The organism is Bacillus sp. MC1252 (assembly GCF_056838025.1).
On record NZ_CM166369.1, the window covers coordinates 1 to 230,686 of the forward strand.

At 42.7% G+C, this 230,686-nt stretch carries 224 protein-coding genes, 23 tRNA genes, 15 rRNA genes, 1 other RNA gene, 3 pseudogenes, 1 riboswitch and 4 other annotated features (1 of these 271 cut by a window edge); of the genes and pseudogenes, 233 read left to right on the top strand and 33 right to left on the bottom strand.

The features are described from left to right. From dnaA to rrf (ACYH0L_RS00060), 12 genes are all read left to right on the top strand, one after another. On the top strand, positions 1-1,341 hold the full coding sequence (dnaA, locus tag ACYH0L_RS00005; protein ID WP_099726331.1) for a chromosomal replication initiator protein DnaA: 1,341 nt from the start codon (positions 1-3) through the stop codon (positions 1,339-1,341). A 196-nt stretch (positions 1,342-1,537) separates the two neighbouring features. Then, a complete protein-coding gene (gene dnaN / locus ACYH0L_RS00010) occupies positions 1,538-2,674 on the top strand; it encodes a DNA polymerase III subunit beta (RefSeq protein WP_099726330.1) in 1,137 nt (378 codons plus the stop codon). 150 nt (positions 2,675-2,824) lie between these two features. Beyond that, complete coding sequence (gene yaaA / locus ACYH0L_RS00015) at positions 2,825-3,040, top strand: S4 domain-containing protein YaaA (protein ID WP_482354246.1); 216 nt, start codon at positions 2,825-2,827, stop codon at positions 3,038-3,040. A gap of 16 nt (positions 3,041-3,056) precedes the next feature. Beyond that, positions 3,057-4,169 carry a DNA replication/repair protein RecF gene (gene recF, locus ACYH0L_RS00020; protein ID WP_099726328.1) on the top strand — a complete coding sequence of 371 codons (1,113 nt, stop codon included), beginning with the start codon at positions 3,057-3,059 and terminating at the stop codon, positions 4,167-4,169. Positions 4,170-4,186: 17 nt separating this feature from the next. Next, entirely contained in the window at positions 4,187-4,432 is a 246-nt protein-coding gene (gene remB / locus ACYH0L_RS00025) for an extracellular matrix regulator RemB (protein WP_099726327.1), read from the top strand. A gap of 57 nt (positions 4,433-4,489) precedes the next feature. After that, positions 4,490-6,406, top strand: coding sequence for a DNA topoisomerase (ATP-hydrolyzing) subunit B (gene gyrB / locus ACYH0L_RS00030; protein ID WP_099726326.1), 1,917 nt, complete (start codon positions 4,490-4,492; stop codon positions 6,404-6,406). A gap of 230 nt (positions 6,407-6,636) precedes the next feature. After that, entirely contained in the window at positions 6,637-9,141 is a 2,505-nt protein-coding gene (gene gyrA, locus ACYH0L_RS00035; RefSeq protein WP_099726325.1) for a DNA gyrase subunit A, read from the top strand. Between the two features lie 362 nt (positions 9,142-9,503). Further along, positions 9,504-11,052 (top strand): 16S ribosomal RNA (locus ACYH0L_RS00040). A 95-nt stretch (positions 11,053-11,147) separates the two neighbouring features. After that, a tRNA-Ile gene (locus ACYH0L_RS00045) sits at positions 11,148-11,224 on the top strand. Positions 11,225-11,237: 13 nt separating this feature from the next. Then, positions 11,238-11,313: transfer RNA gene (locus tag ACYH0L_RS00050), tRNA-Ala, on the top strand. Between the two features lie 98 nt (positions 11,314-11,411). Beyond that, positions 11,412-14,342: ribosomal RNA gene (locus ACYH0L_RS00055) — 23S ribosomal RNA — on the top strand. 61 nt (positions 14,343-14,403) lie between these two features. Beyond that, positions 14,404-14,519 (top strand): 5S ribosomal RNA (gene rrf, locus ACYH0L_RS00060). Together the 16S, 23S and 5S rRNA genes with 2 tRNA genes alongside form the textbook arrangement of a ribosomal RNA operon. Before the next feature lie 11 nt (positions 14,520-14,530). Here the strand turns inward: rrf (ACYH0L_RS00060) and ACYH0L_RS00065 are convergent. Continuing rightward, positions 14,531-15,499, bottom strand: coding sequence for a YaaC family protein (locus ACYH0L_RS00065; protein ID WP_230031766.1), 969 nt, complete (start codon positions 15,497-15,499; stop codon positions 14,531-14,533). 121 nt (positions 15,500-15,620) lie between these two features. Between ACYH0L_RS00065 and guaB the strand changes: the two genes are divergently transcribed. Together guaB and ACYH0L_RS00075 are read left to right on the top strand one after the other, a co-directional pair. Next, positions 15,621-17,087, top strand: coding sequence for an IMP dehydrogenase (gene guaB / locus ACYH0L_RS00070; protein ID WP_099728795.1), 1,467 nt, complete (start codon positions 15,621-15,623; stop codon positions 17,085-17,087). Positions 17,088-17,247: 160 nt separating this feature from the next. Continuing rightward, a complete protein-coding gene (locus ACYH0L_RS00075) occupies positions 17,248-18,573 on the top strand; it encodes a D-alanyl-D-alanine carboxypeptidase family protein (RefSeq protein ID WP_482354247.1) in 1,326 nt (441 codons plus the stop codon). 41 nt (positions 18,574-18,614) lie between these two features. Here the strand turns inward: ACYH0L_RS00075 and pdxR are convergent, their stop codons facing one another. Beyond that, the gene (pdxR, locus tag ACYH0L_RS00080) at positions 18,615-20,093 is read right to left on the bottom strand and encodes a MocR-like pyridoxine biosynthesis transcription factor PdxR (RefSeq protein WP_099728793.1); all 1,479 of its coding nucleotides are present in this window, start codon (positions 20,091-20,093) and stop codon (positions 18,615-18,617) included. A gap of 246 nt (positions 20,094-20,339) precedes the next feature. Here pdxR and pdxS point away from each other — a divergent pair, with 246 nt between their 5' ends. The 5 genes and pseudogenes from pdxS to ACYH0L_RS00105 all read left to right on the top strand — a co-directional run bounded on the left by pdxS (position 20,340) and on the right by ACYH0L_RS00105 (position 24,585). After that, the gene (pdxS, locus tag ACYH0L_RS00085) at positions 20,340-21,224 is read left to right on the top strand and encodes a pyridoxal 5'-phosphate synthase lyase subunit PdxS (protein ID WP_482354248.1); all 885 of its coding nucleotides are present in this window, start codon (positions 20,340-20,342) and stop codon (positions 21,222-21,224) included. A 20-nt stretch (positions 21,225-21,244) separates the two neighbouring features. Next, entirely contained in the window at positions 21,245-21,835 is a 591-nt protein-coding gene (gene pdxT / locus ACYH0L_RS00090) for a pyridoxal 5'-phosphate synthase glutaminase subunit PdxT (protein ID WP_230031764.1), read from the top strand. Between the two features lie 53 nt (positions 21,836-21,888). Then, positions 21,889-22,105: a binding site (T-box leader), on the top strand. Positions 22,106-22,154: 49 nt separating this feature from the next. Beyond that, a complete protein-coding gene (gene serS, locus ACYH0L_RS00095) occupies positions 22,155-23,429 on the top strand; it encodes a serine--tRNA ligase (protein ID WP_230031763.1) in 1,275 nt (424 codons plus the stop codon). 596 nt (positions 23,430-24,025) lie between these two features. After that, a pseudogene (locus ACYH0L_RS00100) lies at positions 24,026-24,361 on the top strand (methyl-accepting chemotaxis protein); the annotation flags it as partial. Positions 24,362-24,492: 131 nt separating this feature from the next. Next, positions 24,493-24,585 (top strand) — tRNA-Ser (locus ACYH0L_RS00105). Between the two features lie 86 nt (positions 24,586-24,671). Here the strand turns inward: ACYH0L_RS00105 and ACYH0L_RS00110 are convergent. The 4 genes from ACYH0L_RS00110 to ACYH0L_RS00125 form a co-directional block, all read right to left on the bottom strand. Continuing rightward, the gene (locus ACYH0L_RS00110) at positions 24,672-25,331 is read right to left on the bottom strand and encodes a deoxynucleoside kinase (RefSeq protein ID WP_482354249.1); all 660 of its coding nucleotides are present in this window, start codon (positions 25,329-25,331) and stop codon (positions 24,672-24,674) included. Continuing rightward, positions 25,328-25,951: a deoxynucleoside kinase gene (locus ACYH0L_RS00115; RefSeq protein ID WP_230031761.1), complete on the bottom strand. Its 624-nt coding sequence runs from the start codon at positions 25,949-25,951 to the stop codon at positions 25,328-25,330. The genes ACYH0L_RS00110 and ACYH0L_RS00115 overlap by 4 nt, the downstream gene beginning before the upstream one ends. Positions 25,952-26,030: 79 nt before the next feature. Next, positions 26,031-27,278, bottom strand: a complete 1,248-nt coding sequence (locus tag ACYH0L_RS00120; protein WP_230031767.1) for a glycoside hydrolase family 18 protein — start codon at positions 27,276-27,278, stop codon at positions 26,031-26,033. A 99-nt stretch (positions 27,279-27,377) separates the two neighbouring features. Further along, a complete protein-coding gene (locus ACYH0L_RS00125; RefSeq protein ID WP_099728785.1) occupies positions 27,378-27,932 on the bottom strand; it encodes a cysteine hydrolase family protein in 555 nt (184 codons plus the stop codon). A gap of 79 nt (positions 27,933-28,011) precedes the next feature. Here ACYH0L_RS00125 and tadA point away from each other — a divergent pair, with 79 nt between their 5' ends. From tadA to rsmI, 25 genes are all read left to right on the top strand, one after another. After that, positions 28,012-28,488 carry a tRNA adenosine(34) deaminase TadA gene (tadA, locus tag ACYH0L_RS00130; protein WP_482354250.1) on the top strand — a complete coding sequence of 159 codons (477 nt, stop codon included), beginning with the start codon at positions 28,012-28,014 and terminating at the stop codon, positions 28,486-28,488. Positions 28,489-28,564: 76 nt separating this feature from the next. Further along, positions 28,565-28,829, top strand: an RNA gene (gene ffs / locus ACYH0L_RS00135) — signal recognition particle sRNA large type. A 330-nt stretch (positions 28,830-29,159) separates the two neighbouring features. Beyond that, on the top strand, positions 29,160-30,872 hold the full coding sequence (dnaX, locus tag ACYH0L_RS00140) for a DNA polymerase III subunit gamma/tau (RefSeq protein ID WP_249705348.1): 1,713 nt from the start codon (positions 29,160-29,162) through the stop codon (positions 30,870-30,872). Positions 30,873-30,897: 25 nt separating this feature from the next. Next, entirely contained in the window at positions 30,898-31,221 is a 324-nt protein-coding gene (locus tag ACYH0L_RS00145; protein ID WP_008342011.1) for a YbaB/EbfC family nucleoid-associated protein, read from the top strand. Positions 31,222-31,236: 15 nt separating this feature from the next. Continuing rightward, positions 31,237-31,833, top strand: coding sequence for a recombination protein RecR (gene recR, locus ACYH0L_RS00150; RefSeq protein ID WP_003218094.1), 597 nt, complete (start codon positions 31,237-31,239; stop codon positions 31,831-31,833). Positions 31,834-31,851: 18 nt separating this feature from the next. Then, positions 31,852-32,076 (top strand): YaaL family protein, encoded by a 225-nt coding sequence (locus ACYH0L_RS00155; protein WP_008360288.1) that lies wholly within the window; start codon positions 31,852-31,854, stop codon positions 32,074-32,076. A gap of 66 nt (positions 32,077-32,142) precedes the next feature. Continuing rightward, on the top strand, positions 32,143-32,406 hold the full coding sequence (locus ACYH0L_RS00160; RefSeq protein ID WP_008342006.1) for a pro-sigmaK processing inhibitor BofA family protein: 264 nt from the start codon (positions 32,143-32,145) through the stop codon (positions 32,404-32,406). 274 nt (positions 32,407-32,680) lie between these two features. Continuing rightward, positions 32,681-34,229: ribosomal RNA gene (locus tag ACYH0L_RS00165) — 16S ribosomal RNA — on the top strand. 95 nt (positions 34,230-34,324) lie between these two features. Next, positions 34,325-34,401: transfer RNA gene (locus tag ACYH0L_RS00170), tRNA-Ile, on the top strand. A gap of 13 nt (positions 34,402-34,414) precedes the next feature. Further along, positions 34,415-34,490 (top strand) — tRNA-Ala (locus ACYH0L_RS00175). Positions 34,491-34,588: 98 nt separating this feature from the next. Next, a 23S ribosomal RNA gene (locus ACYH0L_RS00180) occupies positions 34,589-37,519 on the top strand. A 61-nt stretch (positions 37,520-37,580) separates the two neighbouring features. After that, positions 37,581-37,696: ribosomal RNA gene (gene rrf / locus ACYH0L_RS00185) — 5S ribosomal RNA — on the top strand. Between the two features lie 172 nt (positions 37,697-37,868). Then, on the top strand, positions 37,869-38,060 hold the full coding sequence (locus ACYH0L_RS00190) for a sigma factor G inhibitor Gin (RefSeq protein ID WP_017359334.1): 192 nt from the start codon (positions 37,869-37,871) through the stop codon (positions 38,058-38,060). 128 nt (positions 38,061-38,188) lie between these two features. Next, on the top strand, positions 38,189-38,803 hold the full coding sequence (locus ACYH0L_RS00195) for a 5-bromo-4-chloroindolyl phosphate hydrolysis family protein (protein WP_099728344.1): 615 nt from the start codon (positions 38,189-38,191) through the stop codon (positions 38,801-38,803). Positions 38,804-38,822: 19 nt separating this feature from the next. Continuing rightward, positions 38,823-39,887, top strand: a complete 1,065-nt coding sequence (locus ACYH0L_RS00200) for a toxic anion resistance protein (RefSeq protein ID WP_327925444.1) — start codon at positions 38,823-38,825, stop codon at positions 39,885-39,887. Between the two features lie 77 nt (positions 39,888-39,964). After that, positions 39,965-41,374 (top strand): aminotransferase class I/II-fold pyridoxal phosphate-dependent enzyme, encoded by a 1,410-nt coding sequence (locus tag ACYH0L_RS00205; RefSeq protein ID WP_249705131.1) that lies wholly within the window; start codon positions 39,965-39,967, stop codon positions 41,372-41,374. Beyond that, positions 41,371-42,009 (top strand): dTMP kinase, encoded by a 639-nt coding sequence (gene tmk / locus ACYH0L_RS00210; RefSeq protein WP_034324521.1) that lies wholly within the window; start codon positions 41,371-41,373, stop codon positions 42,007-42,009. Before ACYH0L_RS00205 ends, tmk begins: the two co-directional genes overlap by 4 nt. A 79-nt stretch (positions 42,010-42,088) precedes the next feature. Then, complete coding sequence (locus ACYH0L_RS00215) at positions 42,089-42,418, top strand: cyclic-di-AMP receptor (protein ID WP_024425625.1); 330 nt, start codon at positions 42,089-42,091, stop codon at positions 42,416-42,418. A gap of 12 nt (positions 42,419-42,430) precedes the next feature. Next, positions 42,431-42,871 carry a YaaR family protein gene (locus ACYH0L_RS00220; protein WP_230031690.1) on the top strand — a complete coding sequence of 147 codons (441 nt, stop codon included), beginning with the start codon at positions 42,431-42,433 and terminating at the stop codon, positions 42,869-42,871. 11 nt (positions 42,872-42,882) lie between these two features. Next, the gene (gene holB / locus ACYH0L_RS00225; RefSeq protein ID WP_230031691.1) at positions 42,883-43,872 is read left to right on the top strand and encodes a DNA polymerase III subunit delta'; all 990 of its coding nucleotides are present in this window, start codon (positions 42,883-42,885) and stop codon (positions 43,870-43,872) included. A gap of 2 nt (positions 43,873-43,874) precedes the next feature. Then, on the top strand, positions 43,875-44,702 hold the full coding sequence (gene ricT / locus ACYH0L_RS00230; protein WP_099728338.1) for a competence/sporulation regulator complex protein RicT: 828 nt from the start codon (positions 43,875-43,877) through the stop codon (positions 44,700-44,702). 14 nt (positions 44,703-44,716) lie between these two features. Further along, the gene (gene yabA / locus ACYH0L_RS00235) at positions 44,717-45,070 is read left to right on the top strand and encodes a DNA replication initiation control protein YabA (protein WP_087978476.1); all 354 of its coding nucleotides are present in this window, start codon (positions 44,717-44,719) and stop codon (positions 45,068-45,070) included. A gap of 55 nt (positions 45,071-45,125) precedes the next feature. Continuing rightward, the gene (locus ACYH0L_RS00240; RefSeq protein WP_249705132.1) at positions 45,126-45,869 is read left to right on the top strand and encodes a tRNA1(Val) (adenine(37)-N6)-methyltransferase; all 744 of its coding nucleotides are present in this window, start codon (positions 45,126-45,128) and stop codon (positions 45,867-45,869) included. After that, positions 45,856-46,155: a GIY-YIG nuclease family protein gene (locus ACYH0L_RS00245; RefSeq protein WP_099728336.1), complete on the top strand. Its 300-nt coding sequence runs from the start codon at positions 45,856-45,858 to the stop codon at positions 46,153-46,155. The genes ACYH0L_RS00240 and ACYH0L_RS00245 overlap by 14 nt, the downstream gene beginning before the upstream one ends. Next, entirely contained in the window at positions 46,130-47,011 is an 882-nt protein-coding gene (gene rsmI, locus ACYH0L_RS00250) for a 16S rRNA (cytidine(1402)-2'-O)-methyltransferase (RefSeq protein ID WP_099728335.1), read from the top strand. The genes ACYH0L_RS00245 and rsmI overlap by 26 nt, the downstream gene beginning before the upstream one ends. A 44-nt stretch (positions 47,012-47,055) precedes the next feature. Here the strand turns inward: rsmI and ACYH0L_RS00255 are convergent, their stop codons facing one another. Next, positions 47,056-47,346, bottom strand: a complete 291-nt coding sequence (locus ACYH0L_RS00255) for an AbrB/MazE/SpoVT family DNA-binding domain-containing protein (RefSeq protein ID WP_087975202.1) — start codon at positions 47,344-47,346, stop codon at positions 47,056-47,058. Between the two features lie 519 nt (positions 47,347-47,865). Between ACYH0L_RS00255 and metG the strand changes: the two genes are divergently transcribed. From metG to ACYH0L_RS00925, 134 genes and pseudogenes are all read left to right on the top strand, one after another. Further along, on the top strand, positions 47,866-49,866 hold the full coding sequence (gene metG, locus ACYH0L_RS00260) for a methionine--tRNA ligase (RefSeq protein ID WP_249705133.1): 2,001 nt from the start codon (positions 47,866-47,868) through the stop codon (positions 49,864-49,866). 81 nt (positions 49,867-49,947) lie between these two features. Next, positions 49,948-50,715, top strand: a complete 768-nt coding sequence (locus tag ACYH0L_RS00265; RefSeq protein ID WP_230031695.1) for a TatD family hydrolase — start codon at positions 49,948-49,950, stop codon at positions 50,713-50,715. Positions 50,716-50,959: 244 nt separating this feature from the next. Then, entirely contained in the window at positions 50,960-52,162 is a 1,203-nt protein-coding gene (locus ACYH0L_RS00270) for a G5 and 3D domain-containing protein (RefSeq protein ID WP_256499208.1), read from the top strand. A gap of 160 nt (positions 52,163-52,322) precedes the next feature. Then, on the top strand, positions 52,323-52,883 hold the full coding sequence (gene rnmV / locus ACYH0L_RS00275) for a ribonuclease M5 (protein WP_034324499.1): 561 nt from the start codon (positions 52,323-52,325) through the stop codon (positions 52,881-52,883). Continuing rightward, the gene (rsmA, locus tag ACYH0L_RS00280) at positions 52,876-53,754 is read left to right on the top strand and encodes a 16S rRNA (adenine(1518)-N(6)/adenine(1519)-N(6))-dimethyltransferase RsmA (protein ID WP_099728331.1); all 879 of its coding nucleotides are present in this window, start codon (positions 52,876-52,878) and stop codon (positions 53,752-53,754) included. Before rnmV ends, rsmA begins: the two co-directional genes overlap by 8 nt. 323 nt (positions 53,755-54,077) lie before the next feature. Then, entirely contained in the window at positions 54,078-54,962 is an 885-nt protein-coding gene (gene yabG / locus ACYH0L_RS00285; RefSeq protein ID WP_099728346.1) for a sporulation peptidase YabG, read from the top strand. 213 nt (positions 54,963-55,175) lie between these two features. Further along, positions 55,176-55,433 (top strand): biofilm formation stimulator Veg, encoded by a 258-nt coding sequence (gene veg, locus ACYH0L_RS00290; protein WP_003217979.1) that lies wholly within the window; start codon positions 55,176-55,178, stop codon positions 55,431-55,433. Between the two features lie 162 nt (positions 55,434-55,595). Continuing rightward, complete coding sequence (locus ACYH0L_RS00295; protein WP_012008653.1) at positions 55,596-55,781, top strand: small, acid-soluble spore protein, alpha/beta type; 186 nt, start codon at positions 55,596-55,598, stop codon at positions 55,779-55,781. Positions 55,782-55,927: 146 nt separating this feature from the next. Continuing rightward, entirely contained in the window at positions 55,928-56,797 is an 870-nt protein-coding gene (gene ispE / locus ACYH0L_RS00300; RefSeq protein ID WP_099728330.1) for a 4-(cytidine 5'-diphospho)-2-C-methyl-D-erythritol kinase, read from the top strand. 55 nt (positions 56,798-56,852) lie between these two features. Next, positions 56,853-57,686: a pur operon repressor gene (gene purR, locus ACYH0L_RS00305; RefSeq protein ID WP_099728329.1), complete on the top strand. Its 834-nt coding sequence runs from the start codon at positions 56,853-56,855 to the stop codon at positions 57,684-57,686. A 38-nt stretch (positions 57,687-57,724) separates the two neighbouring features. Next, positions 57,725-58,102 (top strand): 2-iminobutanoate/2-iminopropanoate deaminase, encoded by a 378-nt coding sequence (gene ridA, locus ACYH0L_RS00310; RefSeq protein WP_099728328.1) that lies wholly within the window; start codon positions 57,725-57,727, stop codon positions 58,100-58,102. Between the two features lie 225 nt (positions 58,103-58,327). Next, on the top strand, positions 58,328-58,624 hold the full coding sequence (gene spoVG, locus ACYH0L_RS00315) for a septation regulator SpoVG (protein ID WP_008357439.1): 297 nt from the start codon (positions 58,328-58,330) through the stop codon (positions 58,622-58,624). Between the two features lie 198 nt (positions 58,625-58,822). Continuing rightward, the gene (glmU, locus tag ACYH0L_RS00320) at positions 58,823-60,193 is read left to right on the top strand and encodes a bifunctional UDP-N-acetylglucosamine diphosphorylase/glucosamine-1-phosphate N-acetyltransferase GlmU (protein ID WP_482354251.1); all 1,371 of its coding nucleotides are present in this window, start codon (positions 58,823-58,825) and stop codon (positions 60,191-60,193) included. 22 nt (positions 60,194-60,215) lie between these two features. Further along, complete coding sequence (locus tag ACYH0L_RS00325; RefSeq protein WP_099728326.1) at positions 60,216-61,169, top strand: ribose-phosphate diphosphokinase; 954 nt, start codon at positions 60,216-60,218, stop codon at positions 61,167-61,169. A 137-nt stretch (positions 61,170-61,306) separates the two neighbouring features. Then, positions 61,307-61,933 carry a 50S ribosomal protein L25/general stress protein Ctc gene (locus ACYH0L_RS00330; RefSeq protein WP_099728325.1) on the top strand — a complete coding sequence of 209 codons (627 nt, stop codon included), beginning with the start codon at positions 61,307-61,309 and terminating at the stop codon, positions 61,931-61,933. Between the two features lie 140 nt (positions 61,934-62,073). Next, positions 62,074-62,640: an aminoacyl-tRNA hydrolase gene (pth, locus tag ACYH0L_RS00335; RefSeq protein ID WP_099728324.1), complete on the top strand. Its 567-nt coding sequence runs from the start codon at positions 62,074-62,076 to the stop codon at positions 62,638-62,640. 55 nt (positions 62,641-62,695) lie between these two features. Then, the gene (fin, locus tag ACYH0L_RS00340) at positions 62,696-62,926 is read left to right on the top strand and encodes an anti-sigma-F factor Fin (protein WP_003217967.1); all 231 of its coding nucleotides are present in this window, start codon (positions 62,696-62,698) and stop codon (positions 62,924-62,926) included. A 67-nt stretch (positions 62,927-62,993) separates the two neighbouring features. Beyond that, a complete protein-coding gene (mfd, locus tag ACYH0L_RS00345; RefSeq protein WP_482354252.1) occupies positions 62,994-66,527 on the top strand; it encodes a transcription-repair coupling factor in 3,534 nt (1,177 codons plus the stop codon). Between the two features lie 139 nt (positions 66,528-66,666). Next, positions 66,667-67,203, top strand: coding sequence for a stage V sporulation protein T (gene spoVT, locus ACYH0L_RS00350; RefSeq protein WP_003217990.1), 537 nt, complete (start codon positions 66,667-66,669; stop codon positions 67,201-67,203). Between the two features lie 204 nt (positions 67,204-67,407). Next, complete coding sequence (locus ACYH0L_RS00355; RefSeq protein WP_249705136.1) at positions 67,408-69,012, top strand: putative polysaccharide biosynthesis protein; 1,605 nt, start codon at positions 67,408-67,410, stop codon at positions 69,010-69,012. Continuing rightward, complete coding sequence (gene yabN, locus ACYH0L_RS00360; protein WP_249705137.1) at positions 69,002-70,486, top strand: bifunctional methyltransferase/pyrophosphohydrolase YabN; 1,485 nt, start codon at positions 69,002-69,004, stop codon at positions 70,484-70,486. Before ACYH0L_RS00355 ends, yabN begins: the two co-directional genes overlap by 11 nt. Further along, positions 70,483-70,743 (top strand): RNA-binding S4 domain-containing protein, encoded by a 261-nt coding sequence (locus ACYH0L_RS00365; protein WP_008341839.1) that lies wholly within the window; start codon positions 70,483-70,485, stop codon positions 70,741-70,743. The genes yabN and ACYH0L_RS00365 overlap by 4 nt, the downstream gene beginning before the upstream one ends. A 75-nt stretch (positions 70,744-70,818) precedes the next feature. Further along, entirely contained in the window at positions 70,819-71,127 is a 309-nt protein-coding gene (gene yabP, locus ACYH0L_RS00370; RefSeq protein WP_034665732.1) for a sporulation protein YabP, read from the top strand. Then, a complete protein-coding gene (gene yabQ / locus ACYH0L_RS00375) occupies positions 71,124-71,762 on the top strand; it encodes a spore cortex biosynthesis protein YabQ (RefSeq protein ID WP_249705138.1) in 639 nt (212 codons plus the stop codon). The genes yabP and yabQ overlap by 4 nt, the downstream gene beginning before the upstream one ends. An 18-nt stretch (positions 71,763-71,780) precedes the next feature. Next, complete coding sequence (locus ACYH0L_RS00380; RefSeq protein ID WP_034324461.1) at positions 71,781-72,155, top strand: FtsB family cell division protein; 375 nt, start codon at positions 71,781-71,783, stop codon at positions 72,153-72,155. 82 nt (positions 72,156-72,237) lie between these two features. Then, positions 72,238-72,633, top strand: a complete 396-nt coding sequence (locus tag ACYH0L_RS00385) for a S1 domain-containing RNA-binding protein (protein WP_008357409.1) — start codon at positions 72,238-72,240, stop codon at positions 72,631-72,633. A gap of 176 nt (positions 72,634-72,809) precedes the next feature. Then, positions 72,810-72,883 (top strand) — tRNA-Met (locus tag ACYH0L_RS00390). 25 nt (positions 72,884-72,908) lie between these two features. Further along, positions 72,909-72,980, top strand: a tRNA-Glu gene (locus ACYH0L_RS00395). Between the two features lie 202 nt (positions 72,981-73,182). Further along, a complete protein-coding gene (gene spoIIE / locus ACYH0L_RS00400; protein ID WP_230031699.1) occupies positions 73,183-75,666 on the top strand; it encodes a stage II sporulation protein E in 2,484 nt (827 codons plus the stop codon). A 77-nt stretch (positions 75,667-75,743) separates the two neighbouring features. Further along, complete coding sequence (locus ACYH0L_RS00405; protein WP_034325063.1) at positions 75,744-76,481, top strand: vWA domain-containing protein; 738 nt, start codon at positions 75,744-75,746, stop codon at positions 76,479-76,481. After that, positions 76,465-77,475 (top strand): protein kinase domain-containing protein, encoded by a 1,011-nt coding sequence (locus tag ACYH0L_RS00410; protein ID WP_482354474.1) that lies wholly within the window; start codon positions 76,465-76,467, stop codon positions 77,473-77,475. Before ACYH0L_RS00405 ends, ACYH0L_RS00410 begins: the two co-directional genes overlap by 17 nt. Positions 77,476-77,571: 96 nt before the next feature. Next, positions 77,572-78,994, top strand: a pseudogene (gene tilS, locus ACYH0L_RS00415) (tRNA lysidine(34) synthetase TilS). Then, positions 78,991-79,530: a hypoxanthine phosphoribosyltransferase gene (gene hpt / locus ACYH0L_RS00420; protein WP_249705140.1), complete on the top strand. Its 540-nt coding sequence runs from the start codon at positions 78,991-78,993 to the stop codon at positions 79,528-79,530. Before tilS ends, hpt begins: the two are co-directional and overlap by 4 nt. Before the next feature lie 95 nt (positions 79,531-79,625). Beyond that, on the top strand, positions 79,626-81,527 hold the full coding sequence (gene ftsH / locus ACYH0L_RS00425) for an ATP-dependent zinc metalloprotease FtsH (protein WP_034325059.1): 1,902 nt from the start codon (positions 79,626-79,628) through the stop codon (positions 81,525-81,527). Positions 81,528-81,885: 358 nt separating this feature from the next. Beyond that, a complete protein-coding gene (locus ACYH0L_RS00430; protein WP_256499210.1) occupies positions 81,886-82,662 on the top strand; it encodes a type III pantothenate kinase in 777 nt (258 codons plus the stop codon). Positions 82,663-82,676: 14 nt separating this feature from the next. Further along, positions 82,677-83,552 carry an Hsp33 family molecular chaperone HslO gene (gene hslO / locus ACYH0L_RS00435; protein ID WP_099728316.1) on the top strand — a complete coding sequence of 292 codons (876 nt, stop codon included), beginning with the start codon at positions 82,677-82,679 and terminating at the stop codon, positions 83,550-83,552. 46 nt (positions 83,553-83,598) lie between these two features. Then, positions 83,599-84,507 (top strand): peptidyl-prolyl cis-trans isomerase, encoded by a 909-nt coding sequence (locus tag ACYH0L_RS00440; protein ID WP_099728315.1) that lies wholly within the window; start codon positions 83,599-83,601, stop codon positions 84,505-84,507. A 77-nt stretch (positions 84,508-84,584) separates the two neighbouring features. Further along, on the top strand, positions 84,585-85,508 hold the full coding sequence (gene cysK / locus ACYH0L_RS00445; RefSeq protein WP_230031701.1) for a cysteine synthase A: 924 nt from the start codon (positions 84,585-84,587) through the stop codon (positions 85,506-85,508). 124 nt (positions 85,509-85,632) lie between these two features. After that, complete coding sequence (locus ACYH0L_RS00450; RefSeq protein WP_230031702.1) at positions 85,633-87,051, top strand: anthranilate synthase component I family protein; 1,419 nt, start codon at positions 85,633-85,635, stop codon at positions 87,049-87,051. Positions 87,052-87,064: 13 nt separating this feature from the next. Next, on the top strand, positions 87,065-87,658 hold the full coding sequence (pabA, locus tag ACYH0L_RS00455; RefSeq protein WP_249705141.1) for an aminodeoxychorismate/anthranilate synthase component II: 594 nt from the start codon (positions 87,065-87,067) through the stop codon (positions 87,656-87,658). Beyond that, positions 87,655-88,503 carry an aminodeoxychorismate lyase gene (gene pabC / locus ACYH0L_RS00460; protein WP_410612271.1) on the top strand — a complete coding sequence of 283 codons (849 nt, stop codon included), beginning with the start codon at positions 87,655-87,657 and terminating at the stop codon, positions 88,501-88,503. The genes pabA and pabC overlap by 4 nt, the downstream gene beginning before the upstream one ends. A 9-nt stretch (positions 88,504-88,512) precedes the next feature. Next, positions 88,513-89,370 carry a dihydropteroate synthase gene (gene folP / locus ACYH0L_RS00465; protein ID WP_482354253.1) on the top strand — a complete coding sequence of 286 codons (858 nt, stop codon included), beginning with the start codon at positions 88,513-88,515 and terminating at the stop codon, positions 89,368-89,370. Next, entirely contained in the window at positions 89,363-89,725 is a 363-nt protein-coding gene (folB, locus tag ACYH0L_RS00470; RefSeq protein ID WP_099728309.1) for a dihydroneopterin aldolase, read from the top strand. The genes folP and folB overlap by 8 nt, the downstream gene beginning before the upstream one ends. Next, positions 89,722-90,225, top strand: coding sequence for a 2-amino-4-hydroxy-6-hydroxymethyldihydropteridine diphosphokinase (gene folK / locus ACYH0L_RS00475; RefSeq protein ID WP_249705143.1), 504 nt, complete (start codon positions 89,722-89,724; stop codon positions 90,223-90,225). Before folB ends, folK begins: the two co-directional genes overlap by 4 nt. Continuing rightward, entirely contained in the window at positions 90,177-90,410 is a 234-nt protein-coding gene (locus ACYH0L_RS00480; RefSeq protein WP_034325046.1) for a helix-turn-helix domain-containing protein, read from the top strand. Before folK ends, ACYH0L_RS00480 begins: the two co-directional genes overlap by 49 nt. Further along, positions 90,403-91,404 carry a tRNA dihydrouridine synthase DusB gene (gene dusB, locus ACYH0L_RS00485; RefSeq protein WP_482354254.1) on the top strand — a complete coding sequence of 334 codons (1,002 nt, stop codon included), beginning with the start codon at positions 90,403-90,405 and terminating at the stop codon, positions 91,402-91,404. Before ACYH0L_RS00480 ends, dusB begins: the two co-directional genes overlap by 8 nt. Before the next feature lie 90 nt (positions 91,405-91,494). After that, positions 91,495-92,994 (top strand): lysine--tRNA ligase, encoded by a 1,500-nt coding sequence (gene lysS / locus ACYH0L_RS00490; protein WP_099728305.1) that lies wholly within the window; start codon positions 91,495-91,497, stop codon positions 92,992-92,994. Positions 92,995-93,336: 342 nt separating this feature from the next. Further along, positions 93,337-94,885, top strand: a 16S ribosomal RNA gene (locus ACYH0L_RS00495). A gap of 182 nt (positions 94,886-95,067) precedes the next feature. Next, positions 95,068-97,998, top strand: a 23S ribosomal RNA gene (locus ACYH0L_RS00500). Between the two features lie 61 nt (positions 97,999-98,059). Then, positions 98,060-98,175 (top strand): 5S ribosomal RNA (gene rrf / locus ACYH0L_RS00505). A 689-nt stretch (positions 98,176-98,864) separates the two neighbouring features. Next, positions 98,865-98,940: transfer RNA gene (locus ACYH0L_RS00510), tRNA-Val, on the top strand. A gap of 33 nt (positions 98,941-98,973) precedes the next feature. Further along, positions 98,974-99,049 (top strand) — tRNA-Thr (locus ACYH0L_RS00515). A 37-nt stretch (positions 99,050-99,086) separates the two neighbouring features. Then, positions 99,087-99,162, top strand: a tRNA-Lys gene (locus ACYH0L_RS00520). A 7-nt stretch (positions 99,163-99,169) separates the two neighbouring features. Next, a tRNA-Leu gene (locus ACYH0L_RS00525) sits at positions 99,170-99,252 on the top strand. A 30-nt stretch (positions 99,253-99,282) separates the two neighbouring features. Next, a tRNA-Gly gene (locus ACYH0L_RS00530) sits at positions 99,283-99,354 on the top strand. A 12-nt stretch (positions 99,355-99,366) separates the two neighbouring features. Further along, a tRNA-Leu gene (locus ACYH0L_RS00535) sits at positions 99,367-99,452 on the top strand. 11 nt (positions 99,453-99,463) lie between these two features. After that, a tRNA-Arg gene (locus ACYH0L_RS00540) sits at positions 99,464-99,540 on the top strand. A gap of 7 nt (positions 99,541-99,547) precedes the next feature. Next, positions 99,548-99,624: transfer RNA gene (locus ACYH0L_RS00545), tRNA-Pro, on the top strand. Positions 99,625-99,632: 8 nt separating this feature from the next. Continuing rightward, positions 99,633-99,708, top strand: a tRNA-Ala gene (locus ACYH0L_RS00550). A gap of 125 nt (positions 99,709-99,833) precedes the next feature. Next, positions 99,834-101,382, top strand: a 16S ribosomal RNA gene (locus ACYH0L_RS00555). A gap of 182 nt (positions 101,383-101,564) precedes the next feature. Continuing rightward, positions 101,565-104,495: ribosomal RNA gene (locus ACYH0L_RS00560) — 23S ribosomal RNA — on the top strand. A gap of 61 nt (positions 104,496-104,556) precedes the next feature. After that, positions 104,557-104,672 (top strand): 5S ribosomal RNA (gene rrf / locus ACYH0L_RS00565). A 177-nt stretch (positions 104,673-104,849) separates the two neighbouring features. Continuing rightward, positions 104,850-105,314 (top strand): CtsR family transcriptional regulator, encoded by a 465-nt coding sequence (locus ACYH0L_RS00570; RefSeq protein ID WP_034323278.1) that lies wholly within the window; start codon positions 104,850-104,852, stop codon positions 105,312-105,314. Between the two features lie 14 nt (positions 105,315-105,328). Further along, a complete protein-coding gene (mcsA, locus tag ACYH0L_RS00575) occupies positions 105,329-105,886 on the top strand; it encodes a protein-arginine kinase activator protein McsA (protein ID WP_180275544.1) in 558 nt (185 codons plus the stop codon). Positions 105,887-105,890: 4 nt separating this feature from the next. After that, positions 105,891-106,982 carry a protein-arginine kinase McsB gene (mcsB, locus tag ACYH0L_RS00580; protein ID WP_099728204.1) on the top strand — a complete coding sequence of 364 codons (1,092 nt, stop codon included), beginning with the start codon at positions 105,891-105,893 and terminating at the stop codon, positions 106,980-106,982. Beyond that, positions 106,979-109,414 (top strand): ATP-dependent protease ATP-binding subunit ClpC, encoded by a 2,436-nt coding sequence (gene clpC / locus ACYH0L_RS00585; protein ID WP_034323269.1) that lies wholly within the window; start codon positions 106,979-106,981, stop codon positions 109,412-109,414. The genes mcsB and clpC overlap by 4 nt, the downstream gene beginning before the upstream one ends. Positions 109,415-109,507: 93 nt before the next feature. After that, the gene (radA, locus tag ACYH0L_RS00590) at positions 109,508-110,887 is read left to right on the top strand and encodes a DNA repair protein RadA (protein WP_105928548.1); all 1,380 of its coding nucleotides are present in this window, start codon (positions 109,508-109,510) and stop codon (positions 110,885-110,887) included. Positions 110,888-110,889: 2 nt separating this feature from the next. Beyond that, positions 110,890-111,969: a DNA integrity scanning diadenylate cyclase DisA gene (gene disA, locus ACYH0L_RS00595; protein ID WP_099728202.1), complete on the top strand. Its 1,080-nt coding sequence runs from the start codon at positions 110,890-110,892 to the stop codon at positions 111,967-111,969. A 153-nt stretch (positions 111,970-112,122) separates the two neighbouring features. Next, positions 112,123-113,223, top strand: a complete 1,101-nt coding sequence (locus ACYH0L_RS00600; protein WP_099728206.1) for a PIN/TRAM domain-containing protein — start codon at positions 112,123-112,125, stop codon at positions 113,221-113,223. Between the two features lie 13 nt (positions 113,224-113,236). Beyond that, the gene (ispD, locus tag ACYH0L_RS00605) at positions 113,237-113,926 is read left to right on the top strand and encodes a 2-C-methyl-D-erythritol 4-phosphate cytidylyltransferase (RefSeq protein ID WP_099728201.1); all 690 of its coding nucleotides are present in this window, start codon (positions 113,237-113,239) and stop codon (positions 113,924-113,926) included. Between the two features lie 3 nt (positions 113,927-113,929). Next, positions 113,930-114,406, top strand: a complete 477-nt coding sequence (gene ispF, locus ACYH0L_RS00610; RefSeq protein WP_249705075.1) for a 2-C-methyl-D-erythritol 2,4-cyclodiphosphate synthase — start codon at positions 113,930-113,932, stop codon at positions 114,404-114,406. A 94-nt stretch (positions 114,407-114,500) separates the two neighbouring features. Further along, positions 114,501-115,952, top strand: a complete 1,452-nt coding sequence (gene gltX / locus ACYH0L_RS00615) for a glutamate--tRNA ligase (protein ID WP_327925532.1) — start codon at positions 114,501-114,503, stop codon at positions 115,950-115,952. After that, positions 115,953-116,184 (top strand) — a binding site (T-box leader). It begins immediately after the preceding gene. Between the two features lie 82 nt (positions 116,185-116,266). Next, a complete protein-coding gene (gene cysE, locus ACYH0L_RS00620; protein ID WP_034323283.1) occupies positions 116,267-116,920 on the top strand; it encodes a serine O-acetyltransferase in 654 nt (217 codons plus the stop codon). Beyond that, a complete protein-coding gene (gene cysS / locus ACYH0L_RS00625) occupies positions 116,917-118,317 on the top strand; it encodes a cysteine--tRNA ligase (RefSeq protein ID WP_099728198.1) in 1,401 nt (466 codons plus the stop codon). Before cysE ends, cysS begins: the two co-directional genes overlap by 4 nt. 2 nt (positions 118,318-118,319) lie before the next feature. Continuing rightward, a complete protein-coding gene (locus ACYH0L_RS00630; protein WP_034323254.1) occupies positions 118,320-118,751 on the top strand; it encodes a Mini-ribonuclease 3 in 432 nt (143 codons plus the stop codon). Then, positions 118,735-119,484, top strand: a complete 750-nt coding sequence (rlmB, locus tag ACYH0L_RS00635; RefSeq protein WP_099728197.1) for a 23S rRNA (guanosine(2251)-2'-O)-methyltransferase RlmB — start codon at positions 118,735-118,737, stop codon at positions 119,482-119,484. The genes ACYH0L_RS00630 and rlmB overlap by 17 nt, the downstream gene beginning before the upstream one ends. 2 nt (positions 119,485-119,486) lie before the next feature. After that, on the top strand, positions 119,487-119,999 hold the full coding sequence (rae1, locus tag ACYH0L_RS00640; protein ID WP_099728196.1) for a ribosome-dependent mRNA decay endonuclease Rae1/YacP: 513 nt from the start codon (positions 119,487-119,489) through the stop codon (positions 119,997-119,999). Between the two features lie 63 nt (positions 120,000-120,062). Continuing rightward, positions 120,063-120,719: an RNA polymerase sporulation sigma factor SigH gene (sigH, locus tag ACYH0L_RS00645; protein WP_008345424.1), complete on the top strand. Its 657-nt coding sequence runs from the start codon at positions 120,063-120,065 to the stop codon at positions 120,717-120,719. Between the two features lie 76 nt (positions 120,720-120,795). Beyond that, a complete protein-coding gene (gene rpmG / locus ACYH0L_RS00650) occupies positions 120,796-120,945 on the top strand; it encodes a 50S ribosomal protein L33 (protein ID WP_078061730.1) in 150 nt (49 codons plus the stop codon). Between the two features lie 34 nt (positions 120,946-120,979). Then, positions 120,980-121,156 (top strand): preprotein translocase subunit SecE, encoded by a 177-nt coding sequence (gene secE / locus ACYH0L_RS00655; RefSeq protein WP_008345422.1) that lies wholly within the window; start codon positions 120,980-120,982, stop codon positions 121,154-121,156. A gap of 171 nt (positions 121,157-121,327) precedes the next feature. Beyond that, positions 121,328-121,861, top strand: a complete 534-nt coding sequence (gene nusG / locus ACYH0L_RS00660; RefSeq protein ID WP_034323246.1) for a transcription termination/antitermination protein NusG — start codon at positions 121,328-121,330, stop codon at positions 121,859-121,861. A gap of 171 nt (positions 121,862-122,032) precedes the next feature. Further along, positions 122,033-122,458 (top strand): 50S ribosomal protein L11, encoded by a 426-nt coding sequence (rplK, locus tag ACYH0L_RS00665; protein WP_003216956.1) that lies wholly within the window; start codon positions 122,033-122,035, stop codon positions 122,456-122,458. A 99-nt stretch (positions 122,459-122,557) separates the two neighbouring features. After that, a complete protein-coding gene (gene rplA / locus ACYH0L_RS00670) occupies positions 122,558-123,256 on the top strand; it encodes a 50S ribosomal protein L1 (RefSeq protein WP_003217271.1) in 699 nt (232 codons plus the stop codon). Between the two features lie 49 nt (positions 123,257-123,305). Further along, positions 123,306-123,446: a sequence feature (ribosomal protein L10 leader region), on the top strand. 69 nt (positions 123,447-123,515) lie between these two features. Continuing rightward, positions 123,516-124,016 (top strand): 50S ribosomal protein L10, encoded by a 501-nt coding sequence (rplJ, locus tag ACYH0L_RS00675; RefSeq protein ID WP_003217048.1) that lies wholly within the window; start codon positions 123,516-123,518, stop codon positions 124,014-124,016. Between the two features lie 42 nt (positions 124,017-124,058). Continuing rightward, the gene (gene rplL, locus ACYH0L_RS00680) at positions 124,059-124,424 is read left to right on the top strand and encodes a 50S ribosomal protein L7/L12 (protein ID WP_034323240.1); all 366 of its coding nucleotides are present in this window, start codon (positions 124,059-124,061) and stop codon (positions 124,422-124,424) included. 96 nt (positions 124,425-124,520) lie between these two features. Continuing rightward, positions 124,521-125,126 (top strand): class I SAM-dependent methyltransferase, encoded by a 606-nt coding sequence (locus tag ACYH0L_RS00685; protein ID WP_099728194.1) that lies wholly within the window; start codon positions 124,521-124,523, stop codon positions 125,124-125,126. A 255-nt stretch (positions 125,127-125,381) separates the two neighbouring features. Next, a complete protein-coding gene (gene rpoB, locus ACYH0L_RS00690) occupies positions 125,382-128,963 on the top strand; it encodes a DNA-directed RNA polymerase subunit beta (protein ID WP_007496297.1) in 3,582 nt (1,193 codons plus the stop codon). A gap of 61 nt (positions 128,964-129,024) precedes the next feature. After that, positions 129,025-132,624 carry a DNA-directed RNA polymerase subunit beta' gene (gene rpoC / locus ACYH0L_RS00695; RefSeq protein ID WP_482354255.1) on the top strand — a complete coding sequence of 1,200 codons (3,600 nt, stop codon included), beginning with the start codon at positions 129,025-129,027 and terminating at the stop codon, positions 132,622-132,624. Positions 132,625-132,770: 146 nt separating this feature from the next. Then, positions 132,771-133,019 carry a 50S ribosomal protein L7ae-like protein gene (locus ACYH0L_RS00700; RefSeq protein WP_008345416.1) on the top strand — a complete coding sequence of 83 codons (249 nt, stop codon included), beginning with the start codon at positions 132,771-132,773 and terminating at the stop codon, positions 133,017-133,019. A 112-nt stretch (positions 133,020-133,131) separates the two neighbouring features. Then, positions 133,132-133,551 carry a 30S ribosomal protein S12 gene (rpsL, locus tag ACYH0L_RS00705; protein WP_003216962.1) on the top strand — a complete coding sequence of 140 codons (420 nt, stop codon included), beginning with the start codon at positions 133,132-133,134 and terminating at the stop codon, positions 133,549-133,551. A 121-nt stretch (positions 133,552-133,672) separates the two neighbouring features. Continuing rightward, positions 133,673-134,143, top strand: a complete 471-nt coding sequence (rpsG, locus tag ACYH0L_RS00710) for a 30S ribosomal protein S7 (protein WP_003216884.1) — start codon at positions 133,673-133,675, stop codon at positions 134,141-134,143. A 54-nt stretch (positions 134,144-134,197) separates the two neighbouring features. After that, a complete protein-coding gene (gene fusA / locus ACYH0L_RS00715) occupies positions 134,198-136,276 on the top strand; it encodes an elongation factor G (protein ID WP_099728192.1) in 2,079 nt (692 codons plus the stop codon). Between the two features lie 117 nt (positions 136,277-136,393). Next, positions 136,394-137,584 (top strand): elongation factor Tu, encoded by a 1,191-nt coding sequence (gene tuf / locus ACYH0L_RS00720; protein ID WP_007496302.1) that lies wholly within the window; start codon positions 136,394-136,396, stop codon positions 137,582-137,584. Between the two features lie 109 nt (positions 137,585-137,693). Next, a complete protein-coding gene (locus tag ACYH0L_RS00725) occupies positions 137,694-138,653 on the top strand; it encodes an alpha/beta fold hydrolase (protein ID WP_230031674.1) in 960 nt (319 codons plus the stop codon). A 218-nt stretch (positions 138,654-138,871) separates the two neighbouring features. Further along, complete coding sequence (gene rpsJ, locus ACYH0L_RS00730; RefSeq protein ID WP_099728190.1) at positions 138,872-139,180, top strand: 30S ribosomal protein S10; 309 nt, start codon at positions 138,872-138,874, stop codon at positions 139,178-139,180. A gap of 37 nt (positions 139,181-139,217) precedes the next feature. Beyond that, positions 139,218-139,847: a 50S ribosomal protein L3 gene (gene rplC, locus ACYH0L_RS00735; protein ID WP_041084736.1), complete on the top strand. Its 630-nt coding sequence runs from the start codon at positions 139,218-139,220 to the stop codon at positions 139,845-139,847. A 27-nt stretch (positions 139,848-139,874) separates the two neighbouring features. Beyond that, a complete protein-coding gene (rplD, locus tag ACYH0L_RS00740) occupies positions 139,875-140,498 on the top strand; it encodes a 50S ribosomal protein L4 (RefSeq protein ID WP_099679362.1) in 624 nt (207 codons plus the stop codon). Further along, on the top strand, positions 140,498-140,785 hold the full coding sequence (gene rplW, locus ACYH0L_RS00745) for a 50S ribosomal protein L23 (RefSeq protein WP_003217016.1): 288 nt from the start codon (positions 140,498-140,500) through the stop codon (positions 140,783-140,785). The genes rplD and rplW overlap by 1 nt, the downstream gene beginning before the upstream one ends. A gap of 28 nt (positions 140,786-140,813) precedes the next feature. Further along, positions 140,814-141,647 (top strand): 50S ribosomal protein L2, encoded by an 834-nt coding sequence (gene rplB, locus ACYH0L_RS00750; protein WP_024425599.1) that lies wholly within the window; start codon positions 140,814-140,816, stop codon positions 141,645-141,647. Between the two features lie 57 nt (positions 141,648-141,704). After that, entirely contained in the window at positions 141,705-141,983 is a 279-nt protein-coding gene (gene rpsS / locus ACYH0L_RS00755; RefSeq protein ID WP_003216920.1) for a 30S ribosomal protein S19, read from the top strand. A gap of 17 nt (positions 141,984-142,000) precedes the next feature. Next, the gene (gene rplV, locus ACYH0L_RS00760; RefSeq protein WP_007496316.1) at positions 142,001-142,342 is read left to right on the top strand and encodes a 50S ribosomal protein L22; all 342 of its coding nucleotides are present in this window, start codon (positions 142,001-142,003) and stop codon (positions 142,340-142,342) included. A gap of 3 nt (positions 142,343-142,345) precedes the next feature. After that, on the top strand, positions 142,346-143,002 hold the full coding sequence (rpsC, locus tag ACYH0L_RS00765; RefSeq protein ID WP_003217241.1) for a 30S ribosomal protein S3: 657 nt from the start codon (positions 142,346-142,348) through the stop codon (positions 143,000-143,002). Position 143,003: 1 nt separating this feature from the next. Continuing rightward, positions 143,004-143,438, top strand: a complete 435-nt coding sequence (gene rplP / locus ACYH0L_RS00770) for a 50S ribosomal protein L16 (RefSeq protein WP_003225801.1) — start codon at positions 143,004-143,006, stop codon at positions 143,436-143,438. Next, on the top strand, positions 143,428-143,628 hold the full coding sequence (rpmC, locus tag ACYH0L_RS00775) for a 50S ribosomal protein L29 (RefSeq protein ID WP_003217155.1): 201 nt from the start codon (positions 143,428-143,430) through the stop codon (positions 143,626-143,628). Before rplP ends, rpmC begins: the two co-directional genes overlap by 11 nt. A 25-nt stretch (positions 143,629-143,653) precedes the next feature. Beyond that, positions 143,654-143,917 (top strand): 30S ribosomal protein S17, encoded by a 264-nt coding sequence (gene rpsQ / locus ACYH0L_RS00780; RefSeq protein WP_003216906.1) that lies wholly within the window; start codon positions 143,654-143,656, stop codon positions 143,915-143,917. 39 nt (positions 143,918-143,956) lie between these two features. After that, the gene (gene rplN, locus ACYH0L_RS00785) at positions 143,957-144,325 is read left to right on the top strand and encodes a 50S ribosomal protein L14 (RefSeq protein ID WP_003216882.1); all 369 of its coding nucleotides are present in this window, start codon (positions 143,957-143,959) and stop codon (positions 144,323-144,325) included. A 35-nt stretch (positions 144,326-144,360) separates the two neighbouring features. Beyond that, positions 144,361-144,672: a 50S ribosomal protein L24 gene (rplX, locus tag ACYH0L_RS00790; protein ID WP_034323211.1), complete on the top strand. Its 312-nt coding sequence runs from the start codon at positions 144,361-144,363 to the stop codon at positions 144,670-144,672. Positions 144,673-144,697: 25 nt separating this feature from the next. Next, positions 144,698-145,237: a 50S ribosomal protein L5 gene (gene rplE, locus ACYH0L_RS00795; protein ID WP_099728188.1), complete on the top strand. Its 540-nt coding sequence runs from the start codon at positions 144,698-144,700 to the stop codon at positions 145,235-145,237. 22 nt (positions 145,238-145,259) lie between these two features. Next, on the top strand, positions 145,260-145,445 hold the full coding sequence (gene rpsN, locus ACYH0L_RS00800) for a 30S ribosomal protein S14 (RefSeq protein ID WP_008356542.1): 186 nt from the start codon (positions 145,260-145,262) through the stop codon (positions 145,443-145,445). 31 nt (positions 145,446-145,476) lie between these two features. Beyond that, positions 145,477-145,875: a 30S ribosomal protein S8 gene (gene rpsH, locus ACYH0L_RS00805; RefSeq protein ID WP_003217040.1), complete on the top strand. Its 399-nt coding sequence runs from the start codon at positions 145,477-145,479 to the stop codon at positions 145,873-145,875. Positions 145,876-145,906: 31 nt separating this feature from the next. Then, a complete protein-coding gene (gene rplF, locus ACYH0L_RS00810; protein ID WP_099728187.1) occupies positions 145,907-146,443 on the top strand; it encodes a 50S ribosomal protein L6 in 537 nt (178 codons plus the stop codon). A 32-nt stretch (positions 146,444-146,475) separates the two neighbouring features. Further along, entirely contained in the window at positions 146,476-146,838 is a 363-nt protein-coding gene (gene rplR, locus ACYH0L_RS00815; protein ID WP_099728186.1) for a 50S ribosomal protein L18, read from the top strand. 24 nt (positions 146,839-146,862) lie between these two features. Then, entirely contained in the window at positions 146,863-147,363 is a 501-nt protein-coding gene (gene rpsE / locus ACYH0L_RS00820; RefSeq protein WP_007496332.1) for a 30S ribosomal protein S5, read from the top strand. Positions 147,364-147,376: 13 nt separating this feature from the next. Then, positions 147,377-147,559, top strand: a complete 183-nt coding sequence (rpmD, locus tag ACYH0L_RS00825) for a 50S ribosomal protein L30 (RefSeq protein WP_003217067.1) — start codon at positions 147,377-147,379, stop codon at positions 147,557-147,559. Between the two features lie 30 nt (positions 147,560-147,589). Then, the gene (gene rplO, locus ACYH0L_RS00830; protein WP_034323201.1) at positions 147,590-148,030 is read left to right on the top strand and encodes a 50S ribosomal protein L15; all 441 of its coding nucleotides are present in this window, start codon (positions 147,590-147,592) and stop codon (positions 148,028-148,030) included. A 1-nt stretch (position 148,031) separates the two neighbouring features. After that, a complete protein-coding gene (secY, locus tag ACYH0L_RS00835) occupies positions 148,032-149,324 on the top strand; it encodes a preprotein translocase subunit SecY (RefSeq protein WP_034323198.1) in 1,293 nt (430 codons plus the stop codon). 55 nt (positions 149,325-149,379) lie between these two features. Further along, positions 149,380-150,033, top strand: coding sequence for an adenylate kinase (locus ACYH0L_RS00840; protein ID WP_099728185.1), 654 nt, complete (start codon positions 149,380-149,382; stop codon positions 150,031-150,033). Continuing rightward, positions 150,030-150,776 (top strand): type I methionyl aminopeptidase, encoded by a 747-nt coding sequence (gene map / locus ACYH0L_RS00845; RefSeq protein WP_007496338.1) that lies wholly within the window; start codon positions 150,030-150,032, stop codon positions 150,774-150,776. Before ACYH0L_RS00840 ends, map begins: the two co-directional genes overlap by 4 nt. A 312-nt stretch (positions 150,777-151,088) precedes the next feature. Continuing rightward, positions 151,089-151,307, top strand: a complete 219-nt coding sequence (infA, locus tag ACYH0L_RS00850; protein ID WP_003178377.1) for a translation initiation factor IF-1 — start codon at positions 151,089-151,091, stop codon at positions 151,305-151,307. 31 nt (positions 151,308-151,338) lie between these two features. Continuing rightward, the gene (rpmJ, locus tag ACYH0L_RS00855) at positions 151,339-151,452 is read left to right on the top strand and encodes a 50S ribosomal protein L36 (protein ID WP_003156543.1); all 114 of its coding nucleotides are present in this window, start codon (positions 151,339-151,341) and stop codon (positions 151,450-151,452) included. Positions 151,453-151,473: 21 nt separating this feature from the next. Next, complete coding sequence (rpsM, locus tag ACYH0L_RS00860) at positions 151,474-151,839, top strand: 30S ribosomal protein S13 (protein ID WP_003217023.1); 366 nt, start codon at positions 151,474-151,476, stop codon at positions 151,837-151,839. Between the two features lie 20 nt (positions 151,840-151,859). Continuing rightward, a complete protein-coding gene (gene rpsK / locus ACYH0L_RS00865; protein WP_008356548.1) occupies positions 151,860-152,255 on the top strand; it encodes a 30S ribosomal protein S11 in 396 nt (131 codons plus the stop codon). Positions 152,256-152,430: 175 nt separating this feature from the next. Beyond that, positions 152,431-153,375, top strand: a complete 945-nt coding sequence (locus ACYH0L_RS00870) for a DNA-directed RNA polymerase subunit alpha (RefSeq protein WP_034323191.1) — start codon at positions 152,431-152,433, stop codon at positions 153,373-153,375. Positions 153,376-153,450: 75 nt separating this feature from the next. Continuing rightward, complete coding sequence (gene rplQ / locus ACYH0L_RS00875; RefSeq protein ID WP_003216944.1) at positions 153,451-153,813, top strand: 50S ribosomal protein L17; 363 nt, start codon at positions 153,451-153,453, stop codon at positions 153,811-153,813. Between the two features lie 124 nt (positions 153,814-153,937). Next, positions 153,938-154,780: an energy-coupling factor ABC transporter ATP-binding protein gene (locus ACYH0L_RS00880; protein WP_256499217.1), complete on the top strand. Its 843-nt coding sequence runs from the start codon at positions 153,938-153,940 to the stop codon at positions 154,778-154,780. Continuing rightward, complete coding sequence (locus tag ACYH0L_RS00885) at positions 154,756-155,625, top strand: energy-coupling factor ABC transporter ATP-binding protein (RefSeq protein ID WP_256499218.1); 870 nt, start codon at positions 154,756-154,758, stop codon at positions 155,623-155,625. The genes ACYH0L_RS00880 and ACYH0L_RS00885 overlap by 25 nt, the downstream gene beginning before the upstream one ends. After that, a complete protein-coding gene (locus ACYH0L_RS00890) occupies positions 155,622-156,419 on the top strand; it encodes an energy-coupling factor transporter transmembrane component T family protein (protein WP_099728183.1) in 798 nt (265 codons plus the stop codon). The genes ACYH0L_RS00885 and ACYH0L_RS00890 overlap by 4 nt, the downstream gene beginning before the upstream one ends. Before the next feature lie 11 nt (positions 156,420-156,430). After that, complete coding sequence (gene truA, locus ACYH0L_RS00895; RefSeq protein ID WP_482354256.1) at positions 156,431-157,174, top strand: tRNA pseudouridine(38-40) synthase TruA; 744 nt, start codon at positions 156,431-156,433, stop codon at positions 157,172-157,174. 163 nt (positions 157,175-157,337) lie between these two features. Continuing rightward, the gene (gene rplM, locus ACYH0L_RS00900; protein ID WP_099728181.1) at positions 157,338-157,775 is read left to right on the top strand and encodes a 50S ribosomal protein L13; all 438 of its coding nucleotides are present in this window, start codon (positions 157,338-157,340) and stop codon (positions 157,773-157,775) included. Positions 157,776-157,795: 20 nt separating this feature from the next. After that, on the top strand, positions 157,796-158,188 hold the full coding sequence (rpsI, locus tag ACYH0L_RS00905) for a 30S ribosomal protein S9 (RefSeq protein ID WP_034283876.1): 393 nt from the start codon (positions 157,796-157,798) through the stop codon (positions 158,186-158,188). 297 nt (positions 158,189-158,485) lie between these two features. Then, positions 158,486-159,010 (top strand): GNAT family N-acetyltransferase, encoded by a 525-nt coding sequence (locus tag ACYH0L_RS00910; protein WP_482354257.1) that lies wholly within the window; start codon positions 158,486-158,488, stop codon positions 159,008-159,010. A gap of 97 nt (positions 159,011-159,107) precedes the next feature. Next, on the top strand, positions 159,108-159,854 hold the full coding sequence (locus tag ACYH0L_RS00915; protein ID WP_482354258.1) for an amidohydrolase family protein: 747 nt from the start codon (positions 159,108-159,110) through the stop codon (positions 159,852-159,854). Between the two features lie 31 nt (positions 159,855-159,885). Continuing rightward, positions 159,886-160,359 (top strand): GNAT family N-acetyltransferase, encoded by a 474-nt coding sequence (locus tag ACYH0L_RS00920; protein WP_482354259.1) that lies wholly within the window; start codon positions 159,886-159,888, stop codon positions 160,357-160,359. 109 nt (positions 160,360-160,468) lie between these two features. Then, the gene (locus ACYH0L_RS00925; protein WP_230031682.1) at positions 160,469-161,548 is read left to right on the top strand and encodes a serine hydrolase; all 1,080 of its coding nucleotides are present in this window, start codon (positions 160,469-160,471) and stop codon (positions 161,546-161,548) included. A 37-nt stretch (positions 161,549-161,585) separates the two neighbouring features. Here ACYH0L_RS00925 and ACYH0L_RS00930 read toward each other — a convergent pair whose 3' ends face one another. Further along, complete coding sequence (locus ACYH0L_RS00930; protein ID WP_099728176.1) at positions 161,586-162,155, bottom strand: DUF4825 domain-containing protein; 570 nt, start codon at positions 162,153-162,155, stop codon at positions 161,586-161,588. A gap of 148 nt (positions 162,156-162,303) precedes the next feature. Here ACYH0L_RS00930 and ACYH0L_RS00935 point away from each other — a divergent pair, with 148 nt between their 5' ends. The 3 genes from ACYH0L_RS00935 to ACYH0L_RS00945 all read left to right on the top strand — a co-directional run bounded on the left by ACYH0L_RS00935 (position 162,304) and on the right by ACYH0L_RS00945 (position 164,681). Further along, positions 162,304-162,747: a DUF2521 family protein gene (locus tag ACYH0L_RS00935; RefSeq protein ID WP_256499223.1), complete on the top strand. Its 444-nt coding sequence runs from the start codon at positions 162,304-162,306 to the stop codon at positions 162,745-162,747. Between the two features lie 58 nt (positions 162,748-162,805). Then, the gene (gene cwlD / locus ACYH0L_RS00940; protein WP_099679383.1) at positions 162,806-163,519 is read left to right on the top strand and encodes an N-acetylmuramoyl-L-alanine amidase CwlD; all 714 of its coding nucleotides are present in this window, start codon (positions 162,806-162,808) and stop codon (positions 163,517-163,519) included. Between the two features lie 103 nt (positions 163,520-163,622). Next, on the top strand, positions 163,623-164,681 hold the full coding sequence (locus ACYH0L_RS00945; RefSeq protein WP_099728174.1) for an Mrp/NBP35 family ATP-binding protein: 1,059 nt from the start codon (positions 163,623-163,625) through the stop codon (positions 164,679-164,681). A gap of 41 nt (positions 164,682-164,722) precedes the next feature. Here the strand turns inward: ACYH0L_RS00945 and gerD are convergent, their stop codons facing one another. Continuing rightward, on the bottom strand, positions 164,723-165,307 hold the full coding sequence (gerD, locus tag ACYH0L_RS00950; RefSeq protein WP_099728173.1) for a spore germination lipoprotein GerD: 585 nt from the start codon (positions 165,305-165,307) through the stop codon (positions 164,723-164,725). Positions 165,308-165,397: 90 nt separating this feature from the next. Between gerD and ACYH0L_RS00955 the strand changes: the two genes are divergently transcribed. Further along, a complete protein-coding gene (locus ACYH0L_RS00955) occupies positions 165,398-166,000 on the top strand; it encodes a KinB-signaling pathway activation protein (RefSeq protein ID WP_249705086.1) in 603 nt (200 codons plus the stop codon). Here ACYH0L_RS00955 and pdaB read toward each other — a convergent pair. After that, positions 165,993-166,757, bottom strand: a complete 765-nt coding sequence (pdaB, locus tag ACYH0L_RS00960; protein WP_249705087.1) for a polysaccharide deacetylase family sporulation protein PdaB — start codon at positions 166,755-166,757, stop codon at positions 165,993-165,995. The two genes, ACYH0L_RS00955 and pdaB, sit on opposite strands and share 8 nt — an antisense overlap. Positions 166,758-167,132: 375 nt before the next feature. Here pdaB and ACYH0L_RS00965 point away from each other — a divergent pair. From ACYH0L_RS00965 to ACYH0L_RS00995, 7 genes are all read left to right on the top strand, one after another. After that, a 16S ribosomal RNA gene (locus tag ACYH0L_RS00965) occupies positions 167,133-168,681 on the top strand. A 182-nt stretch (positions 168,682-168,863) separates the two neighbouring features. Continuing rightward, positions 168,864-171,794: ribosomal RNA gene (locus ACYH0L_RS00970) — 23S ribosomal RNA — on the top strand. A gap of 61 nt (positions 171,795-171,855) precedes the next feature. After that, positions 171,856-171,971, top strand: a 5S ribosomal RNA gene (gene rrf, locus ACYH0L_RS00975). A 42-nt stretch (positions 171,972-172,013) separates the two neighbouring features. Next, positions 172,014-172,088 (top strand) — tRNA-Asn (locus ACYH0L_RS00980). A gap of 1 nt (position 172,089) precedes the next feature. Then, positions 172,090-172,162 (top strand) — tRNA-Thr (locus ACYH0L_RS00985). A 364-nt stretch (positions 172,163-172,526) separates the two neighbouring features. After that, positions 172,527-173,966 (top strand): SulP family inorganic anion transporter, encoded by a 1,440-nt coding sequence (locus ACYH0L_RS00990; RefSeq protein ID WP_249704814.1) that lies wholly within the window; start codon positions 172,527-172,529, stop codon positions 173,964-173,966. 61 nt (positions 173,967-174,027) lie between these two features. Next, positions 174,028-174,993 carry a bile acid:sodium symporter family protein gene (locus ACYH0L_RS00995; RefSeq protein WP_249704813.1) on the top strand — a complete coding sequence of 322 codons (966 nt, stop codon included), beginning with the start codon at positions 174,028-174,030 and terminating at the stop codon, positions 174,991-174,993. Positions 174,994-175,031: 38 nt separating this feature from the next. Here the strand turns inward: ACYH0L_RS00995 and ACYH0L_RS01000 are convergent, their stop codons facing one another. Genes ACYH0L_RS01000 through murQ form a run of 6 tightly spaced genes read right to left on the bottom strand, consistent with a single transcriptional unit; the run spans position 175,032 to position 182,764 of the window. After that, positions 175,032-176,279: an exo-beta-N-acetylmuramidase NamZ family protein gene (locus ACYH0L_RS01000; protein ID WP_482354260.1), complete on the bottom strand. Its 1,248-nt coding sequence runs from the start codon at positions 176,277-176,279 to the stop codon at positions 175,032-175,034. Between the two features lie 11 nt (positions 176,280-176,290). Further along, positions 176,291-178,210, bottom strand: coding sequence for a glycoside hydrolase family 3 protein (locus tag ACYH0L_RS01005; protein ID WP_482354261.1), 1,920 nt, complete (start codon positions 178,208-178,210; stop codon positions 176,291-176,293). Between the two features lie 13 nt (positions 178,211-178,223). Then, positions 178,224-179,579 (bottom strand): penicillin binding protein PBP4B, encoded by a 1,356-nt coding sequence (gene pbp4b / locus ACYH0L_RS01010; protein WP_256499226.1) that lies wholly within the window; start codon positions 179,577-179,579, stop codon positions 178,224-178,226. Between the two features lie 13 nt (positions 179,580-179,592). Then, positions 179,593-180,972: a PTS transporter subunit EIIC gene (locus ACYH0L_RS01015; protein WP_482354262.1), complete on the bottom strand. Its 1,380-nt coding sequence runs from the start codon at positions 180,970-180,972 to the stop codon at positions 179,593-179,595. After that, complete coding sequence (locus ACYH0L_RS01020) at positions 180,969-181,838, bottom strand: MurR/RpiR family transcriptional regulator (RefSeq protein WP_099726241.1); 870 nt, start codon at positions 181,836-181,838, stop codon at positions 180,969-180,971. The genes ACYH0L_RS01015 and ACYH0L_RS01020 overlap by 4 nt, the downstream gene beginning before the upstream one ends. A gap of 14 nt (positions 181,839-181,852) precedes the next feature. Continuing rightward, positions 181,853-182,764, bottom strand: a complete 912-nt coding sequence (gene murQ, locus ACYH0L_RS01025; RefSeq protein WP_249704807.1) for an N-acetylmuramic acid 6-phosphate etherase — start codon at positions 182,762-182,764, stop codon at positions 181,853-181,855. A gap of 220 nt (positions 182,765-182,984) precedes the next feature. Here murQ and ACYH0L_RS01030 point away from each other — a divergent pair. The 25 genes from ACYH0L_RS01030 (at position 182,985) to ACYH0L_RS01150 (ending at position 202,266) form a co-directional block, all read left to right on the top strand. Further along, positions 182,985-183,059, top strand: a tRNA-Glu gene (locus ACYH0L_RS01030). Between the two features lie 6 nt (positions 183,060-183,065). Continuing rightward, positions 183,066-183,141, top strand: a tRNA-Val gene (locus ACYH0L_RS01035). 3 nt (positions 183,142-183,144) lie between these two features. Beyond that, a tRNA-Thr gene (locus ACYH0L_RS01040) sits at positions 183,145-183,217 on the top strand. 28 nt (positions 183,218-183,245) lie between these two features. After that, positions 183,246-183,330 (top strand) — tRNA-Tyr (locus ACYH0L_RS01045). 4 nt (positions 183,331-183,334) lie between these two features. After that, a tRNA-Gln gene (locus ACYH0L_RS01050) sits at positions 183,335-183,406 on the top strand. A gap of 137 nt (positions 183,407-183,543) precedes the next feature. After that, positions 183,544-184,455, top strand: a complete 912-nt coding sequence (rocF, locus tag ACYH0L_RS01055; RefSeq protein ID WP_327924662.1) for an arginase — start codon at positions 183,544-183,546, stop codon at positions 184,453-184,455. Positions 184,456-184,637: 182 nt separating this feature from the next. Beyond that, positions 184,638-185,201, top strand: coding sequence for an RNA polymerase sigma factor SigW (gene sigW, locus ACYH0L_RS01060; RefSeq protein WP_034324045.1), 564 nt, complete (start codon positions 184,638-184,640; stop codon positions 185,199-185,201). 14 nt (positions 185,202-185,215) lie between these two features. Next, positions 185,216-185,836, top strand: coding sequence for an anti-sigma-W factor RsiW (gene rsiW / locus ACYH0L_RS01065; RefSeq protein WP_099726238.1), 621 nt, complete (start codon positions 185,216-185,218; stop codon positions 185,834-185,836). Between the two features lie 218 nt (positions 185,837-186,054). Then, positions 186,055-186,876: a diadenylate cyclase CdaA gene (gene cdaA / locus ACYH0L_RS01070; RefSeq protein ID WP_099726237.1), complete on the top strand. Its 822-nt coding sequence runs from the start codon at positions 186,055-186,057 to the stop codon at positions 186,874-186,876. After that, entirely contained in the window at positions 186,869-188,278 is a 1,410-nt protein-coding gene (locus ACYH0L_RS01075) for a CdaR family protein (RefSeq protein WP_327924656.1), read from the top strand. Before cdaA ends, ACYH0L_RS01075 begins: the two co-directional genes overlap by 8 nt. Before the next feature lie 25 nt (positions 188,279-188,303). Then, complete coding sequence (gene glmM, locus ACYH0L_RS01080; RefSeq protein WP_099726235.1) at positions 188,304-189,650, top strand: phosphoglucosamine mutase; 1,347 nt, start codon at positions 188,304-188,306, stop codon at positions 189,648-189,650. A 571-nt stretch (positions 189,651-190,221) separates the two neighbouring features. Continuing rightward, the gene (glmS, locus tag ACYH0L_RS01085) at positions 190,222-192,024 is read left to right on the top strand and encodes a glutamine--fructose-6-phosphate transaminase (isomerizing) (protein WP_482354263.1); all 1,803 of its coding nucleotides are present in this window, start codon (positions 190,222-190,224) and stop codon (positions 192,022-192,024) included. A 571-nt stretch (positions 192,025-192,595) separates the two neighbouring features. Next, the gene (locus ACYH0L_RS01090) at positions 192,596-192,946 is read left to right on the top strand and encodes a DUF2200 domain-containing protein (RefSeq protein ID WP_256499229.1); all 351 of its coding nucleotides are present in this window, start codon (positions 192,596-192,598) and stop codon (positions 192,944-192,946) included. Between the two features lie 266 nt (positions 192,947-193,212). Further along, entirely contained in the window at positions 193,213-193,404 is a 192-nt protein-coding gene (locus ACYH0L_RS01095; protein ID WP_099726231.1) for a PLD nuclease N-terminal domain-containing protein, read from the top strand. Positions 193,405-193,418: 14 nt separating this feature from the next. Then, positions 193,419-194,336 carry an ABC transporter ATP-binding protein gene (locus tag ACYH0L_RS01100; protein ID WP_482354264.1) on the top strand — a complete coding sequence of 306 codons (918 nt, stop codon included), beginning with the start codon at positions 193,419-193,421 and terminating at the stop codon, positions 194,334-194,336. Then, entirely contained in the window at positions 194,333-195,097 is a 765-nt protein-coding gene (locus ACYH0L_RS01105) for an ABC transporter permease (RefSeq protein ID WP_482354265.1), read from the top strand. The genes ACYH0L_RS01100 and ACYH0L_RS01105 overlap by 4 nt, the downstream gene beginning before the upstream one ends. Before the next feature lie 201 nt (positions 195,098-195,298). Beyond that, positions 195,299-195,709: a RidA family protein gene (locus ACYH0L_RS01110; RefSeq protein ID WP_249704803.1), complete on the top strand. Its 411-nt coding sequence runs from the start codon at positions 195,299-195,301 to the stop codon at positions 195,707-195,709. A gap of 280 nt (positions 195,710-195,989) precedes the next feature. Next, positions 195,990-196,157: a sporulation killing factor gene (gene skfA / locus ACYH0L_RS01115; RefSeq protein ID WP_017366484.1), complete on the top strand. Its 168-nt coding sequence runs from the start codon at positions 195,990-195,992 to the stop codon at positions 196,155-196,157. A gap of 64 nt (positions 196,158-196,221) precedes the next feature. Beyond that, the gene (skfB, locus tag ACYH0L_RS01120; RefSeq protein WP_256499230.1) at positions 196,222-197,457 is read left to right on the top strand and encodes a sporulation killing factor system radical SAM maturase; all 1,236 of its coding nucleotides are present in this window, start codon (positions 196,222-196,224) and stop codon (positions 197,455-197,457) included. Next, on the top strand, positions 197,450-198,940 hold the full coding sequence (locus ACYH0L_RS01125) for a CPBP family intramembrane glutamic endopeptidase (protein WP_099726225.1): 1,491 nt from the start codon (positions 197,450-197,452) through the stop codon (positions 198,938-198,940). Before skfB ends, ACYH0L_RS01125 begins: the two co-directional genes overlap by 8 nt. A gap of 17 nt (positions 198,941-198,957) precedes the next feature. Continuing rightward, positions 198,958-199,680, top strand: a complete 723-nt coding sequence (locus tag ACYH0L_RS01130) for an ABC transporter ATP-binding protein (protein WP_482354266.1) — start codon at positions 198,958-198,960, stop codon at positions 199,678-199,680. Next, positions 199,673-201,094: a sporulation killing factor system integral membrane protein gene (gene skfF / locus ACYH0L_RS01135; protein ID WP_256499231.1), complete on the top strand. Its 1,422-nt coding sequence runs from the start codon at positions 199,673-199,675 to the stop codon at positions 201,092-201,094. Before ACYH0L_RS01130 ends, skfF begins: the two co-directional genes overlap by 8 nt. A gap of 18 nt (positions 201,095-201,112) precedes the next feature. Beyond that, the gene (locus tag ACYH0L_RS01140) at positions 201,113-201,628 is read left to right on the top strand and encodes a HEAT repeat domain-containing protein (protein ID WP_099726222.1); all 516 of its coding nucleotides are present in this window, start codon (positions 201,113-201,115) and stop codon (positions 201,626-201,628) included. Continuing rightward, the gene (locus ACYH0L_RS01145) at positions 201,628-202,047 is read left to right on the top strand and encodes a TlpA family protein disulfide reductase (RefSeq protein ID WP_482354267.1); all 420 of its coding nucleotides are present in this window, start codon (positions 201,628-201,630) and stop codon (positions 202,045-202,047) included. The genes ACYH0L_RS01140 and ACYH0L_RS01145 overlap by 1 nt, the downstream gene beginning before the upstream one ends. Before the next feature lie 24 nt (positions 202,048-202,071). Next, on the top strand, positions 202,072-202,266 hold the full coding sequence (locus ACYH0L_RS01150; protein ID WP_482354268.1) for a hypothetical protein: 195 nt from the start codon (positions 202,072-202,074) through the stop codon (positions 202,264-202,266). A gap of 65 nt (positions 202,267-202,331) precedes the next feature. Here the strand turns inward: ACYH0L_RS01150 and ACYH0L_RS01155 are convergent, their stop codons facing one another. The 5 genes from ACYH0L_RS01155 to ACYH0L_RS01175 form a co-directional block, all read right to left on the bottom strand. Then, positions 202,332-203,852 carry a PH domain-containing protein gene (locus ACYH0L_RS01155; protein WP_482354269.1) on the bottom strand — a complete coding sequence of 507 codons (1,521 nt, stop codon included), beginning with the start codon at positions 203,850-203,852 and terminating at the stop codon, positions 202,332-202,334. After that, complete coding sequence (locus tag ACYH0L_RS01160; protein WP_367308398.1) at positions 203,853-204,374, bottom strand: PH domain-containing protein; 522 nt, start codon at positions 204,372-204,374, stop codon at positions 203,853-203,855. A gap of 68 nt (positions 204,375-204,442) precedes the next feature. Then, positions 204,443-205,363, bottom strand: coding sequence for an ABC transporter ATP-binding protein (locus tag ACYH0L_RS01165; RefSeq protein WP_482354270.1), 921 nt, complete (start codon positions 205,361-205,363; stop codon positions 204,443-204,445). Next, complete coding sequence (locus tag ACYH0L_RS01170; RefSeq protein WP_482354271.1) at positions 205,363-206,055, bottom strand: ABC transporter permease; 693 nt, start codon at positions 206,053-206,055, stop codon at positions 205,363-205,365. Before ACYH0L_RS01170 ends, ACYH0L_RS01165 begins: the two co-directional genes overlap by 1 nt. A 13-nt stretch (positions 206,056-206,068) precedes the next feature. After that, on the bottom strand, positions 206,069-206,497 hold the full coding sequence (locus ACYH0L_RS01175) for a DUF4064 domain-containing protein (protein ID WP_367308395.1): 429 nt from the start codon (positions 206,495-206,497) through the stop codon (positions 206,069-206,071). Positions 206,498-206,688: 191 nt separating this feature from the next. On the opposite strand from ACYH0L_RS01175, the gene ACYH0L_RS01180 reads away from it, so the two are divergent. Together ACYH0L_RS01180 and ACYH0L_RS01185 are read left to right on the top strand one after the other, a co-directional pair. After that, a complete protein-coding gene (locus ACYH0L_RS01180; RefSeq protein ID WP_017358893.1) occupies positions 206,689-206,985 on the top strand; it encodes a DUF2089 family protein in 297 nt (98 codons plus the stop codon). After that, a complete protein-coding gene (locus ACYH0L_RS01185) occupies positions 206,986-207,279 on the top strand; it encodes a hypothetical protein (protein WP_482354272.1) in 294 nt (97 codons plus the stop codon). A 102-nt stretch (positions 207,280-207,381) separates the two neighbouring features. On the opposite strand, the gene ACYH0L_RS01190 is transcribed toward ACYH0L_RS01185, so the two are convergent. From ACYH0L_RS01190 to ACYH0L_RS01200, 3 genes are read right to left on the bottom strand one after another with little or no spacing between them, the layout of a single operon-like run. Further along, positions 207,382-207,531 carry an aureocin A53 family class IId bacteriocin gene (locus ACYH0L_RS01190; protein WP_017358895.1) on the bottom strand — a complete coding sequence of 50 codons (150 nt, stop codon included), beginning with the start codon at positions 207,529-207,531 and terminating at the stop codon, positions 207,382-207,384. Between the two features lie 42 nt (positions 207,532-207,573). Beyond that, on the bottom strand, positions 207,574-207,723 hold the full coding sequence (locus ACYH0L_RS01195; protein WP_035390638.1) for an aureocin A53 family class IId bacteriocin: 150 nt from the start codon (positions 207,721-207,723) through the stop codon (positions 207,574-207,576). Positions 207,724-207,765: 42 nt separating this feature from the next. Then, a complete protein-coding gene (locus ACYH0L_RS01200) occupies positions 207,766-207,915 on the bottom strand; it encodes an aureocin A53 family class IId bacteriocin (RefSeq protein ID WP_035390638.1) in 150 nt (49 codons plus the stop codon). Between the two features lie 405 nt (positions 207,916-208,320). Here ACYH0L_RS01200 and ACYH0L_RS01205 point away from each other — a divergent pair, with 405 nt between their 5' ends. The 9 genes from ACYH0L_RS01205 to ACYH0L_RS01245 all read left to right on the top strand — a co-directional run bounded on the left by ACYH0L_RS01205 (position 208,321) and on the right by ACYH0L_RS01245 (position 216,339). Then, on the top strand, positions 208,321-209,448 hold the full coding sequence (locus ACYH0L_RS01205) for a DUF418 domain-containing protein (RefSeq protein WP_482354273.1): 1,128 nt from the start codon (positions 208,321-208,323) through the stop codon (positions 209,446-209,448). A gap of 171 nt (positions 209,449-209,619) precedes the next feature. Continuing rightward, positions 209,620-209,991, top strand: coding sequence for a GntR family transcriptional regulator (locus ACYH0L_RS01210; RefSeq protein ID WP_099726218.1), 372 nt, complete (start codon positions 209,620-209,622; stop codon positions 209,989-209,991). A 5-nt stretch (positions 209,992-209,996) separates the two neighbouring features. Then, complete coding sequence (locus tag ACYH0L_RS01215) at positions 209,997-210,872, top strand: ABC transporter ATP-binding protein (RefSeq protein ID WP_327924641.1); 876 nt, start codon at positions 209,997-209,999, stop codon at positions 210,870-210,872. Next, complete coding sequence (locus tag ACYH0L_RS01220) at positions 210,856-211,461, top strand: ABC-2 transporter permease (RefSeq protein ID WP_482354274.1); 606 nt, start codon at positions 210,856-210,858, stop codon at positions 211,459-211,461. The genes ACYH0L_RS01215 and ACYH0L_RS01220 overlap by 17 nt, the downstream gene beginning before the upstream one ends. Before the next feature lie 99 nt (positions 211,462-211,560). Beyond that, complete coding sequence (locus tag ACYH0L_RS01225) at positions 211,561-212,451, top strand: helix-turn-helix domain-containing protein (protein WP_482354275.1); 891 nt, start codon at positions 211,561-211,563, stop codon at positions 212,449-212,451. A 127-nt stretch (positions 212,452-212,578) separates the two neighbouring features. Next, positions 212,579-213,211 (top strand): TetR/AcrR family transcriptional regulator, encoded by a 633-nt coding sequence (locus ACYH0L_RS01230; RefSeq protein WP_482354475.1) that lies wholly within the window; start codon positions 212,579-212,581, stop codon positions 213,209-213,211. 51 nt (positions 213,212-213,262) lie between these two features. Next, on the top strand, positions 213,263-213,946 hold the full coding sequence (locus ACYH0L_RS01235; protein ID WP_482354276.1) for a bacitracin ABC transporter permease: 684 nt from the start codon (positions 213,263-213,265) through the stop codon (positions 213,944-213,946). 27 nt (positions 213,947-213,973) lie between these two features. Continuing rightward, positions 213,974-214,732: a DUF4097 family beta strand repeat-containing protein gene (locus ACYH0L_RS01240; protein ID WP_482354277.1), complete on the top strand. Its 759-nt coding sequence runs from the start codon at positions 213,974-213,976 to the stop codon at positions 214,730-214,732. Between the two features lie 218 nt (positions 214,733-214,950). Beyond that, complete coding sequence (locus ACYH0L_RS01245; RefSeq protein ID WP_482354278.1) at positions 214,951-216,339, top strand: amino acid permease; 1,389 nt, start codon at positions 214,951-214,953, stop codon at positions 216,337-216,339. Positions 216,340-216,382: 43 nt separating this feature from the next. Here the strand turns inward: ACYH0L_RS01245 and ACYH0L_RS01250 are convergent, their stop codons facing one another. From ACYH0L_RS01250 to ACYH0L_RS01275, 6 genes and pseudogenes are all read right to left on the bottom strand, one after another. Further along, entirely contained in the window at positions 216,383-217,264 is an 882-nt protein-coding gene (locus tag ACYH0L_RS01250) for a glycerophosphodiester phosphodiesterase (protein WP_230031207.1), read from the bottom strand. 92 nt (positions 217,265-217,356) lie between these two features. After that, positions 217,357-218,691, bottom strand: coding sequence for a glycerol-3-phosphate transporter (gene glpT, locus ACYH0L_RS01255; RefSeq protein WP_099726211.1), 1,335 nt, complete (start codon positions 218,689-218,691; stop codon positions 217,357-217,359). Positions 218,692-218,914: 223 nt separating this feature from the next. Beyond that, positions 218,915-219,685 (bottom strand): SurA N-terminal domain-containing protein, encoded by a 771-nt coding sequence (locus tag ACYH0L_RS01260; RefSeq protein ID WP_099726210.1) that lies wholly within the window; start codon positions 219,683-219,685, stop codon positions 218,915-218,917. A gap of 152 nt (positions 219,686-219,837) precedes the next feature. After that, complete coding sequence (locus ACYH0L_RS01265) at positions 219,838-221,325, bottom strand: thioredoxin domain-containing protein (protein WP_371930232.1); 1,488 nt, start codon at positions 221,323-221,325, stop codon at positions 219,838-219,840. A gap of 84 nt (positions 221,326-221,409) precedes the next feature. Beyond that, positions 221,410-221,901: pseudogene (locus tag ACYH0L_RS01270) on the bottom strand (thioredoxin domain-containing protein); the annotation flags it as partial. Positions 221,902-221,965: 64 nt separating this feature from the next. Next, on the bottom strand, positions 221,966-222,472 hold the full coding sequence (locus ACYH0L_RS01275; protein WP_367308238.1) for a hypothetical protein: 507 nt from the start codon (positions 222,470-222,472) through the stop codon (positions 221,966-221,968). Between the two features lie 191 nt (positions 222,473-222,663). Between ACYH0L_RS01275 and ACYH0L_RS01280 the strand changes: the two genes are divergently transcribed. The 7 genes from ACYH0L_RS01280 to ACYH0L_RS01310 all read left to right on the top strand — a co-directional run bounded on the left by ACYH0L_RS01280 (position 222,664) and on the right by ACYH0L_RS01310 (position 226,758). After that, entirely contained in the window at positions 222,664-222,924 is a 261-nt protein-coding gene (locus ACYH0L_RS01280; protein WP_099726207.1) for a metal-sensitive transcriptional regulator, read from the top strand. Between the two features lie 126 nt (positions 222,925-223,050). After that, positions 223,051-223,533, top strand: a complete 483-nt coding sequence (locus ACYH0L_RS01285; protein ID WP_099726206.1) for a DsrE/DsrF/DrsH-like family protein — start codon at positions 223,051-223,053, stop codon at positions 223,531-223,533. Positions 223,534-223,548: 15 nt separating this feature from the next. Beyond that, positions 223,549-223,911: a rhodanese-like domain-containing protein gene (locus ACYH0L_RS01290; RefSeq protein WP_099726205.1), complete on the top strand. Its 363-nt coding sequence runs from the start codon at positions 223,549-223,551 to the stop codon at positions 223,909-223,911. A gap of 46 nt (positions 223,912-223,957) precedes the next feature. Further along, on the top strand, positions 223,958-224,518 hold the full coding sequence (locus tag ACYH0L_RS01295) for a rhodanese-like domain-containing protein (protein WP_482354476.1): 561 nt from the start codon (positions 223,958-223,960) through the stop codon (positions 224,516-224,518). Between the two features lie 14 nt (positions 224,519-224,532). Next, positions 224,533-225,660: an MBL fold metallo-hydrolase gene (locus ACYH0L_RS01300; RefSeq protein ID WP_256499238.1), complete on the top strand. Its 1,128-nt coding sequence runs from the start codon at positions 224,533-224,535 to the stop codon at positions 225,658-225,660. Between the two features lie 33 nt (positions 225,661-225,693). Further along, positions 225,694-225,924, top strand: coding sequence for a sulfurtransferase TusA family protein (locus ACYH0L_RS01305; protein ID WP_099726202.1), 231 nt, complete (start codon positions 225,694-225,696; stop codon positions 225,922-225,924). Between the two features lie 57 nt (positions 225,925-225,981). Next, positions 225,982-226,758, top strand: coding sequence for a sulfite exporter TauE/SafE family protein (locus tag ACYH0L_RS01310; protein ID WP_230031209.1), 777 nt, complete (start codon positions 225,982-225,984; stop codon positions 226,756-226,758). Between the two features lie 51 nt (positions 226,759-226,809). Here ACYH0L_RS01310 and ACYH0L_RS01315 read toward each other — a convergent pair whose 3' ends face one another. Both ACYH0L_RS01315 and proS read right to left on the bottom strand, forming a co-directional pair. Next, complete coding sequence (locus ACYH0L_RS01315; RefSeq protein ID WP_180275466.1) at positions 226,810-226,986, bottom strand: hypothetical protein; 177 nt, start codon at positions 226,984-226,986, stop codon at positions 226,810-226,812. 144 nt (positions 226,987-227,130) lie between these two features. Then, positions 227,131-228,564 (bottom strand): proline--tRNA ligase, encoded by a 1,434-nt coding sequence (gene proS, locus ACYH0L_RS01320; RefSeq protein ID WP_327924616.1) that lies wholly within the window; start codon positions 228,562-228,564, stop codon positions 227,131-227,133. Between the two features lie 44 nt (positions 228,565-228,608). Then, positions 228,609-228,804, bottom strand: a binding site (T-box leader). Positions 228,805-228,963: 159 nt separating this feature from the next. After that, a riboswitch (purine riboswitch) is annotated at positions 228,964-229,063 on the top strand. 76 nt (positions 229,064-229,139) lie between these two features. On the opposite strand from proS, the gene ACYH0L_RS01325 reads away from it, so the two are divergent. After that, positions 229,140-230,312 carry an MFS transporter gene (locus tag ACYH0L_RS01325; protein WP_099726199.1) on the top strand — a complete coding sequence of 391 codons (1,173 nt, stop codon included), beginning with the start codon at positions 229,140-229,142 and terminating at the stop codon, positions 230,310-230,312. Positions 230,313-230,545: 233 nt separating this feature from the next. Here ACYH0L_RS01325 and ACYH0L_RS01330 read toward each other — a convergent pair whose 3' ends face one another. Then, positions 230,546-230,686 carry the final stretch of a MaoC/PaaZ C-terminal domain-containing protein gene (locus ACYH0L_RS01330; protein ID WP_482354279.1) on the bottom strand. It continues 234 nt past the right edge of the window, so only the last 141 of its 375 coding nucleotides appear in the window; its start codon lies beyond the right edge, outside the window — the gene reads right to left on this strand; it ends in the stop codon at positions 230,546-230,548.

Genomic DNA, 230,686 nt, shown 5'->3' on the forward strand with positions numbered 1-230,686 from the left:
ATGGAAAATATTTTGGATCTGTGGAATAAAGCACTTCAAAAAATAGAGACAAAATTGAGTAAACCCAGTTTTGAAACATGGATGAAGTCGACTAAAGCCCATTCTCTTCAAGGAGATACACTCACAATTACTGCACCTAATGAATTTGCTAGAGACTGGCTGGAGTCAAGATATCTCCACCTAATTGCAGATACCATCTATGAACTGACAGGTGAAGAGCTCAGCATCAAATTTATTATTCCTCAAAATCAGGACGAAGTGGAAGCCATGCCAAAATCTCCAATTAAAAAAATGTCTAAAGAAGAGCCTGTTGAAATTCCACAAAATATGCTGAATCCAAAATATACTTTTGATACTTTTGTTATTGGTTCAGGCAACCGTTTTGCTCATGCCGCTTCACTTGCAGTCGCAGAAGCACCAGCAAAAGCTTATAACCCGCTCTTTATTTATGGAGGCGTTGGTTTAGGAAAGACCCACTTGATGCATGCGATTGGTCATTACGTTATAGACCATAATCCATCAGCCAAAGTGGTCTATCTATCATCTGAAAAATTTACAAATGAATTTATCAACTCAATCCGAGACAACAAGGCTGTCGACTTCCGTAATCGCTATCGGAATGTAGATGTGCTTTTGATAGATGATATTCAATTTTTAGCAGGAAAAGAACAAACACAAGAAGAGTTTTTCCATACATTCAACACACTTCACGAAGAAAGTAAGCAAATCGTCATTTCTAGTGACCGGCCGCCGAAAGAAATTCCGACACTTGAAGACAGATTACGCTCCCGATTCGAATGGGGTCTAATTACAGACATTACCCCGCCAGATCTAGAAACGCGTATTGCGATCTTGCGAAAAAAAGCAAAGGCAGAAGGCTTAGATATACCAAATGAAGTCATGCTTTATATTGCCAACCAAATCGACAGTAACATTCGTGAGCTGGAGGGTGCTTTGATTCGTGTCGTTGCTTACTCTTCTCTAATTAATAAAGACATCAATGCGGATCTAGCAGCTGAGGCCCTAAAGGACATCATTCCTTCATCGAAGCCAAGGATCATTACGATTAAAGATATTCAAAGAATTGTAGGGCAGCAATTTAATATTCGATTAGAAGATTTCAAAGCGAAGAAACGGACGAAATCAGTTGCTTATCCAAGACAAATTGCCATGTACCTCTCTAGAGAAATGACCGATTCCTCTCTGCCTAAAATAGGAGAAGAATTTGGCGGACGTGATCATACGACAGTCATTCATGCTCACGAGAAAATCTCGAAATTAATCGTTGAAGATGAACAGCTTCAGCAGCATGTCAAAGAGATCAAAGAACAATTAAAATAAACAAGCTGATATGATTAGTACGGGAAAATGTGAATAACTTCAGCATGGTCATACACAGTCTGTCCACATGTGGATAGGCTGTCTTTCCTTTCTTTTTGCCGGCTTATCCACATATTCACAAGCCCTACTAGTACTTCTACGATTTTTATTAAATAAATATATATACATGTCATTAAGAAAATTTAGGAGGACCACTATGAAATTCACGATTCAAAAAGATCGTCTTGTTGAAGGTGTCCAAGATGTATTAAAGGCCGTATCCTCTAGAACAACGATTCCTATTTTGACAGGGATTAAAATTGTTGCATCTGATGAAGGGGTTTCCCTAACAGGAAGCGACTCTGATATCTCAATTGAATCTTTTATTCCTAAAAGAGATGGGGATTTAGAAGTCATTACAATTGATCGTCCGGGAAGTATTGTGCTGCAGGCCCGCTTTTTTAGCGAAATCGTTAAGAAACTGCCAATGTCTACTGTCGAAATAGAAGTAGAACAAAACCATTTGACCATCATCCGCTCTGGTTCAGCAGAATTTAATCTAAACGGCTTAGATGCTGAAGAATATCCGCATCTGCCACAAATTGAAGAGCACCATGCTTTTCAAATTCCAACAGATCTGCTTAAAAACTTAATTCGTCAAACCGTTTTCGCAGTGTCCACCTCAGAAACACGACCTATCTTGACAGGTGTAAACTGGAAGGTGGAAAAAGGTGAATTAATATGCACGGCAACGGATAGCCATCGTCTTGCTTTAAGAAAAGCGAAGTTAGATATTAACGAGGAAAGCTCGTACAATGTGGTCATTCCAGGGAAGAGTTTAACAGAGCTAAGCAAAATTCTTGATGATGGACAAGATCTTGTGAGCATCGTGATTACAGAAACGCAAGTTCTCTTTAAAGCACAAAACGTGCTGTTCTTCTCTAGATTGCTGGACGGTAATTATCCAGATACAGCTCGCCTCATCCCGCAAGAAAGTAAAACGGATGTCGTGGTGAACACGAAAGAATTCCTTCAAGCGATTGATCGCGCGTCACTTTTGGCAAGAGAGGGACGGAATAATGTCGTGAAACTGTCTGCTGATCCTGCGCAGAGTCTTGAAATCTCTTCTAACTCGCCTGAAATTGGTAAAGTGGTTGAAACGGTTCAAGCGGATGACATTAAAGGGGAGGACCTAAAGATCTCCTTCAGTCCGAAATATATGCTGGATGCGTTAAAAGTATTAGAGGGAACTGATATTCATGTAAGCTTCACTGGTGCGATGAGACCATTCCTTTTACGCACCCCGAATGATGATTCAATCTTGCAATTGATTCTTCCAGTAAGGACGTATTAAGTTCATCTAAAATGGCTGCTGTGTGAGTGCACAGCAGCTTTTCTTCTCGTTTACCATGCTTTCTTTCATCCCAGTTCGCTTTCCCCCTTTCCTTCTTGTCTTGTTTTTTAGTACAATTAGATATTAGTGATATTGAAAGAGGTCGATACAATGCCTAATCCTATAACCATTGAAACAGAAATGATTACATTAGGGCAGTTTTTGAAATTAGCCGAAGCCATCCAATCTGGCGGAATGGCGAAATGGTTTTTAAGTGAACATGAGGTGTTCATTAATCAAGAGCCAGATAATAGACGGGGACGTAAATTATACCCAGGAGATGTTGTCGAGATTGAAGGTTATGGCACATTTCAAGTTGTGAAGTAGAAACGGGTGACAATACATGTACATTCAAAGTCTGGCGTTAACCTCATACCGAAACTATGAACACACCGAACTTCATTTCGACAATAAGGTCAATGTCATGATCGGTGAGAACGCCCAAGGTAAAACGAACTTGATGGAAGCGATCTATGTATTGTCTATGGCAAAGTCTCATCGTACGTCAAATGATAAAGAACTTATCCGATGGGACGAAGACTATGCTAAAATAGAAGGTAGAGTCATCAAAAAAAACGGTCCACTCCCAATGCAGCTCGTGATCTCAAAAAAAGGAAAAAAGGGAAAGGTCAATCACATTGAACAACAGAAACTTAGTCATTATGTTGGTGCTTTAAACACCATCATGTTTGCACCAGAGGATCTGAGCCTTGTGAAAGGCAGCCCGCAAATTCGCAGAAGATTCCTCGACATGGAGATTGGACAAGTTTCTGCTGTCTATTTGCATGATTTATCGCTCTATCAAAAAATCCTCTCTCAGCGAAATCATTACTTGAAACAATTGCAAACAAGAAAGCAAACGGATCAAGCGATGCTGGAGGTTTTAACAGAGCAGTTGATTGATGCGGCAGCGAAAGTTGTCAAAAGACGACTTACTTTTACGAAACAGCTTGAAAAATGGGCGCAGCCGTTGCATTTTGGAATTTCTAGAGAGCTAGAAACACTCACGCTCCAATACCAGACAGCGATAGAGGTATCAGAAGCGTCAGACTTGTCGAAAATAAAGAATAGCTATGAAGAATCGTTTCAGAAACTAAGAGACAGAGAAATAGACCGAGGGGTGACACTGTGGGGACCTCACAGAGATGACCTTCTTTTCTTTGTGAATGGTCGGGATGTTCAGACATATGGCTCTCAAGGGCAGCAAAGAACAACAGCTCTTTCACTAAAACTTGCAGAAATTGATCTGATCCATGAAGAAATCGGTGAATACCCAATTCTTCTACTCGATGATGTTTTATCTGAACTTGATGATTATAGACAGTCTCATTTGCTCCATACCATTCAGGGACGTGTACAGACCTTCGTCACGACAACAAGTGTTGAAGGCATCGATCACGCTACCCTGAAAGAAGCGGAAATTTTCAGAGTAGCCAGTGGAAAAGTAATTGACTGATAAATGAGGTGTGAGTCTTGTATATTCATTTAGGTGATGATTGTGTTGTTTCTACACGAGAGATTGTCGCAATTGTTGATTACAAAATGAGGTCATCTTCTGTTGTAGAGGAATTTCTTAAAAAACAAGAGGAACAAATCATTTCGTTGTCACAAGGGACACCCAAATCCATCGTCGTCACAACTAAATCTGTGTATTACTCTCCTCTTTCCTCAAGCACGCTCAAAAAACGTGCTTCATTTGTGATTGAAATTGAAGTCTAAAAGCTCAATTCATATAAATATATCGTTTAAGAAAAGTGTAGGTGAATGTACGTGGCAATGGAACAGCAACATAATAGTTATGATGAAAATCAGATACAGGTGCTCGAGGGGCTAGAAGCTGTTAGAAAACGTCCAGGAATGTACATTGGGGCAACCAATGCAAAAGGACTTCACCATCTTGTATGGGAAATTGTCGACAACAGTATTGATGAGGCATTAGCTGGTTATTGTACAGACATTACAGTGCAAATTGAAAAAGATAATAGCATTACAGTAAAAGATAATGGCCGCGGTATTCCTGTTGGGATTCATGAAAAGATGGGACGACCTGCAGTAGAAGTCATTATGACTGTTCTTCACGCTGGCGGTAAGTTTGACGGCAGCGGTTATAAAGTATCTGGCGGTCTGCATGGTGTAGGGGCTTCTGTTGTAAATGCGTTATCTACAACCTTAGACGTGACAGTATACCGTGATGGAAAGATTCATCATCAGCAATTCAAACGCGGAGTTCCAGTTGGCGATCTAAAAATTATTGGTGAAACAGACGTAACAGGTACAACCACTCATTTTGTGCCAGATCCAGAAATTTTCACTGAAACCATTGAATTTGATTACGACACACTTGCCAACCGTGTACGTGAGTTAGCCTTCTTAACAAAAGGTGTTAACATTATCATTGAGGACTTACGCGAAGGAAAAGAGCGGAGAAATGAATACTGCTACGAAGGCGGTATCAAGAGCTATGTGGAACATTTAAATCGCTCAAAAGAAGTGGTTCATGAAGAACCAGTTTACATCGAGGGTGAAAAAGACGGAATCACTGTTGAAGTTGCTTTACAATACAACGATTCCTATACAAGTAATATCTATTCTTTCGCCAACAATATCAATACGTATGAAGGCGGAACACACGAAGCAGGCTTCAAAACGGGTCTGACGCGCGTCATTAATGATTATGCTCGTAAAAATGGCGTATTCAAAGATGGAGACTCGAATTTGAGTGGTGAAGATGTGCGCGAAGGCTTAACGGCTATTATCTCCATTAAACATCCAAACCCACAATTCGAAGGTCAAACGAAGACGAAGCTTGGGAATTCAGAAGCGAGAACCATTACAGATTCTCTTTTCTCTGAAGCACTGGAGAAATTCTTGCTAGAGAACCCTGATTCTGCGAAGAAAATCGTGGAAAAGGGACTGATGGCAGCTCGTGCAAGAATGGCAGCCAAAAAGGCACGTGAGCTTACGAGACGTAAAAGTGCACTTGAAGTCTCTAGCCTGCCTGGGAAATTGGCAGACTGTTCTTCTAAAGATCCTTCTATCTCTGAGCTCTATATCGTAGAGGGAGATTCTGCGGGCGGATCTGCTAAGCAGGGTCGTGATCGCCACTTCCAAGCCATTTTACCGCTAAGAGGAAAGATCCTAAACGTTGAAAAAGCACGACTAGATAAAATTTTATCTAACAACGAAGTTCGTTCTATGATTACAGCGTTAGGAACTGGAATCGGTGAAGACTTCACTTTAGAGAAAGCCCGCTATCACAAAGTTGTGATCATGACGGATGCGGATGTCGATGGTGCCCATATCCGCACGCTGCTCTTAACGTTCTTCTATCGCTACATGCGTGAAATCATTGAAAACGGTTATGTGTATATTGCGCAGCCGCCTTTATATAAAGTGCAGCAAGGTAAACGTGTTGAGTATGTGTATAACGATAAACAGCTAGATGAGCTGCTAAAGACATTGCCTCAAACACCAAAACCTGGACTTCAGCGCTATAAAGGTCTTGGAGAGATGAACGCAACTCAGCTTTGGGAAACAACAATGGATCCTGATGCGAGAACACTTCTTCAAGTGACACTTGAGGATGCGATTGATGCTGATGAGACATTTGAAATGCTGATGGGAGATAAAGTAGAACCGAGACGAAACTTTATCGAAGAAAATGCACAATACGTGAAAAATCTTGATATTTAGATAGGTCCCCTTGAGAACAACCTTATTTCTTGTTTGGAATAAGGTTGTTTTTCAAGATTCAGGCCTGTGAAACGAATGTCCTGGTTTTCTATGTTTCGTTGATTTTCTAGTAAATTAATGTGTATAAAGCAGAGATTATTGATATAATGAAGAATAGTCTTGTGAAGATAAATACATATTTTACTCCCACATAATTTATTTCATGTGATACGTAAAGGGAGGTTCTTATAGTGAGTGAACAACATACACCAAATGTACGCGAAGTGAATATCAGTCAAGAAATGCGTACGTCCTTTTTAGATTATGCAATGAGTGTTATTGTTTCGCGTGCATTACCAGATGTACGAGATGGATTGAAGCCTGTGCATCGAAGAATTTTGTATGCGATGAATGACCTAGGAATGACAAGCGATAAACCATTTAAGAAATCTGCACGTATCGTTGGGGAAGTTATCGGTAAGTACCACCCTCACGGTGATAGCGCTGTATACGAAGCAATGGTTCGGATGGCGCAAGATTTCAACTATCGTTATATGTTAGTTGATGGTCATGGAAACTTTGGTTCGGTCGATGGAGACGGAGCAGCGGCGATGCGTTATACCGAGGCGCGTCTATCTAAGATTTCTATGGAAATCCTCCGTGATATCACAAAGGATACCATTGATTATCAAGATAACTATGATGGCAGTGAAAGAGAGCCAATGGTGATGCCTGCAAGATTTCCGAACTTATTGGTCAACGGAGCGACAGGAATTGCTGTAGGAATGGCGACCAATATTCCGCCGCACCAATTAGGTGAAGTAATTGATGGGGTATTGGCCATCAGTCAAAACCCAGAAATGACAACACAGGAGCTTATGGATATCATCCCAGGGCCAGATTTCCCAACAGCAGGACAAATCATTGGCCGAAGCGGTATTCGAAAGGCGTATGAAACAGGGCGCGGCTCTATTACATTAAGAGCAAAATCGAATATTGAGGAAACATCTAGCGGTAAACAGCGCATTGTTATCAATGAGATCCCGTACCAGGTCAACAAAGCCCGTTTGATTGAAAAAATCGCTGATCTTGTCCGTGATAAAAAGATTGATGGCATTACAGATTTGCGTGATGAATCAGATCGAAATGGTATGCGTATTGTCATTGAGCTGAGAAGAGATGCGAATGTCCATGTTCTATTAAACAATCTTTATAAACAAACGACACTTCAAACCTCATTCGGTATCAACTTGCTGGCGCTTGTTGATGGACAGCCAAAGGTTTTATCACTGAAACAATGTCTTGAATATTATCTTGAGCATCAAAAAGTGATCATTCGCAGAAGAACGGCGTATGAGCTGCGTAAAGCAGAAGCAAGAGCTCATATTTTAGAAGGCTTGAGAATTGCACTTGATCACTTAGATGAGGTCATTGCCTTAATTAGAGGATCTCAAACCGCTGAAATTGCTAGAAATGGTTTGATGGAAAACTATAGCTTGTCTGAAAAACAGGCACAGGCCATTCTTGATATGCGACTCCAGCGCTTGACTGGTTTAGAACGAGAAAAGATAGAAGATGAATATAAAGGACTTGTTGATTTGATTGCTGAATTAAAAGCCATCCTAGCAGACAATGAGAAAGTTCTTGAAATCATTAGAGAAGAATTAATAGAAATCAAAGAACGTTTCAATGATACGCGTCGAACTGAAATTGTGACAGCGGGTATTGAAACAATCGAAGATGAGGACTTGATTCCTGTTGAGAACATTGTGATTACACTGACTCATAATGGTTATATTAAGCGTCTGCCCGCATCAACATACCGCAGTCAAAAAAGAGGCGGAAAAGGTGTCCAAGGAATGGGGACCAACGAGGATGATTTCGTTGAACAACTGATCTCAACATCGACCCACGATACGATCCTCTTCTTCTCTAATAAAGGGAAGGTCTATCGTGCCAAGGGGTATGAGATTCCTGAATTTGGACGGACAGCGAAAGGGATTCCGATTATTAACCTTCTTGAAGTAGAAAAGGGAGAGTGGATTAACGCCATTATCCCAGTAAGCGAATTTGATGAAGATTCGTACCTCTTCTTTACAACAAGACACGGTGTATCGAAACGGACATCATTGTCTCAATTTGCAAACATTCGAAACAATGGTCTTATTGCACTGAGCCTGCGTGACGAAGATGAACTGATGGCCGTTCGTTTAACCAATGGAGAAAAACAAATCATCATTGGGACGAAAAAGGGGATGCTGATTCGTTTCGACGAGACGGATGTTCGTGAAATGGGACGTACGGCAGCTGGGGTCAAAGGGATCACACTTTCTGAGGATGACATCGTCGTTGGAATGGAAATCCTTGAGCCAGATGCAAACGTATTGATCGTAACCGAAAGAGGTTATGGTAAATTAACGCCTGAAAAAGAATATCGTGTTCAAACTCGAGGCGGTAAAGGTCTTAAAACGTGCAAGATCACTGACAACAATGGTCCGCTTGTCACAGTGAAGGCGACCAATGCTGAAGCTGAAGAAGACTTGATGATTATTACAGGGAGCGGTGTCATCATTCGTATGGCCGTTTCAGACATTTCGACAACAGGTCGTGTCACCCAAGGTGTCCGCCTAATTCGTCTACGTGATGATGAACATGTCGCTACAGTGGCATTAGTTGAACAATCACCAGAAGACGATGAAGAGAACAGTGAAGAAAATGTAGAAAACATAGAGTCAGATCAAGAACAATCTGAGTAAAAGTAAAGTCGGTTTTTCACCGGCTTTATTTTTTTTGAAAAAACATGATTTTTTTTGAAATTTATAATGCTTTTTTCATAGATATGTGTTAACCTTTCAAAGGAGCAAAAAGAGGCTCTATTTTTTATCTCTTTCACTGCAAAACTTCTTTAAAAAATAAAATGTTTTTCAAGAAAAATGTTGACTATTGATAGAGATATATGATATATTTAAGTGGTCGCTTTGAGAGAGTGACGAACAAGTTCTTTGAAAACTAAACAAGACAAAACGTACCTGTTAATTCGAGTTTTTATAAAAAAATCCTATGATACATCATAGGTAGTCAGTCAAACTGACGAAAAACGAAACTTCGGTTTTGTTCTTTTTCGGAGAGTTTGATCCTGGCTCAGGACGAACGCTGGCGGCGTGCCTAATACATGCAAGTCGAGCGGACAGAAGGGAGCTTGCTCCCGGATGTTAGCGGCGGACGGGTGAGTAACACGTGGGTAACCTGCCTGTAAGACTGGGATAACTCCGGGAAACCGGAGCTAATACCGGATAGTTCCTTGAACCGCATGGTTCAAGGATGAAAGACGGTTTCGGCTGTCACTTACAGATGGACCCGCGGCGCATTAGCTAGTTGGTGGGGTAATGGCTCACCAAGGCAACGATGCGTAGCCGACCTGAGAGGGTGATCGGCCACACTGGGACTGAGACACGGCCCAGACTCCTACGGGAGGCAGCAGTAGGGAATCTTCCGCAATGGACGAAAGTCTGACGGAGCAACGCCGCGTGAGTGATGAAGGTTTTCGGATCGTAAAGCTCTGTTGTTAGGGAAGAACAAGTGCGAGAGTAACTGCTCGCACCTTGACGGTACCTAACCAGAAAGCCACGGCTAACTACGTGCCAGCAGCCGCGGTAATACGTAGGTGGCAAGCGTTGTCCGGAATTATTGGGCGTAAAGGGCTCGCAGGCGGTTTCTTAAGTCTGATGTGAAAGCCCCCGGCTCAACCGGGGAGGGTCATTGGAAACTGGGAAACTTGAGTGCAGAAGAGGAGAGTGGAATTCCACGTGTAGCGGTGAAATGCGTAGAGATGTGGAGGAACACCAGTGGCGAAGGCGACTCTCTGGTCTGTAACTGACGCTGAGGAGCGAAAGCGTGGGGAGCGAACAGGATTAGATACCCTGGTAGTCCACGCCGTAAACGATGAGTGCTAAGTGTTAGGGGGTTTCCGCCCCTTAGTGCTGCAGCTAACGCATTAAGCACTCCGCCTGGGGAGTACGGTCGCAAGACTGAAACTCAAAGGAATTGACGGGGGCCCGCACAAGCGGTGGAGCATGTGGTTTAATTCGAAGCAACGCGAAGAACCTTACCAGGTCTTGACATCCTCTGACAACCCTAGAGATAGGGCTTTCCCTTCGGGGACAGAGTGACAGGTGGTGCATGGTTGTCGTCAGCTCGTGTCGTGAGATGTTGGGTTAAGTCCCGCAACGAGCGCAACCCTTGATCTTAGTTGCCAGCATTTAGTTGGGCACTCTAAGGTGACTGCCGGTGACAAACCGGAGGAAGGTGGGGATGACGTCAAATCATCATGCCCCTTATGACCTGGGCTACACACGTGCTACAATGGACAGAACAAAGGGCTGCGAGACCGCAAGGTTTAGCGAATCCCATAAATCTGTTCTCAGTTCGGATCGCAGTCTGCAACTCGACTGCGTGAAGCTGGAATCGCTAGTAATCGCGGATCAGCATGCCGCGGTGAATACGTTCCCGGGCCTTGTACACACCGCCCGTCACACCACGAGAGTTTGCAACACCCGAAGTCGGTGAGGTAACCTTTATGGAGCCAGCCGCCGAAGGTGGGGCAGATGATTGGGGTGAAGTCGTAACAAGGTAGCCGTATCGGAAGGTGCGGCTGGATCACCTCCTTTCTAAGGATATATGGAGCAGCGTGCGTTTTCGTCTTGTTTAGTTTTGAAGGAACTTGGAAAAGATCCTACAACATCATATCTTCGATATGAAAGATGGGCCTGTAGCTCAGCTGGTTAGAGCGCACGCCTGATAAGCGTGAGGTCGGTGGTTCGAGTCCACTCAGGCCCACCATCTTCTATAAATCGGGGCCTTAGCTCAGCTGGGAGAGCGCCTGCCTTGCACGCAGGAGGTCAGCGGTTCGATCCCGCTAGGCTCCACCAACGTGTTCTTTGAAAACTAGATAACAATAAGTAATACATTCACATTGAATGCAATGCAAAGTTCATCACACATAGTGATTCTTTCTAAAGTAAGAAATGGTTAAGTTAGAAAGGGCGCACGGTGGATGCCTTGGCACTAGGAGCCGATGAAGGACGGGACGAACACCGATATGCTTCGGGGAGCTGTAAGCAAGCTTTGATCCGGAGATTTCCGAATGGGGAAACCCACTGCTCGTAATGGAGTAGTATCCATACTTGAATACATAGAGTATGAGAAGGCATACCCGGGGAACTGAAACATCTAAGTACCCGGAGGAAGAGAAAGCAAATGCGATTCCCTAAGTAGCGGCGAGCGAAACGGGAACAGCCCAAACCAAGAGGCTTGCCTCTTGGGGTTGTAGGACACTCTATACGGAGTTACAAAGGAATGATATAAGCGAAGAGGTCTGGAAAGGCCCGCCAGAGAAGGTAACAGCCCTGTAACTGAAATGTCATTCCCTCCAGAGTGGATCCTGAGTACGGCGGAACACGTGAAATTCCGTCGGAATCCGGGAGGACCATCTCCCAAGGCTAAATACTCCCTAGTGACCGATAGTGAACCAGTACCGTGAGGGAAAGGTGAAAAGCACCCCGGAAGGGGAGTGAAATAGATCCTGAAACCGTGTGCCTACAAGTAGTCAGAGCCCGTTAACGGGTGATGGCGTGCCTTTTGTAGAATGAACCGGCGAGTTACGATCCCGTGCAAGGTTAAGCAGAAGATGCGGAGCCGCAGCGAAAGCGAGTCTGAATAGGGCGCATGAGTACGTGGTCGTAGACCCGAAACCAGGTGATCTACCCATGTCCAGGGTGAAGTTCAGGTAACACTGAATGGAGGCCCGAACCCACGCACGTTGAAAAGTGCGGGGATGAGGTGTGGGTAGGGGTGAAATGCCAATCGAACCTGGAGATAGCTGGTTCTCTCCGAAATAGCTTTAGGGCTAGCCTCAAGGTAAGAGTCTCGGAGGTAGAGCACTGATTGGACTAGGGGCCCCTACCGGGTTACCGAATTCAGTCAAACTCCGAATGCCGATGACTTATCCTTGGGAGTCAGACTGCGAGTGATAAGATCCGTAGTCGAAAGGGAAACAGCCCAGACCGCCAGCTAAGGTCCCAAAGTATACGTTAAGTGGAAAAGGATGTGGAGTTGCTTAGACAACCAGGATGTTGGCTTAGAAGCAGCCACCATTTAAAGAGTGCGTAATAGCTCACTGGTCGAGTGACTCTGCGCCGAAAATGTACCGGGGCTAAACGTATCACCGAAGCTGCGGACTGTTCTTACGAACAGTGGTAGGAGAGCGTTCTAAGGGCTGTGAAGCCAGACCGGAAGGACTGGTGGAGCGCTTAGAAGTGAGAATGCCGGTATGAGTAGCGAAAGACGGGTGAGAATCCCGTCCACCGAATGCCTAAGGTTTCCTGAGGAAGGCTCGTCCGCTCAGGGTTAGTCGGGACCTAAGCCGAGGCCGAAAGGCGTAGGCGATGGACAACAGGTTGATATTCCTGTACCACCTCCTCACCATTTGAGCAATGGGGGGACGCAGGAGGATAGGGTAAGCGCGGTATTGGATATCCGCGTCCAAGCAGTTAGGCTGGGAAATAGGCAAATCCGTTTCCCGTAAAGGCTGAGCTGTGATGGCGAGCGAAATTTAGTAGCGAAGTTCCTGATTCCACACTGCCAAGAAAAGCCTCTAGCGAGGTGAGAGGTGCCCGTACCGCAAACCGACACAGGTAGGCGAGGAGAGAATCCTAAGGTGATCGAGAGAACTCTCGTTAAGGAACTCGGCAAAATGACCCCGTAACTTCGGGAGAAGGGGTGCTTCTTAGGGTGTTAAAGCCCCGAGAAGCCGCAGTGAATAGGCCCAGGCGACTGTTTAGCAAAAACACAGGTCTCTGCGAAGCCGTAAGGCGAAGTATAGGGGCTGACGCCTGCCCGGTGCTGGAAGGTTAAGAGGAGCGCTTAGCGTAAGCGAAGGTGCGAATTGAAGCCCCAGTAAACGGCGGCCGTAACTATAACGGTCCTAAGGTAGCGAAATTCCTTGTCGGGTAAGTTCCGACCCGCACGAAAGGCGCAACGATCTGGGCACTGTCTCAACGAGAGACTCGGTGAAATTATAGTACCTGTGAAGATGCAGGTTACCCGCGACAGGACGGAAAGACCCCGTGGAGCTTTACTGCAGCCTGATATTGAATGTTGGTACAGCTTGTACAGGATAGGTAGGAGCCTTGGAAACCGGAGCGCTAGCTTCGGTGGAGGCATCGGTGGGATACTACCCTGGCTGTATTGACCTTCTAACCCGCTGCCCTTATCGGGCAGGGAGACAGTGTCAGGTGGGCAGTTTGACTGGGGCGGTCGCCTCCTAAAATGTAACGGAGGCGCCCAAAGGTTCCCTCAGAATGGTTGGAAATCATTCGCAGAGTGTAAAGGCACAAGGGAGCTTGACTGCGAGACCTACAAGTCGAGCAGGGACGAAAGTCGGGCTTAGTGATCCGGTGGTTCCGCATGGAAGGGCCATCGCTCAACGGATAAAAGCTACCCCGGGGATAACAGGCTTATCTCCCCCAAGAGTCCACATCGACGGGGAGGTTTGGCACCTCGATGTCGGCTCATCGCATCCTGGGGCTGTAGTCGGTCCCAAGGGTTGGGCTGTTCGCCCATTAAAGCGGTACGCGAGCTGGGTTCAGAACGTCGTGAGACAGTTCGGTCCCTATCCGTCGCGGGCGCAGGAAATTTGAGAGGAGCTGTCCTTAGTACGAGAGGACCGGGATGGACGCACCGCTGGTGTACCAGTTGTTCTGCCAAGGGCATCGCTGGGTAGCTATGTGCGGACGGGATAAGTGCTGAAAGCATCTAAGCATGAAGCCCCCCTCAAGATGAGATTTCCCATTCCGCAAGGAAGTAAGATCCCTGAAAGATGATCAGGTTGATAGGTCTGAGGTGGAAGCGTGGTGACACGTGGAGCTGACAGATACTAATAGATCGAGGACTTAACCTATATTCTAATGTGAAGCATGAACGTTGTTATCTAGTTTTGAGAGAACATTCTCTCCATCAGGTTTGGTGGCGATAGCGAAGAGGTCACACCCGTTCCCATACCGAACACGGAAGTTAAGCTCTTCAGCGCCGATGGTAGTTGGGGGTTTCCCCCTGTGAGAGTAGGACGCCGCCAAGCTTTTCTAAGGATCAGTTCCAGACGGAACTGGTCTTTTTTGTTTTTTCTTCTAACAGCATCATGATATAAGCTGGAAACTTTTCTTCTGCAATCTCCATGTAGCGTTCAATCATGACGTAATCATCACTAATGTATTGAGACAGCAGCTCGTACCACCATTCTGTCTCATAGCGGGCAATCATACTAAGGTTATACATTAACAAGTAATGGCTGATGATCTCAGGGATCCCTAGAAATGCATCTCGTGTTGACGGAATAAACCATTGATCCAATTCTAAATCATAATGAAGATGAGTAGCGAAAGCAGGATTTTCTTCAAGAAATACATTAAACGTCAGCTTTTTGGCTTCTCTCTGTTTGAGCTTCCAACTTGTATGGAACTCAAAGTACTCAATAAATCGTTCAGCTGACATGTTATAAAGCAATGGAATATGATCTTGAATCAACATTCCATTAGCATGTTCGACTTTGACTAATGTCGAGGGCAGCTTTTGAAACTCAAGAACATGGCTCATTTCAGGTATTTTCGAAAGAAGATTGATCATCGTAAATCGTTCATCTTCAAGACCGTTCAAATGAAATAGGTGCTTTAACACATGCATGCATAGTCCATTTCGTTGGATTTTCACTTCATCTTCACTAAAACGGTAATGCTGTTTCTTTCTTTTTCTTGACGTTACGCCATGAGCTAAGACAGAGGTTTGAGAAGGATAATGAGGATCAACAGTAAGCAAACATGCCTTTAGCAACTGCGCCATTCCATAAAATAATAAAATTGGCTTAAGTTCTAGTGGAGCTATGGCGGCCTGTTCATAAAATGTATGACCGTGTTTTAAAAAATAAATAAATCGCTCACAGTTTTTATAGGCTTGCCCGTTCGCATCCTGAATGTTCCGTTTCTCATATTGTTGAAATAGAAACTTCTGGGAAGTTTCGAGTGAGTAAAAACGTTTTAAATCCTTCCATCCTGAACTTTTCATCTTCTTCCTCAACTCTCTCTATATTTTCTAAAAATTGCAACTGTTTGTTGCTTCCTTGACATGCTGTTTCCTAGTTGATAATCTACATATAATATTTTGCCGAAAAGAGGGGGATTTACTAATGTGGGAAAGTAAATTTTCAAAAGAAGGTTTGACGTTTGACGATGTTTTGCTTGTTCCAGCAAAGTCTGAGGTACTTCCGCGTGATGTCGATTTATCAGTTGAGTTAACAAGCACATTAAAGCTAAACATTCCAATTATTAGTGCAGGAATGGACACTGTGACAGAATCACAAATGGCGATTGCAATGGCACGTCAAGGCGGTCTTGGTATCATTCATAAGAACATGTCCATTGAACAGCAAGCAGAACAAGTCGATAAAGTAAAACGCTCAGAGCGTGGCGTTATTACAAATCCATTCTTTTTAACACCAGAGCATCAAGTATTCGATGCAGAGCATTTAATGGGTAAATATCGTATTTCTGGTGTGCCGATTGTAAACAACGAACAAGATCAAAAGCTTGTTGGTATTATTACGAACCGTGACCTTCGCTTTATTTCGGATTATTCAATGAAGATTAGCGATGTGATGACAAAAGAGGAACTTGTTACAGCTTCTGTTGGAACAACATTAGAAGAAGCTGAAAAAATCCTACAGCAATACAAAATTGAAAAATTACCTCTTTTAGATGACGAAGGAACGTTAAAAGGTCTCATCACAATTAAAGATATCGAAAAAGTGATTGAATTCCCTAACTCCTCTAAAGATGCACATGGCCGTTTAATTGTTGGTGCCGCTGTTGGTGTCACTGGCGATACAATGACTCGTGTGAAAAAATTAGTAGAAGCCAATGTTGATGTCGTTGTCATTGATACAGCACACGGGCATTCTCAAGGTGTTCTAAATACTGTATCAAAAATCCGTGAAACGTATCCTTCTCTTAACATCATTGCTGGTAATGTTGCAACAGCTGAAGCAACGAAAGCATTGTTTGAAGCAGGAGCAGATATTGTGAAAGTCGGTATCGGACCAGGATCAATTTGTACAACACGTGTTGTTGCAGGTGTTGGTGTACCACAAATCACAGCGATTTATGACTGTGCAACAGAAGCAAGAAAACATGGTAAATCTATTATTGCAGATGGTGGAATTAAATATTCAGGTGATATCGTGAAAGCACTAGCATCTGGTGGACATGCCGTTATGCTCGGAAGCCTTCTAGCTGGTACATCTGAAAGCCCAGGAGAAACAGAAATTTTCCAAGGTAGACGCTTCAAAGTTTATCGCGGTATGGGTTCTGTTGCTGCAATGGAAAAAGGAAGTAAAGACCGTTACTTCCAAGAAGATAATAAAAAATTCGTTCCAGAAGGTATCGAAGGCCGTACACCATACAAAGGACCTGTCGTTGATACAGTGTACCAACTAGTTGGCGGCATTCGTTCTGGTATGGGCTATTGTGGAACACAAGACTTACGCACACTTAGAGAAGAAGCTCAGTTCATTCGCATGACTGGTGCAGGTCTTCGTGAGAGTCACCCACATGATGTACAAATTACAAAAGAATCACCAAACTACACAATTTCTTGATAAATTGTGACAATCAAATTACATTTGACAGGGTCTATGACTCTGTCTATTTTTTTTGTCTTTATTGTGATAAAATTTATACTGTTGTGTTGAAATAAGCCCTTGTGGATTAAATATATATGAAAAACGTCGAAAAAAGATGAATACGGAGGTATGACGATTGAACAGCAAGATGTTGAAACAGCTTATGGTCTCTATCCTTGCACTGGCATTAATTGTTACAGCTTTTACACCAATGTCCAAAGCAAAAGCGGCTGAAGATCCATTTAATGTAAATGCGAAAGCAGCCATCCTTATTGAAGCTTCTACAGGTAAAATTCTTTATAGTAAAAACGCAGAACAAAGACTGCCTATTGCAAGTATGGCAAAGATGATGACAGAGTATCTATTGCTAGAGGCTATTTCTGAAGGCAAAGTGAAATGGGATCAAACGTATACGCCAGATGATTATGTATACGAAATTTCTCAGGACCGCAGTTTATCCAACGTTCCTTTGAGAAAAGATGGCTCGTATACAGTCAAAGAACTTTATCAAGCAACGGCTATTTATTCAGCAAATGCAGCAGCGATTGGCCTAGCAGAGGTGATCGCTGGATCAGAATCGAAGTTCGTTGAAAAAATGAACGCAAAAGCGAAAGAACTAGGTTTAACAAACTACAAATTCGTCAATGCAACTGGACTAGAAAATAAAGACTTACATGGCAAACAGCCAAAGGGTACGGGTCCTGATGAAGAAAGTGAAGTATCTGCGAAGGATATGGCATTGCTTGCACAGCATCTCATCAAAGACCATCCAGAAATTCTTGAAACAGCAAGTATCGCGAAAACAAAGTTCAGAGAAGGCACAGACGATGAAATGGACATGCCAAACTGGAACTTCATGCTCAAAGGGCTTGTGAAAGAATATGAAGGAGTAGACGGTCTAAAAACGGGCTCTACTGACTCAGCTGGTTCTAGCTTCACTGGTACAGCAAAACGTGGTGACATGCGTGTGATCGCAGTCATCCTAAATGCAAAAGGAAATATTCATACAGCACGTTTCGACGTGGCGAAAAAACTGTTTGACTATGCTTTTAAAAACTTTACGATGAAAGAAATGTACAAAAAAGGTCAACAGATCAAGGGACATGAAAACATCGAAGTCGATAAAGGGAAAGATAAAGAAGTACCTGTCGTAACAAAAGAAGCTTTCTCTGTGCCAGTAAAAAATGGCGATGAGAAGAGTTATAAAGCAAAAGTAAATATCAAGAAAAAGAACCTAGAAGCTCCTATTAAAAAAGGAACGAAGGTTGGCATGCTGACGACTTCTTATTCTGGTGATGAGAAGGACTACGGCTATTTGAATAAAGACCAATCAGGTGTTGAGCTTGTGACGAAAACAGGCGATGAAAAAGCAAACTGGTTCATCCTTGCAATGCGCGGTGTAGGTGGATTCTTCGCTGGCATTTGGGGCGGACTCGTTGATACAGTAAAAGGTTGGTTCTAATAAAAAACTGCTCTCATGCATAGAGAGCAGTTTTTTTATCGTTAAAAGAAAAGTGATTGTTTATGATTTTGAGGTGTGGACAAAGCCTGCTGAAAAATACCACATAACTTTTCCATGCCTTCGGTCAGTGCCTTTTCATTCACATAAGAAAAACTGAGGCGGATATAATTCTGCTTTGGCTCCCCAGGATAGCAGACAGAGCCTGGCAGAAAGGTGATTTGCTGCTTACGCGCCTCATGTAAGAGTGCACGTGTATCGACCCAGGAAGGAAAGCTGAGCCATAAATTGAGCCCGCCCTGTGGTATTTGCCACGTGACGTCCTTCGGTGCATGCTTTGTCAAAACATCCATCATTAAATCGCGTCTTACTTTCAAGGCAGTTCTTAACTTTTTCGTATGATCAATCATTTTCTTCGATGTCAGAAACGGTAATATGGCCTTTTGTGTGAGAAGAGGGCTGCCTAAATCATTATTGGCCTTAGCCGCTAATAAACGGTTAAATATAGAGCCTGACGCTGTAATAATCCCAATTCTGCAACCTGGAGCCAGTGTTTTACTTAATCCTCGTAAATAAATGACGTGTCCATCGTGATCCAAACTTTTGATTGGTGCTGGCGGCTTCTTTTCAAAATAAAGCTCACGATAAGGATCATCTTCTACAATGAGACAATCAATGCTTTGTGCCAGTGAGAGAAGCTGTTTTCTGCGCTTCATCGACATACTGGCGCCTGTCGGACTGTGAAAAGTAGGGATCGTATAGATGAGCTTTGGTTTATATTTATCGCAAATGCTTTGAAGCTGCTTCATGTTCATCCCTTCATGATCGACTGGAACCGTAATGATTCTTGCCCCTCTGCCCATAAAGACATCAATCGCGCCTGGATAGGTGGGTGCCTCCATGACGACCACATCATCCGGCCCGATAAACGTACGTGACACCAGATCAAGCCCTTGCTGAGAACCACTTGTCACTAGGATATTTTCAGGAGTAGAAGGCACATCTAATTTTTCTAAAAAAGACTGAATGACCTGACGAAGCTGAAGATCACCTTGTATTTCTCCGTACTTCGACATAATTTGAGGATGCCTGGCTAGTACATGCTGCATTTCTTTTTCTAAATACCGGTTAGGTAAAAGTCCTGGATCGATCATAGAAGAAGAAAGGTTAATGGCTTCTTCTACATAATGATACTGAGCGAATTGAGACCTCGGTAAGTAATCTGGAATGGACAACTGCCAATCGAAAGAGGTAGATGATTGAACCGGGATGTCAGTTTGCTCATGCTGCTCATCCACAAAAGTTCCTTTACCTTGCACAGTTGTTAAATATCCGTCGTCCTTAAGCCGTGTGTATGCCTTTGCTGCTGTGACAAGACTCACATTGAGCTGCTTCGCTAAATCACGTACAGTCGGCAGCTTCTCCCCCTGCTGAAGCAGACCCGATTGAATGTGATCAACGATTGAAAAGTAAATCTGATTTGAAAGAGATGTATCTGAATGTCGATGGATATCAATATGCATGAGAATCCTCCAATGTATGCAAAATTGTTATACACTGTTTTAAATTGTTATAGTTGCATTATAGCATATAAATCACGCTTAAAAGAGAAAAGGGCAACTTTTTAGCCGACATTCCTTTATATATAAGGGTTTATCCTTTTTTATCAGCTGATTGAATTGTTATACTATTCTCTTTATTGTTATACTGTCTCGCTTGTATGATAGAGATGTTGAATCAATCGAATAGACAAATGGGAGGAAACAATTGTGAGCAATAAGGGAACTGAACGAGTAAAACGTGGAATGGCAGAAATGCAAAAGGGTGGCGTCATTATGGATGTCATCAATGCTGAGCAGGCAAAAATCGCAGAAGAAGCAGGTGCGGTGGCAGTCATGGCACTAGAACGAGTACCAGCTGATATCCGTGCGGCAGGCGGTGTTGCCCGAATGGCAGACCCAAGAATCGTGGAAGAAGTTCAAAATGCGGTAACGATTCCAGTCATGGCAAAAGCACGTATCGGCCACATCGTGGAGGCTCGTGTTCTTGAAGCGCTTGGTGTTGATTATATCGATGAGAGTGAAGTGCTAACGCCCGCTGATGAGGAATTCCATTTAAATAAAAATGAATACACCGTACCTTTTGTATGTGGATGTCGTGACCTAGGTGAGGCAACCCGCCGTATTGCAGAAGGTGCATCCATGCTGCGGACGAAAGGAGAACCTGGGACAGGCAACATTGTAGAAGCAGTCCGCCATATGAGAAAGGTCAATGCTCAGATTCGAAAAGTAGCGGCGATGAGTGAAGATGAACTGATGACAGAAGCAAAGAATCTAGGAGCACCTTATGAATTATTGCTTCAGATCAAAAAAGAAGGCAAGCTGCCTGTTGTTAACTTTGCAGCTGGAGGCGTTGCGACACCAGCAGATGCTGCGTTAATGATGCAGCTTGGAGCAGACGGCGTATTTGTCGGATCTGGTATTTTCAAATCAGAACATCCTGCTAAATTTGCAAAAGCCATTGTAGAAGCAACGACTCATTTCACCGATTACCGTCTCATTGCAGAACTTTCTAAAGAATTGGGAACAGCCATGAAAGGAATTGAAATTTCAAATCTACTGCCAGAAGAGCGTATGCAAGAGCGTGGCTGGTAATTAAGGGAGCGCAAACGAACATGCTAACAATTGGTGTACTAGGGCTTCAAGGTGCGGTGAGAGAGCATATTCAATCAATTGAAACTTGCGGCGCAGAAGGAAAGATCATCAAACGAGTAGAAGAGCTAGAAGCCGTTGACGGTCTGATTATCCCTGGTGGAGAAAGTACGACGATGAGAAGACTTATGGATACGTACCGATTTATTGACCCGATCAAAGCGTTCGCTGCTCAAGGGAAACCAATTTTCGGGACATGTGCCGGTTTGATTATGCTGGCAAAGCATATAGAAGATCGAGAAGATGCTCATCTTGGACTGTTAAATGTATCTGTTGCACGTAATTCATTTGGCAGACAGGTAGACAGCTTTGAAGCAGGTGTAGAAGTGAAAGGACTGGATGCGCCGTTTACAGGGGTGTTCATCCGTGCGCCTCATATCGTCAGCTCAGATGATAGCGTAGAGGTCTTAGCTGAATATGATGGCAGGATTGTGATGGCGAAAGAAAACAATATCTTAGGTTGTTCTTTTCATCCAGAGTTGACAGACGACCACCGGTTAACGCAGCTGTTTGTTGAGATGGTGAAGTCCTACAAAACGAAGCTCGCTGTATAAAACGGTTGAAAAGAGATAAAACTTATAGTACATTAAAATCACAATCAAAGATCGAAAAAGCGTTGACGGGAAATAGTAAGAAGCCCCTCTTTCTCAGAGAGCCGATGGTTGGTGAGAATCGGTGAAAGATGCATTCTGAATCCATCCTTGAGCGAAATGCTGAAACACGAGAAGTAAGCATTTACGGTGATACCGTTACAGAGGAAAGAGGAAAGCATGATTTTGCATGTTTTCAATCAGGGTGGCAACGCGAGAGCTCTCGTCCCTTTCATGGGATGAGGGCTCTTTTTATTTTTCGATAAAAAAAGGAGTGTAACACATGCTGGATATTAAACAACTGCGCACGGACTTTGATCAAATCAAAGAAAAGTTAGCACACCGAGGCGAAGATTTAGCTGATTTTGATAAGTTTGGTGAACTAGATCAAAAAAGAAGAGAATTAATCGGTAAAACAGAAGAATTAAAGAGCCGAAGAAATGAAGTATCGCAGCAAGTGGCCGTTCTAAAAAGAGAAAAGAAAGACGCCGATCACATTATTCAAGAAATGCGTGAGGTCGGAGATGAGATTAAGAAGCTGGATGATGAGTTAAGAACAGTAGAAGAAAGCCTGCAACACATTCTGTTCTCAATTCCGAATATCCCTCATGACTCTGTACCAGTTGGTGAAACAGAAGATGACAACATTGAAGTGAGAAAATGGGGTGAACAGCCAGCATTCTCATTTGAGCCAAAACCGCATTGGGACGTAGCGGATGTGTTAGATATTCTAGATTTTGAACGTGCAGGAAAAGTGACAGGAAGCCGTTTTGTTTTTTATAAAGGGCTTGGCGCACGCTTAGAGCGCGCACTTTATAACTTCATGCTCGATTTACATGTGGATGAGTTTGGTTTTACTGAAGTGCTTCCGCCTTACATGGTCAACAGAGCAAGCATGACAGGAACTGGCCAGCTTCCAAAGTTTGAAGAGGATGCTTTTAAAATTCGAGAAGAAGATTATTTCCTCATTCCAACGGCTGAAGTGCCAATCACCAACATGCACCGTGACGAAATTCTTGAGGGAGAGCAGCTGCCAATCAATTATGCAGCATTCAGTGCTTGCTTTAGATCAGAAGCTGGATCTGCCGGCAGAGATACACGCGGGCTCATCCGTCAGCATCAATTCAACAAGGTAGAGCTCGTGAAATTTGTTAGACCAGAAGATTCTTATGAAGAATTAGAGAAACTAACGAATCAAGCAGAAAAAGTTCTTCAGCTATTAAACCTGCCATATCGTGTCATGAGCATGTGTACGGGAGATTTAGGTTTCACAGCTGCGAAGAAATACGATATCGAAGTATGGATTCCGAGCCAAAATACGTATCGTGAAATTTCTTCTTGCAGTAACTTCGAAGCGTTTCAGGCAAGACGAGCAAACATTCGTTTCCGCCCGGAGCCTAAAGCAAAGCCGGAGCATGTTCATACATTAAATGGATCTGGTTTAGCGGTAGGAAGAACTGTGGCAGCCATTTTAGAAAACTACCAACAAGAGGACGGTACAGTGATCATTCCTGAAGTGCTGCGTCCTTATATGGGAAATAAAGAAGTGATGAAATAAGATGCCGTTATGGCATCTTATTCTTTTTACCTAAAGTTCTACAGCTTTTCTAAAATAAGCCGATAAAAAAACTAAAAGCTTCTAGGAAAGAAGGAATAACCTTGAATAGGCTTGACTATTATGTTGAAATGGCTCAATTACTTAGAAAAGTTCTAGATGAAAGTATCCTTTTCGGCATCACTGATACAGAGAAGGTGCTTTGTTATTACCCGTCTAACACAATAGATTTTGGCATTAAAGTAGGGGACGCATTGAACCCAGAAGACCAAAACGTGGCGATGACATTAAGAGGACAAGAATATGACGGTCATTTACCAGAGTCTTTATACGGCTATGAAGTTGCTGTAAAAGGTTACCCAATTTTTGATGAAGATAGAAAAGTGATTGGCTCCTTTTTAGTGGCCTTTTCACATCATCGCGAAAAGAAATTAAGCGGTTATATGGAGCATATTAATAAAGTAGCGAAAGAACTACAAGGTGGAATTGAGCAAATTGCTGCGCATTCACAAGAGCTGGCGGCTACAAGCCTAGAAATAAGCGACCAGGCAGGAAGAGCGGAAGAGAAGTCAGCGAACATTGAAGAAGTCGTCAAAACCATAGGCGGGATCGCTAGACAAACAAACCTGCTTGGTCTAAATGCTGCAATTGAAGCGGCAAGAGCAGGTGAAAATGGAAAAGGGTTTGCTGTCGTTGCTGATGAGGTACGTAAATTGTCAGATGGTTCGAAGGAAGCGGCTGAAACCATTAATACATTCTTAAAAGAAATCCAAGACAGCATTGGCACTTTGTCTGGAAATATCTCACAAATTAGCAGCTCAACAAACGAACAAGCCAAACAAGTGACAGACTTTACAAAGATTATCGAATCATTAAATGAGTTTAAAGAAGAGATGAATCAGTTTATTGAGGAAATTAGACAGGATACGAAATAGAATCAAGAGCAGCCGTCATTTTGGCTGCTTTTTATAGGTAGATCATCATAACAAAACACATGTTTAAATTTTTTTGTGAAAAGATGTTGACTTCAAATGAAATGATATGATATATTAATTCTTGTCGATACGGAGGAATACCCAAGTCCGGCTGAAGGGATCGGTCTTGAAAACCGACAGGGGTGTCAAAGCCCGCGGGGGTTCGAATCCCTCTTCCTCCGCCATATTGATTTTACCTTAGTTGAATTGAAACGCAAGCATAAAAATTGGAAATTGTCAAACCGCTGCATTCGAAATGCAGCGGTTATTTTTATTTTGTTTTAGAACGATTTTTGTGAATAACAGAAGCAATTTCGTGAAGAATGGGATCAAGTGAGCTTTCATCATGAAGTAAGTCATAATCTTCAATATTAATTTTAATTACTGGGCATAAATCAAATTGTTCGATCCATTCAGTATATCGAGCGTACATTTCTTCCCAATATGCTCGATCTGTTTGAGTTTCCATCTCTCTTCCGCGCTCTTCAATACGATGTAAAATATGATCTAAATCCCCATGTAAATAAATAAGGACGTCAGGGTGAGGGAAGTAAGGTGTCATCACCATCGCCTCAAATAGACTCGAATACGTTTCATAATCTACCTCGGACATCGTGCCTTTGTCCGCATGCATTTTAGCGAAAATGCCAGTGTCCTCATAGATCGAACGATCTTGCACATATCCTCCACCAGATTCAAAAATTCGCTTTTGCTCCTTAAAACGCTCAGCCAGGAAATAGACCTGTAAATGAAAGCTCCATCTTTGAAAATCTGAATAGAAAGGCTCTAAGTATGGGTTGTCATCTACTTTTTCAAGAGAGGTTTGAAATCCTAGCTTGTCCGCTATTATTTTCGTCATGGTTGATTTTCCCACGCCGACAGTCCCGGCGATTGTTATGACTGCGTCCTTTGGTATTTCGATATTGTTCATAGCACTTGCTCCTTTATGTTCTGTACAATTTGCTGGTAATCTTGCTGTGAGGAAACGAAGTCTGTATGATCTCCTTCAATTGTAATGATAGGAAGCCCTGGGTCAGTCTGTTTTAAATGTTCAATGGCCAGCTCATAATCTTCAATTAAGGTTTTTAAATAAGCTGGGTCGATGTCTTCTTCAAAAGAGCGTCCTCTCATCTGTATTCTATTAAGTAAGGTGGGAAGGCTGGCTTTTATATAGATCATGGCATTGGGTTTAGGAAGATCATCTGTTAGCAAGTGATAGATCTTTCTGTATTTATCCATGTGCTTTTTTGATAATGTTCTTTCTGCAAATATCATATTTTTATAGACATGATAATCTGTAACAATCGGTTGTTGTTTTTTCACATAGTTTTCTTCAATTGATTCTAACTGTTTGAACCGATTGCATAAAAAGAACATCTCAAGCTGAAAGCTCCATTGTTCCATATCTTCATAAAATTTATCTAAGAATGGATTTTCTTCTACAATCTCTTTTACTAAAGGAAATTGAAATTCCTTCGCAAGCATTGTAGCCAAAGTTGTTTTTCCGGCTCCAATTGGGCCTTCCACTGCAATAAAAGGGGCAGGATACATAGGCGTTCTCCTCTATCTATAAAGTTGTCAAACCAATGTATATTGTACCATACCCCTTCTAAGAGATAGAGCGAATGGATTACGATGTCGTTCTTTTTTCAATATTAAATTGATCTGATAATAAGAGCCAATTTTGTGGGAAGGATAGACCTAGTTTCCAGTAAGCAATTCCGTTCAAGTTTAACTCTTTGATGAGATTAAATTTGGCTTGAATCGACCTTGCGTCTTCGAACCATACCTCATGCTCTTTATTATTAGCATCTGTATAACGAAAATAGGGAGCTTGTGCTGTTTCATCGTAGAGAATGGGTACATCATTCTCTCTAGCAATTGCGATCGCTTGTTGAGGACTGACGGCTTTGGCAATGGGGCCGCCCTGTACGTAAGGAAGCGTCCAATCATAGCCGTATAAATTCTGCCCCATTACAATTTTGTTGGCCGGCATGACAGTCAGTGCATATTCAATGACTTGGCGGACAGGACCAATTGGAGAGACGGCTTGTGCAGGACCTCCGCTGTATCCCCATTCGTAGGTCATCAACACAACATGATCAACGATCTTACCGATGGCTTCATAGTCATGAGCTTCATACCATTTTCCTTTTTGTTCACTACTTGTTTTAGGAGCAAGCGCAACGGAAATTGTCCATCCTTCTTGGTGGAAACGGGTTGTTGCCTCTCTTAAGAATTGAATATAAGCATCTTTATCAGCAGGGCGTAAATATTCAAAATCAAAATGGATTTCTTTTAATTGATACTTTTGAGCAACGCGAACGATTTCATTTAAAAATGTGGTTTTGACAGATTGGTTTGTTAAAAGGATTCGTCCAAGTTCATCACTGAATTTTTCATTCTCTAGGTTTGTGACCACCATGGATAATATGGTTCTGCTTTGAGCGGCAATCTGAGGTAGTTGGTCTAACGGTGGTTCTCGCAGTGTCCCGTCTCTTTGTGCTTGAAAACTAAAGGCGCCTAAATGGGTTAAGTATGGAGAGGCTTCTCTAGCTGCTTGCTTTAAGTTTTCACTGACTTGATTTCCACGTGGTTCAATATAAGCATTGGAATTTATGTTTCTTTTCGGTCTTTGTGGAATATAGAGCAAGAATCGAATAGGAAGTATTGCTTCAGGCCGAATCCTATTCACACGTGCCAATTCTTCCACTGAAATTTGAAATTGCCTCCCAATTTGATAAAGTGTGTCATTTTGTTTGACTTCATAAAATTGACCTCTAATTGGAATGACAATTGTTTGTCCGATGACGAGTTGATTTGGTGTTTCGATGTCGTTGGTGCGGATGATTTCATTGACTGTTGTTTTAAAACGCATGGCAATCTCACTTAAAGTATCTCCTCTTTTGACAACATAAATTTGAATAGTCAACGCCCCCTTTGTTATTGCTAACAATTTATGAGGGTTATGGATAAATCATGTTTGATTTTCATTCGTGATCTCTTTAGCAGTTGTGATTTTAGCAAGAAGAACGTTCTCCATCATCGTTAAAGCGTACTCGTTATCTCTATCATTGTTTGAAGCAATACAATCTTTAGGTACAATCAGATTGTATTCTCGCATGTATGCGTCATTTGCAGTGAAAAGAACACAGATGTTTCCTGCAATTCCAGTTAAAATAAGATCATGAACACCTAGTTCATTTAGAAGTGTCTCTAGTGCTGTTCCATAGAAGGCAGAATGCTTAGGTTTAATTAAGAAATAATCATCGTTAGATGGTGCCATTTGCTCTAAAATAGGGGCGCTTCTTTCGTTTTTACATGTTTGTATGACAGCTTGAATGTCAGCCTTCCAGAGTCCGTAGTGGTCGTTGATGTAGATGATTGGCCAATTTTCCTTGAAAGCGTGTTGTTTAAGGGCTAAAATTTTATTGGTCATTTGCTCTGTTTTTTCAGCGAGCACATGTCCCATTTCAAAATCAAAATTATTGATCATGTCGATAATAAGCAGTGCCTTTTGGTGATTTGGCAAAATAAGGCCCCCTTCAAAAGATTGTGGTAATATGTTAACCTCAATATCCATTTAAAAAACATGAAAAGAGAGCTGTGCTATGACGAAAGATGAACAGTTTATGCAAGAAGCCATTTTTGAAGCCTTAAAAGCAGAACAAATAGGAGAAGTGCCGATCGGTGCTGTCATCGTTGTAGAAGACCAAATTGTGAGCCGCGCTTATAATTTAAGGGAAAGTGAGCAGCGTTCAATTGCACATGCAGAATTACTTGCCATTGATGAAGCGTGTAAAGTGACTGGAAGCTGGCGTTTAGAAGAAGCTGTACTTTATGTTACGCTTGAACCATGCCCAATGTGTGCGGGTGCTATTGTGCTTTCCAGAGTGAAAAAGGTCGTATTTGGTGCATATGACCCTAAAGGTGGATGTGCAGGTACTTTAATGAATTTACTGGATGATGAACGGTTCAATCATCAGTCTGAAGTCATTGGTGGTGTACTTGAAAATGAGTGCGGTGAGCTGTTAAGTCAGTTCTTCCGAGATCTCCGTCAGCGGAAGAAACAAGCGAAAAGTAAATGAATGGATGTCGTTTGCAATTTCAACTGTAAGAAGGTATACTTATTTCTGCGTCACTAACAATTTAATATTCATTTTGCCGTGCTAAGCGGGGAGGTAGCGGTGCCCTGTACTCGCAATCCGCTCTAGCGAGGCCGAATCCCTTCTCAAGGTTCGTTTACTTCAAGGTCTGCCTTAAATAAGTGGTGTTGACGTCTGGGTCCTGCGCAATGGGAATTCATGAACCATGTCAGGTCCGGAAGGAAGCAGCATTAAGTGAAACCTCTCATGTGCCGCAGGGTTGCCTGGGCCGAGCTAACTGTTTAAGTAACGCTTGGGGTAGCGAATCGACAGAAGGTGCACGGTAAATCAATATTAAATGTAACTCATCTAGTTTATCTAGGTGAGTTTTTTGTTGTTGTTCAAAGAATAGCTCAGTTGCTAGGTTGATACAAATGATTAAAAAGCTTTTTTGAGGTGATTTGCTTTTAAAATGACTTATAACAGGAACTGTTGTTCTGTTTGGGCTGGCAGGTCATTTTGCAAAGCTAGAAAATTTGTTTTTGATTCATGAAAAGTAAAAAATCTTCATATGAAAACGCCATTTTCGCTTATTAGAAAATAAAGGTGTACTTTTGAATTGATCGTTGCATCATGTATAATGAAGATGATGATAAATGGAGGAGGGCGTATTTGTGAGTTATCAAGCTTTATACCGAGTGTTCAGGCCTCAAGTTTTTGAGGATGTTGTTGGACAAGAACACATCACAAAAACGTTGCAAAATGCCCTTTTGCAGAAAAAGTTTTCTCATGCTTACTTATTTTCAGGTCCTAGAGGAACAGGTAAAACAAGTGCTGCTAAGATCTTTGCAAAGGCAGTGAACTGTGAAAAGTCACCTGTTAGTGAACCGTGTAATGAATGTGATGTCTGTAAAGGGATTACAAACGGTTCTATTTCAGACGTGATTGAAATAGATGCTGCCTCGAATAACGGGGTAGATGAAATCCGAGATATACGTGATAAAGTTAAATTTGCTCCTTCGGCGGTTACATATAAGGTTTATATTATAGATGAAGTACATATGCTCTCTATCGGGGCATTTAATGCACTCCTTAAAACGCTAGAGGAACCGCCTGCTCATTGTATCTTTATTTTGGCTACCACAGAGCCTCATAAGATTCCTCTTACCATCATATCCCGGTGTCAGCGATTTGATTTTAAACGGATCACGACAAAAGATATTGTTGGAAGAATGGAGAAAATTGTAGATGCAGAAAGTCTAAATGTACAAGAGGGCTCGCTCGAGATTATTGCTAGTGCAGCAGATGGCGGTATGCGTGATGCACTAAGCCTGTTGGATCAAGCGATCTCATTTAGTGGTGAACAACTGACAATTGATGATGCGCTGCTCATTACAGGTGCTGTATCTCAGCATTTCATTAGTCAGCTTGCCGAAGCTATTTTTGATCAAAATATTGCTGTAGCGTTAGATACATTAAATGAATTGCTCCAGCAGGGGAAAGATGCGGCTAAATTAATAGAGGACATGATCTTTTACTTTAGAGATATGTTGCTTTATAAAACGGCACCAGATCTTGAAGGAGTACTTGAAAAGGTAAAAGTCGATGAAAAGTTCGTGGCGCTCTCTGATCGTGTGACGCCTCAGTTTCTGTATGAGACGATTGAAGTGCTTAATAAAAGCCACCAAGAAATGAAATGGACGAATCATCCAAGGATTTTCTTTGAAGTAGCTGTTGTTAAGCTTTGTCAGTCAACGGCCGGAATGACACAATCTCATGCTCACTCTGATTTAACAGCTTTAACGCATAAAATAGACAGGCTTGAACAGGAGCTATCTAGGCTGAGAGCTGAGGGTGTACCGATGTCTCAGTCTCATAGTCCTCAAGAAAAAAAGGAAGCACCTCGACCACAAACAAGCAACAAAAATGGCTATCGTGCACCTGTTGGCCGAATTCACGAGATTCTAAAAGAAGCGAAGCGGCCGGAGTTAGAAAAATTAAAAGGCAAATGGGGAGAGCTCCTTGCCCAGTTGAAACAGCAAAATAAGGTGTCTCACGCTGCGCTATTAACGGATAGTGAACCAGTTGCAGCTGCATCTCACGCCTTTGTTTTAAAATTCAAGTTCGAAATACATTGTAAGATGGTGGCTGAAGATAAAAGTGGTGTTCGAACCAACCTCGAGCACCTGCTAGAGTCTATGCTAGGAAAAAGAGTGGAATTAGTTGGCGTTCCTGACGCTCAATGGGGTAAAATAAGAGAAGAATTTTTAAAGGATCATCAGCCGGATGAACAGGCAGATGGTCAGGCAACTTCTGCTGAAGAGGATCCATTGATTGCGGAAGCAAAGAAGTTAGTAGGAACTGATTTGATTGAAATTAAAGATTAACTAAAAGAAAGAGAGTGGTGTTCATATGCGCGGTGGAATGGGAAATATGCAAAAAATGATGAAACAAATGCAAAAAATGCAAAAGGATATGGCTAAGGCTCAAGAAGAGCTTGCGGAAAAGGTTCTTGAAGGTACAGCAGGTGGCGGTATGGTCACTGTCAAAGTAAATGGACAAAAAGAAGTCGTTGATGTAGCAATTAATGAAGAAGTTGTCGATCCTGAAGACATCGATATGCTTCAAGACCTTGTACTTGCAGCGACAAATGATGCATTGAAAAAAGTCGATGAGCTAACAAATGAAACAATGGGTCAATTCACAAAAGGAATGAACATGCCAGGTTTATTCTAGGGGGAATAACTAAAGATGCAATATCCTGAACCAATATCAAAGCTGATTGATAGCTTTATGAAATTGCCAGGAATCGGACCGAAAACTGCGGTCCGTCTGGCTTTTTTTGTTCTTAGTATGCAGGAAGATGTCGTACTAGACTTTGCGAAGGCGCTTGTAAATGCAAAGCGTAATTTAACTTATTGTTCGGTTTGCGGCCATATCACTGATCAGGATCCCTGCTATATTTGTGAAGATACAAGAAGAGATCAATCTGTTATCTGTGTAGTACAAGATCCAAAAGATGTGATTGCAATGGAAAAGATGAAAGAATATAACGGCTTATATCATGTGCTTCATGGTGCCATTTCGCCAATGGACGGAATTGGACCGGAGGATATTAAAATTCCTGATTTATTAAAAAGATTGCAAGACGATCAAGTGACAGAGGTGATTCTTGCAACCAACCCAAACATTGAAGGAGAAGCTACAGCCATGTATATCTCCAGATTGTTGAAACCATCAGGAATTAAACTCTCTCGTATTGCTCACGGACTCCCAGTAGGTGGAGATTTAGAGTATGCAGATGAAGTCACACTTTCTAAGGCTCTAGAAGGCAGACGTGAGATGTAGGAAGGAGAAGTACGGTACATGGGTTTTCTTCGCAGAAAATCAATTCGAAAAGAATTCGATGAGAAACTAATTCAACAGCTTTTTAAGCAAAAGGAAGAATGGAACAGACAAAAAAAGCTTGTCGCAAATAGCGTTGAGCCTTCACCGGACATTCTATTCGAATTAAAGCTTGCTCAAGCGAAGTACTTTTTCTATCTGAGAGAAGCGAAAAAGAGGAATATACGTTTAAACAACTGGAGGTAGCAGGTCTATTTTACATAGTCCTCTCATATGCTTGTACTATTCATATGAAGAGGAGATGAGAGGATTATGGAACCTGTTATTGTGATTGGTTCAATTTTGCTTGCTGTATTATTGTTGTTTATGTCAGGTGTTCAAGCGAATCCATTCAAATGGTTAGGACTTATCGGAGTTAAGTTTGTGGCAGGCGCTCTTTTTTTATTTTGCCTGAATTTGTTCGGTGAGAGTTTAGGGCTTCATGTCTCCATTAACCCTGTAACGAGTGGAATTAGTGGTTTATTGGGCATTCCAGGCGTAGCGGCTTTAGTCGTAATAGAAAAGTTTATTATTTAATGAAAAATAATATTGACTTTGATTCTGTATGGTGGTAAATTAATATACGTCGCTGATGACGAAGAAACGAAAAAACATAACAACAAAAAAGTTGTTGACACTAACAACTTGGATGTGATAAGATGTTCTAGTCGCTTCTGAAGCGGTAAACAAGTTCTTTGAAAACTAAACAAGACAAAACGTACCTGTTAATTCGAGTTTTTATAAAAAAATCCTATGATACATCATAGGTAGTCAGTCAAACTGATGAAAAACGAAACTTCGGTTTTGTTCTTTTTCGGAGAGTTTGATCCTGGCTCAGGACGAACGCTGGCGGCGTGCCTAATACATGCAAGTCGAGCGGACAGAAGGGAGCTTGCTCCCGGATGTTAGCGGCGGACGGGTGAGTAACACGTGGGTAACCTGCCTGTAAGACTGGGATAACTCCGGGAAACCGGAGCTAATACCGGATAGTTCCTTGAACCGCATGGTTCAAGGATGAAAGACGGTTTCGGCTGTCACTTACAGATGGACCCGCGGCGCATTAGCTAGTTGGTGGGGTAATGGCTCACCAAGGCAACGATGCGTAGCCGACCTGAGAGGGTGATCGGCCACACTGGGACTGAGACACGGCCCAGACTCCTACGGGAGGCAGCAGTAGGGAATCTTCCGCAATGGACGAAAGTCTGACGGAGCAACGCCGCGTGAGTGATGAAGGTTTTCGGATCGTAAAGCTCTGTTGTTAGGGAAGAACAAGTGCGAGAGTAACTGCTCGCACCTTGACGGTACCTAACCAGAAAGCCACGGCTAACTACGTGCCAGCAGCCGCGGTAATACGTAGGTGGCAAGCGTTGTCCGGAATTATTGGGCGTAAAGGGCTCGCAGGCGGTTTCTTAAGTCTGATGTGAAAGCCCCCGGCTCAACCGGGGAGGGTCATTGGAAACTGGGAAACTTGAGTGCAGAAGAGGAGAGTGGAATTCCACGTGTAGCGGTGAAATGCGTAGAGATGTGGAGGAACACCAGTGGCGAAGGCGACTCTCTGGTCTGTAACTGACGCTGAGGAGCGAAAGCGTGGGGAGCGAACAGGATTAGATACCCTGGTAGTCCACGCCGTAAACGATGAGTGCTAAGTGTTAGGGGGTTTCCGCCCCTTAGTGCTGCAGCTAACGCATTAAGCACTCCGCCTGGGGAGTACGGTCGCAAGACTGAAACTCAAAGGAATTGACGGGGGCCCGCACAAGCGGTGGAGCATGTGGTTTAATTCGAAGCAACGCGAAGAACCTTACCAGGTCTTGACATCCTCTGACAACCCTAGAGATAGGGCTTTCCCTTCGGGGACAGAGTGACAGGTGGTGCATGGTTGTCGTCAGCTCGTGTCGTGAGATGTTGGGTTAAGTCCCGCAACGAGCGCAACCCTTGATCTTAGTTGCCAGCATTTAGTTGGGCACTCTAAGGTGACTGCCGGTGACAAACCGGAGGAAGGTGGGGATGACGTCAAATCATCATGCCCCTTATGACCTGGGCTACACACGTGCTACAATGGACAGAACAAAGGGCTGCGAGACCGCAAGGTTTAGCGAATCCCATAAATCTGTTCTCAGTTCGGATCGCAGTCTGCAACTCGACTGCGTGAAGCTGGAATCGCTAGTAATCGCGGATCAGCATGCCGCGGTGAATACGTTCCCGGGCCTTGTACACACCGCCCGTCACACCACGAGAGTTTGCAACACCCGAAGTCGGTGAGGTAACCTTTATGGAGCCAGCCGCCGAAGGTGGGGCAGATGATTGGGGTGAAGTCGTAACAAGGTAGCCGTATCGGAAGGTGCGGCTGGATCACCTCCTTTCTAAGGATATATGGAGCAGCGTGCGTTTTCGTCTTGTTTAGTTTTGAAGGAACTTGGAAAAGATCCTACAACATCATATCTTCGATATGAAAGATGGGCCTGTAGCTCAGCTGGTTAGAGCGCACGCCTGATAAGCGTGAGGTCGGTGGTTCGAGTCCACTCAGGCCCACCATCTTCTATAAATCGGGGCCTTAGCTCAGCTGGGAGAGCGCCTGCCTTGCACGCAGGAGGTCAGCGGTTCGATCCCGCTAGGCTCCACCAACGTGTTCTTTGAAAACTAGATAACAATAAGTAATACATTCACATTGAATGCAATGCAAAGTTCATCACACATAGTGATTCTTTCTAAAGTAAGAAATGGTTAAGTTAGAAAGGGCGCACGGTGGATGCCTTGGCACTAGGAGCCGATGAAGGACGGGACGAACACCGATATGCTTCGGGGAGCTGTAAGCAAGCTTTGATCCGGAGATTTCCGAATGGGGAAACCCACTGCTCGTAATGGAGTAGTATCCATACTTGAATACATAGAGTATGAGAAGGCATACCCGGGGAACTGAAACATCTAAGTACCCGGAGGAAGAGAAAGCAAATGCGATTCCCTAAGTAGCGGCGAGCGAAACGGGAACAGCCCAAACCAAGAGGCTTGCCTCTTGGGGTTGTAGGACACTCTATACGGAGTTACAAAGGAATGATATAAGCGAAGAGGTCTGGAAAGGCCCGCCAGAGAAGGTAACAGCCCTGTAACTGAAATGTCATTCCCTCCAGAGTGGATCCTGAGTACGGCGGAACACGTGAAATTCCGTCGGAATCCGGGAGGACCATCTCCCAAGGCTAAATACTCCCTAGTGACCGATAGTGAACCAGTACCGTGAGGGAAAGGTGAAAAGCACCCCGGAAGGGGAGTGAAATAGATCCTGAAACCGTGTGCCTACAAGTAGTCAGAGCCCGTTAACGGGTGATGGCGTGCCTTTTGTAGAATGAACCGGCGAGTTACGATCCCGTGCAAGGTTAAGCAGAAGATGCGGAGCCGCAGCGAAAGCGAGTCTGAATAGGGCGCATGAGTACGTGGTCGTAGACCCGAAACCAGGTGATCTACCCATGTCCAGGGTGAAGTTCAGGTAACACTGAATGGAGGCCCGAACCCACGCACGTTGAAAAGTGCGGGGATGAGGTGTGGGTAGGGGTGAAATGCCAATCGAACCTGGAGATAGCTGGTTCTCTCCGAAATAGCTTTAGGGCTAGCCTCAAGGTAAGAGTCTCGGAGGTAGAGCACTGATTGGACTAGGGGCCCCTACCGGGTTACCGAATTCAGTCAAACTCCGAATGCCGATGACTTATCCTTGGGAGTCAGACTGCGAGTGATAAGATCCGTAGTCGAAAGGGAAACAGCCCAGACCGCCAGCTAAGGTCCCAAAGTATACGTTAAGTGGAAAAGGATGTGGAGTTGCTTAGACAACCAGGATGTTGGCTTAGAAGCAGCCACCATTTAAAGAGTGCGTAATAGCTCACTGGTCGAGTGACTCTGCGCCGAAAATGTACCGGGGCTAAACGTATCACCGAAGCTGCGGACTGTTCTTACGAACAGTGGTAGGAGAGCGTTCTAAGGGCTGTGAAGCCAGACCGGAAGGACTGGTGGAGCGCTTAGAAGTGAGAATGCCGGTATGAGTAGCGAAAGACGGGTGAGAATCCCGTCCACCGAATGCCTAAGGTTTCCTGAGGAAGGCTCGTCCGCTCAGGGTTAGTCGGGACCTAAGCCGAGGCCGAAAGGCGTAGGCGATGGACAACAGGTTGATATTCCTGTACCACCTCCTCACCATTTGAGCAATGGGGGGACGCAGGAGGATAGGGTAAGCGCGGTATTGGATATCCGCGTCCAAGCAGTTAGGCTGGGAAATAGGCAAATCCGTTTCCCGTAAAGGCTGAGCTGTGATGGCGAGCGAAATTTAGTAGCGAAGTTCCTGATTCCACACTGCCAAGAAAAGCCTCTAGCGAGGTGAGAGGTGCCCGTACCGCAAACCGACACAGGTAGGCGAGGAGAGAATCCTAAGGTGATCGAGAGAACTCTCGTTAAGGAACTCGGCAAAATGACCCCGTAACTTCGGGAGAAGGGGTGCTTCTTAGGGTGTTAAAGCCCCGAGAAGCCGCAGTGAATAGGCCCAGGCGACTGTTTAGCAAAAACACAGGTCTCTGCGAAGCCGTAAGGCGAAGTATAGGGGCTGACGCCTGCCCGGTGCTGGAAGGTTAAGAGGAGCGCTTAGCGTAAGCGAAGGTGCGAATTGAAGCCCCAGTAAACGGCGGCCGTAACTATAACGGTCCTAAGGTAGCGAAATTCCTTGTCGGGTAAGTTCCGACCCGCACGAAAGGCGCAACGATCTGGGCACTGTCTCAACGAGAGACTCGGTGAAATTATAGTACCTGTGAAGATGCAGGTTACCCGCGACAGGACGGAAAGACCCCGTGGAGCTTTACTGCAGCCTGATATTGAATGTTGGTACAGCTTGTACAGGATAGGTAGGAGCCTTGGAAACCGGAGCGCTAGCTTCGGTGGAGGCATCGGTGGGATACTACCCTGGCTGTATTGACCTTCTAACCCGCTGCCCTTATCGGGCAGGGAGACAGTGTCAGGTGGGCAGTTTGACTGGGGCGGTCGCCTCCTAAAATGTAACGGAGGCGCCCAAAGGTTCCCTCAGAATGGTTGGAAATCATTCGCAGAGTGTAAAGGCACAAGGGAGCTTGACTGCGAGACCTACAAGTCGAGCAGGGACGAAAGTCGGGCTTAGTGATCCGGTGGTTCCGCATGGAAGGGCCATCGCTCAACGGATAAAAGCTACCCCGGGGATAACAGGCTTATCTCCCCCAAGAGTCCACATCGACGGGGAGGTTTGGCACCTCGATGTCGGCTCATCGCATCCTGGGGCTGTAGTCGGTCCCAAGGGTTGGGCTGTTCGCCCATTAAAGCGGTACGCGAGCTGGGTTCAGAACGTCGTGAGACAGTTCGGTCCCTATCCGTCGCGGGCGCAGGAAATTTGAGAGGAGCTGTCCTTAGTACGAGAGGACCGGGATGGACGCACCGCTGGTGTACCAGTTGTTCTGCCAAGGGCATCGCTGGGTAGCTATGTGCGGACGGGATAAGTGCTGAAAGCATCTAAGCATGAAGCCCCCCTCAAGATGAGATTTCCCATTCCGCAAGGAAGTAAGATCCCTGAAAGATGATCAGGTTGATAGGTCTGAGGTGGAAGCGTGGTGACACGTGGAGCTGACAGATACTAATAGATCGAGGACTTAACCTATATTCTAATGTGAAGCATGAACGTTGTTATCTAGTTTTGAGAGAACATTCTCTCCATCAGGTTTGGTGGCGATAGCGAAGAGGTCACACCCGTTCCCATACCGAACACGGAAGTTAAGCTCTTCAGCGCCGATGGTAGTTGGGGGTTTCCCCCTGTGAGAGTAGGACGCCGCCAAGCTTTTCTAAGGATCAGTTCCAGACGGAACTGGTCTTTTTTGTTTTTTTAAGAAAAGGAACAAACACTCGATCTGGGATGTATACATATACTAAACTACCATCTAAAACATTCTTAATTTTGTATACAATTGAAAGCGCTAGGGCATACTGAAGCTATGAGTGGAGGTGTCACAATGAGCAAAAAAGAGCGAGAAGCGATTTGTTTGATTTGTGAAGAGAAAAAGACAAAGGGAATATATTTATATCATCAGTTTTTGTGCCGAGACTGTGAGCGAAAGTTAATTTCTACATCGACCTCGGATCCTAGCTATGCCGATTATGTAAGAAAGCTTAAAAATCTTCATACGCCGCCTTTGTATTCATAGACCACTAGATGGTCTTTTTTTATGAGCTATCGAGGATTGGACCTGTTTTTTGGAACTTAGTTTGGACAACACCCGTAATAAATAATAAGATAAACAGAGAGCCTGATTATTCATAGGAGTCGATGAACATGAAATCAATCTTTTTCACATTTATATGGGCCATCTTCTCTACTCTTTTCTCGATTGTGATTTTAACCGTCAGTATTGGGGTTTTCCACCATCATGTTGGATTATCGATACTGTATGCGATGATTGGGTGGGGTGCGATGTTTGCAGGAAGCAGATGGGTTGCTTTCCAGTTGTTTTTAAAGAAACACGGATTGTCTCGTAGTGATTATGTATATATTAAACAGCACTTCAAAGAAGCAGGGCAAAAGCTGGTTCGTTTGAAGAAAGCTTTATTTGCTGTGAAAAACATGCAGACGATCAAACATAATTATGAAATCCTTCGGCTTGCACGACGAATCTATACGATTACAAAAAAGGAACCGAACCGATTTTATGATGCACAGCGATTTTATTTCGAAAGTTTGGATTCTGTCGTTGAACTAATCGAAAAATATGCATTACTGTATAATCAGCCTAATCGCAGTCATGAGCTTGAAATGACACTGAGCCAAACTCGAGTTACACTGACAGAGCTGCAAAAGCAATTGACGAATGATTTGCAGCAAGTTTTAGGAAGAGACATAGAAGCCCTTCACATTGAACTTGAAGTGGCCGATAAAATGATCAAAAAATAGATGAAAGGAGTCAGACTCGATGAAACCAGAAGATCAAGTCACACCACCATCAGCATCTACTATAGATCTTCAGTTTCGGGTGTTTGATACCTTATCTGATAAGGAAAAACAAGAGGCTATAGAGCGGGCTGAAAAGATCCCTGACAATCCGCAAAAGCTGCTTTTCTATGGTACACGTGTGCAGGAACGATTATTGGAACAATCACAACACATGATGAAATATGTTGAGAAAAAAGATATCGATCAAATAGGAGATGTGCTTGAAGCCTTTTTGCAACAACTACATTTAGTGGAGCCAGAGGATTTACTGCCAAAGAAGCAGGGCCCTTTTTTGAGGTTGTTTCATCGGGGGAAGCGTTCTACTCAGGAGATCATTTCTCGTTTTAAACAAGCAGAAGCTCAAATAGAGAGATTATCAGCAAGGCTCCGTTACGCAAGAGGCGTATTAATCTCCGACCATAAGTTATTAGAGCGTTTATTTGAAGAAAATCAATCATATTTCCAAGAGATGACACTACAGGTTGCAGCAGTTGAAGCGAAATTGACACAGTTAGAGCAGCAGGTCCTATCAGAAGCGAAACATTCTAATGATCGGACATTAGAGGAGCAATTGATGAGTCAGGAAGTAAATGAGGAAGAATATATGGAGAGATTGAAAGAACGGAAGTATGACTTGCTGTTAAGCCGGCAAATTGCACTGCAATGTAATGCCCAAATTCGGATGATTCAGTATACAAATCATACCTTAGCCAATCATATCCAATCAACCGTCTCCGCATCTATTCCTCTATGGATCAACCAAATGTCAATTGCATTAACTCATATTCAGCAGCGAGCCAATTCAGCCCTTGAGCAGCGAATCCAACAAACGTATGAAAAGGTATCAAAGCAGCAAGGACAGCTTCTTGAAGACGCATCATTAACGCCTATAGATACGTTCAAAAAGGCTCAACGCCAATTAGCCGAAACATTACAGGAAACGTTACAGGTGAAAGAACATGGGAGCCAAGAGAGAGCTCAATTAAAAAGCAACATGTACGAGGCGGAGCAGAAGCTGGCGAATCATCAACCAATAAAGGAATGAGAAACCATCTTTCGGTTCACTTGTTTGAACGTTATAATAGAAATAAGATATCGTTTAAGTGAAAAGGGTCGATTTGTTTGAAAACACCTTTATATACAGCATTATCACAACATGCGGAAAAGAAGCCTTATTCTTTTCACGTTCCAGGACATCACAATGGAGATGTCTTTTTTGATGAGGCACGGTCTTACTATGCATCAATTCTTCAGCTGGATGTGACGGAGCTTGAAGGTCTAGATGATCTCCACCACCCGACTGGTGTGATTCAAGAGGCAGAGGATTTATTGGCAAAGCTATATGGGGCAAAGCAAAGCTTTTTCCTTGTGAATGGCACAACAGTTGGAAATCTAGCGATGGTGATGGCTGCATGTCGGACTGAAGATGAGATTTTTGTTCAGCGAAATTGTCATAAGTCTGTTTTCCATGCGATTGAGCTTGCAGGAGCAACGCCTATTATGTTAGACACTGAGATCGATTCATGCTTGCACGTCCCAACCCATGTTACTGATGAAACAGTCAAAAAAGCTATCGCGAAACACCCGAACTGCCGGGCAATCGTTTTGACGTATCCGAACTACTATGGACATGCAGCTGATTTATCAAAGCTGATTCACTTGTGTCATGAAGCGGGCATGATTGTTTTGGTTGATGAGGCACATGGTGCGCATTTTGTATTAGGCGGCGCCTTTCCTCCATCTGCCCTTTCCTACGGAGCAGACGTGGTGGTACAATCAGCACATAAAACCCTTCCAGCGATGACGATGGGTTCTTATCTCCATCTCCAAGGGGACCGAATAGATGCGAAGCGTATGAAGACATTGTTAACGATGCTTCAAAGCAGTTCACCTTCTTATCCAATTATGGCTACGTTAGATGTGGCGAGAGCTTATGTTGAAGAGATCAAGGGAAAAGGGAAATTGGACGGAATCATGACAGGGCTGGCAAAGCTGAAAGAACAGTTCAACAGGATGTCCAATCTCGAAGTGGTCGAGTCTGACTCGTTATCTACGGATCCATTAAAATGCGTCATTCGTTCAACAAAAGGGCTGACAGGCTATGAACTAAAAAAGGTGCTTGAATCGGTTGATGTTCACCCAGAACTTGCGGATGAACATCAAGTCTTACTCGTTTTTGGTCTGGGACAGACGAAGGACGTCCCTTTTTCAGCCATAGAGCAGGCGCTTCAGCAAAGTGATGTATTGCATGAAAAAAAAGAGCATCTTCAAAAGGCGACGCGATTCATAGAGGTCGATCAGCAAAGACAAGACATAGAAGCCGTCCCATTCGAAAAAGCAGCAGGCCTGATCAGTGCAGAATCGGTTATTCCCTATCCGCCTGGCATTCCTTTGATGATTAAGGGAGAGCGTATTGAAGCGGATCAAATTTCGAAGTTAAGCCGTTTGCTTGGACATCACGTTCATGTTCAAGCAAGTCAGGTGATTCACCAGAGAAAATTATATGTTTATATAGAAGAGGAGACACTATGAGTGGTATGTTTATTACGTTTGAAGGGCCAGAGGGTGCTGGAAAAACGACAGTGATACGAAAAGTGTACGAAGAAATGAAGCGCCAAGGATATGCAGTGATGGCGACACGAGAGCCAGGAGGCATCGAAATTGCAGAGCAGATTCGTGAAGTCATTTTAAACGAAAAAAATACAAAAATGGACGCAAAAACAGAGGCATTGCTGTATGCAGCAGCAAGAAGACAGCATTTGGCTGAGAAAGTAGAACCTGCATTGCAACGCGGGGACACGGTCTTATGTGATCGTTTTGTCGATAGCTCCCTTGCTTATCAAGGCTATGCGAGAGGGCTTGGGATTGAAGAAGTCAAATCAATTAACGATTTTGCCATTAATGGTACAATGCCGCAAATGACTATTTACTTTTCCATTACACCAGAGGAAGGTCTAAAGCGAATCGACGCCAATCAAGGAAGAGAAAAAAATCGATTAGATATGGAGACCCTGAATTTCCACCAGCTGGTCAGAGAAGGCTATGAATTACTAATTGCGCAATCACCAGAACGATTCCGTGTAGTGGATGCGTCTCAGCCGATGCAGGATGTCTATGAAGAAGTGCTTCAGTTGATTCAGGACACATTAAAGAAAAATCAAATATGACCTGATTCCCAATCGTTGTTATAATATAGAGGAAGACATCGGCATGTCACCTGTGCCTAAAACGAAGGAGGCCAATCAAATGAAATTAATTGTTGCCGTTGTACAGGACCAAGATAGCAGCAAATTGTTGAAAATATTGACTGAACATCATTTCGGCGTGACAAAATTAGCTTCAACTGGTGGGTTTTTAAAGTCTGGAAATACGACTTTTATCATTGGTTGTGATGATGTCCGAGTGGATAAGGCATTACAGCTTATAAAGGAAAATTGCCGTAAACGTGATCAAATGATCGCGCCTGTATCACCAATGGGTGGAAATGCAGATTCATACGTACCATACCCTGTTGAGGTTGAAGTTGGTGGAGCTACTGTCTTTATTCTGCCAGTTGAACAATTTCATCAATTTTAAGGATGGGTTGCTGTGAAAATTAATCAAGATATGCGGCTGCTTTTAGAAAAGCGTGAACTTCAAGCGATTAAAGGAAGCCAGACATCTGCTTCTTTTAAAGCTTCTATGGAGACGCAAAGCGGCAAAATGCGCTTAGAACAACTGACGGTCATGCTGAGTGATATCGAGGTGTTCGGTAAAAAGCTGACAAAGTCACGAAACCTAAAGGATTTAGCCAGGTTTAAAGGACTTGTGAAGCGCTTTGTGAAAGAGACCGTCGATAATGGATTAAATATAGAGACGTCAAGGAGCTTTGACCTTTATGGCAACACGCGAACACTCGCTTTAGTCAAAGCATTAGATGAAAAGCTTATTGAATTAACAGAGGATATGATGGATCAAGAGAAACCCTCTATTGATTTGCTTGAACGTATTGGAGAAATAAAAGGTTTATTGATTAACCTTTACACATAGAGAGTGATAACATGGCAATTAGCTGGGATGACATGAATGATTTGCAGCCGCGCGTCATGCGGCTGATTTTTAATAGTATTGATAAAGACCGACTTGCCCATGCTTACTTATTTGAAGGGAAAAAAGGGACAGGAAAGCTAGATGCTGCCATGCTTTTGGCTAAGAGCTTTTTTTGCTTGGAAGCAGGAGTGAAACCATGTGAATCTTGTCAAAACTGCAAAAGGATTGAGTCTGGAAACCATCCAGATTTACATGTAGTGCAGCCTGACGGCCAATCGATTAAGAAAGCGCAAGTGCAGGCATTGCAGGAGGAATTTACAAAAGCAGGTGTAGAATCGCACCGGAAAATGTATATCATTCTTCATGCGGACAAAATGACGGTCAATGCCGCGAACAGTTTATTAAAGTTCCTAGAGGAGCCTAATCGGGAAACGATGGCGGTTTTAATCACTGAGCAATCGCATAAAATGCTGGATACGATTATTTCAAGATGTCAGATGCTTAGCTTTCAGCCGTTGCAGCCACAATCTTTGGAGCAGCAGCTTTTACAAGAAGGCGTATCTCAGCATCTTGCAAGGCTTTTGTCGAATTTAACTAATAATTTAGCAGAAGCACTCGAATTAAGTCGAAATGATCAGTTTGCAGAGTCTAGAGCGAAAGTGATAAAATTGTATGAAGTCTTACACCAGCGAAAAGAACATGCATTTTTTTATATACAAGATCAATGGATGCCTTTTTTCAAAGAGAAAGACCTTCAAGAAACAGGTCTGGATATGCTTTTATTTATATATCGTGATGTATTGTCGATTCAAATAGGAAATGAAGATAAAGTCATTTATCAAGACTTATTCCAGACAATGGAGCAGCACGCGCTGCATTCCACACAGCAGATGGTGACGAACCAGATCCTTGCTGTATTAGAAGCGAAAAAGAGACTTCAATCCAACGTGAATGCCCAAGGGCTAATGGAGCAATTGGTGTTGATGTTGCAGGAGGGATAAGCTTGTACAACGTAATTGGTGTTCGCTTTAAAAAAGCGGGCAAAATCTATTATTTCGATCCTAATGGATTTCATATAGAAAATGATAGTTGTGTCATTGTAGAAACGGTCAGAGGGGTTGAGTACGGACAAGTGGTCATCGCGAATAAAAAAGTAGATGAACACGACGTGGTCCTTCCTCTACGTAAGGTGATTCGTGTAGCAGACGAACGAGACCGGCTCATCGTTGAGGAAAACAAAGAAGCAGCGATGGCAGCCTTTGATACATGTCTTCAGAAGGTAAGTGAACACGGCCTGGAAATGAAGCTAGTCGATGTTGAATTTACATTTGACCGAAACAAGGTTATCTTCTATTTTACAGCGGACGGCAGAGTAGATTTTCGTGAGCTGGTGAAGGATCTCGCATCGATTTTCAAGACGAGAATTGAACTTCGCCAAATCGGTGTAAGAGATGAGGCAAAAATGCTGGGCGGCATAGGTCCTTGTGGAAGAATGCTTTGCTGTTCAACATTTCTAGGAGATTTTGAACCGGTGTCCATAAAAATGGCAAAAGATCAAAACCTGTCGTTAAACCCTACGAAAATTTCTGGGCTTTGCGGCCGTTTGATGTGCTGCTTGAAATATGAGAATGATGAGTATGAAACAGCGAAAGAACAATTACCGGATATCGGTGAAACGATTCAGACGTCTAATGGCTCTGCAAAGGTAGTAGGGCTCAACATTTTAGAACGAATTTTGCAAGTTGAATTAACCGGGCAAGAAAAAGTGGTAGAATATACTTGGGAAGAATTATTACAAGAAGGCGTTGTATCTGCACAAACAACTGAGTAACGAGGTGTGCCACCTTGGATAAAAAGGAACTATTTGATACAGTGATCAATTTAGAAGAACAAATCGGTTCTCTTTATCGACAGCTAGGAGATTTGAAAAATCATATCGGTGAAGTGATTGAAGAAAATCATCAGCTTCAGATGGAGAATCAGCACTTGCGTGAACGTCTGGATCAATCCGATCGAGACAAATCGTCTGAGGCGGAGAATGATTTTGCCCAGAAGCCAAGTCATTCTGATATAGGAGAAGGTCATGATAACCTTGCTCGGTTATATCAGGAAGGCTTCCATATTTGTAATGTACATTATGGGAGTATTCGTAAAGAGGGAGACTGTTTGTTCTGTCTGTCATTTTTAAATAAAAAGTGAGAAAAGGCTTCCGCTGAATCGGGAGCCTTTTTCACAGGAATAGAAAGGATACATCATGGTTTCGTTAAGAGAAGATGAACGTTTAGATTACTTGCTCGCTGAAGATATGAAAATTATTCAAAGTAAAACCGTGTTCGCCTTTTCATTGGATGCGGTATTATTAGCAAAATTTGCGTATGTGCCGATCCAAAAGGGAGAAATCATCGATCTTTGTACGGGAAATGGCATCGTGCCATTGCTGCTTTCAACTCGATCTAAGGCCTCTATTACAGGTGTTGAAATCCAAGAACGTCTGTTTGATATGGCGAAAAGAAGTGTGGAGCATAATCAATTAGAGCATCAGATTGAATTGATACATGGTGATTTGAATGATATGCCAGAACGCTATGGGAACCACAAAGTAGATGTGATCACATGTAATCCGCCGTATTTTAAGACACCCTCTAAGGATGAAATCAATGAAAATGAATATTTGGCAATTGCACGGCATGAAATTCATTGTACATTAGAAGACGTCATTCGTGTTTCTTCCACTTTGCTGAAGCAAGGGGGCAAACTGGCAATGGTTCACCGCCCAGGACGGTTGCTTGAGATTGTTGAAATGATGAAGAAATACCGTATTGAGCCAAAGCGAATTCGATTTGTTTATCCTAAACAGGGGAAAGAAGCCAATACAATCTTAATAGAAGGCATGAAAGATGGAAAGCCAGATTTGAAAATATTGCCGCCCCTCTTTGTTTATGGGGAAGACCAAGAGTATACAGAAGAAATCAGGACGATACTATATGGAGAAGCATAATCATTACTTTTATGTATTGAAATGTGCAGATGGCAGTTTGTATGCTGGGTATACAAATGACTTACAAAAAAGGCTGACTACCCACAATAGTGGAAAGGGAGCAAAATATACAAGAGCGAGACGGCCGGTTGAGCTTTATTACCATGAATGTTTTTCAACCAAAAGAGAAGCCATGCAGCAAGAATATCGTTTCAAAACTTGGACACGTCAAAAGAAAGACATTTATATAGAAGAAATGCGAATGGAAAAGGAGGCGGCACATGAAAAAGACACAGAAGAGCTTTGATGGTCAATCCGAAATGGGTATTCTTTATCTCGTACCAACCCCAATTGGAAACTTAGAAGATATGACGTTCCGAGCGATACAAACGTTAAAAGATGTAGACTATATTGCCGCAGAAGATACGAGACAAACGAAAAAGCTTTGTCATGTATATGAAATTGATACACCGTTAACGAGTTATCATGAGCATAACAAAGATAGCAGTGGTTACAAGTTAATCGAATGGCTAAAAGAAGGGAAAAATATCGCACTAGTGAGCGATGCTGGTTTACCGACTATTTCTGATCCTGGAGCTGAAGTGGTTCGAGACTTTACAAGCATCGGAGGCTATGTCATTCCGCTACCTGGTGCAAACGCGGCATTAACGGCGCTCATTGCGTCAGGGATCGCGCCACAGCCATTTTTCTTTTACGGTTTTCTTGATCGTCAAAAAAAAGAAAAGAAAAAACAGCTGGAAGCATTGAAGAAACGCCAGGAAACGATTATTTTCTATGAAGCGCCCCATCGGTTAAAAGAAACGCTGACCGTGATGAAGGCAGTGTGGGGGAACCGGAACATAGCGATTACGCGAGAACTGACAAAAAAATTCGAAGAGTTTATTCGTGGAGATTTAGAGTACGTGCTGACATGGGCTACGGAACAACAAATTCGCGGCGAATTTTGTCTTGTGGTACAAGGAAATGACCAGGATGAAGAAGAGCTGAATGAAGAAGCCTGGTGGAAGGCCTTATCTGAAAAAGAACACGTGATCCATTACATAGAGGAAGGATTGACGTCGAAGGAAGCCATTAAACGTACAGCAGTCGAACGTGGTGTGCCAAAGCGCACGATATACGATGCCTATCATATTGAACAATAAAGAAAGGTTCTTGCAAACGGTGCAAGAACCTTTTTATATGAAACTTATTTTTGTGATTGAAGTTGGTTTTGGATTTCGTTAATGATTTGCTCTGCACCTTCACGGCTAAGAACTAATTTACCATTAGCAAGTTTAAGGTTATCGTCTGATACTTCACCTGTTACTTGGCAAGTCATGTTTGGTTTATATTTTTTTAGGATAATTTTTTCATCATCAACATAAATTTCCAAAGCGTCTTTTTCAGCGATTCCTAGTGTACGACGAAGTTCGATTGGAATCACCACGCGTCCTAATTCGTCAACTTTACGTACAATACCTGTAGATTTCATCTTCATTCTCCTCCCAAAAAGTTCTTATTCTTAATATAATATTATCTTCGTCATTATTCGACAAATTCCTTACATTCCTAGCATAACAAGGTTTCCATAAATCGTCAATCATTTTGTTTACTATTGTTTGTAAAATATGACTCTTAAAGTCAAAGGACCTTGAAACTATTGGTGTATAAGGATTTTGTGGACTTCGTCTATGAAAACATGATAAATGACGAGAACAGATTGACAAGACTTTTGCCCTAAATTAGCCAATTATAAATCTGGAAGTATATTTCATACGACAATATTCGACAAAATGTCGAGCGGTTTGTCGTTTTTTCGAAAAACTCATCTTTTTCGATCATTTCAGCTTGTTCTATGTATATATGCTTGATCTTAAAGGCTAAGATGGTATCATAGAGAAAGCACAAGTGCAAAACATAATGAAATGATCTGACACATTTTAATGAAGTGATTATAGCCGCTCTCGTCCATTGGGCGGGAGCTTTTGACATTTACACACACGCAGGAGGTTCCGACATGCCGGAAAAGAAAAAAACGTTTTATCTGACAACACCTATTTACTATCCGAGCGGAAAATTACATATTGGACATGCTTATACGACAGTGGCAGGGGATGCCATGGCTCGTTATAAACGTCTTCAAGGCTATGATGTGATGTATTTAACAGGTACAGATGAGCACGGACAAAAAATTCAGCAAAAAGCTGAAGAACAAAATATTACACCGATTGAGTATTTAGATCCCGTCGTTACAGACATTCAATCATTATGGAAGAAACTCGACATTTCAAATGATGATTTCATTCGTACAACGGAAAAAAGGCATACGAAAATCATTGAGCAAGTCTTCCAAAAGCTGCTTGATCAAGGAGATATCTATTTAGATCAATATGAGGGCTGGTACAGTATTCCTGATGAAACATTCTATACGGAAACACAGCTTGTTGATGTTGAGCGAAATGAGAAAGGTGAAGTCATTGGCGGGAAAAGCCCCGACAGTGGTCACCCTGTTGAATTGATTAAAGAGGAATCATATTTCTTCCGTATGAGTAAGTATGCAGATCGTTTACTGGACTACTACGAAAAGAACCCATCGTTCATTCAGCCTGAATCAAGAAAGAATGAAATGATCAATAACTTCATTAAACCAGGTTTAGAGGATTTAGCTGTATCAAGAACAACCTTTGATTGGGGAATTAAAGTACCTAATAATCCGAAACACGTGATTTATGTATGGATTGATGCGTTATTCAACTATTTAACAGCGATTGGCTATGGAACCGATCAGGATGAAAAATATAAAAAATATTGGCCTGCCAACGTGCACCTTGTAGGGAAAGAAATTGTGCGCTTCCATACAATTTATTGGCCAATTATGCTGATGGCACTTGATCTGCCTCTGCCGAAACAAATTTTCGCACACGGCTGGCTGCTCATGAAAGATGGCAAAATGTCTAAATCAAAAGGGAATGTGGTAGATCCGGTCACATTAATTGATCGCTATGGTCTTGATGCCCTTCGTTATTATCTACTTCGCGAAGTGCCATTTGGTGCGGATGGCGTGTTTACACCAGAAGGATTTGTGGAACGTGTAAACTATGATCTTGCCAATGATTTAGGGAACTTACTTAACCGTACGGTCGCGATGGTACAAAAATATTTTGATGGTACATTAAGCAGTTATAAGGGTCCTGTCAATGAATTTGATGAGGAGCTTAAAGCTGTGGCTGAACAAACGGTAAAAGCCTATGAAGAAGCGATGGAAAACCTTGAATTCTCGGTGGCTCTTACAAATGTTTGGACATTGATCAGCAGAACTAATAAATATATTGATCAAACAGCTCCATGGGTGTTAGCGAAGGATGAAACGAAACGAAAAGAACTGCACTCTGTCATGTATCATTTGGCAGAATCACTTCGAATCACAGCAGTGCAATTAACACCATTCTTAACAAAAACACCTGAGAAAATCTTCTTCCAGCTTGGAATTGAAGAAGAGAAGCTTAAAAGCTGGGACAGCATTCTTTCTTTTGGTGCGATTCAAAAAGCAACAGTACAAAAAGGAGAGCCGTTGTTCCCGCGTTTAGAGGTTGAAGAAGAAGTGGCGTACATTAAAGAGAAAATGCAGGGAAGTGCTCCTAAGGTAGAAGAAGAGAAAGCTGAAATAGAAGAAACGGAATTACCTGAACTGGGAGCAGAAATTGCATTTGATGATTTCTCGAAAGTTGATCTTCGAGTAGCACAAGTTTTGGAAGCAGCTCCAGTTAAAAAAGCGGATCGTCTCTTAAAGCTTCAGCTTGATTTTGGATTTGAAAAAAGACAAATTGTCTCAGGGATTGCCAAGCATTATCAACCAGATGAATTGGTAGGGAAGAAGCTTGTTTGCGTAGCAAATCTCACGCCAGTTAAACTCAGAGGGGAAATTTCCCAGGGAATGATTTTAACTGGGGAAACTGGTGGGAAATTGCAGGTCCTTGAAGTGGATCAATCTCTAGCGAATGGAACAAAAATTTTATAAATCAACAAAGGTGTTCCACGTGTAACATTTCGTCGAACACCTTTTGTTTTTTAGGAGAATTGTCGAAAGGAGCAATCAACGATGTTATTTGATACACATGCCCATTTAAATGCGGAACAATACAATGAAGACTTAGAGCAGGTGATCGAAAGAGCGAAAAGTGAAAAGGTAGAGAAAATCGTCGTAGTCGGGTTTGACCGCTCAACCATAACGAGAGCGATGGAGTTAATTGAAGAGTATGATTTCATTTATGCAGCGATCGGCTGGCATCCTGTCGATGCCATTGATATGACAGATGAGGATTTGGCTTGGATCAAAGAATTATCTCAACATGAAAAGGTCGTTGCCATTGGAGAAATGGGTCTGGATTACTATTGGGACAAGTCGCCAAAAGATGTACAAAAAGAAGTCTTTAGACGTCAAATTGCTCTTGCGAAGGAAGTGAATCTGCCAATCATCATTCATAACCGTGACGCAACGGAAGATGTCGTGACGATCTTAAAGGAAGAGGGAGCGGCGGAAGTTGGTGGTATTATGCACTGCTTTACAGGAAGCCTAGAAATTGCAAAAGCGTGTATGGATATGAACTTTTATATTTCATTCGGTGGACCCGTGACATTTAAAAATGCCAAAAAACCGAAAGAAGTTGTAAAGGACATACCAAGTGATCGACTATTGATTGAAACAGACTGCCCATATTTAACACCAGCGCCATTTAGAGGGAAACGAAATGAGCCAAGCTATGTGAAATATATCGCAGAGCAAATTGCCGAATTACGAGAAATCAGCTTTGAAGAGCTTGCTGAATTGACAACAGAAAATGCGAAAAAAGTTTTCCGTATAAACTGACAGTATATGATGTCAAACCTTGTTTAAGCCTGTCCAATTGTGAAACATAACGAAAAAGTTCTACACGTTTGCTGTTCCTCATAGGATAAGTTGTCGATAAGTCTTTCTTCCCTTCCTTCCATAAATCTCCCATAATAGGTTTACAATCGAGCATTTTTGTACAGTGGGTGGAAGGGTTGACAGGTTTTGAGATACTCTATATAATCTCTCCGAGGAGAAGGAGGCGTTTTTCATCGTACAAAAAATGAAAAATCTGTTTTCTATCAAGCTAGGAAAAGGCAAGGTTTTATTACTAGTCGCTTGCTTACTTTTAGCTGGAACTGGGACGGCTTACGGTGCGCACGAGTTCACTAAGCAGTCTATTACCATTTCAATCAATGGTAAGGAGAAGACAATTCGTACACATGAAGAGACAGTAGCACAGCTGCTTTCAGACCTTGGGATAAGGACCAGGGCGGAGGATCATATCTCTCCAAGTCTAAATACAAAGATTCAAGACAATATGAACATTGTGTATGATGCGGCTATACCGGTTCATCTGACCCTAGATGGGAAAGAGAAAACGATATGGACAACAGATCAGACGGTTGGAGCATTATTGAAGAATGAGAAGATAGATATTGGGAAGCACGATCAAGTGACTCCAGGAAAGAATGACAAGATTAAAAAGAATATGAATCTTGTGGTTCAGCAGGCCTTCCAGGTCAGCTTAAAGGATGGAGGAAAGGATAAAAAAGTGTGGACCACTTCGACTACGGTCGCTGACTTTTTAAAGCAACAAGAGCTGAGGCTCAAGAAGCACGATAAGATCAAACCTGCGCTACATAGTAACATTTCTAAAGAAAGCGCAGATATCCAGATCACTCGGGTGGAAAAAGTCACCGATGTAGTGGAAGAGAAAATTGCTTTTGATACCAAACATAAAAAGGATCGTTCTCTTGAAAAAGGAAAAGAGAAGGTGCTTAAAAAAGGTGAAGAAGGTAAATTGAAGAAGCACTATGCCATTGTGAAAGAAAACGGCAAAGTGGTGTCTAAAGAATTAATCAAAGAAGTAACTGAAAAAGATAGCAAGGATCGTATAGTGGCCATTGGCACTCAAGTGTCCAAAAAGGAACCTAAAGCATCCCCTGCAGTTTCAAGAAGCAATGAATCATCAGGAAAAGAATTCTACGTGGCGTCAACAGCCTATACAGCGAGCTGTGCTGGATGTACGGGCAGAACGTCTACAGGTTTTAATTTAAAAGCAAATCCGGGTGCAAAGGTCATAGCAGTTGATCCGAGTGTCATTCCGCTAGGCTCTAAAGTGTATGTGGAAGGCTATGGATATGCCGTTGCATCAGACACTGGATCTGCTATAAAAGGGAATAAAATTGATGTGTTCGTCCCAAGTAAGTCGGCAGCTTATCAATGGGGAAATAAACGAGTAAAAATTAGAGTGCTCAAATAAACACATCAAATCATTTATATGAACAGAGGGCTTTGCGCACCCTCTGTTTTTTTGGTTATAATAGAAGCACTGTTTTCTAATTAATTAGACGCAAAAACAGCATGAAAGGTTTCATTTTCTGACCAAAAAATGTTTATTGTTTTTGCAAGCGGAGGAATAAATGAAAATCAAAGAAATCATTGTGGTGGAGGGTCGTGATGACACTGCCAGAGTGAAGATGGCCGTTGATGCAGATACGATCGAAACAAACGGATCTGCCATTGGCGATACAGTCATTCAACAAGTGCGTCTTGCTCAGGAGACGAGGGGTGTCATTATTTTAACAGACCCTGATTTTCCTGGTGAAAAGATCCGTAAAACCATCGCAGAAGCGGTTCCGGGTTGTAAGCACGCTTTTTTGCCAAAACATCTTGCGAAAGCGAAGCGGGACAAAGGGATTGGCGTCGAGCACGCTTCCTTGGACAGTATTCGGGAATGCCTTGCTCATGTCCATGAGGAAATGGAAGAATCGGAAAGTGACATTACATTAGACGACTTATTTGACGCAGGCCTTATCGGAGGCGATGCATCGAAACGCCGCCGCGAACGACTAGGTGTGCTTTTAAATATAGGATATACCAATGCGAAGCAGCTGCAAAAGCGCCTTCATATGTTTCAAATAACCAAACATGATTTTATTGCGGCCTTAAAGACCGTCATGCAGGAGGAAGCCGATGAATAAAGATATTGCGACACCCGTCAGAACGAAGGAAATACTAAAGAAGTACGGTTTCTCTTTTAAAAAGAGCTTAGGGCAGAACTTTTTAATTGATACAAATATTTTAGATCGTATAGTCGATCATGCAGAGATTACGGATGAGACCGGCGTTATTGAAATTGGACCTGGTATCGGCGCATTGACAGAACAGCTCGCTAAACGAGCAAAGAAAGTGACCGCTTTCGAAATCGACCAGCGTTTATTGCCCATTTTAAACGATACACTTTCTCCATATGATAATGTCACCATCATTCACCAAGACGTATTGAAGGCGGATGTAGGAAAGGTCATCGAAGAAAACTTTGCTGACTGTAAAGAAGTGATGGTTGTAGCCAACCTTCCTTATTACGTGACGACACCGATTATTATGAAATTGCTGGAAGAAAACCTTCCATTGAAAGGGATTGTGGTCATGCTGCAAAAAGAAGTCGCAGATCGTATGGCAGCTGTCCCTTCATCGAAGGAATACAACTCGCTTTCTATTGCGGTTCAATTTTATACGGAAGCGAAAACGGTCATGGTTGTGCCTAAAACCGTTTTCGTTCCCCAGCCAAATGTTGATTCGGCTGTTATTAAACTAACAGTTCGTGAAACGCCTGCTGTCTCAGTAGAAAATGATGCATTTTTCTTTCAGCTCATCCGTGCGAGCTTTGGCCAGCGCCGGAAGACATTGATGAATAACCTGTTGAACAATCTGCCTGATGGTAAAAAACATAAAGCCATCATTGAAGAAGCCCTTGAAACAGCTGACATTGATGGAAAGCGACGCGGTGAGTCATTATCCATTGAGGAATTTGCCCGTTTAGCTAACGTTTTACAAAAAGCCCTACTTTAAGGGCTTCAGGCTGTCGAGAAAATCTCGACAATTTTTTTTAAGGTCTAGATACACCGTATATTGAATGTAACGAAAGCGAAAAACACCATATATCGTTTCGTGAACAGTTGAAAAGACAAAAATGAGGGCTTTGTTGACACCTTGTCTTGAAAACCCCCACTTTCTCTTTAAATCTGAAGCCCTACTTTAAGGGCTTTTTCTTTTGTTTTTCACCACTTTATCCGTTCGGGCATAGGCTAGAAAGAACAGCACACATGAAAGATGAACATGTTCAACGCAAGACGATACCAACAGGATATGAGCCTGATTGTGGAGTGAAAAGCATGCAATTTCAAATAGGAGATATGGTGACGAGGGCATCCTATCAAATGGATATTATGTTTCGTATCATTCGAATTGATGAGACAGATCAGCACGAAGCCACCGCCATTTTGCATGGGAATGAAGTGAGGCTGATTGCTGATGCAAAGATGTCTGACTTGGTCTTGATTCAAAAAGAGGAGCAGCTGACAAGAGAGAAGGACGACGAACGAAAAATTAACGAATCGCTCGATTTACTCAGACAGGATTATCAGCTGCTGCGTGAAAAACAAGAATATTATACTTCTGGACAATATCAGCATCAGGAGCAGTATTTTCACATGCCTGGAAAGGTTCTTCATTTAGATGGAGATGCTTCGTACTTAAAGAAATGCTTAGACGTATATGAACGAATTGGTGTGCCTGTGTATGGCGTGCATTGCCATGAGAAGAAAATGCCAAGCATGATTGACTCGTTAATCGATCAATATCGGCCTGATATCTTGGTCATCACAGGACATGATGCGTATTCCAAGCAAAAAGGCGGTGTACATGATATCGGTGCCTATCGCCATTCTCGTCATTTCGTTGAAACGGTTCAAAAAGCAAGAAGGAAAATTCCGCATTTAGATCAGCTTGTGATCTTTGCAGGTGCCTGTCAATCTCATTTTGAATCATTGATCCAAGCAGGTGCCAATTTTGCAAGCTCACCTTCTCGTGTCAACATCCATGCGCTAGACCCCGTCTATATTGTTGCGAAGATCAGCTTCACTCCATTTGTAGATCGAATCAACGTGTGGGATGTGCTCCGAAATACATTAACAAGAGAAAAAGGTCTCGGAGGAATCGAAACGAAGGGTGTTTTAAGGGTAGGTATGCCATATAAAAGAGACCAAGAATCGACATAACCCGACTGATTTCAGTCTGGTTTTTTTTATATTCAAAAAGAAATTTCAAACGGATACATAATTCACCGGAATTTGAGAAAAATAGGGAGAAGAAAAGGTAGAAGTTTGTCAAAATTATTTTGTTGACAATGGCTCGTGTTCGTTGATATAATTTAATTTTTATTTGACAAAAACGGGCCGTTGTTGTATAATTATCTCAGTGAGGTGGATGCAATGGCGAAGACTTTGTCCGACATCAAAAGATCGCTTGATGGTAACTTAGGTAAACGTTTGACGTTAAAGGCTAACGGAGGCCGCCGTAAAACAATTGAGCGTTCGGGCATTTTAGCTGAAACGTACCCTTCTGTTTTTGTGATTCAATTAGATCAAGATGAGAATTCGTTTGAAAGAGTTTCTTACAGTTATGCAGATATACTGACTGAGACGGTCGAATTAACGTTCGATGATACCGCTAGCTCAGTCGCCTATTAATGGGCAGTGAACTTCTTGTTTACTGCTTTTTGTTTTGCCTTTTTTTCTGTATGGGCGCCTGTCCATTATTTGAAAGGGGTAAAAGGAAAGATTCGATACAAAATAAGAAAGCCACGAAGCGGTGGCGCTGATTCGAATTCTCGACTAAAGGGGCTGTTTCGTTTGGGTAGACGCCGAGGCATTATGTCAGATGAGTTCAAATACGAACTGGCGAAGGATCTTGGATTTTATGATACCGTCAAAAATGGAGGCTGGGGAGAGATTCGTGCGCGTGACGCAGGTAACATGGTCAAACGTGCCATTGAATTAGCTCAACAGCACATGGCTCAGGATGAGAATCAACGATAGATAAACGGTCAGGGATACCTCGGGTGTCTCTGGCTTTTTTTGATGGAAAAGTCAGTGTGCTAGGCGTTAAAGCCAATATTCATCAGATCCATCAAATGTGATACAATATTGATACTTATGTTTAGATGGAGAAGTAGGTGAAATGTTTGCGTATTTTAGAAAAAGCACCGGCAAAAATTAATCTTTCACTTGATGTTCATGGAAAAAGACCGGATGGATATCACGAAGTGGAGATGGTGATGACAACAATAGACCTTGCAGATCGACTAGAGCTGACGGAGCTGGACAAAGATGAAATCCGTGTATCATCTCATAATCGATTTGTGCCAGATGATCAGCGTAATCTGGCCTATCAGGCGGCTAAATTACTAAAAACAAGATTCGGTATTCAAAAAGGAGTATCGATTGTCATCACAAAATCAATTCCTGTCGCAGCAGGTCTAGCTGGGGGCAGCAGCGATGCAGCAGCGGCTCTGCGCGGCTTAAATCGCTTGTGGAAGTTAAATCTCACGTTAGATGAACTAGCTGAGCTTGGAGCGGAGATCGGCTCAGATGTCTCTTTTTGTGTACACGGAGGGACAGCACTAGCGACAGGACGTGGAGAGAAACTGAAGCATATTGCGACACCTCCGCATTGCTGGGTTATTTTAGCGAAGCCGGTGATTGGGGTATCTACAGCTGAAGTCTACAGACAATACGACGCAAGCAAAGTAGAACACCCAAATGTACAGCGTATGATAGAAGCAATTGAAGCGAAAGACTATAAAGGGATGTGCGGCTCACTCGGTAACGTTTTGGAATCTGTGACATTAAAGATGTATCCAGAAGTAGATATGATTAAGAGACAGATGAAGCGATTCGGTGCAGATGCTGTTTTAATGAGTGGAAGCGGCCCAACTGTATTTGGCTTGATTCAATATGAATCTAAGGTACAAAGAATATATAACGGACTGAGAGGATTTTGTGATCAAGTTTACGCTGTCCGCATGATCGGCGAACAAAATGCCCTTGATTAAATCCGTATATTAAGTTATATTATTCATAAATTATTCGGGTTCTGGGGGTAAGTTCATGAAGTTTCGTCGAAGCGGCAGATTGGTGGACTTAACAAATTATTTGTTAACCCACCCGCACGTACTAGTACCGTTAACATTTTTTGCAGAACGATATCAATCTGCGAAGTCCTCCATTAGTGAAGACTTAACGATTATTAAACAGACCTTCGAACAGCAGGGCATAGGCACATTGCTTACTGTACCTGGTGCTGCTGGCGGAGTGAAATATATTCCAAAGATTCACCTAAAAGAAGCAGACGACGTAGTAAACGATATCGGAGAGGCTTTATCGACTCCTGAACGTGTACTTCCTGGCGGTTATTTATATTTAACCGATGTTTTAGGCAATCCATCGATTCTTGCGAAAATCGGTAAGCTTTTTGCGACCATCTTTGCGGACCGTGCGATTGATGTTGTCATGACCGTTGCGACGAAAGGTATTCCAATTGCCTATTCTGTTGCAGGTTATTTAAATGTGCCTGTTGTGATCGTTAGAAAAGATAATAAGGTAACCGAGGGATCAACTGTGAGTATTAATTATGCGTCAGGTTCTTCTAACCGAATTCAAACCATGTCACTTGCAAAACGGAGCTTAGATAAAGGATCCAATGTCCTGATCATTGATGACTTTATGAAAGCGGGCGGAACCATTAACGGCATGATGAATCTGCTTGAGGAATTCAATGCAAATGTTGCAGGGATCGGTGTTCTTTTAGAAGATGAGGGCGTTGATGAACGTCTTGTCGATGAATATATATCGTTGTTAAAGCTGTCAACCATTGATATGAAGCAGAAGATCATTGAGATCAATGAAGGCAATTTCCACGAGTTTTTTCATTCCAAAGCTTAAGCTTTGATCAAACATGTATTTGAATGGGAGAGATTGTTATGACAAAAGTTGTTCAAACCAAAAACGCACCAGCAGCCATTGGACCTTACTCTCAAGGAATGATTGTCAATAACATGTTTTACAGCTCAGGCCAGATTCCATTAACGCCAGCTGGAGATTTCGTAAACGGAGATATTAAAGACCAAACACATCAAGTTTTCCGTAATCTCGAGGCCGTACTTGAAGCAGCAGGTGCTTCATTTGAAACAGTCGTGAAGGCAACTGTTTTCATTAAAGATATGGAACAATTTGCTGAAGTGAATGAAGTGTACGGTGAGTATTTCCATACGCATAAGCCAGCTCGTTCATGTGTAGAAGTAGCAAGACTTCCAAAGGATGCACTTGTAGAAATTGAAGTTGTTGCTCTAGTGAAATAAACAGGCAGCCTCATTGAAAGCCGTTTGGTTTCATCATATGCAGGAAAAGGCATCATCATGATGTCTTTTTTTCACGTAACAGATGTAAGCGCCGTCATTGAAATGACAAAAAATGTATAAATATCCCGATATTTCAAAAAAAGTTTAAAAAAAGAGCAGGAGAATCACCACAATCGTTGAATACCTAAGTAATGCTTTTATATTGGGAAAAGGTGGTGAACTACTGTGGAAGTTACTGACGTAAGATTACGCCGCGTGAATACCGATGGTCGCATGAGGGCGATTGCATCCATCACGCTGGACCACGAATTTGTTGTTCATGATATTCGTGTGATTGATGGAAATAATGGGTTGTTTGTTGCAATGCCTAGCAAACGCACGCCTGATGGAGAGTTTCGTGATATTGCACATCCAATTAACTCAAGCACTCGGGGTAAAATCCAAGATGCTGTTTTAAATGAATATCATCGCTTAGGCGAAGAAGAAGAAACAATTGAATATGAAGAAGCTGGAGCTTCTTAATCATATGTGAAACTAAAAAGACAGCTTTAAGAGAAAATGGAATGTTTTCTTTTAAATGCTGTCTTTTTTGCGTTTTTTCTTCGTTTCTTCTGTGTATCATCCATTAGAAAATTATTGTACTTCCTCATGTATCCTTGAAATCAGTTCATATTTAGGATATATTTTTCTATGGATAATAGGGATATTGGAGGCCAATCAATGGATAAGCGGTTCGCAGTGATATTAGCAGCGGGAAAAGGAACGAGAATGAAGTCAAAGCTATACAAAGTACTTCATCCAGTTTGCGGAAAGCCAATGGTCGAGCATGTGGCAGATGAAGCGTTAAAGCTTTCTTTAGCCAAGCTAGTGACGATTGTCGGTCATGGAGCAGAGGACGTCAAGGAACAGCTTGGGGATAGAAGTGAATATGCACTTCAAGAAGAACAGCTGGGAACAGCACATGCCGTCAAACAAGCAAAGTCGTTCCTCGCGCAGGAAAAGGGAACAACCATTGTCATCTGTGGAGATACGCCATTATTGACAGCGGAAACAATGGAAGCCATGTTAAGCGAGCATCAAAAACATCAAGCGAAGGTCACTATTTTAACAGCACATGCGGATGACCCAACAGGCTATGGCCGTATTATTCGTGACGAAACAGATGCTGTTGTGAAGATTGTGGAGCATAAAGATGCCAATGATGCAGAACGTCAAGTGAATGAAATTAATACAGGGACCTATTGCTTCGCAAATGAAGATCTCTTCCGTGTGATTGAGCAAGTGTCGAATGAAAATGCACAGGGCGAATACTATTTGCCAGATGTCATTGAAATTTTAAAGAATGAAGGACAAACAGTTGCAGCCTATCAAACACCGCATTTTGAAGAAACACTTGGAGTAAATGATCGTATTGCTCTATCACAAGCAGAGCAATTCATGAAGCGACGTATTAATCATCAGCATATGAAGAATGGTGTGACCTTGATTGATCCTGAGAACACGTATATCTCGCCAGATGCTGTCATCGGTGAAGATACAATCATTTATCCTGGGACGGTCATCAAAGGGAATGTAAAAATCGGTGCAGACGCCACCATTGGGCCGAACACTGAAATTGTTGATAGCATCATCGGAGATCGAACAGTGATTAAGCAATCTGTCGTCTGCGATAGTGATGTAGGAGTAGATGTGACAATTGGGCCGTTTGCGCATATTCGCCCGTTGTCGAAAATTGGCGATGAAGTGAAGATCGGGAATTTTGTCGAAATCAAGAAAACGGTTTTCGGTGACCGCAGCAAAGCATCCCACCTAAGCTATATTGGAGATGCAGAGGTCGGCACTGATGTAAACCTTGGCTGTGGATCAATTACAGTCAACTATGATGGGAAGAACAAATTCATAACAAAGATTGAAGACGGCGCCTTTATTGGCTGTAATTCAAATCTCGTCGCACCAGTCACTGTCGGAAAAGGGGCATATGTTGCAGCCGGTTCAACGGTTACAGAAGATGTGCCGCAGGATGCATTGTCTATTGCTAGAGCAAGACAAGTCAATAAAGAAGATTATGTGAAAAATATTCATAAAAAATAATCCAAATACCCGGAGGTTTACCATGTCTAATCGTTATGCTGATGCGAATTTGAAGATATTCTCTTTGAATTCAAACCCTGAACTTGCTAAAGAAATTGCCGATCGTATCGGAGTTGATGTAGGAAAGAGCTCTGTTAAACGTTTTAGTGACGGTGAAGTCCAAATCAATATTGAAGAAAGTATTCGCGGCTGTGATTGTTATGTCATTCAATCAACAAGTGCGCCAGTTAATGAGCACATTATGGAACTTCTCATTATGGTTGATGCATTAAAACGTGCTTCTGCGAAAACTGTCAACATTGTGATCCCTTATTACGGATATGCACGTCAAGATCGTAAGGCAAAACCTCGTGAGCCAATCACTGCGAAGCTTTTTGCCAACTTACTTGAAACAGCTGGTGCTACACGTGTTATCGCACTAGATCTACATGCGCCGCAAATCCAAGGTTTCTTTGATATTCCAATCGATAACTTAATGGCTGTGCCAATCTTAACAAACTATTTCGAACAGAAAAACTTGAATGATATTGTCGTTGTGTCTCCTGACCACGGTGGTGTGACACGTGCGCGCAAAATGGCAGACCGCTTAAAAGCGCCAATCGCAATTATCGACAAACGTCGTCCGAAGCCAAACGTTGCTGAAGTGATGAACATCATCGGTAACATTGAAGGTAAAACGGCGATTCTGATTGATGATATCATTGATACAGCTGGTACCATTACACTGGCAGCAAATGCGCTTGTCGAAAATGGAGCGACTGAAGTGTATGCTTGCTGTACTCACCCAGTATTGTCTGGGCCAGCAGTAGAACGCATCACAAACTCTAAAATTAAAGAATTGGTTGTAACCAACAGTATTCACTTAACAGATGACAAGAAAGTAGAAAAAATCATTCCACTTTCAGTTGGGCCTTTGCTTGCAGAAGCCATCATCCGTGTGCATGAAGAAGAATCTGTGAGCTACCTTTTTAGCTAATTCTCTTATCAAAAAGGCCCTAGGTATCAGCTTAGGGTCTTTTTGCTGTCATAATTGACAGCCAAACATGTTTAAAATGATTCAGTTATGGGTATTTATGAAAGTAGTGACAAAAAAGAAATAGGATGGTGCTGAATATGGCAACTTTAAAAGCAAATAAAAGAACTGATTTCAAACGTTCCACACTGCAAAAAATCCGTCATTCAGGACACGTTCCTGGTGTCATATACGGAAAAAACACAGACAACCTGGCTGTTTCATTAGACAGCATCGATTTATTAAAGACCTTACGTGATGAAGGGAAGAATACAATCATCACATTAGATGTGGGCGGCGATACAAAATCTGTGATGGTCACAGAATTACAAACAGATCCGCTGAAAAACGAGCTTGTTCACGCTGATTTCCAAGTGGTCGACTTACAGCGAGAAATTGATGCAGATGTACCTGTACAGCTGATTGGTGAGTCTAAAGGGGTAAAAGATGGCGGTGTACTTCAGCAGCCACTATTTGAATTATCCGTTACAGCAAAACCGAAGGATATCCCGCAACATATTGAAGCTGATATTACAAACTTAGATGTAAATGATGTACTAACAGTGGGTGATCTGCCTGTTCAGTCAACCTATCAAATAAATAACGATCCAGAAGAAGTCGTTGCATCCATTCTACCGCCTCAGCAATCCGAGGTTCCTGAGCCAGATAGCGAAGAGGAAACACAAGAACCTGAGGCTATTAAAGAAAAGGATAACAATGGAGAATAACTGGTCATTTAGAGACGTAACCCTCCCGCGGTTGCGTCTTTTGTGCTAGAATGAAAAGAATTCATACGTTTTTACATGAGGCAATCATATTGGCTCATTTTTTAGGCGTGTGCATTGTGATAAAGGAGGTTATTGGTCTCATGATTGCATTCGTTGGATTGGGTAATCCAGGAAGAGAATACGAAACAACAAGACATAATGTCGGGTTTATGACAATAGATGAATTATCAAAAAAATGGGACATCCCATTAAATCAATCAAAATTCCATGGACAATTTGGAACAGGGTTTGTTTCAGGGCAAAAGGTTCTACTTGTGAAGCCTCTTACATATATGAACTTATCAGGAGAATGCGTGCGTCCACTTTTGGATTACTATGATATTCCCCTTGAACATTTAAAAGTCATCTATGACGATCTTGATTTACCAACTGGGCGGATTCGTTTGCGTACAAAGGGAAGTGCAGGAGGGCATAATGGGATTAAGTCGTTGATTCAGCATTTAGGCTCACCTGAGTTTGACCGATTCCGCATCGGTATTGGCCGCCCGCAAAATGGCATGAAGGTCGTTGATTACGTACTAGGACGCTTCTCAGAAGAGGAACAGCCTGACATCGCATCAGCCATTCAAGCGTCTGTTGAAGCTTGTGAGGCGGCTTTAACAAAGCCATTTTTAGAAGTTATGAATGATTTCAACAAGAAGGTATAAGAATGATAAGCAAAGCACATACTGATCATAAAATCTCAGCATGGGAGGATCACATATGGCTTTGCATTATTACTGCCGGCACTGTGGTGTAAAGGTTGGCAGTCTAGATGAATCCGCTGTTCAAAGTGAAGCACTTGGATTTCATCACTTAACAAATGAGGAAAGAAACGATATGATTTCTTATAGGGAAAATGGTGATTTACATGTACAAACCATTTGTGAGGATTGCCAAGAGGCGCTCGAAAGAAATCCTGATTACCATCAGTATCATACTTTTATTCAATAAAAAGCTTTGGTGTAGGTACTAGACCAAAGCGTTTTTCTGTTTTAAACAAGCAGGGAGGAGGAGCCAAATGAAAAACATACAATCATTTATCAAACAAAGTGATGATTTTCAGTCCATTTTTAATGGACTAAAAGAAGGGTTAAAAGAACAGCTGCTCGCCGGACTATCAGGCTCCGTCAGATCTTTATTTACAGCCGCCATATCAGACGAGCTAAAGCGGCCGATGTTTATTGTGACCCACAATTTGTATCAAGCGCAGAAGGTAACAGATGATCTAGCAAGTGTGATCTCGGATCGCTCGGTCCTTCTTTATCCTGTAAATGAACTCATTGCATCAGAGATCGCAGTTGCCAGCCCTGAGCTTAGAGCACAGCGTCTAGATGTCCTGAATCGACTTGCTAATGGAGAAAACCCCATTATCGTAACCCCGGCAGCTGCGGTGCGCAGAATGCTTCCGCCAGTCGAGCTCTGGAAGGAGAGTCAGATCCATTTAAAGCTCGGTGAAGAAATTAATTTGGAGGCGTTTTCAAAACAACTCGTGCAAATCGGTTATGACCGGACGTCTATGGTTGCTGCGCCCGGAGATTTTAGTGTGCGCGGAGGGATCATCGACATTTATGCGTTAACGGAAGATCATCCTATTCGTATTGAATTGTTTGATACAGAAGTTGACTCAATTCGGACCTTCCATTCTGATACTCAGCGTTCACTAGAAACGCTTCAAGAGATCAAGATTGGCCCGGCAATAGAGCTGATTGTGAGAGGTTCTGAACGAGTGAGAGCGATAGAACAGCTTGACCAAGGACTTGCGAAGAGCTTAAAGAAATTCAACTCTGATCAACAAAAAGAGCTGCTGCATCAGAATATTTCTGCTGATCGAGAGAAGCTGCTAGAAGGCATCGTCACACAGGAAATGACGAAGTACCTGTCCTATTTCTATGAAAAGCCTGCTAGTTTGCTAGATTACACATCGCAGGATACGATTATCATTCTAGATGAAATTAGCAGAATTCAGGAGATGGAAGAGCAGCTTGAAAAGGAAGAAGCTGATTGGACGATTAGTCTGCTTGAAGAAGGCAATATTCTTCATGATTTATCTCTTTCCTTCCCATTCCAAGAGCTAATCAATCAGCAATCGAGATCCATTCTGTACTATTCCTTGTTCTTGAGACATGTCCAGCAGACAAATCCGCAAAATATCGTCAATGTATCTAGTAAGCAAATGCAGAATTTCCATGGGCAGATGAATGTACTTGCGAGTGAAATTGAACGCTACAAAAAACAACATTACACGGTTGTCTTTTTAGGTGCGGATGAAGAGCGAACAGAGAAGCTGTCGTCTGTCTTACATGATTATGACATTGAAGCTGCTCTCGCTAAACCGGACGCTGAGCTTGTAAGCGGGCAAGTGTACATTTTACAAGGTGAGCTGCAAACAGGCTTTGAACTGCCATTATCAAAAATTGCAGTGATCACTGAAGGTGAGCTCTTCAAGAAACGTGTGAAGAAGCAGGCGCGTAAGCAAAAGCTGACCAACGCTGAGCGAATTAAGAGCTATTCAGAGCTTCAAGTCGGCGACTATGTGGTGCACATTAACCACGGGATCGGTAAGTATTTAGGAATCGAAACGCTTGAGATCGGCGGCATTCATAAAGATTATTTAAATATTCATTATCAAGGAAGCGACAAGCTTTATGTACCGGTTGAACAAATTGATCAGGTGCAGAAATACGTAGGATCAGAAGGAAAAGAACCAAAGCTGTACAAACTAGGCGGCAGTGACTGGAAACGCGTGAAGAAAAAAGTAGAATCTTCTGTTCAGGATATTGCAGATGATCTCATTAAGCTGTATGCAGAACGTGAGGCAAGCAAAGGGTATGCCTTCTCGCCTGATCATGAGATGCAGAGCCAGTTTGAATCTGCGTTCCCTTACCAGGAAACAGACGACCAAATTCGTTCTATTCACGAAATCAAACAAGACATGGAGCGAGAACGTCCGATGGATCGCCTGCTTTGTGGAGATGTGGGATATGGAAAAACAGAGGTGGCCATTCGTGCGGCCTTTAAAGCTATTGCTGACGGGAAGCAGGTTGCACTGCTTGTACCGACAACGATCTTAGCACAGCAGCATTTTGACACGATTATGGACCGATTCCAGGACTACCCTATCAAAATCGCTCAGCTTAGCCGTTTCCGTACGCGGAAAGAAACAACAGAAACGTTAAAAGGGCTGAAGAACGGAACCATTGATATGGTCATCGGGACACACCGACTTCTTTCAAAAGACATTGTCTACAAGGATTTAGGACTGTTGATCATTGACGAGGAACAGCGTTTTGGCGTCACGCATAAAGAGAAAATAAAGCAGATGAAAGCCAATATCGATGTACTGACATTAACGGCAACGCCAATCCCACGAACGCTTCATATGTCGATGCTTGGTGTACGAGACTTATCCGTTATTGAAACACCGCCTGAAAACCGTTTCCCTGTTCAAACCTATGTTGTAGAGTACAATGGTGCTTTAGTCAGAGAAGCGATCGAGCGAGAACTAGCTCGAGGCGGCCAAGTGTACTTCCTTTACAACCGTGTTGAGGATATTGAACGGAAAGCAGATGAAATCTCGATGCTTGTCCCAGACGCGAAAGTCAGCTATGCGCATGGGAAAATGAGTGAGAACGAGCTGGAATCGGTTATGATCAATTTTCTTGAAGGCGAATCAGATGTATTGGTCAGTACAACCATTATTGAAACGGGCGTCGACATTCCAAATGTGAACACGCTCATTGTACACGATGCTGATAAAATGGGGCTTTCTCAGCTGTACCAGTTAAGAGGACGAGTCGGCCGCTCGAATCGAGTTGCTTATGCTTATTTCACTTATCGAAAAGACAAAGTTCTTTCTGAAGTAGCGGAGAAAAGACTTCAGGCCATTAAAGAATTCACAGAGCTCGGATCAGGTTTTAAAATTGCGATGCGTGATTTAACGATTCGAGGAGCAGGGAACTTACTTGGTGCACAGCAGCATGGATTCATTGATTCTGTTGGATTCGACCTGTATTCTCAAATGCTGAAAGAAGCGATTGAAGAAAGAAGAGGCGACACGACAGCTCAAGAAAAATTTGAGCCGGAAATCGATCTGCAAATTGATGCCTACATCCCTGACACATATATTTCTGATGGCAAGCAAAAGATCGAGATGTATAAACAGTTTAGAGCCATTGGATCGATTGAAGAGCGAAAAGAGCTTCAGGATGAAATGATTGACCGATTCGGTGAATATCCGCAAGAAGTGGCTGATTTGTTCACGATTGCGACGATGAAGGTGTACGCTGTGCAGGAACGTGTCGAGCTGATCAAGATGGAGAAAGGCATTGTCAGACTCACCCTAGATGAGAAAGAAAGCAGTGAAATCGACGGTCAAAAATTATTTGAGCTTGGCAGTAAATATGGACGTGACATTGGCTTAGGAATGGAAGGCAGCAAGCTGATTATTTCTGTCCAGACGAAAGGGAAGAAGACCGGGGAATGGCTTGAGATCGTTCTTAGCATGCTTCGAGGCCTTCAAAGTGTGAAAAAAGAAACCATTCCATCTTCATAAAATTTTGTTTGTCTCTCGTGTATATTACGTTTGATGTGACGGATACTAAACTCAGGGTCAAGTGGTGAATGTTGCATAAAGTGGACGCTTTTGTTCCATTCACCCAATACATCATCAAACGAAAGAGAGGCAGCAGTGAATGAAAGCAACTGGAATTGTACGCCGTATCGATGATTTAGGTAGAGTGGTTATTCCGAAGGAGATTCGCAGAACATTGCGTATCCGGGAAGGAGATCCGCTTGAGATTTTTGTCGACCGCGATGGAGAAGTGATTTTGAAGAAGTATTCACCGATTAGTGAGCTAGGGGACTTTGCGAAGGAATATGCTGATGCATTATTCGATAGTTTGGGTCATTCCATCCTGATCTGTGATCGTGATACGTATATTGCTGTATCCGGCAGTTCGAAAAAAGAGTATTTAAACAAATCCATCAGTGATTTACTTGAACGAACAATGGATCAGCGTAATTCTGTGTTAGAAGAAAGCAAGAAAGAAATCCAACTAGTCGATGGTATTGATGATGACGTATCTGCTTATACCATTGCACCTATTGTTGCAAACGGAGACCCAATTGGCGCCGTGGTCTTATTTTCTAAAGAGCGTTCAATGGGAGAAGTGGAGCATAAAGCGGCAGAAACGGCAGCTGGCTTCTTAGCCCGTCAAATGGAACATTAGGTCTAATAATTCTATATCATTTTGATCAAACGAAAGAATGCCGATGAAATCATTTGATTTTATCGGCGTTTTTTATATGGAATGAAACAAAACGGGTAATGTGTCGTCTACTCCTTAGAAAGAAACGGTGTTTCAGTAACGTATGATATAATGAGTGCGTTTAAATGTAGATCTATTTTTTGATTGAACATAAAGGAGTCATCCATGAAAAATGCTGTGAATCAGCCGCATTGGCTTTTCCAAGGTGCGGTGATTTTGACCATCGCAGGCTTGCTATCAAAGGTACTAAGTGCCGTTTATCGTGTCCCTTTTCAAAACATCGTAGGAGACACAGGTTTTTATATTTATCAGCAGGTTTATCCTTTTCTGGGCATTGCCATCATGCTTGGGACAACAGGGTTTCCTGTCATGGTGTCCAAGCTCCTGAGTGAGCATGGGGAAGAGAATCGACGAATCATTACAAGGGTATCGTTGATGTATATCACTTTACTGAGCTTGGTCTTATTTCTTTGTCTATACATAGGAGCAGGCAGGATAGCGAACCTCATGGCGGACAGCCATTTAATCTTGCTCATCCAGATGAGTGCATTTGTTTTTCTATTTCTGCCGCTCACCGTAATGCTGAGGGGTGTTTTTCAGAGTGACGGCATGATGCTCCCAACCGCTATTTCTCAGTTGGTTGAGCAGCTCGTCAGGGTAGGCGTCCTGCTTGTTTTATCCTTTTATTTCGTGAGGCACGGCTATTCGCTTTATGAAACAGGAGCGGGTGCAGTGTTCTCCTCTATAGCGGGAAGTGCGGCCTCACTCGTCCTGCTTCTTTTTCTTTGGCTGACCTATCGGAGGCAGTCGCCATTAAGCAGTGCGTTACACCAGGCGACTCTGCGGAAAAAAGATGTTTTGAAGAGTTTAGTCCTGTATACATTGACGATTTGTGTAAGCGGGTTGCTTATTTTATGGATGCAAATGATTGATGCCTTTCACCTGTATGCTTTGCTTCGCAGCGAGGGCTTGAGTGAAGCGGCAGCAAAGGCGGCAAAAGGCGTGTATGACCGAGGGCAGCCTTTCTTGCAGCTAGGGACGGTGTTTGCGATTAGTATCGGAACCTCTCTTGTTCCATTTTTATCGTCAGCCATGAGGAAAGGGCATCACGAAGCGATTCGGCAAAAAGTCCGTACATCGTTTAAGACAACGTCTGTGCTAGGGATTGGTTCAGCGGTCGGGCTGATTTGTATTCTATCGTCAGTGAATACAATGCTTTTTCGTAATGACCTAGGCACAGATGCGCTGCAAATATTCTGTATATCGATCGCATTTACGTCGATTGCCATTACGCAAACCGCTTTACTTCAGGGGCTTGGGCATCCCGTGTATCCGGCTATTGTGGTGATCCTCAGTGTGCTCGTGAAATGGATGCTGACGCTTGCGCTTGTGCCGTTATTTGGCATCCACGGTGCCGCATGGTCAACCGTATCTGGTTTTCTCGCCGCAGCCGTGCTCAATGCGGTTTACTTAAAGCGTAAAGGATGGATTTCAATGAGAGAGCTTTTCCCAGTAAAAATTCTTTTATCAGCGGCTCTCATGGCCATCGTCTTAATAGGGTATCAGGCTTTGTTTTCTTGGGTCATTCCCTTTGAAAAACGCCCGTTTTCCGTTTTAGAGAGCCTGACGTCAGTTTTTATTGGTGGTTTCGCCTTTTTATATAGTATTCTTAAGCTAGAAGTATTTACGGACGAGGAATGGAGACTCATTCCATTAGGAGAAAAGATTTTATATTTTAAACAGATGAGAGGGAATAGAAATGACAGGTAAGATTACAGTCGTCGGTCTTGGGGCAGGCGACATGGATCAGCTGACGCTTGGTGTATATAAGCAACTGAAGCAGGCGACAGAAGTATTTATGAGAACGCAGGATCATCCGCTTACCGCAGAATTGATGCAGGAGATCCCGTCTCTGACCTTTTTTGATGAGATTTATGAAAAGCACGATCAGTTTGATTCGGTGTATCAGGAAATTACAGAAATTCTATTCGCAGAGGCTGCAGAGAAAGATATTGTGTATGCAGTGCCAGGACATCCATTTGTAGCAGAAAAGACCGTGCAGCTGCTTGTCGCCCAGCAGAAAGAGCGCGGGATTGAGGTGTACGTTGCTGGTGGACAAAGCTTTCTTGATGCGACCTTTAATTCCTTGCAGATTGACCCGATTGAAGGGCTGCAATTCGTTGATGCAGGGGATATGAGAGCGGATGATTTGAAATTAACCCAGCATGTTTTGATTTGTCAGGTGTATGATCAGATGACAGCTTCGAATGTGAAGCTTACGCTGATGGAGAAGCTGCCTGACGACTATGAAGTCTATATTGTGACCGCGGCTGGGAGCAGTCAGGAACAGATGACAGCTGTTCCTTTATTTGAACTTGATCGAGATGTGTCGATAAATAACTTAACGAGTGTTTATGTACCTCCAATTCAAGATGAAAAGCTGCTCTATCAACAATTTGACACTTTCCGTGATATCATTCGTACGTTAAGAGGTCCAGGCGGCTGCCCGTGGGATCAAAAACAAACCAATGAGTCACTCAAACCGTACTTAATTGAAGAGTGCTATGAACTGCTTGAAGCTATAGATGAAGACGACCCAGATCATATGGTGGAAGAGCTCGGAGATGTGCTGCTGCAAGTTTTACTTCACGCTCAAATTGGTGAAGATGATGGCTATTTCTCAATCGATGACGTCATCCAGCATGTTACAGAAAAAATGATTCGTCGACATCCACATGTGTTTGGTGATACGAGTGTCTCTGAGGCATCAGACGTGGTGGCCAACTGGGAAAAAATCAAGCAGCAGGAGAAGCCGGAGCGGCCAGCATCTATATTGCAGTCCATCCCAACGACACTTCCAGCTTTAACAAAGGCATATAAGCTCCAAAAGAAAGCCGCTAAGGTGGGCTTCGATTGGACAGAAGTAGAAGATATTTGGAACAAATACGAAGAAGAAAAGCAGGAATTCCTCGTTGAAGTGGCAGAGAAAACGGGCGAAGGTGCAACGAAGCATATGAAAGATGAATTTGGGGATCTTTTGTTTGTTCTTGTTAATATTGGCAGGTTCTATCATCTGGAGCCTGAAACGGCCCTCTCTTCCGCAAACACAAAATTCATGCGTCGCTTTCAGCACATCGAACAAAAAGCAAAGGACATGGGACGTTCACTAGAGGATCTGACGCTAGAGGAAATGGACGATCTGTGGAACGATGCCAAACGCATAGAAAGAGGTGAACACATATGAGACTAGATAAATTTTTAAAAGTTTCTCGATTAATTAAAAGAAGAACATTGGCAAAAGAAGTAGCCGATCAAGGCAGAATTTCCATTAATGGAACGCAGGCGAAAGCAAGCTCTGACGTAAAAGAAGGAGACGAGCTTCAAATCCGCTTTGGTCAAAAACTTGTGACCGTTCAAGTCAACGAGTTAAAGGACACGACGAAAAAAGAAGAAGCGGCTGGCATGTATACCGTGCTAAAAGAAGAAAAAACAGCAGAATAGGGCTTGTTCTAAATGACCCTCCTGTCACATACAATGCAGTAACAATGCAAGTATGAGATATGGGGGATGTATAAAATGAATCAATATTATAATCAACCTCAAGGCACGAAGCTGTCATCAGAAGCGGAGCACAATGTCACAATGCGAAACAGAAAGCATTTAGATATTACCGGCGTCAAACAGGTGGAAAGCTTTGATAATGAAGAATTTCTGCTTGAGACGGTCATGGGAATTCTGGCCATCCGCGGAGAAAATCTGCAAATGAAAAACTTAGACGTAGAAAAAGGCGTTGTGTCCATCAAAGGGCGTGTTTTTGACTTAATCTATGTAGATGAGCAGCACGGGGAGAAAGCTAAAGGATTTTTTAGCAAGCTGTTTAAATGACGCTGACAGTCCAGTTTTATACGATGCTTTCGATGGCGGCGATGGGCATCTGGCTGGGCGCATCGCTTGATACGTACAAGCTGTTTGTGAACCGGGAGAAAACAGCAAAATGGCTTCTGATCATACACGATCTTCTTTTTTGGATGGTGCAAGGTCTTTTATTCTTTTATGTGCTGCTGTTAACAAATGAGGGGGAATTCAGGCTCTATATTTTTCTGGCCGTTGCACTAGGTTTCTCGATGTATCAGGCATTGATGAAGCAGCTGTATATCAACATTCTCAAGTTTATCATGATGTGTATTTATCAGTCCGTTCTAGTTCTTAAAAGGCTGGTCTTGTCGATCGTCTTCCAGCCGATTCGTTGGATTGTCACATTGATCATAAGTGCTATACTGTTCTTATTCCACTCGCTCTTACGTCTTGTTCGTTTTACGTTTCGGCTCGTGTGGAAGGTGCTATCAATTGTTTGTTATCCGCTCATCTGGTTACTCAATGTGACCATTATTCATCGGATTCCCGAAAAATGGCGAACATCCGTTAGATTGTTTTTCTCAAAAGGAGCAGGAATTTTACAAGGGACCAAGAAATTATCTCGTACCATCAAAACGAAATGGAAACAATTCTGGACAAAGTAAGAGAGGAGGCCTTCATTCTTGAACAAGAGAAAAAGAAATATCGCACAAATTCAAAATGATTACCAAAAACAAATGGAACAGCAAGCTCAGCGCTTAAAACGCAAACGCCGTGGACTCCTTAGAAGGCTTACCGTGTTTGGTGTGATCGCGCTCATGTTTGCTGTTTTGGTGACAAGTGCCCTCTGGTCGCAATCGTCCGCATTAAAAGAAAAAGAAGAGAAAAAGGTTGCGCTCGAAAAAGAATTGAAGCAATTACAAACAAAGCAGGAAGATATTTCTGATGAGATCAAGAAGCTCAAAAGCAAGGAATACGTACTCGAACTGGCACGACGGGACTATTATATGTCCAAAAAAGGCGAAAAAATCTTTGATGTGGGCAATAAGAGCGATTAGCCTTGTTGACACTTAAAATTCAGTTTATGTATAATTGAACAAATGAGATTTTTTGATAAGTCTAAGGAGGAGCACTTTTTTTATGTCGATTGAAGTTGGCAGCAAGTTACAAGGGAAAGTTACGGGCATTACAAATTTTGGAGCTTTTGTGGAGTTGCCAGGAGGTTCAACTGGTCTCGTTCATATCAGTGAGGTAGCCGATAACTATGTAAAAGATATTAATGAGCATTTAAAAGTCGGTGAACAAGTTGAAGTGAAAGTGATTAACGTTGAAAAAGACGGTAAAATCGGCTTGTCCATTAAAAAAGCAAAAGATCGTCCTCAACAACAATCAAGACCGAGCAGAAATGATTTCCGTCCGAAGGAATCGTTTGAGCAAAAAATGAACAAATTCTTAAAAGATAGCGAAGACCGCTTAACATCTTTAAAACGTAACACGGAATCAAAACGTGGGGGGCGCGGAGCAAGAAGAGGTTAACTTGTTGCTGCTTTCTATATATTTTATAACAAAGCACCTGCTGTTCAGCGGGTGCTTTTTTTCTTTATAAACTCGACATTTTTTGTGATTTCGTTATTTAATTTAAAACTTTCTATTGACGGACAAGCGAATCCTTTGTATTATAGTTCTTGTGCTTCTTAGCGTATTTTCATTATGGCGGTGTAGCTCAGCTGGCTAGAGCGTACGGTTCATACCCGTGAGGTCGGGGGTTCGATCCCCTCCGCCGCTATCCTTTTAAGTAGAACATTAAGCAAGGCCCGTTGGTCAAGCGGTTAAGACACCGCCCTTTCACGGCGGTAACACGGGTTCGAATCCCGTACGGGTCATCTTTCGAGCAGCTTTCTATAGGAAAGCTGTTTTTTGTGCTTTCGTAAAATTCTGATGAAAGACATCGACTTTCATGAAAGTATGCCTCTTTGACGAATAAAGAGTCGAACGTTTTATGGAAACGACAACTTCTTTTGACAAAATTTCTTTTTCACCTTCGCTATAATGACAAACAAAGAATATCAGGTGGGGGATGAGAAGATGGAAAAACTAGAAAGAAGAACTGATTTAACAGGAGCGGGCTTTGAAAGAATCAGTGCAGGTTTGAAAAAGATGAAAAATCTGTTTCTTCATCATACGCATTCTCTTTTTTTCTATAAAGGGTTTATTTATGTTGTTCTCGGCTTTTTATTAGGACGAGCCTTTATTTTATCTGAGATTATGCCGTTTGCTTTGCCTTTCTTTGGTTCCATGCTGCTCATTAAAAGAGATAAGGCGATGCTCGCTTGTCTTGCTTTACTCGCTGGGGCGATGACCATATCACCTCAAAATGCATTATTTGTATTTGCGTCATTGATCGTGTTTCTCCTCATGTCAAAAGTTGTTTCTTTCATCATCAAAGATCCAGTGAAAACATTGCCGGTTGTGATTGTTCTTTCGATGCTGATCACCCGAGGGGCTTTTGTTTACCTAGAGCAAGGCGCTGTGCAAAGCTACGATTACGTCATGGCAGGCGTTGAAGCAGGACTTGCCTTCATATTGACATTGATTTTTCTTCAAAGTCTACCCATTTTTACAGTCAGGAAAATCAAACACTCCTTAAAGGTCGAAGAAATCATATGTTTTATGATTTTAATTGCTTCGGTTTTAACAGGCTTAGCGGGCATTTCCTTTCAAGGAATGCAGGCGGAGCATATTTTGTCGCGTTATGTAGTGCTTACCTTTGCCTTTATTGGCGGAGCTAGTATTGGGTGTACGGTTGGTGTCGTGACAGGTTTAATTCTCGGTCTCGCCAACATTGGAAACCTGTATCAGATGAGTCTTCTTGCCTTTTCAGGCTTATTAGGCGGGTTGCTCAAAGAGGGAAAGAAAGCAGGAGCAGCCATCGGTTTAATTGTGGGTTCCTTGCTCATTTCACTGTACGGGGAAGGATCAGCAGGTCTCGTGACCACGCTATATGAATCACTCATTGCTGTTGCACTGTTTCTGCTCACGCCACAATCAGTGACCTCTAAGGTGGCGAAATATATCCCTGGTACGGTAGAGCATGTACAGGAACAGCAGCAATATGCCCGGAAAGTACGAGATGTGACAGCAAAAAAAGTAGATCAATTCTCGAATGTATTTCATGCGCTGTCTGAGAGTTTTGCAACATTTTATGATTCCATTCCTGAAGAGAAGAAGCAGGAAGAGGATGTAGATCTTTTTTTAAGTACGATCACAGAACGATCCTGTCAAACGTGCTATAAGAAAAATAAATGCTGGGTGCAGAACTTTGATACAACCTATGAACTGATGAAACAAGTTATGCATGAATCTGATGAAAAAACGTATGAGCATAACCGGAAATTGAAAAAGAAATTTAGCCAGCACTGCTCAAAATCAAAACATGTCGAGGAATTGATCGAAGAGGAGATCGCTTACTACAAAGCAAATCAGACACTTAAGAAAAAGGTCCAAGACAGCAGGCGCCTTGTGGCAGAACAGCTGATGGGTGTCTCACAAGTGATGGAGGATTTTTCCCGGGAAATAAAAAGGGAAAGAGAACAGCATTTTATTCAGGAAGAGCAGATGATAGAAGCGCTTCAGCACTTTGGAATTGAAATTCAGCAAGTAGAAATCTATAGCTTGGAGCAGGGGAATGTCGATATAGAAATGCGAATTCCATATTGCCAAGGTCATGGGGAATGTGAAAAAATCATCGCTCCAATGCTCTCAGATATTTTAGAAGAACAGATTTTAGTAAAAGCAGAGCAGTGCGCAGAGCATCCAACAGGCTATTGTCATGTTGTGTTTGGTTCTGCAAAATCGTATCGAGTCACTACAGGTGTAGCGCATGCAGCGAAGGGCGGAGGCTTAGTATCTGGAGACAGCTACAGCATGATGGAGCTGGGAGCGGGTAAATATGCCGCAGCAATTAGTGATGGGATGGGAAATGGAGCAAGGGCTCATTTTGAAAGCAATGAAACGATTAAGCTGTTAGAAAAAATATTGGCGTCTGGTATCAATGAAAAAGTGGCGATCAAGACCATTAATAGTATTTTATCTTTACGGACGACTGATGAAATCTACTCAACATTAGATTTATCAATCATTGATTTACAGGATGCGAGCTGTAAGTTCCTAAAGATTGGTTCAACCCCTAGCTTTATTAAACGGGGTGATCAGGTGATGAAGGTACAAGCTAGTAACTTGCCGATTGGGATTATTGATGAGTTCGAAGTGGAAGTTGTGAGCGAACAGATGAAGGCAGGAGATCTGCTCATTATGATGAGCGATGGCATTTTTGAAGGACCAAAGCATATTGAAAATCATGATCTATGGGTGAAGCGGAAAATGAAAAGCTTTGAAACAGAAGATCCGCAAGAGATTGCTGATTTATTAATGGAAGAGGTCATTCGAACAAGAGCGGGTCAAATTGACGACGATATGACGGTTGTTGTCATTAGGCTCGATCACAACACGCCAAAATGGGCATCCATTCCGACTGGTACATTCTATCTTGAGAAACAAGAGATTTCTTAAAATATCGTATAATATGAATTTCTTCTGGCGATGATGGGGGATATAAGCATTCAGTTACAATCCCAGGAGGAATGAAGATGCGAAAAGGTCACGTAAACCAAATCTTATTGATTACAGATGGCTGCTCAAATCACGGGGAAGATCCACTTGCGATTGCCTCATTGGCAAAGGAACAGGGGATTACAGTCAATGTCATTGGCATTATGGAAGAAAACAGACACGATCATGAAGCGATGAAAGAAGTAGAGGGGATTGCTCTCGCAGGCGGAGGCATCCATCAGGTTGTCTACGTACAGCAATTGTCTCAAACGGTACAAATGGTCACAAAAAAGGCAATGACACAAACATTGCAAGGTGTCGTCAATAAAGAATTGCAGCAAATACTCGGCAAAGATACAGAAATTGAAGAGCTTCCGCCTGATAAGCGTGGAGAAGTGATGGAGGTTGTCGATGAGCTAGGGGAGACTGTTCATCTTCAAGTGCTAGTGCTTGTTGATACAAGTGCAAGCATGAAACCGAAGCTGCCGACTGTCAAAGAAGCACTCATCGATCTCTCCATTAGTTTAAATTCAAGAATTGGCGAAAATCAGTTTGGGATGTGTGTATTTCCCGGGAAAAACTCAGATGCAGAAATTGTGTTGAATTGGACGCCTCGATTCGATTCGTTATCATCTATTTTCCCAAAGCTGACGACTGGAGGAATTACTCCGACTGGACCAGCACTCCGAGAAGCACTCCAGCATTTCAAATCAGTTCGTTCACGTAAAGGGCTGCTTGAAGCAAAGGAAGAGCATGATGATGAATTCGGCTTCTAACATTCCGCTAGGCACGGTGATTAAAGGGAAATGGCACCACCATCATTACCGCATTGTAAAAGAGCTGGGAAAAGGGGCGAACGGTGTTGTCTATCTGGCCGAATCGCCAAACGGGCAAGTGGCCCTTAAAGTGAGTGATGACAGTATGCTTATTGCATCTGAAGTCAATGTATTAAAATCCTTTTCAAAGGCTCCTGTGAAAACCATGGGGCCTTCTTTTTATGATATGGATGATGTTATTTATCCTGGCATGTCTCAAAAGCGTTCGTTTTATGTGATGGAGTATGTCAGAGGCCCGCTGCTGCTCGAGTTCGTTAAACAAAAAGGTGATGAGTGGATCGTCGTCTTAATGATTCAGCTTTTGTCTAACTTGGCTCATTTACATAAGGAAGGCTGGATATTTGGGGACTTGAAGCCGGATAATCTCATCGTTTCGGGTCCTCCAGCCACTATTCGATGTATCGACGTTGGAGGAACGACGAAGGCAGGTAGGGCAATCAAGGAGTATACCGAGTTTTTTGATCGAGGCTACTGGGGATTCGGTACAAGAAAGGCAGAACCATCTTATGATTTATTTGCCTTAAGTATGGTCATGGTGAATTGTGCGTATAAAAAGGAATTCAAAAAAGGGGCAGAACCAGAAAAGCAGCTTTATCGAGCGATTGAAGGGCAACCTTTATTAAAGCGATATGAGAGGGTGTTGAAGGCAGCCCTTCAAGGTAAGTACCAATCAGCGGGAGATATGAAAAGTGCTATGCTGAAAGAAGGACAGCTGCTTACTTCAAGAAAAACACCTCAAAAGAAGCAAACACAAAAAAACAGGTCAAAGCCTGCTGTTAGTCAAAATCAACAGGTGACTTCACAATCGCGAGTTGCTGCGGCAAAAAAAAGAACGTCAGTACGTAAAAAGTCAGGCGGTCTTTTTGAAACCATTCTCATCGTGTGCAGTGTACTCGCCCTTTACTGTGCATATGTGGTTTTATTCCTGTTGTAGAGCTGTAAAAAAGCAGGCTTCTTCTTTGCTTGGAGCTACTGAAAGTGATAGGATATGTATATCTTTAAATTACCTGCTCTTTGTGAGGAGGCAGTTGTGAATAGAATTGAATCTTTTTTGAAAAAACATGATGTTTTCCTTGAAAATACGACAGTCATTGTCGGGGTTTCCGGCGGACCGGATTCCATGCTCTTGCTGCATGAACTAAACAAGCGTCGAAAGGGTTCCTTTCAGCTGATTGCAGCCCATGTAGATCACATGTTCAGAGGAGAAGAATCCTTTGCTGATTTGGCATTTGTTGAGGCTTACTGCAAGGAGCAAGAGATCGCTTTTGAATCGGCCCGCATACAGGTGACCCAATATGCAAAAGAAAATCACTTAAACAAACAGGCAGCTGCAAGAGAGTGCAGATATGCTTTCTTTCGTCAATTGATGGAGCAGTACAACGCTCAATTTATAGCGCTTGCACATCATGGAGACGACCAAGTAGAAACAATGATGATGAAGCTGACGAGAGGGACTGTTGGAATAGGACTCGCAGGTATTCAAGCAAAACGCCCTTTTCAAGAAGGGTGGCTGATTCGTCCGCTGATTGGATATTCTAAGGACGACGTGCTAAAAGCTTGTGAAAAAGAACATGTTCCCTATGTCATTGATCAAAGCAATCACACAGATGACTACTTGAGAAACCGGATAAGAAGACACATTCTTCCCGTGTTAAAAGAAGAGGCGCCTCATGTACATGAAAGCTTTCAGTTTGTAAGTGACATGCTGACTGAGGATGAGCAATACTTGCAGGCATTAACAAAGGAACAAATGAACCAAGTGATGATCAGTCACACGCCTAAGAAAATCGATATCAAAACGAAGCCTTTGCTTGACCTGCCTTTGCCTTTACAAAGAAGAGGCATTCAACTAATATTAAACTATCTTTATGAAAACACTCAATCAGCGTTTTCAAATCAGCATATTCTAGGGACTTTGGACTGGTTATCTCATACGGAACAACCGTCTGGATCATTAGATTTGCCAAAGGGTTTACAAGCTGTCAAGTCTTATGATCACTGTATGTTTACCTTTGAACGATCGCTTGGATTAGATCAGTCCTATGCTCATCACTTAAAGGTTGAGATGGGAGAGGAGCTTTTTCTCCCGAATGGACATTCTATTGTGGTATCAAATCATATTCCGAAGGATGCACGGAACGGGAACTATTTTTTCTTGCTTCAAAAAGATCGTGTTCGTCTCCCTTTAATCATTCGCTCACGAAAAAATGGTGATCGAATCAAACTTAAAGGGATGAATGGATCAAAAAAGGTGAAGGATATATTTATTGATAAAAAAGTGCCTCTTGCAGAAAGAGACAGCTGGCCGATCGTCACTGACTCGGATCATCAAATCCTCTGGATCCCAGGTCTGAAAAAATCCGTTTTTGAAGAAATTGATATGACAAACAGCGATCTCATTGTATTACAATATAGACAGCACGAAAATTTGTAGGGGGCAAGCAAAAGCATGAAACAAGATATTGAAAAGATTTTGATCTCAGAAGAAGAGATCCAGAAAAAAGTGAAGGAACTGGGTGCAACATTAACCAGCGATTATGATGGTAAATTTCCCCTGGCTATTGGTGTTTTGAAAGGGGCTCTTCCATTCATGGCAGACCTGATCAAACACATTGATACATATTTAGAGCTTGATTTTATGGATGTATCTAGCTATGGCAAGTCTACCGTATCTTCTGGAGAAGTGAAGATCATTAAGGATCTAGATACTTCTGTTGAAGGAAGAGATATTCTAATTATGGAAGATATCATCGACAGTGGGTTAACTTTGAGTTATCTGGTAGAGCTTTTCCGATACCGTAAAGCAAACTCCATTAAAATTGTGACATTGCTTGATAAACCGAGCGGTCGCAAAGCAGACATCAAAGCAGATTATGTTGGATTTGAAGTGCCAGATGCATTTGTTGTCGGCTATGGATTGGATTTCGCTGAACGTTACCGAAACCTCCCGTATATTGGAGTGTTAAAACCATCTGTTTACGAAGGCTAATCAGCATACGTATACATGAGGTTATTGGTTGTATTGGAATGATTTTCTATGATACTATTGAACATAGTTGTGCTTACTGTGGGAGGAGGTAAGGAATGAATCGGGTTTTTCGTAATACGATTTTTTATATACTTATTTTATTACTTGTAATAGGGGTTGTTAGTTGGCTAGGATCCCCTAATCAAAAGCCTGAGAACATGTCTTACAGCAAATTTTCGCAAAATTTAAGTGCGGGAAAAGTGGAGAGCATCTCCATCCAGCCTGTAAGAGGGGTTTATGAAATTCGTGGTCAATTAGATGGCGCGAAGAAAGATGAATACTTCATTACCCATGTTCCAGATGGTCAAGGTGTTGACCAAATTTACAGTGCACTGAAGAATACAGATGTAAAAGTAGAACCAGCACCTGAAACAAATGGATGGCTGCAAGTTCTGACAACCATCATTCCGTTTATCATCATCTTTATTCTGTTCTTCTTCTTATTGAACCAAGCTCAGGGCGGTGGAAGCCGAGTCATGAACTTTGGTAAAAGTAAGGCAAAGCTTTACACAGAAGAGAAGAAGCGTGTGAAATTTAAAGATGTGGCCGGTGCAGATGAAGAAAAGCAAGAGCTTGTAGAAGTGGTAGAATTCCTGAAGGATCCGCGTAAATTTGCGGAGCTTGGCGCAAGAATCCCTAAAGGGGTTTTACTAGTAGGACCTCCAGGTACAGGTAAAACATTGCTTGCGAGAGCATCTGCAGGAGAAGCAGGCGTTCCTTTCTTCAGCATTAGTGGTTCTGACTTCGTCGAGATGTTCGTCGGTGTCGGTGCATCACGTGTACGTGATTTGTTCGAAAATGCGAAAAAGAATGCACCTTGCTTAATCTTTATTGATGAGATTGATGCAGTTGGTCGTCAGCGTGGAGCAGGCCTTGGCGGTGGTCATGATGAGCGTGAACAAACGCTGAACCAGCTTCTTGTTGAAATGGATGGTTTTAGTGCCAACGAAGGAATTATTATCATCGCTGCGACGAACCGTGCAGATATTTTAGACCCTGCATTGCTGCGTCCGGGACGTTTTGACCGTCAAATTACGGTTGACCGCCCAGATGTCATTGGCCGTGAAGAAGTACTGAAGGTTCATGCGAAAAACAAACCGCTTGATGATACAGTCAACTTGAAAGCCATTGCAAGCAGAACACCAGGTTTCTCTGGAGCAGATCTTGAGAACTTACTAAACGAAGCAGCGCTAGTTGCTGCCCGTCATAACAAAAAGAAAATCGATATGCGTGATATCGACGAAGCGACTGACCGTGTTATCGCTGGACCGGCGAAGAAAAGCCGCGTCATTTCGAAGAAAGAACGTAATATCGTGGCTTACCATGAAGCGGGTCATACTGTCATTGGACTTATCCTAGACGAAGCGGATATGGTGCATAAAGTAACGATCGTTCCTCGTGGTCAGGCAGGTGGATATGCGGTCATGCTTCCAAGAGAAGATCGTTATTTCCAAACGAAGCCAGAACTTCTTGATAAAATTGTCGGCTTACTCGGCGGTCGTGTTGCAGAGGAAATTACGTTTGGTGAAGTAAGCACAGGCGCTCACAATGACTTCCAGCGTGCAACAGGCATTGCAAGAAAAATGGTTACTGAGTTCGGTATGTCTGATAAGCTTGGTCCGCTTCAGTTCGGTCAAGCACAAGGTGGTCAAGTGTTCCTTGGCCGTGATTTTAACAACGAGCCGAATTATAGTGAAGCCATTGCTTACGAGATTGACCAAGAAATTCAGCGTTTCATCAAGGACAGCTACGAACGTGCGAAACAAATTCTCACTGAGAATAAAGATAAGCTAGAAATCATCGCACAAGCTCTTCTAGAAGTTGAAACATTAGATGCTGAGCAAATTAAATCTCTTTACGAAACTGGAAAGCTTCCAGAGCGTATATACGCGGATGACGAAGAGAAAAACGATGATGTGAAAGTGAACATCAAGAAAAAAGAAGATGAGGAGATCTAATCTCCTTCTCAGATTGTTGACAAAGGGCTAAAATGAACTTTATTTTAGCCCTTTGTCTTCTTTTCAGCGTGATAGAAAACCTTTGCAGTCTAGGAAGGACGAGTACCGGAGCGGAGCGAATTGACATTCGTGAGCACCGGCGCGCAGGACTGACAACGAATGCGAGAGTTTGTCTACACGCTGGAGGAGATCTAATCTCCTTCTGTGAAAGCTGCCGGGATCACTGGCAGCTTTTTTTTATTTCGATTCATGAATGGATCGGTTTCGAATTGTTTACAAATGGAACTCGATTCGTGTATGGTATGATAGAAAGTCGAAAAATGATCTTTTTGAGAAACTATTCAAAGTGGTGATGAAGTTGTTACTCGTGATAGATGTAGGAAACACAAATACCGTTTTAGGTGTTTATCATAATGGCGATCTAAATTACCATTGGCGAATTGAAACAAGCCGTCATAAAACAGAAGATGAATTTGGTATGTCCATCCGGTCTTTATTTGAGTATGTAGGGCTGATGTTTGACCAAATAGAAGGTATTATCATCTCCTCTGTGGTCCCGCCAATGATGTTTGCACTAGAAAGAATGTGCGAAAAGTACTTTCACATTACACCCCAAATTGTAGGGCCTGGGATGAAGACTGGACTAAACATTATGTGCGACAACCCAAAGGAAGTCGGCGCTGATCGAATTGTCAATGCGGTGGCGGCCATTCACCTATATGGGGCGCCTCTCATTGTGGTAGACTTTGGAACAGCGACAACCTACTGCTATATCAATGAACAAAAACAATACATGGGTGGAGCAATTGCACCGGGTATTACCATCTCAACGGAGGCTTTATATACAAGAGCGGCTAAGCTGCCGAGAATTGAAATCGTCCGCCCAGATCACATCGTTGGAAAAAACACCATCAGTGCGATGCAATCAGGTATCCTTTATGGATATGTTGGACAAGTAGAGGGAATAGTGAAACGGATGAAGCAGCAAGCCAAACAAACACCGAAAGTCATTGCAACTGGTGGCTTGTCTACATTGATTGGAAATGAATCAGACTGTATTGATATGGTCGATCCGTTCTTAACATTAAAAGGACTCCAATTAATTTATGAACGTAATCGTGTCGGTGTACTATAGGAGGTTTAAATCGAATGGATTACTTAGTTAAAGCGTTAGCATATGACGGTAAAGTCCGTGCATATGCTGCAAACACAACAGATACAATCAACGAAGCACAAAGGAGACACCATACGTGGCCAACTGCGTCAGCAGCGATTGGGAGAACCATGACGGCTACAGTTATGATGGGAGCCATGCTCAAAGGTGAGAACAAGTTAACTGTCAAAATTGAAGGCGGTGGACCAATCGGAGCCATCATCGCTGATGGAAATGCAAAAGGTCAGGTTCGCGGATATGTCTCAAACCCACAAGTTCACTTTGATTTAAACGAACATGGCAAGCTGGATGTCAGACGTGCAGTTGGAACAACAGGAACATTAAGTGTTGTGAAAGATATTGGGCTGAAAGACCACTTTACAGGACAAACAGAAATCGTCTCAGGTGAAATTGGAGATGACTTCACTTATTACCTCGTCTCTTCTGAGCAAGTGCCTTCCTCTGTAGGCGTAGGCGTCCTTGTCAATCCAGACAACTCTATCCTCGCGGCAGGCGGTTTCATCATTCAATTGCTGCCTGGAACAGAAGATGCAGTCATTGAAAGACTAGAAAAACGTTTATCCACAATTGAACCGATTTCGAAACTCATTGAAAAAGGGATGACACCAGAAGAAATTTTAGAAGAAGTTCTTGGTGAAAAACCTCAAATTTTAGAAACTGTACCTGTCGAATTCTCTTGTAACTGCTCAAAAGAACGGTTTGCTAATGGCATTATCAGCTTAGGAAAAGCCGAAATTGAAGATATGATTGAACAAGACGGACAAGCAGAAGCTCAATGCCATTTTTGTAACGAAACGTATGTATTTACAAAAGAAGAGCTAGAAGAGCTACGTGAAGAAATAACCCGCTAAGCTCTCAGCAGCGGGTTTTCTTTTTAGGATGGAAAGGAGACGAAAGATGAGACTAAAAGCAAGAGTGGTATGGACATTTATCCTCGTTTTGCTCATGATCAATGCCGTTGTCATTGCATATGTACTAACAAAATCGCAAATGTCGCAGGCTTCCTCAAACGGGAAGAACGGTGAAGAAATTGCGTCCATTGGAAAAGAGAAGGTTACGCGTCAAGAATGGTTAAAGAAGATGGAAGACCGCTACGGAAAGGCAACACTTGAACAAATGATCAATCAGAAGGTAGTCAATCAGCTTGCGAAGGAAAACAAGCTAGAGGTGTCTTCAAAAGAGATCAATCGTGAATTACTGATGCTTAAAGCGGTTTCTAATAATTTCTACGAAGATGGACATACAAGTGAAAAGGAATGGAAAGAACAGATTCGTTATCAAATTTTATTAGAACAGCTCTTAACGAGAGATGCCGTTGTTTCTGAAAAAGAAGCCAAAGCCTTTTATGAAAAAAACAAGGACTTATATCAATATGATGATTCATACCGTATTCGTCATATTGTCGTTAAGACAAAGGACGAGGCTGAAAACGTGTTGAAAGATTTAAAAGGCGGATCTAGTTTCGAAGCCGTGGCAGCTGAACGCTCGATCGACCGCTACACTTCACCCTACGGCGGAGATCTTGGTTTTGTGACAGAAGAGCAAGAGAGTATCCCAGCTCTATACATACAAGAAGCTCAAAAGCTTCAGCCAGATGAATGGACGAAAGAGCCGATTGAGACCAAAAACGGGTATGCCATCATCCAATTAAAAGAAAAATTAAATGGCCGCTCCTTCTCTTATGAAGAAGTCAAAGATCAGATCAAAAGACAGATCGCCATGGAAGATCTAGGTGAAAAGGCGAATGTCAAAACCCTGTGGAAAGAAGCAAAAGTCACATGGTTTTACGATGGAGAGCAGGACTAAAAGCATTGACAAAATTTTTTGAAATTGATAATTTAATATTAATACAATAAAATTACTCGGAGATAGAGGTGTTAGTGATGGCTCGTATTGCAAATTCAGTTTTTGAACTAATAGGAAATACACCAGTCGTTAAATTAAACCGTTTAGTAGAAGAAGACAGTGCAGATGTCTACTTGAAACTTGAATATATGAACCCGGGCAGCAGTGTGAAAGATCGTATTGCGTTAGCCATGATCGAAGATGCTGAAGCGAAAGGTACATTAAAAGCTGGCGACACGCTCATTGAGCCAACAAGTGGAAACACGGGAATCGGTCTTGCGATGGTAGCGGCTGCTAAAGGAATCAATGCGATTTTGGTTATGCCGGAAACAATGAGTCAGGAGCGACGCAACCTTTTACGCGCTTACGGTGCAGAGCTTGTATTAACACCAGGTGCAGAAGGAATGAAAGGTGCCATCAAAAAAGCGGAAGAACTGGCAGAAGAGCATGGTTATTTCATGCCTCAGCAGTTTAACAACGAAGCCAATGCTGAGATTCACCGCCGTACAACTGGGAAGGAAATTCTTGATCAGTTTGATGGCGAGCTTGATGCGTTTATTGCAGGTGTTGGTACGGGCGGTACGATTACAGGGGCTGGTGAAGTCCTAAAAGAAGCCATCCCATCTATTCAACTTTATGCGGTAGAGCCTACAGATTCCCCAGTATTATCAGGAGGAAAGCCAGGTCCGCATAAAATTCAAGGGATTGGAGCAGGGTTTGTTCCATCCATCTTGAATACGGAAGTATATGACGGCATTATCCAAGTAAGAAACGAAGATGCATTTGAGCTTGCAAGAAAGGCAGCAAAAGAGGAAGGAATTCTTGGCGGTATTTCTTCAGGAGCCGCCATTTATGCAGCTCTTCAAACAGCGAAGAAGCTTGGTAAAGGGAAAAAAGTGTTAGCGATCATCCCAAGTAATGGTGAGCGTTACCTCAGTACACCTCTATATCAATTCGATTAAACGTTAGGCCCCAGCATTTGCTGGGGTTTTTTCATGAATTCTGAAGATGGAAAGCAAATACTATTTTCTAAATAAAATGGATTGCATTACAATAAGATTAATGAAAATGAAAAAGGATGATAACATGACACAACGCAGGCCGATGGGCATCAAAATTCCTTTTACGAAAGATGCATTCTTGAAAAGATACGAACAACTAGCTGCAAGTGAAACACACCATGTCCTTCTTGAAAGTGCACGCGGCGGAACATATAGCATTGCTGGAATTCACCCGATTGCTAAAGCAAAAGGGAAAGACGGGATGACAACCATCCATTATCAAGATGAGGTGCTGTTTAAAGAAGGTGACCCATTCAGAGCCTTTGCTGATTGGTTTCAAACCCTCCAAACCGAAACGAACGAGGATTACCCTGACTTTCAAGGCGGAGCGATTGGATTTTTAAGCTATGACTATGCAAGGTATATCGAGCATTTTAAAATGCTGTCAATCGATGATCTCAAGACACCTGACCTGTATTTCCTCGTGTTTAATGATGTCGCGGTCTTTGATCACGAAAAAGATATGCTATGGCTCATTACTCACACAGAGGGAGAGGAACCTGTGAGTGAAGCTCATCGAAGGTTGGAGGAATTGAAGCTAAGCTGGACAAGCTCTTCAGAAGAATCAGTACACTCACCTGTCAGCGTAACTTCTTCAGAATTTGTGCCAGCTGCACCTTTTACTGAAGAAACCTTCGGAGAAGCAGTAGAGAAAATTAAGCAATATATCGCAAACGGTGATGTGTTCCAAGTGAACCTATCCATCAGACAAGATGAACAGCTCCATACTCATCCGTATGATTTATACAAAACATTACGTCAGGTGAACCCATCTCCTTATATGTCTTATCTGCACACGCCAGATTTTCAGATTGTTTGTGGATCTCCAGAGCTGCTGATTAAGAAAAAAGGCATTCAACTAGAAACAAGACCGATTGCTGGCACAAGGTCACGAGGCAAGGACGACGCTGAGGATCAAGCGCTGGCAAAAGAACTCATTGAAAATGAAAAAGAACGCGCGGAGCATGTCATGCTCGTTGATCTTGAGCGAAATGACCTTGGTCGCGTGTCCACTTACGGCTCCGTGCAGGTGAACGAGTTTATGGCGATTGAGAAATATTCACACGTGATGCACATTGTATCCAATGTACAAGGGGAGCTGCGTGCTGAATGTGATGCAGTAGATGTCATGCATGCTGTATTCCCAGGCGGAACGATCACAGGTGCTCCAAAAGTGAGAACGATGGAAATCATAGAAGAACTTGAGCCAACAAGACGTGGGCTTTATACTGGATCTATAGGCTGGTTTGGATTCAATCAAGATATGCACTTTAATATCGTCATTCGTACTGCGTACTGTACAGAGGGCAAAGCCTTTATGCAGTCAGGTGCCGGTATTGTGATTGATTCTGTACCAAAGCACGAATATAAAGAATCCATTAAAAAAGCCTATGCAGTAAAAAAAGCATTACAGCTGAGCAAAGAAGAGACTATTTTGAGTTAGAGGTGAGCAGAGTATGATATTAATGATTGATAATTATGATTCATTTACGTACAACCTGGTCCAGTATTTAGGTGAGCTTGGAGAAGAATTGATTGTGAAACGGAATGATCAAGTAACAATTCAAGAAATCGAACAGCTCAAGCCAGACTTTCTGATGATTTCTCCAGGACCATGCAGTCCTGATGAAGCGGGAATTAGTATGGAGGCGATCAAGCATTTTGCCGGAAAGATACCGATCTTCGGTGTGTGTTTAGGTCATCAATCTATCGCACAAGTCTTTGGCGGAGATGTGATTCGCGCAGAGCGGTTAATGCATGGTAAAACGTCAGAGATCGAACATGACGGCAAAGGTGTCTTCACTGGACTCCAAAATCCGCTCGTCGCAACGAGGTATCATTCATTAATTGTCAAAAACGAGACGCTGCCGGAGTGCTTTGTCGCAACAGCTAGCACGAAGGAAGGCGAGCTCATGGCCATTCGCCATAAAGAACTGCCAATTGAAAGTGTTCAGTTCCATCCTGAATCGATTATGACTTCCTTCGGAAAAGAAATGCTCAAGAATTTCATTGAAACCTATCGTAAAGAGGGGCATGAAGTAAACGCATGATCATTTATCTGAACGGTCAGTATATAGAGGAGAAAGACGCGACTCTTTCTCCTTTTGATCATGGATTTCTATATGGCATCGGTGTATTCGAAACATTTACCAGCCTGGCAGGACAAGTCTTCCTGTTAGATTGGCATCTTGAAAGGCTCAATCAATCGTTACGTGACCTTTGCATCGAATCCACAATAGAGAAACCATTTGTACTCGACATCATTCATACCTTACTGAATCAAAACCATATAGCCGATGGTCGTGCGAGGATTCGCTTCAATGTCTCTGCGGGCAGAGGCAATGGATTTTCTGCAGACCCTTATGAAGAGCCTGTCGTTTTTGTGATGATCTCTCCATTCCGGCCGGAGTCTCTACTAGATGAAAAGCAGGGAATCTTTCTTCAAACGAGGAGAAACACACCAGAAGGTCCAAGGCGCCTCAAGTCTCATCATTATATGAACAACCTGCTGGCTAAAAGAGAAGTAGGGAACGACCCATCGATAGAAGGCATCTTTTTAACAAAAGAAGATGATGTGGCAGAAGGAATTACCTCGAATGTATTTTGGCGAAAAGAAGATGTGATCTATACACCGTCACTTGATACAGGTATCTTAAGTGGGGTAACCCGTCGATATTGTATAGAAACGCTTCACGCGCTGGGGATCTTGCTTATAGAAGGACGGTACCCAGTCTCACATCTGCTCTCAGCTGATGAAGCATGGATGACCAATTCTGTTCAGGGGATTGTGCCTTTCAGGCGTATAGGAGAAATCGTCTTGCCGAAAAATAACCGAACGATCTCAACAAAGTTGAGAACGCAATATACAAAAGAACGTCTAGAACATAAAGAGTAGGTGGACACAATGACACAACAAGTGATAAAACAGCCTAAAATCATACAAGCCAAGCGCCACACCCTTAGTTATGAAGAAAAGACATTGGTCATGGGCATTTTAAATGTCACACCTGACTCTTTTTCAGATGGAGGAAAGTTTAATCAAATGGATAAAGCGCTGGCTCATGCAGCGCAGATGATGGAAGATGGAGCGCATATCATCGATATTGGCGGAGAATCGACTCGGCCAGGAGCGGCACTTGTCTCAGAGCAAGAGGAGCTTTCAAGAGTGATACCTGTGATTGAGAAGATCACAAAAGAATTGGATGTGCCTATTTCCATTGATACGTATAAAGCTCATGTCGCAGATGAGGCGGTGAAAGCTGGAGCCTCCATCATTAATGATGTATGGGGAGCAAAAGCCGATCCTCAAATGTCACATGTAGCAGCGAAGCACAATGTTCCGATCATCTTAATGCACAATCGACCAGAGCGAAACTACACACATCTGATTCCAGATATGATGGCAGATTTGAAAGAAAGTGTTCAAATTGTCAAACAAGCGGGTGTCCGTGATGACATGATTATATTAGATCCAGGTGTAGGATTTGCAAAAAATAAAACAGACAACCTGATGGTGATGAATGAACTTGAACATTTTTGCCATCTCGGCTATCCACTGCTTCTTGCTACATCTCGAAAACGATTCATCGGCGATGTCTTAGATCTGCCGCCTGAAGAACGTACAGAAGGAACGGGTGCCACGGTCTGCCTAGGGATTCAAAAGGGCAGTGCGATGGTCCGTGTGCATGATGTGAAAGAAGTTGCAAGAATGGCAAAAATGATGGATGCCATGCTGAATAAGGGAGGCGCTTATCATCGATAAAGTATATGTAAATGGAATGGAATTTTATGGATATCACGGAGTGTTTGCAGAAGAGAATAAATTAGGACAGCGATTCCGTGTGGACTTAACAGCTTCACTTGATTTAAGCAAAGCAGGACAAACGGATGACCTAAACGAGACTATCAACTATGCAGAGCTCTACCAAATCTGCAAAAGCATTGTAGAAGGAGAGCCGGTTAACCTTGTTGAAACGCTGACAGAAAGAATTGCAAACCAAGTGTTAAAGCACTTTCCGACAGTTCAGGAATGTACAGTGAAGGTGATCAAGCCAGACCCGCCAATTCCAGGACACTATCAGTCCGTTGCAATTGAAATGACGAGATCACGCACATGACCAATACAGCATATATCGCTTTAGGTTCAAACATAGGTAAAAAGGAAACCTATTTAAAAGAAGCAGTCAAAAAACTGCACGAACACCCAGATGTTCAAGTGGAGTCAATCTCATCTATATATGAAACAACACCCATAGGCTACGAGGACCAAGATGACTTTTTGAATATGGCCGTGAAGATTTCCACCTCGCTCCGTCCAGAGGAACTGCTGGCCCTTACTCAGAAAATCGAACAAGAGTTAGGCAGAACAAGGGAAGTGAGATGGGGCCCGCGAACGGCTGACCTTGACATTTTACTTTATAATCGTGAAAATATTGAAACAGAACAACTTATAGTGCCGCATCCTAGAATGTATGAACGTTTATTCGTTCTTGTTCCGATGAGTGAGATTTGCCCAGAAATCGGCGAAGTACAAATAAATGCCGTAACAGACCAAGAAGGTGTTAGCATATGGAAAAAGACATGTGGGGTAGAAGAATTCGTGCATACCGAAAGCTAAAAGGGTATACTCAGGAAGGGTTCGCCAAAAGACTTGGCATCTCTGTCTCTGTCTTAGGAGAAATTGAGCGGGGCAATCGATTACCAACAAACCAAATGGTTGGTCAAATAGCAGATGCTTTAAATATAACGGTGGAAGAACTTTCACCAATACTCGAGGAAGAAAGGAGGGGGAAAGATGTTTAAAATCGGAGATATCGAGATTAAAAACAAAGTGGTGCTCGCACCAATGGCTGGTGTATGTAACTCTGCCTTCAGACTCACAGTTAAGGAGTTTGGAGCGGGCTTAGTCTGCGCTGAAATGGTCAGTGACAAAGCGATCCTGATCAACAATGCAAGAACAATGGGTATGCTATACATTGATGAACGGGAAAAGCCTTTGAGCCTTCAGATATTTGGAGGAGAAAAGGACACACTCGTAGAAGCGGCAAAGTTTGTAGATCAGCATACAACGGCGGACATTATTGATATCAACATGGGCTGTCCTGTACCGAAGATTACGAAATGTGATGCAGGAGCGAAATGGCTGCTTGATCCAAACAAGATTTATGAAATGGTCTCCGCTGTCGTAGAAGCTGTAGATAAACCTGTTACGGTAAAAATGAGAATGGGCTGGGACGAAGACCATATCTTCGCTATCGACAATGCCCGTGCTGTTGAACGAGCAGGCGGAAAAGCGGTTGCGCTTCACGGACGGACCCGCGTGCAGATGTACGAAGGAACAGCGAATTGGGATATCATGAAAGAGGTAAAACAATCTGTTTCCATCCCTGTCATCGGGAATGGTGATGTCAAAACCCCTCAAGATGCAAAACGAATGCTTGATGAAACCGGTGTGGATGCTGTGATGATCGGAAGAGCCGCACTAGGAAACCCGTGGATGATTTATCGTACGGTTCATTATTTAGAAACGGGAGAATTGAAAGAAGAACCAAACGTGCGTGAAAAAATGTCTGTGTGCAAACTTCACTTAGACAGACTCATTGACCTGAAAGGCGAACACGTGGCTGTCAGAGAAATGAGAAAGCATGCAGCGTGGTACTTAAAAGGTGTCCGAGGCAACGCAGACGTTAGAAATCAAATCAATCAAAGTGAAACGAGAGCGGAGCTTGTACAAGTTCTTGATGACTTTACGATCGAAGCCGAGGCAAAAGAGCTTCAAAAAATAAAAGTAGGATAAGACTATCTTTCTTTTTGTAGCTCACTGCTAGTGCATGTACTGGCAGTTTTTCTGCTTTTCTCTGCAAAATACATTATTGGAGTGATATAAATGAGTAATGAAGGGCTTAATAACGAAGAATTAAACGACCAATTCCAAGTCAGACGTGACAAAATGAATAAAATGAGAGAAGAGGGTATCGATCCATTTGGTGAACGATATGACCGTTCTCATCAATCTGCGAAAATTATTGCTGAATATGACGAGTTTTCAAAAGAAGACTTAGAAGAAAAAGCGGCTCAAGTGACAATCGCTGGCCGTATGATGACAAAGCGTGGAAAAGGGAAAGCTGGCTTTGCGCACATTCAAGATTTAGAAGGACAAATTCAAATCTATGTTCGTAAAGATAGTGTAGGAGAAGAAGCTTACGAATTATTCAAAAGCTCAGATCTAGGTGACATCATTGGTGTGACAGGAACAGTATTTAAAACGAATGTGGGAGAACTTTCAATTAAAGCGACTGGCTTTGAGGTTCTCACAAAAGCACTTCGCCCGCTTCCTGATAAATATCACGGACTAAAAGATGTGGAGCAACGCTATCGTCAGCGCTACCTTGACCTGATTGTAAACCCAGAAAGTAAGCAGACGTTCATCATGCGAAGCAAAATCATTCAATCAATGAGAAGATACTTAGATTCTAAGGGATACTTAGAAGTTGAAACACCAACAATGCATAGCATCCCTGGTGGTGCATCAGCTCGTCCTTTCATTACTCATCACAATGCACTTGATATGCCGCTTTATATGCGTATTGCGATTGAGCTGCACTTAAAACGTCTCATTGTCGGTGGTCTAGAGAAAGTATACGAGATTGGCCGCGTATTCCGTAACGAAGGTGTATCTACTCGTCATAACCCAGAGTTCACAATGATCGAGCTATATGAAGCATACGCAGACTACAAAGACATCATGAACCTGACTGAAAATCTGATTGCTCATATTGCCCAAGAGGTACTAGGAACAACAACAATTCAATATGGAGAAGATGAAATTGATCTAAAACCTGAATGGAAGAGACTGCATATGGTTGAAGCGGTTAAAGAAGCCACAGGTGTAGACTTCTGGCAGGAGATGTCTGTAGAGGAAGCGAAACAGCATGCTGCTGATCACGGTATTGAAATTACGAAAAACATGACAGTGGGTCATATTATCAATGAGTTCTTCGAGCAAAAAGTAGAAGAAACATTGGTTCAGCCTACCTTTATTTACGGACACCCAGTGGAGATTTCTCCATTAGCTAAGAAAAACCCAGAAGACCCTCGCTTCACAGATCGCTTTGAGCTATTTATCGTACGCCGTGAGCACGCAAATGCATTCACAGAGCTAAACGATCCAATCGATCAAAGAGAACGCTTTGAAGCTCAGTTAAAAGAACGTGAAGAAGGAAATGACGAAGCGCATCTAATGGATGACGATTTTGTTGAAGCGTTAGAATATGGAATGCCGCCAACAGGCGGACTAGGAATCGGTATCGACCGATTAATCATGCTATTAACAAATTCTCCATCAATCAGAGATGTACTGCTTTTCCCACAAATGAGAAACCGTTAATACATCAATAAAAGCGCCATTTTATCTGTGGCGCTTTTTATTTTTCATAAAATGAAACTTTTTTTAAAAAAACTATTGCAAGGAAAGAATCAAGGTGGTATATTATTATTCGTTGCCGCAAAACAGCAGCGAGGTTAAAAAAAGAAATCGAAAAAAGTTCTTGACTTTAACCGATACGAAATGTTAAGATATTAAAGTCGCTTAAGAGCGATAATGAAAATGATCTTTGAAAACTAAACAAGACAAAACGTACCTGTTAATTCGAGTTTTTATAAAAAAATCCTATGATACATCATAGGTAGTCAGTCAAACTGACGAAAAACGAAACTTCGGTTTTGTTCTTTTTCGGAGAGTTTGATCCTGGCTCAGGACGAACGCTGGCGGCGTGCCTAATACATGCAAGTCGAGCGGACAGAAGGGAGCTTGCTCCCGGATGTTAGCGGCGGACGGGTGAGTAACACGTGGGTAACCTGCCTGTAAGACTGGGATAACTCCGGGAAACCGGAGCTAATACCGGATAGTTCCTTGAACCGCATGGTTCAAGGATGAAAGACGGTTTCGGCTGTCACTTACAGATGGACCCGCGGCGCATTAGCTAGTTGGTGGGGTAATGGCTCACCAAGGCAACGATGCGTAGCCGACCTGAGAGGGTGATCGGCCACACTGGGACTGAGACACGGCCCAGACTCCTACGGGAGGCAGCAGTAGGGAATCTTCCGCAATGGACGAAAGTCTGACGGAGCAACGCCGCGTGAGTGATGAAGGTTTTCGGATCGTAAAGCTCTGTTGTTAGGGAAGAACAAGTGCGAGAGTAACTGCTCGCACCTTGACGGTACCTAACCAGAAAGCCACGGCTAACTACGTGCCAGCAGCCGCGGTAATACGTAGGTGGCAAGCGTTGTCCGGAATTATTGGGCGTAAAGGGCTCGCAGGCGGTTTCTTAAGTCTGATGTGAAAGCCCCCGGCTCAACCGGGGAGGGTCATTGGAAACTGGGAAACTTGAGTGCAGAAGAGGAGAGTGGAATTCCACGTGTAGCGGTGAAATGCGTAGAGATGTGGAGGAACACCAGTGGCGAAGGCGACTCTCTGGTCTGTAACTGACGCTGAGGAGCGAAAGCGTGGGGAGCGAACAGGATTAGATACCCTGGTAGTCCACGCCGTAAACGATGAGTGCTAAGTGTTAGGGGGTTTCCGCCCCTTAGTGCTGCAGCTAACGCATTAAGCACTCCGCCTGGGGAGTACGGTCGCAAGACTGAAACTCAAAGGAATTGACGGGGGCCCGCACAAGCGGTGGAGCATGTGGTTTAATTCGAAGCAACGCGAAGAACCTTACCAGGTCTTGACATCCTCTGACAACCCTAGAGATAGGGCTTTCCCTTCGGGGACAGAGTGACAGGTGGTGCATGGTTGTCGTCAGCTCGTGTCGTGAGATGTTGGGTTAAGTCCCGCAACGAGCGCAACCCTTGATCTTAGTTGCCAGCATTTAGTTGGGCACTCTAAGGTGACTGCCGGTGACAAACCGGAGGAAGGTGGGGATGACGTCAAATCATCATGCCCCTTATGACCTGGGCTACACACGTGCTACAATGGACAGAACAAAGGGCTGCGAGACCGCAAGGTTTAGCGAATCCCATAAATCTGTTCTCAGTTCGGATCGCAGTCTGCAACTCGACTGCGTGAAGCTGGAATCGCTAGTAATCGCGGATCAGCATGCCGCGGTGAATACGTTCCCGGGCCTTGTACACACCGCCCGTCACACCACGAGAGTTTGCAACACCCGAAGTCGGTGAGGTAACCTTTATGGAGCCAGCCGCCGAAGGTGGGGCAGATGATTGGGGTGAAGTCGTAACAAGGTAGCCGTATCGGAAGGTGCGGCTGGATCACCTCCTTTCTAAGGATATATGGAGCAGCGTGCGTTTTCGTCTTGTTTAGTTTTGAAGGATCATACCTTCAAAACATGTCTCTAGCGAGACAGGATTGTTCTTTGAAAACTAGATAACAATAAGTAATACATTCACATTGAATGCAATGCAAAGTTCATCACACATAGTGATTCTTTCTAAAGTAAGAAATGGTTAAGTTAGAAAGGGCGCACGGTGGATGCCTTGGCACTAGGAGCCGATGAAGGACGGGACGAACACCGATATGCTTCGGGGAGCTGTAAGCAAGCTTTGATCCGGAGATTTCCGAATGGGGAAACCCACTGCTCGTAATGGAGTAGTATCCATACTTGAATACATAGAGTATGAGAAGGCATACCCGGGGAACTGAAACATCTAAGTACCCGGAGGAAGAGAAAGCAAATGCGATTCCCTAAGTAGCGGCGAGCGAAACGGGAACAGCCCAAACCAAGAGGCTTGCCTCTTGGGGTTGTAGGACACTCTATACGGAGTTACAAAGGAATGATATAAGCGAAGAGGTCTGGAAAGGCCCGCCAGAGAAGGTAACAGCCCTGTAACTGAAATGTCATTCCCTCCAGAGTGGATCCTGAGTACGGCGGAACACGTGAAATTCCGTCGGAATCCGGGAGGACCATCTCCCAAGGCTAAATACTCCCTAGTGACCGATAGTGAACCAGTACCGTGAGGGAAAGGTGAAAAGCACCCCGGAAGGGGAGTGAAATAGATCCTGAAACCGTGTGCCTACAAGTAGTCAGAGCCCGTTAACGGGTGATGGCGTGCCTTTTGTAGAATGAACCGGCGAGTTACGATCCCGTGCAAGGTTAAGCAGAAGATGCGGAGCCGCAGCGAAAGCGAGTCTGAATAGGGCGCATGAGTACGTGGTCGTAGACCCGAAACCAGGTGATCTACCCATGTCCAGGGTGAAGTTCAGGTAACACTGAATGGAGGCCCGAACCCACGCACGTTGAAAAGTGCGGGGATGAGGTGTGGGTAGGGGTGAAATGCCAATCGAACCTGGAGATAGCTGGTTCTCTCCGAAATAGCTTTAGGGCTAGCCTCAAGGTAAGAGTCTCGGAGGTAGAGCACTGATTGGACTAGGGGCCCCTACCGGGTTACCGAATTCAGTCAAACTCCGAATGCCGATGACTTATCCTTGGGAGTCAGACTGCGAGTGATAAGATCCGTAGTCGAAAGGGAAACAGCCCAGACCGCCAGCTAAGGTCCCAAAGTATACGTTAAGTGGAAAAGGATGTGGAGTTGCTTAGACAACCAGGATGTTGGCTTAGAAGCAGCCACCATTTAAAGAGTGCGTAATAGCTCACTGGTCGAGTGACTCTGCGCCGAAAATGTACCGGGGCTAAACGTATCACCGAAGCTGCGGACTGTTCTTACGAACAGTGGTAGGAGAGCGTTCTAAGGGCTGTGAAGCCAGACCGGAAGGACTGGTGGAGCGCTTAGAAGTGAGAATGCCGGTATGAGTAGCGAAAGACGGGTGAGAATCCCGTCCACCGAATGCCTAAGGTTTCCTGAGGAAGGCTCGTCCGCTCAGGGTTAGTCGGGACCTAAGCCGAGGCCGAAAGGCGTAGGCGATGGACAACAGGTTGATATTCCTGTACCACCTCCTCACCATTTGAGCAATGGGGGGACGCAGGAGGATAGGGTAAGCGCGGTATTGGATATCCGCGTCCAAGCAGTTAGGCTGGGAAATAGGCAAATCCGTTTCCCGTAAAGGCTGAGCTGTGATGGCGAGCGAAATTTAGTAGCGAAGTTCCTGATTCCACACTGCCAAGAAAAGCCTCTAGCGAGGTGAGAGGTGCCCGTACCGCAAACCGACACAGGTAGGCGAGGAGAGAATCCTAAGGTGATCGAGAGAACTCTCGTTAAGGAACTCGGCAAAATGACCCCGTAACTTCGGGAGAAGGGGTGCTTCTTAGGGTGTTAAAGCCCCGAGAAGCCGCAGTGAATAGGCCCAGGCGACTGTTTAGCAAAAACACAGGTCTCTGCGAAGCCGTAAGGCGAAGTATAGGGGCTGACGCCTGCCCGGTGCTGGAAGGTTAAGAGGAGCGCTTAGCGTAAGCGAAGGTGCGAATTGAAGCCCCAGTAAACGGCGGCCGTAACTATAACGGTCCTAAGGTAGCGAAATTCCTTGTCGGGTAAGTTCCGACCCGCACGAAAGGCGCAACGATCTGGGCACTGTCTCAACGAGAGACTCGGTGAAATTATAGTACCTGTGAAGATGCAGGTTACCCGCGACAGGACGGAAAGACCCCGTGGAGCTTTACTGCAGCCTGATATTGAATGTTGGTACAGCTTGTACAGGATAGGTAGGAGCCTTGGAAACCGGAGCGCTAGCTTCGGTGGAGGCATCGGTGGGATACTACCCTGGCTGTATTGACCTTCTAACCCGCTGCCCTTATCGGGCAGGGAGACAGTGTCAGGTGGGCAGTTTGACTGGGGCGGTCGCCTCCTAAAATGTAACGGAGGCGCCCAAAGGTTCCCTCAGAATGGTTGGAAATCATTCGCAGAGTGTAAAGGCACAAGGGAGCTTGACTGCGAGACCTACAAGTCGAGCAGGGACGAAAGTCGGGCTTAGTGATCCGGTGGTTCCGCATGGAAGGGCCATCGCTCAACGGATAAAAGCTACCCCGGGGATAACAGGCTTATCTCCCCCAAGAGTCCACATCGACGGGGAGGTTTGGCACCTCGATGTCGGCTCATCGCATCCTGGGGCTGTAGTCGGTCCCAAGGGTTGGGCTGTTCGCCCATTAAAGCGGTACGCGAGCTGGGTTCAGAACGTCGTGAGACAGTTCGGTCCCTATCCGTCGCGGGCGCAGGAAATTTGAGAGGAGCTGTCCTTAGTACGAGAGGACCGGGATGGACGCACCGCTGGTGTACCAGTTGTTCTGCCAAGGGCATCGCTGGGTAGCTATGTGCGGACGGGATAAGTGCTGAAAGCATCTAAGCATGAAGCCCCCCTCAAGATGAGATTTCCCATTCCGCAAGGAAGTAAGATCCCTGAAAGATGATCAGGTTGATAGGTCTGAGGTGGAAGCGTGGTGACACGTGGAGCTGACAGATACTAATAGATCGAGGACTTAACCTATATTCTAATGTGAAGCATGAACGTTGTTATCTAGTTTTGAGAGAACATTCTCTCCATCAGGTTTGGTGGCGATAGCGAAGAGGTCACACCCGTTCCCATACCGAACACGGAAGTTAAGCTCTTCAGCGCCGATGGTAGTTGGGGGTTTCCCCCTGTGAGAGTAGGACGCCGCCAAGCTTTTCTAAGGATCAGTTCCAGACGGAACTGGTCTTTTTTGTTTTTTTGAGAGGTTTGCTTCTATATCAACATCAAAAACATAGAAAATGTCTAACAAGCCCTCGTTTTAGCAGCCGCGGTATAGAGACGTAATTGGCCACTCAGGCTCAAAGGGAACGGGCCCATCTATTGCTGAAGACTGAATTCGAGGGGACGCAGGATGAATCAATACACTTGTTTCTCTGAGTAAAACTTTAATAATGATGCCAAGGCTGTTCAGCATTTGAAGTAGCAAAAATAAGGCGAAGCGATCTTTTGAAGAACAGTGAAAATCATTACCATTTATATACGTTTTTAAACGAAAATGATTTCTTAAAAAAATAAAATAATAAAAGAAATTTATCTCTAGATGATTTGTGTGTGAGGATATACTGAATAAAATGAGCATATTAAAGCGTTGGAAATGATGTTTTTAACAGTGATAAAGCTTCATTAGAGTTCTTTTTAACAAAAAAACATAAAAAAATGAAAAAAAGACTTTTAAAATGACGAAGCAAGTGGTAAACTTCTTTAGGTGCCTTAACGAAAAGGTGAAAAAAACAGCTTTAAAATAAATTCAAAAATTATTTTAAAAAAGTCTTTACAAACAATATCTTATCGTTATATAATACTATTTGTCAGATCGAGAGTCGTTCGAAAAGACACAATATGGAGGATTAGCTCAGCTGGGAGAGCATCTGCCTTACAAGCAGAGGGTCGGCGGTTCGAGCCCGTCATCCTCCACCATATTTATTCTTACATAATGTTAGGATAGATAAAGCCGGTGTAGCTCAACTGGTAGAGCAACTGACTTGTAATCAGTAGGTTGGGGGTTCAAGTCCTCTTGCCGGCACCACTTTCATATGGTAAGATAGACAAGTCGCTTTTAAAGCGAGCCATTAGCTCAGTTGGTAGAGCATCTGACTTTTAATCAGAGGGTCGAAGGTTCGAGTCCTTCATGGCTCACCATTTTCATGCGGGTGTGGCGGAATTGGCAGACGCGCTAGACTTAGGATCTAGTGTCTTTATGACGTGGGGGTTCAAGTCCCTTCACCCGCATAGCCAAACAAAATAAAGAAATCCTGTAATGCGGAAGTAGTTCAGTGGTAGAACACCACCTTGCCAAGGTGGGGGTCGCGGGTTCGAATCCCGTCTTCCGCTTATACCATCCACGCCGGGGTGGTGGAATTGGCAGACACACAGGACTTAAAATCCTGCGGTAGGTGACTACCGTGCCGGTTCAAGTCCGGCCCTCGGCATTATACAATAAGCGCCCGTAGCTCAATTGGATAGAGCGTTTGACTACGGATCAAAAGGTTAGGGGTTCGACTCCTCTCGGGCGCGCCATTAAGATCGGGAAGTAGCTCAGCTTGGTAGAGCACTTGGTTTGGGACCAAGGGGTCGCAGGTTCGAATCCTGTCTTCCCGACCATCTTTTATGGGGCCTTAGCTCAGCTGGGAGAGCGCCTGCCTTGCACGCAGGAGGTCAGCGGTTCGATCCCGCTAGGCTCCACCAATATGATCTTTGAAAACTAAACAAGACAAAACGTACCTGTTAATTCGAGTTTTTATAAAAAAATCCTATGATACATCATAGGTAGTCAGTCAAACTGACGAAAAACGAAACTTCGGTTTTGTTCTTTTTCGGAGAGTTTGATCCTGGCTCAGGACGAACGCTGGCGGCGTGCCTAATACATGCAAGTCGAGCGGACAGAAGGGAGCTTGCTCCCGGATGTTAGCGGCGGACGGGTGAGTAACACGTGGGTAACCTGCCTGTAAGACTGGGATAACTCCGGGAAACCGGAGCTAATACCGGATAGTTCCTTGAACCGCATGGTTCAAGGATGAAAGACGGTTTCGGCTGTCACTTACAGATGGACCCGCGGCGCATTAGCTAGTTGGTGGGGTAATGGCTCACCAAGGCAACGATGCGTAGCCGACCTGAGAGGGTGATCGGCCACACTGGGACTGAGACACGGCCCAGACTCCTACGGGAGGCAGCAGTAGGGAATCTTCCGCAATGGACGAAAGTCTGACGGAGCAACGCCGCGTGAGTGATGAAGGTTTTCGGATCGTAAAGCTCTGTTGTTAGGGAAGAACAAGTGCGAGAGTAACTGCTCGCACCTTGACGGTACCTAACCAGAAAGCCACGGCTAACTACGTGCCAGCAGCCGCGGTAATACGTAGGTGGCAAGCGTTGTCCGGAATTATTGGGCGTAAAGGGCTCGCAGGCGGTTTCTTAAGTCTGATGTGAAAGCCCCCGGCTCAACCGGGGAGGGTCATTGGAAACTGGGAAACTTGAGTGCAGAAGAGGAGAGTGGAATTCCACGTGTAGCGGTGAAATGCGTAGAGATGTGGAGGAACACCAGTGGCGAAGGCGACTCTCTGGTCTGTAACTGACGCTGAGGAGCGAAAGCGTGGGGAGCGAACAGGATTAGATACCCTGGTAGTCCACGCCGTAAACGATGAGTGCTAAGTGTTAGGGGGTTTCCGCCCCTTAGTGCTGCAGCTAACGCATTAAGCACTCCGCCTGGGGAGTACGGTCGCAAGACTGAAACTCAAAGGAATTGACGGGGGCCCGCACAAGCGGTGGAGCATGTGGTTTAATTCGAAGCAACGCGAAGAACCTTACCAGGTCTTGACATCCTCTGACAACCCTAGAGATAGGGCTTTCCCTTCGGGGACAGAGTGACAGGTGGTGCATGGTTGTCGTCAGCTCGTGTCGTGAGATGTTGGGTTAAGTCCCGCAACGAGCGCAACCCTTGATCTTAGTTGCCAGCATTTAGTTGGGCACTCTAAGGTGACTGCCGGTGACAAACCGGAGGAAGGTGGGGATGACGTCAAATCATCATGCCCCTTATGACCTGGGCTACACACGTGCTACAATGGACAGAACAAAGGGCTGCGAGACCGCAAGGTTTAGCGAATCCCATAAATCTGTTCTCAGTTCGGATCGCAGTCTGCAACTCGACTGCGTGAAGCTGGAATCGCTAGTAATCGCGGATCAGCATGCCGCGGTGAATACGTTCCCGGGCCTTGTACACACCGCCCGTCACACCACGAGAGTTTGCAACACCCGAAGTCGGTGAGGTAACCTTTATGGAGCCAGCCGCCGAAGGTGGGGCAGATGATTGGGGTGAAGTCGTAACAAGGTAGCCGTATCGGAAGGTGCGGCTGGATCACCTCCTTTCTAAGGATATATGGAGCAGCGTGCGTTTTCGTCTTGTTTAGTTTTGAAGGATCATACCTTCAAAACATGTCTCTAGCGAGACAGGATTGTTCTTTGAAAACTAGATAACAATAAGTAATACATTCACATTGAATGCAATGCAAAGTTCATCACACATAGTGATTCTTTCTAAAGTAAGAAATGGTTAAGTTAGAAAGGGCGCACGGTGGATGCCTTGGCACTAGGAGCCGATGAAGGACGGGACGAACACCGATATGCTTCGGGGAGCTGTAAGCAAGCTTTGATCCGGAGATTTCCGAATGGGGAAACCCACTGCTCGTAATGGAGTAGTATCCATACTTGAATACATAGAGTATGAGAAGGCATACCCGGGGAACTGAAACATCTAAGTACCCGGAGGAAGAGAAAGCAAATGCGATTCCCTAAGTAGCGGCGAGCGAAACGGGAACAGCCCAAACCAAGAGGCTTGCCTCTTGGGGTTGTAGGACACTCTATACGGAGTTACAAAGGAATGATATAAGCGAAGAGGTCTGGAAAGGCCCGCCAGAGAAGGTAACAGCCCTGTAACTGAAATGTCATTCCCTCCAGAGTGGATCCTGAGTACGGCGGAACACGTGAAATTCCGTCGGAATCCGGGAGGACCATCTCCCAAGGCTAAATACTCCCTAGTGACCGATAGTGAACCAGTACCGTGAGGGAAAGGTGAAAAGCACCCCGGAAGGGGAGTGAAATAGATCCTGAAACCGTGTGCCTACAAGTAGTCAGAGCCCGTTAACGGGTGATGGCGTGCCTTTTGTAGAATGAACCGGCGAGTTACGATCCCGTGCAAGGTTAAGCAGAAGATGCGGAGCCGCAGCGAAAGCGAGTCTGAATAGGGCGCATGAGTACGTGGTCGTAGACCCGAAACCAGGTGATCTACCCATGTCCAGGGTGAAGTTCAGGTAACACTGAATGGAGGCCCGAACCCACGCACGTTGAAAAGTGCGGGGATGAGGTGTGGGTAGGGGTGAAATGCCAATCGAACCTGGAGATAGCTGGTTCTCTCCGAAATAGCTTTAGGGCTAGCCTCAAGGTAAGAGTCTCGGAGGTAGAGCACTGATTGGACTAGGGGCCCCTACCGGGTTACCGAATTCAGTCAAACTCCGAATGCCGATGACTTATCCTTGGGAGTCAGACTGCGAGTGATAAGATCCGTAGTCGAAAGGGAAACAGCCCAGACCGCCAGCTAAGGTCCCAAAGTATACGTTAAGTGGAAAAGGATGTGGAGTTGCTTAGACAACCAGGATGTTGGCTTAGAAGCAGCCACCATTTAAAGAGTGCGTAATAGCTCACTGGTCGAGTGACTCTGCGCCGAAAATGTACCGGGGCTAAACGTATCACCGAAGCTGCGGACTGTTCTTACGAACAGTGGTAGGAGAGCGTTCTAAGGGCTGTGAAGCCAGACCGGAAGGACTGGTGGAGCGCTTAGAAGTGAGAATGCCGGTATGAGTAGCGAAAGACGGGTGAGAATCCCGTCCACCGAATGCCTAAGGTTTCCTGAGGAAGGCTCGTCCGCTCAGGGTTAGTCGGGACCTAAGCCGAGGCCGAAAGGCGTAGGCGATGGACAACAGGTTGATATTCCTGTACCACCTCCTCACCATTTGAGCAATGGGGGGACGCAGGAGGATAGGGTAAGCGCGGTATTGGATATCCGCGTCCAAGCAGTTAGGCTGGGAAATAGGCAAATCCGTTTCCCGTAAAGGCTGAGCTGTGATGGCGAGCGAAATTTAGTAGCGAAGTTCCTGATTCCACACTGCCAAGAAAAGCCTCTAGCGAGGTGAGAGGTGCCCGTACCGCAAACCGACACAGGTAGGCGAGGAGAGAATCCTAAGGTGATCGAGAGAACTCTCGTTAAGGAACTCGGCAAAATGACCCCGTAACTTCGGGAGAAGGGGTGCTTCTTAGGGTGTTAAAGCCCCGAGAAGCCGCAGTGAATAGGCCCAGGCGACTGTTTAGCAAAAACACAGGTCTCTGCGAAGCCGTAAGGCGAAGTATAGGGGCTGACGCCTGCCCGGTGCTGGAAGGTTAAGAGGAGCGCTTAGCGTAAGCGAAGGTGCGAATTGAAGCCCCAGTAAACGGCGGCCGTAACTATAACGGTCCTAAGGTAGCGAAATTCCTTGTCGGGTAAGTTCCGACCCGCACGAAAGGCGCAACGATCTGGGCACTGTCTCAACGAGAGACTCGGTGAAATTATAGTACCTGTGAAGATGCAGGTTACCCGCGACAGGACGGAAAGACCCCGTGGAGCTTTACTGCAGCCTGATATTGAATGTTGGTACAGCTTGTACAGGATAGGTAGGAGCCTTGGAAACCGGAGCGCTAGCTTCGGTGGAGGCATCGGTGGGATACTACCCTGGCTGTATTGACCTTCTAACCCGCTGCCCTTATCGGGCAGGGAGACAGTGTCAGGTGGGCAGTTTGACTGGGGCGGTCGCCTCCTAAAATGTAACGGAGGCGCCCAAAGGTTCCCTCAGAATGGTTGGAAATCATTCGCAGAGTGTAAAGGCACAAGGGAGCTTGACTGCGAGACCTACAAGTCGAGCAGGGACGAAAGTCGGGCTTAGTGATCCGGTGGTTCCGCATGGAAGGGCCATCGCTCAACGGATAAAAGCTACCCCGGGGATAACAGGCTTATCTCCCCCAAGAGTCCACATCGACGGGGAGGTTTGGCACCTCGATGTCGGCTCATCGCATCCTGGGGCTGTAGTCGGTCCCAAGGGTTGGGCTGTTCGCCCATTAAAGCGGTACGCGAGCTGGGTTCAGAACGTCGTGAGACAGTTCGGTCCCTATCCGTCGCGGGCGCAGGAAATTTGAGAGGAGCTGTCCTTAGTACGAGAGGACCGGGATGGACGCACCGCTGGTGTACCAGTTGTTCTGCCAAGGGCATCGCTGGGTAGCTATGTGCGGACGGGATAAGTGCTGAAAGCATCTAAGCATGAAGCCCCCCTCAAGATGAGATTTCCCATTCCGCAAGGAAGTAAGATCCCTGAAAGATGATCAGGTTGATAGGTCTGAGGTGGAAGCGTGGTGACACGTGGAGCTGACAGATACTAATAGATCGAGGACTTAACCTATATTCTAATGTGAAGCATGAACGTTGTTATCTAGTTTTGAGAGAACATTCTCTCCATCAGGTTTGGTGGCGATAGCGAAGAGGTCACACCCGTTCCCATACCGAACACGGAAGTTAAGCTCTTCAGCGCCGATGGTAGTTGGGGGTTTCCCCCTGTGAGAGTAGGACGCCGCCAAGCTTTTCTAAGGATCAGTTCCAGACGGAACTGGTCTTTTTTGTGTTTTTGAGAGGTTTGACACCATATAAATGTGGAAATAATATTGTTAGTTGAGCGATTATCTTGAAAAATCGATCGAAAAAATTTATAGTAAGATTAAAGTCAAATATAGTCAAAGTCAATGGAGGAGGAGGCGGAGTGGCACAAAATATTTCTGATATCATCGAGCAGTATTTGAAGGAAGTCTTGGATCAGAATGGTCGAGAAATATTAGAAATTAAGCGCAATGAGATTGCAGATAAGTTTCAATGCGTACCTTCACAAATTAATTATGTTATCAATACACGCTTTACGAGCGAAAGAGGCTATATCGTTGAAAGTAAGCGTGGTGGCGGTGGCTATATCCGCATCATTAAAGTCAAAATGAATGATGAAGTCGACTTATTGAACCACATTATTTCCCAAATCTATCATCGTTTATCACAGGCTGCATCTGATCATATCATCATGCGTCTTGTAGAAAACAACATTCTATCCGAAAGAGAAGCTAAGATGATGATCAGTGTCATGGACCGTTCTGTTTTGCACATTGATTTACCTGAACGAGATGAACTGCGGGCTCGGATGATGAAAGCGATGTTAAATGCTTTGAAATTAAAGTAAAGCGGGTGAAAAGATTGATTTGTCAAGAATGCAATGAGAGACCAGCCACTTTTCACTTTACAAAAGTTATAAATGGAGAAAAACAAGAAATGCACATATGTGAACAATGTGCAAAAGAAAACAGTGATTCATATGCTATGAGTGGAAACCAAGGTTTCTCGATTCACAACTTATTATCAGGCTTACTGAATATCGATCCTAGCTTTACCACAAGTGCTAACAAAGGGTCATCTATTTTTCAAGAAGCGAGAGAAGTGGATCAATGTCCTAAATGTGGCTTAACCTTTCAGCAGTTCAGAAAAACAGGCCGTTTTGGCTGTGCAGAATGTTACCGTACATTTGATCAGTACCTGAATCCTGTTTTGCGGAAAGTCCATAGTGGAAATACAGCCCATTATGGAAAAGTTCCTAAACGGATTGCCGGCAGTCTGCATGTACGCCGGAAACTTGAGTTGATGCAGCAGGAACTGAAGCAGTTGATTGAACAGGAAGAGTTCGAAAAAGCAGCGGAAGTTCGAGATCAAATTCGTGCATTAGAGCATGAGCAATCTCAGCAGAGGGAGGGAGATTAACGACATGTCGCTCCAGCATTTTATTCAAGACGCTTTAAGTCAATGGATGAAACAAAAAGGACCAGAAAGTGACATTGTTCTAAGCAGTCGTATTCGGCTAGCACGTAATCTAGAGCATGTTCGTTTCCCAACTCAGTTTTCTGAAGAGGAGGCTGAAGCTGTTCTCCAGCAATTCGAGCAGAAGTTTGCAAGCCAGGAAGCGAAGAACGTTGGAAACTTTGTTCTGATTCGAATGAATGAAACACAGCCTTTAGCAAAGAGAGTACTTGTTGAAAAGCATTTGATTAGCCCCAACTTGGCAGAATCAAGATTTGGCGGCTGCTTGCTTTCTGAAAACGAGGAAATCAGTGTCATGCTAAATGAAGAAGACCATATTCGTATCCAATGCCTGTTCCCAGGTTTTCAGCTGGCCAATGCACTTAAAGTGGCTAATCAGGTAGACGACTGGATTGAAGAGCAAGTAGATTATGCGTTTTCTGAAAAGCGAGGATACTTAACAAGCTGTCCGACCAATGTAGGTACAGGTATAAGGGCTTCGGTCATGATGCACTTACCAGCATTAGCTCTCACAAGACAAATGAATCGGATTATTCCTGCAATTAATCAATTAGGTCTTGTCGTCAGAGGAATTTATGGTGAGGGTAGCGAAGCAATAGGAAACATCTTTCAAATCTCAAATCAAATGACACTTGGTCAATCAGAAGAAGATATTGTGGATGATTTGAATAGTGTGACCGCTCAGCTTATTGAACAAGAGCGATCTGCACGAAAAGCCTTATATCAAACATCTAAAATTGAACTTGAGGACAGAGTGTACCGTTCCTTAGGAATATTGGCCAATTGTCGTATGATTGAATCAAAAGAAACGGCAAAGTGTCTGTCTGATGTGCGGCTTGGAATTGATTTAGGTATCATTAAGGGGCTTTCAAGTAATATACTGAATGAACTCATGATTTTGACACAGCCTGGCTTCCTTCAACAATATTCAGGAGGAGCCTTGGAGCCAAATGAACGAGATATAAAACGAGCAGCGATTATTAGAGAAAGGCTGCGCTTAGAAATGCATAGGAATGGACAGGAGGATGAAACGATATGATGTTTGGAAGATTCACTGAAAGAGCTCAAAAGGTATTAGCACTTGCACAAGAAGAAGCCATTCGCCTAGGCCATAAGAACATTGGAACAGAACACATTTTACTTGGTCTTGTACGTGAAGGTGAGGGCATCGCCGCAAAAGCGTTAGAAGCACTGGGCCTTGTTTCAGATAAAATCCAAAAAGAAGTCGAAAGCTTGATTGGAAGAGGGCAAGAGGTGTCTCAAGCTATTCCTCATTATACGCCTAGAGCGAAGAAGGTCACGGAGCTTTCTATGGATGAAGCAAGAAAGCTAGGTCATTCCTATGTAGGGACAGAACATATTCTTTTAGGTCTTATTCGTGAGGGAGAGGGTGTAGCTGCCCGTGTCTTAAATAACCTCGGAGTGAGCTTAAATAAAGCACGTCAGCAAGTGTTGCAGCTGCTTGGCAGCAATGAAACTGGTGCATCAGCGGCAGGATCGAATAGCAATGCAAATACACCAACATTAGATAGCTTGGCAAGAGACTTAACGGCTATTGCGAAAGAGGACAGCTTGGACCCTGTCATTGGCCGAAGTAAAGAAATTCAGCGTGTCATTGAGGTACTAAGCAGAAGAACAAAGAATAACCCTGTTCTGATTGGTGAGCCTGGTGTTGGTAAAACCGCGATCGCAGAAGGTCTTGCACAGCAAATTATTCATAACGAAGTGCCTGAAATCCTGCGTGATAAACGAGTGATGACACTTGATATGGGAACCGTTGTAGCGGGAACGAAATATCGTGGTGAATTCGAGGATCGTTTGAAAAAAGTCATGGACGAAATTCGTCAGGCTGGAAATATCATTCTCTTCATTGATGAGCTTCATACACTGATTGGTGCAGGTGGAGCAGAGGGTGCGATTGATGCGTCTAATATTCTGAAACCATCCCTGGCACGTGGTGAGCTTCAATGTATCGGGGCTACAACGTTAGATGAGTACCGTAAATATATCGAGAAGGATGCAGCACTTGAACGTCGTTTCCAACCAATTCAAGTGGATCAGCCGTCCGTTGATGAAAGTATTCAAATCTTGAGAGGTCTTAGAGATCGTTATGAAGCACATCACCGTGTGTCCATTACAGATGAAGCGATTGAGGCGGCAGTGAAGCTGTCTGACCGTTATATCTCTGATCGTTTCCTTCCAGATAAGGCGATTGATCTAATTGATGAGGCAGGTTCGAAGGTACGCTTACGTTCATTCACGACACCGCCTAACCTAAAGGAACTAGAGCAAAAGCTGGATGAAGTACGTAAGGAAAAGGATGCGGCTGTTCAAAGTCAAGAATTTGAAAAAGCAGCTTCCCTTCGTGACACAGAGCAGCGCTTGCGTGAAAAAGTAGAAGTCACAAAGAAATCGTGGAAAGAAAAGCAGGGACAAGAGAATTCTGAGGTATCTGTAGATGATATCGCAATGGTTGTCTCTAGCTGGACGGGAGTGCCTGTTTCGAAAATTGCTCAAACCGAAACAGATAAGCTTCTGAATATGGAACAATTGCTCCATTCTCGCGTGATTGGTCAGGATGAAGCGGTTGTCGCTGTAGCGAAAGCCGTGAGACGTGCGCGCGCTGGTCTAAAAGACCCGAAACGTCCAATTGGCTCCTTTATCTTCTTAGGTCCAACAGGGGTGGGTAAGACTGAGCTTGCGAGAGCACTGGCCGAGTCTATTTTCGGTGATGAAGAAGCGATGATCCGTATTGATATGTCTGAATACATGGAGAAACATTCTACATCAAGACTTGTGGGATCACCTCCAGGCTATGTTGGCTATGATGAAGGTGGCCAGCTGACGGAAAAAGTGAGAAGAAAACCTTATTCTGTTGTGCTTTTAGATGAGATTGAAAAGGCGCATCCTGATGTGTTTAATATCTTACTGCAAGTGTTAGAAGATGGCCGTCTTACTGATTCTAAAGGACGTACAGTTGACTTTAGAAATACTATTTTGATTATGACTTCAAACGTTGGAGCTAGTGAACTGAAGCGCAATAAATATGTTGGCTTTAACGTGCAGGATGAAGGTCAAAATTACAAAGATATGAAAGGCAAAGTAATGGGTGAGTTGAAACGTGCGTTTAGACCGGAATTCATCAACCGTATTGATGAAATCATTGTCTTCCACTCGCTTGAAAAGAAACATCTAAAAGAGATTGTGTCTCTCATGTCTGATCAATTAACAAAACGGTTAAAAGAGCAAGACCTCTCAATTGAACTGACAGAAGCAGCAAAAGCGAAGATTGCCGACGAAGGTGTAGACCTTGAGTATGGTGCTCGTCCGTTAAGAAGAGCGATTCAAAAGCACGTTGAGGATCGACTTTCTGAGGAATTGCTGAGAGGTAATATTGAAAAGGGTCAACATATCGTATTAGATGTGGAAGATGGAGAAATTGTCGTAAAAGCAACGGCTGCTACGAACTAATATAGTAAGAAAAAAGTGTGAGGCATACCAGTCAGATGTATGCCTCCCTTTACTTATTTTCTGATCAGTATAAGGAGTTGTATTCTTCAATCTATGGCTAAGACAAAATCAAAATTTATATGCCAATCGTGCGGTTATGAGTCAGCCAAATGGATGGGGAAATGTCCTGGCTGCGGCACGTGGAACAGTATGACAGAAGAGGTCGTTCGCAAAGAGCCGGCAAACCGTCGAAGTGCTTTTAATCATTCTGTTCAAACCATTCAAAAACCTTCACCTATTTCTGCAATTGAAACATCCGAAGAACCCCGAATTAAAACGAATTTAGAAGAATTTAACCGAGTATTAGGAAGTGGAATTGTCAAAGGCTCTCTCGTTCTCATTGGCGGAGACCCTGGGATTGGGAAGTCCACATTATTACTACAAGTATCAGCACAGCTCTCAGACCAAAATCAGAATGTGTTATACATATCTGGTGAGGAGTCCATTAAACAAACGAAGCTAAGAGCGGATCGCCTCGGCATTGATAGCACCTCTTTACATGTTTTGGCTGAAACCGATATGGAGTATATAACGTCTTCTATACAAGAGATGAAACCCGCTTTTGTTGTGGTGGATTCGATTCAAACCGTTTATCAAAGCGATATAACGTCAGCTCCTGGATCTGTTTCTCAGGTAAGAGAATGCACAGCGCAGCTGATGAAGATTGCCAAGACGAATGGTATTCCGATTTTTATCGTTGGTCACGTGACCAAAGAAGGCTCGATCGCAGGTCCACGTCTTTTAGAGCATATGGTGGACACGGTTCTTTATTTTGAAGGGGAGCGGCATCATACGTTTCGTATCTTACGAGCAGTGAAAAACCGATTTGGTTCAACGAATGAATTAGGGATTTTTGAAATGAGAGAAGAAGGACTCACGGAAGTATTAAACCCATCAGAAATTTTTTTAGAAGAGCGGTCAGCAGGTGTATCTGGTTCGTGTGTTGTTGCCTCAATGGAAGGAACAAGACCCGTTCTTGTGGAGATACAAGCATTAATTTCGCCGACAAGCTTTGGGAATCCACGGAGAATGGCTACAGGTCTTGATCATAATCGTGTGTCATTGCTAATGGCCGTTTTAGAAAAACGTGTAGGGCTGCTGCTGCAAAACCAAGATGCGTATTTAAAGGTCGCAGGCGGTGTGAAGCTTGACGAACCAGCGATTGACTTGGCCATTGCCGTCAGTATTGCATCAAGCTTTAAAGACGCAGCGCCGCAACCAGCGGATTGCTTTATAGGAGAAGTTGGTCTGACGGGAGAAGTCAGAAGAGTATCAAGAATTGAACAGCGTGTGCAGGAAGCTGCTAAACTAGGATTTAAGCGAATGTTTATTCCTCAGGCGAATATAGATGGATGGAAAAAGCCGAGAGGGATTGAGCTAGTCGGTGTAGAAAATGTAGCGGAGGCACTTCGTATTTCACTAGGGGGATCATAGAAATGGAAAAAGAGAAAAAAGGAGCGAGAGAAGTTGATCTCTTAGATATCGTACAGTTTGTGGCACCAGGGACACCTTTGCGGGTAGGGATTGAAAATGTCCTGAGAGCCAATACTGGCGGGCTCATTGTTGTTGGTTATAACGACAAAGTAAAAAGTGTGGTGGATGGAGGATTTCACATTAATTCTGCCTTCTCCCCAGCACACTTATATGAATTGGCTAAGATGGATGGGGCCATTATTTTAAGCGATTCTGGTCAAAAAATCTTGTATGCGAATACACAGCTGATGCCAGATGCAACGATTCATTCATCAGAAACAGGCATGAGACACCGAACGGCTGAACGTGTAGCCAAGCAGACAGGCTGCTTAATCATTGCTATTTCTGAACGGAGAAACGTCATTACTTTATACCAAGGAAATCGTCGTTACACGTTGAAAGATATCGGCTTTATTTTAACAAAGGCCAATCAAGCCATTCAAACACTAGAGAAATATAAAACCATTTTAGATCACGCCATTTCAGCGTTAAGCGCCCTAGAATTTGAAGAGCTTGTCACCTTTGGTGATGTACTATCCGTGCTGCATCGCTACGAAATGGTGCTTAGAATCAAAAATGAAATTAATATGTATATCAAAGAGCTCGGAACAGAAGGACACTTGATCCGTCTTCAAGTCAATGAACTGATTACAGATATGGAGCAGGAAGCGGCTTTATTTATTAAAGATTACGTGAAAGAAAAGATTAAAGATCCATATACTTTGCTTAAACAACTCCAAGATATGTCTAGCTTTGAGCTTTTAGATGATTCCATTCTGTACAAGTTACTTGGATATCCAGCTTCTACAAATGTTGACGATTATGTGTACACAAGAGGGTTCAGATTACTTCACAAAATCCCTAGACTGCCAATGCCTATTGTCGAAAATGTGGTCGAAGCGTTTGGTGTGTTAGATCGAATTATGGAAGCGGATGTACAAGAATTGGATGAAGTAGAAGGAATTGGAGAAGTAAGGGCGAAAAAGATAAAAAAAGGATTAAAAAGGTTACAAGAAAAACATTATATTGACCGTCAGCTGTAGTAGAGAAATTTTCCTCAATTACGGTTAAAAATGGATGAATATGGGTATATTAATGATGCTTTTTGTTTTCTATTGATCATGATAGAAAACTTAAACATATATCAATGTTAGATGAAGGTGGATTGACAGATGAAAAATAAAGGAGGTGAAGGTATGTTAAAAAGAATCGTTCAGGCGTTTTTTATCATTTTTGGTGCAGTTGTGGGGATTTTTATCATTCCAGAGTTATTTCTGCTGTTAAATGTAAAGGACATACCTCTCATAACAAATGCTTACTCTTCAGCACTAATAGGAGCCGCTGTGTTCTTTATCATCGGCCAATGGTGCACAGGCTATGTTGTTAATTGGGTGAAATGGATCGAGGATTCTCTATTAAAGGCGCCTCTTCCTGATCTTATATCTGGAAGTTTCGGTTTAGTATTTGGACTTATTCTAGCATATCTTATTGTAAACGTGATCCCGCTAAACAATATCCCATATCATATTTTTGGTACCATTATTCCGATTTTTCTGGCTTTCTTTTTAGGATACCTTGGATTTCAGGTAGGGTTTAAGAAGAAGGATGAAATGATGGGGCTGTTCTCTCGATCTGCAAAGGTCAGCAAGAAAAAAGGTGCAGCTGATGATGAACCTGAAATAGAAGATAAAAAGCTGAAAATTTTAGACACAAGTGTTATCATTGATGGAAGAATCGCAGATATTTGTCAAACTGGATTTTTAGAAGGAATTATGGTCATTCCTCAATTTGTTCTGGAGGAATTACAGCATATTGCAGACTCTTCTGATGTATTAAAGAGAAATAGAGGCCGAAGAGGTCTTGATATTTTAAATCGTATCCAAAGAGAATTGGACATCAAAGTTGAAATTTACGAAGGTGACTTCGAAGACATTCAAGAGGTTGATAGCAAGCTTGTGAAGCTCGCTAAATTAACTTCAGGTGTTGTTGTGACAAATGATTTTAATTTAAATAAAGTATGCGAACTTCAAAAAGTAGCAGTGTTAAACATCAATGATCTAGCCAATGCGGTCAAACCTGTTGTACTGCCTGGGGAAGAAATGAAGGTACAGGTCATTAAAGATGGGAAAGAGCATAACCAAGGTGTTGCCTACTTAGATGACGGTACGATGATAGTGGTCGAAGAAGGACGCAACTACATTGGAAAAGACATTGATGTGCTTGTCACAAGTGTGCTGCAGACTGCTGCCGGAAGAATGATTTTTGCAAAGCCAAAACTTCTGGAGAAGGCGCTCTAAAGGGAGAACGAACATGTATTATGAAGTAGTTATTCCGGCTGCGGGGCAGGGGAAACGAATGAAGGCCGGCCGCAATAAGCTTTTTATTGAATTGAAAAGAATGCCGGTTATCATTCACACACTAAAGGTGTTTGACGCCCATTCACAATGCAAACGCATGATCTTAGCGATCAATGAAGAGGAGCGTCGTGACTTTGAAAGGCTACTAAAGGTACACGCTTTTCAAACGCCTGTTTCACTTGTCACTGGCGGTGAAGAACGTCAGCAAAGTGTATATGAAGGATTGAAGGCTGTAAAAGATGCGGACATCGTGCTTGTTCATGATGGAGCAAGGCCTTTTATTAAGCATACACAGATTGACTTGCTCGTTAAAGCGGCGATTGAAAAAGGCTCCGCAGTCGTAGCGGTACCAGTGAAAGACACAATCAAACGCGTTCAAGCAGGCAAAGTGGAGCAAACCATTGAACGTCAGAGCTTGTGGGCAGTCCAGACCCCACAAGCTTTTCGTCATTCTATTTTAAAAGAGGCGCATGAATATGCGGAGCGGACAGGCTTCCTTGGAACAGACGACGCCAGCCTTGTGGAACAATTACATGGTGAGAGTGTGTATATTGTCCAGGGAGACTATACCAATATTAAACTGACAACACCAGATGATTTACTGGTTGCCAAGGCAATTATGGATGCGGAAAGAGGGTACTAGATCATGTTGAGAATAGGACAAGGCTTTGATGTACATCAATTAACAGAGGGAAGACCTCTTATTATCGGCGGGGTTACCATTCCCTATGAAAAGGGCCTGCTTGGGCATTCAGATGCTGACGTACTGCTTCACACGGTGGCAGATGCCTGTCTAGGTGCGATTGGTGAAGGAGATATCGGCAGACATTTCCCAGACACTGATCCCGAATTTAAGGATGCAGATTCTTTTCAATTACTTCAGCATGTGTGGGCACTTGTGAAAGAAAAAGGCTATACACTTGTGAATATTGACTGCACCATCATGGCGCAAAAGCCAAAAATGGCACCTTACATTCAACCGATGTGCGAGAAAATCGCAGAAGCGCTTGAGGCAGATGTCACACAGGTAAATGTCAAAGCAACAACGACAGAGAAACTCGGATTTACAGGTAGAGGCGAAGGAATTGCTTCTCAGGCGACAGTGCTTCTTCAGAAAAAGTAAAATCCATTTTGATGAGAATGGTATTTGATGATAAAATACGTTTATAAAAAAATGGTGTCAGACAACATGATGCAGATGAAAGGAAGTTAAACTCATGGGAAATGAAGTGCGTGTTCGTTATGCACCGAGTCCAACTGGTCATTTACATATTGGGAATGCTAGAACGGCTCTTTTCAACTATTTGTTCGCACGCAGCCAAGGCGGCAAATTTATTATTCGAATCGAAGATACGGATCAAAAGCGTAATGTAGAAGGCGGAGAAGAAAGCCAGCTTCGTCATTTGCAGTGGCTCGGCATTGATTGGGACGAGAGTATTGATAAAGATGGCGGCTACGGTCCTTACAGACAATCAGAGCGTAATGATATTTACAAAAAATATTATGACGAGCTGCTAGAAAAGGACTTGGCTTATAAGTGCTATTGTACGGCTGAAGAATTAGAAGAAGAACGAGAAGCACAAATCGCCCGCAGTGAAATGCCTCGATATTCTGGTAAATGCAGTCATTTATCAAAAGAAGAAGAGGACAAGCTCATTGCTGAAGGAAGAGAGCCAAGTATTCGCTTCCGTGTACCAAAGGGAGAAATCATCAAATTTGACGACATGGTCAAAGGTGATATTTCGTTTGAAACAGACGGCATCGGTGACTTTGTCATTGTGAAGAAAGATGGTACACCAACTTATAACTTCGCTGTAGCAGTGGATGATCATTTGATGAAAATGACTCACATTCTTCGCGGAGAGGACCACATTTCGAATACACCTAAACAAATCATGGTCTTCAATGCATTTGGCTGGGATGTTCCGCTGTTCGGACATATGACGTTGATTGTGAACGAGAACCGTAAGAAATTAAGTAAGCGAGATGAATCGATTATTCAATTCATTGAGCAATATAAGAACCTGGGCTATTTACCAGAAGCCCTGTTTAACTTCATTGCATTACTTGGATGGTCTCCAGTTGGCGAAGAAGAACTATTTACAAAAGAGCAATTCATCGATATTTTCGATGTAAACCGACTTTCTAAGTCACCAGCTCTATTCGATATGCATAAACTAAAATGGGTGAATAACCAATACGTGAAAGCACTTGATCTTGATCAAGTCGTTGCATTAACACTTCCACATCTTCAAAAGGCTGGCAAGGTAAGCGAACAGCTGACGGAAGAAGAAAACACGTGGGTACGCAAACTCATTTCTCTATATCACGAACAATTGAGCTACGGAGCAGAAATTGTTGAGTTAACAGAGTTGTTCTTTAAGGAGCAAATTGAGTATAATCAAGAGGCGAGAGAAGTTCTAGCAGAAGAGCAAGTACCAGAAGTCATGGACTCTTTTGCAGGTCAGCTAGAACGTCTTGAGTCTTTCACACCTGATGAAATCAAGGCTGCCATTAAAGCGGTACAAAAAGAAACAGGGCATAAAGGCAAGAAACTATTCATGCCAATTCGTGTGGCTGTCACAGGACAAACTCATGGCCCAGAACTTCCGCAAAGTATTGAGCTACTAGGTAAAGAAACGGTATTAAACCGCATTAAACAAATATAAGGAAAATCGTTGCGAGGGAGAAGTACAATGTTTTCGTCCATCACAGAAAGAGTCTTCACCGGCTGAAAGAGACTTATGGGCAGACGTTGGAAATGCACCCTCAAGACCCTTGAGGAACACGTACGTTAGTATGCAAGGGCGGTACCCTCCGTTACGGGATTAAGTTGAGAAAGCTTGCAAGATAAGGAGCTTTCTAAACAGAGTGGAACCGCGTTTTCAAAACGTCTCTGTCGTTTGGCAGAGGCGTTTTTTATTTGTCCAAAAAAAGAGAGCAAGTCCTAAGAGAGATTGATGGGGAAGAACGGGGGGAGCATGTGTTTTTCAAAATGCTGAAAGAAGATATTGATACTGTGTTTGATCAAGATCCTGCTGCTAGAAGCTATATTGAAGTAGTGCTAACCTATTCAGGGCTTCATGCGATTTGGGCTCATCGTATCGCGCACGCATTTTATAAACGTAAGCTGTATTTTCTTGCGCGGATCATTTCTCAGGTCAGCCGGTTTTTCACAGGGGTTGAAATTCACCCAGCGGCAACCATTGGCAGACGTTTCTTCATTGATCACGGCATGGGTGTCGTGATTGGGGAAACATGTGAAATTGGAGACAACGTCACTGTTTTCCAAGGCGTGACATTAGGGGGAACAGGGAAAGAAAAGGGAAAGCGGCATCCGACCATTTTAGACGATGCCCTCATTGCGACGGGTGCAAAGGTGCTCGGTTCCATTACAGTTGGAAAAGGATCCAAGATTGGTGCAGGGTCTGTTGTGTTAAAGGACGTCCCAGACCATTCCACTGTTGTAGGTATACCTGGGCGCGTGGTCGTTCAAAATGGAAAGAAAATCAATCGTGATCTCAACCATCAAGATTTGCCAGATCCAGTTTCCGATCGTTTTAAAGAATTGGAACGAGAAATGGAAAAGCTAAAACGTGAGCTGGCTTCATTGAGCAGAAAGGAAGAACAATCATGACAATCAATATTTTTAATACATTGACACGTAAGAAGGAAGAATTTGTCCCGCTTGAACCAGGAAAGGTCAAGATGTATGTGTGCGGACCAACCGTTTATAACTACATTCATATCGGGAATGCACGACCGGCGATTGTATACGACACTGTACGTAAGTATTTAGAATACAGCGGCTATGATGTGAACTTTGTCTCAAACTTTACAGATGTGGATGATAAACTCATCAAAGCAGCCAATGAGCTCGGGGAAGATGTCCCGACCATTGCTGATCGGTTTATCCAAGCCTACTTCGAAGACGTCAGTGCACTAGGCTGCAAAAAAGCAGACCTTCACCCGCGAGTAACAGAAAATATGGATGACATCATTGCGTTTATCGCCACATTGATTGAAAAAGGCTACGCCTATGAAGCGGATGGCGACGTGTATTACAGCACGCGTTCATTTGAAGGCTACGGAAAGCTTTCTCATCAATCGATTGATGAACTGAAGACAGGTGCTCGTATTCGAGTAGGTGAAAAGAAAAGAGATGCACTGGACTTTGCTTTATGGAAGGCTGCAAAGGATCAGGAAATTTCATGGGATAGCCCGTGGGGCGAAGGACGCCCAGGCTGGCACATCGAATGCTCGGCCATGGTCAAAAAATATTTAGGTGATACGATCGACATTCATGCTGGCGGACAGGATTTAACGTTCCCTCACCATGAGAATGAGATCGCCCAATCTGAGGCTTTGACAGGGAAACCTTTTGCGAAGTATTGGATGCATAACGGTTATATTAATATTGAGAATGAAAAAATGTCAAAATCACTTGGCAACTTTGTGCTGGTGCATGACATTATTAAAGAACAAGATCCAGATGTACTTCGATTCTTTATGTTATCTGTTCATTACCGTCACCCTATTAATTACTCAATTGATTTATTGGACAGTACAAAGAGTGCTTTTAACAGACTCAAAACATCGTATGCCAATTTACATCATCGCCTTGAGAGCAGCACCAATATAACAGACAACAATACCGAATGGCTGGCGAAGATTGAAGAGCAGCGTGCGACATTTATTTCTGAAATGAATGATGACTTCAATACTGCGAATGCCATCTCTGTCTTATTTGAACTAGCGAAGCAGGCGAATTACTATATGGAGAATGATCATACTTCTGAGGAAGTGATCAATGCATTTATCGGCTTGTTCCAAGAAATCACATCTGTTCTTGGCTTCTCATTAGAAGAAAAGCACACGCTTGACGAAGAAGTAGAAGCGTTAATTGAGAAACGAAATGAAGCTAGAAGAAATCGTGACTTCGCCCTGTCTGATCAAATTCGTGATCAGTTAAAGAGCATGAATATTGTATTGGAGGACACTCCTCAAGGTACTCGCTGGAAAAGAGGAGAATAGGCATGTTGAATTTTGAAAAGCTGAAAGACGGTAAACAGTTGAACGGACTTGCGCTTGCTTATATGGGTGATGCCATTTTTGAAGTATATGTGAGGCATCACCTCCTCCAAACGGGGGCGACAAAACCAAATGAGCTGCATAAACGAGCAAGCAAGATTGTTTCAGCTAAATCTCAGGCCGCTATTTTATTTACGCTTCAGCAGCAAGGCTTTTTCACTGAGGCGGAAGAAGCGGTGCTGAAAAGAGGAAGAAATGCAAAATCTGGCACAGTGCCTAAAAACACAGACGTTCAAACGTATCGTTATAGTACGGCGCTTGAAGCGCTCATGGGTTATTTATTTATTGAACAGCAGGACGAACGCTTAGAAGAGCTGATTAGTCAGGCGATTGAAATCGGAACGTCAGGGAGGAAGACAAATGAGTCAGCAACATGATTATGTGATTGGGAAAAATGCAGTGATTGAGACACTGAAGTCAGATAGAGAGTTATACAAGCTCTGGATGGCAGAAAACACTGTAAAAGGACAAGCCCAGCAGGTCATTGAACTCGCTAAAAAGCAAAATATCACCATTCAGTATGTTCCGAGGAAAAAGCTTGATCAAATGGTATCAGGTCAGCACCAGGGAATCGTTGCACAAGTAGCGGCATATGAATATGCGGAATTGGACGATCTGTATCAAATCGCTGAAAAACGGAATGAACAGCCATTTTTCCTTATTTTAGATGAAATCGAAGATCCTCATAATTTAGGGTCCATTATGCGTACGGCAGATGCTGTAGGTGCACATGGAATCGTCATTCCGAAAAGGCGAGCAGTCGGCTTGACAACAACTGTTGCCAAGGCATCCACTGGGGCAATCGAGCATATTCCTGTCGCGAAAGTGACCAACCTTTCAAGAGCTCTTGATGAGATGAAAGAAAGAGGAATTTGGGTCGCAGGAACAGATGCGTCTGCTAAGCAGGATTACAGACAATTTGATGGAACAATGCCTCTAGCTCTTGTGATCGGAAGTGAAGGAAAAGGAATCGGTCGATTGATCAAGGAAAAATGTGATTTCCTGATAAAACTGCCAATGGCCGGGAAGGTCACTTCATTAAATGCATCAGTTGCCGCTAGTCTATTGATGTATGAAGTGTATCGAAAACGTTATCCGTTAGGAGAATAGAGATGGACATCCTCTTAGTCGATGGATACAACATGATAGGTGCATGGCCTCGTTTGCAGCACTTAAAGGAAAACAGCTTTGAAGAAGCCAGAGACGTACTGATTCAAAATTTAGCAGAATATCAAGCATACACAGGGTATCGAGTCATTGTTGTATTCGATGCCCATATGGTCAAAGGAATCGAGAAAAAGCGGACAAACCACCGAGTAGAGGTCATCTTTACAAGAGAGAATGAAACGGCTGATGAGCGGATTGAAAAGCTGGCGCAGGATTTGAATAATATTCGGACGCAAATACATGTGGCGACCTCTGATTTTACGGAACAGTGGGCGATCTTTGGGCAAGGTGCTCTTCGCAAGTCGGCTAGAGAGCTTTTAAGAGAGATTGAAGTGATTGAACGAAAGATTGAAACACGGGTCAAAAAGATTACTTCTAATAAACCAGCATCCAAAATTGAATTGTCAGAAGATGTATTGAAAACGTTTGAAAAATGGCGGCGTGGGAATTTGGAATAGCTTGACGATATTTCAACCATTAATGTATAATATTTCTATCTAGGTGCGGTCGGGGGGATCGAAGTGAATCTAAACAACAGCAAGGGTAAGTCCATCAGAGAGCAATTTTGCCAGTTGGAAGATGAACAAGTCATTGAAAGGGTTCATGTCGGAGATAGTGATGCGCTAGATTATTTAATTACGAAATACCGCAATTTTGTACGTGCGAAAGCAAGATCTTATTTCTTGATTGGAGCGGATCGAGAGGACATTGTCCAAGAGGGAATGATCGGACTTTATAAGTCTATCCGCGATTTCAGAGAGGACAAGCTTACTTCATTTAAGGCTTTTGCAGAATTATGTATTACCCGCCAAATTATCACCGCAATTAAAACAGCTACTCGCCAAAAACATATCCCGTTAAATTCCTATGTATCATTAGACAAGCCGATATACGATGAAGAATCGGACAGAACATTGTTGGATGTCATTTCCGGTGCTAAAGCGCTTAACCCAGAAGATCTAATCATTAGCAAAGAAGAATTTGATGATATTGAAATGAAAATGGGTGAACTATTAAGCGAGCTGGAAAGAAAGGTACTTGTGCTTTATCTTGATGGCAGATCCTATCAGGAGATTTCTGAAGATTTAAACCGTCATGTGAAATCAATTGATAACGCACTCCAAAGAGTAAAGAGAAAATTAGAGAAATATTTAGAGCTGCGCGAGATCAGTCTCTAGTCAAACCTATATTGACAGCTTTTTCGACACTGTGATAAGGTACTAAGGAAATGATGTCGAGAAAATAGGTGTAAATATGAGGAAAAAAATCACTCTAGCCTGTAAAGACTGCGGAAGCCGCAATTATACGACAATGAAAAGTGTTGCTTCAGCAGCTGAAAGATTAGAAGTTAAGAAATATTGCAAGAATTGTAATTCACATAAAACACATTTAGAAACGAAGTAAGATTTGCGTTCTTTAATCTGTGGAGGTCTTTTACATGCGTATTATCAGTTTCTTAAAAAGTGTCGGAAAAGAAATGAAAAAGGTCAGCTGGCCAAAGAAAAACGAAATGGTCCGCTACACAATCACTGTTATTTTAACAGTCGTCTTCTTTGCAATCTTTTTCTCTTTTCTTGATATAGGAATCTCACAATTAATCGAATTAATTCATTAATACTTGAATAATGGTCTGCTGAACGTGCTATAATAGATCATAATATGACTTGCCAAAAAACCCGTTTTACGGGTTTTTTCAATTGCTTGAAAATATTTACCGGTACTCGATATTCGTCAAATAGACATTATGAAATGTGGGGAGGGAAGGACTGAATAGTCCTGATCTAAAATGGAAAAGAATTGGTATGTTGTGCATACGTACTCTGGTTATGAAAACAAAGTAAAAGCGAACTTGGAAAAGCGTGTTGAATCAATGGGCATGCAGGATAAAATCTTCCGTGTAGTCGTACCAGAGGAAGAAGAAACTGATTTTAAAAACGGTAAGAAAAAAGTGGTCAAAAAGAAAGTATTCCCTGGCTATGTACTAGTGGAAATCGTCATGACTGACGATTCTTGGTATGTTGTTCGTAATACACCGGGTGTGACAGGATTCGTTGGATCAGCTGGGTCAGGCTCAAAGCCGACAGCGCTATTACCAGGCGAAGCTGAAACCATTCTGAAGAGAATGGGTCTTGAAGAGCGCAAAACAGAAATCGACTTTGAGCTGAAAGAAACAGTCAAGGTCATCGATGGACCATTTGCTAACTTCACAGGATCTATCGAAGAGATTGATTACGATAAAAGCAAAGTCAAAGTATTCGTTAATATGTTTGGTAGAGAAACACCTGTTGAACTTGAGTTCACGCAGATCGATAAATTGTAATTCAAAAGAGCTTGAAATGAGTGTATAGAAGTGGTAATATAGCAAAGGTACGTCTTGAGTTCACTCAAGATCGCTAGCTAGTTATTTCGTCATTCATATAAAGAATGAAGTTGTTGAGTGGGAGGGGGATTCCCCTATTACCACATCACGGACTTTAAGGAGGTGTGTCTCGTGGCTAAAAAAGTAGTAAAAGTTGTTAAATTGCAAATTCCTGCTGGAAAAGCTAACCCAGCTCCACCAGTTGGACCTGCACTAGGTCAAGCCGGTGTTAATATCATGGGATTCTGTAAGGAGTTTAATGCTCGTACAGCTGACCAAGCTGGTCTTATCATTCCTGTTGAAATTTCGGTTTTTGAAGACCGTTCATTTACATTTATTACTAAAACTCCACCTGCTGCAGTATTACTTAAAAAAGCAGCTGGTATTGAGTCTGGTTCTGGTGAACCTAACCGTAATAAAGTGGCAACTGTTAAGCGTGATAAAGTACGCGAAATCGCGGAAACAAAAATGCCTGACTTAAACGCTGCCAGCGTTGAATCAGCTATGCGCATGGTTGAAGGTACTGCACGCAGTATGGGTATTGTCATCGAAGATTAATTTTTTGTCTTGTTGGGTTGCGAGTTTGGTTATGACAAGTTCGCAACCCTTATTCGTGGGAGGTTATTCCGCTAAAACCACATAAGGAGGATTTTTATAATGGCTAAAAAAGGTAAAAAGTATGTAGAAGCTGCGAAGCTAATCGAACGTACTAAAGCGTATGATGTAGCTGAAGCTGTTTCTCTTACAAAAAAAGCAAATACAGCGAAATTTGATGCGACTGTAGAAGTTGCTTTTCGTTTGGGCGTAGACCCTCGTAAAAACGATCAACAAATCCGCGGTGCAGTTGTACTTCCTAACGGAACTGGTAAAACTCAACGCGTTCTTGTGTTCGCTAAAGGCGAAAAAGCAAAAGAAGCAGAAGCTGCTGGAGCAGACTACGTTGGAGATTCTGATTACATCACAAAAATCCAACAAGGTTGGTTCGATTTCGATGTAATCGTTGCGACACCTGACATGATGGGTGAAGTTGGTAAGATCGGTCGTGTACTTGGACCAAAAGGTCTTATGCCAAACCCTAAAACAGGAACTGTTACATTCGAAGTAGAAAAAGCAATCAATGAAATCAAAGCTGGTAAAGTAGAATACCGCGTTGATAAAGCTGGTAACATCCACGCGCCAATCGGAAAGGTTTCTTTCGAGGACGAAAAGCTTGTTGAGAACTTTGCAACAATCTATGACACAATCCTTAAAGCAAAACCTGCAGCGGCTAAAGGTGTATACGTGAAAAACGTTTCTGTTACATCTACTATGGGCCCTGGCGTGAAAGTGGATCCATCTTCTTTCTCTGCAAAATAATTCTTGACTTATCACAACCGTTTTGATAATATCAAAATGTTGTAAAATAGAATAATGTCCATTTATACCGTAGACAGCAGGGGCCTTATGGCTTAATTAACCCGCCGAGGTGTATATGTCACAGTCTTACGTTAACGTATGCTTGTATATACAGCCTCCATGTCTTAATGGAGGCTTTTTATATGGAGAACCGTTCGTTAGGAACGTGATGGCCTGATCGGTATAAGTGTTACACAAAGAATGTACAGGAGGTGTAACCATGAGCAATGCAATCGATACTAAAAAAGTAGTCGTTGATGAAATTACTTCTAAATTTAAAGACAGTATGTCTACTGTAATTGTAGATTACCGTGGTCTTTCAGTTTCTGAAGTGACTGAACTTCGTAAGCAACTTCGTGATGCTGGCGTAGAATTCAAAGTTTACAAAAACACTTTGACTCGCCGTGCAGTTGAACAAGTTGAACTAACTGGTTTAAACGATTTCTTAACAGGTCCAAACGCTATCGCATTCAGTAACGAAGATGTTATCGCACCTGCGAAAATCATCAACGAATTTGCGAAAAGCCACGAAGCTTTAGAAATCAAAGCTGGTGTCATCGAAGGAAACGTAGCGACTGTAGAAGAAGTGAAGGCTCTTGCGGAACTTCCGTCTCGCGAAGGCTTACTATCTATGTTGCTTAGCGTTCTTCAAGCTCCAGTTCGTAACCTTGCTCTTGCTACTAAAGCAGTTGCAGATCAAAAAGAAGAACAAGGCGCTTAATGCGTACTTTACGTAAAATAACTTTAAATGGAGGAATTACAAATGGCTTTAAATATCGAAGAAATCATTGCTTCAGTTAAAGAAGCAACTGTACTTGAGTTAAACGACTTAGTAAAAGCAATCGAAGAAGAATTTGGCGTAACTGCTGCTGCTCCTGTAGCTGTAGCTGCTGCTGGTGGTGCTGCTGCTGAAGAGAAAACTGATTTTGATCTAGTACTTTCTGGTGCTGGAGACCAAAAAATCAAAGTGATCAAAGTGGTTCGTGAAATTACTGGTCTTGGCTTGAAAGAAGCTAAAGAACTTGTTGACAACACGCCAAAACCACTTAAAGAAGGTATTGCTAAGGAAGAAGCTGAAGAACTTAAAGCTAAGCTTGAAGAAGTTGGCGCTTCTGTAGAAGTTAAGTAATCTTCGCCTAATCTTTTGAGAAAGCTCGCTTTTACTGGCGGGCTTTTTCTTTTCTAATTTCCTGAAACGATTGAACCCAGAGGAGGTCCATTCATCGTGAGTGACCACTATTATACGGAAAAGCCATCAGTGAAAAGCAATAAACAGACATGGGACTTCACCCTGAGAAACCGTACCTTTACTTTTACAAGTGACAGTGGAGTGTTTTCTAAGAAAGAAGTCGACTATGGTTCAAGGCTATTAATTGAAGCTTTTGAAGAACCTGACTTGGATGGCGATGTCTTAGATGTCGGTTGCGGTTATGGACCGATCGGCTTATCGTTAGCAAACGAAATGACGAGACGCACCATTCATATGATTGATGTGAACGAAAGAGCAGTCGAACTTTCAAAGGAAAACGCTAAGCATAATCGCATTGATAATGTCCGCATCTATCAAAGTGATTTGTTCTCGAATGTTCATTCATCAGCTGCTTTTGCCTCTATACTGACCAATCCCCCAATACGGGCAGGGAAGAAAGTTGTACATGCGATCTTTGAAAAAAGTGCTGATCATTTATTGCCAGAAGGTGAGTTGTGGGTGGTTATTCAGAAAAAGCAGGGCGGGCCATCTGCGATTGAAAAATTAGAGCAGCTCTTTGGAGAAGTCGCGGTCGTTATGAAAAAAAAGGGCTACTATATTATCAAAGCTAAAAAAGTTTGACGCAGTTTCCTAGCTGTGTTAACATTATAAAATGCCAATGTGTATATTTTGCTTGATAGGCTTAATAAACAACTATTTTGTATAAATTATGCATACTTGGGAAAACTAATAAAATCGGTATTTGTTTTTGGATGTGGTTTTCTTATTTTAGAAACCCTTTTTTCTTTTGTCTTGTAAAAGTATTTCTTTACTGACATTTGAAAGACAGAAATACTTTTTACACATATAATACGCATGATTTGAGGGGTGAATCAGTTGACAGGTCAACTAGTTCAGTATGGACGACACCGCCAGCGCAGAAGCTACGCACGCATAAGCGAAGTGTTAGAATTACCAAATCTCATTGAAATTCAAACCTCTTCTTATCAGTGGTTTCTTGATGAGGGTCTTAGAGAGATGTTTCAAGATATATCCCCAATTGAGGATTTTACTGGTAACCTTTCTCTTGAATTCATTGATTACAGCCTAGGGGATCCTAAGTATCCTGTAGCAGAATCAAAAGAACGTGATGTAACTTACTCTGCTCCACTAAGAGTAAAAGTTCGTTTAATTAACAAAGAAACTGGAGAAGTAAAAGACCAAGATGTGTTCATGGGTGATTTCCCAATCATGACAGACACAGGTACTTTTATCATTAATGGTGCGGAACGTGTAATCGTTTCTCAATTAGTTCGTTCTCCGAGTGTATATTTCAGTGGTAAAGTAGACAAAAACGGTAAAAAAGGTTTTACTGCGACTGTCATTCCAAACCGTGGCGCATGGTTAGAATACGAAACTGATGCGAAGGATGTAGTCTATGTACGCATCGATCGCACACGTAAGTTGCCGGTTACGGTTCTTTTGCGTGCCCTCGGCTTCAGCTCTGATCAAGAGATTCTTGACCTCATTGGCGAGAATGAATACTTACGCAACACGCTGGAAAAAGACAATACAGAGAATGCGGATAAAGCACTTCTCGAAATCTACGAGCGCCTTCGTCCTGGAGAGCCGCCAACTGTTGAAAATGCGAAAAGCTTGCTAGACTCTCGCTTCTTTGATCCGAAGAGATATGACCTAGCAAATGTTGGACGCTACAAGATTAATAAGAAGCTTCATATTAAAAATAGACTGTTCAATCAAAAATTGGCTGAAACACTAGTTGATCCTGAAACAGGTGAAATTCTAGCAGAAAAAGGTCAAATTTTAGACAGAAGAGTTCTTGATAAAGTTCTTCCATACTTAGAAAACGGCATCGGATTTAGAAAACTTTATCCGAACGGTGGCGTAGTAGAAGATGAAGTAGAACTTCAATCTATTAAGATTTATGCACCAACTGATCAAGAAGGCGAGCAAGTGATCAACGTGATTGGTAATGCATACGTAGAGGAAGCTGTGAAAAACATCACTCCTTCTGACATCATTGCATCAATCAGTTACTTCTTCAACCTGCTTCATGGTGTAGGTGACACAGATGATATCGATCACCTTGGTAACCGTCGTCTTCGTTCTGTAGGTGAACTTCTGCAAAACCAATTCCGCATTGGTTTAAGCAGAATGGAGCGTGTTGTTCGTGAAAGAATGTCGATCCAAGACACAAACACGATCACACCTCAGCAGCTGATTAACATTCGTCCTGTGATCGCTTCTATCAAAGAGTTCTTTGGTAGCTCTCAGCTTTCTCAGTTCATGGATCAAACAAACCCACTTGCTGAATTGACGCACAAACGTCGTCTGTCGGCGCTTGGACCGGGTGGTTTGACACGTGAGCGTGCAGGAATGGAAGTTCGTGACGTTCACTACTCTCACTATGGCCGTATGTGTCCGATTGAAACACCAGAGGGTCCAAACATCGGTTTGATCAACTCTCTATCTTCATTTGCAAAAGTGAACCGCTTCGGATTTATCGAAACACCTTACCGCCGGGTTGACCCTGAAACAGGTAAAGTGACACCGAGAATCGATTACTTAACTGCTGATGAAGAGGATAACTACGTTGTAGCACAAGCGAACGCTATATTAGGTGAAGATGGTTCGTTTATCGATGATAATATCATTGCTCGTTTCAGAGGGGAAAACACAGTTGTTCCTCGAAACCGCGTTGACTACATGGACGTTTCGCCAAAGCAGGTTGTTTCTGCGGCGACAGCATGTATCCCATTCTTAGAAAACGATGACTCTAACCGTGCTCTAATGGGAGCGAACATGCAGCGTCAGGCTGTGCCTTTGATGCAGCCGGAATCACCGATTGTTGGTACAGGTATGGAGTATGTATCAGGGAAAGACTCTGGTGCTGCTGTCATCTGCCGCTACCCAGGTGTTGTAGAACGTGTTGAAGCGAAAAATATTTGGGTTCGTCGCTATGAAGACGTTGACGGACAACAAGTCAAAGGAAACCTAGACAAATACAGCTTGCTGAAATTTGTCCGCTCTAACCAAGGGACTTGCTACAATCAGCGTCCAATCGTAAGTGTTGGAGATGAAGTCGTTAAAGGAGAAATCCTTGCAGACGGTCCTTCTATGGAAAAAGGTGAATTGGCTCTAGGACGTAACGTGATGGTCGGCTTTATGACATGGGACGGTTACAACTACGAGGATGCGATCATTATGAGTGAGCGCCTTGTAAAAGATGACGTCTATACATCTATCCATATTGAAGAATATGAATCAGAAGCTCGTGATACAAAGCTTGGACCAGAAGAAATCACACGTGATATTCCAAACGTTGGGGAAGATGCTTTACGCAACCTTGACGAGCGCGGTATCATCCGTATTGGTGCAGAAGTAAAAGACGGAGACCTTCTAGTAGGGAAAGTAACGCCTAAAGGTGTAACAGAACTGACAGCTGAAGAACGTCTATTACATGCAATCTTCGGTGAAAAGGCTCGTGAAGTTCGTGATACGTCGCTACGTGTTCCACACGGCGGCGGCGGAATTATCCACGATGTAAAAGTCTTCAACCGTGAAGATGGAGATGAATTACCACCAGGTGTGAACCAGTTAGTCCGCGTATACATCGTTCAGAAACGTAAAATTTCTGAGGGTGACAAAATGGCCGGACGACATGGTAACAAAGGGGTTATCTCTAAAATCCTTCCAGAAGAAGATATGCCGTATCTTCCAGATGGAACGCCGATTGATATCATGTTAAACCCTCTAGGGGTACCATCTCGTATGAACATCGGTCAGGTGCTTGAGCTTCATATGGGTATGGCCGCACGTTACCTTGGCATCCACATTGCGTCACCAGTATTTGATGGTGCTCGTGAGGAAGATGTTTGGGAAACGCTTGAAGAAGCAGGAATGTCCCGTGATGCAAAAACAGTCCTTTATGATGGTCGAACTGGTGAACCATTCGACAACCGTGTATCTGTCGGAATCATGTATATGATCAAACTGGCTCACATGGTTGACGATAAACTTCACGCTCGTTCAACTGGACCATACTCACTTGTTACGCAGCAGCCACTTGGCGGTAAAGCACAGTTTGGCGGTCAGCGTTTCGGAGAGATGGAAGTATGGGCACTGGAAGCTTACGGTGCTGCATACACACTTCAAGAAATCTTAACGGTTAAATCGGATGACGTTGTGGGTCGTGTGAAAACATACGAAGCCATCGTCAAAGGGGATAACGTACCTGAACCAGGTGTCCCTGAATCATTCAAAGTGTTAATCAAAGAACTTCAAAGTTTAGGTATGGATGTCAAAATCCTATCTGGTGATGAAGAAGAGATAGAAATGAGAGATTTAGAAGACGATGAGGAAACGAAGAAAGCAGACGGATTAGCGTTATCTAATGACGAAGATGCTGCAGACCTCGCACCTGTCGATCTTGAACGTGACGCAGTCACAAAAGAATAGCAGAAACGATTAGAGCAAGTGACTAGGGTATAACCCGAAGATTAAAAGGGAGGTAGGCCCCTTGCTAGATGTGAACAATTTTGAGTATATGAACATCGGTCTCGCATCACCTGATAAAATCCGTTCTTGGTCTTTTGGTGAAGTGAAAAAGCCTGAAACGATTAACTATCGTACACTGAAACCTGAAAAAGATGGTCTCTTTTGTGAACGTATCTTCGGACCGCAAAAAGACTGGGAATGTCATTGTGGAAAGTATAAACGTGTTCGTTATAAGGGTGTTGTATGTGACCGTTGTGGTGTAGAAGTAACACGGGCAAAAGTCCGTCGTGAGAGAATGGGGCATATCGAACTGGCTGCCCCGGTTTCCCACATTTGGTATTTCAAAGGTATCCCAAGCCGTATGGGTCTTGTTCTTGATATGTCACCACGTGCGTTAGAAGAAGTGATCTACTTCGCTTCTTACGTCGTGACAGATCCTGGCAACACACCGCTTGAGAAGAAACAACTTCTTTCTGAGAAAGAATTCCGTGCTTATTTAGATAAATACGGTAATACGTTCCAAGCAGCTATGGGTGCTGAAGCAATCAACAAACTTCTTCAAGATATCGATCTTGTAAAAGAAGTGGATACACTGAAAGAAGAGCTGAAAACAGCCCAAGGACAGCGTCGTACACGTGCGATCAAACGCCTTGAAGTGTTAGAAGCCTTCCGTAACTCAGGAAACAAACCGTCTTGGATGATCCTTGATGTACTTCCGGTTATTCCACCAGAATTACGTCCAATGGTTCAGCTTGATGGTGGACGTTTTGCTACTTCTGACTTGAACGACCTTTATCGTCGTGTCATCAACCGTAACAATCGTCTGAAACGTTTATTAGATCTTGGCGCGCCAAGCATCATCGTTCAGAACGAGAAGCGTATGCTTCAAGAAGCTGTCGATGCCTTGATTGATAATGGACGTAGAGGTCGACCAGTAACAGGACCAGGAAATAGACCATTGAAATCTCTTTCTCACATGCTGAAAGGGAAACAAGGGCGTTTCCGTCAAAACTTGCTTGGTAAACGTGTTGACTATTCTGGACGTTCCGTTATCGTCGTAGGACCACATTTGAAAATGTATCAGTGTGGACTTCCGAAAGAAATGGCTCTTGAATTATTCAAACCATTTGTGATGAAGGAGCTTGTTGAAAAAGGATTAGCCCACAACATTAAGAGCGCGAAGCGTAAAATTGAGCGCGTGCAGCCGGAAGTATGGGATGTTTTAGAATCAGTTATTCGCGAGCATCCAGTCTTACTAAACCGTGCACCAACTCTTCACAGACTTGGTATTCAAGCGTTTGAACCTACACTTGTGGAAGGACGCGCAATTCGTCTGCATCCACTTGTATGTACAGCCTACAACGCTGACTTTGACGGTGACCAAATGGCGGTTCACGTACCATTATCTGCCGAAGCTCAAGCTGAGGCTCGTATCTTAATGCTTGCTGCTCAAAACATTTTGAACCCGAAAGATGGAAAACCAGTTGTTACGCCATCTCAGGATATGGTGCTTGGTAACTACTACCTAACACTTGAGCGTAAAGGTGCTATCGGAGAAGGTATGGTCTTCAAAGATACGAATGAAGCCCTTCTAGCTTATCAAAATGGTTATGTGCATCTTCATACACGTGTAGCTGTTGCAGCTAGCTCGTTGAAGAATGTGACATTCACTGATGAACAGCGTTCTAAATTGTTGATTACAACAGTTGGAAAACTGATCTTTAACGAAATCTTACCGGAATCATTCCCATACATGAATGAGCCGACTAAGAGCAATATTGAAGAAAAAACACCTGATCGTTTCTTCCTTGAAAAAGGTGAGGATGTAAAAGCTGCGATCGAGAAACAAGAAATCAATGCGCCGTTCAAAAAAGGTATTTTAGGAAAAATCATTGCGGAAATCTTTAAGAGATTCCACATCACTGAGACTTCCAAAATGCTTGACCGCATGAAAAATCTTGGGTTCAAATATTCTACTAAAGCCGGTATTACCGTTGGTGTATCTGATATCGTCGTATTAGATGATAAGCAGAAAATCCTTGAAGAAGCACAAGCCAAAGTAGATAACGTCTTGAAGCAATTCAGACGTGGTTTGATTACAGAAGAAGAGCGATATGAGAGAGTGATTTCAATCTGGAGTTCTTCTAAAGATGTCATCCAAGGTAAACTGATGAAGTCCCTTGATGAAGTCAACCCGATCTACATGATGAGTGACTCTGGAGCGCGTGGTAACGCATCTAACTTCACTCAGCTGGCTGGTATGCGTGGTCTGATGGCCAACCCGGCTGGACGTATCATTGAACTTCCGATTAAATCTAGTTTCCGTGAAGGTTTAACCGTATTAGAATACTTTATTTCCACTCACGGAGCGCGTAAAGGTCTTGCCGATACAGCCCTTAAAACAGCTGACTCAGGCTACCTCACGCGTCGCCTCGTTGACGTTGCACAGGATGTCATCATCCGTGAAACAGATTGCGGTACAGACCGTGGAATCTTGGCGAAGTCCATTAAAGAAGGAAATGAAATTATTGAGAAACTTGAAGAACGTCTTATCGGACGTTTTGCAAGAAAGCCAATTGTTGATCCTGAAACGGGCGAAGTCATTGTGGGCGAAAACGAGCTAATTGATGAAGATAAAGCACTTGAAGTAGTTGAAGCAGGTATTGAAGAAGTATGGATCCGTTCTGCATTTACATGTAACACGCCTCATGGTGTATGTAAACGATGCTACGGCCGTAACCTTGCAACTGGTACTGACGTCGAAGTTGGTGAAGCAGTTGGAATCATCGCTGCACAATCGATCGGTGAGCCAGGAACACAGCTTACAATGCGTACGTTCCACACCGGTGGGGTAGCAGGAGACGATATCACACAAGGTTTACCTCGTATCCAAGAGCTATTTGAAGCACGTAATCCGAAAGGGCAAGCAACCATCTCTGAAATTGATGGTGTCGTTGCTGAAATCAACGATGTTCGTGACAAGCAGCAGGAAATTGTGGTTCAAGGCGAAGTTGAAACTCGTTCTTACACAGCTCCTTACAATGCACGTCTGAAAGTTGTTGAAGGTGACAAAGTCACTCGTGGTCAAGTACTGACAGAAGGTTCTATCGATCCGAAAGAGCTTCTAAAAGTGACTGACATGACAGCTGTTCAAGAATATCTGCTTCATGAAGTACAAAAAGTATACCGTATGCAAGGGGTAGAAATCGGAGATAAACACGTAGAGGTAATGGTTCGCCAAATGCTTCGCAAAGTGCGTGTCGCTGATGCAGGGGATACAGATGTATTGCCAGGCACACTTCTTGATGTACATCAATTCACTGAAGCGAACAAAAAAGTTCTATTCGAAGGCAAGCGTCCTGCAACAGGCCGTCCAGTTCTTCTTGGTATTACAAAAGCATCACTTGAAACAGACTCATTCTTGTCTGCTGCATCCTTCCAAGAAACGACTCGTGTCCTAACTGATGCGGCGATCAAAGGAAAACGCGATGAACTGCTTGGCTTGAAAGAGAATGTTATCATTGGTAAACTTGTTCCTGCTGGAACGGGAATGCCAAACTACCGTAAAGTTAAGCCGGTTTCACAAGTGCAGCCGACTGACGACATGGTTCCTGTAGAGTAATCTTTCTCATAAGATTTCCATAAAAATCATCAAAAAATGGTGAAGGATGTCAAGATAATCTGTCATACGATATTGACATCCTTCTGCCATGATGATAATATAACCAAGGTGCTCAAAATAAAACCTGTTACTTTGGAGGATATTCGATGTCTTATGATAAAGTATCACAGGCTCAGTCCATTATTATTGGTACGAAGCAAACAGTAAAAGCTCTAAAACGAGATTCAGTAAAGGAAATCGTCGTAGCGAAAGATGCTGATCCTGCTTTAACAGCTAGTGTAATGAAACTAGCGCAAGAGAAGGGTGTAGACATTTTAGTGGTAGATTCCATGAAAAAGCTCGGCAAGGCCTGCGGAATTGAAGTTGGGGCAGCAGCTGTTGCCATTATGTTATAACGTACTTGTTTGTTTTTGCATGCTTTAAATGCAAAAGCATTGTTTTTTGCCTTTTGATGAACCACCTGGGTATGTGGGTTATAAAAAAAGTAATGAAGGGAGGAATAACAACATGCCTACAATTAATCAGCTAATACGCAAAGGACGCGTGAGTAAAGTTGAAAACTCAAAGTCTCCTGCACTTAACAAAGGATACAACAGTTTCAAAAAAGAGCACACTAACGTAACATCTCCACAGAAACGCGGGGTTTGTACTCGTGTCGGTACAATGACACCGAAAAAACCAAACTCAGCACTACGTAAATATGCTCGTGTACGTTTGTCTAACCTGATTGAAGTAACAGCTTACATTCCTGGTATCGGTCATAACCTACAAGAGCACAGTGTAGTACTTATCCGTGGCGGACGTGTAAAAGACTTACCGGGTGTACGTTACCACATCGTTCGTGGTGCGCTTGATACTGCCGGAGTTGACGGTCGTATGCAAGGACGTTCTAAATACGGAACAAAACGCCCTAAACAAAGCAAATAATATAAACAAACATAAGGGTTTTTAGAAGTTGATATCAGATCAGTGGAGTCAGGGAACTGACAATGAAATTGAGATGAGAGACAGATAGAAATCCTTTTAAAAGAGAAGGGAGGCTATTCAGATGCCACGTAAAGGTCCTGTAGCAAAAAGAGACGTTTTGCCAGATCCAATTTACAATTCTAAACTTGTATCTCGTTTGATCAACAAAATGATGATCGACGGTAAAAGAGGAAAATCTCAAACAATACTCTACAAGTCATTTGATATCATCAAAGAACGTACTGGTAATGAAGCGATGGAGGTTTTCGAACAAGCCTTGAAAAACATCATGCCAGTTCTTGAAGTGAAAGCACGTCGTGTAGGTGGAGCTAACTACCAAGTACCTGTAGAAGTTCGCCCAGACCGTCGTACGACTTTAGGTCTTCGCTGGTTAGTTAACTACGCTCGTCTTCGTGGAGAAAAAACGATGGAAGAGCGTCTTGCTAACGAAATCCTTGACGCAGCTAACAACACTGGTGCTGCTGTGAAGAAACGTGAAGATACACACAAAATGGCAGAAGCGAACAAAGCATTCGCTCACTACCGCTGGTAGGATTTATACCAAACTAAAAAAACTATTCCCTAATAAGGAAGGAGAAATTACCCAATGGCAAGAGAGTTCTCCTTAGACAAAACTCGTAATATTGGTATCATGGCTCACATCGATGCCGGTAAAACGACAACGACTGAGCGTATCTTGTACTACACTGGTCGTATCCATAAAATTGGTGAAACTCACGAAGGAGCTTCACAAATGGACTGGATGGAGCAGGAGCAAGAACGTGGTATTACAATCACTTCTGCTGCTACTACAGCACAATGGAAAGGTTACCGTGTAAACATCATCGATACACCAGGACACGTAGACTTCACTGTTGAAGTTGAACGTTCTTTACGTGTACTTGATGGTGCGGTAGCTGTTCTTGATGCACAATCAGGTGTAGAGCCACAAACTGAAACAGTTTGGCGCCAAGCAACAACTTACGGAGTACCTCGTATCGTATTCGTTAACAAAATGGATAAAACCGGTGCGGACTTCCTTTACTCTGTAGGTACATTAAGAGATCGTCTTCAAGCAAACGCTCATGCAATTCAATTGCCGATCGGTGCTGAAGACCAATTCGAAGGAATCATCGACCTTGTAGAAAACGTAGCATACTTCTACGAAGATGACCTTGGAACTCGCTCTGATGCAAAAGAAATCCCTGCTGAGTATAAAGACAAAGCTGAAGAGCTTCGCAGCAGCTTAATTGAAGCTGTGGCTGAGCTTGATGAAGAGCTTATGGAAAAATACCTTGAGGGTGAAGAAATTACAATTCCTGAATTGAAAGCTGCAATCCGTAAAGGAACATTGAATGTTGAATTCTATCCAGTTCTTGTTGGATCTGCTTTCAAAAACAAAGGTGTTCAGCTTGTACTTGACGCTGTGCTTGATTACCTTCCTGCACCAACTGATGTTGCTGCAATCAAAGGTACCTTGCCAGATACAAATGAAGAGGTTGTACGTGAGTCTACTGATGACGCACCATTCTCAGCCCTTGCATTTAAAGTTATGACTGACCCTTATGTTGGGAAACTAACTTTCTTCCGCGTATACTCTGGAACACTTGATTCTGGTTCTTACGTGAAGAACTCTTCTAAGAACAAGCGTGAACGTGTTGGACGTATCCTTCAAATGCACGCAAACAGCCGTGAAGAAATCTCTACTGTTTACGCAGGGGATATCGCAGCAGCTGTAGGTCTTAAAGATACATCAACTGGTGACACTCTGTGTGACGAGAAAAGCCTTGTTATCCTTGAGTCTATGGATTTCCCAGAGCCAGTTATCGATGTAGCAATCGAGCCTAAATCTAAGGCTGACCAAGATAAAATGGGTATCGCTTTAGCTAAACTAGCTGAAGAGGATCCAACATTCCGTACACAAACAAACACTGAAACTGGTCAAACGATCATCTCTGGTATGGGTGAGCTTCACCTTGATATCATTGTTGACCGTATGAAGCGTGAGTTCAAGGTTGAAGCTAACGTAGGAGCTCCTCAAGTTGCGTACCGTGAAACATTCCGTTCTGGTGCAAAAGTTGAAGGTAAATTCGTACGTCAGTCTGGTGGACGCGGTCAGTTCGGACACGTTTGGATCGAATTCGAACCAAACGAAGAAGGCGCAGGCTTCGAATTCCAAAATGCAATCGTTGGTGGGGTTGTTCCTCGTGAATACATCCCAGCTATTCAAGCAGGTCTTGAAGATTCACTTGAAAATGGTGTATTAGCTGGATTCCCATTAATCGACATCAAAGCTAAATTATTTGATGGATCATACCACGATGTTGACTCTAACGAAATGGCGTTTAAAATTGCTGCGTCTATGGCATTGAAAAATGCTGTCAGCAAATGTAACCCAGTTCTACTTGAGCCAATGATGAAAGTAGAAGTCGTTATCCCTGAAGAATACATGGGAGACATCATGGGTGATATCACATCTCGTCGTGGACGTGTAGAAGGTATGGAAGCACGCGGTAACGCTCAAGTTGTTCGCGCTATGGTTCCACTTTCTGAAATGTTCGGATATGCAACTGCACTCCGTTCTAACACACAAGGACGCGGTACTTTCACTATGCACATGGATCACTATGAAGAAGTGCCTAAGAGCATCAGTGAAGAAATCATCAAAAAAAATAAAGGTGAATAATTGATTTTGCCTTTAAACTAAAGTATAACTACTATTGAAGATCAGAAAGTGAGAGGTAACTCTTCACTTTCTATCACTCTATACCAAATACAATGACCTTTAAGGAGGATTTTTAGAATGGCTAAAGAAAAATTCGACCGTTCCAAATCGCATGCTAACATTGGTACAATTGGACACGTTGACCATGGTAAAACAACTCTAACTGCTGCTATCTCAACAGTTCTTCATAAGAAATCTGGTAAAGGTACAGCTATGGCTTATGATCAAATCGATGGTGCTCCAGAAGAGCGCGAGCGTGGAATCACAATCTCAACTGCACACGTTGAGTATGAAACTGAAACTCGTCACTATGCACACGTAGACTGCCCAGGACACGCTGACTACGTTAAAAACATGATCACTGGTGCTGCTCAAATGGACGGCGCGATCTTAGTAGTATCTGCTGCTGACGGTCCAATGCCACAAACACGTGAGCACATCCTGCTTTCTCGTAACGTAGGTGTACCTTACATCGTAGTATTCCTTAACAAATGTGACATGGTTGACGATGAAGAGTTACTTGAACTTGTTGAAATGGAAGTTCGTGACCTTCTTTCTGACTATGACTTCCCTGGTGACGATGTACCAGTTATCAAAGGTTCTGCTCTTAAAGCTCTTGAAGGAGATGCTGATTACGAAGCAAAAATCTTTGAACTTATGGATGCGGTTGATGAGTACATCCCAACTCCAGAACGTGACACTGAGAAGCCATTCATGATGCCAGTTGAGGACGTATTCTCAATCACTGGTCGTGGAACAGTTGCTACTGGTCGTGTTGAGCGTGGACAAGTTAAAGTCGGTGACGAAGTTGAAATCATCGGTCTTCAAGAAGAAAACGGTAAAACAACTGTTACAGGTGTTGAAATGTTCCGTAAGCTTCTTGACTATGCTGAAGCTGGTGACAACATCGGTGCACTACTTCGTGGTGTATCTCGTGAAGATATCCAACGTGGTCAAGTACTTGCTAAACCAGGTACAATCACTCCACATAGCCGTTTCAAAGCTGAAGTTTATGTACTTTCTAAAGAAGAGGGTGGACGTCATACTCCATTCTTCACTAACTACCGTCCGCAGTTCTACTTCCGTACAACTGACGTAACTGGTATCGTACATCTTCCAGAAGGTACTGAAATGGTTATGCCTGGCGATAACACTGAGATGGAAGTTGAACTTATCTCTACTATCGCTATCGAAGAAGGAACTCGTTTCTCTATCCGTGAGGGTGGACGTACTGTAGGTTCTGGTGTCGTTTCAACTATCATTAAATAATAAACATATAAAAGAGACTCCTTGCAAAAGGGTCTCTTTTTTTGCTTTTCCAGACCAGAACGGCTACTATAAGCTATAGAATCTAAATGGAACCGAGAGGATCACTGGAATGGCGAAGACATATTTGAAGAAATGGTTGATCGGCGGAGTTGACCAATGGATTATGATGAAAGAAAATCACCTGAATAAAACAAAACCCGTTTTTTTATTTTTACACGGTGGGCCTGGCTCAGCTCAAATCAGTTATATCGATTCCTTTCATGAGGAATTAGATCAAGACTTTACAGTCGTCCATTGGGATCAGCGTGGGGCAGGACTTTCCTATCAAAAGAATATTCCCGCTGCTTCGATGACTATTCAGCAATTTGTTGAAGATACGATTGAACTGACCGAAAAGCTTCTTTCGTATTTAGGTCATTCAAAACTGTACATCGCTGGGTACTCATGGGGAGCACTGATTGCGATACAAGCAGTACATAAACGTCCGGATTTATATCATGCATATTATGGGATTAGTCAGGTCGTGGATGTATTAAAAGAAGATATTGTGTCGTACGAACTTCTTCTGAAGAAATACCATCGCAATCGACTGCTCACTAGCTGCCTGCGATTACTGACACCTCCCCCGTGGAAACGAACCTCTGCTCATGCTTTGTTCTCTCTATATAAAGAGTTCGCAAAAGTAGGGCTCACACATAAGTGGAAGCCGATTTTTCAAATGATGAGCGCGTTTCTTCATAGTAAGCATTATCAGCTGATAGATAAATGGAGATTCCTCAAAGGACAGAAGTTTAGTCAGGACAAGCTATGGAATGAACTGATGAATGAGAGTATTCAATACCGAGTTTCTACTATATTAATACCGTGCTACTTTATCATTGGTGAACATGACATGATTACGCCCGCTGCTGTAACAAAACCATATGTTGATCAATTAACAGCACCGATAAAAGAATGGTTCACCTTTAAAGAATCTGCCCATTCCCCGCATATTGAAGAGCCAGATGAATTTATTCGGATCGTAAGAAAGACTGCTGTACATCATCTTCAGGGAAAGCTTGATTTATAGGCTGAACCCCTGTATAATATGAAAAGTGTGCAAATCATAAATTTATCCGATTTATTATTGCAACACGCAGGCCAATTTGGTACAATAGTGCATGTTGGTCTTTGACTGCGATGAAGTGAGAGGTTGCTGACACACCCGGCCGCTTTGCCATGGCAAGGTGATCAGGTTTTTCTCACGGAGAACTGTCTAACGTAAGTAGGCGAAAAGGAGGGAAAATAATGGCAAAACAAAAAATTCGTATTCGTTTAAAAGCATATGATCATAGAATTCTTGATCAATCTGCTGAGAAGATTGTTGAAACGGCTAAGCGTTCTGGTGCTAGTGTATCTGGTCCGATCCCGCTTCCAACTGAAAAATCAGTTTACACAATCCTTCGTGCGGTTCATAAGTACAAAGATTCTCGTGAGCAATTCGAGATGCGTACTCACAAACGTCTAATCGACATCGTGGATCCAACTCCGCAAACAGTTGATGCACTTATGCGTTTAGATTTACCATCTGGTGTAGATATCGAAATCAAACTTTAATTCAAATAGAAAACACATATTATAGGAGGTGTGACGAATGACCAAAGGAATCTTAGGTAGAAAAATTGGTATGACGCAAGTATTCGCAGAAAACGGTGATCTTATCCCTGTAACTGTTGTTGAGGCTGCTGCTAACGTTGTTCTTCAAAAGAAGACTGCTGATACGGATGGCTATGAAGCAATCCAAATTGGTTTTGATGACAAACGTGAAAAGCTTTCTAACAAACCAGAGAAAGGCCACGTTGCTAAAGCGGAAACTGCTCCTAAGCGCTTCGTAAAAGAATTACGCGGTGTGGAGTTAGATGCGTATGAAGTTGGTCAGGAAGTCAAGGTTGATATTTTCGCAAATGGAGATATCGTAGATGTAACAGGAACATCAAAAGGTAAAGGATTCCAAGGGGCTATCAAGCGCCACGGACAATCACGCGGACCAATGACTCACGGTTCACGTTATCACCGTCGTCCTGGTTCAATGGGACCTGTTGATCCAAACCGCGTATTCAAAGGTAAACTTCTTCCAGGACGTATGGGCGGAGAGCAAATCACTGTCCAAAACCTTGAGATCGTTAAAGTTGATGCAGAACGCAATCTTCTATTGATCAAAGGGAACGTACCAGGAGCTAAAAAATCTCTAGTAACTGTAAAGAGTGCAGTTAAATCTAAATAACTCTCTTAGGAAAGGAGGAAACAAGTCATGCCAAAAGTAGCATTATTTAACCAAAACGGTTCTACTAACGGTGAAATCGAATTAAACGCTTCTGTGTTTGGAATCGAGCCAAACGAAAGCGTAGTATTCGATGCTATTCTTATGCAAAGAGCTTCCTTACGTCAAGGAACTCACAAAGTAAAAACTCGTTCTGAAGTACGTGGCGGAGGTCGTAAGCCTTGGAGACAGAAGGGTACAGGTCGTGCTCGTCAAGGTTCTATCCGTTCACCACAATGGCGCGGAGGCGGTATCGTATTCGGTCCAACACCACGCAGCTATTCTTATAAATTACCTAAAAAAGTTCGCCGCTTGGCTATCAAGTCAGTATTGTCTTCTAAAGTAATCGACAACAACATCATCGTTCTTGAAGATCTGACTCTTGATGCAGTGAAAACGAAAGAATTCGCAGGCATCCTTAAAGGGTTATCTGTTGAGAAGAAAGCGTTGATCGTCACTGCGGATGCAAACGAAACAGTAGCTTTATCTGCTCGTAACATCCCTGGAGTAACAGTTGTTGAAGCTAAAGGTATCAACGTTCTTGACGTTGTCAACCACGACAAACTTCTGATCACTAAAGCAGCGGTTGAAAAAGTAGAGGAGGGACTTGCATAATGAAAGATCCTCGTGATGTTCTAAAGCGCCCTATCATTACTGAACGTTCTGCTGATCTAATGACAGAGAAGAAGTACACGTTCGAAGTTGATGTCAGAGCTAACAAAACAGAAGTGAAAGACGCTGTTGAAGAAATCTTTGGAGTGAAAGTTGAGAAAGTCAACGTTCAAAACTACAAAGGAAAATCTAAACGCGTTGGACGCTACACTGGTATGACTAGCCGTCGCAGAAAAGCGATCGTGAAATTAACTGCTGACAGCAAAGAAATCGAAATTTTTGAAGCGTAAATCTTAAAAAGAAGGAGGGAAATTCAAAATGGCGATTAAAAAGTATAAACCAACCAGTAATGGTCGTCGTGGCATGACTACTTCAGATTTTGCTGAAATCACGACTGACAAACCAGAAAAATCGTTGCTTGCACCGCTACACAAAAAAGGCGGACGTAACAACCAAGGTAGATTGACTGTTCGTCATCAAGGTGGCGGTCATAAACGTCAATACCGTATCATCGACTTTAAGCGTGATAAAGATGGTATACCTGGACGCGTTGCTACAATCGAGTATGATCCAAACCGTTCAGCGAACATCGCTCTTGTAAACTATGCAGATGGTGAGAAACGTTACATTCTTGCTCCAAAAGGAATTCAAGTTGGTACTGAAGTTACTTCTGGACCAGAAGCTGACATCAAACCAGGTAACGCTCTTCCACTTATCAACATCCCAGTTGGTACAGTTGTGCATAACATTGAATTGAAACCAGGTAAAGGTGGACAATTAGTTCGTTCTGCTGGTACTTCTGCTCAAGTTCTTGGTAAAGAAGGTAAATACGTTCTTGTACGTTTGAACTCAGGAGAAGTTCGCATGATTCTTTCTGCTTGCCGTGCGACTATCGGTCAAGTTGGAAACGAGCAACACGAATTAATTAACATCGGTAAAGCTGGACGTTCTCGCTGGAAAGGCGTACGCCCAACAGTTCGTGGTTCTGTAATGAACCCTAACGATCACCCACACGGTGGTGGTGAAGGACGCGCTCCAATCGGACGTAAATCACCAATGTCTCCATGGGGTAAACCGACTCTTGGATTCAAGACTCGTAAGAAAACCAACAAGTCTGATAAATTCATTGTACGTCGTCGTAAAAACAAGTAACGGGGTTGTCTACGGTTCATTTAGGACCGTAGTTCAATCACGAAGGGAGGTTCCACAATGGCTCGCAGCTTAAAAAAAGGACCATTTGTTGATGATCATTTGATGGCTAAAGTCGAGAAATTGAATGAAACTGACAAAAAGCAAGTCGTAAAAACTTGGTCTCGTCGTTCTACAATTTTCCCACAATTCATCGGTCACACAATCGCTGTCTATGACGGACGCAAACATGTACCTGTTTTCATTTCTGAAGATATGGTAGGTCACAAATTGGGCGAATTCGCACCAAGCCGTACTTACAAAGGTCATGCTAGTGACGATAAAAAAACAAGACGCTAATGAGAGGAGGCTTTTAAATGCAAGCTAAAGCTGTCGCAAGAACAGTCCGTATTGCTCCTCGTAAAGCACGTCTAGTAATGGACCTGATCCGAGGTAAGCAAGTAGGAGAAGCAGTTTCTATCTTAAACCTTACACCTAAGGCTGCTTCACCAATTATTGAAAAAGTATTAAAATCTGCTATCGCAAACGCTGAGCACAACTACGAGTTGGACGCTAACAGCCTAGTGATTACTCAAGCATTCGTTGACGAAGGTCCAACACTTAAGAGATTCCGTCCACGTGCTATGGGTCGTGCGAGCGCAATTAACAAACGTACTAGCCACATTACAATCGTTGTATCAGAAAAGAAGGAGGGATAATCCGTGGGTCAAAAGGTAAATCCAGTAGGTCTTCGTATTGGCGTCATTCGTGATTGGGAATCTAAATGGTTCGCAGGTAAAGATTACGCTGACTTCTTACATGAAGACTTGAAAATCCGTGAATTCATCAGCAAGCGTTTGTCTGACGCGTCTGTTTCTAAAGTAGAAATCGAACGTGCTGCAAACCGCGTAAATATCACAATCCACACGGCTAAACCAGGTATGGTAATTGGTAAAGGCGGATCTGAAGTTGAAGCACTTCGTAAAGCTCTTAACAGCCTAACTGGCAAACGTGTACACATCAACATTCTTGAAATCAAGAGAGCAGATCTTGATGCTCAGCTAGTTGCTGAAAACATCGCTCGTCAACTTGAAAATCGTATTTCATTCCGTCGTGCACAAAAACAAACAATCCAACGCACAATGCGTGCTGGAGCACAAGGAATCAAAACAATGGTTTCTGGTCGTCTTGGCGGTGCAGATATTGCTCGTTCTGAATATTACAGTGAAGGTACTGTTCCGTTGCACACACTTCGTGCTGACATTGACTATGCTACTGCTGAAGCTGACACTACTTATGGTAAGCTTGGCGTAAAAGTATGGATCTATCGTGGAGAAGTCCTTCCAACTAAGAAGAATACTGCGGAAGGAGGAAAATAATATGTTATTGCCAAAACGCGTGAAGTATCGCAGAGAACATCGTGGAAAAATGCGTGGTCGTGCAAAAGGCGGCACTGAAGTACATTTCGGTGAGTTCGGTATCCAAGCTCTAGAAGCTTCATGGATTACTAACCGTCAAATCGAAGCTGCTCGTATTGCTATGACTCGTTACATGAAACGTGGCGGTAAAGTTTGGATTAAAATTTTCCCTTCTAAGCCATACACAGCAAAACCTCTAGAGGTCCGCATGGGTTCCGGTAAAGGTGCTCCAGAAGGATGGGTAGCTGTAGTAAAACCGGGCAAAGTTTTATTTGAAATTTCTGGTGTGTCTGAAGAAGTTGCTCGTGAAGCTCTTCGCCTTGCATCTCACAAATTGCCAATTAAAACGAAGTTCGTAAAACGTGAAGAAATTGGTGGTGAATCAAATGAAAGCTAATGAAATTCGTGACCTTACCACTGCTGAAATTGAACAAAAAGTAAAGTCTCTTAAAGAAGAACTTTTCAATCTTCGTTTCCAATTAGCGACTGGGCAGCTTGAAAACACTGCTCGCATTCGTGAAGTGCGTAAATCAATCGCACGCATGAAAACTGTGATTCGTCAAAGAGAAATCGCTGCTAATAAATAATAATTAGAGGGGAGGCCCCGCAAACATGAGCGAACGTAACCAACGTAAAGTGTATCAAGGTCGTGTTGTTTCTGACAAAATGGATAAAACCATCACTGTTGTTGTTGAAACATACAAAAAGCATTCACTTTATGGCAAACGTGTAAGATACTCTAAAAAGTTCAAAGCACATGATGAAAACAACCAAGCAAAAATCGGAGACATCGTAAAGGTCATGGAAACTCGTCCTTTATCTGCGACTAAACGCTTTCGTCTAGTTGAAGTTGTCGAAGAAGCTGTTATTATCTAATAAAGTTCGGATTTCTTTTTCCGAAGGGAGGTAACATTAATGATTCAACAGGAGACTCGTTTAAAAGTAGCTGACAACTCTGGCGCACGCGAAGTACTAACGATTAAAGTTCTTGGTGGCTCTGGACGTAAGACGGCTAACATCGGTGATGTCATTGTTTGTACGGTTAAACAAGCAACACCAGGAGGCGTTGTCAAAAAAGGTGAAGTTGTGAAAGCAGTTATCGTTCGTACAAAGAGCGGAGCTCGCAGAAACGATGGATCTTACATCAGTTTTGATGAAAATGCATGTGTCATCATCCGTGACGACAAGAGCCCGCGTGGAACTCGTATCTTCGGACCAGTAGCACGTGAACTTCGTGAAAATAACTATATGAAAATTGTTTCTCTAGCACCAGAAGTACTTTAATGAATACAATCCCCGACTCAAGGAGGTGCGATTAAATGCATGTTAAAAAGGGCGATAAAGTAGTGGTTATCTCTGGTAAAGATAAAGGTAAACAAGGAGTCATCCTTGCTGCTTTCCCTAAGAGTGACCGTGTTTTAGTAGAAGGTATTAACCTTGTGAAAAAACACTCTAAACCAACCCAAGCTAACCCTCAAGGCGGAATTTCTGAACAGGAAGCGTCGATTCACGTATCAAACGTAATGCCGCTTGATCCTAAAACGGGTGAAGTGACACGTGTTGGGTATAAAGTTGAGGACGGAAAGAAAGTCCGTGTAGCGAAAAAATCTGGGCAAGTTCTAGATAAATAGTAAATAAGGAAGGGAGGTCTTTCTCATGAACCGCCTTAAAGAAAAGTATGTAAAAGAAATTACACCTGCATTAGTTTCTAAGTTTGAATACACTTCAGTAATGCAAGTGCCAAAAATCGAAAAAATCGTGATCAACATGGGTGTTGGTGACGCAGTTCAAAACGCTAAAGCAATCGATACTGCTGTTGAAGAATTAACGTTTATCGCTGGTCAAAAACCTGTCGTTACTCGTGCGAAGAAGTCTATTGCTGGATTCCGTCTACGTGAAGGAATGCCAATCGGTGCGAAAGTAACACTTCGCGGAGAGCGCATGTATGATTTCCTTGATAAACTTATTTCTGTATCTTTACCACGTGTACGTGACTTCCGTGGGATTTCTAAGAAATCTTTCGACGGACGTGGAAACTACACGCTTGGTATTAAAGAACAGTTAATCTTCCCAGAAATTGATTACGATAAAGTATCAAAGGTCCGCGGTATGGATATCGTTATCGTTACTACTGCCAATACGGACGAAGAAGCACGTGAGTTATTAACTCAAGTAGGTATGCCGTTCCAGAAATAATCAATGAAAGGGAGGCGAAATCGTGGCTAAAAAGTCTATGATTGCGAAGCAACAACGCAAACAAAAGTTTAAAGTTCAAGAGTATACGCGCTGCGAACGTTGTGGACGTCCACATTCAGTTATTCGTAAGTTTAAACTTTGCCGTATTTGTTTCCGCGAACTTGCATATAAAGGACAAATTCCTGGCGTTAAAAAAGCCAGCTGGTAATCCCCATAAATGGGAAGGAGGTTATTAAATAATGGTTATGACAGATCCGATTGCAGATTTGCTGACTCGTATTCGCAATGCGAACATGGTACGTCATGAGAAGCTAGAAGTACCGGCTTCAAAAATCAAAAGAGAAATTGCTGAAATCTTAAAGCGTGAAGGTTTTATCCGTGACGTTGAATACGTTGAAGACAGCAAACAAGGAATTATCCGTATGTTCCTTAAATACGGTCAAAACAACGAGCGTGTTATCACTGGTCTAAAAAGAATCAGTAAACCTGGTTTACGCGTATATGCGAAATCAAATGAAGTACCACGTGTACTTAACGGACTTGGAATCGCAATTATTTCTACATCACAAGGTGTTTTATCGGACAAAGAAGCCCGTGCTAAACAAGCTGGTGGAGAAGTACTTGCTTACGTATGGTAAAAAAAGCTTAAGATGAATGGAGGTGCTTGGTATGTCTCGCATAGGTAAAAAACTACTTGAGATCCCTTCAGGAGTAACTGTGACAAACAACGATAACACAGTGACAGTAAAGGGACCAAAAGGTGAACTAACTCGTACGTTTCACCCTGATATGGAAATTAAAATTGAGGACAACGTCTTAACTGTAAGCCGTCCGTCTGAACATAAAGAACACCGTGCATTACATGGTACAACACGTAGCTTGCTTGCAAACATGGTTGAAGGTGTATCTAAAGGTTTCGAAAGAGGTTTAGAACTTATCGGTGTCGGTTACCGTGCAGCTAAATCTGGAAACAAACTTGTTCTTAACGTTGGATACTCTCATCCAGTTGAAATCGTTCCTGAGGCTGGAGTTGAAGTCGAAGTTCCATCTCAAACGAAAGTAATCGTTAAAGGTATCGATAAAGAGCGTGTAGGAGCTCTTGCTTCTAACATCCGCGCTGTCCGTTCTCCAGAGCCTTACAAAGGTAAAGGAATTCGTTACGAAGGTGAATTCGTTCGCCGTAAAGAAGGAAAAACTGGTAAGTAAGATCGCTTAAAGTGAAGAAAGGAGTGACTCGGATGATTACGAAAACTAGCAAAAACGCTACTCGTCTTAAAAGACATGCTCGTGTTCGTGCGAAACTTTCAGGTACTGCTGAAAGACCTCGCCTTAACGTTTTCCGTTCTAACAAGAATATCTACGCTCAAGTAATTGATGATGTTAACGGTGTAACACTTGTAAGTGCTTCTACTCTTGATAAAGAGTTAAAGGTCGAGAATAGTTCTGACACTGCAGCTGCTATTAAAGTTGGCGAAGTTGTTGCAAAACGTGCTGTTGAAAAAGGAATCTCTAACGTGGTATTTGACCGCGGAGGATACTTATATCATGGACGTGTAAAAGCTCTAGCTGAAGCTGCTCGTGAGGCTGGACTTAAATTTTAATAAAAGAAGGAGGGACACATCCGAATGAGTCGTATTGACCCAAGCAAATTAGAGTTAGAAGAACGCTTAGTTACGGTTAACCGCGTAGCGAAAGTTGTTAAAGGTGGACGTCGTTTCCGTTTTGCAGCTTTAGTTGTTGTCGGTGACAAAAACGGTCATGTTGGTTTCGGTACTGGTAAAGCGCAAGAAGTACCAGAAGCAATCCGCAAAGCTGTTGAAGATGCGAAAAAGAATTTAATTGAAGTACCAATGGTTGGAACTACAATTCCACATGAAATCATCGGTCGATTCGGTGCAGGAAACGTTCTATTGAAGCCTGCTTCAGAAGGTACAGGAGTTATCGCTGGAGGCCCAGTGCGTGCGGTACTTGAGCTTGCTGGTCTAGCTGATATCCTTTCTAAATCTCTAGGTTCTAATACACCGATCAACATGATCCGCGCAACACTTCAAGGTTTAAGTGAACTTAAACGTGCTGAAGATGTAGCGAAGCTTCGTGGAAAATCTGTAGAAGACCTGTTAGGATAAGGAGGGAACAATAATGGCAAATAAATTAGAAATTACCCTCAAACGCAGTGTAATCGGTCGCCCTGAAGATCAGCGTGTCACTGTTCGTACTCTTGGTCTAAAGAAAACAAACCAAACAGTCGTACATGAAGACAATGCAGCGATCCGCGGCATGATTAACAAGGTGTCTCATTTAGTTTCTGTTAAAGAACAATAAAACATTTTTAATCGATAAGGAGGTGCCCAAATGAAACTTCATGAATTGAAGCCTTCAGAAGGTTCACGTAAAGTACGCAACCGTGTTGGTCGTGGTATTGGATCAGGTAACGGTAAAACTTCTGGTAAAGGTCATAAAGGTCAAAACGCTCGTTCTGGCGGCGGTGTACGCCCTGGATTCGAAGGTGGACAAATGCCTTTATTCCAACGCCTTCCAAAACGTGGTTTTACAAACATCAACCGTAAAGATTACGCGGTAATCAACTTAGACAGATTAAACAGTTTTGACGAAGGAACGGAAGTCACTCCTGAACTTCTTCTAGAGACTGGTGCATTAAGCAAGTTAAAAGCAGGAGTAAAAATTCTTGGCAACGGTAAATTAGAAAAAAAATTAACTGTAAAAGCCAATAAATTCTCTGCTTCTGCGAAAGAAGCTATTGAAGCTGCTGGCGGTACAGCCGAGGTGATCTAACTTGTTTAAGACAATCTCCAATTTTATGCGCGTGAAAGATATACGGAATAAGATTATATTCACACTTTTAATGTTAGTCGTCTTTCGTATAGGTGCTTTCATCCCTGTGCCTAATGTGAACGCCGAAGTTCTCCAGGCACAGGATCAAATGAGTGTTTTCGGGATCCTCAATACATTTGGGGGCGGGGCACTTTTCCAATTCTCCATTCTTGCAATGGGGATTATGCCGTATATCACTGCTTCGATCATCATCCAGCTCTTGCAGATGGATGTTGTTCCGAAGTTTACTGAGTGGTCAAAGCAAGGAGAGGTTGGCCGCCGAAAATTAGCACAATTCACAAGGTATTTTACAATTGTTCTAGGATTTATCCAGGCGTTAGGAATGTCATATGGATTCAACAATATGGCAGGAGGCATGCTGATTGAAAACCCTGGTGTGTCAACGTATCTCTTAATTGCGGTCGTACTCACTGCGGGAACAGCATTTTTAATGTGGCTGGGTGAGCAGATTACTGCTCACGGTGTTGGTAACGGTATATCGATTATTATCTTTTCCGGTATCATCGCAGGTATCCCTCAAACATTAAAACAAGTGTACGCTCAGCAGTTTGTAGGTGGAGATGGACAGCTGTTCATGCAAATCCTTAAAATTGCCCTTATTGTGATTGCCATTCTTATCATTGTTATAGGTGTTATTTACATTCAAATGGCAGTGAGAAAGATTGCAATTCAATATTCAAAAGGAACTGGCCGTGCACAAATGTCTGCTAGTCAGGCAACGCATCTTCCATTGAAAGTGAATCCAGCTGGGGTGATTCCAGTCATCTTTGCCGTTTCGTTCATTATTACTCCGCAGACGGTCGCATCGTTCTTCGGAACTAATAATGTCACAACTTGGATAACCAACAACTTTGACTATACTAAGCCAATCGGTATGACGATTTATGTAGCACTGATTGTTGCTTTCACATATTTTTATGCCTTTGTCCAAGTAAATCCTGAACAAATGGCTGAAAATCTGCAAAAGCAGGGTGGCTATATCCCGGGAGTTCGTCCAGGGAAAATGACTCAAGATAGAATTACGAGTATTTTGTACCGACTCACGTTTGTGGGCGCCATTTTCTTAGCCGTGATTTCAATACTTCCTATCTTTTTCATTCAATTCGCTGGATTACCTTCCGCTGCACAAATTGGCGGCACAAGTCTTCTCATTGTTGTCGGTGTTGCACTTGAAACAATGAAACAGCTTGAAAGCCAATTAGTGAAACGAAACTACCGTGGATTTATGAAATAAAACAGAGGGCTGGGCTCCTGCCCAACCTCTCTAAGTAAGGAAGGGGAAATCCGAAATGAACTTAGTCTTAATGGGGCTTCCGGGTGCTGGTAAAGGCACTCAGGCAGAACGAATTGTTGATGATTATGGGATCCCTCATATCTCAACAGGAGATATGTTCCGCGCTGCTATGAAAGAGGAGACACAACTTGGGCTCGAAGCAAAATCCTTTATCGATAAAGGAGAGCTTGTTCCTGATGAGGTCACAATCGGTATTGTTAGAGAAAGACTTGGCAAGAATGATTGTGAGCAAGGTTTTCTTCTGGACGGATTTCCGCGAACAGTCGCTCAGGCTGAAGCTTTAGAAGAAATTCTAAAGGACCTTGGCAGAACGATTGATTATGTCATTAATATAAAAGTCGATAAAGATGCTTTGATGGAGCGTCTGACTGGCCGAAGAATTTGCAAAAATTGCGGAGCAACATATCATTTAGTATTCAATCCGCCTGCGAAAGAAAATGTTTGCGACAAGTGTGGAGGCGAGCTTTATCAACGTGCAGATGATAATGCAGAAACCGTTTCGACTAGACTTGAAGTAAACTTAAAGCAGACTGAACCTTTACTGAACTTCTATTCAGAAAAAGGATATCTTGTAAACATTGATGGAGCGAAGCACATTAACGATGTATACGCAGATATCAAGGAACTGCTTGGGGGATTAAATAAATGATTATCTGTAAAACTCCTCGCGAGCTTGAGATTATGAGAGAAGCTGGACGCATTGTCGCACTGACTCATGAAGAGCTGAAGAAACACATAAAACCAGGTATTTCGACAAAAGAATTGGATCAAATTGCCGAACGTTTTATTACAAAGCAGGGTGCAATCCCATCTTTTAAAGGGTATAATGGTTTTCGCGGGAGCATTTGCGTTTCGGTGAATGAAGAACTCGTTCACGGTATTCCTGGTAAACGGGTTTTACGTGATGGAGACATCATTAGTATCGATATCGGCGCAAAGTTAAATGGCTATCATGGTGACTCTGCTTGGACTTATCCAGTTGGGGTAATCAGTGATGAAGACCGCAAACTACTGGAAGTCACAGAGGAATCTCTATATAAAGGCTTACAGGAAGCAAAGCCAGGTGAACGTCTGTCGAACATTTCCCATGCCATACAAACGTATGTTGAAGGTGAGAATTTCTCAGTTGTTAGAGAATATGTTGGACATGGGGTCGGACAGGATCTTCATGAGGACCCTCAAATTCCTCATTATGGTCCGCCCAACAAAGGCCCACGGCTAAAACCTGGAATGGTGTTGGCCATCGAACCGATGGTGAACGCAGGCAGCCGATATGTGAAAACACTGGCTGATAACTGGACGGTTGTAACGGTTGATGGGAAAAAGTGTGCTCACTTTGAGCATACGATTGCGATTACAGATACAGGTTTTGATATACTGACTAAGATTTAGGTCTTCACTGAAGCCTTTCAGGCCCAAATCGGGCAGGTTGTCTGTATAGTCCAAGGAAAGAACAAGATCAGTATACAGTTGTCATCGACAGGTTCGATGGCTGCCATGTACTAATCGCAGACGGAGAAAAAGCGTAAATTTCATTCTCCTAAGAAAAAAATATCAATCATTTAACCTTTTATGATTGCGTATCTCCGGAAGTTCAGAACAGTATATTCAAAACAGGTCGGGTGATAGATGGACATTGAGTTGATCTCATTTGGACATTTATCAGAGAGCAAGTTACTGATTTGAAGAAGGGAGAACACTTGAATGGCGAAAGACGATGTAATTGAAGTGGAAGGTACTGTAGTTGAAACTTTGCCAAATGCAATGTTCAAAGTTGAACTAGAGAATGGTCATACAGTTTTGGCTCATGTATCAGGAAAAATCCGTATGCACTTCATTCGCATTTTACCTGGAGACAAAGTTACGGTAGAATTATCTCCATATGACTTAACTCGTGGTAGAATTACGTACCGTTACAAATAAAGCAACTCCGGAAGAAGGAGGTTGGAAACACATGAAAGTGAGACCATCTGTTAAACCTATCTGTGAAAAATGTAAAGTGATTCGCAGAAAAGGAAAAGTAATGGTGATCTGTGAAAACCCAAAACATAAACAAAAACAAGGCTAATAACAAGGAGGTGCCCAAATCATGGCTCGTATTGCTGGTGTAGATATTCCACGTGATAAGCGTGTTGTCATTTCTTTAACATATGTTTTTGGAATTGGTCGTACGACTGCTCAACAAGTCCTTAAAGAAGCAGGTGTTTCTGAAGACACTCGCGTTCGCGATCTAACTGAAGACGAACTTGGTAAAATCCGTGATATCATTGACAAACTTAAAGTAGAAGGTGACCTTCGTCGTGAAGTTTCACTTAACATTAAGCGTCTAATTGAAATCGGAAGCTACCGCGGAATCCGTCATCGCAGAGGACTTCCTGTTCGTGGACAAAACACAAAAAACAACGCGCGCACTCGTAAAGGTCCGCGTCGTACTGTAGCTAACAAGAAAAAATAAGTAAAGGAGGTAGTTAAAGAATGGCTGCTGCTCGTAAATCAAATACGCGTAAACGTCGCGTGAAAAAGAATATTGAAGCTGGAATCGCTCATATCCGTTCCACTTTCAACAACACGATTGTAACGATTACTGATGTTCATGGAAACGCAATTTCTTGGTCAAGTGCTGGTGCATTAGGATTCAGAGGTTCTCGTAAATCTACTCCTTTCGCTGCACAAATGGCTGCTGAAACTGCTGCTAAAGGTTCTATCGAACATGGTCTTAAAACACTTGAAGTAACTGTTAAAGGTCCTGGTTCTGGTCGTGAAGCTGCAATTCGTGCGCTTCAAGCTGCAGGTCTTGAAGTTACTGCAATCAGAGACGTAACTCCAGTTCCTCATAACGGATGCCGTCCACCAAAACGTCGCCGCGTGTAATTTGTTTGTATAGATTTTGTGTCCCTGTCAATAATGGGTTATGATACAGTTATTTATGAGACGAATACACGACTCGTTGCCTGAGCACATACGGGACTAAACAATGAGGAATTTCGGATGGAATCTCATATGATTCTATTCGAGGTTTCGACGTTTTGAAGGAGGGTTTTATTAGATGATCGAAATTGAAAAACCAAAAATCGAAACGGTTGAAATCAGCGACGATGCCAAGTATGGCAAGTTTGTCGTAGAGCCACTTGAGCGTGGATATGGTACCACTTTAGGGAACTCCCTTCGTCGTATCCTTTTATCCTCACTTCCTGGTGCAGCTGTAACATCGATCCAGATAGATGGTGTCTTACACGAATTCTCAACGATCGAAGGCGTGGTTGAAGATGTTACAACGATTATCTTAAACATTAAAAAGCTTGCACTCAAAATCTACTCTGAAGAAGAGAAGACGCTTGAAATTGATGTACAAGATGAAGGTACTGTAACAGCTGCTGATATTACACACGACAGCGATATTGAAATCTTAAATCCAGATCTTCACATCGCAACTCTTGGCAAGAATGCGAGCTTCCGTGTTCGCTTAACTGCACAAAGAGGTCGCGGGTATAGTCCTGCTGATACAAACAAAAGAGACGATCAGCCAATCGGTGTGATTCCGATCGACTCAATCTATACACCTGTATCTCGTGTGACTTATCAAGTGGAGAACACCCGTGTTGGGCAAATCACAAACTATGATAAACTAACACTAGATGTATGGACTGATGGAAGCACGGGACCGAAAGAAGCGATCGCTCTAGGTTCTAAGATTTTAACTGAACACCTTAATATTTTCGTTGGGTTAACTGACGAAGCTCAGCATGCAGAAATTATGGTTGAGAAAGAAGAAGACCAAAAAGAAAAAGTGCTTGAAATGACAATTGAAGAGCTTGATCTTTCTGTTCGTTCTTACAACTGTTTGAAGCGTGCGGGTATTAACACTGTTCAAGAGCTTGCTAACAAGACAGAAGAGGATATGATGAAAGTTCGTAACCTTGGACGTAAATCTCTTGAAGAAGTGAAAGCGAAACTAGAAGAACTTGGACTGGGTCTTCGTAAAGACGATTGACTAGTTTCATTGTGAACTAGGATTTTCGTGTGTTTTTTATTCATACAGCATCTCTAATTAAGGAGGGGACATCACATGGCATACAGAAAGCTAGGACGCACTAGTGCACAACGTAAAGCAATGCTTCGTGACCTAACGACTGATTTGATCATCAACGAACGCATCGAAACAACTGAAACACGTGCGAAAGAACTTCGCTCTGTAGTTGAAAAAATGATCACTCTTGGCAAACGCGGAGATCTTCATGCTCGCCGTCAAGCTGCAGCTTACATTCGTAACGAAGTAGCTAACGCTGAAACAAACCAAGATGCACTTCAAAAATTGTTCGCTGACGTTGCAACTCGCTACGAAGATCGCCAAGGTGGATACACTCGTATCATGAAGCTTGGACCTCGTCGCGGCGATGGCGCACCAATGGCTGTCATTGAATTAGTTTAATCATATAGCGTGTATCTAAGAAAGGGCGGGACAGTTCATAACTGGATCTATGCCCTTTTTTAGATACTACGGCTTTTTAGCAATAAGCAAAGAAGAGGTTGAGCTGAGAGGAGGTCCGGTAGAGATGGGGAAGACATTAATTGACGTAAAGGACATTGTATTTCGTTATCACAAAGATGCGGACAAGCCCGCTTTAGATCAAGTGTCATTGCATGTGAATCAAAATGAATGGCTCGCCATTGTTGGTCATAACGGTTCAGGTAAATCCACACTTGCCCGTGTGCTGAATGGGCTCATTTTACCGGATGCTGGAACGGTCAAAGTTGGTGAGATTGAGCTAAAAGAAGAGAGTGTTTGGGATATTCGCAAAAAGGTCGGAATGGTCTTTCAAAACCCAGATAACCAATTCGTTGGCTCGACGGTTCGTGATGATGTGGCTTTTGGTTTAGAAAATAATGGGGTTGAGCGGGAATTGATGATAGAACGTGTAGATTGGGCTGTCAAACAGGTCAATATGCTGGAGTTTCTTGATCAAGAGCCGCACCATCTATCAGGCGGGCAAAAGCAGAGAGTCGCCATTGCAGGTGTGCTTGCCGCAAGCCCTGACATCATGATCTTGGATGAAGCAACATCAATGCTTGATCCGATTGGCCGGGAAGAAGTGTTAGAGACTGTTAGACTGCTGAAGGAACAAGGAACGGTCACAGTCATTTCCATCACACATGATTTAGACGAGGCTGCGAAGGCAGATCGCGTCATTGTGCTGAATGGTGGGAAGAAATTTGCCGAGGGAACACCAGAAGAAGTATTTGAACTAGATGAACAGCTGGTTCAAATTGGACTTGATCTTCCATTTTCCTACCGGTTAAGCAAGCAATTGAAGCAGCAAGGTGTGCCGCTTGCAAATGCCCATTTGACACAAGAAGGATTGGTGAAAGAGCTATGGACATTACGATCAAAGAATTAGAGCATCGTTATCAAATGAAAACGCCGTTTGAGCGTCTCGCTTTGTATGATGTCAATGCTACCATCAAAGAAGGCAGCTATGTCGCTGTCATTGGTCATACGGGCTCTGGCAAATCCACATTGCTGCAGCACTTAAATGGATTACTCAAACCGACAAAAGGAAGCATTGCACTTGGAGATACAGTCTTACAAGCCAACAAAAAGCAGAAGGATTTGAAATCCCTCCGGAAAAAAGTAGGCATCGTGTTCCAGTTTCCTGAGCATCAGCTCTTTGAGGAGACCATCCTTAAGGATATCTGCTTTGGTCCAATGAATTTCGGCGTTCCTCAGGAGAAGGCAGAAGCGAAGGCGAAGGAGATGCTGAAGCTTGTAGGCCTTTCTGAATCCTTATTATCTCGATCACCCTTTGAATTAAGCGGCGGTCAAATGAGACGTGTGGCGATTGCGGGTGTTCTAGCGATGGAGCCAGAAGTGCTTGTACTTGATGAGCCGACTGCAGGGTTAGATCCACGCGGGCGCAAAGAAATCATGGACATGTTTTATGAGCTTCATCAGAAAGCAAACCTCACCACGATTTTGGTTACACACAGTATGGAGGATGCAGCCCATTATGCGGATCAAATGATTGTGATGCATAAAGGAACAGTGAAGGCGACAGGTACGCCGAGAGAATTGTTTGCCAATCGTACAGACATGTCTTCTTTTGGTCTCGATCTCCCAGAAACGATTAAATTCCAGCAGGCTGTAGAAGAAAAGCTGGGCATCACGTTTCCAAGGCCGCTTCTGACCATGGATGAAATGACAGAAGCCTTAACAGCTTTTTATCAGGAGGACACGACATCATGATGGATAGTATGATTATCGGCAAATATGTGCCAGGTTCATCCTTTGTCCATCGTCTTGATCCAAGGACAAAGCTGTTATCAATTTTCTTTTTCGTTTTTATTGTCTTTTTTGCTAATAACTACATCACTTACGGGCTTTTAGGTGTTTTTACGATCCTTGTGGTGATGGTTTCACAGGTGCCGCTTTACTTTATTCTCAAGGGAATGAAGCCGATCCTATGGATTGTCCTGTTTACCTTTATTCTGCATATTTTCATGACAAAGGATGGCGCCTTGCTATTTCACTTTGGTTTTCTGAATATTTATGAAGAGGGTTTAAAGCAGGGGATCTTCATTTCACTGCGTTTTGTGTATCTTATTATGATGACGACACTTCTTACGTTAACCACAACGCCAATAGAAGTGACGGACGGTATGGAGAAGCTGCTGCATCCGTTCCGTAAAATCAAACTGCCTGTTCATGAACTTGCCCTCATGATGTCCATCTCTCTTCGATTTATTCCGACTTTACTAGAAGAGACAGACAAAATCATGAAAGCACAAATGGCAAGAGGTGTTGATTTTACAAGCGGACCTCTAAAGGATCGTTTGAAAGCGATCGTTCCTTTGCTTGTCCCGCTTTTCGTCAGTGCGTTTAAGCGTGCGGAGGAATTGGCGACCGCTATGGAAGCGAGAGGCTACCGCGGGGGAGAAGGGCGCACGAAATACCGCCAGCTTGTCTGGGGCATGAAAGACACGTTTACGATGCTTCTATTCATCTTGTTAACGGCACTTCTTGTACTTTTGAGAAATTAGGTGATTCCTAGATGAAGGTAAAATGTACCGTATCATACGATGGAACACATTTTAAAGGCTATCAGGTGCAGCCTGGGCAGCGAACCGTTCAGACGGAGATTGAGTCAGCTCTTGCAAGAATGCATAAACAGGAGGAATTGATTCCGATTGTGGCTTCCGGCCGTACAGACAGCGGTGTCCATGCCATGGGGCAGGTCATCCACTTCGACACCCCGCTCTCGATCCCGATGGAGAGATGGCCTTTTGCCCTCAACAGCTTGCTGCCTGATGATATCCGTGTTCTAAAGGCTGAGAAAGTGGATGAGTCGTTTCATGCACGGTTTCATGTCGTTTCGAAGGAGTACCGTTATAAGGTCTCTACTGAAACGCATCAAAATGTGTTCACGAGACAATACGCCTGCCACTATCCTTACCGGCTGGATGTCGAAAAAATGAAAGAAGCTGCTGGACACTTGATTGGCACACATGACTTCACAAGCTTTTGTGCGGCCAATACGGAGGTTCAGGACAAGGTGAGGGATATTTACACCCTCGAGTGGGAAAACGTCTCAGACGGGCTTGAAATGCGTGTGAGAGGAAATGGCTTTTTATACAACATGGTGCGGATTATCGCTGGAACGTTACTTGAAATCGGATCTGGTAAATTTCACCCTGAGGAGATCAAAGCCATGCTTGCCGCCCGAAATCGCGAAGCGGCAGGCAGGACTGCGCCTAGTCACGGACTGTATTTATGGGAAGTTTTCTATGACAACTAAACCAGGTGTAACATGTTCTTGACACAGGAAGCAGAAAGTTATAAGATATCATATGGTATGTATTTCAACCCCACAAATAAGCCCCGGAAACTTATTGTGTTTTGAAATAGAACGTAGCATTTGATTCAAGGAAAAATCATTGATTTATTTAGGAGGGAAACTCATGCGTACAACACCAATGGCGAACGCAAGCACAATTGAGCGCAAATGGCTAGTTGTTGATGCGGCAGGCAAGACTCTAGGTCGTCTTTCTACTGAAGTAGCATCACTTTTGCGCGGTAAGCACAAACCAACTTATACACCACACGTTGATACAGGTGATCACGTCATCATCATCAACGCTGAGAAAATCGAATTAACAGGTAAGAAATTGACGGACAAAATTTACTACCGTCACACGATGCACCCAGGTGGTTTGAAACAAAGAACTGCTCTTGAGATGCGTACAAACTACCCTGAAAAAATGTTGGAGCTTGCTATCAAAGGTATGCTTCCAAAGGGTCCACTAGGTCGTCAAATGTTCAAAAAATTAAATGTGTACCGTGGTGCTGAGCATCCACATCAAGCACAACAACCTGAAGTTTACGAACTTCGCGGTTAATTATAAGGGAGGTTAACAATTTGGCACAGGTTCAATATTACGGTACAGGTCGTCGTAAAAGTTCTGTAGCGCGCGTTCGCTTAGTTCCAGGTGAAGGCCGTATCGTCGTTAATAATCGTGAAATTACTGAATACATTCCATTCGCTGCTTTAATCGAAGACGTGAAACAGCCTTTGAACATCACAGAAACAGCTAACAGCTACGATGTTCTTGTAAATGTTCACGGTGGTGGATTCTCTGGTCAAGCTGGAGCAATTCGTCACGGTATCTCTCGTGCTCTTCTAGAAGTAGATCCTGAGTACCGTACACCACTTAAACGTGCTGGACTTCTTACTCGTGACCCTCGTATGAAAGAGCGTAAGAAATACGGTCTTAAAGGCGCACGTAGAGCTCCTCAGTTCTCGAAACGTTAATCAATTTTATATTGTATGGACGTTTTACAAAGGTTTGTTACAGACAAACCATATAACAAAAGCATCAGCATCTTGCTGGTGCTTTTTGATTTGTGATTTTTTATGTGATTGATATTTTTTGTCTCATCCACTTAAATACATATACAATATTTATATTAGGTCATGGAAAGTTTTCTGTTCAAAACTTTAAATTGTAATCGCTCTCTCCTTTTGGTGATAAGCATTCTAGAAATTTTTAGCCCTATCTATTTTCTTTAATTTTCAATCACGAAAAACGATTTTTATGGAGGATGTCATATGAATCTAACAACAGAAAGGTGTCTCATTCGTAGATTTACTTATGATGATTGGCAGGATGTTTATGCATATACATCTGATGCAACTGTTATGAAGTATATTCCGGAAGGCGTATTCTCTAAGGAAGATGCAAAGAAATTTGTCAAAAATAATAGTCATGAAAATGCTAAGAATTTCGCTGTCCTATTAAAAGAAGATCATACATGCATCGGACATATGGTGTTCCATCCATACTTTGGTGATCACACATATGAAATTGGGTGGGTCTTCAATCCTAAATACCAAAACAAAGGCTATGCATCTGAAGCGGCTTATTCCGTATTATATCATGGATTTAAAATAATGAATTTACATAGGATCATCGCCACTTGTCAGCCTGAAAATATCCCTTCGTGGAGAGTGATGGAAAAATTGGGGATGAGAAGAGAGGGTTATTTTAAAAAGTGTATACCCCAAGGAAATGAGTGGTGGGATGAGTTTTACTATGCTATCTTACAAGAGGAATGGCACGCAAAGAAGGATTGATAAGTTTTCATCATATGAAGTGATTCATCATCCAAAATATTCTCTGGCTTTTTAAATTGATATAATCAGGTCAACTAAGCAGAAGAGGGGCGCGGTCATGAGGATCTTTGATGCACATTTTCATATCATTGATTTTGATTTTCCCATTCAAGAAAACCAAGGATATACACCGCCGAGTTATGTGGTGAATGATTATAGAAGAGAGACGGCTGATTTGGGGATTTTAGGTGGAGCGATTGTTTCGGGGTCATTTCAGGGATTTGACCAAGGCTATTTGTTGAAAGCGCTAGGTGAAATGGGGACGGCTTTTTGCGGCGTGACTCAATTGCCGTATACGGTGACCGATGATGAAATTATTCGATTGGATCAACATGGGGTAAAGGCGCTACGTTTTAACGTGAAGCGAGGCGGTTCGGAAGATATATCAAAGCTCGATTACTTTGCCAGAAGAGTGCATGAGCTGGTGGGGTGGCATAGTGAGCTCTATATTGATTCTAAGTATCTGCCTGACATGTCATCTATGCTCGAAAAGCTGCCGTCCGTTTCAATTGATCACTTAGGCTTATCTGAAGAAGGCTTACCGCATTTGCTGCATTTGGTGGACAAAGGGGTTCGCGTGAAAGCAACGGGCTTTGGGCGTGTCGATTTAAACGTTGAACATGCATTGACGTCTATCTATCAAACGAACCCTGATGCACTGATGTTTGGTACAGACCTTCCATCCACAAGGGCGAAGCGTCCATTTGAATACGGTGATGTTGAGTTGATTCAACAGCTTTTTGATGAAAAAGCATCTGATCAAATCTTATATAAGAACGCACATCATTGGTATTTTGGTCAATGAGTTCCACTTCATTTCATAGGAGGTGTGTTCATTGGATTTAAGTCAACTGACTTGTAGAGAAGCCACGCGGGAAGATCTTGACAAGATCGTCTTCATGCTTTCAGATGACATGTTAGGTCAAAAAAGAGAGCGTTACACTCGCCCATTATTAGAAAGCTATATGAAAGCCTTTCATTTTATAGATGCAGATCCAAATATTGAACTCATTGTTGCGTGTGATCAGGAAGAAGCAGTCGGTGTTCTCCAGTTAACCATGACGCCATTTCTTACACATCAAGGAGGTTGGAGAGCATCAATAGAAGGAGTTCGTACGGCTTCGACCCATAGAGGGAAAGGAGTCGGCACGCTGCTCATAAAATGGGCCATTCAACGTGCAAGCGACCGCGGCTGTCATATGATTCAACTGACAACAGACAAACAGAGACCAGATGCACGCCGTTTTTACGAAAAGTTGGGGTTTGAAGCTACGCATGATGGGATGAAGCTGCATCTTCTTCGTCTATAATTACACCAAAAAAGCAAAGGGATTCACAAGCCTTTGCTTTTTTGTGCCTTCATTTCAAATATTTGTTATATTTATTGTGTAAATCCTCTGTTATTTGGAAAGGAGAAACATGTTACTCAAAATCGGTCTAGTTGTCCTAGGTGTGGTCATACTTTACGTGGTCATTCAAATCTTGCTGTATAAAAGAGATATGAAGAAAACGAAGGAAGATCTTTTGACATTTGTCACAAAAAACAAAAAGGACGTATCAGTGACAATCATTGAAAATGATGATGTGGTGTTAGAGTGGAATGCTGATCAAAAAACGCCACTTGCAAGTACGGTGAAATTAGTGGTTTTATTTCATTTTGTCAAAGCTGTATCCAGCGGCGACATCAAGCTAGATGAAAAAGTGGCGTTGTCTGATGTAGAGCGGTTTTATATTGATAGAACAGACGGTGGTGCACACACATACTGGCTGGAGGTCAATGATTTTTCTGAGCATGTGACTTTATTAGATGTCGCCAAAGGGATGATGCAAGTCAGTTCGAATGCTTGTACGGATTATTTGATTGACCGGCTGGGCTTAGAGAAGATCAATGATCGGATGAAACAAGCAGGTCTTACAGAACATGATGAACTCATGCCAGTTACCCCAAAGCTTTTGTGGTCATCCTATGTATCTGATCATCGGCGGGATGCATTAAAGCAAATGAGCGGTGTATCCCATGAACAATACAAATCTCTGATGATTGAGATTTTTAATATCATGAAAAATGACCCAGAGCAAAAAAAGGCGTTAGAAGAAAAGATGAAGAAAAAGAACTTATTAAGCTGGCGTATTCAATCATTACTGACGCAAAAGATGACAAAGTCTACTACCAATGAATATGCACATTTTATGAAACGTCTGCATGATGAGCTGTTAACAAAAGAAGAAAAGAGTCTTTTTAGTCAAATTGTGCTGGGAGAAACATTGAAGACGGAAAAAGATCAATATCTTTGGTATAAAGGCGGTTCAACATTGTTTGTTTTCACAGCTGCTTTATATCGAAAAACGGATACATCATCGATATCCATTTCTCTTTTTATCAATGATCCGAAAGCGAATCATTCTCACTGGATGGGGGGAGTATTCAATGAATTTATGCTTACTGCAGCAGTGGATCAAAGTTTTCGACAACGATTGATTCAAGCTTTCACTACATAATCATCAAAAAAACAGAGGGAGATTCCCCTCTGTTTTATTATTTCTGCATTGGAAACGTGTTGTATACATCTTGGCGTTTTTCTTTCGACTTCACAACTCCATCTACAAGCTCCTTCTGCCAAAGTGCTGTATCGTCTTTGTACGATTTAAAAGAGTGAGGAAGCTTTTTTTCTAGCTGCTGTCTTTTGAACGTGACGGAAGGCTCGTCACTTGAGTTCATCTTGAGGGTTACCTGCTCTACGTTATCGACAAGAATAAAAAGTGCGATTGCATTGTATAAATACGTTTTTTCAATTGTGTCCTTTTGATCAAACCAGTATGCGTCAAATTGTTTTTCGGTGTAATCGGCATTCTCTTTAACCCCATATGTCACTTTTAATGCTTTTCCATCGACGATTTCAAATTCTCGAATCACGCCTCCAGGAAGGTTTGATAAAATTTCGTGAATTGCTGAGTTGTCACCAAGATACGTGTTTTTGTGCTTGGAGAGCTGTTTTAAGGATATGTCTTCTATTCCTTCGATGTCGCTCTCTTTCTCGGCGGCTTGACTGCTGCATGCGGATAGAATGACTGTCAATAGCAGCAGGATATACATCCATTTCTTCATTTATTTTTGCCCCTTTACCATTCTTTCTATAATCAAAAGCCCATTTTATCACAATTTTCCATTCAGGTTGACCACTGATTTTCCATTTACTGAACTGCATGTTTTGTTCAAAGCAACGAACAATACAAAGAAAAAAGGAGTTCAGTCCATGGCAGAAGTGCTTTCATTTTATCAATTGAAAACAAAACGAGATGTCGCGCTTGAAAAGAAGCTGTTGCGTACATTGTCTCTTCAAAAGGTGACAGCCGCTTCGGAGAAATTCACGAAGAAGCTGTTTCCGTTTGCTGATGATCCAGCCGGTATGATGAGTGACGGCTGTATTGATTTCGCAATTGAAGCTTTTTTAGCCGGTGGAAGATACGGTGAGTTAAGTAAGTACGGAGAATCGTTCGATAATATTAAGAAGCGGTCATCCCAGGAGGATGATGAGCTGATTGAGGAGTTGACTGGTTGTTTGCAATCGTGGGGAAATATGTTCCGAATGGAGCGAAAGACGTCATGTCTGTATCCATTTGCCAAAGAGTTTTTAAACATGTGGTGGCAGGAAGGCTTTCGAGAATCAGAAAAAAGACATAAGCTTCGGCTGCACTAAGCATATTTCCAGCACTTGTCCCATATCTATAAAATAATGGTGTATGGGAGGGACAGGGATGAAAAGAAAGCTGAAGTGGACAGGGTTTTTAATTGGGTTTATTGTCCTCTTATTCTTATTCAGATTTCAATTTCTAAATGATGATTCATGGAAATCGTGGAATTTGCCTCTAAGTGGGAAGATCATCTATTTAGATCCGGGTCACGGCGGTCCAGATGGCGGGGCTGTAGGTGGAGAGCTGCTTGAAAAAGAGATTGCACTGGATGTGTCCATGAAGATACGTGACTATTTGCAGGAGCAGGGAGCGCTTGTTCTCATGACCCGGGAGGATGATTCTGATCTATCATCAAAGAATACAAAGGGATATGCCCGTAAGAAAGCGGAGGATTTGAGAAACCGTGTGAAAGCCATCAATGAGTCTGAAGCGGATCTCTATTTAAGCATTCATTTAAATGCGATTCCATCGAACAAATGGAGCGGGGCGCAAACGTTTTTTTACGGAAAGTATGAAGAGAATGAAAAGGCAGCGAAGTTCATTCAAGATGAATTGCGCAACAACCTCGAAAACACAGATCGAAAAGCGAAGCGGATTAACGGCATTTATTTAATGCAAAATGTCACGAAGCCAGGAGCCCTTGTAGAAGTCGGTTTCCTCTCTAATCCGAAGGAGGCTAGTCAGCTGGCAACACCTAAGTATCAGGATCAAATTGCTGCCTCCATTTATAAAGGAATTCTGAGATATTTAACAGAGCAAAAAGAGCCGCCTGAATAAGGGGCTTTTTCCTTTTGATCGCAGGCAAACAGGACAGACATTGTAAGGATATGTATGATATACTTGGATTGTAAACGAATTCAATAAAGGGTGAGGTTCTGCTATGATCGGACAAGATGATGTGAGAAAATTAGTTGGGAAGATGGACGAACCTTTCCTTCATATACCGCTTGGCGAGCTGGATGCCATCAAGGAAATCAGCCTAAAGCCTGAAAAAGAGCATGTAAGCTTAAAAGTGGCCATTGCTAAAACAGGCACTGCTGAGCAGATGAAGCTGCAGCAAGAAATCGTACAAGCCTTAAAAGCGGCAGGCGCTAATACAGTAGGACTTCGTTTTGAAGAACTGCCTCAGGAAACGCTTGAAAAGTTTATGCCATCACAAGATGAGGAAGAAAACCTGCTCAACTCTAAAAATCCGCCTGTATTCTTAGCGATTGCGAGTGGAAAGGGTGGCGTTGGGAAATCAACGGTTTCCGTCAACCTTGCTGTAGCACTGGCTCGTCTAGGGAAAAAAGTCGGACTGATTGATGCTGATATTTACGGCTTTAGTGTACCGGATATGATGGGGATTACCGTCAGACCAACGGTTAAAGGGGAAAAAATTATACCTGTGGAACGCTTTGGCGTCAAAGTGATTTCAATGGGCTTTTTTGTTGAAGAAAATGCACCGGTCATTTGGAGAGGGCCGATGCTTGGTAAAATGTTAAATAACTTCTTCCACGAAGTCGAGTGGGGAGAATTAGATTACTTATTATTAGATCTTCCACCTGGAACGGGAGATGTGGCGCTGGATATTCATACAATGCTTCCAAGCTGTAAGGAGATCATTGTGACAACACCCCATCCAACGGCTGCTTTCGTTGCTGCTAGAGCAGGTGCAATGGCACTGCAAACAGATCACGAGGTGCTTGGGGTCGTTGAGAATATGAGCTATTACCAAAGCAAAAAAACTGGTGAAAAAGAATATGTCTTTGGAAAAGGCGGCGGGGACAAGCTGGCTGAAGAGCTGCGTGTGTCGGTCCTTGGCCAAATTCCTTTAAGACAGCCTGATTGGAATGAAAATGATTTTGCGCCGTCTGTCTATGAGGCGAGTCATCCGACAGGAGAAGTGTATCAACACATTGCCAATCGAGTGATTGAACAATTAGCAGTAAAAGCATAATGAAAGCCCGAGTGGATCTTATGCCACTCGGGTGATGATTTTTAACTGCCGCTTCCTTGGTCTTGTGAACCGGAATCACTGCTGCTTTCAGATGCTGCCTTTTTCAGCTCATCTTCGAATTTCTTCTTATAAAGAGGGCTGCTTAATGTTTCTGTAATGACTTTTTCTAAGTGCTTTCTGAACTCTTTGCTTTTGACCAGTTCACCGTATTTCTTTTCCATCTCAGGATCCTTGAGAATATCCATCATCAGCTGTTGATAGTCAGGGTCCTTCATTAACTGTTTTAACATCTTTTCATGCTGTTGCTGCATGGATTTTGCGAAAGTCTCGGCAAATTTAGAATCCTCAAAGACCTTCTTCCAGAACTCTTTGCCTTTATCAGAAGTCAGTGTTTTCTCTATCGTTTTTTTCACAGTTTGTTCATCCATTACCAAAGCTTCATTCATTGCCTCGTCATTTAATAACTGTTGAATGGCCTTTTTACCGTCATCTGTCTTCAAAATATCGACGACCATTTTCTTTGTTTCGTCATAGTCCATATTAGATGAGGATTGGGTTTTGGGAGCACAAGCTGTTAGAGATAAAAGAAGAAAACAGCTCATTATACGCAAGATGCCTTTTGACATACTGTGGCTCCTTTCGTTACATGTCTTACTTTTAATATGAATGTTTCACGTGAATTTATACATAACAAAAATAGGGGTTGGATCAATTCAATGAAAAGTCGGGATTTAGTTCGTTTTTTCTTCTCTGTGCTAGCTGTTGGAGCGGTCATGACAAGCGTGGTAGGCTTTGCGCTGGAGTGGGGGAAGTATCAGAAGCTGTTTGTATCGTTTGAAATTCTAGAGATCGCATCTGTGTTGTTTTGGTTCATTGGTGTGGGGATGATCTTTAGTGTGATTAGTCAGATGGGATTCGTCGTCTTCTTAACTGTGCACCGATTTGCACTTGAGATTTTCCGGTCACATTCTTTATGGAATACCATTCAGCTGTTTCTTGTGATTTTTGTACTGTTTGATTTAGCCTATTTGCGATTTCTGTTTTTCGGGGAGAATGAATCATTTCTTCCATACTTATGGCTGCCTGTCTTTATCGGTGTGTTTGCATTGATTGTGGCTTATTATAAACAGAAGCAGTCCTCTAAGAAAACATTTATTTCCGCAATGTTTCTCATGGTCGTCATCACGTCGTTAGAGTGGTTCCCGGCGCTCAGAGTCAATGAAGAGGACTGGCTGTATTTAATGCTTTTCCCGCTATTAAGCTGTAATGCGTTTCAGCTGTTAGCTATGCCACGGTTTTCAAAGGCAAAAGCTACTTAACTTCCGTTGACTTTGTTTTTGTATTAGAGATAAGCTCGCCAACCGTGACATTCTTTAAATTCTTTTCTTTTAAGTGTTTCAAAATAGCTGGTAAGGCTTGAGCGGTTTGGGTCGCTGAATCCGAGGCGTGAAGGAGAATGATGTCTCCGCTTTTCATTCGATCATTTACATTTTGAACAATCTGGTCGACGCCCGGGTTCAGCCAATCCTGTGAGTTGATGCTGTAATGTACAACGGAATAGCCGTACTGTGTTGCAATTTTCAATACTGTTTCATTAAATTGTCCAGTTGGCGGTCTTAATAGTTGAATATCATCTAGTCCAAGCTTTTGAAAGGTATTTTGTGCCCTGACAAGATCCTGCTTGATTTCGCTTTCTTCAAGCTGGCTATAATTTTTATAAGCATAGCCAAGGCTGCCGATTTGGTGTCCGTCCTCTCTAATACGATTCACGATATCAGGATGACGTTCAGCCCAAGAAGCAGACAGAAAGAAAGTGGCGTTCTTTATACCGTACTCTCGAAGGACATTCAAAATAGGAACGGCCTTCTCATCTCCCCAGCCAATATTAAAAGTAAGAGAGGTATGTTTTGATGAAGTCTCTCCTTTATAAATCGCTCGGGGTCCATGTTCTGTTTTAAATACCGACAGCGGCGGTGCCTTTTGTACATAAAAAAAGGTTGCAGCTGCAAGGGCTGCTACAAGAATAATGACAACTTGCTTCAGCCGTTTAATAGGCAACACATATAATCGACTCAATTCAAACACTCCTGCCTTGTCCAAGATTGTTACTTGATTGTATGCAGGACAAGGGTTTGACATGCACAATAAAACTATTTCAAAAAAAGTTTTGAAAAGGCGTTGACCAATAGAATATTTTCGTGATATATTATTAATCGTCGCTGACACACAGTGACAAACACAAAACGCTTCGGGAAATAAACTTGAAAAAAGTTGTTGACATAAGATGAAGCGAAATGTTATATTATTAAAGCCGCTAAGAACAGCGAAGATGATCTTTGAAAACTAAACAAGACAAAACGTACCTGTTAATTCGAGTTTTTATAAAAAATCCTATGATACATCATAGGTAGTCAGTCAAACTGACGAAAAACGAAACTTCGGTTTTGTTCTTTTTCGGAGAGTTTGATCCTGGCTCAGGACGAACGCTGGCGGCGTGCCTAATACATGCAAGTCGAGCGGACAGAAGGGAGCTTGCTCCCGGATGTTAGCGGCGGACGGGTGAGTAACACGTGGGTAACCTGCCTGTAAGACTGGGATAACTCCGGGAAACCGGAGCTAATACCGGATAGTTCCTTGAACCGCATGGTTCAAGGATGAAAGACGGTTTCGGCTGTCACTTACAGATGGACCCGCGGCGCATTAGCTAGTTGGTGGGGTAATGGCTCACCAAGGCAACGATGCGTAGCCGACCTGAGAGGGTGATCGGCCACACTGGGACTGAGACACGGCCCAGACTCCTACGGGAGGCAGCAGTAGGGAATCTTCCGCAATGGACGAAAGTCTGACGGAGCAACGCCGCGTGAGTGATGAAGGTTTTCGGATCGTAAAGCTCTGTTGTTAGGGAAGAACAAGTGCGAGAGTAACTGCTCGCACCTTGACGGTACCTAACCAGAAAGCCACGGCTAACTACGTGCCAGCAGCCGCGGTAATACGTAGGTGGCAAGCGTTGTCCGGAATTATTGGGCGTAAAGGGCTCGCAGGCGGTTTCTTAAGTCTGATGTGAAAGCCCCCGGCTCAACCGGGGAGGGTCATTGGAAACTGGGAAACTTGAGTGCAGAAGAGGAGAGTGGAATTCCACGTGTAGCGGTGAAATGCGTAGAGATGTGGAGGAACACCAGTGGCGAAGGCGACTCTCTGGTCTGTAACTGACGCTGAGGAGCGAAAGCGTGGGGAGCGAACAGGATTAGATACCCTGGTAGTCCACGCCGTAAACGATGAGTGCTAAGTGTTAGGGGGTTTCCGCCCCTTAGTGCTGCAGCTAACGCATTAAGCACTCCGCCTGGGGAGTACGGTCGCAAGACTGAAACTCAAAGGAATTGACGGGGGCCCGCACAAGCGGTGGAGCATGTGGTTTAATTCGAAGCAACGCGAAGAACCTTACCAGGTCTTGACATCCTCTGACAACCCTAGAGATAGGGCTTTCCCTTCGGGGACAGAGTGACAGGTGGTGCATGGTTGTCGTCAGCTCGTGTCGTGAGATGTTGGGTTAAGTCCCGCAACGAGCGCAACCCTTGATCTTAGTTGCCAGCATTTAGTTGGGCACTCTAAGGTGACTGCCGGTGACAAACCGGAGGAAGGTGGGGATGACGTCAAATCATCATGCCCCTTATGACCTGGGCTACACACGTGCTACAATGGACAGAACAAAGGGCTGCGAGACCGCAAGGTTTAGCGAATCCCATAAATCTGTTCTCAGTTCGGATCGCAGTCTGCAACTCGACTGCGTGAAGCTGGAATCGCTAGTAATCGCGGATCAGCATGCCGCGGTGAATACGTTCCCGGGCCTTGTACACACCGCCCGTCACACCACGAGAGTTTGCAACACCCGAAGTCGGTGAGGTAACCTTTATGGAGCCAGCCGCCGAAGGTGGGGCAGATGATTGGGGTGAAGTCGTAACAAGGTAGCCGTATCGGAAGGTGCGGCTGGATCACCTCCTTTCTAAGGATATATGGAGCAGCGTGCGTTTTGGTCTTGTTTAGTTTTGAAGGATCATACCTTCAAAACATGTCTCTAGCGAGACAGGATTGTTCTTTGAAAACTAGATAACAATAAGTAATACATTCACATTGAATGCAATGCAAAGTTCATCACACATAGTGATTCTTTCTAAAGTAAGAAATGGTTAAGTTAGAAAGGGCGCACGGTGGATGCCTTGGCACTAGGAGCCGATGAAGGACGGGACGAACACCGATATGCTTCGGGGAGCTGTAAGCAAGCTTTGATCCGGAGATTTCCGAATGGGGAAACCCACTGCTCGTAATGGAGTAGTATCCATACTTGAATACATAGAGTATGAGAAGGCATACCCGGGGAACTGAAACATCTAAGTACCCGGAGGAAGAGAAAGCAAATGCGATTCCCTAAGTAGCGGCGAGCGAAACGGGAACAGCCCAAACCAAGAGGCTTGCCTCTTGGGGTTGTAGGACACTCTATACGGAGTTACAAAGGAATGATATAAGCGAAGAGGTCTGGAAAGGCCCGCCAGAGAAGGTAACAGCCCTGTAACTGAAATGTCATTCCCTCCAGAGTGGATCCTGAGTACGGCGGAACACGTGAAATTCCGTCGGAATCCGGGAGGACCATCTCCCAAGGCTAAATACTCCCTAGTGACCGATAGTGAACCAGTACCGTGAGGGAAAGGTGAAAAGCACCCCGGAAGGGGAGTGAAATAGATCCTGAAACCGTGTGCCTACAAGTAGTCAGAGCCCGTTAACGGGTGATGGCGTGCCTTTTGTAGAATGAACCGGCGAGTTACGATCCCGTGCAAGGTTAAGCAGAAGATGCGGAGCCGCAGCGAAAGCGAGTCTGAATAGGGCGCATGAGTACGTGGTCGTAGACCCGAAACCAGGTGATCTACCCATGTCCAGGGTGAAGTTCAGGTAACACTGAATGGAGGCCCGAACCCACGCACGTTGAAAAGTGCGGGGATGAGGTGTGGGTAGGGGTGAAATGCCAATCGAACCTGGAGATAGCTGGTTCTCTCCGAAATAGCTTTAGGGCTAGCCTCAAGGTAAGAGTCTCGGAGGTAGAGCACTGATTGGACTAGGGGCCCCTACCGGGTTACCGAATTCAGTCAAACTCCGAATGCCGATGACTTATCCTTGGGAGTCAGACTGCGAGTGATAAGATCCGTAGTCGAAAGGGAAACAGCCCAGACCGCCAGCTAAGGTCCCAAAGTATACGTTAAGTGGAAAAGGATGTGGAGTTGCTTAGACAACCAGGATGTTGGCTTAGAAGCAGCCACCATTTAAAGAGTGCGTAATAGCTCACTGGTCGAGTGACTCTGCGCCGAAAATGTACCGGGGCTAAACGTATCACCGAAGCTGCGGACTGTTCTTACGAACAGTGGTAGGAGAGCGTTCTAAGGGCTGTGAAGCCAGACCGGAAGGACTGGTGGAGCGCTTAGAAGTGAGAATGCCGGTATGAGTAGCGAAAGACGGGTGAGAATCCCGTCCACCGAATGCCTAAGGTTTCCTGAGGAAGGCTCGTCCGCTCAGGGTTAGTCGGGACCTAAGCCGAGGCCGAAAGGCGTAGGCGATGGACAACAGGTTGATATTCCTGTACCACCTCCTCACCATTTGAGCAATGGGGGGACGCAGGAGGATAGGGTAAGCGCGGTATTGGATATCCGCGTCCAAGCAGTTAGGCTGGGAAATAGGCAAATCCGTTTCCCGTAAAGGCTGAGCTGTGATGGCGAGCGAAATTTAGTAGCGAAGTTCCTGATTCCACACTGCCAAGAAAAGCCTCTAGCGAGGTGAGAGGTGCCCGTACCGCAAACCGACACAGGTAGGCGAGGAGAGAATCCTAAGGTGATCGAGAGAACTCTCGTTAAGGAACTCGGCAAAATGACCCCGTAACTTCGGGAGAAGGGGTGCTTCTTAGGGTGTTAAAGCCCCGAGAAGCCGCAGTGAATAGGCCCAGGCGACTGTTTAGCAAAAACACAGGTCTCTGCGAAGCCGTAAGGCGAAGTATAGGGGCTGACGCCTGCCCGGTGCTGGAAGGTTAAGAGGAGCGCTTAGCGTAAGCGAAGGTGCGAATTGAAGCCCCAGTAAACGGCGGCCGTAACTATAACGGTCCTAAGGTAGCGAAATTCCTTGTCGGGTAAGTTCCGACCCGCACGAAAGGCGCAACGATCTGGGCACTGTCTCAACGAGAGACTCGGTGAAATTATAGTACCTGTGAAGATGCAGGTTACCCGCGACAGGACGGAAAGACCCCGTGGAGCTTTACTGCAGCCTGATATTGAATGTTGGTACAGCTTGTACAGGATAGGTAGGAGCCTTGGAAACCGGAGCGCTAGCTTCGGTGGAGGCATCGGTGGGATACTACCCTGGCTGTATTGACCTTCTAACCCGCTGCCCTTATCGGGCAGGGAGACAGTGTCAGGTGGGCAGTTTGACTGGGGCGGTCGCCTCCTAAAATGTAACGGAGGCGCCCAAAGGTTCCCTCAGAATGGTTGGAAATCATTCGCAGAGTGTAAAGGCACAAGGGAGCTTGACTGCGAGACCTACAAGTCGAGCAGGGACGAAAGTCGGGCTTAGTGATCCGGTGGTTCCGCATGGAAGGGCCATCGCTCAACGGATAAAAGCTACCCCGGGGATAACAGGCTTATCTCCCCCAAGAGTCCACATCGACGGGGAGGTTTGGCACCTCGATGTCGGCTCATCGCATCCTGGGGCTGTAGTCGGTCCCAAGGGTTGGGCTGTTCGCCCATTAAAGCGGTACGCGAGCTGGGTTCAGAACGTCGTGAGACAGTTCGGTCCCTATCCGTCGCGGGCGCAGGAAATTTGAGAGGAGCTGTCCTTAGTACGAGAGGACCGGGATGGACGCACCGCTGGTGTACCAGTTGTTCTGCCAAGGGCATCGCTGGGTAGCTATGTGCGGACGGGATAAGTGCTGAAAGCATCTAAGCATGAAGCCCCCCTCAAGATGAGATTTCCCATTCCGCAAGGAAGTAAGATCCCTGAAAGATGATCAGGTTGATAGGTCTGAGGTGGAAGCGTGGTGACACGTGGAGCTGACAGATACTAATAGATCGAGGACTTAACCTATATTCTAATGTGAAGCATGAACGTTGTTATCTAGTTTTGAGAGAACATTCTCTCCATCAGGTTTGGTGGCGATAGCGAAGAGGTCACACCCGTTCCCATACCGAACACGGAAGTTAAGCTCTTCAGCGCCGATGGTAGTTGGGGGTTTCCCCCTGTGAGAGTAGGACGCCGCCAAGCTTTTTGTTTATATCCTTCCAATGGAAGAAGTTACTTTATCATTCCGCAGTAGCTCAGTGGTAGAGCTATCGGCTGTTAACCGATCGGTCGTAGGTTCGAGTCCTACCTGCGGAGCCATGCTTCCATAGCTCAGTAGGTAGAGCACTTCCATGGTAAGGAAGAGGTCAGCGGTTCGAGCCCGCTTGGAAGCTTTCCTCTAATAATAATGGTAAATCTTAAGGTTTCTCGATGATGAGAAGGCTTTTTTTGTTTGTTTTAAATTAAATTGAACTCGCTCGATTACGAGTAGACTGATGTAAATAGAAAAATGAATGGATCGATATGAATGGAATATTTTTGTATTAGCTTTCTATATAACCCCTCTTTTTGTTCTTGATTCTTCAGCTGATTTCTTTTATTCTTACTAAAGTGATAAAAGCCTCTCTAACAAAAGACTCTGTACGTTCCTCTTTTTCCCCGAAAGTGAAGTGTTGTTTGTTTTTCCTTTCTTTATCTCCAGGTTTCGTTGTTCTTCTATTTCGATGTACGGTATGTATATAAAAAGGAGTAGATGGTTTGAAAGATTTATTTGTAAAGCAAGAATGGTTTGGATATGTGCGCCAGGATGTATTGGCGGGTATTTTAGTGGCCCTGGCTTTGATTCCTGAGGCCATTGCGTTTTCGATTATTGCGGGCGTTGATCCGAAGATCGGATTGTATGCTTCGTTTTGTATTGCGATTGTGATTTCGTTTGTTGGTGGACGGCCAGGCATGATTTCAGCTGCTACAGGTGCAATGGCCCTGGTCATGGTTAACTTGATTGCAGACCATGGATTGCAGTATTTGTTTGCAGCTACGATTTTAACAGGTCTGATTCAAATTGTATTTGGGTTGTGCCGTGTTTCTCGATTGATGAAATTTATTCCTAGGTCCGTGATGGTAGGTTTTGTGAATGCATTGGCGATTATGATCTTCATGGCTCAGCTTCCACATTTCGTTGGAGAATCAATGGCTATGTTTATGATGACAGGTGGTGCTTTGCTGATCATTTATGTATTGCCGATGATCACAAAAGTAATCCCTTCTCCACTCATTGCGATTATTGTGATAACGATGATTGCTGTATTTGGGCATATTGATGTCAGAACGGTCGGAGATATGGGAGAGCTTCCTAGTTCTTTGCCTGCTTTTCTTATCCCAAATGTGCCGTTTAGCTGGGAGACACTTGCTATCATTTTTCCTTATTCTTTAGCACTTGCGATGGTTGGTTTACTTGAATCTCTTTTAACAGCACAGATTGTAGATGATATGACGGAGACGTCTAGTCGTAAAAACAAAGAAGCGAGAGGCCAAGGAATCGCCAATGTGGTTGCGGGATTCTTTGGAGGTATGGCTGGGTGTGCGATGATTGGTCAATCTGTGATTAATACAAAGGCTGGCGGAAGAGGCCGGCTTTCTACCTTTGTAGCAGGTGCATTTTTAATGGTGCTGATTTTTGTATTGGGTGATGTGGTGGTTCAAATTCCGATGGCTGCTCTTGTGGCTGTGATGATCATGGTTTCGATTGGTACCTTTGATTGGAGTTCATTCCAGCAGCTAAAAAAGAACCCGAAAACAGATTCTATTGTGATGCTTGTCACGGTCGTGACTGTGGTGTTGACTCATGATTTATCAAAGGGTGTTTTTGCAGGTGTGCTGCTTAGTGCGGTTTTCTTTGTGGCTAAAATATCAAAGCTTCATATTACCTCTACAGAAAGCCAAGCAGGTACTTGGGTTTACCGAATTAAGGGGCAAATTTTCTTTGCTTCAGTCACTGACTTGATTTCAGCATTCCATCAGGGGAAAGATCTTCAATCCGTTGTGATTGATTTGTCTGAAGCGCGTATATGGGATGAATCAGGCGTGGCAGCAATTGAACGTGTGAAGGAAAAATATCGAGCAGCTGGTGTGCAAGTAGACGTAGTTGGAATGGATACATCTAGTCAAAAGCTTGTGAAGCAGGTGATGGGTTCTTAAAAAGGTCTTTCTGTTTGTTACAATAGAAAAGAGAAGAAAGTGAAGGATGGGGGTGGCCGGCATGCTTATGCGTTTGAACCAAGTGCTCGGCCGGATGATGCCGCTCATTACGCCTATTAGTGTGTTAATTGGTGTATTATTGGCGGCCTATTTAAAGGATTTTGCGTTTTTGGTGCCATGGGTATTTGCCGTTATGACATTTGCAGGGAGTTTGTCTGCTTCTTTTTCAGCTTTAAAGCATACGGTGATGCACCCATTGCCTTTGATTTTATCGTTTATGATTTTGCATGTATTGATGCCCCTTTATGCTTGGTCAGCGGGGCATTTGATATTTGCGGGTGATTCCATGACGATCACCGGCTTGACACTTGCGATGGTGATTCCGACAGGTGTTTCTAGTTTAATATGGGCGGCGATGTATAAAGGAAATGTTGGGTTAACCTTATCCATCATTTTAATTGATACACTGCTTTCGCCAATTATCGTGCCAGCCAGCCTGTCACTCTTCGTCGGTACACAGGTTCATATGGATATTGTGGCCATCATGAAAGGGTTGTTTGGTATGGTGGTGCTTCCATCTATTTTAGGAATGCTCGTTCATCAGTTTGCAAAGCCAGCGGTGACGAAAACGATCAGCCAGACCCTATCACCTTTTTCAAAAATAGGCTTGTTTGTTGTGGTCTCGATTAACAGCTCTGTTGTCGCTCCATACTTGCGTGAACTGGATGCCGCCATTTTTAGTAAAGCAGCGATTGTGTTTCTCATTGCGATGAGTGGATATGTCTTTGCATGGTTGATTGGAAAGGCGATGAAATGTACTCAAGGGGAGATTGTGGCCATTGTGTATACAGGTGGCATGCGAAATATTAGTGCGGGAGCTGTACTTGCCACTAGCTTTTTCCCGCCTGCTGTCGCTGTCCCTGTTGTGATTGGCATGCTGTTTCAGCAAGTGCTTGCTGCCTTGTTTGGTTTTTTACTCAATCGTTTTGAGCTGAAAACACCTGCTATGACTAAATCTTTATCATGAAAAAACCTCCATCTCAAAGTATGGAGGTTTTTTGCGAGTTAATAGATGAGATATTTTTTCCGTTTCTTTTCGAACGTTTTGAGATCATGATGATAGCGTTTCATGATGTGTTTGACTGAAGTGCCTTTATTGATTTCCTCTTTGACCCAACCATTCCCGATCAGTTTATCAAAGCTGCCTGTTTGAAGGAACTGAAAGTCATTAGGATACAAATCATGGATCGCTTTGATGATGGATAACCCCGTTTTCACAGCTTCAAATGAAGAGCGGTTTGTGACATATAGCTGCACACCGTGAGAAAGAGTCCCGGCATGTTTTGAAAAGGTAGGGGTGAATGAAACGGGTCTAAATTGAACGCCTTTTAGCTTTAGCTGATTTAAATGATCCGCTAGCTCGTTGCTATTGATATATGGAGCGCCAATGAGCTCAAACGGTTTTGTCGTTCCTCTGCCTTCCGAGACGTTTGTGCCTTCAATTAATCCTGTGGCTGGATATACAAAGGTACTATCAACTGTCGGCATGTTAGGTGAAGGAAGGACGAACGGCAGCTTCGTGTCATCGAACGTCATAGATCGCTTCCAATTTTTCATTTTGATGACTGTTACATCAGCATTGATATGAAACTCTTTGTTAAACATATTTGCGAGCTCCCCAGTGGTCATTCCATGTCTTAATGGTATTGGATAAAGACCCACAAATGAGGAGTGTTCGGGTTCTAATACAGGTCCTTCTACTTTTAGCCCGCCTATGGGATTTGGACGGTCTAGGACAACAAATGGGATATTGTTTTCCTTAGCGGCTTCCATCGCGTAGGCCATCGTGTAAATATAGGTGTAATATCGAGCGCCAACGTCTTGAATATCAAATAGCAGCACATCTACATTTTTGAGCATATCAGGAGTTGGTTTTCTTGTTTTTCCATAGAGAGAGTAAACAGGCAGGCCTGTTTTTTTATCGGTATAGGATTCGACGCCTTCTCCTGCTTGTGCATCGCCGCGCACGCCGTGTTCAGGTCCATATAGAGCAGTGAGCTTGATATTTGGATGTTCAAATAGGAGATCGACACTGCTTTTCATGTTTGCATCAATGCCGGTAGGATTCGTAATAAGCCCTACCTTTTTCTCTTTTAGCCATGAGAGATTACTTGAGAGTAATGTTTCGATGCCTGTTTTGACTGCTGCTTTTTTTCCTTTTGTGTCTGTTCGTCCTTGATCTGGGGGGGAGGCGGCGGTCAATGTGCTCATCATGAGAATGCTCGCGAGTATCAAGCTTCCTGTCTTTTTCAAGAGAATCCCTCCTATTTGATCTGTTTCCCTTTCAAGTTGAGCCCATAGCCAAATGGGTAAAGGGTTTGATTCGGATGAGTGACAGATGGGATAGCGACTGGCAATTTCCCTTTAGGTGATGCCGCTCCAAATATCACTTCTAGTCCAGCAGGAATATTCGGTTGGTTGAATTGTCCGTTTGCATAGCCTTTAAAACCGTAAACAGCCAGTAAGGCATCGGCTTCCTCGAAATTAGCAGCATCATATGGGTTTCTAAGACTCATGATGACCATTTTTTTGTTTTGTGATTTTGCTTCTTTCATGACAGCACGAGGGAAGGCGGTTGCCCATTTCTTCGGGTCCTGTACATTGTCATCAATCACGCCATCATTCACAGCTGGGTCATTTTGGACAACGTAAGAGCCGGTAATGACATAGTCAGCATCTTGAATCAGTTTGGCTGTTTCTTTGGAGAAGGTCTTATCTGCAAAAGCGTATGATTGGGTACGTACAGGCTTGATCTTTTTTTGTTTGATCAGAGATTCAATCGTGACAGACATTGCTTTTGTTTGATCTTCATAGGGTGCCATGAGCAAGATTCGGTCATTCTTTTTAGGTTGAAAAGGTAAGGTCTTGTCGTTGTTTTTAAGTAAAGTGATTCCTTCACGGGCCATTTTTTGTTCAGCTTTCCGGTGCGACTTTTTACCAACGAGTTGAGTGGCTTTTTTGATTTTTTTCTCAAGACTTACTGGCTTTTTAGTGGAAATGATGCCGCGCTTGATCTTCAATTGAAGGATTTTTTCGACAGATTGGTTGATCTGAGACAGCGGAATTTCGTTTGATAGAACGGCTCGTTTTAAAGCATTAAACACATTTTCTAGGTTTTTCTCGGTTTTTAGAGATGTGACAGGCGCTGGCATGAGGGCAATGTCGACTCCTGCTCTAATGGCCATGACCACGGCTTCTTCCTGTCCGAAGTTATCTGCAATCGCCTTCATATTTAGAGCATCAGTCACAACAACTCCTTGAAAGCCCATCTCTTCTTTTAATAAGTGTGTGATCACTTTTTTAGATAAGGTAGCTGGAACCATGATGTCCTCGCCATCTTTTTTACTTTGATAGGTCGTGTCATCAATGGCAGGAAATTGAACATGAGCGGTCATAACCATATCCGCACCTGCGTTGATTGCTTGTTGAAATGGATACAGCTCAATCTTTTTTAAACGATCTAGGTCATGTTCTACGAGCGGCAAGCCGTAGTGACTATCGACGGCTGTATCACCATGTCCCGGGAAATGCTTTAGTGTGGAAATGGTCTTTTCCTTTTGAAGTCCTTTCATGGTTTGAAGGCCAAGTCTAGTGACAAGTGCAGGGTCAGAGCTAAAGGAACGGACACCTATGACGGGGTTGTTTGGGTTATTATTCACATCAAGAACAGGAGAGAAGTTTGTATTGATACCTAAGGCGTTTAATTCCTTTCCGATGATTTTTCCTGTGTCGTATGCATTTTTCTTGCTTCTAGAGGCACCAATCGACATATTTCCTGGGAAATGTGTTCCCTTTTGTAGTCTTGTGACGATTCCGCCTTCTTGATCAATTGAAATGAGTAAAGGAATATTTGGCGATGCTTTTTGAAATTCATGAGTGAGTTTGACGGTTTGTTTCGTATCAACGACATTCTCTGCAAATAAGATGACACCGCCTAGATGATATTTCTCTACAAGATGGGATACTTCTTGATTCATCTTTGTTAAGCCTGTAGGCGCGGATTCACCTTTTGTTTGCCAATTGCGAAAGTCTGGCATGAGCATTTGGCCAATCTTTTCATCCAGTGACATGTCTTCCACCATTTGTTTTGCGGTTGGAAGAGAGGCAGAGCTAATCTTTTCCGTTGGAATGGAAGAGGTTAGCAGGGCAAAAACCAGAGCAGCGGGGAAGAGAGATTTTAACATCGAATTCCTCCTTTTACTTAAAAGATTCGTAGATTGCGGTCATGATGCTTCCATAAGTACCAGTTGGGAAAAGATCACCTTCGAATTGATTAGGGTTGGTTTCAGGTGAAACGACAGGTGAATGTTTCTTATTCGTCAGCAAAGCGATACCTAGATTGTGTTTTGGATCAATCAACGTCATCGTTCCGGTCCAGCCTGTATGTCCATAGGCTTCGTTACTTGCATATTTTCCAAACATCCATTCCATGTCAGTATTGCCGTTTTTCCGCCAGCCTAGCCCGTAAGTTGGGTTCGTGTCTGAGGATGTTGTAAAGAGATCGATAGAAGCTTGGTCAAAGATGGTTGTTTTCCCATAGCCTCCTTTGTTGAGCATCAGCTGGAGCAGCACCGCCATATCTGAGGTGTTAGAGAAAAGTCCAGCATGGCCGGAGACACCAGCCATTGAGTAATATGCTTTCTCATCGTGTACTTCTCCTAGCAGGGTGTATCGTCGAATGTTTTCAAAATCGATCACACCATCTCGCGTATTGCCTAAACGTTCAGTTGCTGCAAAATGCTTGGGCTTGAATCCTTTTTGCAGCGGATTGAACATTGTATGCTTGAGACCTAGCGGCCGATAGATCGTAGACTCTACATATTGATCAAGAGGGATTCCTGTTTTTTTCTCGATGATCATACCTAAAAGCATGTAATCAATATCACTATAAATATGCTGGGTACCTGGCTCGTATTGTAGAGGCACCTTAGGCAGCCATTTCATGGTTGTTTGTCTATCTTGAGAGAAAAAAGAGCCAGCTGCTTCTTTGCTATAAAATAAGACACTGGATGGGAGACCGGCAGAATGTGTGAGGAGATCTTTTACCCGAAGCTGATCTTTGCCGGTGACCTTTGCATCTGGTTCATCTTGAAAGTCTGGCAGGATGGATTGTATTTTTTCATTCACATCTAGTTTTTGTTCGTATACAAGCTTTTGCAGGGCATAGTTGGTGGCGTACATTTTTGTATTGGATGCCAGGTCGAACAGCGTGTTCTTTTTCATTTTCTTATACGATTTGAGTTCGTTAGACCCTTCGTATTTTTGCCTGTAGCCATAGGCTTTTTGATGGACGATCTTACCATCCTTGATGATGATGAGCGCGGCTCCTGGAAATCCTGCTTTGATATCGTTTTGAATCATTTGATCAACCTTCCTAAGCTGCCTGGAAGAAAAACCTACTTGTTCTGGTCGTTTTGCTTTTTTTAAGACGGGATATTCTTCAGGTGCTGTTTTAGACAAAGACGATACAGGATGGGAGCTGGTTGCAAATGTTTGTACTGGTAGCCCAAGGAGCATGAACAGACATGTCATCAAAAGAAAACATTTCTTCAAGAGCTAGACCTCCTTATTGATTGGTTCCCTCGAATTCAACAGCCATATCATCATGAAAGCCAAATAAGTATGTGAAGATAAATCCAGCGACATATGCAATGAATAGTCCAATTAAGTAAAGAAGCATTTGATGCGCGTGAACGATAAAGGTTAATGGAAGACCTGATACCCCAATTGCTTTAGTGGCGATTTGGAAGTAGGCTTGAAATGCTCCGCCGATTCCAGCACCGAGACAAGCAGTGAGAAATGGTCTTCCTAGTGGTAGTGTGACACCGAAAATGAGTGGTTCACCAATACCAAGCATTCCTGAAGGAAGTCCACCTGCAATGGCTCTTTTGAGCTTTTTCTTTTTTGTTTTCATATAAATGGCAAATGCCGCACCGACCTGTCCTGCGCCTCCCATAGCTAGAATTGGCAGAAGCGGGTCATCTCCAATTGAATTGATGAGTTCCATATGAATAGGTGTCAGTCCTTGGTGAAGTCCTGTTACTACAAGTGGAAGGAAGGTCGCACCAAGAACAAATCCGGCGAAAATACCGCCCATGTTTAATAGATAAGTGAGTCCTGAGGTGATGGCATCAGATATAAATCCGCCGACTGGCATGAAGACGATGTACGTAAAAATTCCAGTAATGAGTAATGTGATGGTTGGTGTGACGATGATATCGAGTGACTGCGGGACGAAGCGTCTAATTCGGGTCTCAACAAAGGCCATAAAGATGGCGGCAAGAAGAACACCGATGAGTCCGCCTCTGCCTGGTAGAATATTTGTGCCAAATAACATAATATCTGCGGAGGCTGGGTTAATAATGAGGATACCAGCTAAAGCGCCTAATGCGGGAGAGCCTCCAAATTCCTTTGCGGCATTTGTTCCGACTAATATCCCAAGATAAGCGAACAAGCCTGAACCAATAACGGTTAAAATGATCGCAGCTTGAGATTTTTCATCAAGCCAGCCCGCTTGCACGATTGCTTTTGTAATACCAGTAATGAGGCCTGACGCAACCAGTGCTGGAATGATAGGGATAAAAATGCTGGCAATCCGTCGTAAGAACAGCTTGAACGGTGTGCGGTTCTTTTGTGAAATGGCTTGCTTGTTTTTTTGTGCTTCGTTGTTCAAGTCAAATGAACCAGAGGCTTTTAGCAGCTGTTCAAACGCACTTGATACTTGGTTGACAACGCCAGTGCCTAAAATGATTTGAAGCGTTTCCGCCTCGACGACGCCAATGACGCCATCAAGTTCTTTGATCGCTGTGATTTGAACTTTTTCATCATCGATCGGTGTAATTCGGAGACGTGTCATACAATGTGTATGGGAAGAGATATTTTCAGAACCACCACAGAGCGAAAGAATATCTTTCGCTAACTGCTGATATTTCTTTTGATGACTCATGTTGAATCCCCCTTTGGTTTTCGTTTCATGGAGCGGATGGCATGCCTTGTCTTGTCAATATACTGCGCTGTCTCTTCATATTGACGGGAAGCTAAACTGAGGAACAAGACATCAATTAAGTAGAGCTGTGCCATTCTAGAGGAAGTGGCAGCACTGCGAAAAGGTGCTTCATTGGAACCGGACGTCGATAGGTGAACGTCACATAAAGCAGAAACGCTTGTATGACCTGGATGCGTTAAGGCAATGGTTTTCACTTGATTTTCTTTTGCGAGCTGAAGGGCTTGAATGATGTCTAACGTTTCTCCAGAAAAGGATATACCGAAAACAATGTCGTTCTTTCCTGCATTTGCGATGACGGTGGATGCGATATGCATGTCAGTGAAGGCTGTGGCTGCATAATTGATTCTGAGAAATTTCTGCTGTGCGTCAGCTGCGACGATGCCAGATGCACCAACACCGATAAAATGGATTTGATTTGCATGTAGCAGCAATTGAACGGCCTTTTCTAAAGTATCTGCATTTAAAATAGAGGCAGTATCCTTAATCGATTGAATCGAGTTTCCTGCTGTTTTTTGAATAATGGATTGAAGTGGTTCATCTTGTTCGATATCTCGGTAGCCTTGTTTATCGTCATGCATTAAGTCTCCAGCAATCCGCATTTTTAAATCGTGATAGCCATCTAGTCCGAGAGATTTACAAAGGCGGATGACTGCAGAGCTGCTTGCACCGGCTGCCTGACTGATCTCGTGTACTGTGCTCTTAATGACTTTGTCAGGATGGGCAAGGATATAGTCTGCAATGATTTTTTCAGATTGGGGGAGCTTTGCTTTCATTGTGTGTATTAGGGAGAGTCCACCTGCTGACATGAGCTCTGCCTCCTTTAGGATTGATGATGTGAGATGGCTTTGTCGATATGACCATTCGCTTTGTTGAGTAAATTCTTGGCTGTTTTCTTGTCTGTGTTTGTTTGGAGCATGACGATGGCGGTTTTGACTTCTAAATCTGCCGATTCAAGTGTTTTCACGGCTTGTTCGTAGGAAGCGTTTGTCACATGTTGAATGATGGTGATGGCGCGTTCTTTTAATTTATGATTGCTGACTTTTACATCAACCATCAGGTTTTCATATACTTTGCCTTGTCTGATCATGACAGAGGTGGAAAGCATATTTAAAATCATTTTATGAGCGGATGCGGCTTTCATTCGTGTTGACCCGGTGATGGCTTCAGGTCCAACGACGACTTCAATGGCGCAGTCTGCCAGCTCGCTAATTTCTGCTTGTTCATTGCAGCTGAGGGCTACTGTTTTTGCTCCGATGGATCTTGCGTAGTTTAAAGCACCGATGATATAGGGCGTCCTACCGCTAGCGGCAATGCCGACGACAGTATCTGTTGACGTGAGGTGGATGTGTACTAAATCCTGTTTACCGGCTTCTTCACTGTCTTCCACATCTTCGGCAGCGTGTGAAAACGCGGAGTCCCCACCTGCCATGATGCCTACAATGACATCAGGTGAGACGCTATAGGTTGGTGGACATTCAACAGCGTCCATCACGCCAATTCTGCCGCTTGTTCCAGCGCCTAAATAAATGAGTCTGCCTCCATTCGAGATGGATTCATAGGCGAAGTCACTTGCTGTTTTCACATGTGGAAGTACACGATTGACCGCTTGAGCGACTTTCATATCTTCTTCATTGATCATTTGGAGCATTTCGAGCGGATCTGCTTGTGAAATTCCCATTGTGTTAGGGTTTCTTGATTCTGTTGTCAAAGAACGCAGTTGAGATGGCTGCATGTGACATACCTCCTTATTTCTTCATTTTCAGTATATTGAGTATGATATGAAATTTCAACATTATATTTAAATACTGAAATTATATTTCAAGTAAAATGTCGTGCTGCAAGGTGGTTAATTATTAGAAAATAAAAAAAATAAAATTCCCCTTTACAAAAGGGGGACAACCTGTATATAATAACTTTTGTCAGCTTCACGGAAACAGTAAACTTGACAAACTGGCCCGTTGGTCAAGCGGTTAAGACACCGCCCTTTCACGGCGGTAACACGGGTTCGAATCCCGTACGGGTCACCATGATGTGGAGGATTAGCTCAGCTGGGAGAGCATCTGCCTTACAAGCAGAGGGTCGGCGGTTCGAGCCCGTCATCCTCCACCATATGCCGGTGTAGCTCAACTGGTAGAGCAACTGACTTGTAATCAGTAGGTTGGGGGTTCAAGTCCTCTTGCCGGCACTGTTTTTTCTTTATCAATTCCATATGTGGAGGGGTAGCGAAGTGGCTAAACGCGGCGGACTGTAAATCCGCTCCCTCCGGGTTCGGCGGTTCGAATCCGCCCCCCTCCACCATTTTTGGGCTATAGCCAAGCGGTAAGGCAACGGACTTTGACTCCGTCATGCGTTGGTTCGAATCCAGCTAGCCCAGTTAAGACACCTTTTTGAAAAAGGTGTCTTTTTTTTATGTTAGCAGAGGGAATGTATAACTATTCAAAATGTTGTCGAGTTGAGTCAGGAGGCATCGAGAAAGTAAAATATAGGCATGAACAGAAAGGGGATGTACATATGGGAGATCAAAAGAGGGTCACGATTGTCGGGGTTCCGATGGACTTGGGTCAAACGAGAAGGGGCGTCGATATGGGGCCGAGTGCGATTCGATGTGCTGGCGTAAAAGAAAAATTGGAATCGCTCTCATTTGATGTGGAGGATCTCGGGGATATTCCAGTCGAGCAAAGGGACGATGAGAAAGGTTTACATACAAGTGAAAAATTAAAAAATCTAACGGAGAATGCTGGTGCCAATCAGCTGCTTGCTGAAAAGGTTGACAGTATTGTGCAGTCAGGTTCGTTTCCATTGATTTTAGGCGGTGATCACAGCATTGCGATTGGCACACTTGCCGGTGTAGCTAAGCATTATGAAAACTTGGGTGTCATTTGGTATGATGCACACGGTGATTTAAATACGGAGGAAACTTCTCCTTCTGGAAATATTCATGGCATGCCGCTTGCTGTCAGTCTTGGCCTTGGGCATGCTGATTTAACGAACATTGGTGGTTATTCTCCTAAATTGAAACCCGAAAATGTCGTATTAATTGGTGCTCGTTCCTTAGATGAAGGAGAGCGGCAGTTGATTAGAGAAAAAGGTATGAAGGTGTATACGATGCATGAAATTGATCGTTTAGGGATGACAAGGGTGATGGAGGAAGCAATTTTGTATTTAAAGGAAAGAACAGATGGTGTCCACCTATCACTTGATTTAGATGGGCTAGATCCAGCGGAATGCCCGGGTGTAGGAACTCCTGTGGCAGGCGGCATTAGTTATCGTGAGAGTCACCTTGCAATGGAGCTTTTAGAGGAAGCAGGTATTTTAACTTCAGCCGAATTTGTGGAGGTAAATCCAGTATTAGATGAGAAAAATAAAACAGCAGAAGCGGCTGTTGCTTTAATTGGTTCTTTAATGGGTGAAAAGTTATTGTAGAGCGGGACTTGTTCCCGTTTTTTTTATTTTGGGGAAATTTAAGGATATATTAAGGTTTTTACTGGCTAATAAGCGTAACACGCTGTCAAAAATTTGTTACACTATTTTTTAGAGGAGAATGAAACCTTTTGGAAAGAGGTTCGTATACATAAAGACCGGTGAAGGCAGAGGTTGAATATACTATGGACACAATGATCAAAAAGAGAATTAAGCAAGTGAAAAAAGGCGACCAGAACGCATTTACAGACATCGTAGACCTGTATAAAGACAAAATTTATCAGCTGTGCTACCGTATGCTTGGGAATGCACACGAAGCAGAGGATATTGCGCAGGAGGCGTTTATTCGTGCCTATGTGAATATTGAGAGCTTTGATGTGAATCGTAAGTTTTCCACGTGGCTGTACCGCATTGCAACCAACCTGACCATCGACCGTATTCGCAAAAAAAAGCCGGATTATTATTTAGATGCAGAGGTGGCAGGAACAGAAGGACTGAATATGTATTCTCAAATTGCTGCTGATGGCATTTTGCCAGAGGATGAGGTGGTGTCTCTTGAGTTATCGAGTACCATTCAGCAAAAAATTCTAAGATTACCCGATAAATATCGTTCAGTCATCGTATTAAAGTATATTGATGAACTCTCGTTAAAAGAAATTAGTGAGATTCTGAATATACCAGTTGGTACAGTGAAAACGAGAATACACAGGGGTAGAGAGGCTCTCCGGAAACAGTTGAGAGACCTTTGAGTGAGGTGATTTTGATGAGCTGTCAGGAAAAAATCGTCCTGCTTATGCATCAGTATTTAGACGGGGACATTGAGCCCCAAGACGAAAAAGAATTAAAAAGCCATCTGCAATCGTGTGAGGAGTGCCGTACTCATTTTCAACAAATTGAGAAATCCATTGCGCTAGTGCAGAGTACATCTCATATAGAAGCACCTTCTGATTTCACTGCAAAGGTGATGGCAGGTCTTCCAAAGGAGAAAAAGCGTGTCTCGGTTCAAAGATGGATCAAAGCTCACCCGCTGATCGTAGCCGCTGCCCTCTTTCTCATTTTGATGGGAGGCAGTCTGTTTACAAGCTGGAATACTGATCATAATTTCAGTGTGTCAAAGCAGCCGAATCTCGTGGTTGAAAATGATACAGTGACCGTACCTAAAGGGGAAACCGTCAAAGGTGATGTCACTGTCAAAAATGGCAAGCTGATTGTAGAAGGCAAGGTTGATGGAAATGTCACAGTCGTCAATGGGGAACAGCTGACTGCTTCTGCCGGACAAGTCACTGGTCAAATCAATGAAATTAATGAAGTGTTTGATTGGATCTGGTACAAAATGAAATCCACAGCACAAAACGTGATGCGGGTCATTGGGCCAGAGGAGTAAAAGTAAATCAAACAGCATGGAGCAGTCTCTTAGGGGCTGCTCTTTTTCTATATCATTGCTCAGATTCACGCATACTAGACAGCCAGCTATATATGGCAACTATTTTCCTTGCTGAAATAAAATGTGGTATAATAGCCTCGCTATGTATTTACACATAGGCTTTTTTTATAAAAAAATGCATCACACGAAGAAACTTGAAAATTCTGGAGGACGAGGAAATGGCTTTAGGGGATATTCCTTTTTTGCAGTACCTCGGTAATGCTGTTGATATACTCGTTGTTTGGTATGTGATATATAAATTAATGATGGTCATCCGCGGAACAAAAGCGGTTCAGCTTTTAAAGGGAATTGTGGTCATTGTTCTCGTCAGGATGGGAAGTGCGTATCTCGGTCTTAACACACTTCAATGGCTGATGGACCAAGCGATTACGTGGGGTTTCCTTGCGATCATTATTATTTTTCAGCCAGAGCTAAGGAGAGCGCTTGAGCAGCTCGGGCGCGGCCGTTTCTTCTCAAGAAGCGGGACACCTGTAGAGGAACAGCAGCAGAAAACGATCGAGGCAATTACAAAAGCAATTAACTATATGGCAAAACGCAGAATAGGAGCGCTGCTGACAATTGAGCGCGATACTGGGATGAATGATTACATAGAGACAGGAATTCCTTTGAATGCAAAGGTGAGTTCTGAGCTGCTGATTAATATTTTCATTCCGAATACCCCGCTTCATGACGGTGCTGTCATTATGAAGAGTGATGAGATTGCAGCTGCAGCTTGTTATTTACCGCTGTCAGAAAGTCCTTTTATCTCTAAGGAACTCGGAACGCGCCACCGGGCGGCAGTTGGTATTAGTGAAGTGACAGACAGCTTAACCGTCATCGTCTCTGAGGAGACAGGCGGCATAAGTGTCGCAAGAAATGGTGATCTCCATCGAGAATTGACTGAAGAAGCGCTTGAAGAAATGCTGATTGCTGAATTTAGTAAGAACAGCAAAGATGCTTCCTCGACCAAATGGTATTGGAGGGGCAAGAAAAATGGATAAGATTTTGAATAATCGCTGGGCCGTAAAGTTTCTTGCATTGGTCTTCGCTTTATTGCTGTATGGTGCAGTCAATTCAGCGCAAGCGCCCACGCCGAAAAAAATCGGTGAATCCTTTTTCCCAACATCGACGACAGATGAAGCAACCTTAACCGACATTCCTGTTAAAGCGTATTATGATGACGAGAAGTACGTCGTCACTGGTGTACCGCAGACAGTCAATGTCACGATTAAGGGATCAACAAGTGCTGTGAAAACAGCAAGACAAACAAAGAATTTTGAAATTTATGCAGATATGCAAAACTTAACGACAGGCACACATAAAGTGGAGCTGAAGGCAAGAGATGTATCAAAGGGAATCACATTATCAATTAATCCGTCTGTGACGACTGTGACGATACAAGAAAAAACGACAGCTGAATTTCCTGTTGAAACAGAATTTTATAATCAAAATAAAATCAAAGACGGCTATTCACCCGAACAGCCCATTGTGAATCCGAAAAAGGTGACTGTCACTGGCTCAAAGGATGTAATCGACAAAATTTCTGTCATTAAAGCATTTGTGAACTTAGAGGATGTCGATCAACAGATTGAAAAAGAAGCGAAGCTCACTGTGTATGACAGCAGCGGGAACGAGCTGCCAGTCGAAGTGAGTCCGTCAGTAGTGGATATTACGGTCCCAATCACGAGTCCAAGCAAGAAGGTCCCGTTTAAAATTGAGCGGACGGGCAGCTTACCGGATGGGATCAGTATTTCAAGCATTGAGACAAGTCCGAGTGAGGTCACAGTGTACGGCTCTCAAAAGGTGCTAGATGCACTTGATTTTATTGATGGCGTTAAGCTGGACCTAAGCAAAATCAAAGATGATACGGAGATTGATGCCGACATTCCCCTGCCAGATGGTGTGAAAAAGGTGTCGCCTGAAACCGTTAAGATCAAAGTGAAGGTTGCAACAGCTGAAGAAAAAAAGATCGATAATGTACCAATCTCTGTCGTGGGTCTGAGCAAGGATCTCACCTCTGATTTTGTGAGCCCGTCTTCTGGGCGGCTCACGTTAACAGCAAAGGGATCAAAGAGTGCGATTGATAAACTAAAGGCTTCAGATATTGAAGCCTATATCAATGCGGGGGACTTGAACGAAGGAACACATGAGGTCAAAGTGCAAGTGAATGGTCCTCAAAACGTGACGTGGGCATTAACGAGATCAAAGGTCAAGGTGAAACTTACCTCTACTGACACGGAAGATCAGCCGGCTTCTACGAATGATCGAAAGGATCGATCGTCTGATGACGATGGTCAGGAAAAGAAGAGAAAAGATGAATCGACACAAGATAAAGCAAAGAAGGAATCAATTCAGAGACAGCGGATGAAAGAAGATAAAAAAGAGGACACAGAGCCCTCTTGAATGGTAAAAAAGGAGCGATTGAAACATGGGCAAGTACTTTGGAACTGATGGTGTAAGGGGTGTGGCTAATAGCGAATTAACGCCAGAGCTCGCATTTAAAATTGGGAGATTTGGCGGCTATGTCCTCACGAAGGATAAAGAACGTCCAAAGGTACTCGTTGGACGAGACACACGTGTATCTGGTCATATGCTAGAAGGAGCACTCGTTGCAGGCTTGCTTTCAATTGGGGCTGAAGTGATGCGTTTAGGTGTGATCTCAACACCTGGCGTGTCCTATTTAACGAAGGCAATGGATGCAGAAGCAGGTGTCATGATTTCTGCTTCTCACAACCCAGTTCAGGATAACGGGATTAAATTCTTCGGTGGCGACGGCTTTAAACTGTCAGATGAACAGGAGAACGAAATTGAGCAGCTAATGGATCAGCCAGTCGATCAATTACCACGTCCAGTTGGAGCCGATCTTGGAACGATGAATGACTACTTTGAAGGTGGTCAGAAATACTTGCAATTCTTGAAGCAGACAGCAGATGAGGATTTCACAGGCATTCACGTGGCCCTTGACTGTGCACATGGTGCAACATCTTCTCTTGCGACACATTTATTTGCTGATTTAGATGCAGATGTGTCCACAATGGGAACATCACCAAACGGCTTGAATATCAATGATGGCGTCGGCTCAACTCATCCAGAGGCACTTTCTGCTTTTGTAAAGGAAAAGGGTGCGGATATTGGTCTTGCGTTTGATGGTGACGGTGACCGTTTAATTGCAGTCGATGAAAAAGGTGATATCGTAGACGGCGATCAAATTATGTACATATGTGCACGTTATTTGAAGAGTGAAGGCCGATTAAAGGATGACACAGTCGTGTCAACAGTCATGAGTAACCTCGGCTTCTATAAAGCGTTGGAGAAACAAGGCATTAAGAGCATCCAAACCGCTGTTGGTGACCGCTATGTGGTCGAAGCGATGAAAAAGGACGGCTATAATGTCGGCGGCGAGCAATCAGGCCACTTGATTTTCCTTGATTACAATACGACAGGTGACGGCATGCTTTCTGCCATCATGCTTGTGAATACGCTAAAAGCGACAGGAAAAACATTATCAGAGCTTGCGGCTGAAATGGAGAAGTTCCCGCAGCTTCTAGTGAATGTGAAGGTGTCTGATAAATATAAAGTGGAAGAAAATGAAAAAGTAAAAGCTGTGATTCAAGAGGTTGAAAAAGAGATGAACGGTGACGGCCGTATTCTTGTTCGTCCATCTGGAACAGAGCCGCTTGTACGTGTGATGGCAGAGGCGAAAACAAAAGAGCTGTGTGATGAATATGTGGCTCGAATTACGGCTGTTGTCAAAGAGGAAATGGGTATTGAGTAATAGATGAAAGCAAATCGCTAAGCAGCGGTTTGCTTTTTTTTCGAATAATCGTCATAAGTGAAATGAACTGTACGAATGATATAGGCGAGGGCAACTTGCTAATGCCTTCATACATAGGAGAGCACATCAATTGTAGAACGTGACAAGCCTCATTGCATATAGTGTATGGAGGTCTCGCTTTCTCAAATGAAAGGGATCACCCCTAAATTGTGATTGACGGAGGTCAGACCTTATAGTACAATCATCCTTGTGTTATTGGATTTTTATTCTAGCTGGAAAGGCAGGGTAGATGTTCAGGAACTCTTATAATGATAGCGCCCGAACTAAGCGATCGGACGACAGATGCTTAGTTGACGAGGATGGAGGTTATCGAATTTTCGGCGGATGCCTCCCGGCTGATCAAAAGAGATCACAGCCGTAAGTGTTTCTTTAAAGCAAAGAGGTGACTCTTTGTACAAAGGGAATACACATGATCTCCCAAAATAAACATGTAGAGAGGGACGAAGAAATGTCCCTTCTATTTTAGTAGGCTTTCTTTGTCCCTTTCACGTGATCGGGAGGAAGAATATTTATGTGTGGAATCGTAGGTTATATTGGTCAGAATGATGCGAAAGAAATCTTATTAAAAGGCTTAGAGAAGCTTGAGTACCGCGGGTATGACTCAGCAGGTATTGCTGTGGCAAACGAAGAAGGCGTGCATGTGTTCAAAGAAAAAGGACGTATCGCTGAGCTTCGTGAGGTCGTTGATGCAAACGTGGCATCTACAGCAGGAATTGGACATACACGCTGGGCAACACACGGTGTACCAAGTCATCTCAATGCGCATCCGCATCAAAGTGCTTTTGGCCGTTTTACGCTTGTTCATAACGGTGTCATCGAGAACTATGTACAATTGACACGCGAATATTTACAAGACATCACACTTAAAAGCGACACAGATACAGAGGTTGTTGTTCAAGTCATCGAACAATTTGTAAGCAGAGGTCTTGATACAGAGGAAGCTTTCCGTCAAACGCTTCTTCAACTAAAAGGCTCTTACGCAATTGCCCTTTTCGATAACGAAAACAAAGAAACAATCTATGTGGCGAAAAACAAAAGCCCATTATTGGTTGGTTTCGGCGAAGATTTCAACGTTGTAGCGTCTGACGCAATGGCGATGCTTCAAGTAACAAACGAATATGCGGAATTAATGGATAAAGAAATGGTCATTGTCACAAAAGACGAGGTGATCATCAAAAACCTTGACGGTGATATCATGACACGTCCTTCTTATATCGCTGAGCTAGATGCAAGCGACATCGAGAAAGGCACATATCCTCACTACATGTTAAAAGAAACGGATGAACAGCCGCTTGTGATGCGCAAAATCATCCAAGAATATCAAGACGAAAACGGCAAGCTGTCAGTCGCTGGCGATATCGCAAGCGCAGTAGCAGAAGCAGACCGCATTTACATTGTGGCTTGTGGAACGAGCTACCATGCAGGTCTTGTCGGTAAACAATATATTGAAAACTGGGCGAAAGTACCTGTAGAAGTTCATGTAGCAAGTGAATTCTCTTACAACATGCCGCTTCTATCGAAAAAGCCATTGTTCATCTTCCTTTCTCAATCTGGGGAGACTGCGGACAGCCGCGCTGTACTTGTTCAAGTCAAAGAGCTTGGTCATAAAGCATTAACAATCACAAACGTACCAGGTTCTACGCTATCTCGTGAAGCGGACTTCACATTGCTTCTTCATGCAGGACCAGAAATCGCAGTAGCTTCAACAAAAGCCTACACAGCACAAATCGCTGTTCTTGCGATCCTTGCATCCGTTGCAGCTGAATTAAATGGTCAATCTCTTGACTTTGATCTTGTGAAAGAGCTTGGTATTGTGGCAAACGCAATGGAAGCCCTTGTCGATCAAAAGGATGAAATGGAACAAATCGCTCGTGACTTCTTCACAGTGACACGTAACGCATTCTTTATCGGAAGAGGACTTGACTACTATGTGTGCCTTGAAGGTTCACTAAAACTAAAAGAGATCTCTTACATCCAAGCAGAAGGATTTGCTGGTGGAGAACTCAAACACGGCACGATTGCGTTAATTGAAGAAGGTACACCGGTCATTGCCCTTGCTACGCAAGAGCACGTGAACCTCAGCATTCGCGGTAACGTCAAAGAAGTCGTTGCACGCGGCGCAAACCCATGTGTCATCTCACTGAAAGGCCTAGAAGACGAAGGCGACCGTTTCGTCCTTCCAGCTGTACACCCAGCACTTGCACCACTTGCATCTGTTGTCCCATTACAGCTGATCGCTTACTACGCAGCACTTCACCGCGGGTGTGATGTGGATAAACCACGTAACCTTGCGAAGAGTGTGACGGTGGAGTAGGTTTTAAATAAAATCGGATTTTTGATACCCCTTTAGATATCATTTTCTAAAGGGGTATTTTTGTGTCAAAAGAACTAGAATCATATAGATTTGAAAGCACGATGATTTTTTATTAAGGGATGATGTTTATTCATGTGCTACAGTATTTGAAGGCTGCTTTCTTTACAAAATATAGATCGTTTTCGAGGGGGAATATCATTTTTATTCGATATTTAAAAAAGGAAAAATGGGGAATTGTTTTTTCTTGATTGGTTATGTCGCATTGTTTATTAGCTCTTATTTATTGATTGGCGGTCCTACCTAAGCAGAGGACGATTGGTGTATTCCTTGGGTTTTGTATCGTTCAATTTCTTAAATATAGGGATTTCAAAAAAAGATGAAGGAAATAAAAAGCAAAATAACAAAGGTTTATATCATCGATGGATGATAATGTGCTATGTTCAATAAAGATAGAATTCCAAATTGGTTTGAAAATAAAAGGAATAGGCATGATATGAATGAGAGAGTTGAGAGTAACACCTTGCGGAGGCAAAGCAGTATAAATAATTAATGAAGAAAGAGAGAATAACACATGACCAAACCCAAAATTTACACAATGAGTTTTGCAAAAGTCTATCCTCTCTATATAGCAAAGGCGGAGAGAAAGGGACGAACGAAAGCTGAAGTCGATAAAATCATTTGTTGGTTGACAGGGTACAGTCAAGAAGAGTTACAGATACAATTGGCTAAACAGACAGACTTTGAAACCTTTTTCGCTGAGGCCCCTGATCTTCATCCTTCTCGCAGCTTGATTAAAGGAATCATCTGTGGTGTTCGAGTGGAGGACATTGTAGAAGATACTATGCAGAACATTCGTTATATGGATAAGATGATTGATGAGTTAGCGAAAGGGAACGCGATGGAAAAAATTTTACGAGCATAAGCACATAAATAACGATTAGACTTGAAGCCGTTCAAAGAAACTCAGAGCTTTTTAGGAAAGAGCATGCATAACTAACCATGTTTAGAATTTTAAAATGAATAGAAAGCCCAGTGAACGCACCTTCACTGGGCTTTTTTATATCATTTACACCCTCTTATAGATCATTCGACCAATAAAAATAAAATCCATTTGAACGAATGCGTTCTTCATGTCGTCAAAAGAAGTGATATCAAAACAAATTGGAGTTTGGAAAGGGAGTGGCGTGGATGGATATGAAAATGATATTACCTCTCATTTTGCTGCAAGCCATTTTAATGGTGATTGGTTTGTTTGATTTGCTCAAAAGAGATCCATCAAGGATCAGAGGAGAAGTGAAGTGGGTTTGGGCGTTGGTGATTGTGTTTGTGGCGAGTGTCGGTCCTATTGCGTATTTCATTTTTGGCCGTAAACAATCTTAAAAGGGGGAATTTTCTTGAATATGCTGGAGTGTCATGGGCTGACGAAATCATATGGTCGGCATGAAATTTTAAAAAATGTTTCGTTTTCTGTTGGAGAGGTCGGATGTGTCGGCTTTTTAGGAGCTAATGGAGCGGGGAAGACAACGACGATTCGGATTTTGACGGGGCTTGCTCGCCCTACGTCTGGCGTCGTGAAGGTTGCGGGTTTGGATGTGACAAAGGACATGAATGAAATCAGTCATGTGATTGGGTATTGTCCGCAGCAGCCTGCATTTTATCAGGATATGACGGGGCAGGAGTGGATGCATTGGGTTGGCGGGTTATTTCAATTAGAGAAAAAAGTGATTCGCTCCAAAACCGAGGAATTGTTGAAGCTTTGCCGCATCTATGAGGCGAAGGATCGTTCTATAGGCAGCTATAGCGGAGGAATGAAGCAGAGGCTCGCCATTGCGCAGGCACTCATCAACAGCCCGAAGGTTCTCATCCTAGATGAACCTGTGTCCGCACTTGACCCAATGGGAAGAAAAGATGTCCTGATCTTGATTGAGCGTCTAAAGCATGAGATGTTGATCTTTATGTCGACCCATATTTTAGATGACATTGAACGAGTGGCAGATCATATTATCATGATCAACAGTGGGGAAATTGAGATGTCCTCTCCCATGAAACAGATCAAAGAAGACTACATTCAGCCCGTGATCGAATTTCAATTAGAAAAACAGAATGCGGAGCTAGTGGCTTTGTTAAAAGAGCGGGATTGGGTGGAGGATTGCATTGATACAGGGGAGGCTTATCAGGTGCGAGTCAAAGATCAACGAACGGCATTGAAGGAGCTGCCTGCTCTCATCACTGAAGCTGGCGGTGTTCTACTCAATTATCGATTATCTAAGCTGACGCTTGAAGATATTTTCTTGAAGGTTGTGAATTCATGATGATGTTCAAAAAGGAATTTAGGGAGTTATTCACTAGTTATAAAATCTTATTTGTTCCAATCATTTTTACGATTTTAATGATCACGCAGCCTATTACGCTCAAAATGCTGCCTGATCTTTTATCGAAATCAGCTAATTTACCTGAAGGGTCTACATTTTATATACCAGAGCCTAGCGCTGGAGAGGCGTTAGCAAGTGCATTGAGCAAATTCGATTCGCTCGGCGTTTTTATCTTGATTATGATCGTGATGGGGACGATCGCGGGAGAGCGTGCCTCTGGGGTCGCTTCGATGATTATGGTGAAACCGGTCAGTCGAACGAGTTATTATGTTTCAAAAATATGCGCCTATGCCTGTCTGACCTTGTTTAGTTTGGTGGTGGCGGTGCTGGCCTCTGTTTATTATGTGGACATTCAATTTGGGCATGTGGACTGGGTCAATGTGTTAAAAGGAACACTTCTGTATTACCCAAACTTACTGCTGATTGTGGTGTCAACCATTTGTGCCTCGGCTTTCTTTCAGCGATCGGTGACGGCTGGCGGTGTTTCGCTTTTGATCAATCTCATTCTTTTTACAGTACCTCCGTTTTATGAGAACACGTTGGGGAAGTATGCACCTAAAGGCATGACAAGTGCGGCAGAGGAAATGATCCACCGAGGGACCTATTCTGATCATGCGCTTACCAGTTTTTTAGGTGTATCAATGTTGATCGTGCTCTTTTTTCTCGTCGGATGGTTTCTTTTTAGAAAACAAGAATTATAGCATGATGTACCCTTTTGATTTGCGGATCTAAAGGGTCTTTTTAGTCTGTTCCGTATCATTTTGCGAAGGATAATTTTCATTTTAAATGGAGCTGTGCACGGAAAATCGGCTTTCATCAAGAGCATAAAAATCTGAATACGATAGAAAGTTTGGTATGATGGATAAAAATTGATTGTATTTTCAGAAAAGGGGTTTTCATCAATGAAAACATCACGTAATCCTGAGTCGATTCACACGCCAGTTGCACCGTATACCCATCAAATAGAGACAACAGGACCACAGCGGTGGTTAACCATATCAGGTCAAGTAGGGATGGAAGTAGATGGGACAATCCCGGCGAGTCCTTTGGAGCAGCTCGAGCTAGCGCTAGAGAATGTGAAACGAAACGTAGAAGCAGGAGATATGAAAGTGGAAGATATCACGAAGCTTGTGTTTTATCTGGTGGGGGAATTTGAAGCTGAAAGTCGAAAGCGAATCATTGGTCAGTTCTTAGGTGACCATTTGCCTTGTATGACGATGATTTATGTGGTTGCTTTGGCATCTCCTGCTTTTAAGGTAGAGGTGGATGCTTGGGCGTGTCAGGATAAGGTTTCAGTTGATGAGTTGTTCTAATGCTTGTCTTGATGAAGTAGATGATGAAAAAAGTTTTTGCTTGGATCAGTCACAAATTAAATAATAAGAAGAGCGCTATGGGACTAAAAGATTGGATTGTCATATCCAATCTTTTTTATTTTGATTACTTTCTAATGTAATACTATAAAACCCTTTTAAGTATATTTTTAGAATATTTTACACAATTCCCCTTACTTCGACATTTTCCATATGGTAATATCAGGGTGCATAGTAAGTGGGTCTATTGACACTATGCAAAATTTGAGAGGAGGTTTTACTTATGACAAGAAACCAAAAAGAATGGGAATCTGTGAGTAAAAAAAGCCTTAAGCGTCCAGGCGGTACTTCAATTGTAAAGGCAGCTGGATGTATGGGGTGCTGGGCCTCAAAGAGTATTGCAATGACACGTGTTTGTGCACTGCCACATCCTGCAATGCGAGCTATTTAATGAATAACATAAGGAGTTAAGCATATATTGCTAGCTCCTTATTCTACAAAAGGGGTGTCTATTTATGTCAAATAATCAACTAGCAGAATACGATTTACCTGAACTAGCGATCCATTTACAGCCTCATGGGGCCGTCATGATAGATAGAAAATCAATGTATTATTTTAGATTGAGTGGAAGAGGAGCTCAGCTTGCATTTTTATTATCTAAGAATAAAAACTTGAGAAAAACTGCTCGTATCTGGGAAATCGTTAAAAAGGAAGAGCTAACAGCTGATCAGCTGCGTGAAGAATTGAGTGCCCATCCTTTTACTGAAGCTTGGACACAAGGGTTATTGGATCAACCTATTCAATTTTCTGGATCTTTACAGTCCTATTTGCCCATTAGCTGTACTCTCCAATTAACAAATGCTTGTAACTTAGGGTGTTCCTTTTGCTATGCCAGTTCCGGTAAGCCCTATCCTGAAGAGTTAACATGTACCCAGTGGATTAATGTGATGCAAAAGTTAGCCGCACAAGGCGTAGCTGATGTCACTTTAACGGGGGGCGAAGCCAAGTTAATCAGAGGTTTTAAAGAGATTGTAATGGCTGCCAGTTCATTATTTACGAATGTAAACGTGTTTAGCAATGGCTTAAACTGGAGACAGGAAGAAGTAGAACTTCTTAGTCATTTGGGCAATGTATCTGTACAAATTAGCATTGATGGCAAGAGTGACACTCATGATTCCTTAAGGGGAAGAAAAGGTGCTTTTCAAGAGAGTATGGAAACCATTAAGCAATTAGCAGAAGTGAATGTTCCTGTAATTGTTGCAATGACTATCAATGAAATGAACGCTGATCAGGTAGCAGAGGTTGTTGATCATTGCGCAAAAGCAAATGCCTCTATTTTTCGTGCTGGTAAGACATTATCCGTTGGGCGTGCTACAAAGAATTTTAAAGTGCTAGAAACTTCGTTTGAACAGCGTGTTCAAAGCCAGTTACAGCAGGCGCGTCATAAATGGGGACACCATTTGAATATAATCGATTGGGAGCATGAAGAGAGTTCTTTTACAACTGATTTTTGTACACCTGGTTATTTGGCTTGGTATATAAGGGCAGACGGTTATGTGACACCCTGTCAATTAGAGGATATTTCTTTAGGTCATATTCTAACGGATTCCTTTTCTGATATTGGCTCACCAACACGTCTATTGGAATTGAAATGTGAAGCGAAAAACTGTAAATGTATAGGGAAAGTTGAGCTATCCGAGCCAGACCTACCTTTTGAAAATGAAATGAGAGCAGGAATCACTCATGAATAGTACGACTTTTATTTTGTGGACAGGTCTTGGAGTGATAGGGCTATTCCTGTTTACAAAGTATAGAGTATCAACTATAGAATCAAATCTTTTAGATAAAAATGAGGCAAGAAAAGTCAGTATAGACTTTATTAGAGAATTTGTGGGAATAGATGTAGAGGCTTGGGATGTATATTCAGTCTATTGGTATGATCATGAAACAGTGAATAAGCTACATCATTTAGGTTTACTGAAAAAAAATCGACATATACTTCACGAAATGGGATTGGTTGAGTCTTGGCGCGTTCGCTTTGTTCACCAAAATCAATCATTCGTGATAGGAGTAAACGCAAAACGTGAAGTGACATTTTTTTATGCAGATGTAAGGCAAACTTCATTATCTAAAAAAGATGGTCAAATATCACTAGAAGGGTTAAAAAATCAATTAACTTGTTCTTCAAAGGGATTATGGGCTAAGACAAAACCAACTGGTTCTGGTTCAAAAGAAGAGGATTTTCGGGAAATTAAAACGTATTGGTATCTTGCTGAAAAGGAAGATATTCGGCTTAAGGTAACAGTTGAAATGCAATCTGGTGTGATCACTTATATCGGTACAGATACAGAGATTCTAACAGATCAGATGAACAAAGTAATAAGAGATGAACAAGTTGAGTCTACTTTTGGCATCTCAGGAATGTTAGGATCAGCCGCTGCGATGGTCATAGCTATTTTAGTTTTAGTCTTAATGAATGTTCAAACTCAAATCACACTAAGTCTTATACTGGGTTTAATTATTGTACTAGTGCAATCTCTCACAATTAAGGAAGATATACAGTTAACGATTGTGAATGCTTACGATGCTAGGATGAGTGTTCATACTGTTCAATTACTTGGCATACTATCCACTTTGTTTGCAGGATTATTGACAGGATTTGTAGTATTTATATGTTCATTGGCAGGAGGTGCTCTTGCGAATGAATTAGAACTGAAATTTTTAGATCAAATCATTGTGCAGATTTTTATCGGTCTTAGCGCTGGATTAATTAGTCTAGGTATCACATCACTTGTCTTTTACCTGTTAGAGAGAATGAATCGATTGCATATTTCTCCAGAATTATCAAATAGAAGTATGTTTTTATCTGGATTCACCTTAAGACAAGGGCTTAATATGAGTCTGCAAAGTTCTATTGGGGAAGAAGTAATATACCGACTCTTAATGATTTCTCTAATATTTTGGTTAAGTGGGAGTACGATATTGTCCATTTTAATATCATCTTTATTATGGGCAATTATGCATCAGGTCACAGGGTATGATCCAAGATGGATTCGATGGGCGCATCTTTTTGTTTTTGGATGTTTCCTTGGTTTTCTTTTTGTGAATTATGGATTTATTTGTGTACTGGCGGCACATTTTATACACAATTTGGTGCTCGTTTGTATGCCCTTATGGCAATTTAAACTTCAAAGATATCTACATACCAAAAAGCCTCAGCATACATCACTCTAATATAAAGGAGAGATTTGATGCCATTCATGGAGGTTCAGAATGTAAGCAAACGATATAGCAATGGTGATGGGATAGAGGATCTGTCATTTTCCATCGAAGCAGGAGAGGTTGTGGCGCTGCTTGGCCCTAATGGTGCGGGGAAAACGACAACCATTCGATGTTTAACGGGTCTATATCAACCAGATCAAGGGAAGATTCTCATAGAGGGTTTTCCTCCTGGCCATTCCCATGTCCAAAAGCAAGTAGCTCTTATCCCTGATCAGCCATATTTGTATCCAGAATTAACGGTTGCTGAACATGTTCAATTCCGTGCAAGGGGTTATCATAAAGGCTTAAAACAAATCAAAGAAAAGGTATTTGAAGCGTTGAAAGAAGTACATATGGAAATGAAGATGAACGAACTGTGCGGAAGGCTTTCAAGAGGCCAAAAACAGCGTGTCGTCCTAGCAGGGGCCATTGTGCAAGATGCCTCCCTTTTTATTTTAGATGAACCGACTGTAGGGTTAGATATCCCTTCAAAACAGTGGCTGTCGGATTGGCTGAGACAAAAAAGCAGTCAAGGTGGGTCGGTCTTTGTGTCGACTCATAGTCTGGAGTTCGTTCTCGATACGGCCAGCAGGGTTGTATTGATTCGAGACGGTGCCATCATGAAGAGTATTGATGTTCCTCAATTGAAGGAAGAACAGGTTGAGTGGAGGGCAGAAGTTATTCAACTTTTGGGGGAGTGGTCTAGTGAATAACACACTCTCCCTTTTATGGATGAAATCCCAAAGGCGCTTGGTCAGTAAAAATCAAGAAAAGAAAATGCCCTTTCTGATCTTGCTGCTTTTCATTGCTGCAATTGGTTTTCAGCTGAGCGCAGTCTCAAGTATGGGGGATTGGAATGCTAGTGCAGCTGGATGGATCATTGTCTGTTTATTTGTTCTTTATACGGGCTTTGGCTTGTTTTCGAATCGGCTGCCTAGTCAGATGAACGATATCATTTGGTTATATGGAAATGGTGCGGCCTTATGGACGGTTGTGATGAGTGTATGGGTGTATCACATTTTTTGGCGAGGGGCTCTCCTCATTGTTTCTGCTGTGGCTGCAGATATTCTTCTATTTTGTATGACGCAGCAGTACCCTTTTCTACTCGGGAAATCACTCATCCTGACAGGGCTGTTATGTATGACCGAAACATGGATGATTGCGGTGTCTTGTGCTAGAACGATTCGAGTATACAAGCGGATGCTCTTACTCGGTTTTGTATTGCTGTTTTGCTGCTTTGCATTGCTCGTTTTGAATCAATTGATGTTGAAACAGTCCTCATTGATGAAAATCGCTGATTCTTTTATGTTTCAAGTTGGACGTATGATCGAAGAATTCTCATTCCTTTCTTTATTGATTTTTCTTGGTGTAATGATTCTGTCGTTAATGATGATGTACAGGGCCAGTCATCGTTTAGAGATGAAGGAGACGTTAGTCAAGGAGGCAGCATTTTGGGAGGAATTTGAGGGGAAACAAATTCATTCAAATCCAATGAGTCCAAAGAAAGGCAAGACGTGGTGGGGACTTCCAGTATTAACGGGCATCTGGGCTTTTCTTTGGCTAGAATTATTGTTGATGAAAAAGTATGTGACCTTCCATCTGTTATCTACCATGCTATTAATAGGTACTTACTATGTCGTCATTTCTTATTTTTCAGATTGGTTGGATCTATTCTTTATGGTCATTGGTGCATCCGTCCTACTCAGTTCATATTACGCTGGGATTGTAAGACACGCGCAAACGGGAGTGCTGTATCTTTTACCAGGCGCTTTATATCAAAAAATTCTTCTATTAGAAGTGTTTCAAACCTTTTGGTTGTATGCGGTCTACTTTATTTCTCTTGTCTTGTTTGAGATTCAAGATGTATTGTATTGGGCCCTATATGGGGGAGGGGTTTATATATGGTTTTTGGCCATACGGCTCTTTGCCTTTACGCAGCCGCTAAGACGAGAAGCGAGTCTTTCTTTGGGCATCTATTATCGATCATTGCTCCTCGTATCTGTCATAAGTGCTGTGGTCATCATTGGTATTCATATGTTCACTGATGGCTGGTTTACAACGATTACATGTTTATTTGCTGGATTTGTATTTTATGTGATTTGTTATCGATGCCGTGGGTCTCATTAAAAAGAGGAGTTGATTGTCATGAAACCAGAAGATAAGCTATCCCAATCGGTTCAACATTTGGTCAATACCAATGAAGTAACGATCGTTCAAGCAATGGGGGAATTGAGAAAATCCGGAAAAGAGGCAGTGCCAGTGCTTGTTGAAGCCTTAAAAGAAGAGGGTTCTTTGCGGAATATTGCAGCAGCGGTTCTTGGTGAATTTGGAGCAGATGCAGGGGACGCAGCTGAGTCCCTTGCCAAGCTATTGGAAAGTGAAGAAGAGGAGACAAGAATGGCGGCTGCCATCTCACTCATGAGAATTGGGCAGCCTAGTTTGCCATTTCTTCTGCCATTGGCCAAACGTTATGAGGGACCTACTTGTTTTTGGGCATCTTGGTGTATCTCTTGGATTGACCCATCAAAAATCGAAAAAAACATGTACGAGTGCCTAAAACAGGAACAAGAACATCCATCAGGGAATGTGGCCCCTTTTGCTGCAGAGGAAGCATTAGGAAAAATTATCGCTTTTCAATTAAAAGAAAAGGGGGATGAATAGTGGAAACGCAAATACTCAAATGGCCTGAGCACCTTCCTTGGATTCATCCTTCAGGTCAGAAGTGTTTATCTGAAGGGCAACATCTACTTCTTTATTTTTGGTCAGTCAATTGTCCTCATTGTGAAGAATTAACCGATCACATTCTACATCGTGTGGATCAGCTGGGTATCCATTTAACCTGTGTCCATGTTCCATATACGGAAGAAGAAAAATCGATAGGTGTTGTTTCGAAATATGCAGATGAAAAGAATCTGACAGCTCCCATCGTATTGGATCAAGATTATGAAATTGTCACAAAATATAAGATTCAAGGATTACCAAGCTTTTGCCTCATAGATAAAGATGGGCAATTAATAGATCGGAAAATGGGAGATGCCGGCTGGGAGAAAATATTGAAAAAGCTAGAAAAACAATCTTAATTGGGGGTTATGGAGGAGAGCGTTTTGTTTCAATCAAACAAAGAATTTAAAAAAACTGTGGTCTTTTACGCAGGTGTCGGAGCTGTCCTGCTGATTCTTTTGATGCTGAAATGGTTACCGATTTCAGCAGACTGGGAGCTGGCGTTGATTTTGTTCGGATTGGGGATTTTGTTTTATGTGAAGCGTGTGCTTTGGAAGGAAGAAAAGGGTAAGGGCTAAAATGTTTAGCCCTTTTTTACGTAATCAAAGTTTCAACTTAAGTCAGTGCCTGAATTAGATTTAAATTATGTTGGTTTCTGAACAGTAAATAGATCCAATGAATGATCATTAGGTATGTTGTTAGAAGTTTGTTCTGCTATTCCTTTTGAATACCAATCATAATAATTTTCGGCTATTTCTTTTGGTAAATCATGCATGATAGTTGTTTTTGTTGGTTTTGCTCTGTTAACTATTTTAATTGAAGCCAACCCTAATTTCCTTTGGATAAGTGTCTCTGAGATTATTAATCTTTCTATATTATATTTGTGTGTTATGAGAAGTCTATCTGTAAGGCCGCCTTTTTTTATTTGCAAATAATGATCATTACAACTGTAGGAGCTGTACAAACTGCTAAACAATTGAATGAGTAAAAATACAACACTTATGAATATTGAAATATACCATAAGTCATTTCTTAAAAATAAAAGAAGAGCTGGCGTTAAACACCAAAATATGACTGATCTAAATAATTTAGGTATGATGGAATACCATGGTATTCTCTTCATGTTGGTCTCTAGTCTAATGCTAGGAAAGATATCTGAAATTAATTTATTTGCCAAATTTTTATTTATAAAAGGAAATAATATATTTGGTGATTTTACATTTTCGTCATTAACTTCAGTCGAACAGATGATTTTTACTTTCACAATAGAAAGTAATTTTTGTATAAAACTGCTAGTGAAGTATAACGCTTCAATCTTTTCTTTTGGGATAGAGAAGTCAGTAATATTCAATTTACCTTTTTCGATGTACAGTCTAGTTTTGTCCGAAGATAATTTAAATCCTCCATATTGCAAGTATGTCTTTAAAATTCCATATAGAATAGACAATATAATAAGTAAAAAAACACTCAGAATAATTGTCATTGGAGAGGATTTTACAAATGAAATCAAACTATCTATATACTTTTCTAAAGACAAAAATTGATTGATTTCTGAGTAAGCAGAATAGAGAAGAAGTAGAAAGAAAAGTAATCTTAAAGATGTAAGGGAAGCAATAAATATCTCCTTCATTTGGATTTCATAATGAAGTTTCTGAGCACTTTGTTGTATAGGTTCTTCAAATTCACTTTCTATATTAACATTGATACTGCCTTTTTCCGTAAGGTGCTTTTTTATGCTCAAAGCTTCTGAAGTTGTAATCATATGTAATTTTACTACGTGGTCATTATTGCTTGATCCTACATCAATTAACAAAGAGGTAAGGTCAAAAAAACGATGGAAAAAAGTAGATGTTTGATTCACACCTTGAATACTGTTAATTGGAAAATGTCTTTTTACAGTAATGAACCTACCCTTTTCTAAATATAACTCCTCTTCGCTTAGGTCATAACCAAAATGTTTCCACTCTAATAATATAGTAATGACCTTGTAAATTACAAAAATAACAATAATTAAAAAACCTAATCTAGAGAATATTGATATGGATGAAAAACCAAAGAATACTGATAAAAAAATACAGAAGAAGATGAAACCTTTAATCGATTTTAATAATTCAAATAGCATCCATAATGGATGTAATCTTTTTAGGCGACTATTAGTTTCCATTTATAGAGAGCTTTCCTTTCTAATCTCATTCTTTTTGGTTTGATTATCAGTAATATGTGCTATATAATCACGAATATCTGAAGCTTCTTTTTCTGGAATGCAAGGTATTTCATGTACATAGCCAATCGTACCAATCTTAATAGAAGATAATTCATATTTTTTTAATAAGGGGCCCTGATAAGTATCTACAAAATATACTTTATTCATAGGAATTATTAGGTGTTTCCTTCTGAAAAATCCTCCATGCTTTAATTGAATCATATTTATATCTATTTCATAACGCCAAGTTTTTTGTTTGTAAATAGGGACTAACATGAGTTCTACAATAGCTGATATAATTAAAATACCCATGAGGCTATAAATAAGCCAAACAATCCATTCTGACCAACTATAATAGTTGTGTAGAACTAAAAGGACAGCTAAAACGCTAATTGATATAATAAAATTTATAAAGTCAACTATCCGCCAAACCTTAATCGCATCTTTAGAAATTTTTTTTGAGGGCTCCTTCAATTGATACAAATATAATCCTCCTTATCCTTTGTAGATTTAGTAACACTTGGATACTAAATCTACTTTTTATAGGATTCTTAATTATTATCTCCAATATTAAGAAATATTTCTTCTAATGATGGCTCATCGACTTCTATTCTAAATACATCAATGTTTTTAGAAATAAAAAGCTTGTTGATTAATGGTATAGATGATTCATCTTCAATGGTTATTTGGGAAGATAGTTCACTGATTTCACTTTTTATAGAAATGCTCTTAAGGTCTACTGTTAATGACTCAATCTGTGCAATTGAAGCAACACTATGCTTTATATAAACGGTCATATTCTTTTTGTATGCTGTTCTTAACTCTTTCATACTTCCTTTAATTTGAATGACACCTTTGTTCATAATAGCAACTTCATCACATAATTTCTCAACTTCATCTAAATTGTGTGAGGTTAGAAATACGGTAGTACCGTTTGTGGCGATTTCTTTAATAATAGAATGAATATTTAATACTGAATTTGCATCAACACCTGAAGTTGGTTCATCTAAAAAAATTAAATCTGGATTATTTAATAACGCTTGGGCGATCCCTAGTTTTTTTTTCATTCCAAATGAAAAATTTTTAGTCTTTAACTTAGCTGCATCTTTTAACTCAACTTTATCTAGAAGTTCAATTAAATCTTTTTGTTTTAAATCTAATTTCAATATTTGACTAAAGTATTTCAAATGATCTAGTGCGGTCATGTTTTCATAGAATGTAGAATAGTCAGGGAGAACCCCTATTTTACCCCAGATTGATTTTTGTTGATTCTTTTTATAGCCCAATACTTCATAAAGTCCTTCAGTTGGTTCAATTATACCTGTAATCATATTTATAAATGTTGATTTACCGGCACCGTTCTTCCCTAGAAAACCAAATATTGTGCCTTTATCGATTGATAAGTTCATTTTATCAACAACAATTTTATTTCCATATCTCTTTGTTAGATTGGTCGTTTTGAGTGCATACACTATAAATCCCTCTTTCTAAAAAGCATTAAACTTACGATTAAAAACAAAATTGGGAAAAGGATGACTATATATGTAAAAGCAGTCTGCTCTTGAGTGAAATAATAATAGGGTGTGATATAACTAATCATTTTAATGATAATATTATTTGACCCAATGCTAATCATACCGATAACAGGTAAAATAATCGACAATGTAATACCTAGAAACATTGTAATAGAAGGGTTTGAAATGATAGTGGATAGTAATAGAGTTAACCCTAAGAAGTAAGAAATAAACACAATACATTGTATTAATTCTAGAAAATAAAAAGTGTTTGAAAACGGGATAATTAATATTAAGGAAATTGTTAAACATACAATCCAAAAAAGAAGATTACCTAAAAACTTTCCTAATAATATGTTATTCCTAGATGTTTTCGTCACTAAAAATCGAACAGTACGAGAGTATACCTCTTTATTGATTACATTATGAGCTAGACTGGTGACAAAAAGTGGAGCAGCAATGAAAAGTAAGACCATTAATCCACCCACATATGCATTATCACCTAGACCTAACGATTTCAATTGGTCACTAAATTGGCTAAGGATTTTTGCCGTACCAGTCGTAATTCCAATTATGACTAAAATGATTAGTATAGAACGTATACTTTTAAAAAGTGCTTTGAATTCATTCAAACCAATTGCAAACATCATTTCACCTCTTTTATTAGAATGACTGATCCGTCTGATTTCTAACTTTTTTATCTTTCATAATTATAGCAATGCCAGCAATTAAATACGCAATGCCGCCTAGTATACCTAAAAAGATTGTTAATACAGAGCTTAAAATAGAGGTGGTTATTAATAGAATACCTGCAGAACGTGCTTTGTTTTTTAATAATATAATAGAAATAACACCTGCTAGTATGCTCAATATCGTTATTACGATCATATATAAAGAACCATTGGAAAGGATGTTAGTTACTTGTTCCGGTGTGATATCTTGTACGTTTTCTTCATCAATAAAATCTTGGATTAGTTTGTTAGTATCATTGTTATTCTTTGTTCCTTCATAAAACATAAAGCTCCCCATAAGTAAAACTGCGAATAAAATAACACCTGTAATAGTAAAAGTTTTTTCTAAAGTCCGTTTCATGATTAACCTCCATAAAATACAATTTATTGGTTTAAATAACCTAAACTTACAATAACATATTATGGGTGATTTTTTCCACACAATTATTAATAATGTTTTAAAAAAATAAATATTATTCATTTTTTTATTCATTTTTTGGTTACTTTTATTCTTTCTGTGTTATAATGCTTAAAAAGCGGGGTGGTTGATATATGGAGAAAGATATTCCTACATGGATTTTATCTGTAGATTCTGAGGACAGAGAATTTATAAGAAAATTTATACTTAGTTCAGGTTCATTAAAACAAATGGCAAAAGATTATGATGTTTCTTATCCAACAGTTAGAACCCGATTAGACAGAATTATTCAATTGATTAGATTAAATGAAACTCTAGAGCAAGAAACTCTAATTAAATATGTAAAGAAACTAGCGATTGAGGAAAAAATTAGTTTAGAAGTTGCCAAAAACATTATTGAAAAATATAAAGCAGAAAGGGATGGAGATTAAATGAATGAATTAATGTATTTTATTTTAGTAGTTGTCGTTTTCGCAGTTCAGTATTTCCTTTCAACAAGAAACAACCTTTTTTGGGGTGCTTTAATCCCGATCGTTTTTATCGCTGGAATGTCATGGTTTTATTTCGAAAATAAAGTAAGTAATAATATAGGTTTTCTTATTATCGCGCTAGTTGGATTAGCTCTTTTAATTGAAGAGTGGAACCGCGGTCGTAGAATGCTCCACAAAAAAAGAGTCAAAGAAATTGAAAAGATGAAAACACAAGACATCACTATAAAAAAATAATCACAAAAATTATGATTTTTAGGTTTTAAATGTTTGATTTTTGGCTATAATAAAACAATAGGGATAGAGTGTTTACACTATCCCTATTGGGCTAACGAACAACTAGCCATTGATGATGCTGTCAATTTTATCGCTGATCCATTGGAACGTTGCACCGTTCTTGATCCAGTTGATAACAGTTGATTTGTTAGCCCAAGCCCATTTAGCTGCTTTAGTACCAAGTTGAGCGACAAGTCTTAAGAAAGCTACCATATTCTTTTCACCTCCACAATCCCACTTTAAAAAAATTCAGAATTAGCCATTGATGATGCTGTCAATTTTATCACTGATCCATTGGAACGTTGCACCGTTCTTGATCCAGTTGATAACAGTTGATTTGTTGTCCCAAGCCCATTTAGCTGCTTTAGTACCAAGTTGAGCGACAAGTCTTAAGAAAGCTACCATATTCTTTTCACCTCCACAATCCCACTTTAAAAAAATTCAGAATTAGCCATTGATGATGCTGTCAATTTTATCACTGATCCATTGGAACGTTGCACCGTTCTTGATCCAGTTGATAACAGTTGATTTGTTGTCCCAAGCCCACTTAGCTGCTTTAGTGCCAAGCTGAGCAACAAGTCTTAAGAAAGCTACCATTGTTTTCACCTCCTGTTAATTTATGTATTAAATATTAAAACAAAATAAGGTTAAACACAACAATATTTTCATATTTTTTCATATTTTACATTAAATTGAAGCTAAGGAACTATAGTTTTTGGGTTTTTTGTTGCGTTCCACTATTAAATGGTAGATAAGTCTCTTTTTTGTAGAGAGGAGATAAAAAATATAAAGTAATAATAATTAATATAATTATATTAATTGTACAATTAATTCATTAACTAACTATCTTTTCCCTAGTCTAATTTGGCTTCAATAAATATAAGTTAATGTTAGGGATAAATTAAGGAAATTTATTTCATTTAAGTATTATATAACTTTTTTCACATAAATGAGTTATTATATTGTAAAGATGTATTTATATTTTTCAAAGGAGCTGTCGTGTTGAAGGGTTCTAGGGTTGAGTTAATTGATAGTTTACGTGGTTTTAGTTTATTAGGTATTTTGATCGTGAATATGCTTAATTTTCAATATGATTATGATTTTGAGAAAATGTTTGATTCGAGCCTGTGGGGACAGGAGTTTGGGGTATATGTGACGGAGATTTTGTTCCAGGGGTCGTTTTATCCGATTTTTTCATTTTTGTTTGGGTATTCTTTTGTCAAGCTGATTGAATCAACGCAGTCGAAGGGGCTGAATACGAATGCCATCGTGATTCGACGGGGCTTTGGTCTGATTGTGCTTGGTATGCTTCATTACATATTTATTTGGAATGGTGATATTCTTCTTTATTATGGAGCTTGTACGTTTTTCTTGATGATGTTTATGGGCAGCCGGGTGAAAACAACACTTATATGGGCGGGAATATTAGGTGCCTTGTCATTAGTGGTCGTACCTTACATGATGAATTTTGTGTATGGAAATGATGATTTATTAACTGATGTGTATGCAAAGGGTGCATATGGCGATATTTTGTTGAGCCGGATTACGATTGAAGACGATATGATGATTGTCACCATTATTATGGCGATCGTGACTATTACGCTGATGCCGATACTCGGCTTTCTTTTCGGTACGATAATGGTTGGTCCGTTTGCACTGCTTGGCATGGCAATTGGGAAAAGAGGGCATCTGACTGAAGAAGATCGAGGGATGGCTTACCGTAAAGGCTGGGCATGGATGATTTTGATCGGGATCGCTCTAAAATGTGTGACGTTCATTGATGCCCCTTGGAGTGAAATGGTGATGACGTTAGGTGCTTATGTACTGACGCTCGGTTATATTCAAGTGTTTATTGTTTTTTACTATTCAAAGTCAGCCCAAGGTCTAAAGCGTCTGCTTGCAGGACTTGGCCGTTTGTCTCTATCTAACTATTTAGCGCAATCGATTATTTGTACAACGATTTTTTATTCGTATGGACTTGGTTTATTTGGACAGATAGGCTCATTGTTTGGACTGCTGCTCGCTGTCGGTCTGTACACAGCACAGCTGTTCATCAGCTATCTCTATTTGAAAAAGTGGAGAAGAGGTCCTGTGGAATGGCTCATGGGAAGATGGGTGTATTGGAGATAAATCGTTTTATTGTAAAGACCGCATAGCTGAAGGGCTGTGCGGCTTTTTAGTTGAATTACATTAAAAAATGGTTGAATATTCTTTCAGTGTGTATATAATGTATATATAGTGTATATACAATATTCGCGATTCAACACCGCTACAAGATACAATGAAAAAAGAGGTTTTTATATGCAAATTACGATTTCCAACCACTCTAAGGAGCCAATCTATGAGCAAATTACGAATCAAATTAAATCAATGATTTTAACGGGTGAGCTTGCTGAAGGTGCAGCTCTGCCGTCTATTCGAAAGCTGGCGAAGGATTTACAAATTAGCGTCATCACCACAAAGCGAGCGTATGAAGAGTTAGAGAAAGCAGGATTTATTTATTCAATTGTAGGCAAGGGGTCATTTGTTGCGGAGCAAAATGTCGAAGTCATGAGAGAGAAAAAATTGAAGGTGATTGAGGAGCAGCTTGGAGCGGTTGTATCAAACGGCAAAGAATTAGGCTTATCTTTTGATGAATTGCAGCAATTATTAAAGTTCTTATATGAGGAGTGAGATAGGTGGAACATGTGATTGAATTCAAAGGGGTTTCGAAACGATTCAAGGACTTTGCCATTCAGGGTCTTGATTTGCAAGTGAAGAAAGGCTTTGTCACAGGGTTTATTGGGGAAAATGGTGCCGGTAAGTCGACCACCATCAAAATCATCATGAACTTGTTAAAACCGGATGCGGGTGAGGTGAAGATTTTTGGGCTAGATTATCACACGCATGAAAAAGAGATAAAGGAACGGATCGGGTTTGTTTACGATGCCAATGTGTTTTTTCCAGGGCTGAACTTAAAGGACATCAAACGAATTGTGGCCCCTGCTTATAAACGCTGGGATGACAGGCTTTTTTATCAATATATTGAACAGTTTGGCCTGCCGATTCATAAAGCGATTAAAACATTCTCAAAAGGGATGCAGATGAAGGCTTCACTGGCGATTGCACTGTCGCATCATGCAGAACTGATTATCATGGATGAACCAACTGCTGGTTTAGACCCGGTATTTAGAAGAGAGCTGCTCAGCACGTTACAAGAGTTAATGATTGATGGGAATCGGACGATATTTTTCTCAACACATATGACGACTGATTTAGACCGGATAGCGGATTATATTGCGTTTATTCAAAATGGGCAATTGGTCTTTCAGCAGTCGATTCATGATGTAGCAGAGAATTATGCACTGGTGAAAGGAAGCCTGGATTTATTGGATCGAGACACAGAAAGGGCCTTTGTCCATATTCAGCGTACAGCAGCAGGATTTGAAGCATTAACAGATCGAATCGATGAAGTGAATCATATTTTTGGGGACGCTGTTGTCATGGAACGGGCATCACTGGAGGATATTATGTTTTACTTGAAAGGCGGGGTGCAGCATGTTTCATTTAATTAAACGTGATGTGATTTTACAGAAAAAGCAGCTGATGATTTTCCTGCCATTTATCCTATTTTTTATTATGATGGATGCGCATCCGGCATTGACGTTTCTAGTCGCTAGTTTCTTCATTCCTTTTAACACATATGCGTACGATGAGAAGGCAGAAACGAATATCTTATTAAATTCCTTGCCCTATACACGTAAAGAAATTATCGCATCACGTTATCTTGGCGCCATTTTTTATATGATTATCGCGATCGGGCTGACAAGTGCTGCATTATTTAGCTTTGGCAAGCTGTTTACGATGACGGATATTGCACTTGGCAGTGGGCTGTTTTTATTGTTTGCAGCGTTTACATTTCCTTTGTTTTATATCCTGAAGCCTGGCTATATCACAATGGCAGTGATCATTGTGTTTATCATTTTATCCCGTATAGGACCGCCGATTGTGGCCTTTTTAGTAGAGCATTTCAGTGTGATCACTGATTTTGTGATGAATTTATCAATTCCAATTCTATATACCGGATCAGTTGTGCTGATTTTGTTGATCTATTTGATGTCTTGGGGACTTTCTACTGCCATCTATCAAAGGAAAGTGTTCTAAGAAGAATTTCAGCGGAATCGATTCAATGTTGATCATGATCGCAATTTTGATCAAAACGTGCTTGTCGTTTTGTTTTATGATCAAGAAGAGGTGAGGGAGATGGTGTACAGTCAAGTCACGCAAGAGGTGATTTCCTATTTAGAGTCGCATTTGATGGATGAGCTGTCGCTGAGGCAGGTGCCTGAGAAAGTGGGATATTCACATTTTCATTTGCTCCGTATTTTTAAAAAAGAAACAGGACTGTCGATGGGAGAATATGTGCGGAAACGAAGGTTAGCCACAGCTGCGCAGCTTCTCTTGTATACGGATCAGGGGATTCTGGATATTGCTTTTACGATGCAATTCCAATCGCAGGAAGCCTTTACGCGTGCTTTTAAGCATCTCTATTCTTTACCTCCCGGAATGTACAGGACATTGATGAGAGATATGCAAATGAAAAAGGAGGAAGGTTCGATGACATTACATGAAGCAGTGCCTGGCTGGGGGCTCAGTGGTTCACATCCGTATATGTATGAGATGGGTGTTGATACAGCAGTGTTCCATACTGGGAAGCAATCAGGTGTCTTATCATCTAAAGAGGGCGTCCAAGATGGACAGTTTGCGACGATGATGCAAGGGTTTCAGGCGAAAGACTATGTGGGGAAACGGTTTAAGCTCTCTGCTTTCTTAAAAACAGAAGATGTTTCTTCTGCAGGAATTTGGATGCGGGTGGATGATGGAAAGGGCGATATGATGCAGTTTGATAATATGCAGAATCGACCTGTGACAGGCTCTACGGAATGGAATCAATATTCGATTGTATTAGATATCCCTTCTCAGAGTGAATCCATTCATTTTGGGGTGCTGCTCAGTGGTCATGGAACTGTATGGGCTGACGGTTTTCGATTTGAGGAAGTGGATGAGAGAACACCTACGACCAATATGGTGGAGACATCGTCACTGCCAGATGTTCCTGTGAATTTACAATTTGAGCTGGAGAAGACCGTGTGAGCGGTCTTTTTTGTTCTATACAAACCTGTATTGACAGTTTATAATGAAGCATATAATATACATACCAACGGTCGGTATGTAAAAGGAGGCGTTTCATTTGGCCAGAAATAAATATCCAGAAAAGACGATCCAGCAGATTTTGGACGTGTCGACGAAGTTGTTTCAGGAAAAAGGATTCGAAAAGACGAGCTTGCAGGATATTATCTATGAATTAAATATGTCTAAGGGTGCTATTTATCATCATTTTAAATCGAAGGAAGAAATATTACGCGCCGTGATGGATCGGCAGTTTCGTTATGCGACGCAGAAGCTTGAGGAGCTGATTGAGCATACGGAGGCAGCTCATGGGAAAGAGAAGCTGCAACGTATTTTAGAGCAGCTTGTCGCAGATCCACAGTCTCATTCGATTGATGGGATCTTGGTTGACCAGATCAAAAACCCACAATTTGTGGTTGAAGGGATGAAGGCAGGAGTAAATCAGGATGCGCTTAAAATCAAAAGGCTAATTCTTGAAGGGATTGAAGATGGTTCAATGACGACTGCTTTTCCTGGTGAAGTGGCAGAAGTGTTTATGCTTCTTGTGAATATATGGCTGAATCCAACGCTGTTTGTTCGTGATCAAGAAGACACTGTTCAGCGTTTGCATTTTTTACAACAGATGATGAAAGGGCTTGGAGTGGATGTGGTGAGTGATCTATTTATACAAAAGGTGACAGCGCATTATGCTGGAATTGGAGGGTATGATCAGCCTGGAACATAAAGGGTCAGAAAAGAGACAAACAGAAAAATTCATGTAATAGGAGGGTGCTTTATGCTTCACTTCATGAAACTTGGGATAAGAAAAAGTCATATGAAACATTACATTCAAGCTAGTTTTATAGCAAGTATTGTGCTGCTAGTATTGATCTATTTTGTTGCGTTTGTTGCACAGGTTGAACAAGAACCGGGTTTTCAGCAATATACGAATATTTATTTGTTAACTAGTACAGTATGTATGATCTTTTTTTCTATCATAACAGCTATGATGTATTGGCGAGTTGTGATGACTGCATATAAGGAACATCAATCCAAGTCAGCGAATTTGACCACATTACTCCTTTCTAAAATGATCTGGATGCTGTGCTTTTCAACGATTGCGATGATGTGTAGTATCACTCCCTCTTTTGTTATGTTTAGTGTTACTGAAATGTTCTTCCCGATTGTTCATGATACGCTGACGGCTGATGTTCTTTTTGATTTTATCAAAACGTTTCTTGTGTTTACTTGTTGTGTCAATGGGATTGGCATGATTGCGATGAGAGTGGGGTTGATGATGAAATCTATTTTTATCACCATCCTGACGGCGATTGTTCTATGTGCTGTTTTGGGAAACGTATCGATAGCCATCTATGGAAATGATCAATTGAATCTTGTCCTGTCAGGAGTAATGATCGCAGCTGTCTTCATTGTGATCTTGGAATTGTGGAGCAGCATCAGCCGGCGGCAAACGAGGTAATTCATGATGGGAAAAGGAGGGAGACATGTGGAGCATACAGTTCGAATTGAGGAAGCGGTATTTGAACTATCATTAGACTGGCTGCTAGGAGAGGTTCATATTCACCACCATGATCATCCTTATCTATTGATTCATCAAACCACGAATCACGCTTTTCCTCATCGGTATTTACTACATCATCAGGTACGGGAAGGAAGGCTGATGATTCAAGATAGAAGAAAAAGAACGTTTAGCTTAGGACTCCACCTTCATAAAACGGATTTGGAGATTTATCTCCCCAAAAAACAAATACAGTCCATGTCTATTCATTGTAAAGGAGCAAATCTTCACCTAGATGGGCTGAAGATGGAGGATGTCCATTGCCAATTGATTTCTGGAAAGTCGATGTTAACGGGTGAAATCAAGCACCTCCATTTACAGACAGTTGGTGGACTTATTTATAGTCATCGGCTCATCACACACATATTGAGATTGCGAGCCACATCGTCAAAAGTGGAGATGTTAGGTGCTTTTGCAGATATTGATCTGAAGGCAACAGGTAGAAGGATACAGATTCATTCTACGACTATGCTGCATTCACTCAAATCTACTTCAACTGGAGCATCTGTCAAAGTGGCCATTCCGGAAAATGATGGATTTATTTGTTATGTGAAGAAAAGATCAGGTGCTTTTCAAAATGACTTTACTTGTTTTGATGAGAAGGAGAAAATGGTTTATAAAAATGGAAAGAGGACCTTCGAGATCGACATAAGAGGTGGGCAGTTTCTGTTAAGTGATTTACTTTGAAGCGATCTTCAGTCTTCGATTCAGTATATCAATATAAAATAATTTGAACATCTTTTTATGTCAGAATATTTTGTTAAAAGTGTTTTCCTCAAAAAAACAATTGTTTTTTAAGGGTAGATTTATTATGATAATATACATCGAAAGATTGATGTTTCTCAATCAGAATGAAAATTCTGATTTTTTATTTTTATGTTGTTTGTTGAGGAGGGGGAAGAAAAGTGGCTCAAAAGGAATTAAAGAGAGGGTTAAGTGCCCGCCATATTCAAATGATTGCACTCGGCGGCACGATTGGCGTTGGCTTATTTATGGGGTCAGCCAAGGCCATTCAATGGACAGGTCCATCGGTTCTGCTGGCATACGCAGTATGTGGTATCTTTATCTTTTTTATTATGCGTGCGATGGGAGAAATGTTATATGTTGAACCGAGTACAGGTTCATTTGCTACATTTGGACATCAATATATTCATCCGCTTGCGGGGTATATGACGGCTTGGAGTAACTGGTTCCAGTGGGTCATTGTCGGGATGTCTGAAATTATTGCTGTAGGCGCTTATATGAAATATTGGTTCCCGGAGCTGCCGGCGTGGATTCCAGGATTAATTGCGATGATCATTTTAGGCGCGGCCAATTTGGTTTCGGTTAAGTCGTTCGGTGAGTTTGAATTTTGGTTTGCGATGATCAAGATTGTGACGATTATTTTGATGATCATTGCAGGTTTAGGCATTATATTCTTTGGGTTTGGAAATGGCGGAACAGCGATTGGTTTGTCTAACCTTTGGGCGCATGGCGGGTTCTTTACGGGTGGATTTAGTGGATTCTTGTTTGCGCTGTCTCTTGTTATTGCTGCCTATCAAGGGGTAGAACTGATTGGGATTACAGCAGGTGAGGCGCAAAATCCGCAAAAGACGCTGACAAATGCAATCAAAAGCATCATCTGGCGTATTTTGATTTTCTATATCGGTGCGATTTTTGTCATTGTGACCGTGTACCCTTGGGATCAGCTGAATACTCTTGGCAGTCCATTTGTGGCGACGTTTGCGAAAATTGGAATTACAGCGGCAGCAGGTATTATTAACTTTGTTGTCATTACAGCAGCTATGTCTGGCTGTAACAGTGGTATTTTCAGTGCGGGACGTATGCTTTATACATTAGGTGTGAATGGACAGGCACCAGCTTTCTTTACAAAAATTTCAAAGAACGGTGTACCGTATTTTGGGACATTTGCTGTGCTGATCGGTCTAGCGGTAGGAGTTGTCCTGAATTATGTTTCTCCGCCAAATATTTTCGTGTATGTGTATAGTGCGAGTGTTCTTCCTGGTATGGTGCCTTGGTTTGTGATTTTAATTAGTCACATCGGCTTCAGAAGGGCAAAGGGTGCAGCGCTTGATCAGCACCCATTCAAGATGCCGCTTGCGCCACTTTCTAATTATGTCACAATCGGTTTCTTACTGATGGTTCTTGTGTTTATGTTCTTTAATCAGGATACACGCATTTCTCTCATTGTGGGAATTGTGTTCTTGATTGTAGTGACGCTTAGCTTTTATGCATTTGGAATTGGAAAAAGAAAACCAATCCAAGCGGGATCAGCTGATCAAACAGTGAAATAATAGAAAGCCTTGCGGAATGAATGTACCGCAAGGCTTTTGTTGTTTACAGCGAGGCTTTTACACGCTGAAAGACATCTGGAAAGTTGGTGAAAAGGCCGGTGATGCCATATTGCAGAAGACGGGTCATGTCTGCTTCGCTGTTTACTGTATATGGGTGAAGGAGGAGCCCTTGGCTTCTGACCTGCTGCACGTTCTCAAGAGTTAATGCTCTAAAATTTGGTCCGACACCTACTGCGTAAGTTTTGATGAAGCCGAGCTGATCGTCTGTGATGGACGTCATTTGGGCTCTGTCTAATAGCTGGACTTTTGGAAGGTGCGGAGCTAGTTTCTGTAGTTTTAGCAGGCTGTCTTGACTGAAGGATTGGATGATGACCTGCCCTTTTCTAGTATGTTTTCCGAGAAGATGATGTTTTTTTAAGGCGGCCAATAATTTCTCTTCCATTTGCGGATAAAGGTCTGGTTTTTTTGTTTCAATATAATAATTCTCTCGTTTGCCGAAATAGCGCAACACCTCATCTAATGTGAGGACTTGCTGTCCAATATAGTGGGCATTTTGTTTGTCGGGGTTGGCGTCGTTAAACCATGCGCCGGCATCGAGCTGTTTGATTTCGGCAAGTGTGAGGTCTTTGACCCAGCCTGTTCCGTTTGTCGTCCGGTCAACGGTTTCATCGTGCATGACGATGAGATGTCCATCCTTTGTCATTTGGAGGTCGAGTTCGAGGTAATCTGCATTCATTTTTGTGGCGAGCTTGTAGGAAGCCAGGGTATGCTCTGGTGCATACCCTGATGCTCCTCGATGTGCTACGGTTAGGATACGATCTGGAGATAAAAGATTTTCATGTGCCGATACGGTGGTCGGCACCCACGCAAAAGACAGTAAAGCAAAAGAGAGTAACACGAAAGCAAGTAATCTACTTTTCTTCATATTTTATCCTCCTTTTACGGTAACTGCCTTCATCATAAGAAATAGATGTAAAGGGCATGTTGGGCGGATATGAATCTTTTATGTGATTTTCATTAAGCTTGCTCTACACGCTTTCCTGTATTCCATGTCATCGCCAGGAAGACAATCGCAAGCACACAAGAACCAACCAGTAAAATAAAGCCTCCTGTCCAGTCATAGTGATCCACGACTACGCCCATCATGGCATTGGCAAAGGCAGAGCCGCCAATATAGCCGAAGAAGCCTGTGAGCCCGGCAGCAGTGCCAGCGGCTTTTTTAGGGGCGAGATCAATGGCTTGAAGTCCAATAAGCATGACAGGTCCGTAAATCAAAAACCCGATGCTGATCAGGGCAATGTTATCGACCATTGGATTGCCAGCAGGATTTAACCAGTACACGACAACGGCAATTAAAACACCAACCATAAAGAGGACGCCTGCTGGTGCGCGCCGGCTTCTAAAGAAGCGGTCACTGATCCACCCGCACAATAATGTACCGGGAATGCCCGCATATTCATAAAGAAAATAAGACCAGCGTGAATGCTCTGGTGAGAACCCCTTTGCTTCCGTTAAGTAAGTAGGCGCCCAGTCAACGACACCGTAGCGGACGAAGTACACAAAGACGTTGGCAATGGCAATATACCAAAGGAATTTATTGTTGAGTACATATTTAAATAAAATCTCTTTCACTGTTAATTCTTTTTCTTGATCTTCATATTGTTGTGCCGGATAGTCATTTCGATATTCCTCGATTGGCGGAAGACCAGCGGATTGCGGGGTATCCCGTACGAGAAGAATGATCACGAAGGAGACGATAATGGCAATGATGGCAGGGAAGAAAAAGATACTTTTCCAAGTCGCAAACAACACAATACCCAACGTGATGAGTGGTGCAAGGATACCCCCGCCGATATTGTGAGCGACGTTCCAAATGGACATTTTCGTTCCACGTTCACTAACCGAAAACCAATGCGCCATCGTACGTCCGCATGGAGGCCACCCCATTCCTTGGAACCAGCCGTTTAAAAACATGAATAAAAACATGATCCATACACTTGATGTCACCCATGGAAACGAGACAAATAGGATATTAATAAGGGCTGATAGAAAGAGTCCGGTGGCTAAAAAGTATCGCGGGTTACAGCGGTCCGAGATCATGCCCATGATGAATTTACTAAAGCCATAAGCGATGGAGACAGCCGCTAGCACAAAGCCTAATTCACTTTTCGTGAACCCTTCTTCCTGTAAATAAGGGATGGCAAAGGCGAAATTTTTGCGCAGCAAATAGTAGCCCGCATACCCGATAAAGATCCCTAAAAAGACTTGCAGCCGCAGCCGTTTATAGGTCTCGTCTGTTTTGGCATCATCGAGCCTGTCGATATGCGGAGCGGGTTTAAACCATTTCAACATAAAAATCCTCCTCTTGTAGATGTCCATGACTGAAGAAAAAGTCTGAGATCTGTTCGTGATCTTGTACCTTTTCAGAGACAAAAGAATTGATAACGCTTTCTTTTGTACTCCCATCATATCGGATGAAGGAGATGTTTATGATGAGGCTTTTGTCATTATTTTGGAAAAATCATTCATGAAGTGACGAAAAAAATCCGCACAATGGCGGATTTTTTCATAGCGGTTAAATGGACACATTCACTTTCGCAGATTTCTTTAGTTTTTCAATTTCTTTTTGTACTTCTTTCTGCTTTTCTTGAGATTCTAACTGTTTTTTAATTTGAGATTTGATCTCTTTGTATTCTGGTGCTTTTTGCTTTTGTTTTTTCATTTGTTCTGCGTATTGGTCATAGTACGCTTTGACATCTTTTTCAGAGACAGAGGCTGATTTGATTTCTTTGTCGACATATTGGCTGTATTTGATGCTGTCGGCAATGTCACTTTTTAACTGGTCCATTGTGAGTCGGCTCTTTTTGAGTGCTTCTTCGAATTGAGCGTTGTCTTTAAATTGTTTCTTTTCTTCTTTTAGCTGCTTATCTACTTCTTTGTCAGAGGCTTTGAAGCCCTTCTTTTCAGCATCTTGCAGGATGAGCTCTTGACCTACGAGCGCATCAATGGTTTGTTTCTTGACTTCTTTTGCACCTTCTTTAGAAGTTGGGTCTTGCCCTGTTTGCTGAAGCTGCCCTTGAATGGTTGATAAGGCGCTATTGTATTCACTGCCTGTGATTTTGTCTTTGTTGACGGTCGCAACGACCTTTTGATCATCGATTTTTTGTGCATCTAATTTCTTTTGCATCTCTTCCATTTGCTTTTGCTGCTCTTTTTGATCAGCCTGCGTTGTTTCATTTTTTTTGGCTGAATCATTCTGCTTATCCTGTTTTGCATCGTTTGATGAGCAGGCTGCAAGCCCAACAGATAACAGACAAGCGATGAGTGTATATGATACCTTTTTCATCATTTTCTCTCCCTTCGGTATGAGAACATCTAGTGCGCATTCTAACCGTTTTAGAGGAAAAATAAAACCGTATAGACGAATTGTTAGCGGATTGACATTTTTTTTATCTGTTTGTCCTCATTTTGACTTCTCTCAGTCATCATATGACAAACTCAAGAATGGAACAATTGTTCAATTGCCTCATCAATATTGGTGATCGGCTGGCGGCAGCTGTAGTTTTCACAAATATACACGGTGGTGCTGCCGTCGATTGTTTTGTAATCTTTTGCAAATGGTGCGAGCTGTGCCAGATCCTGTCCTGTTTCAGCGGTCAAAATAAAATCAAATGGCATGAATCGTTTTCGAAGCGCCTGTAAAAGCCGCTCTTTTTGCGGGTCGTCATTTTTCCCGAGAATGATGATTTCTCGTTTGGCGGCATATTGACTCAAGAGCCCTTGCAAAAAGGCTGTGTGTCCGCTTGGATAGGAAGAGACATCGACGTAAAAGGCTTTGAACATCTGCTCTAATTTTTCAAGCCAGTCTTGCCGTCCGATCATTCTGCTCAACGTGAGGAGCTGCTTCAGTGCGGTGCTGTTACCAGAAGGCATGGCACCGTCGTACACTTCTTTTTCTCGAACGATGAGCGCTTCCGCATCTGATCCTGAGAAGAAAAAGCCCCCTTTTTCCTCGTCCCAAAACAGCTCAAACATGTTCTCGGCAACGGTCTTCGCTTTTTCAAGAAAGTCTTGTTCAAAGGTCGCTTCGTATAAAGACAAATAGGCTGAAAGCATATGCGCATAATCCTCGATAAAGCCTAGATGCTTCACATCCCCTTCTCTGTAGCGGACCATGAGTCGTTCATGTTGGACGAGGTGTGTTTCTAGAAAAGACATCGCCTGCTTCGCCATGCTGATGGCTTCCTCTGCATCAAATACCCTTCCTGCTTTGGCAAGTGCAGAGATCATCAGTGCATTCCAGGATGTGAGCACCTTGTCATCGACAAGCGGTGCGGGACGCTGCTGTCTCACGGATTGTAAGATGTGCTGAGCGAATTGCAGCTTGGACTGAAGGGTTTTGTCGTCTATCAAAAACGATGCTTTGATGTCATCAAATGAGGTTGAAATCGTGTGAGGGATGTTCCACCCTTCAAAGTTCCCCTCTTCTGTGATGTGGTAGACCGCGCAGAATAAAGCGCCAAGGTCGTCGCCTAAATGGGTCATGATCTCATCTTTTGACCAGACGTAATATTGCCCTTCTTTCCCTTCCGAATCTGCATCTATCGCTGAATAAAAGGAGCCGTCACGATTTATCATGTCTTGTTTGATAAATTGGATGAGGTGGTGGACAAGCTTTTCATACTCAGGTTGTTGAGTGAGCTGATAGGCTTCCGTGTATGCTTCCATCAGCAAGGCGTTATCATACAGCATCTTTTCGAAATGCGGCACAAGCCATTTTTCATCCGTCGAATAACGAGAAAAGCCTGAACCAATATGGTCATAAATACCGCCGTTTGCCATACCGTCTAACGTTTTCGTGACCGCATATAACGCATTTTCTTGCCCTGTCCATTCGTAATAGCGCATAAGGAACGTGAGCATATGAGGTGCAGGAAATTTCGGTGCAGAACCGAACCCGCCATAAAGCGTATCAAAGCTGCTCATGAGCTGATAATAGGCTTTGTGGATGGATTCTTGAGACAGCGTGTTTTCTGTCTGTCCTGCTGATTTGATGCGCAGATTATTTGTCGCCTTCTCTGCCAATGATTCGATATGATCTCGGTCGTTGTGATACGCATCCAGTAATTGCGTCAGTGCCTCGATGAAGCCCGGACGTCCGTAAGCACTTCTCTTTGGAAAATATGTCCCCGCATAAAAAGGCTTTTGATCAGGCGTGACAAACACATTCAGCGGCCAGCCGCCTTGCCCCGTCATCATCTGACAAACGGACATATACATGGAATCAATATCAGGACGTTCCTCACGATCGACTTTAATTGAAATGAAATGCTCGTTTAGGATGTCGGCGACTTGTTGATCTTCGAAGCTTTCGTGTGCCATGACGTGGCACCAGTGACAAGTGGCATAGCCAATGCTGACAAGTACAGGTTTGTTTTCACGTTTTGCTTTGTCGAAGGCTTCTTGCCCCCATGGGTACCAGTGAACTGGGTTGTGAGCGTGCTGAAGGAGATACGGTGATTTTTCAGTGATGAGTGGGTTGGGTGTTTGGTTGTTTGGCATGGGTCACCTGCTTTTTTCATTTTATGTTCTATAAGATTCTTCAATTGTAGGGGATTTATGAGTTTTACTTCTTCACCAACACATATTGTAAGTGTTCCAATTCGAACATGTACATCAGTTCATCTATCTCTTTAAAATATATATGCTTCCCAAATCGTTTTTTACTTAGGTCAATCTCTACGTCCAATTGATCTTCTTTTTCTTTTGTTTCCAGGCCGTCTACACAAGAGTAGATTTCAATGGTTTCTCCTTTTGACAGCTCTGTTTCAATAAAAAGAAAAAGAGGGTGAAGGGAATGAATGATGCCTAATTCATAAATATAGGGATGTGTGAATTTGTCTTTTACCGCTTCATAGACGGGATCTACATGAGCAATGTGAATGCCAGCAAAATCTTCTTCCGTTTCGAATACTGTCATCAATGGCTCCTCTTTTTGATAGGTTTTGGCCTTTTTTTGTCTTCTATCAAACGTTTTGATATTGAATTCAGAGAGCGGTTTGTAGGTAGGATTTTGACCAAAGGGACCAAGCGGCAGTTCTTTGTTTGCGCCAATATAATGATGTAAGGTCATGAGTTGTCTCCTTTTCTTCGAATGATTTCTCGTTATTTGATTATTTCCGTTTTATCAATTTATGGTGGAGTATGCAATTCTTATCATATATGCTCACTACTTTATTTATAAAGGAAGATGCAAGTAGTTTGACTAAATACCTCTCAGGGTATACTATCTGAACATAGGATAAAGAGAAAGGAGTGTTAAAGGTGGAATATAATCAACAGATGAAGAACCGTCTTCGCCGAATTGAAGGACAGATCAAGGGTGTCCTTGCGATGATGGAGCAAGGAAAGGATTGTCGTGAAGTTGTGACGCAGCTGTCTGCATCACGCAATGCGATTGATCGGGCAATGGGTGTGATTGTGAGTACAAATCTTGAGCAATGTGTCCGTGAAAGTCTTGAAGAAGGCAAGGATACGGAGGGTCTTGTGAAAGAGGCAGTCGAGCTGTTGGTGAAAAGCCGGTAAGAAATTTTTCAGCCTTTGAAGGTTGACGAATTTTTTTACTTGTTGTAATATACCCTTACCAGTATAAGTATATATTTTTACTTTTTATATACCCCAGTAGGTATTATTATTTGAAGGAGGAGCATGATGGAAGAACAGAAGAAACGGACGACAATTGTTTTATTTAGTGGAGATTATGATAAAGCGATGGCCGCTTACATTATTGCAAATGGCGCAGCAGCCTATGATCATGAGGTGACGATTTTTCATACTTTTTGGGGACTAAATGCCTTGCGTAAGGATGACATGGTGCCAATGAAAAAAGGCTTTTTAGAAAAAATGTTTGGCAAAATGATGCCGCGCGGGGCTGATCGAATGGGGCTGTCAAAGATGAATTTTGCAGGAATGGGGCCGAAAATGATCAAGCACGTGATTAAAAAACATAACGCCATGACCTTGCCGCAGCTCATTGATATGGCGAAGGAACAGGAGATCAACCTCGTTGCATGTACAATGACGATGGATCTTTTAGGATTACAGGAGAAAGAGTTATTAGATGACATTCAATATGCTGGTGTAGCGGCATATTTAGCAGATGCTGAAATTGGGAATGTGAATTTATTTATCTAGTGAGGTGTTAAACACATGATTCAAACACTTTTGATCATCATCGTCATCGGTTTGCTGGTGAGCCGTTTTCTTCCCGTACGGGGTGTGAAACAAATCGATGCAGCCGATATGAAGCATAAACGGCATAGTAAAGATCAACAGCTGATTGATGTACGATCTCCTGTAGAATTTCAAACAAACCATATCAAAGGATTTCAAAACATCCCCTTACCTCAGTTAAAAGAGCAAGCACATCAGCTTGCGAAGGACAAAGAGGTTTATGTGATATGCCAGAGCGGGATGAGAAGTATGCAGGCAGCCAAAATATTGAAAAAGCAGGGATTTACCTATATTACGAATATCAAGGGTGGCATGAATGCTTGGCGTTCAAAGGCGTAATAGGCTTAAAAATATACCCCCACCCCTATATAAAGGAGGAAATATGATGCAGCAACCAACGGCGATTTTAGATGCAAAAGGACTGGCATGCCCGATGCCGATTGTGAAAACAAAAAAACAAATGAACGAGCTATTGCCAGGTGATGTGCTTGAAGTGCAAGCAACCGATAAAGGGTCAACAGCGGATCTAGCGACTTGGTCAAAAAGTGCAGGTCACGAATTTTTAGGAACAAAAATAGAAGGACAGGTGCTCCATCATTTGATCCGAAAGGGCGGCGCTCCACAGGCGGGTGGGCAGCCAATGATTTCGGAAATGTCTTTGCACACCTTTCAACAGAAGGTAGAAGAAGGTCAGCCTTTGTTTATTTTAGATGTACGAGAGCCGGATGAATACGAGTCGGGGCATATTCCAGGTGCTGTTCATATCCCGCTTGGCGAGGTTGAAGATCGTGCTGAAGAATTGAACCGTGAGACACTCATTTACCTTATCTGTCATTCAGGCAGAAGAAGCGAATTAGCCGCACAAAAGTTAAAAGAAAAAGGATTTCATCAATTGATCAATGTAGTGCCAGGCATGAACAGCTGGACAGGACAGATTGAAAAATAGGAGCTGAATCAAACATGACTGTAAAGGCAATGACGGCAGAACAGTTAACAAAAAAGGTCATCCACAAAGAGCCGCTCTTTTTGTTAGATGTACGAAATGAGGCAGATGCTCAGGACTGGAAGATTGAAGGAGAAGCGATTGAATATGTCAATGCACCTTACTTTGACCTGCTTGATGGCGTAGAGGATATTTTACACAAAGTACCGAGTGACCGAGACGTGCTGGTGGTTTGTGCAAAAGAGGGCTCCTCCATTATGGTAGCGGAGATGCTGTCAGAGGCGGGCAGGTCTGTCCATTATTTACAGGGCGGCATGAAGGCGTGGAGTGAACATCTAGAGCCAGTGAAGATAGGTGATTTAACTGGTGGTGGAGAGTTGTATCAATTTGTGCGGATGGGCAAGGGCTGCCTGTCCTATATGATCATGTCAAATGGAGAAGCCGCAATTGTGGATGCAGCGAGAATGACAGATGTCTATCTTCATTTTGCTAAAAAGCATCATGTCACGGTGACGCATGTGTTTGATACACACCTTCATGCGGATCATATATCAGGCGGGAAAAAGCTGGCTGAACAGACTGGGGCCATCTACTGGCTGCCGCCAAAGGATGCAGAAGAGGTGACGTTTGAGTACAACCACCTTGAAGAAGGACAGCGTGTGACGATTGGAGCGGCGACGATTGATATTCACGCCCTTTACTCACCGGGCCATACGATCGGTTCAACATCCTTTATCGTGGACGATCAATATCTTCTTTCAGGCGATATTTTGTTCATTGATTCTATCGGAAGACCTGATCTAGCTGGAATGGCGGAGGATTGGGTAGGTGATTTGAGAGAAACACTCTATGAACGATATACGATGCTTTCAAAAGACTTGATTGTTCTGCCTGCGCATTTCATGATCATGGAAGAGGTCAATGAAGACGGAAGCGTTTGGAAGGAACTGGGCGTTCTGTTTGAAGAAAATCATGGCCTGAACATTGAAGATGAAGACGTATTTAGACAGATGGTCACGCAGGATCTGCCTGCACAGCCAAACGCCTATCAAGACATTCGGCAAACCAATATGGGCAAGCTGAATCCAGACGATGAAGCGCAGCGAGAAATGGAAATTGGCCCAAACCGTTGTGCGATTCGATAATGTTCAATAAAATAAGAAGAGAGAGGCGATCAGATGCGATCAGATCAAATGTTAGACGTAACGGGGCTTGCGTGCCCAATGCCGATTATTCGAACGAAGAAAAAAATGAACGACTTAGCGGAAGGTCAAGTTTTAGAAATACATGCAACTGATAAAGGAGCTAAAGCTGACCTTGCTGCATGGGTGAAGTCAAGCGGACATGAATTGATCACGCAGACAGAAGAAGGGCATGTGCTGAAGTTCTGGGTGAGAAAAGGGTCCTAAAGGATGTAGGGGTATCTGCTAAAGATCCCCTTTTCCTTTTCAAAGGAGGAGACCAGCGTGGATTTTGCGTTTTTGATTACACTTTTTATCATCGGATGTATTGGTTCCTTCTTATCAGGAATGGTGGGGATCGGGGGATCTGTGATCAACTATCCCATGCTGCTTTATATTCCGCCTCTTGTTGGTGTGATGGCACTGTCAGCACACGAGGTGTCAGGGATTGGCGCCATTCAAGTGCTCTTTTCGACACTCGGTGGTGTACTGGCGTATCGGAAAAGCGGGTTTTTACACCGCTCGTTGATTTTATATATGGGGAGCAGTATATTGGCTGGCAGCTTATTAGGCAGTTATGTATCACATTTCATGCCGGAGAAAGGGATGAATCTCGTCTATGGACTGCTCGCCATTGTAGCCGTTATCCTTATGCTGATCCCGAAAAAAGGACAGCGTGCAGACGTAGAGGGAGAAGTGATTTTTCATAAAGGGCTGGCTGCTGGTATTGCTTTTGTGATCGGCAGTGTTTCAGGTGTGCTAGGCGCTGGCGGGGCATTTATTTTGGTGCCTGTGATGCTGTCTATTTTAAAAATTCCTGTACGGATGACCATTGCGTCATCACTTGCGATTACGTTTCTTTCTGCCATAGGCGCATCTACTGGAAAGATATTGACGGGTCAAGTCATGCTCCTTCCTGCTGTTGTGTTAATGGCGGCAAGTTTGATTGCCGCTCCGATTGGTGCCAAGGTCGGTCAGAAAATCAATGCCGTCTTCTTACAATGGCTACTTGCCGTGATGATTACCGCGACAGCGATCAAAATTTGGCTGGATATATTTTGAAGAAAAGACCAACAGGGAAAGCAGATTCTGCTTCTAACGTGTTGGTCTTTTTTATTTGACGTCATCGTGCTCGATAAACGTTTCAAGTGCTGGGTGGTACTCTTTTTGATAATGAAGGTTGGGGCATGTTTTCACGACTTTGCCTTGCAGGGCATTGGACTTTGAGACTTCTAATGCTGTTTTACATTTAGGGCAGCGTTCGGCAAAGAATGAGGGCCAGCGCTTCATAGATCACCACTCCAGTTAAAGTCTTAAAAACCTATTATATTAATATGAATTATAGGGGATCGAGTAGTTGAGGTCAATGGGTGTTTGGCTCTTTTTAACAAAAAAAGAAGCATCGTGAAGGATGCTTCTCTTTCGTCCATATTATTAGTAGGCTTTCGCCCAGAACACCATATCAGATGCAGGCTTTCCGCAGCAGACGCATGTGTCAGAAACGGATTCCTGTTCAAATGGGATACAGCGTGAGGTCGCCCCTGTTCTTTCTTTGATGTCGTTTTCACAGGCTTCGTCACCGCACCACATCGCTTTGATCAATCTGTTTTCTTCCAAAAGGATTTGCTCGATGTCTTCGATTGTGTGGGCGTGTGATGTTTTTTCATGTAATCGTTCTTTCGCCTTTTCGTACATGGTCCGCTGAATGTCTTCAAGGGTGGATATGATGGTTTGTTCAAGTGCATCTAACGTGACGGCTTGCTTTTCACCTGTGTCTCGTCTTGCGAGCATCACTTGTCCCTTTTCGATGTCCTTTGGTCCAACTTCTACACGTAAAGGAATACCCTGCATTTCACATTCGTTGAATTTCCAGCCTGGCTGTTTATCGCTTGCATCGATGTCAGCACGTGCGATGCGGGCGAGTCGATCTTTCAATTCATAGGCATGATCCAGTACACCTTCTTTATGGGAAGCGATTGGCACAATACGTACTTGGGTTGGCGCAATATTTGGCGGCAGGACGAGTCCTCTATCATCACCATGCACCATAATCATGGCGCCGATGATTCTTGTCGTGAAGCCCCAAGAGGTTTGCTGGACATGCTCTAGTTTTCCTTCACGGTTTAAGAATTCAATGCCAAATGCCTTTGCAAATCCGTTGCCGAAGAAGTGAGAAGTGGCGGTTTGCAGTGCTTTTCCATCATGCATCAGGCTTTCGACCGTATAGGTGAAACGGGCTCCAGCGAATTTTTCCTTCTCTGTTTTTCTCCCTTTAATGACAGGAATAGCAAGAAGCTCTTCGCAAAGAGAAGCGTAGATGTGGAGCATTCTTTCTGTTTCTTCAATTGCTTCTTGCTCCGTCTCATGGCATGTATGCCCTTCCTGCCATAGGAATTCAAGGGTTCTTAGGAATGGGCGTGTTGTCTTTTCCCAGCGGACGACATTGGCCCATTGGTTATACAGCTTTGGTAAATCGCGGTAGGAGTGAATGATGTTTTTGTAATGCTCAGCGAACAGCACTTCAGAAGTTGGTCTGACGCAGAGTCTTTCTTGTAATGCTGATTCACCGCCATGAGTGACCCACGCCACTTCAGGAGCGAAGCCTTCGATATGATCTTTTTCCTGCTGCAGCAGGCTTTCTGGGATAAAGAGCGGCATATAGACATTCTCATGACCGGTTTCTTTGATTTGGCGGTCAAGTTCATCGCGAATGTTTTCCCAAATTTTAAAGCCGTATGGCTGAATGATCATACTGCCTCTGACGCTTGAATAATCGACGAGCCGCGCCTTTGTGACAACATCTGTATACCACTGGGCAAAGTCGTCTTCCATGCTTGTAATTTTCTCAACAAATTGTTTCTTTGACATCGCATTTTTCCTCCTTTTAAAAAACAAAAAAAGCTGTGCTTTAAGTTAGGGACCATTCCTGGTGGTACCACCCTAATTTAAAGCACAGCTTTACACTCGATCATGATAACGGTATGAACCGCTGTATGAAACAGAACTAAATCGGCAGGTTCACTTGAAGATGTCAGTAGGAACTTCTCAGCACCGTTCCCTCTCTGTTAAAGATCGATTCAAGCTACTATTCCAGATCTACGTTGATCATATTTCGTTGATTTTTCATCAGTTTACCTGTAAATGCAGGAGAAATCAAGTTGATCTGCGGGTTCGTTTATTGCCTTTGTGGGTCTTTTGCTTTGAGCTCCAATTGGCAGGAATTTTCTATTTTTGCAGCTTGCTAGTTATGTGAGGCTATGCTAATATATTTGAAGAAAAAAATAGACTTGTATAACCTCAATAATATGGTTTGAGGGTTTCTACCAGGATCCGATAAATCCTGATTACAAAAGCGTGCTTTCCTTTTTTGTAATCAGGGTTTTTTGTTTGTCTACACCCTGTATCAAAAGTGAAAGCCATGATATAGAGAAGGGATGTTAGACATGAACTGGAGAGTGTATTTATTAGCCGTTTCTACTTTTGCGGTTGGATTAGTTGAGCTTGTGGTCGGAGGCATTTTGCCAAGTCTTGCAGAGGATCTGGATGTTTCTCTTGCGACAGCTGGGCAGCTTATCACGGTATTTGCGATTGTGTATGCGATATCAGCACCGGTGCTGCTGACCGTCACAGCCAAAATCGAACGAAAGCGTCTTTATTTAATTGCGTTATTGGTGTTCACACTAGGAAATGTGTTCACTTATTTTAGTTCAACCTTTGCCCTTGTTATGATGTCAAGGGTGTTCATTGCGATGAGTACAGCGCTTGTGGTGGTGTTATCACTGACGATTACCGCCAAATTGGTGGAACCATCGCATCGGGCTAAAGCGTTAGGTCTGATTTTTATTGGCATTAGTTCCTCACTTGTTCTCGGTGTACCGATTGGTATTTTTATTACAGAGAGCTTTGGCTGGAGAGTGATGTTTTTAGGAATCAGTATTCTATCTGCCATATCCATGGTGCTGATCTATTTTCTATTGGAAAAAATGCCAGTTGAAAAAGTCACTCCTCTTAGAGAGCAGATTCGTTCATTAGGGCATCCGAAAATTTTTAGTGCACACTTGATTAGCTTGTTTATGCTTGCGGGCCATTATATGCTTTATTCTTATTTCACCCCATTTCTAATGGAAGTTCTGCATATGACCCCGTTTTGGATTAGTATTTGTTATTTGGTCTTCGGGCTTGCGTCTATTGGCGGAAATGGTTTTGGCGGCTGGCTTAGTGACAAACTGGGTTCAGGGAAAGCCATCTTGCTTGTGACAATAGCGTTTGCGGCTGTGATGTTTATCATTCCTTATACAGCGGGTGTGTTTGTGCTCTTTATGGTGATGGTTGTCCTATGGGGAGCGCTTAGCTGGGCACTGACGCCTGCTTTGCAAAGCTATTTGATTCAAACAGACCCGGTGACGTCTGATATTCAGCAAAGTTTAAATACATCGGCTTTGCAAATTGGCATCTCGATCGGATCAGCAGTGGGCGGTGTCATATTTACGATGACCGGTTCATCCGTTGATTTGGCTAAATTCGGTGCAGTGTTTGTGCTGATTGCCTTTAGCTGTGCGGTGATTTCGTTGAAGAGACCGCCACTTTATATGGATCGTCAGAATCATGCTGAATAGCTGCCTATGATTAGGCAGCTTCAGATTGTTGACAAAGGGCTAAAATGATCTTTATTTTAGCCCTTTGTCTTCTTTTCAGCGTGATTGAAAACCTTTGAAGTCTAGGAAGGACGAGCACCGGCGCGGAGTGAATTTGACATTCGTGAGCACCGGCGCGCAGACCTGACAAAGAATGCGAGGGTTTGTCTACACGCTGTAGCTGTCTATGATTAGGCAGCTTTTTGATGTTTATTCTATTTCAAAATCACACCTTCACTTTTACCAGTAACCACTTTTTCTCCATGCTGGTTGATATAGCGAGAAAAAAGGTGGACACGGTCATATTGTTCAAGGGGTTCCACCTTTGTGACGGTCATCTGACAGGTAATGGTATC

Bases quoted from the DNA above. Each gene is read 5' to 3' on its own strand.
- rplE (WP_099728188.1), top strand. From the start codon at position 144,698: ATGAACCGCCTTAAAGAAAAGTATGTAAAAGAAATTACACCTGCATTA.
- recF (WP_099726328.1), top strand. From the start codon at position 3,057: ATGTACATTCAAAGTCTGGCGTTAACCTCATACCGAAACTATGAACAC.
- ACYH0L_RS01020 (WP_099726241.1), bottom strand. From the start codon at position 181,838: ATGTCAGCAGGTGGACTCTCCCTAATACACACAATGAAAGCAAAGCTC.
- ACYH0L_RS00450 (WP_230031702.1), top strand. From the start codon at position 85,633: ATGACACAACGCAGGCCGATGGGCATCAAAATTCCTTTTACGAAAGAT.
- rpsE (WP_007496332.1), top strand. From the start codon at position 146,863: ATGAGTCGTATTGACCCAAGCAAATTAGAGTTAGAAGAACGCTTAGTT.
- ACYH0L_RS01130 (WP_482354266.1), top strand. From the start codon at position 198,958: ATGCCATTCATGGAGGTTCAGAATGTAAGCAAACGATATAGCAATGGT.
- rpmC (WP_003217155.1), top strand. From the start codon at position 143,428: ATGAAAGCTAATGAAATTCGTGACCTTACCACTGCTGAAATTGAACAA.
- disA (WP_099728202.1), top strand. From the start codon at position 110,890: ATGGAAAAAGAGAAAAAAGGAGCGAGAGAAGTTGATCTCTTAGATATC.
- ACYH0L_RS01175 (WP_367308395.1), bottom strand. From the start codon at position 206,497: ATGAAACGGACTTTAGAAAAAACTTTTACTATTACAGGTGTTATTTTA.
- ACYH0L_RS01105 (WP_482354265.1), top strand. From the start codon at position 194,333: ATGATGATGTTCAAAAAGGAATTTAGGGAGTTATTCACTAGTTATAAA.
- fin (WP_003217967.1), top strand. From the start codon at position 62,696: ATGGCTTTGCATTATTACTGCCGGCACTGTGGTGTAAAGGTTGGCAGT.
- ACYH0L_RS00240 (WP_249705132.1), top strand. From the start codon at position 45,126: ATGGTTTCGTTAAGAGAAGATGAACGTTTAGATTACTTGCTCGCTGAA.
- ACYH0L_RS00405 (WP_034325063.1), top strand. From the start codon at position 75,744: ATGCGAAAAGGTCACGTAAACCAAATCTTATTGATTACAGATGGCTGC.
- gltX (WP_327925532.1), top strand. From the start codon at position 114,501: ATGGGAAATGAAGTGCGTGTTCGTTATGCACCGAGTCCAACTGGTCAT.
- rpsH (WP_003217040.1), top strand. From the start codon at position 145,477: ATGGTTATGACAGATCCGATTGCAGATTTGCTGACTCGTATTCGCAAT.
- guaB (WP_099728795.1), top strand. From the start codon at position 15,621: ATGTGGGAAAGTAAATTTTCAAAAGAAGGTTTGACGTTTGACGATGTT.
- fusA (WP_099728192.1), top strand. From the start codon at position 134,198: ATGGCAAGAGAGTTCTCCTTAGACAAAACTCGTAATATTGGTATCATG.
- ACYH0L_RS00630 (WP_034323254.1), top strand. From the start codon at position 118,320: ATGTTGAATTTTGAAAAGCTGAAAGACGGTAAACAGTTGAACGGACTT.
- hslO (WP_099728316.1), top strand. From the start codon at position 82,677: ATGGATTACTTAGTTAAAGCGTTAGCATATGACGGTAAAGTCCGTGCA.
- spoVT (WP_003217990.1), top strand. From the start codon at position 66,667: ATGAAAGCAACTGGAATTGTACGCCGTATCGATGATTTAGGTAGAGTG.
- gerD (WP_099728173.1), bottom strand. From the start codon at position 165,307: ATGTCAAAAGGCATCTTGCGTATAATGAGCTGTTTTCTTCTTTTATCT.
- skfB (WP_256499230.1), top strand. From the start codon at position 196,222: ATGTCAAATAATCAACTAGCAGAATACGATTTACCTGAACTAGCGATC.
- rpsQ (WP_003216906.1), top strand. From the start codon at position 143,654: ATGAGCGAACGTAACCAACGTAAAGTGTATCAAGGTCGTGTTGTTTCT.
- ACYH0L_RS01305 (WP_099726202.1), top strand. From the start codon at position 225,694: ATGCGATCAGATCAAATGTTAGACGTAACGGGGCTTGCGTGCCCAATG.
- gyrB (WP_099726326.1), top strand. From the start codon at position 4,490: ATGGAACAGCAACATAATAGTTATGATGAAAATCAGATACAGGTGCTC.
- yabG (WP_099728346.1), top strand. From the start codon at position 54,078: ATGCAATTTCAAATAGGAGATATGGTGACGAGGGCATCCTATCAAATG.
- clpC (WP_034323269.1), top strand. From the start codon at position 106,979: ATGATGTTTGGAAGATTCACTGAAAGAGCTCAAAAGGTATTAGCACTT.
- rlmB (WP_099728197.1), top strand. From the start codon at position 118,735: ATGAGTCAGCAACATGATTATGTGATTGGGAAAAATGCAGTGATTGAG.
- ridA (WP_099728328.1), top strand. From the start codon at position 57,725: ATGACAAAAGTTGTTCAAACCAAAAACGCACCAGCAGCCATTGGACCT.
- ACYH0L_RS00330 (WP_099728325.1), top strand. From the start codon at position 61,307: ATGGCAACTTTAAAAGCAAATAAAAGAACTGATTTCAAACGTTCCACA.
- truA (WP_482354256.1), top strand. From the start codon at position 156,431: ATGAAGGTAAAATGTACCGTATCATACGATGGAACACATTTTAAAGGC.
- ACYH0L_RS00325 (WP_099728326.1), top strand. From the start codon at position 60,216: ATGTCTAATCGTTATGCTGATGCGAATTTGAAGATATTCTCTTTGAAT.
- yaaA (WP_482354246.1), top strand. From the start codon at position 2,825: ATGCCTAATCCTATAACCATTGAAACAGAAATGATTACATTAGGGCAG.
- dnaA (WP_099726331.1), top strand. From the start codon at position 1: ATGGAAAATATTTTGGATCTGTGGAATAAAGCACTTCAAAAAATAGAG.
- ACYH0L_RS00995 (WP_249704813.1), top strand. From the start codon at position 174,028: ATGCTTATGCGTTTGAACCAAGTGCTCGGCCGGATGATGCCGCTCATT.
- ACYH0L_RS01180 (WP_017358893.1), top strand. From the start codon at position 206,689: ATGGAGAAAGATATTCCTACATGGATTTTATCTGTAGATTCTGAGGAC.
- veg (WP_003217979.1), top strand. From the start codon at position 55,176: ATGGCGAAGACTTTGTCCGACATCAAAAGATCGCTTGATGGTAACTTA.
- ACYH0L_RS00880 (WP_256499217.1), top strand. From the start codon at position 153,938: ATGGGGAAGACATTAATTGACGTAAAGGACATTGTATTTCGTTATCAC.
- tadA (WP_482354250.1), top strand. From the start codon at position 28,012: ATGACGAAAGATGAACAGTTTATGCAAGAAGCCATTTTTGAAGCCTTA.
- rplW (WP_003217016.1), top strand. From the start codon at position 140,498: ATGAAAGATCCTCGTGATGTTCTAAAGCGCCCTATCATTACTGAACGT.
- rpsS (WP_003216920.1), top strand. From the start codon at position 141,705: ATGGCTCGCAGCTTAAAAAAAGGACCATTTGTTGATGATCATTTGATG.
- rpsM (WP_003217023.1), top strand. From the start codon at position 151,474: ATGGCTCGTATTGCTGGTGTAGATATTCCACGTGATAAGCGTGTTGTC.
- rplR (WP_099728186.1), top strand. From the start codon at position 146,476: ATGATTACGAAAACTAGCAAAAACGCTACTCGTCTTAAAAGACATGCT.
- ACYH0L_RS00200 (WP_327925444.1), top strand. From the start codon at position 38,823: ATGAAACCAGAAGATCAAGTCACACCACCATCAGCATCTACTATAGAT.
- ACYH0L_RS00870 (WP_034323191.1), top strand. From the start codon at position 152,431: ATGATCGAAATTGAAAAACCAAAAATCGAAACGGTTGAAATCAGCGAC.
- ACYH0L_RS00065 (WP_230031766.1), bottom strand. From the start codon at position 15,499: ATGAAAAGTTCAGGATGGAAGGATTTAAAACGTTTTTACTCACTCGAA.
- ACYH0L_RS00245 (WP_099728336.1), top strand. From the start codon at position 45,856: ATGGAGAAGCATAATCATTACTTTTATGTATTGAAATGTGCAGATGGC.
- ACYH0L_RS00955 (WP_249705086.1), top strand. From the start codon at position 165,398: ATGAAAAGTCGGGATTTAGTTCGTTTTTTCTTCTCTGTGCTAGCTGTT.
- sigW (WP_034324045.1), top strand. From the start codon at position 184,638: ATGGACACAATGATCAAAAAGAGAATTAAGCAAGTGAAAAAAGGCGAC.
- ACYH0L_RS00910 (WP_482354257.1), top strand. From the start codon at position 158,486: ATGAATCTAACAACAGAAAGGTGTCTCATTCGTAGATTTACTTATGAT.
- rplQ (WP_003216944.1), top strand. From the start codon at position 153,451: ATGGCATACAGAAAGCTAGGACGCACTAGTGCACAACGTAAAGCAATG.
- ACYH0L_RS00480 (WP_034325046.1), top strand. From the start codon at position 90,177: ATGGAAAAAGACATGTGGGGTAGAAGAATTCGTGCATACCGAAAGCTA.
- glpT (WP_099726211.1), bottom strand. From the start codon at position 218,691: ATGTTGAAATGGTTTAAACCCGCTCCGCATATCGACAGGCTCGATGAT.
- ACYH0L_RS00215 (WP_024425625.1), top strand. From the start codon at position 42,089: ATGAAATTAATTGTTGCCGTTGTACAGGACCAAGATAGCAGCAAATTG.
- rpmJ (WP_003156543.1), top strand. From the start codon at position 151,339: ATGAAAGTGAGACCATCTGTTAAACCTATCTGTGAAAAATGTAAAGTG.
- ACYH0L_RS01300 (WP_256499238.1), top strand. From the start codon at position 224,533: ATGACTGTAAAGGCAATGACGGCAGAACAGTTAACAAAAAAGGTCATC.
- ACYH0L_RS00915 (WP_482354258.1), top strand. From the start codon at position 159,108: ATGAGGATCTTTGATGCACATTTTCATATCATTGATTTTGATTTTCCC.
- glmU (WP_482354251.1), top strand. From the start codon at position 58,823: ATGGATAAGCGGTTCGCAGTGATATTAGCAGCGGGAAAAGGAACGAGA.
- glmM (WP_099726235.1), top strand. From the start codon at position 188,304: ATGGGCAAGTACTTTGGAACTGATGGTGTAAGGGGTGTGGCTAATAGC.
- ACYH0L_RS01325 (WP_099726199.1), top strand. From the start codon at position 229,140: ATGAACTGGAGAGTGTATTTATTAGCCGTTTCTACTTTTGCGGTTGGA.
- ACYH0L_RS01090 (WP_256499229.1), top strand. From the start codon at position 192,596: ATGACCAAACCCAAAATTTACACAATGAGTTTTGCAAAAGTCTATCCT.
- rnmV (WP_034324499.1), top strand. From the start codon at position 52,323: ATGAAAATCAAAGAAATCATTGTGGTGGAGGGTCGTGATGACACTGCC.
- ACYH0L_RS00890 (WP_099728183.1), top strand. From the start codon at position 155,622: ATGATGGATAGTATGATTATCGGCAAATATGTGCCAGGTTCATCCTTT.
- recR (WP_003218094.1), top strand. From the start codon at position 31,237: ATGCAATATCCTGAACCAATATCAAAGCTGATTGATAGCTTTATGAAA.
- ACYH0L_RS01140 (WP_099726222.1), top strand. From the start codon at position 201,113: ATGAAACCAGAAGATAAGCTATCCCAATCGGTTCAACATTTGGTCAAT.
- ACYH0L_RS00725 (WP_230031674.1), top strand. From the start codon at position 137,694: ATGGCGAAGACATATTTGAAGAAATGGTTGATCGGCGGAGTTGACCAA.
- ispD (WP_099728201.1), top strand. From the start codon at position 113,237: ATGTATTATGAAGTAGTTATTCCGGCTGCGGGGCAGGGGAAACGAATG.
- ACYH0L_RS01220 (WP_482354274.1), top strand. From the start codon at position 210,856: ATGTTTCATTTAATTAAACGTGATGTGATTTTACAGAAAAAGCAGCTG.
- ACYH0L_RS00925 (WP_230031682.1), top strand. From the start codon at position 160,469: ATGTTACTCAAAATCGGTCTAGTTGTCCTAGGTGTGGTCATACTTTAC.
- ACYH0L_RS01210 (WP_099726218.1), top strand. From the start codon at position 209,620: ATGCAAATTACGATTTCCAACCACTCTAAGGAGCCAATCTATGAGCAA.
- ACYH0L_RS01235 (WP_482354276.1), top strand. From the start codon at position 213,263: ATGCTTCACTTCATGAAACTTGGGATAAGAAAAAGTCATATGAAACAT.
- lysS (WP_099728305.1), top strand. From the start codon at position 91,495: ATGAGTAATGAAGGGCTTAATAACGAAGAATTAAACGACCAATTCCAA.
- ACYH0L_RS00190 (WP_017359334.1), top strand. From the start codon at position 37,869: ATGAGCAAAAAAGAGCGAGAAGCGATTTGTTTGATTTGTGAAGAGAAA.
- rplL (WP_034323240.1), top strand. From the start codon at position 124,059: ATGGCTTTAAATATCGAAGAAATCATTGCTTCAGTTAAAGAAGCAACT.
- ACYH0L_RS01265 (WP_371930232.1), bottom strand. From the start codon at position 221,325: ATGAGCAGCTTTGATACGCTTTATGGCGGGTTCGGTTCTGCACCGAAA.
- radA (WP_105928548.1), top strand. From the start codon at position 109,508: ATGGCTAAGACAAAATCAAAATTTATATGCCAATCGTGCGGTTATGAG.
- glmS (WP_482354263.1), top strand. From the start codon at position 190,222: ATGTGTGGAATCGTAGGTTATATTGGTCAGAATGATGCGAAAGAAATC.
- yabN (WP_249705137.1), top strand. From the start codon at position 69,002: ATGACAGGTAAGATTACAGTCGTCGGTCTTGGGGCAGGCGACATGGAT.
- ACYH0L_RS00355 (WP_249705136.1), top strand. From the start codon at position 67,408: ATGAAAAATGCTGTGAATCAGCCGCATTGGCTTTTCCAAGGTGCGGTG.
- metG (WP_249705133.1), top strand. From the start codon at position 47,866: ATGCCGGAAAAGAAAAAAACGTTTTATCTGACAACACCTATTTACTAT.
- pdxT (WP_230031764.1), top strand. From the start codon at position 21,245: ATGCTAACAATTGGTGTACTAGGGCTTCAAGGTGCGGTGAGAGAGCAT.
- ftsH (WP_034325059.1), top strand. From the start codon at position 79,626: ATGAATCGGGTTTTTCGTAATACGATTTTTTATATACTTATTTTATTA.
- ACYH0L_RS01285 (WP_099726206.1), top strand. From the start codon at position 223,051: ATGGAAGAACAGAAGAAACGGACGACAATTGTTTTATTTAGTGGAGAT.
- skfA (WP_017366484.1), top strand. From the start codon at position 195,990: ATGACAAGAAACCAAAAAGAATGGGAATCTGTGAGTAAAAAAAGCCTT.
- rplD (WP_099679362.1), top strand. From the start codon at position 139,875: ATGCCAAAAGTAGCATTATTTAACCAAAACGGTTCTACTAACGGTGAA.
- rocF (WP_327924662.1), top strand. From the start codon at position 183,544: ATGGGAGATCAAAAGAGGGTCACGATTGTCGGGGTTCCGATGGACTTG.
- purR (WP_099728329.1), top strand. From the start codon at position 56,853: ATGAAGTTTCGTCGAAGCGGCAGATTGGTGGACTTAACAAATTATTTG.
- rplN (WP_003216882.1), top strand. From the start codon at position 143,957: ATGATTCAACAGGAGACTCGTTTAAAAGTAGCTGACAACTCTGGCGCA.
- pth (WP_099728324.1), top strand. From the start codon at position 62,074: ATGATTGCATTCGTTGGATTGGGTAATCCAGGAAGAGAATACGAAACA.
- ACYH0L_RS01170 (WP_482354271.1), bottom strand. From the start codon at position 206,055: ATGATGTTTGCAATTGGTTTGAATGAATTCAAAGCACTTTTTAAAAGT.
- ACYH0L_RS01110 (WP_249704803.1), top strand. From the start codon at position 195,299: ATGAAAACATCACGTAATCCTGAGTCGATTCACACGCCAGTTGCACCG.
- rplJ (WP_003217048.1), top strand. From the start codon at position 123,516: ATGAGCAATGCAATCGATACTAAAAAAGTAGTCGTTGATGAAATTACT.
- nusG (WP_034323246.1), top strand. From the start codon at position 121,328: ATGGAAAAGAATTGGTATGTTGTGCATACGTACTCTGGTTATGAAAAC.
- ACYH0L_RS00700 (WP_008345416.1), top strand. From the start codon at position 132,771: ATGTCTTATGATAAAGTATCACAGGCTCAGTCCATTATTATTGGTACG.
- rsmA (WP_099728331.1), top strand. From the start codon at position 52,876: ATGAATAAAGATATTGCGACACCCGTCAGAACGAAGGAAATACTAAAG.
- dnaN (WP_099726330.1), top strand. From the start codon at position 1,538: ATGAAATTCACGATTCAAAAAGATCGTCTTGTTGAAGGTGTCCAAGAT.
- ACYH0L_RS01015 (WP_482354262.1), bottom strand. From the start codon at position 180,972: ATGAGTCATCAAAAGAAATATCAGCAGTTAGCGAAAGATATTCTTTCG.
- rpsG (WP_003216884.1), top strand. From the start codon at position 133,673: ATGCCACGTAAAGGTCCTGTAGCAAAAAGAGACGTTTTGCCAGATCCA.
- ACYH0L_RS01200 (WP_035390638.1), bottom strand. From the start codon at position 207,915: ATGGTAGCTTTCTTAAGACTTGTTGCTCAGCTTGGCACTAAAGCAGCT.
- rsiW (WP_099726238.1), top strand. From the start codon at position 185,216: ATGAGCTGTCAGGAAAAAATCGTCCTGCTTATGCATCAGTATTTAGAC.
- ACYH0L_RS01250 (WP_230031207.1), bottom strand. From the start codon at position 217,264: ATGAAGAAAAGTAGATTACTTGCTTTCGTGTTACTCTCTTTTGCTTTA.
- ACYH0L_RS01260 (WP_099726210.1), bottom strand. From the start codon at position 219,685: ATGAAAAAGGTATCATATACACTCATCGCTTGTCTGTTATCTGTTGGG.
- cysK (WP_230031701.1), top strand. From the start codon at position 84,585: ATGGCTCGTATTGCAAATTCAGTTTTTGAACTAATAGGAAATACACCA.
- serS (WP_230031763.1), top strand. From the start codon at position 22,155: ATGCTGGATATTAAACAACTGCGCACGGACTTTGATCAAATCAAAGAA.
- pabA (WP_249705141.1), top strand. From the start codon at position 87,065: ATGATATTAATGATTGATAATTATGATTCATTTACGTACAACCTGGTC.
- ACYH0L_RS00255 (WP_087975202.1), bottom strand. From the start codon at position 47,346: ATGAAGATGAAATCTACAGGTATTGTACGTAAAGTTGACGAATTAGGA.
- rsmI (WP_099728335.1), top strand. From the start codon at position 46,130: ATGAAAAAGACACAGAAGAGCTTTGATGGTCAATCCGAAATGGGTATT.
- rplF (WP_099728187.1), top strand. From the start codon at position 145,907: ATGTCTCGCATAGGTAAAAAACTACTTGAGATCCCTTCAGGAGTAACT.
- ACYH0L_RS01290 (WP_099726205.1), top strand. From the start codon at position 223,549: ATGATTCAAACACTTTTGATCATCATCGTCATCGGTTTGCTGGTGAGC.
- ACYH0L_RS00440 (WP_099728315.1), top strand. From the start codon at position 83,599: ATGAGACTAAAAGCAAGAGTGGTATGGACATTTATCCTCGTTTTGCTC.
- rplM (WP_099728181.1), top strand. From the start codon at position 157,338: ATGCGTACAACACCAATGGCGAACGCAAGCACAATTGAGCGCAAATGG.
- rplP (WP_003225801.1), top strand. From the start codon at position 143,004: ATGTTATTGCCAAAACGCGTGAAGTATCGCAGAGAACATCGTGGAAAA.
- cysS (WP_099728198.1), top strand. From the start codon at position 116,917: ATGACAATCAATATTTTTAATACATTGACACGTAAGAAGGAAGAATTT.
- rae1 (WP_099728196.1), top strand. From the start codon at position 119,487: ATGGACATCCTCTTAGTCGATGGATACAACATGATAGGTGCATGGCCT.
- ACYH0L_RS00930 (WP_099728176.1), bottom strand. From the start codon at position 162,155: ATGAAGAAATGGATGTATATCCTGCTGCTATTGACAGTCATTCTATCC.
- folP (WP_482354253.1), top strand. From the start codon at position 88,513: ATGACACAACAAGTGATAAAACAGCCTAAAATCATACAAGCCAAGCGC.
- rpsK (WP_008356548.1), top strand. From the start codon at position 151,860: ATGGCTGCTGCTCGTAAATCAAATACGCGTAAACGTCGCGTGAAAAAG.
- rpsL (WP_003216962.1), top strand. From the start codon at position 133,132: ATGCCTACAATTAATCAGCTAATACGCAAAGGACGCGTGAGTAAAGTT.
- ACYH0L_RS01125 (WP_099726225.1), top strand. From the start codon at position 197,450: ATGAATAGTACGACTTTTATTTTGTGGACAGGTCTTGGAGTGATAGGG.
- map (WP_007496338.1), top strand. From the start codon at position 150,030: ATGATTATCTGTAAAACTCCTCGCGAGCTTGAGATTATGAGAGAAGCT.
- rplO (WP_034323201.1), top strand. From the start codon at position 147,590: ATGAAACTTCATGAATTGAAGCCTTCAGAAGGTTCACGTAAAGTACGC.
- ACYH0L_RS01275 (WP_367308238.1), bottom strand. From the start codon at position 222,472: ATGACCTTACATCATTATATTGGCGCAAACAAAGAACTGCCGCTTGGT.
- yabP (WP_034665732.1), top strand. From the start codon at position 70,819: ATGAATCAATATTATAATCAACCTCAAGGCACGAAGCTGTCATCAGAA.
- ACYH0L_RS00110 (WP_482354249.1), bottom strand. From the start codon at position 25,331: ATGAACAATATCGAAATACCAAAGGACGCAGTCATAACAATCGCCGGG.
- ACYH0L_RS00155 (WP_008360288.1), top strand. From the start codon at position 31,852: ATGGGTTTTCTTCGCAGAAAATCAATTCGAAAAGAATTCGATGAGAAA.
- mfd (WP_482354252.1), top strand. From the start codon at position 62,994: ATGAAAAACATACAATCATTTATCAAACAAAGTGATGATTTTCAGTCC.
- pabC (WP_410612271.1), top strand. From the start codon at position 87,655: ATGATCATTTATCTGAACGGTCAGTATATAGAGGAGAAAGACGCGACT.
- ACYH0L_RS01185 (WP_482354272.1), top strand. From the start codon at position 206,986: ATGAATGAATTAATGTATTTTATTTTAGTAGTTGTCGTTTTCGCAGTT.
- ACYH0L_RS01005 (WP_482354261.1), bottom strand. From the start codon at position 178,210: ATGTTAAAATCTCTCTTCCCCGCTGCTCTGGTTTTTGCCCTGCTAACC.
- cwlD (WP_099679383.1), top strand. From the start codon at position 162,806: ATGAAAAGAAAGCTGAAGTGGACAGGGTTTTTAATTGGGTTTATTGTC.
- ACYH0L_RS00115 (WP_230031761.1), bottom strand. From the start codon at position 25,951: ATGTATCCTGCCCCTTTTATTGCAGTGGAAGGCCCAATTGGAGCCGGA.
- rpsJ (WP_099728190.1), top strand. From the start codon at position 138,872: ATGGCAAAACAAAAAATTCGTATTCGTTTAAAAGCATATGATCATAGA.
- rpmG (WP_078061730.1), top strand. From the start codon at position 120,796: ATGAGGAAAAAAATCACTCTAGCCTGTAAAGACTGCGGAAGCCGCAAT.
- ACYH0L_RS01195 (WP_035390638.1), bottom strand. From the start codon at position 207,723: ATGGTAGCTTTCTTAAGACTTGTCGCTCAACTTGGTACTAAAGCAGCT.
- ACYH0L_RS01225 (WP_482354275.1), top strand. From the start codon at position 211,561: ATGGTGTACAGTCAAGTCACGCAAGAGGTGATTTCCTATTTAGAGTCG.
- ACYH0L_RS01295 (WP_482354476.1), top strand. From the start codon at position 223,958: ATGCAGCAACCAACGGCGATTTTAGATGCAAAAGGACTGGCATGCCCG.
- folK (WP_249705143.1), top strand. From the start codon at position 89,722: ATGACCAATACAGCATATATCGCTTTAGGTTCAAACATAGGTAAAAAG.
- proS (WP_327924616.1), bottom strand. From the start codon at position 228,564: ATGTCAAAGAAACAATTTGTTGAGAAAATTACAAGCATGGAAGACGAC.
- ACYH0L_RS01315 (WP_180275466.1), bottom strand. From the start codon at position 226,986: ATGAAGCGCTGGCCCTCATTCTTTGCCGAACGCTGCCCTAAATGTAAA.
- tuf (WP_007496302.1), top strand. From the start codon at position 136,394: ATGGCTAAAGAAAAATTCGACCGTTCCAAATCGCATGCTAACATTGGT.
- rplC (WP_041084736.1), top strand. From the start codon at position 139,218: ATGACCAAAGGAATCTTAGGTAGAAAAATTGGTATGACGCAAGTATTC.
- ACYH0L_RS01190 (WP_017358895.1), bottom strand. From the start codon at position 207,531: ATGGTAGCTTTCTTAAGACTTGTCGCTCAACTTGGTACTAAAGCAGCT.
- murQ (WP_249704807.1), bottom strand. From the start codon at position 182,764: ATGCAGCCATCTCAACTGCGTTCTTTGACAACAGAATCAAGAAACCCT.
- ACYH0L_RS01095 (WP_099726231.1), top strand. From the start codon at position 193,213: ATGGATATGAAAATGATATTACCTCTCATTTTGCTGCAAGCCATTTTA.
- infA (WP_003178377.1), top strand. From the start codon at position 151,089: ATGGCGAAAGACGATGTAATTGAAGTGGAAGGTACTGTAGTTGAAACT.
- ACYH0L_RS00935 (WP_256499223.1), top strand. From the start codon at position 162,304: ATGGCAGAAGTGCTTTCATTTTATCAATTGAAAACAAAACGAGATGTC.
- secE (WP_008345422.1), top strand. From the start codon at position 120,980: ATGCGTATTATCAGTTTCTTAAAAAGTGTCGGAAAAGAAATGAAAAAG.
- rplA (WP_003217271.1), top strand. From the start codon at position 122,558: ATGGCTAAAAAAGGTAAAAAGTATGTAGAAGCTGCGAAGCTAATCGAA.
- rplB (WP_024425599.1), top strand. From the start codon at position 140,814: ATGGCGATTAAAAAGTATAAACCAACCAGTAATGGTCGTCGTGGCATG.
- ACYH0L_RS00195 (WP_099728344.1), top strand. From the start codon at position 38,189: ATGAAATCAATCTTTTTCACATTTATATGGGCCATCTTCTCTACTCTT.
- ACYH0L_RS01075 (WP_327924656.1), top strand. From the start codon at position 186,869: ATGGATAAGATTTTGAATAATCGCTGGGCCGTAAAGTTTCTTGCATTG.
- ispF (WP_249705075.1), top strand. From the start codon at position 113,930: ATGTTGAGAATAGGACAAGGCTTTGATGTACATCAATTAACAGAGGGA.
- rplX (WP_034323211.1), top strand. From the start codon at position 144,361: ATGCATGTTAAAAAGGGCGATAAAGTAGTGGTTATCTCTGGTAAAGAT.
- ACYH0L_RS00365 (WP_008341839.1), top strand. From the start codon at position 70,483: ATGAGACTAGATAAATTTTTAAAAGTTTCTCGATTAATTAAAAGAAGA.
- rpmD (WP_003217067.1), top strand. From the start codon at position 147,377: ATGGCAAATAAATTAGAAATTACCCTCAAACGCAGTGTAATCGGTCGC.
- ACYH0L_RS00600 (WP_099728206.1), top strand. From the start codon at position 112,123: ATGTTAAAAAGAATCGTTCAGGCGTTTTTTATCATTTTTGGTGCAGTT.
- cdaA (WP_099726237.1), top strand. From the start codon at position 186,055: ATGGCTTTAGGGGATATTCCTTTTTTGCAGTACCTCGGTAATGCTGTT.
- ACYH0L_RS00265 (WP_230031695.1), top strand. From the start codon at position 49,948: ATGTTATTTGATACACATGCCCATTTAAATGCGGAACAATACAATGAA.
- ACYH0L_RS00160 (WP_008342006.1), top strand. From the start codon at position 32,143: ATGGAACCTGTTATTGTGATTGGTTCAATTTTGCTTGCTGTATTATTG.
- mcsB (WP_099728204.1), top strand. From the start codon at position 105,891: ATGTCGCTCCAGCATTTTATTCAAGACGCTTTAAGTCAATGGATGAAA.
- holB (WP_230031691.1), top strand. From the start codon at position 42,883: ATGGCAATTAGCTGGGATGACATGAATGATTTGCAGCCGCGCGTCATG.
- ACYH0L_RS00945 (WP_099728174.1), top strand. From the start codon at position 163,623: ATGATCGGACAAGATGATGTGAGAAAATTAGTTGGGAAGATGGACGAA.
- pdxR (WP_099728793.1), bottom strand. From the start codon at position 20,093: ATGCATATTGATATCCATCGACATTCAGATACATCTCTTTCAAATCAG.
- ACYH0L_RS00885 (WP_256499218.1), top strand. From the start codon at position 154,756: ATGGACATTACGATCAAAGAATTAGAGCATCGTTATCAAATGAAAACG.
- ACYH0L_RS00270 (WP_256499208.1), top strand. From the start codon at position 50,960: ATGAAAAATCTGTTTTCTATCAAGCTAGGAAAAGGCAAGGTTTTATTA.
- ACYH0L_RS00840 (WP_099728185.1), top strand. From the start codon at position 149,380: ATGAACTTAGTCTTAATGGGGCTTCCGGGTGCTGGTAAAGGCACTCAG.
- ACYH0L_RS00145 (WP_008342011.1), top strand. From the start codon at position 30,898: ATGCGCGGTGGAATGGGAAATATGCAAAAAATGATGAAACAAATGCAA.
- spoIIE (WP_230031699.1), top strand. From the start codon at position 73,183: ATGGAAAAACTAGAAAGAAGAACTGATTTAACAGGAGCGGGCTTTGAA.
- tmk (WP_034324521.1), top strand. From the start codon at position 41,371: ATGAGTGGTATGTTTATTACGTTTGAAGGGCCAGAGGGTGCTGGAAAA.
- yabQ (WP_249705138.1), top strand. From the start codon at position 71,124: ATGACGCTGACAGTCCAGTTTTATACGATGCTTTCGATGGCGGCGATG.
- ACYH0L_RS00410 (WP_482354474.1), top strand. From the start codon at position 76,465: ATGAATTCGGCTTCTAACATTCCGCTAGGCACGGTGATTAAAGGGAAA.
- ACYH0L_RS00385 (WP_008357409.1), top strand. From the start codon at position 72,238: ATGTCGATTGAAGTTGGCAGCAAGTTACAAGGGAAAGTTACGGGCATT.
- rplV (WP_007496316.1), top strand. From the start codon at position 142,001: ATGCAAGCTAAAGCTGTCGCAAGAACAGTCCGTATTGCTCCTCGTAAA.
- ACYH0L_RS00120 (WP_230031767.1), bottom strand. From the start codon at position 27,278: ATGCGTTTTAAAACAACAGTCAATGAAATCATCCGCACCAACGACATC.
- ACYH0L_RS01155 (WP_482354269.1), bottom strand. From the start codon at position 203,852: ATGGAAACTAATAGTCGCCTAAAAAGATTACATCCATTATGGATGCTA.
- dusB (WP_482354254.1), top strand. From the start codon at position 90,403: ATGTTTAAAATCGGAGATATCGAGATTAAAAACAAAGTGGTGCTCGCA.
- hpt (WP_249705140.1), top strand. From the start codon at position 78,991: ATGAAACAAGATATTGAAAAGATTTTGATCTCAGAAGAAGAGATCCAG.